The sequence below is a fragment of the Stenotrophomonas sp. YJH_SMC_57 genome (genome assembly GCF_059369755.1).
On the sequence record NZ_JCAFSZ010000002.1, the window covers coordinates 57122 to 285893 of the forward strand.

General features: G+C 67.5%; 200 protein-coding genes and 2 pseudogenes (2 of these 202 cut by a window edge). 109 read left to right on the forward strand and 93 right to left on the reverse strand.

Translation table 11 applies throughout. The annotated features are described in order from the left end of the window. The 4 genes from AC5P7U_RS02335 to AC5P7U_RS02350 all read left to right on the forward strand — a co-directional run. Positions 1–677, forward strand: the final stretch of a protein-coding gene (locus tag AC5P7U_RS02335) for a ribonucleoside-diphosphate reductase subunit alpha (protein ID WP_197565053.1). Its footprint begins 1687 nt before the window's first position; 677 of the gene's 2364 nt are visible here — the last part of the coding sequence; the start codon falls outside the window, past its left edge; the stop codon is at positions 675–677. Positions 678–738: 61 nt separating this feature from the next. Then, positions 739–1779, forward strand: a complete 1041-nt coding sequence (locus AC5P7U_RS02340; protein WP_049457400.1) for a ribonucleotide-diphosphate reductase subunit beta — start codon at positions 739–741, stop codon at positions 1777–1779. A 13-nt stretch (positions 1780–1792) separates the two neighbouring features. After that, positions 1793–2272, forward strand: a complete 480-nt coding sequence (locus AC5P7U_RS02345; protein ID WP_197564170.1) for a flavodoxin — start codon at positions 1793–1795, stop codon at positions 2270–2272. Continuing rightward, positions 2244–2570, forward strand: coding sequence for a thioredoxin family protein (locus tag AC5P7U_RS02350; protein ID WP_006450185.1), 327 nt, complete (start codon positions 2244–2246; stop codon positions 2568–2570). The genes AC5P7U_RS02345 and AC5P7U_RS02350 overlap by 29 nt, the downstream gene beginning before the upstream one ends. Positions 2571–2681: 111 nt before the next feature. On the opposite strand, the gene AC5P7U_RS02355 is transcribed toward AC5P7U_RS02350, so the two are convergent. Next, positions 2682–4013: an Nramp family divalent metal transporter gene (locus AC5P7U_RS02355; RefSeq protein WP_197564161.1), complete on the reverse strand. Its 1332-nt coding sequence runs from the start codon at positions 4011–4013 to the stop codon at positions 2682–2684. A 117-nt stretch (positions 4014–4130) separates the two neighbouring features. Here AC5P7U_RS02355 and mntR point away from each other — a divergent pair, with 117 nt between their 5' ends. Further along, positions 4131–4601: a manganese-binding transcriptional regulator MntR gene (gene mntR, locus AC5P7U_RS02360; protein ID WP_005409965.1), complete on the forward strand. Its 471-nt coding sequence runs from the start codon at positions 4131–4133 to the stop codon at positions 4599–4601. Positions 4602–4681: 80 nt separating this feature from the next. On the opposite strand, the gene AC5P7U_RS02365 is transcribed toward mntR, so the two are convergent. From AC5P7U_RS02365 to fabR, 3 genes are all read right to left on the reverse strand, one after another. Continuing rightward, positions 4682–5230, reverse strand: a complete 549-nt coding sequence (locus AC5P7U_RS02365) for a thioredoxin-like domain-containing protein (RefSeq protein WP_197564160.1) — start codon at positions 5228–5230, stop codon at positions 4682–4684. Beyond that, entirely contained in the window at positions 5220–7379 is a 2160-nt protein-coding gene (locus AC5P7U_RS02370) for a TonB-dependent receptor plug domain-containing protein (protein WP_197564159.1), read from the reverse strand. Before AC5P7U_RS02370 ends, AC5P7U_RS02365 begins: the two co-directional genes overlap by 11 nt. A 217-nt stretch (positions 7380–7596) precedes the next feature. After that, positions 7597–8253, reverse strand: coding sequence for an HTH-type transcriptional repressor FabR (gene fabR, locus AC5P7U_RS02375; RefSeq protein ID WP_008267228.1), 657 nt, complete (start codon positions 8251–8253; stop codon positions 7597–7599). 92 nt (positions 8254–8345) lie between these two features. Here fabR and AC5P7U_RS02380 point away from each other — a divergent pair, with 92 nt between their 5' ends. Together AC5P7U_RS02380 and AC5P7U_RS02385 are read left to right on the forward strand one after the other, a co-directional pair. Beyond that, entirely contained in the window at positions 8346–9416 is a 1071-nt protein-coding gene (locus AC5P7U_RS02380) for a ferredoxin reductase (protein WP_495220750.1), read from the forward strand. A gap of 11 nt (positions 9417–9427) precedes the next feature. After that, entirely contained in the window at positions 9428–10576 is a 1149-nt protein-coding gene (locus AC5P7U_RS02385) for a fatty acid desaturase family protein (protein WP_006450039.1), read from the forward strand. Between the two features lie 5 nt (positions 10577–10581). Here the strand turns inward: AC5P7U_RS02385 and AC5P7U_RS02390 are convergent, their stop codons facing one another. The 5 genes from AC5P7U_RS02390 to AC5P7U_RS02410 form a co-directional block, all read right to left on the reverse strand. Beyond that, positions 10582–10917, reverse strand: coding sequence for a tetratricopeptide repeat protein (locus tag AC5P7U_RS02390; protein WP_008267331.1), 336 nt, complete (start codon positions 10915–10917; stop codon positions 10582–10584). Next, positions 10917–11492: a flavin reductase gene (locus AC5P7U_RS02395; RefSeq protein ID WP_197564157.1), complete on the reverse strand. Its 576-nt coding sequence runs from the start codon at positions 11490–11492 to the stop codon at positions 10917–10919. Before AC5P7U_RS02395 ends, AC5P7U_RS02390 begins: the two co-directional genes overlap by 1 nt. Then, entirely contained in the window at positions 11489–12118 is a 630-nt protein-coding gene (locus AC5P7U_RS02400; protein WP_006449975.1) for a superoxide dismutase, read from the reverse strand. The genes AC5P7U_RS02395 and AC5P7U_RS02400 overlap by 4 nt, the downstream gene beginning before the upstream one ends. 492 nt (positions 12119–12610) lie before the next feature. Next, on the reverse strand, positions 12611–14131 hold the full coding sequence (locus tag AC5P7U_RS02405) for a thioredoxin family protein (protein WP_495220751.1): 1521 nt from the start codon (positions 14129–14131) through the stop codon (positions 12611–12613). Between the two features lie 129 nt (positions 14132–14260). Then, on the reverse strand, positions 14261–14710 hold the full coding sequence (locus AC5P7U_RS02410; RefSeq protein WP_495220752.1) for a GNAT family N-acetyltransferase: 450 nt from the start codon (positions 14708–14710) through the stop codon (positions 14261–14263). Between the two features lie 66 nt (positions 14711–14776). On the opposite strand from AC5P7U_RS02410, the gene AC5P7U_RS02415 reads away from it, so the two are divergent. The 10 genes from AC5P7U_RS02415 (at position 14777) to AC5P7U_RS02460 (ending at position 26550) form a co-directional block, all read left to right on the forward strand. Further along, entirely contained in the window at positions 14777–15712 is a 936-nt protein-coding gene (locus AC5P7U_RS02415; RefSeq protein ID WP_495220753.1) for a TIGR03571 family LLM class oxidoreductase, read from the forward strand. A gap of 146 nt (positions 15713–15858) precedes the next feature. Continuing rightward, the gene (locus tag AC5P7U_RS02420) at positions 15859–16170 is read left to right on the forward strand and encodes a DUF3817 domain-containing protein (RefSeq protein ID WP_049457412.1); all 312 of its coding nucleotides are present in this window, start codon (positions 15859–15861) and stop codon (positions 16168–16170) included. A 153-nt stretch (positions 16171–16323) separates the two neighbouring features. Beyond that, on the forward strand, positions 16324–17520 hold the full coding sequence (locus AC5P7U_RS02425) for an MFS transporter (RefSeq protein ID WP_495220754.1): 1197 nt from the start codon (positions 16324–16326) through the stop codon (positions 17518–17520). Continuing rightward, positions 17517–18710, forward strand: coding sequence for an isochorismate synthase (locus AC5P7U_RS02430; RefSeq protein WP_495220755.1), 1194 nt, complete (start codon positions 17517–17519; stop codon positions 18708–18710). The genes AC5P7U_RS02425 and AC5P7U_RS02430 overlap by 4 nt, the downstream gene beginning before the upstream one ends. Next, on the forward strand, positions 18707–20359 hold the full coding sequence (locus AC5P7U_RS02435; protein ID WP_495220756.1) for a (2,3-dihydroxybenzoyl)adenylate synthase: 1653 nt from the start codon (positions 18707–18709) through the stop codon (positions 20357–20359). The genes AC5P7U_RS02430 and AC5P7U_RS02435 overlap by 4 nt, the downstream gene beginning before the upstream one ends. Continuing rightward, on the forward strand, positions 20359–20991 hold the full coding sequence (locus tag AC5P7U_RS02440) for an isochorismatase family protein (protein WP_006449828.1): 633 nt from the start codon (positions 20359–20361) through the stop codon (positions 20989–20991). Before AC5P7U_RS02435 ends, AC5P7U_RS02440 begins: the two co-directional genes overlap by 1 nt. Beyond that, positions 20991–21248, forward strand: a complete 258-nt coding sequence (locus tag AC5P7U_RS02445) for a phosphopantetheine-binding protein (protein ID WP_006449827.1) — start codon at positions 20991–20993, stop codon at positions 21246–21248. Before AC5P7U_RS02440 ends, AC5P7U_RS02445 begins: the two co-directional genes overlap by 1 nt. Further along, complete coding sequence (locus AC5P7U_RS02450) at positions 21245–25135, forward strand: enterobactin synthase subunit F (protein ID WP_495220757.1); 3891 nt, start codon at positions 21245–21247, stop codon at positions 25133–25135. The genes AC5P7U_RS02445 and AC5P7U_RS02450 overlap by 4 nt, the downstream gene beginning before the upstream one ends. After that, positions 25126–25884, forward strand: coding sequence for a 2,3-dihydro-2,3-dihydroxybenzoate dehydrogenase (locus tag AC5P7U_RS02455; protein WP_006449825.1), 759 nt, complete (start codon positions 25126–25128; stop codon positions 25882–25884). The genes AC5P7U_RS02450 and AC5P7U_RS02455 overlap by 10 nt, the downstream gene beginning before the upstream one ends. Before the next feature lie 219 nt (positions 25885–26103). After that, positions 26104–26550 carry an REP-associated tyrosine transposase gene (locus AC5P7U_RS02460; RefSeq protein WP_197564841.1) on the forward strand — a complete coding sequence of 149 codons (447 nt, stop codon included), beginning with the start codon at positions 26104–26106 and terminating at the stop codon, positions 26548–26550. A gap of 49 nt (positions 26551–26599) precedes the next feature. Here AC5P7U_RS02460 and AC5P7U_RS02465 read toward each other — a convergent pair whose 3' ends face one another. The 6 genes from AC5P7U_RS02465 to AC5P7U_RS02490 all read right to left on the reverse strand — a co-directional run bounded on the left by AC5P7U_RS02465 (position 26600) and on the right by AC5P7U_RS02490 (position 34601). Continuing rightward, positions 26600–28060, reverse strand: coding sequence for an esterase-like activity of phytase family protein (locus AC5P7U_RS02465; protein ID WP_495220758.1), 1461 nt, complete (start codon positions 28058–28060; stop codon positions 26600–26602). 21 nt (positions 28061–28081) lie between these two features. After that, positions 28082–30400, reverse strand: a complete 2319-nt coding sequence (locus AC5P7U_RS02470; protein WP_495220759.1) for a TonB-dependent receptor — start codon at positions 30398–30400, stop codon at positions 28082–28084. Positions 30401–30670: 270 nt separating this feature from the next. Further along, a complete protein-coding gene (locus tag AC5P7U_RS02475; protein ID WP_197564328.1) occupies positions 30671–31048 on the reverse strand; it encodes a DUF2894 domain-containing protein in 378 nt (125 codons plus the stop codon). After that, on the reverse strand, positions 31038–31676 hold the full coding sequence (locus AC5P7U_RS02480) for an OmpA family protein (RefSeq protein WP_006449800.1): 639 nt from the start codon (positions 31674–31676) through the stop codon (positions 31038–31040). The genes AC5P7U_RS02475 and AC5P7U_RS02480 overlap by 11 nt, the downstream gene beginning before the upstream one ends. Continuing rightward, positions 31673–33937 (reverse strand): DUF802 domain-containing protein, encoded by a 2265-nt coding sequence (locus tag AC5P7U_RS02485; protein WP_197564329.1) that lies wholly within the window; start codon positions 33935–33937, stop codon positions 31673–31675. The genes AC5P7U_RS02480 and AC5P7U_RS02485 overlap by 4 nt, the downstream gene beginning before the upstream one ends. Before the next feature lie 10 nt (positions 33938–33947). Beyond that, positions 33948–34601 carry a DUF3348 family protein gene (locus tag AC5P7U_RS02490; RefSeq protein ID WP_197564330.1) on the reverse strand — a complete coding sequence of 218 codons (654 nt, stop codon included), beginning with the start codon at positions 34599–34601 and terminating at the stop codon, positions 33948–33950. 144 nt (positions 34602–34745) lie between these two features. On the opposite strand from AC5P7U_RS02490, the gene AC5P7U_RS02495 reads away from it, so the two are divergent. Continuing rightward, positions 34746–35669, forward strand: coding sequence for a M14 family metallopeptidase (locus AC5P7U_RS02495; RefSeq protein WP_308308691.1), 924 nt, complete (start codon positions 34746–34748; stop codon positions 35667–35669). Between the two features lie 50 nt (positions 35670–35719). Here AC5P7U_RS02495 and AC5P7U_RS02500 read toward each other — a convergent pair whose 3' ends face one another. Both AC5P7U_RS02500 and AC5P7U_RS02505 read right to left on the reverse strand, forming a co-directional pair. Next, on the reverse strand, positions 35720–36112 hold the full coding sequence (locus tag AC5P7U_RS02500) for a diacylglycerol kinase (RefSeq protein WP_495220760.1): 393 nt from the start codon (positions 36110–36112) through the stop codon (positions 35720–35722). A gap of 155 nt (positions 36113–36267) precedes the next feature. After that, on the reverse strand, positions 36268–36789 hold the full coding sequence (locus tag AC5P7U_RS02505; RefSeq protein ID WP_006449639.1) for a Cif family virulence factor: 522 nt from the start codon (positions 36787–36789) through the stop codon (positions 36268–36270). 216 nt (positions 36790–37005) lie between these two features. Here AC5P7U_RS02505 and AC5P7U_RS02510 point away from each other — a divergent pair, with 216 nt between their 5' ends. Continuing rightward, positions 37006–37335: a hypothetical protein gene (locus AC5P7U_RS02510; protein WP_006449638.1), complete on the forward strand. Its 330-nt coding sequence runs from the start codon at positions 37006–37008 to the stop codon at positions 37333–37335. Here the strand turns inward: AC5P7U_RS02510 and AC5P7U_RS02515 are convergent. After that, positions 37329–37733, reverse strand: coding sequence for a hypothetical protein (locus tag AC5P7U_RS02515; RefSeq protein WP_053509903.1), 405 nt, complete (start codon positions 37731–37733; stop codon positions 37329–37331). The genes AC5P7U_RS02510 and AC5P7U_RS02515 overlap by 7 nt on opposite strands. A gap of 194 nt (positions 37734–37927) precedes the next feature. On the opposite strand from AC5P7U_RS02515, the gene moaA reads away from it, so the two are divergent. The 19 genes from moaA (at position 37928) to AC5P7U_RS02610 (ending at position 57668) form a co-directional block, all read left to right on the forward strand. Next, positions 37928–38908 (forward strand): GTP 3',8-cyclase MoaA, encoded by a 981-nt coding sequence (gene moaA / locus AC5P7U_RS02520; RefSeq protein WP_006449632.1) that lies wholly within the window; start codon positions 37928–37930, stop codon positions 38906–38908. An 8-nt stretch (positions 38909–38916) separates the two neighbouring features. Then, positions 38917–39930 (forward strand): bifunctional molybdenum cofactor biosynthesis protein MoaC/MoaB, encoded by a 1014-nt coding sequence (moaCB, locus tag AC5P7U_RS02525; protein ID WP_006449631.1) that lies wholly within the window; start codon positions 38917–38919, stop codon positions 39928–39930. Next, positions 39927–41177: a molybdopterin molybdotransferase MoeA gene (locus AC5P7U_RS02530; protein WP_414555015.1), complete on the forward strand. Its 1251-nt coding sequence runs from the start codon at positions 39927–39929 to the stop codon at positions 41175–41177. The genes moaCB and AC5P7U_RS02530 overlap by 4 nt, the downstream gene beginning before the upstream one ends. Positions 41178–41179: 2 nt before the next feature. Beyond that, positions 41180–41440, forward strand: a complete 261-nt coding sequence (locus AC5P7U_RS02535) for a MoaD/ThiS family protein (protein WP_017354494.1) — start codon at positions 41180–41182, stop codon at positions 41438–41440. 3 nt (positions 41441–41443) lie between these two features. After that, positions 41444–41947, forward strand: coding sequence for a molybdenum cofactor biosynthesis protein MoaE (locus tag AC5P7U_RS02540; RefSeq protein ID WP_006449611.1), 504 nt, complete (start codon positions 41444–41446; stop codon positions 41945–41947). After that, positions 41916–42479 (forward strand): molybdenum cofactor guanylyltransferase, encoded by a 564-nt coding sequence (gene mobA, locus AC5P7U_RS02545; RefSeq protein ID WP_414555016.1) that lies wholly within the window; start codon positions 41916–41918, stop codon positions 42477–42479. Before AC5P7U_RS02540 ends, mobA begins: the two co-directional genes overlap by 32 nt. Next, positions 42476–42841: a DUF7009 family protein gene (locus tag AC5P7U_RS02550; protein ID WP_006449608.1), complete on the forward strand. Its 366-nt coding sequence runs from the start codon at positions 42476–42478 to the stop codon at positions 42839–42841. Before mobA ends, AC5P7U_RS02550 begins: the two co-directional genes overlap by 4 nt. A gap of 145 nt (positions 42842–42986) precedes the next feature. Then, positions 42987–44405 (forward strand): NarK family nitrate/nitrite MFS transporter, encoded by a 1419-nt coding sequence (locus AC5P7U_RS02555; RefSeq protein ID WP_312563540.1) that lies wholly within the window; start codon positions 42987–42989, stop codon positions 44403–44405. A 71-nt stretch (positions 44406–44476) separates the two neighbouring features. Further along, positions 44477–48232, forward strand: a complete 3756-nt coding sequence (locus tag AC5P7U_RS02560; RefSeq protein ID WP_414555017.1) for a nitrate reductase subunit alpha — start codon at positions 44477–44479, stop codon at positions 48230–48232. Then, positions 48232–49776: a nitrate reductase subunit beta gene (narH, locus tag AC5P7U_RS02565; RefSeq protein ID WP_197564338.1), complete on the forward strand. Its 1545-nt coding sequence runs from the start codon at positions 48232–48234 to the stop codon at positions 49774–49776. Before AC5P7U_RS02560 ends, narH begins: the two co-directional genes overlap by 1 nt. Next, the gene (narJ, locus tag AC5P7U_RS02570) at positions 49776–50456 is read left to right on the forward strand and encodes a nitrate reductase molybdenum cofactor assembly chaperone (protein ID WP_049457435.1); all 681 of its coding nucleotides are present in this window, start codon (positions 49776–49778) and stop codon (positions 50454–50456) included. The genes narH and narJ overlap by 1 nt, the downstream gene beginning before the upstream one ends. Next, positions 50453–51160 carry a respiratory nitrate reductase subunit gamma gene (gene narI, locus AC5P7U_RS02575; protein WP_006449390.1) on the forward strand — a complete coding sequence of 236 codons (708 nt, stop codon included), beginning with the start codon at positions 50453–50455 and terminating at the stop codon, positions 51158–51160. Before narJ ends, narI begins: the two co-directional genes overlap by 4 nt. 3 nt (positions 51161–51163) lie before the next feature. Beyond that, the gene (locus AC5P7U_RS02580) at positions 51164–52063 is read left to right on the forward strand and encodes a peptidylprolyl isomerase (protein ID WP_006449389.1); all 900 of its coding nucleotides are present in this window, start codon (positions 51164–51166) and stop codon (positions 52061–52063) included. Positions 52064–52086: 23 nt separating this feature from the next. Beyond that, complete coding sequence (locus AC5P7U_RS02585) at positions 52087–53418, forward strand: MFS transporter (protein ID WP_414555019.1); 1332 nt, start codon at positions 52087–52089, stop codon at positions 53416–53418. A gap of 139 nt (positions 53419–53557) precedes the next feature. Beyond that, positions 53558–54772: an oxygen-independent coproporphyrinogen III oxidase gene (locus AC5P7U_RS02590; RefSeq protein ID WP_197564341.1), complete on the forward strand. Its 1215-nt coding sequence runs from the start codon at positions 53558–53560 to the stop codon at positions 54770–54772. Between the two features lie 11 nt (positions 54773–54783). Beyond that, on the forward strand, positions 54784–55560 hold the full coding sequence (locus tag AC5P7U_RS02595; RefSeq protein ID WP_049457447.1) for a helix-turn-helix domain-containing protein: 777 nt from the start codon (positions 54784–54786) through the stop codon (positions 55558–55560). Positions 55561–55579: 19 nt separating this feature from the next. Continuing rightward, positions 55580–56323 (forward strand): molybdate ABC transporter substrate-binding protein, encoded by a 744-nt coding sequence (gene modA / locus AC5P7U_RS02600; protein ID WP_006449311.1) that lies wholly within the window; start codon positions 55580–55582, stop codon positions 56321–56323. A gap of 3 nt (positions 56324–56326) precedes the next feature. After that, a complete protein-coding gene (gene modB / locus AC5P7U_RS02605; protein ID WP_006449309.1) occupies positions 56327–57010 on the forward strand; it encodes a molybdate ABC transporter permease subunit in 684 nt (227 codons plus the stop codon). Further along, a complete protein-coding gene (locus AC5P7U_RS02610) occupies positions 57000–57668 on the forward strand; it encodes a sulfate/molybdate ABC transporter ATP-binding protein (protein ID WP_006449308.1) in 669 nt (222 codons plus the stop codon). Before modB ends, AC5P7U_RS02610 begins: the two co-directional genes overlap by 11 nt. 116 nt (positions 57669–57784) lie before the next feature. Here the strand turns inward: AC5P7U_RS02610 and AC5P7U_RS02615 are convergent, their stop codons facing one another. From AC5P7U_RS02615 to AC5P7U_RS02630, 4 genes are all read right to left on the reverse strand, one after another. Beyond that, the gene (locus AC5P7U_RS02615) at positions 57785–59314 is read right to left on the reverse strand and encodes a diflavin oxidoreductase (RefSeq protein ID WP_197565106.1); all 1530 of its coding nucleotides are present in this window, start codon (positions 59312–59314) and stop codon (positions 57785–57787) included. Further along, a complete protein-coding gene (locus tag AC5P7U_RS02620) occupies positions 59311–59739 on the reverse strand; it encodes a PAS domain-containing protein (protein WP_053512135.1) in 429 nt (142 codons plus the stop codon). The genes AC5P7U_RS02615 and AC5P7U_RS02620 overlap by 4 nt, the downstream gene beginning before the upstream one ends. Positions 59740–59925: 186 nt before the next feature. Next, positions 59926–60240, reverse strand: coding sequence for an AzlD family protein (locus tag AC5P7U_RS02625; RefSeq protein WP_312563558.1), 315 nt, complete (start codon positions 60238–60240; stop codon positions 59926–59928). Next, positions 60237–60971, reverse strand: coding sequence for an AzlC family ABC transporter permease (locus AC5P7U_RS02630; protein ID WP_495220763.1), 735 nt, complete (start codon positions 60969–60971; stop codon positions 60237–60239). The genes AC5P7U_RS02625 and AC5P7U_RS02630 overlap by 4 nt, the downstream gene beginning before the upstream one ends. A 126-nt stretch (positions 60972–61097) precedes the next feature. On the opposite strand from AC5P7U_RS02630, the gene AC5P7U_RS02635 reads away from it, so the two are divergent. From AC5P7U_RS02635 to AC5P7U_RS02705, 15 genes are all read left to right on the forward strand, one after another. Beyond that, positions 61098–61562 (forward strand): Lrp/AsnC family transcriptional regulator, encoded by a 465-nt coding sequence (locus AC5P7U_RS02635; RefSeq protein WP_197565108.1) that lies wholly within the window; start codon positions 61098–61100, stop codon positions 61560–61562. Between the two features lie 498 nt (positions 61563–62060). Further along, positions 62061–62741, forward strand: coding sequence for a TonB C-terminal domain-containing protein (locus AC5P7U_RS02640; protein WP_495220765.1), 681 nt, complete (start codon positions 62061–62063; stop codon positions 62739–62741). Between the two features lie 16 nt (positions 62742–62757). Next, complete coding sequence (locus AC5P7U_RS02645; RefSeq protein ID WP_006449274.1) at positions 62758–63288, forward strand: RNA polymerase sigma factor; 531 nt, start codon at positions 62758–62760, stop codon at positions 63286–63288. 69 nt (positions 63289–63357) lie between these two features. After that, entirely contained in the window at positions 63358–64338 is a 981-nt protein-coding gene (locus AC5P7U_RS02650) for a FecR family protein (protein ID WP_495220766.1), read from the forward strand. Between the two features lie 58 nt (positions 64339–64396). Next, entirely contained in the window at positions 64397–64948 is a 552-nt protein-coding gene (locus tag AC5P7U_RS02655) for a hypothetical protein (RefSeq protein WP_006449270.1), read from the forward strand. A 119-nt stretch (positions 64949–65067) separates the two neighbouring features. Next, entirely contained in the window at positions 65068–65652 is a 585-nt protein-coding gene (locus AC5P7U_RS02660; protein WP_308309247.1) for a hypothetical protein, read from the forward strand. Positions 65653–65709: 57 nt separating this feature from the next. After that, positions 65710–66147, forward strand: coding sequence for a type II secretion system major pseudopilin GspG (gspG, locus tag AC5P7U_RS02665; protein ID WP_006449266.1), 438 nt, complete (start codon positions 65710–65712; stop codon positions 66145–66147). Positions 66148–66156: 9 nt separating this feature from the next. Further along, positions 66157–67062, forward strand: coding sequence for a type II secretion system minor pseudopilin GspK (gene gspK, locus AC5P7U_RS02670; protein WP_197564030.1), 906 nt, complete (start codon positions 66157–66159; stop codon positions 67060–67062). Further along, positions 67059–68222 (forward strand): type II secretion system protein GspL, encoded by a 1164-nt coding sequence (gene gspL / locus AC5P7U_RS02675; protein ID WP_197564031.1) that lies wholly within the window; start codon positions 67059–67061, stop codon positions 68220–68222. The genes gspK and gspL overlap by 4 nt, the downstream gene beginning before the upstream one ends. After that, the gene (locus AC5P7U_RS02680; RefSeq protein ID WP_197564032.1) at positions 68219–68746 is read left to right on the forward strand and encodes a type II secretion system protein GspM; all 528 of its coding nucleotides are present in this window, start codon (positions 68219–68221) and stop codon (positions 68744–68746) included. Before gspL ends, AC5P7U_RS02680 begins: the two co-directional genes overlap by 4 nt. Continuing rightward, positions 68743–71130 (forward strand): type II secretion system secretin GspD, encoded by a 2388-nt coding sequence (gene gspD / locus AC5P7U_RS02685; RefSeq protein ID WP_197564033.1) that lies wholly within the window; start codon positions 68743–68745, stop codon positions 71128–71130. The genes AC5P7U_RS02680 and gspD overlap by 4 nt, the downstream gene beginning before the upstream one ends. Next, positions 71127–72560 carry a type II secretion system ATPase GspE gene (gene gspE / locus AC5P7U_RS02690; RefSeq protein WP_197564034.1) on the forward strand — a complete coding sequence of 478 codons (1434 nt, stop codon included), beginning with the start codon at positions 71127–71129 and terminating at the stop codon, positions 72558–72560. Before gspD ends, gspE begins: the two co-directional genes overlap by 4 nt. Before the next feature lie 7 nt (positions 72561–72567). Then, a complete protein-coding gene (gspF, locus tag AC5P7U_RS02695) occupies positions 72568–73767 on the forward strand; it encodes a type II secretion system inner membrane protein GspF (protein WP_197564035.1) in 1200 nt (399 codons plus the stop codon). 217 nt (positions 73768–73984) lie between these two features. Continuing rightward, the gene (locus AC5P7U_RS02700) at positions 73985–75121 is read left to right on the forward strand and encodes a substrate-binding domain-containing protein (protein ID WP_197564036.1); all 1137 of its coding nucleotides are present in this window, start codon (positions 73985–73987) and stop codon (positions 75119–75121) included. Between the two features lie 233 nt (positions 75122–75354). Continuing rightward, positions 75355–87750 (forward strand): filamentous hemagglutinin family protein, encoded by a 12396-nt coding sequence (locus AC5P7U_RS02705; RefSeq protein ID WP_495220769.1) that lies wholly within the window; start codon positions 75355–75357, stop codon positions 87748–87750. Between the two features lie 220 nt (positions 87751–87970). Here the strand turns inward: AC5P7U_RS02705 and AC5P7U_RS02710 are convergent, their stop codons facing one another. The 3 genes from AC5P7U_RS02710 to gspH are packed head-to-tail and all read right to left on the reverse strand — an operon-like array spanning position 87971 to position 89387. Continuing rightward, complete coding sequence (locus AC5P7U_RS02710; protein WP_312563605.1) at positions 87971–88585, reverse strand: prepilin-type N-terminal cleavage/methylation domain-containing protein; 615 nt, start codon at positions 88583–88585, stop codon at positions 87971–87973. Then, positions 88582–88944, reverse strand: a complete 363-nt coding sequence (gene gspI / locus AC5P7U_RS02715; RefSeq protein ID WP_197564039.1) for a type II secretion system minor pseudopilin GspI — start codon at positions 88942–88944, stop codon at positions 88582–88584. Before gspI ends, AC5P7U_RS02710 begins: the two co-directional genes overlap by 4 nt. Beyond that, the gene (gspH, locus tag AC5P7U_RS02720) at positions 88941–89387 is read right to left on the reverse strand and encodes a type II secretion system minor pseudopilin GspH (RefSeq protein ID WP_006448924.1); all 447 of its coding nucleotides are present in this window, start codon (positions 89385–89387) and stop codon (positions 88941–88943) included. Before gspH ends, gspI begins: the two co-directional genes overlap by 4 nt. A 103-nt stretch (positions 89388–89490) precedes the next feature. Between gspH and AC5P7U_RS02725 the strand changes: the two genes are divergently transcribed. Continuing rightward, positions 89491–89964 (forward strand): hypothetical protein, encoded by a 474-nt coding sequence (locus AC5P7U_RS02725; RefSeq protein WP_495220771.1) that lies wholly within the window; start codon positions 89491–89493, stop codon positions 89962–89964. 33 nt (positions 89965–89997) lie between these two features. Here the strand turns inward: AC5P7U_RS02725 and AC5P7U_RS02730 are convergent, their stop codons facing one another. Further along, positions 89998–90333, reverse strand: a complete 336-nt coding sequence (locus AC5P7U_RS02730; protein ID WP_312563609.1) for a hypothetical protein — start codon at positions 90331–90333, stop codon at positions 89998–90000. Positions 90334–90534: 201 nt separating this feature from the next. Between AC5P7U_RS02730 and AC5P7U_RS02735 the strand changes: the two genes are divergently transcribed. From AC5P7U_RS02735 to AC5P7U_RS02760, 6 genes are all read left to right on the forward strand, one after another. After that, complete coding sequence (locus AC5P7U_RS02735) at positions 90535–92148, forward strand: ShlB/FhaC/HecB family hemolysin secretion/activation protein (protein ID WP_308308987.1); 1614 nt, start codon at positions 90535–90537, stop codon at positions 92146–92148. 38 nt (positions 92149–92186) lie between these two features. Next, entirely contained in the window at positions 92187–93971 is a 1785-nt protein-coding gene (locus tag AC5P7U_RS02740) for a DUF2341 domain-containing protein (protein ID WP_308308988.1), read from the forward strand. Positions 93972–93981: 10 nt separating this feature from the next. After that, the gene (locus tag AC5P7U_RS02745; protein ID WP_005409874.1) at positions 93982–94395 is read left to right on the forward strand and encodes an ExbD/TolR family protein; all 414 of its coding nucleotides are present in this window, start codon (positions 93982–93984) and stop codon (positions 94393–94395) included. 39 nt (positions 94396–94434) lie between these two features. Then, complete coding sequence (gene tolA, locus AC5P7U_RS02750; protein ID WP_414555037.1) at positions 94435–95097, forward strand: cell envelope integrity protein TolA; 663 nt, start codon at positions 94435–94437, stop codon at positions 95095–95097. A 42-nt stretch (positions 95098–95139) separates the two neighbouring features. After that, positions 95140–96885 carry a putative porin gene (locus AC5P7U_RS02755; protein ID WP_308308001.1) on the forward strand — a complete coding sequence of 582 codons (1746 nt, stop codon included), beginning with the start codon at positions 95140–95142 and terminating at the stop codon, positions 96883–96885. A 98-nt stretch (positions 96886–96983) separates the two neighbouring features. Further along, the gene (locus AC5P7U_RS02760) at positions 96984–97313 is read left to right on the forward strand and encodes a hypothetical protein (protein WP_008264586.1); all 330 of its coding nucleotides are present in this window, start codon (positions 96984–96986) and stop codon (positions 97311–97313) included. A 28-nt stretch (positions 97314–97341) separates the two neighbouring features. Here AC5P7U_RS02760 and AC5P7U_RS02765 read toward each other — a convergent pair whose 3' ends face one another. From AC5P7U_RS02765 to AC5P7U_RS02775, 3 genes are all read right to left on the reverse strand, one after another. Beyond that, positions 97342–97740 carry an OsmC family protein gene (locus AC5P7U_RS02765; RefSeq protein ID WP_006448722.1) on the reverse strand — a complete coding sequence of 133 codons (399 nt, stop codon included), beginning with the start codon at positions 97738–97740 and terminating at the stop codon, positions 97342–97344. Between the two features lie 61 nt (positions 97741–97801). Next, positions 97802–98482 (reverse strand): isochorismatase family protein, encoded by a 681-nt coding sequence (locus AC5P7U_RS02770; protein ID WP_197564046.1) that lies wholly within the window; start codon positions 98480–98482, stop codon positions 97802–97804. A 70-nt stretch (positions 98483–98552) separates the two neighbouring features. Next, a complete protein-coding gene (locus tag AC5P7U_RS02775) occupies positions 98553–99419 on the reverse strand; it encodes a pirin family protein (protein WP_197564086.1) in 867 nt (288 codons plus the stop codon). Between the two features lie 150 nt (positions 99420–99569). Between AC5P7U_RS02775 and AC5P7U_RS02780 the strand changes: the two genes are divergently transcribed. From AC5P7U_RS02780 to AC5P7U_RS02825, 10 genes are all read left to right on the forward strand, one after another. Further along, positions 99570–100496 carry a LysR family transcriptional regulator gene (locus tag AC5P7U_RS02780; protein WP_006448628.1) on the forward strand — a complete coding sequence of 309 codons (927 nt, stop codon included), beginning with the start codon at positions 99570–99572 and terminating at the stop codon, positions 100494–100496. 182 nt (positions 100497–100678) lie between these two features. Next, a complete protein-coding gene (locus AC5P7U_RS02785) occupies positions 100679–101182 on the forward strand; it encodes an RNA polymerase sigma factor (protein WP_006448626.1) in 504 nt (167 codons plus the stop codon). An 82-nt stretch (positions 101183–101264) separates the two neighbouring features. Continuing rightward, the gene (locus AC5P7U_RS02790; protein ID WP_197564085.1) at positions 101265–102221 is read left to right on the forward strand and encodes a FecR family protein; all 957 of its coding nucleotides are present in this window, start codon (positions 101265–101267) and stop codon (positions 102219–102221) included. A gap of 182 nt (positions 102222–102403) precedes the next feature. Next, the gene (locus tag AC5P7U_RS02795) at positions 102404–105526 is read left to right on the forward strand and encodes a TonB-dependent receptor (protein ID WP_495220772.1); all 3123 of its coding nucleotides are present in this window, start codon (positions 102404–102406) and stop codon (positions 105524–105526) included. Positions 105527–105579: 53 nt separating this feature from the next. Further along, positions 105580–106344 carry a Slam-dependent surface lipoprotein gene (locus tag AC5P7U_RS02800; RefSeq protein ID WP_006448604.1) on the forward strand — a complete coding sequence of 255 codons (765 nt, stop codon included), beginning with the start codon at positions 105580–105582 and terminating at the stop codon, positions 106342–106344. A gap of 90 nt (positions 106345–106434) precedes the next feature. After that, the gene (locus AC5P7U_RS02805; RefSeq protein ID WP_197564084.1) at positions 106435–107889 is read left to right on the forward strand and encodes a surface lipoprotein assembly modifier; all 1455 of its coding nucleotides are present in this window, start codon (positions 106435–106437) and stop codon (positions 107887–107889) included. Positions 107890–108006: 117 nt separating this feature from the next. After that, complete coding sequence (locus tag AC5P7U_RS02810) at positions 108007–108411, forward strand: response regulator (RefSeq protein WP_006448602.1); 405 nt, start codon at positions 108007–108009, stop codon at positions 108409–108411. A gap of 9 nt (positions 108412–108420) precedes the next feature. Further along, the gene (locus tag AC5P7U_RS02815) at positions 108421–110007 is read left to right on the forward strand and encodes a sensor histidine kinase (RefSeq protein ID WP_006448600.1); all 1587 of its coding nucleotides are present in this window, start codon (positions 108421–108423) and stop codon (positions 110005–110007) included. A 71-nt stretch (positions 110008–110078) separates the two neighbouring features. Further along, on the forward strand, positions 110079–110420 hold the full coding sequence (locus AC5P7U_RS02820; protein ID WP_006448599.1) for a type II toxin-antitoxin system prevent-host-death family antitoxin: 342 nt from the start codon (positions 110079–110081) through the stop codon (positions 110418–110420). Between the two features lie 3 nt (positions 110421–110423). Continuing rightward, positions 110424–111050, forward strand: a complete 627-nt coding sequence (locus AC5P7U_RS02825; RefSeq protein WP_006448597.1) for an ATPase — start codon at positions 110424–110426, stop codon at positions 111048–111050. A gap of 37 nt (positions 111051–111087) precedes the next feature. On the opposite strand, the gene proP is transcribed toward AC5P7U_RS02825, so the two are convergent. Both proP and AC5P7U_RS02835 read right to left on the reverse strand, forming a co-directional pair. Continuing rightward, positions 111088–112575, reverse strand: coding sequence for a glycine betaine/L-proline transporter ProP (gene proP / locus AC5P7U_RS02830; protein ID WP_006448595.1), 1488 nt, complete (start codon positions 112573–112575; stop codon positions 111088–111090). A gap of 189 nt (positions 112576–112764) precedes the next feature. Next, complete coding sequence (locus AC5P7U_RS02835; protein ID WP_258010884.1) at positions 112765–112893, reverse strand: hypothetical protein; 129 nt, start codon at positions 112891–112893, stop codon at positions 112765–112767. A 182-nt stretch (positions 112894–113075) separates the two neighbouring features. Here AC5P7U_RS02835 and AC5P7U_RS02840 point away from each other — a divergent pair, with 182 nt between their 5' ends. Further along, positions 113076–113492 (forward strand): host attachment family protein, encoded by a 417-nt coding sequence (locus tag AC5P7U_RS02840; RefSeq protein WP_053449896.1) that lies wholly within the window; start codon positions 113076–113078, stop codon positions 113490–113492. A 5-nt stretch (positions 113493–113497) separates the two neighbouring features. Further along, complete coding sequence (locus AC5P7U_RS02845) at positions 113498–113821, forward strand: thioredoxin family protein (RefSeq protein ID WP_308307993.1); 324 nt, start codon at positions 113498–113500, stop codon at positions 113819–113821. 191 nt (positions 113822–114012) lie between these two features. On the opposite strand, the gene AC5P7U_RS02850 is transcribed toward AC5P7U_RS02845, so the two are convergent. Then, a complete protein-coding gene (locus AC5P7U_RS02850) occupies positions 114013–114258 on the reverse strand; it encodes a hypothetical protein (protein WP_006448588.1) in 246 nt (81 codons plus the stop codon). A 404-nt stretch (positions 114259–114662) separates the two neighbouring features. Here AC5P7U_RS02850 and AC5P7U_RS02855 point away from each other — a divergent pair, with 404 nt between their 5' ends. The 3 genes from AC5P7U_RS02855 (at position 114663) to AC5P7U_RS02865 (ending at position 123439) form a co-directional block, all read left to right on the forward strand. Then, positions 114663–117014 (forward strand): GH92 family glycosyl hydrolase, encoded by a 2352-nt coding sequence (locus tag AC5P7U_RS02855; RefSeq protein ID WP_414555038.1) that lies wholly within the window; start codon positions 114663–114665, stop codon positions 117012–117014. A gap of 500 nt (positions 117015–117514) precedes the next feature. Beyond that, the gene (locus tag AC5P7U_RS02860) at positions 117515–120322 is read left to right on the forward strand and encodes a type VI secretion system Vgr family protein (RefSeq protein WP_414555884.1); all 2808 of its coding nucleotides are present in this window, start codon (positions 117515–117517) and stop codon (positions 120320–120322) included. A gap of 27 nt (positions 120323–120349) precedes the next feature. Then, entirely contained in the window at positions 120350–123439 is a 3090-nt protein-coding gene (locus AC5P7U_RS02865; protein WP_197564080.1) for a DNA repair protein, read from the forward strand. Between the two features lie 58 nt (positions 123440–123497). On the opposite strand, the gene AC5P7U_RS02870 is transcribed toward AC5P7U_RS02865, so the two are convergent. The 4 genes from AC5P7U_RS02870 to AC5P7U_RS02885 form a co-directional block, all read right to left on the reverse strand. Next, positions 123498–124469, reverse strand: a complete 972-nt coding sequence (locus AC5P7U_RS02870) for a formylglycine-generating enzyme family protein (protein ID WP_495220773.1) — start codon at positions 124467–124469, stop codon at positions 123498–123500. Positions 124470–124533: 64 nt separating this feature from the next. Next, positions 124534–125496, reverse strand: coding sequence for a formylglycine-generating enzyme family protein (locus AC5P7U_RS02875; RefSeq protein WP_414555886.1), 963 nt, complete (start codon positions 125494–125496; stop codon positions 124534–124536). A 250-nt stretch (positions 125497–125746) separates the two neighbouring features. Further along, positions 125747–127129: a sensor histidine kinase gene (locus AC5P7U_RS02880; protein WP_197564078.1), complete on the reverse strand. Its 1383-nt coding sequence runs from the start codon at positions 127127–127129 to the stop codon at positions 125747–125749. Next, entirely contained in the window at positions 127122–127796 is a 675-nt protein-coding gene (locus AC5P7U_RS02885) for a response regulator (RefSeq protein WP_197564077.1), read from the reverse strand. Before AC5P7U_RS02885 ends, AC5P7U_RS02880 begins: the two co-directional genes overlap by 8 nt. Positions 127797–127858: 62 nt before the next feature. Between AC5P7U_RS02885 and AC5P7U_RS02890 the strand changes: the two genes are divergently transcribed. The 4 genes from AC5P7U_RS02890 (at position 127859) to AC5P7U_RS02905 (ending at position 134608) form a co-directional block, all read left to right on the forward strand. Then, positions 127859–129106, forward strand: coding sequence for a TolC family protein (locus AC5P7U_RS02890; protein ID WP_197564076.1), 1248 nt, complete (start codon positions 127859–127861; stop codon positions 129104–129106). Further along, positions 129103–130275: an efflux RND transporter periplasmic adaptor subunit gene (locus AC5P7U_RS02895; RefSeq protein WP_197564075.1), complete on the forward strand. Its 1173-nt coding sequence runs from the start codon at positions 129103–129105 to the stop codon at positions 130273–130275. The genes AC5P7U_RS02890 and AC5P7U_RS02895 overlap by 4 nt, the downstream gene beginning before the upstream one ends. Continuing rightward, positions 130272–133343, forward strand: a complete 3072-nt coding sequence (locus tag AC5P7U_RS02900; RefSeq protein ID WP_197564074.1) for an efflux RND transporter permease subunit — start codon at positions 130272–130274, stop codon at positions 133341–133343. The genes AC5P7U_RS02895 and AC5P7U_RS02900 overlap by 4 nt, the downstream gene beginning before the upstream one ends. Positions 133344–133714: 371 nt before the next feature. Then, positions 133715–134608, forward strand: a complete 894-nt coding sequence (locus tag AC5P7U_RS02905; protein ID WP_414555188.1) for a LysR family transcriptional regulator — start codon at positions 133715–133717, stop codon at positions 134606–134608. A 65-nt stretch (positions 134609–134673) separates the two neighbouring features. Here AC5P7U_RS02905 and AC5P7U_RS02910 read toward each other — a convergent pair whose 3' ends face one another. After that, complete coding sequence (locus tag AC5P7U_RS02910) at positions 134674–135522, reverse strand: helix-turn-helix transcriptional regulator (RefSeq protein ID WP_414555189.1); 849 nt, start codon at positions 135520–135522, stop codon at positions 134674–134676. A gap of 188 nt (positions 135523–135710) precedes the next feature. Here AC5P7U_RS02910 and AC5P7U_RS02915 point away from each other — a divergent pair, with 188 nt between their 5' ends. After that, entirely contained in the window at positions 135711–137843 is a 2133-nt protein-coding gene (locus tag AC5P7U_RS02915) for a TonB-dependent receptor (protein ID WP_495220774.1), read from the forward strand. Positions 137844–137907: 64 nt separating this feature from the next. Here the strand turns inward: AC5P7U_RS02915 and AC5P7U_RS02920 are convergent. Continuing rightward, positions 137908–138381, reverse strand: a pseudogene (locus AC5P7U_RS02920) (MerC domain-containing protein); the annotation flags it as partial. Between the two features lie 32 nt (positions 138382–138413). Between AC5P7U_RS02920 and AC5P7U_RS02925 the strand changes: the two are divergent. The 8 genes from AC5P7U_RS02925 (at position 138414) to AC5P7U_RS02960 (ending at position 145057) form a co-directional block, all read left to right on the forward strand. Next, positions 138414–138947, forward strand: coding sequence for a ZrgA family zinc uptake protein (locus AC5P7U_RS02925; protein ID WP_197563218.1), 534 nt, complete (start codon positions 138414–138416; stop codon positions 138945–138947). Next, on the forward strand, positions 138944–139639 hold the full coding sequence (locus AC5P7U_RS02930) for an ATP-binding cassette domain-containing protein (protein WP_197563216.1): 696 nt from the start codon (positions 138944–138946) through the stop codon (positions 139637–139639). The genes AC5P7U_RS02925 and AC5P7U_RS02930 overlap by 4 nt, the downstream gene beginning before the upstream one ends. Further along, positions 139632–140885 (forward strand): ABC transporter permease, encoded by a 1254-nt coding sequence (locus AC5P7U_RS02935; RefSeq protein WP_414555190.1) that lies wholly within the window; start codon positions 139632–139634, stop codon positions 140883–140885. Before AC5P7U_RS02930 ends, AC5P7U_RS02935 begins: the two co-directional genes overlap by 8 nt. 2 nt (positions 140886–140887) lie before the next feature. Then, a complete protein-coding gene (locus AC5P7U_RS02940) occupies positions 140888–141448 on the forward strand; it encodes a DUF3299 domain-containing protein (RefSeq protein WP_495220776.1) in 561 nt (186 codons plus the stop codon). Next, positions 141438–142064: a DUF3299 domain-containing protein gene (locus AC5P7U_RS02945; RefSeq protein WP_164086381.1), complete on the forward strand. Its 627-nt coding sequence runs from the start codon at positions 141438–141440 to the stop codon at positions 142062–142064. Before AC5P7U_RS02940 ends, AC5P7U_RS02945 begins: the two co-directional genes overlap by 11 nt. Then, entirely contained in the window at positions 142064–142810 is a 747-nt protein-coding gene (locus tag AC5P7U_RS02950) for a hypothetical protein (protein ID WP_006448363.1), read from the forward strand. The genes AC5P7U_RS02945 and AC5P7U_RS02950 overlap by 1 nt, the downstream gene beginning before the upstream one ends. A gap of 152 nt (positions 142811–142962) precedes the next feature. Further along, on the forward strand, positions 142963–144495 hold the full coding sequence (locus AC5P7U_RS02955) for an MFS transporter (RefSeq protein WP_197563210.1): 1533 nt from the start codon (positions 142963–142965) through the stop codon (positions 144493–144495). A gap of 4 nt (positions 144496–144499) precedes the next feature. Further along, a complete protein-coding gene (locus AC5P7U_RS02960) occupies positions 144500–145057 on the forward strand; it encodes a TetR/AcrR family transcriptional regulator (protein WP_006448274.1) in 558 nt (185 codons plus the stop codon). Positions 145058–145249: 192 nt separating this feature from the next. On the opposite strand, the gene AC5P7U_RS02965 is transcribed toward AC5P7U_RS02960, so the two are convergent. Beyond that, entirely contained in the window at positions 145250–146140 is an 891-nt protein-coding gene (locus tag AC5P7U_RS02965; protein WP_197563208.1) for an AraC family transcriptional regulator, read from the reverse strand. A 106-nt stretch (positions 146141–146246) separates the two neighbouring features. On the opposite strand from AC5P7U_RS02965, the gene AC5P7U_RS02970 reads away from it, so the two are divergent. Further along, entirely contained in the window at positions 146247–146783 is a 537-nt protein-coding gene (locus AC5P7U_RS02970) for a carboxymuconolactone decarboxylase family protein (RefSeq protein ID WP_197563206.1), read from the forward strand. 39 nt (positions 146784–146822) lie between these two features. On the opposite strand, the gene fdhD is transcribed toward AC5P7U_RS02970, so the two are convergent. Continuing rightward, positions 146823–147671 (reverse strand): formate dehydrogenase accessory sulfurtransferase FdhD, encoded by an 849-nt coding sequence (gene fdhD / locus AC5P7U_RS02975; protein ID WP_197563204.1) that lies wholly within the window; start codon positions 147669–147671, stop codon positions 146823–146825. 245 nt (positions 147672–147916) lie between these two features. Between fdhD and AC5P7U_RS02980 the strand changes: the two genes are divergently transcribed. The 3 genes from AC5P7U_RS02980 (at position 147917) to AC5P7U_RS02990 (ending at position 151218) form a co-directional block, all read left to right on the forward strand. Then, positions 147917–150202 (forward strand): FdhF/YdeP family oxidoreductase, encoded by a 2286-nt coding sequence (locus AC5P7U_RS02980; RefSeq protein ID WP_006448224.1) that lies wholly within the window; start codon positions 147917–147919, stop codon positions 150200–150202. A 25-nt stretch (positions 150203–150227) separates the two neighbouring features. Further along, a complete protein-coding gene (locus AC5P7U_RS02985) occupies positions 150228–150563 on the forward strand; it encodes a hypothetical protein (RefSeq protein WP_308307973.1) in 336 nt (111 codons plus the stop codon). Between the two features lie 115 nt (positions 150564–150678). Further along, positions 150679–151218 (forward strand): DUF411 domain-containing protein, encoded by a 540-nt coding sequence (locus AC5P7U_RS02990; protein ID WP_197563202.1) that lies wholly within the window; start codon positions 150679–150681, stop codon positions 151216–151218. A 43-nt stretch (positions 151219–151261) separates the two neighbouring features. Here AC5P7U_RS02990 and blaL1 read toward each other — a convergent pair whose 3' ends face one another. The 5 genes from blaL1 to AC5P7U_RS03015 all read right to left on the reverse strand — a co-directional run bounded on the left by blaL1 (position 151262) and on the right by AC5P7U_RS03015 (position 157702). After that, positions 151262–152134, reverse strand: coding sequence for a L1 family subclass B3 metallo-beta-lactamase (blaL1, locus tag AC5P7U_RS02995; RefSeq protein ID WP_414555191.1), 873 nt, complete (start codon positions 152132–152134; stop codon positions 151262–151264). A 134-nt stretch (positions 152135–152268) separates the two neighbouring features. Next, positions 152269–153735: a KAP family P-loop NTPase fold protein gene (locus AC5P7U_RS03000; RefSeq protein ID WP_197563198.1), complete on the reverse strand. Its 1467-nt coding sequence runs from the start codon at positions 153733–153735 to the stop codon at positions 152269–152271. A 90-nt stretch (positions 153736–153825) separates the two neighbouring features. Next, positions 153826–156249, reverse strand: a complete 2424-nt coding sequence (locus tag AC5P7U_RS03005; RefSeq protein WP_414555192.1) for a TonB-dependent receptor — start codon at positions 156247–156249, stop codon at positions 153826–153828. 80 nt (positions 156250–156329) lie between these two features. Next, positions 156330–157181: a FecR family protein gene (locus AC5P7U_RS03010; protein WP_006447992.1), complete on the reverse strand. Its 852-nt coding sequence runs from the start codon at positions 157179–157181 to the stop codon at positions 156330–156332. Then, positions 157178–157702, reverse strand: a complete 525-nt coding sequence (locus tag AC5P7U_RS03015) for an RNA polymerase sigma factor (RefSeq protein ID WP_414555194.1) — start codon at positions 157700–157702, stop codon at positions 157178–157180. Before AC5P7U_RS03015 ends, AC5P7U_RS03010 begins: the two co-directional genes overlap by 4 nt. 203 nt (positions 157703–157905) lie before the next feature. Here AC5P7U_RS03015 and AC5P7U_RS03020 point away from each other — a divergent pair, with 203 nt between their 5' ends. Both AC5P7U_RS03020 and AC5P7U_RS03025 read left to right on the forward strand, forming a co-directional pair. Beyond that, complete coding sequence (locus AC5P7U_RS03020) at positions 157906–158172, forward strand: hypothetical protein (protein WP_006447934.1); 267 nt, start codon at positions 157906–157908, stop codon at positions 158170–158172. A 9-nt stretch (positions 158173–158181) separates the two neighbouring features. Then, the gene (locus tag AC5P7U_RS03025; protein ID WP_006447931.1) at positions 158182–159360 is read left to right on the forward strand and encodes a low temperature requirement protein A; all 1179 of its coding nucleotides are present in this window, start codon (positions 158182–158184) and stop codon (positions 159358–159360) included. Here AC5P7U_RS03025 and AC5P7U_RS03030 read toward each other — a convergent pair. The 4 genes from AC5P7U_RS03030 to AC5P7U_RS03045 are packed head-to-tail and all read right to left on the reverse strand — an operon-like array spanning position 159357 to position 163674. After that, positions 159357–160787: a coiled-coil domain-containing protein gene (locus AC5P7U_RS03030; protein WP_495220778.1), complete on the reverse strand. Its 1431-nt coding sequence runs from the start codon at positions 160785–160787 to the stop codon at positions 159357–159359. The genes AC5P7U_RS03025 and AC5P7U_RS03030 overlap by 4 nt on opposite strands. Before the next feature lie 16 nt (positions 160788–160803). Further along, positions 160804–162303: a DUF6384 family protein gene (locus AC5P7U_RS03035; protein WP_414555196.1), complete on the reverse strand. Its 1500-nt coding sequence runs from the start codon at positions 162301–162303 to the stop codon at positions 160804–160806. Between the two features lies 1 nt (position 162304). Continuing rightward, positions 162305–163501 (reverse strand): hypothetical protein, encoded by a 1197-nt coding sequence (locus tag AC5P7U_RS03040; RefSeq protein WP_006447887.1) that lies wholly within the window; start codon positions 163499–163501, stop codon positions 162305–162307. 14 nt (positions 163502–163515) lie between these two features. Beyond that, positions 163516–163674, reverse strand: coding sequence for a hypothetical protein (locus tag AC5P7U_RS03045; protein ID WP_414555197.1), 159 nt, complete (start codon positions 163672–163674; stop codon positions 163516–163518). A gap of 91 nt (positions 163675–163765) precedes the next feature. Here AC5P7U_RS03045 and AC5P7U_RS03050 point away from each other — a divergent pair. After that, positions 163766–164010: pseudogene (locus tag AC5P7U_RS03050) on the forward strand (EamA family transporter); the annotation flags it as partial. Positions 164011–164082: 72 nt separating this feature from the next. Here AC5P7U_RS03050 and AC5P7U_RS03055 read toward each other — a convergent pair. The 6 genes from AC5P7U_RS03055 to AC5P7U_RS03080 all read right to left on the reverse strand — a co-directional run bounded on the left by AC5P7U_RS03055 (position 164083) and on the right by AC5P7U_RS03080 (position 170477). Further along, the gene (locus AC5P7U_RS03055; RefSeq protein WP_414555198.1) at positions 164083–164724 is read right to left on the reverse strand and encodes a response regulator transcription factor; all 642 of its coding nucleotides are present in this window, start codon (positions 164722–164724) and stop codon (positions 164083–164085) included. Beyond that, complete coding sequence (locus tag AC5P7U_RS03060; protein WP_006447794.1) at positions 164717–165772, reverse strand: sensor histidine kinase; 1056 nt, start codon at positions 165770–165772, stop codon at positions 164717–164719. The genes AC5P7U_RS03055 and AC5P7U_RS03060 overlap by 8 nt, the downstream gene beginning before the upstream one ends. 184 nt (positions 165773–165956) lie before the next feature. After that, on the reverse strand, positions 165957–166697 hold the full coding sequence (locus AC5P7U_RS03065; RefSeq protein ID WP_197563180.1) for an MgtC/SapB family protein: 741 nt from the start codon (positions 166695–166697) through the stop codon (positions 165957–165959). 30 nt (positions 166698–166727) lie between these two features. Next, the gene (gene mgtA, locus AC5P7U_RS03070) at positions 166728–169487 is read right to left on the reverse strand and encodes a magnesium-translocating P-type ATPase (protein ID WP_197563178.1); all 2760 of its coding nucleotides are present in this window, start codon (positions 169485–169487) and stop codon (positions 166728–166730) included. A 63-nt stretch (positions 169488–169550) separates the two neighbouring features. After that, positions 169551–169850, reverse strand: a complete 300-nt coding sequence (locus AC5P7U_RS03075; RefSeq protein ID WP_006447714.1) for a hypothetical protein — start codon at positions 169848–169850, stop codon at positions 169551–169553. 321 nt (positions 169851–170171) lie between these two features. Then, positions 170172–170477, reverse strand: a complete 306-nt coding sequence (locus tag AC5P7U_RS03080; protein ID WP_495220779.1) for an EF-hand domain-containing protein — start codon at positions 170475–170477, stop codon at positions 170172–170174. Positions 170478–170725: 248 nt separating this feature from the next. On the opposite strand from AC5P7U_RS03080, the gene AC5P7U_RS03085 reads away from it, so the two are divergent. Genes AC5P7U_RS03085 through AC5P7U_RS03100 form a run of 4 tightly spaced genes read left to right on the forward strand, consistent with a single transcriptional unit; the run spans position 170726 to position 177058 of the window. Further along, complete coding sequence (locus AC5P7U_RS03085; RefSeq protein WP_414555200.1) at positions 170726–171904, forward strand: efflux RND transporter periplasmic adaptor subunit; 1179 nt, start codon at positions 170726–170728, stop codon at positions 171902–171904. Further along, positions 171901–175014: a multidrug efflux RND transporter permease subunit gene (locus AC5P7U_RS03090; RefSeq protein ID WP_414555201.1), complete on the forward strand. Its 3114-nt coding sequence runs from the start codon at positions 171901–171903 to the stop codon at positions 175012–175014. Before AC5P7U_RS03085 ends, AC5P7U_RS03090 begins: the two co-directional genes overlap by 4 nt. Then, positions 175011–175700, forward strand: a complete 690-nt coding sequence (locus tag AC5P7U_RS03095; RefSeq protein WP_006447644.1) for a heavy metal response regulator transcription factor — start codon at positions 175011–175013, stop codon at positions 175698–175700. Before AC5P7U_RS03090 ends, AC5P7U_RS03095 begins: the two co-directional genes overlap by 4 nt. Next, on the forward strand, positions 175697–177058 hold the full coding sequence (locus tag AC5P7U_RS03100) for a heavy metal sensor histidine kinase (protein WP_495220780.1): 1362 nt from the start codon (positions 175697–175699) through the stop codon (positions 177056–177058). The genes AC5P7U_RS03095 and AC5P7U_RS03100 overlap by 4 nt, the downstream gene beginning before the upstream one ends. 9 nt (positions 177059–177067) lie before the next feature. Here the strand turns inward: AC5P7U_RS03100 and pip are convergent, their stop codons facing one another. Next, on the reverse strand, positions 177068–178027 hold the full coding sequence (gene pip / locus AC5P7U_RS03105; RefSeq protein ID WP_495220781.1) for a prolyl aminopeptidase: 960 nt from the start codon (positions 178025–178027) through the stop codon (positions 177068–177070). Between the two features lie 133 nt (positions 178028–178160). Here pip and AC5P7U_RS03110 point away from each other — a divergent pair, with 133 nt between their 5' ends. Next, positions 178161–181571: an ATP-binding protein gene (locus tag AC5P7U_RS03110; RefSeq protein ID WP_495220782.1), complete on the forward strand. Its 3411-nt coding sequence runs from the start codon at positions 178161–178163 to the stop codon at positions 181569–181571. 105 nt (positions 181572–181676) lie between these two features. On the opposite strand, the gene AC5P7U_RS03115 is transcribed toward AC5P7U_RS03110, so the two are convergent. Beyond that, positions 181677–183812 (reverse strand): TonB-dependent receptor, encoded by a 2136-nt coding sequence (locus AC5P7U_RS03115; protein WP_495220806.1) that lies wholly within the window; start codon positions 183810–183812, stop codon positions 181677–181679. Between the two features lie 303 nt (positions 183813–184115). Between AC5P7U_RS03115 and AC5P7U_RS03120 the strand changes: the two genes are divergently transcribed. After that, entirely contained in the window at positions 184116–184700 is a 585-nt protein-coding gene (locus tag AC5P7U_RS03120; RefSeq protein ID WP_197563166.1) for a TetR/AcrR family transcriptional regulator, read from the forward strand. Positions 184701–184777: 77 nt separating this feature from the next. After that, positions 184778–185866 (forward strand): DNA glycosylase AlkZ-like family protein, encoded by a 1089-nt coding sequence (locus AC5P7U_RS03125; protein WP_197563164.1) that lies wholly within the window; start codon positions 184778–184780, stop codon positions 185864–185866. A gap of 68 nt (positions 185867–185934) precedes the next feature. On the opposite strand, the gene AC5P7U_RS03130 is transcribed toward AC5P7U_RS03125, so the two are convergent. The 5 genes from AC5P7U_RS03130 to AC5P7U_RS03150 form a co-directional block, all read right to left on the reverse strand. Next, complete coding sequence (locus AC5P7U_RS03130; protein WP_197563162.1) at positions 185935–186213, reverse strand: DUF3325 family protein; 279 nt, start codon at positions 186211–186213, stop codon at positions 185935–185937. Continuing rightward, positions 186210–187820, reverse strand: a complete 1611-nt coding sequence (locus AC5P7U_RS03135; RefSeq protein WP_008264883.1) for a PepSY-associated TM helix domain-containing protein — start codon at positions 187818–187820, stop codon at positions 186210–186212. The genes AC5P7U_RS03130 and AC5P7U_RS03135 overlap by 4 nt, the downstream gene beginning before the upstream one ends. Continuing rightward, entirely contained in the window at positions 187817–188116 is a 300-nt protein-coding gene (locus AC5P7U_RS03140) for a DUF3649 domain-containing protein (RefSeq protein ID WP_006447396.1), read from the reverse strand. Before AC5P7U_RS03140 ends, AC5P7U_RS03135 begins: the two co-directional genes overlap by 4 nt. A 52-nt stretch (positions 188117–188168) precedes the next feature. Then, positions 188169–190346 (reverse strand): TonB-dependent siderophore receptor, encoded by a 2178-nt coding sequence (locus AC5P7U_RS03145; RefSeq protein WP_197563160.1) that lies wholly within the window; start codon positions 190344–190346, stop codon positions 188169–188171. Positions 190347–190541: 195 nt separating this feature from the next. Then, positions 190542–191378: a siderophore-interacting protein gene (locus AC5P7U_RS03150; RefSeq protein WP_308308164.1), complete on the reverse strand. Its 837-nt coding sequence runs from the start codon at positions 191376–191378 to the stop codon at positions 190542–190544. A 169-nt stretch (positions 191379–191547) separates the two neighbouring features. Between AC5P7U_RS03150 and AC5P7U_RS03155 the strand changes: the two genes are divergently transcribed. Continuing rightward, the gene (locus AC5P7U_RS03155) at positions 191548–192162 is read left to right on the forward strand and encodes a TetR/AcrR family transcriptional regulator (RefSeq protein WP_006447341.1); all 615 of its coding nucleotides are present in this window, start codon (positions 191548–191550) and stop codon (positions 192160–192162) included. Between the two features lie 20 nt (positions 192163–192182). Here AC5P7U_RS03155 and AC5P7U_RS03160 read toward each other — a convergent pair whose 3' ends face one another. From AC5P7U_RS03160 to AC5P7U_RS03170, 3 genes are all read right to left on the reverse strand, one after another. Then, positions 192183–193103: an ABC transporter six-transmembrane domain-containing protein gene (locus tag AC5P7U_RS03160; protein ID WP_197563156.1), complete on the reverse strand. Its 921-nt coding sequence runs from the start codon at positions 193101–193103 to the stop codon at positions 192183–192185. A 184-nt stretch (positions 193104–193287) separates the two neighbouring features. After that, positions 193288–194364 carry an ATP-binding protein gene (locus AC5P7U_RS03165; protein ID WP_197563153.1) on the reverse strand — a complete coding sequence of 359 codons (1077 nt, stop codon included), beginning with the start codon at positions 194362–194364 and terminating at the stop codon, positions 193288–193290. A 3-nt stretch (positions 194365–194367) separates the two neighbouring features. Further along, complete coding sequence (locus AC5P7U_RS03170; protein ID WP_308308162.1) at positions 194368–195084, reverse strand: response regulator; 717 nt, start codon at positions 195082–195084, stop codon at positions 194368–194370. A 254-nt stretch (positions 195085–195338) separates the two neighbouring features. On the opposite strand from AC5P7U_RS03170, the gene AC5P7U_RS03175 reads away from it, so the two are divergent. Next, the gene (locus AC5P7U_RS03175) at positions 195339–196520 is read left to right on the forward strand and encodes an efflux RND transporter periplasmic adaptor subunit (protein ID WP_495220784.1); all 1182 of its coding nucleotides are present in this window, start codon (positions 195339–195341) and stop codon (positions 196518–196520) included. Positions 196521–196522: 2 nt separating this feature from the next. Then, positions 196523–198466, forward strand: coding sequence for a MacB family efflux pump subunit (locus AC5P7U_RS03180; RefSeq protein ID WP_495220785.1), 1944 nt, complete (start codon positions 196523–196525; stop codon positions 198464–198466). Between the two features lie 48 nt (positions 198467–198514). Here AC5P7U_RS03180 and AC5P7U_RS03185 read toward each other — a convergent pair whose 3' ends face one another. The 6 genes from AC5P7U_RS03185 to AC5P7U_RS03210 all read right to left on the reverse strand — a co-directional run bounded on the left by AC5P7U_RS03185 (position 198515) and on the right by AC5P7U_RS03210 (position 205438). Further along, positions 198515–198916, reverse strand: coding sequence for a hypothetical protein (locus AC5P7U_RS03185; protein ID WP_274510548.1), 402 nt, complete (start codon positions 198914–198916; stop codon positions 198515–198517). A gap of 405 nt (positions 198917–199321) precedes the next feature. Continuing rightward, the gene (locus AC5P7U_RS03190) at positions 199322–201031 is read right to left on the reverse strand and encodes a sensor domain-containing diguanylate cyclase (protein WP_345784121.1); all 1710 of its coding nucleotides are present in this window, start codon (positions 201029–201031) and stop codon (positions 199322–199324) included. A 115-nt stretch (positions 201032–201146) separates the two neighbouring features. After that, the gene (locus AC5P7U_RS03195) at positions 201147–201773 is read right to left on the reverse strand and encodes a DNA-3-methyladenine glycosylase (protein WP_049457113.1); all 627 of its coding nucleotides are present in this window, start codon (positions 201771–201773) and stop codon (positions 201147–201149) included. A 71-nt stretch (positions 201774–201844) separates the two neighbouring features. Next, a complete protein-coding gene (locus AC5P7U_RS03200; RefSeq protein WP_006447143.1) occupies positions 201845–202804 on the reverse strand; it encodes a cation diffusion facilitator family transporter in 960 nt (319 codons plus the stop codon). Between the two features lie 73 nt (positions 202805–202877). After that, positions 202878–203489, reverse strand: a complete 612-nt coding sequence (locus tag AC5P7U_RS03205) for an AprI/Inh family metalloprotease inhibitor (RefSeq protein ID WP_006447141.1) — start codon at positions 203487–203489, stop codon at positions 202878–202880. Positions 203490–203638: 149 nt separating this feature from the next. Next, on the reverse strand, positions 203639–205438 hold the full coding sequence (locus AC5P7U_RS03210; protein WP_197563142.1) for a DUF262 domain-containing protein: 1800 nt from the start codon (positions 205436–205438) through the stop codon (positions 203639–203641). 157 nt (positions 205439–205595) lie between these two features. On the opposite strand from AC5P7U_RS03210, the gene AC5P7U_RS03215 reads away from it, so the two are divergent. Further along, positions 205596–206741 (forward strand): hypothetical protein, encoded by a 1146-nt coding sequence (locus AC5P7U_RS03215; protein WP_197563140.1) that lies wholly within the window; start codon positions 205596–205598, stop codon positions 206739–206741. A 13-nt stretch (positions 206742–206754) separates the two neighbouring features. On the opposite strand, the gene AC5P7U_RS03220 is transcribed toward AC5P7U_RS03215, so the two are convergent. Next, complete coding sequence (locus tag AC5P7U_RS03220) at positions 206755–207399, reverse strand: TetR/AcrR family transcriptional regulator (protein WP_495220788.1); 645 nt, start codon at positions 207397–207399, stop codon at positions 206755–206757. A gap of 123 nt (positions 207400–207522) precedes the next feature. On the opposite strand from AC5P7U_RS03220, the gene AC5P7U_RS03225 reads away from it, so the two are divergent. Together AC5P7U_RS03225 and AC5P7U_RS03230 are read left to right on the forward strand one after the other, a co-directional pair. Then, the gene (locus AC5P7U_RS03225) at positions 207523–209817 is read left to right on the forward strand and encodes a TonB-dependent receptor domain-containing protein (protein ID WP_197563138.1); all 2295 of its coding nucleotides are present in this window, start codon (positions 207523–207525) and stop codon (positions 209815–209817) included. A gap of 17 nt (positions 209818–209834) precedes the next feature. Then, positions 209835–210731: a tyrosine-protein phosphatase gene (locus AC5P7U_RS03230; protein WP_197563136.1), complete on the forward strand. Its 897-nt coding sequence runs from the start codon at positions 209835–209837 to the stop codon at positions 210729–210731. 56 nt (positions 210732–210787) lie between these two features. Here the strand turns inward: AC5P7U_RS03230 and AC5P7U_RS03235 are convergent, their stop codons facing one another. The 5 genes from AC5P7U_RS03235 to AC5P7U_RS03255 all read right to left on the reverse strand — a co-directional run bounded on the left by AC5P7U_RS03235 (position 210788) and on the right by AC5P7U_RS03255 (position 214858). Continuing rightward, positions 210788–211045, reverse strand: a complete 258-nt coding sequence (locus AC5P7U_RS03235; protein WP_006447036.1) for a hypothetical protein — start codon at positions 211043–211045, stop codon at positions 210788–210790. Continuing rightward, on the reverse strand, positions 211042–212394 hold the full coding sequence (locus AC5P7U_RS03240) for a TFIIB-type zinc ribbon-containing protein (RefSeq protein WP_197565062.1): 1353 nt from the start codon (positions 212392–212394) through the stop codon (positions 211042–211044). Before AC5P7U_RS03240 ends, AC5P7U_RS03235 begins: the two co-directional genes overlap by 4 nt. Positions 212395–212414: 20 nt before the next feature. After that, complete coding sequence (locus tag AC5P7U_RS03245) at positions 212415–213554, reverse strand: SPFH domain-containing protein (protein ID WP_006446992.1); 1140 nt, start codon at positions 213552–213554, stop codon at positions 212415–212417. A 101-nt stretch (positions 213555–213655) separates the two neighbouring features. Next, entirely contained in the window at positions 213656–214540 is an 885-nt protein-coding gene (locus AC5P7U_RS03250) for an NAD(P)-dependent oxidoreductase (protein ID WP_006446984.1), read from the reverse strand. 57 nt (positions 214541–214597) lie between these two features. After that, on the reverse strand, positions 214598–214858 hold the full coding sequence (locus tag AC5P7U_RS03255) for a CD225/dispanin family protein (protein WP_006446983.1): 261 nt from the start codon (positions 214856–214858) through the stop codon (positions 214598–214600). A gap of 471 nt (positions 214859–215329) precedes the next feature. On the opposite strand from AC5P7U_RS03255, the gene AC5P7U_RS03260 reads away from it, so the two are divergent. Beyond that, positions 215330–216805 (forward strand): helix-turn-helix domain-containing protein, encoded by a 1476-nt coding sequence (locus tag AC5P7U_RS03260; RefSeq protein WP_197565063.1) that lies wholly within the window; start codon positions 215330–215332, stop codon positions 216803–216805. A 55-nt stretch (positions 216806–216860) separates the two neighbouring features. Here AC5P7U_RS03260 and AC5P7U_RS03265 read toward each other — a convergent pair whose 3' ends face one another. From AC5P7U_RS03265 to AC5P7U_RS03340, 16 genes are all read right to left on the reverse strand, one after another. Then, positions 216861–217274, reverse strand: coding sequence for a hypothetical protein (locus AC5P7U_RS03265; RefSeq protein WP_414554653.1), 414 nt, complete (start codon positions 217272–217274; stop codon positions 216861–216863). A 35-nt stretch (positions 217275–217309) separates the two neighbouring features. Further along, on the reverse strand, positions 217310–218389 hold the full coding sequence (locus AC5P7U_RS03270; RefSeq protein ID WP_197565051.1) for a hypothetical protein: 1080 nt from the start codon (positions 218387–218389) through the stop codon (positions 217310–217312). A 20-nt stretch (positions 218390–218409) separates the two neighbouring features. Next, positions 218410–218757 carry a hypothetical protein gene (locus AC5P7U_RS03275; RefSeq protein WP_006479484.1) on the reverse strand — a complete coding sequence of 116 codons (348 nt, stop codon included), beginning with the start codon at positions 218755–218757 and terminating at the stop codon, positions 218410–218412. 48 nt (positions 218758–218805) lie between these two features. Then, on the reverse strand, positions 218806–219390 hold the full coding sequence (locus AC5P7U_RS03280; protein WP_197565050.1) for a RebB family R body protein: 585 nt from the start codon (positions 219388–219390) through the stop codon (positions 218806–218808). Beyond that, complete coding sequence (locus AC5P7U_RS03285) at positions 219387–219623, reverse strand: RebB family R body protein (RefSeq protein WP_008265905.1); 237 nt, start codon at positions 219621–219623, stop codon at positions 219387–219389. Before AC5P7U_RS03285 ends, AC5P7U_RS03280 begins: the two co-directional genes overlap by 4 nt. Before the next feature lie 70 nt (positions 219624–219693). Further along, positions 219694–219966, reverse strand: coding sequence for a RebB family R body protein (locus AC5P7U_RS03290; protein WP_005416651.1), 273 nt, complete (start codon positions 219964–219966; stop codon positions 219694–219696). Positions 219967–220026: 60 nt separating this feature from the next. Next, positions 220027–220293 carry a RebB family R body protein gene (locus tag AC5P7U_RS03295; protein ID WP_006446865.1) on the reverse strand — a complete coding sequence of 89 codons (267 nt, stop codon included), beginning with the start codon at positions 220291–220293 and terminating at the stop codon, positions 220027–220029. Positions 220294–220319: 26 nt separating this feature from the next. Further along, a complete protein-coding gene (locus tag AC5P7U_RS03300; protein WP_005416649.1) occupies positions 220320–220589 on the reverse strand; it encodes a RebB family R body protein in 270 nt (89 codons plus the stop codon). Between the two features lie 43 nt (positions 220590–220632). Beyond that, on the reverse strand, positions 220633–220923 hold the full coding sequence (locus AC5P7U_RS03305) for a RebB family R body protein (RefSeq protein WP_005416648.1): 291 nt from the start codon (positions 220921–220923) through the stop codon (positions 220633–220635). A gap of 219 nt (positions 220924–221142) precedes the next feature. After that, positions 221143–222195 carry an NUDIX hydrolase gene (locus AC5P7U_RS03310; RefSeq protein ID WP_197565049.1) on the reverse strand — a complete coding sequence of 351 codons (1053 nt, stop codon included), beginning with the start codon at positions 222193–222195 and terminating at the stop codon, positions 221143–221145. Between the two features lie 76 nt (positions 222196–222271). Then, positions 222272–223954 (reverse strand): hypothetical protein, encoded by a 1683-nt coding sequence (locus AC5P7U_RS03315; protein ID WP_414554655.1) that lies wholly within the window; start codon positions 223952–223954, stop codon positions 222272–222274. 21 nt (positions 223955–223975) lie between these two features. Then, a complete protein-coding gene (locus tag AC5P7U_RS03320) occupies positions 223976–225298 on the reverse strand; it encodes a transporter (RefSeq protein ID WP_197562920.1) in 1323 nt (440 codons plus the stop codon). Positions 225299–225344: 46 nt separating this feature from the next. Next, a complete protein-coding gene (locus AC5P7U_RS03325) occupies positions 225345–226094 on the reverse strand; it encodes a hypothetical protein (RefSeq protein WP_197562918.1) in 750 nt (249 codons plus the stop codon). A 13-nt stretch (positions 226095–226107) separates the two neighbouring features. Then, entirely contained in the window at positions 226108–226812 is a 705-nt protein-coding gene (locus AC5P7U_RS03330) for a C39 family peptidase (protein WP_006446620.1), read from the reverse strand. 98 nt (positions 226813–226910) lie between these two features. Next, complete coding sequence (locus AC5P7U_RS03335) at positions 226911–228227, reverse strand: FapB/FapC family functional amyloid domain-containing protein (protein WP_164087474.1); 1317 nt, start codon at positions 228225–228227, stop codon at positions 226911–226913. Positions 228228–228269: 42 nt separating this feature from the next. Next, positions 228270–228772 carry the 3' portion of a FapB/FapC family functional amyloid domain-containing protein gene (locus AC5P7U_RS03340; protein WP_197562916.1) on the reverse strand. It continues 115 nt past the right edge of the window, so only the last 503 of its 618 coding nucleotides appear in the window; the start codon falls outside the window, past its right edge; its stop codon occupies positions 228270–228272.

Genomic DNA, 228772 nt, shown 5'->3' on the forward strand with positions numbered 1-228772 from the left:
GCAAGTACCGCGCCATCGGCCTGGGCACCTTCGGCTGGCACCACCTGCTGGCGCAGCAGGCGATCCAGTGGGAATCGCCGGATGCCGAACAGCTTGCCGACCGCCTGTACGAGCGCATCAACTTCCTGACCATCCAGGCCAGCGCGCAGCTGGCCAAGGAGAAGGGCAGCTACCCGATGTTCGCCGGCAGCGACTGGCACAACGGCCGCTACTTCAGTGACCGTGGCTACAGTGGCGCGGACTGGGACAGCCTGGCCCGCGAGGTGGCCACGCATGGCCTGCGCAACGGCTGGCTGCTGGCGGTGGCGCCGAACATGAGCACCGCGCAGATTGCCGGTTCCACCGCATCGATCGATCCGATCTACAGCGCGTTCTACTACGAGGAAAAGAAGGACTTCCGGCGGCCGGTGGCCGCGCCGGGCCTGTCGCTGGAGACCTGGCCGTACTACGAAAAGGGCGCCTACAAGGTCGACCAGTTCGCCAGCGTGCGCCAGAACGCGCGCCGCCAGCGCCACCTGGACCAGTCGATCAGCTTCAACCTGTACGTGCCCAGCACGATCCGCGCCAGCACGCTGCTGGAGCTGCACCTGAGCGCGTGGCGCGAAGGCTTGAAGACCACCTACTACGTGCGCTCCAACGACATCGACATCAGCGAATGCGAGTGGTGCGCGAGCTGAGCAACGGTAGTGCCGGCCGCTGGCCGGCAACACGGTAGAAAGAAAACGAAGGCAGAAAACCATGGCAACCCCCCTCGACCGCATCAAGATCCTGGAACCGCGTCATCCCAACCGCAGCACGGGCATCATCAACGGACGCACCAGCGGCATCCTGAATTGGAACGACATTCCGTATCCGTCGTTCTATCGGGCCTACAAGGAACTGTCGACCAACTTCTGGATCCCCGACGAAGTCGACATGAAAGCCGACGCGCGCCAGTACGGCGAGCTGTCCGGGCGCGAGAAGAATGCCTACGACTCGATCATCGGACTGCTCGCCACGCTGGATTCGCCGCAGACCCGCTTCATCTACAACGTGGCCGAGTACATCACCGATCCGGCCGCGCATGCCAACGCGGCGATCATCGGCCAGCAGGAGGTGATCCACAACGAGAGCTACAGCTATGTGCTGGCCTCGATCACCGACCTGCCGAACCAGAACCGCGTGTTCGAGCTGGCGCGCACCCATCCGACCATCATCAAGCGCAACGCGCCGATCATGGGCGCGTATGACGACTTCATGCGCGAGAAGACCGCCGAGACGCTGCTGAAGTCGCTGATCCAGTCCTCGATCCTGGAAGGCATCAACTTCTATTCCGGTTTCGCGTACTTCTACAACATGGTGCGGCAGAACCGCATGACCGGCACCGGCAAGATCATCAGCTTCATCAACCGCGACGAGCTGGCCCACACCAAGTTCATCAGCGAGCTGATCCGCGCCATCATCGGCGAGAACCCGGAGCTGCAGACCAACGAGCTGACCGCCTATGTGCACCAGGCGTTCGAGCATGCCATCGAGCTGGAGACCGAGTGGTCCTCGGAAGTGCTGGATGGCATCGACGGCATCGATGTGGAGGAGATGACGCGCTACGTGAAGTACCGGGCCAACAAGATGGCCGGCATGCTCGGCATCGAGCGCCTGTACAGCGACACCACCGACAACGTGATGCCGTGGATCAAGGCCTACGCCGACAACTTCACCGAGACCAAGACCGACTTCTTCGAGATGCGCAATGCAAGTTACAAGAAGACCAACGTCGACAACGGCTTCGACGACCTCTGAGCCCAGCGCGGCGCTGCGCATCCTGCTGGTGGTGGCCTCGTTGAGTGGCAACACCCGCGAGCTTGGCCGGCAGATCGCCGGGCGCTGCCGCGCTGCGGGTCATGTCGTTCACTGGCAGGAGGCGGATGACCTGCGCCAGGCGCCGTCCTTGGCGGCCGACGAGGCCGACCTGGTGCTGCTGGGCTGCTGGACCGACAACGCCGGCCGCACGCCTGCGGAAATGAAGGCGTGGGTGGCCGGCATCGCCGAGCGCGGCGAGCGGCCGCGGCAGCTGGCGGTGTTCGGAACCGGCGAGACACAGTGGGGGCAGGAGTACTACTGCGGCGCCGTGCACCGCTTGATCCGTTACTTCCGCAGCGACTACCCGCCGCTGGAGATCGAACAGATGCCGCATGGCGAGCGCCATGCCGCGGCCATCGAGGCCTGGACCGATGCGGTCCTGGCCCATTACTGGAGCAACACCGATGCAGATCATCGACGCCACCACGCCTGAGCAGTTCCAGCAGCTGCTGGCCGAGCACCCGCGGGTGCTGGTGGACTTCCACAAGGACCAGTGCCCGGGATGCCGGATGCTGGAAATGTCGCTGCATCGGGTGGCGAACAGTGTGGCGGGGCAGGGCACGACCCTGTTGCGGGTGCAGCTGGAGGTGCTGGGCGAGGCGTTCTTCAGGGAACTGGGGCTGCGACAGACGCCGACGTTGTCGCTGTTCCGTGACGGCGACGAGCGGCAGCGCCTGCCTGGATTCCAATCGCCGCAGCAGATCGAGGCGGCCATCGCGTTGTATCTGTAGGCCGCGATCCCGGCTTTTGTAGAGCCGAGCCATGCTCGACTGCCTTTCGCGCGATGCGCGATGAGTCGAGCATGGCTCGACTCTACAAAGACATCCACGCATGGCGTGGATCTACTGGCCGGCGAAGGTATCCACCAGCAGCTTCACGTTCAACACCACGATCACCAGGGCGATGACCCACGCGATGCTGCCCAGCCAGCGCGGTGCCACCAGTGCGCCCATGGTCATCTTGTCGGTGACGATCCGCACCAGCGGAATGATCGCGAACGGCAGCTGCATCGACAGCACTACCTGGCTCAGCACCAGCAGCTTCACCGCGCCCTGGTCGCCGAACAGCACGATCACCACCACCACCGGAATGATCGCAAGCGCCCGGGTGATCAAGCGCCGCAGCCACGGCGGAAGGCGCAGGTGCAGGAAGCCTTCCATCACGATCTGCCCGGCCAGCGTGGCGGTCACCGTGGAGTTCAGCCCCGAGGCCAGCAGGGCGATCGCGAACAGGGTGGCCGCCGCGCCCACGCCCAGCATCGGTGCCAGCAGCTGGTGCGCCTGCTCGATGTCTTCCACATCAAAGCGGCCGTTGGCATGGAACACCGCCGCCGCCAGGATCAGGATGCTGGCATTGATGAACAGCGCGAGGGTCAGCGCGAGGGTGCTGTCGGTGACCGCCCAACGCAACGCGCTGCGACGCCCTTCATCGGTGCGCGGGTAGGCGCGGGTCTGCACGATGGACGAATGCAGGTACAGGTTGTGTGGCATCACCGTGGCGCCGATGATGCCGATGGCGATGTACAGCGCATGCGGATCGGTCACCACCTGCGCACGCGGGATGAAGCCGGCGAGTACCGCCATCACCGGTGGCGCGGCCATTGCGATCTGCACCACGAAGCAGGCGAAGATCACCATCAGCAGCGCGATCACGAACGCTTCCAGTGCACGGAAGCCGCGGTTCATCAGCAACAGCACCAGCAGCGTATCAAGTGCGGTGATCACCGCACCCCACAGCAGCGGCAGATCGAACAGCAGCTTCAGCGCGATCGCCGTGCCGATCACCTCGGCCAGGTCACAGGCGATGATCGCCGCCTCGCACAGCGCCCACAGCGCCAGGTTCACCGGCTTCGGGTAGCGCGCGCGGCAGGCCTGGGCCAGGTCCATGCCGGTGGCGATGCCCAGCCGCGCCGACAGCGCCTGCAGGATCACTGCCATCAGGTTGGAAATGAGGATGACCGACAGCAGCAGGTAGCCGAAGCGCGAGCCGCCGGCCAGATCGGTGGCCCAGTTGCCCGGGTCCATGTAGCCGACCGAGATCATGTAGCCCGGGCCGAGGAAGGCCAGCAGGCGGAACCACCAATGGCCCTTGTCAGGCACCGCCACCGATGCGTTGAGCGCGCCCAGGCTGGCCGGAGTGGAGGCCGAAGGGTCGCGGGGCGCCAGGGTGTTCATGGGTCCAAAGATAGCTCCTGCTATAGTCATTAGCAATGTGAAACAATCGTCTTTATCGCGTTACTGGTCCAGAATTCAGGTTCAACACCGCAGTACACCGGAAGGACAGGCGCAGGCGTGGGCAAGACCGACGATTCGACATCGCTGAAGAGCACCCCCTTGATCGAGGCCGAGCGCCAGGTCGAGAGCTTCCGCCAAGTGCGCGAGGCGCACCGGATGGAGCTGGTGGAGGACTATGTCGAGCTGATCTCGGACCTGCTGGCCGACGGCGGCGAGGCCCGCCAGGTCGACATCGCCACCCGCCTGGGCGTGGCCCAGCCGACGGTGGCGAAGATGCTGCGGCGCCTGGCCCGCGACGGCTGGGTGGTGCAGCGGCCGTACCGTGGCGTGTTCCTGACCCCGGAAGGCGAGGCGCTGGCGCATGCCAGCCGCCAGCGCCATCAGACCGTGGAGCGTTTCCTGCTGGCGCTGGGCGTGGACGCGGATACCGCGCGCCGCGATGCCGAGGGCATCGAGCACCACGTCAGCGAACAGACGCTGGCATTGTTCGAGGCGTTCGTGCGCAAGGCTGAGGGCGGGGCGCTGTAGTGGACGCGCCGGGCCATGCCCGGCGGGTGTCCGTGTGGTGGCGGAATCAGGTGTTCTGTAGAGCCGATGTTCGCGCGACCCTACAATCCAGGCGGACATCGCGCCTGCTGCTGCGCGCACGCTTGCGTCGTCCATGCCTTCAACACCGGCTGCAGTCCTTCGTAGCGCCGGCCTTGCCAGCCATTGGCAAGCACATTGCCATCGGCGTCGATCAGCACAAGATTGGGCGGGCCCAGCCCCGCCAGGGCCTGCAGCGCGGGCATCCGCCTGGCGCGGTGCGGGTCCAGCACCGGCCACGGCATGGCCTGCGCGTGCATGTAGCGCCGCAGCGCGGCCTCGCTTTCGTCCAGGCTGACGTACACCACTTCGGTATCGGCGCCGGCCTCGCGCAGGGCATCGCGTACGCTGCGCAGGGTCGGCACGAAGGCATGGCAGGGCCCGCACCAGTCGGCACCGAAATACAGTGCCACCAGTTTTGGCGGCGCCGGCCACTGCATCGGCCGCAGTGAGCGCTGCTCGGGCCGCATCAACGAGGCCGAAACCTGCGCGTGCAGGTCCGTCGCCATCGCCGGCACGGCGAGCAGCAACGCGCCAGCCAGCAACAGTGTTCGCAGTGCGTCAGAACGCATAGCGCAGGTTGACGTACCACGAGCGCGCAAAGCGCGGCCCGTAGACGTAGTCGCTGTCACGCAGTGCACCGGTTTCCAGGTCCTTCTGGCGCTGGTCGAACACATTCTTGACGCCTGCCGCCACCGACACTTCCTGCAGCGCCTGTGCGCCCAGATGCCGGTGCCAGCGCGCACCGAGATCGGTGACCAGGAATGCGCGGGTGCGATGCAGTTCGCCCAGCCGGTTGTTCAGCACCGACATCGGGCCGGTATGGCGCAGTGCCACGAAGGTTTCCCATGGCTCGGCAGGCATCCAGCTGAGCTGGGCCAGCCCGGTCCAACGCGGTGTCTTCAGGTAATCGCGGCTCTCGATGATGGTGCCGCCGCCCTCGCCGGTGTCGTCGAAGATGCGCTGCGGTTCGCGGAAGCGCGAGCGATACCACGAGGCACCGGCGGTCAGCCGCCACTGCGGCGTGGGTTGCCAGCCGAGGTTGGTTTCCGCGCCCAGCACGTTCGAGCCGGAGGCGTTGTAGCGCAGCTGGCCCAGCTGGCCGTCATCACCGCGCTGGATCTCGCCCAGCGCGAAGGTGTCGCGGATGCGCGCATACGAGGCGGTGGCATCCCAGCTCCAGACCGGGTTGGCCGGGTCCGACCGCCAATCGAAGCCGAACAGCGTGGTCAACGCGCGTTCTTCCTTCAGCCCGTCGGTGTTGTGCACGCGCACCTGCTCGCCGCCGAGGGTATCCACATGCACGTCCTCGACGAAGATTTCCGGTGCACGGAAACCGGTGGCGATGCCGGCGCGCCACTTCAGGTTCGGGGTGGCCTGCCAGGCCAAGGCGATGCGCGGCGAGAACACCGCATTGTCCAGTTCGGAGCTCTTGTCCACGCGCGCGCCGAGTACAAGGTCGACGTTGTCATGCAGGCTCCACTCGTCCTGGACGAAGGCGCCCAGGTTGTGGAAGCTCGCATCCTCCAGTACCGCAAGGCGCTGCCCGGCGCCGTTGCGGTTGTCGTCGCGCAGCGCCTCATGCTTGTACTGCACACCGAAGGCCAACGTGTGCGCGCCCAGTCGCCAGTTCAACTGGCTGTCGATGTAGTGCAGCGGGTTGTGGGTGCGGCCGTACTGGCGCCACGAACGCGAGGCGGCACTGCCGGCCACGTTCGGGTCCAGCTGCGACGGGTCATAGCCCGGCGCCGATGGATCGGTGACCACGTCGCCGAGGCCGCCATAGAAGCTGTCGCGATCAATATCGGCGAAGGCATAGGCCAGACGGAAATCGACGTCGGCGTTGATTTCCTGATCCCAGGAAATGCTGCCACGGCGGTACTTCGTATCCAGCGATTCGGCGATGTTGGCCAGGTACTCGGGCTGGTCCAGGCGGTTGCCGCCGCGGCGGGTTTCATCAGTTACCTGCAGGTCCAGGCGCAGCCGCGTGCCCGGCGTGGGTGAGTACCAGGCCTGCAGCCCGCCGACCTTGAGGTTCTTGCGGGTGATCTCGGTATAGCCGTCGCCGTTGTAGTCGATGCCGCTGTTCCAGTTGCGCTGTGCGATCACCGACAGCCCGGCGTCGGAATCTTTGGCGACCAGGTCCAGGCGCACATCGGCGTTCTTCTGCGGCGTGCCCTTCAATACATCCACGCCGGCCTGCACATGCCCCCCACTGCGCGCCGGCAGCGGTGGGATCAGGTTGATCACGCCGGCCACCGCGCCCGGGCCATACAGCGCCGAGCCACCGCCCTTGACCACTTCGATGCGGTCGACGAAGCCGGCCGGAATCTGTTCCAGCCCGTACACGCTGCCCAGTGTGGACAGCAGCGGAATGCCATCGAACAAGAGCTGGTTGTAGGCACCGGGCAGGCCCAGCAGCTGCACTTCACTGGTGTTGCAGTTCTGGCAGTTGCTCTCCACGCGCAGGCCGTTGATCAGTTCGGCGGCACGCGAGAAGTCGGTGGCCGCACGCAGTGCGATGTCTTCCTTGCGCAGGACCTCGGTGCGGATCGGCACGTCCGACAGCAGGCGTTCGCTGCGGGTGGCGGTACTGACCTTGACCTGCACGCGGTCCAGTTCGGTCGGCTTCGGTGAGGCGGCCAGCGCCGGCAGCGGCAGGATCAGGGCGATGGCGGCGGCCAGGGGCAGCCGATGGAAGAGCGGGGTGGCAACGTGCATGAGGGTGTCGTCCTTGGGGGAGGAAAGGCGGCGAGGGCGACCTGGCTGGGGCATATGAAAGCAGTGGCTTATAGATATAGCAAGAGCTATATAACGAAGCAGCAGCAATTCTGGCGCACCAGGCATCCGGGGTGGATCATGCTGGTGTTATAACATTACATATCGAAGCCGCGACCCTGCCGGTGGTCATGTAGCGCGATGCACGCTTCGCGTCTTGTCAGCCGCGGCGGAAGGCGGCGGGGGTGCGGGCGCCGACGATGATCATGCGGATCATCGTAGAGATCTGCTCGACCAGTTCCGGGTCGTTCTCCGGAGGTTGGTCCATGGCCGACGCGCCCATCGCGAACACCAGGCGGGTGATCGCCATCGAGACCAGTTCCGGCTTGTGCAGGACCGCGCCGTCGAGGGCGGCCAGGCGCACCAGGTCGTGCTGCAGCTCTTCCTCGAAATAGTGCAGCTCACGCTCGACGGCGTGCTTGAAATCGTCCGAGCCGACCGCGCCTTCGCGCAGCAGCACGTGCAGCAGCTTGTCGTCGGCACGCAGCTGCTCCATGAAGGTCTCCACCGACACGCGCACCACGCTGGTGGCGCTGGAGGTGGCGCGCTGGCGGGCTTCGCCGATGATGGTGCGCAGCGAGCGGCCGGCCACGTCGATCAGGGCCACGGCCAGTTCGTCCATGTCGCGGAACTGCCGATAGAAGCTGTTCGGGGCGATGCCCGCCTCGCGGGCCACTTCACGCAGGCTCAGCGTGGACAGGCTGCGGTGCGGCCCGATCAGCTTCAGCGCGGCAGCCAGCAGATCCTCGCGGCTCACCGTTCGGCGGGTCGGGCTGTTGGCATCTTCGTTCGGCGTCAGGGCGGTGGCGGCGGCCATGGGTGTTCCGGTGGGACAAGGCTGAATCATACCCAATCCGGTTCAATATACACATGTATACACAGGTGTATGTGCGCCCGTATAGTGCCCCCATGAGCGCTGTCGTCCGTCCTTCCCTGTTTTCCCCGCACCGCTGGGTGTCGCCGACGCTGTTCGATTTCTGGGCAGGTCAGCTGAATCCTCTGTGGACCCTGCGTGAGCCGATGGCCCGCCTGGTGCGGCGTGAGCCGGCCGGCGAGGGCGCGGCAACCCTGGTGCTGCGCACCAACCGGCACTGGGCCGGCATGCGCGCCGGCCAGCACGTGACCCTGAGCGTGGAAATTGAAGGTCGCGTGTGGCAGCGCAGCTACAGCCCCACCGTGTTGGGACGGCGCGAACTGGCGATTACCGTCAAGGCGGTCGAGGGCGGCAGGATCAGCCAGCATCTGGTCCATCACGCACGCCCGGGCGAGCTGTTCCGTGTCGATGCCGCGTTCGGCGAGTTCCACATGCCCGCCGCCGCCCCGGTGCTGCTGCTGGCTGCCGGCAGTGGCATCACGCCGATGCGCAGCCTGCTGCGCGAGGCCTGCCAGCGTCCATTGGCGGCGCCGGTCGACCTGTTCTACTGGGAGCGCACCACTGCCCACCTGCAGTTCCGTGATGAACTGCAGGCGCTGGCCGCAGCGCAGCCGAATCTGCGCGTGCATCTGCTGACCACCCGCGAAGGCGACATCCCGGCCGCGCGCATCGGCAGCCATGACCTGCAGGGGCCCGGCGATGACACGCCGCTGGCACAGCGCCATGTGCTGGCCTGCGGCCCGGATGGGTTCGTCGCCGCCGCACGCGAACGCCTGGCGCATCAGGTGGCGGGCTTCCAGGCCGAGGCCTTCACCCCGCCGGCGCCGTTGCTTGACGCCAGCAGCGAAGGCGAAGTGTCGTTGACGCTGGCACGCAGTGGCCGCCAGCTGAGCGTGCCGCGTGGACGTTCGCTGCTGGAAAGCCTCGAAGCCCACGGCATCAAGCCCAGGCACGGCTGCCGCATGGGCATCTGCAACACCTGCACCTGTGATCGCGTCAGTGGCGCTACCCGCCACCTGCGCACCGGCGACCTGCAGTCCGACTCGGCGCAGCCGGTGCGGATCTGCGTGAGTGCGCCGACCACCGACCTGACCCTGGATCTCTGAGGACGCCTGCCATGACCCGCGCTACCGACCGTGCCCTGAGTACTGCCGAGATGCATGCCTTCGGCGAGGAGCTCGACGCGATCCGCGACCGTGTGATCGGCAGCCTGGGCGCCTCCGATACCCGTTACATCCGCCGCGTGGCCGCCGCCGTGCGCTGGTTCGGCGTGGGTGGCCGTGGCCTGCTGTTCCTGGCCGCGTTCTCGCCGCTGTTCTGGATGCCGCTGCTGTGGCCGGCCGCGATTACCGGCACGCTGCTGCTGGCGCTGTCGAAGATCCTGGAAAACATGGAGCTCGGCCACAACGTCATGCACGGCCAGTTCGACTGGACCGGCGATCCCAAGCTCAATGGCAACACCTACGAGTGGGATATCGTTGCCACCGCCGACAACTGGCGCAAGACCCACAACTTCCGCCATCACACCTACACCAACGTGCGTGGCATGGACGATGACATCGGCTATGGCCTGCTGCGCATCTTCCCGGAACAGCGCTGGAAGCCGTTCTACCTGCTGCAGCCGATCATCGCGCCGATCTTCGCGCTGCTGTTCCAGTGGGGCGTGGCCGCGCAGGACCTGCGCCTGGGCCGCTGGCTGAAAGGCCGCATGAGTGCCCGTGCGATGTGGCTGCAGACCCGCCCGGTGGCGCGCAAGATGGCCCGCCAGGTGCTGAAGGACTACGTGTTCTTCCCGCTGCTGGCCGGCCCGTTCTTCCTCACCGTGATGCTGGGCAACATGGTGGCCAACGGCCTGCGCAACATCTGGACCTACGTGATCATCTTCTGCGGCCACTTCACCGCCGAATCGGAAACCTTCCCGAAGGAATGCCTGCGCAATGAATCGCGTGGCCACTGGTACCTGCGCCAGCTGCGTGGTTCGTCCAACATCAGCGGTGGTTTCCTGATCAACGTGCTGTCGGGCAACCTCAGCCACCAGATCGAACACCACTTCTACCCGGACCTGCCGGCCAACCGTTATGCGGCCATCGCCAAGGAAGTGAAGGACATCTGCCGTCGCTACGGCCAGCACTACAACAACGGCTCGCTGCCGCGCCAGTTCGGCCAGGTGGTCTGGCGCATCCTGCGCCACGCGTTCCCGAGCAAGCCGCGCCGCCTGCCGATGGCGGACATCCTGTCCGCACCGGCATCGGCCAACGCGGGCTGATCCACTCAGCCCGCCTTCGCCAGGGCCGCCTGTTCGCGGTCCAGGCGACGCAGGAACACCTGCATTTCCTTGCGCGCCTGCTGGTCGCCCTTGCTGCCGGCCACGCTCAGCCCGCGCTGCCACGCCTCGCGCGCCGCCTGCGGCTGGCCACTGGCCAGCCACGCCTTGCCCAGCAGCTTCCACGCTGCCGAATACTGCGGATCGAGCACCACGCAGCGGCCCAGATGGGTCGCCGCGCGCACCGGGTTGCCCGCATCCAGCCAGCCCTTGCCCAGGCCGAAGCGCAGCAGCGCGCCGTCCTTGCCGCTGGCCAGCATGCATTCCAGGGCCTCGATGTTCATCAGCGCACCTCCTGCAACAATTCCTGCGGTCCCGGCTGGAAACGGCCGCGATGGAACAGCAGGGGCGCGCCCCCGCTCTCGTGGACATCGATGATGCGGCCGGCCAGCAGCAGGTGATCACCCACCGGCCATTGCGCGTGGCGGGTACAGGTGAGGTGGGCCACCGCACCGGCAATGCGCGGCGGGGCGTCTTCGTCATCCTCCAGCAGTGGCAGGCCGTCGAAACGGTCGCGCACCTGTGGATCGGCGAAGCGCCGTGCCAACGCTTCCTGGTCGGCTGCCAGCACGCTGATCGCAAAGCGGGTGGCGCGCTGGAAGGTGGACAGGCTCTGCGCATGCAGCGCCAGGTTCCATAGCACCAGCGGTGGCTGCAGCGATACCGGCACGAACGAGCTGATGGTCAGGCCGACCGGTTTGCCCTGCGCGTCGCGCGCGCAGACGATCGCTACGCCCGTGGGGAAATGGCCGAGCAGCCGCCGCAGTGCACGCGGCGGCATCCCGACCGACGGCACCGGGGCTGGGGCGGGGAACACCCCCGCCCACGGCCCGGCGTACGGCAGTGTCTCGCCGCTCATGAGGCCCGGGCCTGGCGGTAGCGCCGGCCGACCTCGGCCCAGTTGATGATGTTGAAGAACGCACCGATGTAGTCCGGGCGACGGTTCTGGTAATGCAGGTAGTAGGCGTGCTCCCACACATCCAGCGCCAGGATCGGGGTGTTGCCGGACAGGCCGACCGCTGCGCCCATCAGCGGGCTGTCCTGGTTGGCGCTGCTTTCAACCTGCAGGCGACCGTCGCGATCAGTGGTCAACCACGCCCAGCCGCTGCCGAAGCGCGTCTGCGCGGCCTTGCTGAAGGCCTGCTTGAAGGCATCGTAGCCGCCGAGATCGCGATCGATCGCCGCAGCGAGTTCGTCATCAGGGGTGCCGCCGCTGGCGCTGAGCACGGTCCAGAACAAGCTGTGGTTGGCGTGGCCACCGCCATTGTTGCGGACCGCGCCGCGCTGCGCCTCGGGCACGGCATCGAGGTTGGCGATCAGCACCTCGACCGGTTGCGCGGCGATGCCGGCCTGCTCAAGGGCGGCATTGAGGTTGTTGACATAGGTCTGGTGGTGCTTGCCGTGGTGGATCTCCATCGTGCGCGCATCGAAGTGCGGCTCGAGGGCGTCATAGGCGTAGGGGAGCGGGGGAAGCGAGTACGACATCGAAGCAATCTCCGTGGGGAAGGCCAGGGGGCTGGCCGTGGGGAGATCGTTATCGCACCTCAACATTGGTTGAGGTCAAGAGACGGGATTGACTCGTTGGCGCCATCCATGGCGCCAACGTCCTGCGCTGACCCATCTGCCCCTGCAGGAAAGCTCCCTGCGCTGGCGCGGAGACGGGATCAAAGGCAGGAGCAGGAGCGACGTGGTAGCGCCGGCCGCTGGCCGGCAATCAACGAAGGTCGGGTTGCCGGCCAGCAGCCGGCACTACCAGTACCCGATTTCCGAACCCTCACCGGCGCGCTGATGCGCTGCCCGCGCTCGCAGGAAACCGTCCGGTGGCGGGGGGCGGGGCTGGCCGGGACCGTTGGCGCCATGGATGGCGCCATCGACCCCCCAAGCATGGGTTTACGGCGTGTCCCGGCCGGCCCCTCCCGCCGCCACAACCGATATCAACAAAAGCGCCGGAAGGCGAGCCAGCCGCCAGCGGTTTCATCAACTCAACCAGTCCTTGCAGGCGCCATCCACCTGCTCGCCACACGCCTGCTGCATCTGCTGCTGCAACCGCACCAGGGTCTCTGCGCCGTGGTGCTTGCCGCTCCACGCCTTCAGCTGCCCGGCCAGGCGCTCGAAACGCTGGCGCGTGCGCTGGTGGTAGCCGGACGGCTGTGCGTCCAGTTCGGCGATCAGCGCGGTGGTGGCCTGCTCGATGCGCGGTGCATCGTCCGGCGCCAGCTTCAGCAACCCTTCCACGTACAGCACGCCCCATTGCACGCGGGTGGCCGGGCCCTGCGCACCGTCGTAGGCACGCTTCAGCCACTCCAGCGCACCGGCGGTGTCACCGCGCTGCTCGGCCAGTTCGGCCAACTCGGGCATGTAGTAGTACGGCTGCTCGCTGCGCTTCAGTTCGGCCAGCAGCAGCGCTTCCGCAGCTGCGTCGTCACCCACCTCGCGCAGGGCGTACACCGCGCTGCTGATCGTGGCCTGGCGCGCATGGGCATCGGTGGCGGCAGCATCGGCCGCGGCAACGCGTTGCTTGACCAGCGCCACCAGCGCCGCTGGCAGCGCGCCTTGCGGTTGCTGCTGGCGGGCAAGCGACACCTCTGTCAGGGCCCGCGACAGCGCGTCGTCGGCGCGGTCGCCGCGTTCTGCGTCGGCGCGCTCCAGCGCGACCAGCAGCTGCTGGCCCAGCGTAGTGCGGGTGGCCGGGCCGGCACTGGCCTGCTTGACCAGCGTGGCGCCGGCATAGCCCAGCAGCTCGCGGTTGCGGCGTACCTCGGCCGGCTGGGCCAGTACCGCCTGCAGCAGCTCACGGACTTCGGTGGGCGAGGCACTTGGTTTCTCTGCGGTGGCCAGCGCCAGCAGCGCGAAGCGACGCTGCAGGGCCGCTTCCGGCGCCGTCTTGGACAGCTGCCGAAGCACGTCTTCGCTCCTGCGTTCGCCGGCCAGGCGGTTGGCATCCACTTCCCAGCCATAGTCGCCCAGCACCTGCCAGTCCTCGGCGGCCAGCCTGTCCGGCGTCGCCAACGCGGTGGCCAGTGTGGCAGCGACCGCGTTGCGGCGTCCGGCGGCCACGGTCAGTGCGCGGGTCAGTTCGGCCGCGTCGTTGCCACCGGCCACGCGCGTAATTTCGTTCCGCTGCGGATCGAGCACGATCAGGGTCGGGTAGCCGCGCACGCCGAAGCGCTCGCCCCACGCCTGCGCCCCTTCCTCGTCGCCATCCAGGTAGACCGGCACGAACTTGCCGGTCAGCGCGATGAAGGCCGGGTCCTTGAACAGGCCGGCCTTGAGCTGGTTGCAGGGCGGGCACCAGACCGCGCCCCAGTACAGCAGCACCGGCTTGCCGCTGTCGGCGGCCTCGGCGAACGCATCGTCGACGTCGCCCTGGCGCCAGGCGATGGCTGTGGCCGGTGCTGGGGCTTCGGCGGAGTTGGCGGTGGACACCGGAGCTGGCGTGCAGGCGCTCAGCGCCGAAGCCAGCAGCAACACGGAAAGCGCGACGCGCATCGGCAGCATCTCGAAGGGCAGGGTGACAGGCCATTGTAGGAAGGGCCGGGGAACGTGCTGATTCAGTTTGCTTATGACGGGCGTGCTGCAGGGCATGACGCCCGTCGGGCATTGCCGGTCAATGCCGGGCGGATGCCGTCAGGCCGCTGCCCGCACCATCTGCTGATACACCAACCCATTGAACTCGCCGACGTTACCGTCCAGCACGAAGCCATAGCGCAGGTAGGTCGGCACTGCATTGAGCGAGGCGCGCACGGTCAGCAACGGCCCGCGCACCTGCGGCAGCACCGCTTCGAACAGGGCATGCCCGATGCCCCGGCCCTGGCAGGCGGGGTCGACGAACAGCATCGCCAGGTGCCGGCCTTCCTTCAGCTCGACCACGCCGACCACGCGTGCGTCCTGCTCGGCCACCAGGATGAGGTTGTCGCCCTGCAGGCGTGCGCCGAACGCATCGGCGGCCGCAACGCTACCGAAGGTGGCAATGCCGGTTGCGCTGAGCGACGGCGCCACTGCCTCGTTGAACGCGGCCAGGCACACCCCACTGATCGCAGGCAGGTCATGGGCATGGGCGGGGCGGATCTTCGGCATGCAGCGTTCTTCCAGTGGGGTGTGGCGCGTCATCGTCGCCGGGTAGCTGCACGCTAAGCTGGCGGCATGAGTGAATTCAATCCCGCCTACGCTTCGTTGTTTCCGCAGCAAGGGCTGAGCCTGGGCCTGATGACGCCCGTTGCGGCACATGGGCTGGCCGATCCACGCGAGGCGCGGCGCATCGCTCGGCTGGCCGACGATCTGGGCTTCGCCGCACTGTGGACGCGCGACGTGCCGCTGATGGTGCCGCAAGGGCCGGATGCGACGGCCAGCGCATTGGACGATCCGTTCCTGTGGCTGGGCATGCTGGCTGCCGCGACCGAGCGTATCGCGGTCGGCAGTGCGGCCATCGTGCTGCCGCTGCGGCAACCGCTGCAGGTGGCGAAGTCGGCACTGAGCCTGGACCGGATCAGCGATGGACGTTTCGTGCTGGGGCTGGGATCGGGCGATCGACCGGAAGAGTTCGCCGCCTTCGGCGAGGACCTGGAGGGCAGGGCGGCGACCTTCCGCGAACGCTGGTCGCTGCTGCGCGCAGCGCTGTCGCCTGATGCCGATGAGCGGACCGCGGTGCTGCGGGCGACCGGCGGCTTCGATGTGCTGCCGGCGCCGGCCACGCGCATCCCGATGCTGGTGGTGGGTACGGCGCGGCAGAGCCTGCAGTGGATCGCGCGCGAGGCCGAAGGCTGGGCCACCTACCACCGCGAGGAGGCTGCGCAGGAAGGACGCATCGGCTTGTGGCAGCAGGCGCTGGTGCAACGCGGCGGGGCAGGCAAACCGTTCGTGCAGTCGATGCTGCTGGACCTGCAGGCAGACCCGCAGGCACCGCCCGAGCCGCTGCCGCTGGGCCTGAAGGTCGGCCGCGACGGTCTGCGCGACTATCTGCTGCGCGCGCATGCACAGGGCGTGGCGCATGTGATGTTCAACCTGGTCGACAACGGGCGGCCGATGGACAGCGTGCTGCGCGAGATCGGAGAGCAGATCCTTCCGCACATGCCTCGGTAGGTGTCCACCTGGGTGGACACGCTTTTGCCGCCACGCCCGTCAGGCATGGCCCTGCGCTATCCAGTGGTGCCAGGCCTGCGTGCATCTGCGTATCATTCGCATTTGATTTCCCGATGCCGGAGCCCCGCGTGACCCAACATTCCCCCATGCACCCGACCGGACGCCTGTTCGCAGTGGTCGCCTTCATCGAGGCCGTGACCTGGGCCGGCCTGCTCATCGGCATGTGGATGAAGTACGGCCCGATGGCCAACGTGGCGCTGGTGAAACTGTTTGGCCCCCTGCATGGCGTGGCGTTCCTGGTCTACGTGGCGGTCACCCTGTTCGCGGCCGTGCGCCTGCGCTGGCCGTGGTGGGCCAGTGCCCTGGCGCTGCTGGCGGCGATTCCGCCGCTGGTCACGCTGCCACTGGAATGGTGGTTCAAGCGGCGTGGTTTGCTGGGCCTGCGCGCAACGCGCTGAATCCACTGTTGCATGCCCGTTCAAGAGAATGGGTATCAAATGCAAATACGAGCCGTTATCATTTGAGGGTGGTGTCCGCCCCTGAACGGGATGGACGCCGGGCGGGGCGCACCGGCGTACCCGGCGATCCTTCCCTGTTACGGCTGGTGTTCCATGCACGCACGTCCCGTCGTCCCCGGCTTGCCGGCGCTGGTCCTGGCAGCCCTGATCGGCACCATGGCGATGATGTCCTTCGTCGCCGTGATCGGTCCGGTGGTCCGCATGCTCGGCCTGTCCGAGTGGCATGCTGGACTGTCGGTCACGGCGGCGGGCGTGTTGTGGATGCTGGCCGCGCGCCCATGGGGGCAGCTCAGCGACCGCATTGGCCGCAAGCGCGTGCTGATGCTGGCGATGAGTGCCTACACCGTGGTCTACATCGCGCTGGCGGTGTTCATCGACGTGGCTCTGCAGGCGGTGCCGCCGGTACTGGTGTCGGTGCTGGTGCTGGTGGGTGCACGCGGCCTGATCGGGCTGTTCTATGCGGCGGTCCCGCCCACGGCCGCCGCGCTGATTGCTGACAAGGCCCCGGCCGGACAGCGCGCCAGCTTCCTGGCCCGCCTCGGCAGTGCCAACGCATTGGGCATGGTGCTGGGTCCGGCGGCCGCGGGCTGGCTGGCCTACACGAATCTGTCGCTGGCGCTGTATGTGGCCGCCGTGCTGCCGCTGCTGGCGCTGGCATTGCTGGCTTGGCGGCTGCCGGCCACGCCAGCGGTGGCGGGAAGTGGCGCGCAGCGCCGCGCGCCGATGCGCAGGCTCGACCCGCGCCTGCGCCTGCCGCAGTTGGCGGCGTTCATTGCGATGGTGTCGGTCACCATCGCGCAGGTCACGGTCGGCTTCTTCGCGATTGATCGATTGGGTCTGGATGCTGCAGCCGGCGCGCGCATGGCCGGCATCGCGCTCACTGCGGTCGGTGTCGGTCTGATCCTGGCGCAGGCGTTGGTGATGAAACTGGACGTGCACCCGCGGCGCTGGATCATTCTCGGTGCACTGATCTCCGGTATTGGTTTCGCCTCCGTGGCGGGCGTACAGCAGGCCTGGCAGTTGCCGGCGGCCTACGCACTGGCGGCGTTCGGCATGGGCTTCGTGTTTCCCTCATTCCAGGCGCTGGCCGCCGATGCAGTGGAAGCGCACGAGCAGGGCGCCGCCGCCGGCACCGTAGCCGCCGCGCAGGGCCTGGGCATGGTGGCCGGGCCGATGCTCGGCACGCTGTTGTATCGCGGCGGGCCGAGCCTGCCTTACCTGCTGGTCGGCGCGCTGCTGCTGTTGCTGTGCGCGCTGGCCGCAGCGCACCGGATGAAGGAGACCCCATGAACGACTCCCTGAGGCAGGGCGCGTGGCCGGAGGCTGCGCAGGCGCTGCTGGAGAACACCGACGACGCGTCGCTGTTCCTGCTGCAGCATGCTGGCCAGCACGTGCACGCACGTGGCTGCCGGGCGACGCTGCCGAATGGCGCGCTGGCCAGCTTGGCCGGCCGTGTTGCCGAGTTCTTCGCGCAGCAGCGCGGTGGCCCGGGCCTGCTGGTTGGCGCGGTGCCGTTCGAGCCACGTGCCGATGACGCGCTGTACCAGCCGGAGCGCCTGCTGCCGGCGTTGCCGCCGCAGCCACAGGCGGCACCCGCGCTGCAGGGCCCATTGCAGGCCGAGCCCGCAGCGCAGGACTATGCAGCCGCCGTTGCCGCGGCAGTGCAGGCGCTGCGTGCACCCGAACAGGATCTGCACAAGGTGGTGCTGGCGCGCAGCCTGTTGGCGCGTACCCGCAACGCGCTGTCACCGGAGGTGCTGCTGGCGCGCCTGGGCGCCGATGCTTCGGTGGCCACCTACGCGGTTCCGCTTCCGGTCGAACTGGGCCAGGCGCCCGCCTGGCTGGTTGGCGCAACGCCAGAGTTGCTGCTGCGCAAACGTGGTGCGCAGCTGTTGTCGCATCCATTGGCTGGATCGGCACGCCGCAGTGCCGATGCCGGCGAGGACGAGCGTGCCGCGCAGGCATTGCTGGCCTCGGCCAAGGACCATGACGAGCACCGTCATGTGGTGGAGGCGATCGTCGACGGCCTGGCGCCGTATTGCAGCCACATCGATGCGCAGCCGCGCCCGGCGCTGCATGCCACTGCCAGCATGTGGCACCTTGGCACGCGTATCCATGCCACCCTGAAGGACCCGCAGACCCCTGCAGCCGAGCTGCTCGCGCAGCTGCATCCGACACCGGCGGTCTGTGGCACGCCGCGCCTGGCGGCGCTGCAGCGCATCCGCGAGCTGGAGCCGGTGCCGCGCGGTTTCTATGCGGGCGCGGTCGGCTGGCTGGACGCCCAGGGCGACGGCGACTGGTACGTGGCGATCCGCTGCGCGCGACTGCAGGGCACGCAGCTGCGCCTGTACGCAGGTGCCGGCATCGTCGCCGAGTCGCAGCCCGAGGCCGAAGTGGCCGAGACCGCAGCGAAGTTTGCTGCCCTGTTGAATGCGCTGGGCGTCCACGACGCCGCGCCCGCGATCGAGCCTGCTGCATGAACATTTCCGACACTTCTTCCCGCATGCCACTCCAGCAGGTATGGCCGGACGATCTGGTGGCGCGCTATCGCGAGGCCGGTCACTGGCGTGGCGAAACCTTCCCGGCCTTCCTGCGCGAGCGCGCCGAATGCTATGCCGATGACATTGCCGTGGTCGCTGGCGACGTGCGCCTGAGCTATGCGCAGCTGTGGCACGAAGCCGGCCGTATCGGTGCCGGGCTGCTGGCACGGGGCCTGCAGCCGGGCGAGCGGGTGCTGGTGCAGCTGGGCAATACCGCCGGTTTCATCACCACGGTCTGTGGCCTGTTCCGCGCTGGCCTGGTGCCGGTGTATGCGTTGCCCGCGCATCGCATCACCGAGCTGGTGCACTTCGCCAACAAGGCCGAAGCCAGTGCCTACATCACCACCGATCTGCACGACGGCTTCGATCATCGCGGGCTGGCGCGGGCATTGCAGGCCGACGTGCCGGCGATACGCACGGTGGTGATCGACGGCGATGCGCAGGAATTCATCGCGTTGGACGGGCTGCAGGGCGACCGCGCCCAGCTGCCGGCCGACCCGGACCCGCAGTCGGTGGCGTTCCTGCAGATCTCCGGTGGCAGCACCGGCCTGTCCAAGCTGATTCCGCGTACGCACGACGACTACATCTATTCGTTCCGTGCCAGCAACGCGATCTGCGGCATCGACCGCGACAGCGTGTACCTGGTCGCGCTGCCGGCCGCACACAACTTCCCGATGAGCTCGCCGGGGTTCTTCGGCGCGCTGTACGCCGGTGCCCGCGTGGTGCTCAGCCCCGGCCCCGGCCCGGACGCGGCGTTCCCGCTGATCGCCCGCGAACACGTGACCTGCTGTGGCCTGGTGCCGCCACTGGCGTTGCTGTGGGCGCAGGCGGCGGCGACCACCGCGCATGACCTGTCCAGCCTGCAGGTGCTGCAGGTAGGAGGCGCCAAGCTGGTGCCCGAGGCCGCGCGGCGGGTGATCGACGGCCTGGGCTGCACATTGCAGCAGGTGTTCGGCATGGCCGAAGGCCTGGTCAATTACACCCGGTTGGATGATCCGGAAGACCTGATCGTCGCCTGCCAGGGGCGGCCGATCAGTGCGGACGACGAAGTGCGCGTGGTCGACGACCACGACCAGCCGGTGGCCGAAGGGGAAGTCGGGCACCTGCTGACCCGCGGCCCGTACACCATTCGCGGCTACCACAACGATGCAGTGGCCAATGCACGCTCGTTCACCGACGATGGCTTCTACCGCACCGGCGACCGCGTGCAGCAGCTTCCGGGCGGCTACCTGGTCGTGCAGGGGCGCGCGGGTGACCACATCAACCGGGCCGGTGAGAAAATCTCCGCCGAAGAGATCGAAGATCATCTGCTGGCTCACCCGGGCGTGTTCGACGCCGCCGTGGTCTCCATTCCCGACGACTATCTCGGTGAGCGCAGCTGCGCGTTCGTGATCCAGCAGGGTGAGCCGATCAAGGCGCCGGCACTGAAAGCCTGGATGCGTACGCGCGGCCTGGCCGCGTTCAAGGTGCCGGACCAGGTTGTGTTCGTCGACAGTTTCGATACCACCGCGGTCGGCAAGATCAGCCGCCGCGAACTGCGTGCGCAGCTGCGTGCGCGTCATTTGCAACAGACAGGAGGAACGCGCTGATGGCGCTGCCCCGCATTACCCACTATCCCTTGCCGACCGCTGCCGAACTGCCGCAGGCGCGCGGCCCGTGGCGCCCGCAGCGCGATCGCATCGCACTGCTGGTGCACGACATGCAGCGCTACTTCCTCGCCGCGTTCGATGCCGGCAACGCGCCGCTGCGACCGGCCGTGGACAACATCGCGCGGCTGCTGGCGCATTGCCGTGCCCACGGCATTCCGGTGTTCTACACCGCCCAGCACGGTGACCAGGACCGTCGTGATCGCGGCCTGCAGGCCGACCTGTGGGGGCCGGGCATGCGCCGCAGTGCCGACCATGAGCCGATCATCGAAGCCGTCGCACCGCAGCCGGGCGAGCATGTGCTGGTGAAGCATCGCTACAGCGCTTTCCAGCGCAGCAACCTGGAAACGCTGATGCGGGTGCGCGGACGCGACCAGCTGCTGGTGACCGGTGTGTATGCGCATATCGGTTGCACGGCGACGGTGGTGGAAGCGTTCCAGCGCGACATCGAAGCCTTCATCGCCGCCGATGCCGTGGCGGATTTCTCGCGCGCCGACCACGATCAAGCGCTGCACTGGATCGCGCGCACCAGCGGTGTGCCGATGACGACCGACCAGCTGCTGGAGGCACTGTAATGATCGCTACGGGTGAGGTGCTGGACCTGGAGCGCATGCGTGCCGATGTGGCGCGGGTGCTGGACTGTGCACCGGCCGAGATCGGTGACGACGACAACCTGATCGACCTGGACCTGGATTCGATGCGCATGCTCGGACTGGTGCTGGCCTGGGGCAACACCGGGTTGCCGCTGGAGTTCTCGCAGCTGGCCGAACACACCACGCTGCGCCAGTGGTGGGGTGTGGTGCAGACGCTGCAGGCTGCGCAGCGCGCATGAGCGCGGCTGCGATGGCAACGCCGCTGGCATTGACCGAGGCGCAGGCCGGGCTGTGGTTCGCACAGCGGCTGGCACCGGACAATCCGTCGTTCAATACCGCCCATGCGGTGTGGATCGACGGCCTGCTGGATGTGCCTGCGTTCGTGGCGGCGGCCAACCAGGCGGCGGTTGAATCCGAGGCCTTCGCGCTGCGCTTTGCCGAAGGCACCGATGGGCAGCCATTGCAATGGCACGACCCGGCGCACGTGCCGCTGCTGTCGGTGCGTGATCTGTCGGGCGAGGCCGACCCGGTGTCGGAGGCGCGTGCGCTGATGCAGGCCGACCGGCTCAGCGCGGTCGATCCGACCCGCGACCGGATCAGTCAGCAGGTGTTGTTCGATCTGGGCGGGCAGCGCTGGGCCTGGTACCTGCGTGTGCATCACCTGGCCGCCGATGGCTATGGGATGGCGCTGTTCAGCGACCGTGTCTGCGCGCTGTACTCCGGCCGCGCGGGTGAGCCCTTGCCGGGATTGGCTGGGGTGCTGGCGGACGACGCGGCCTATCGCGCGGACGCACGTCGCGGGCTGGCCGGCCAGTGGTGGCGCGAGCAGCTGCAGGGGGCGCCTGCGGGCGTGGGCCTGGCGGGTACCGAGCCGGCCGGCGATGATGCGCTGCGCTGGGTGCAGCCGCTCGATGCCGCGTTCCGCGAGCAGCTGCTGCAGGCTTCGGCGCGCTGGCTGCAACCCTGGCCGGATGTGCTGGCCGCGCTGTCGGCCGAGTACCTGCGGCGGATGAGCGCGGCCGACGAAGTGGTGGTGGGCGTGCCGTTCATGGGGCGGCTCGGCAACGCATCGGCGCGCGTGCCGGCGATGGTGATGAACGTGCTGCCGCTGCGTGTCGCGGCGGGCGAGGGCAGTGTCGAGGCGTTTAGCCGGGCACTGGGCCGGCAACTCAGCCAGGGCCGAAAGCACGGCCGCTATCGTGGCGAGCAGTTGCGCCGTGACCTGGGCCTGGTGGGCGCGCAGCAACGGCTGCATGGGCCGTTGGTGAATGTGCAGCCGTTCTACGCGCCACTGGCACTGCCCGGTGTGCAGGCGACGCTGGAGGTCCTGTGCACCGGGCCGGTGGACGACCTGACGCTGGGTTTCCGTGGCGATGGCCAGCGTGTTCTGGATCTGGAGATCGAGGCCAATCCCGCGCTGTACCGCAGCGAGGACGTGCAGGCGCATGCCACGCGCCTGCTGCATTTCGTGTCGGCGGCGCTGGACGCTGACGACATCGCGTTGGTGCCACTGGCCACGGCCGACGAAGCCCAGCAGGTGGTGCACGGCTTCAATGCCACTGCACATGCGCTGCCGCAGACCACGCTGGTCGAACTGCTGCAGCAGGGCATGGATCGCGATCCGCAGGCGACCGCCCTGGTGTTCGGCGATATCGCGCTGGACCACGCCACGCTGGAAGCGCGCAGCTTTGCGCTGGCCGCCCAGCTGCGCGCGATGGGCGTCGGCCCAGGCAGCGTGGTGGCGGTGGCGTTGCCGCGATCGCTGGAACTGGTGATTGCGCTGGTGGCCGTGCTGCGTGCGGGAGCCGCGTACCTGCCGCTGGACCTGGCCCATCCGGACGAACGCCTGGTACGCATTCTGGCCTCGGCGCAGCCGGCCTGCATGCTGGCCGCGGCGGATGTGTCGGCGCGGATGTCCAAGGTGCCGGTGCTCGCACCGGAACAGTGGACCGCGCTGAGCTTCGCCGCGCCGTGGGCCGATCCGGCGCCCGACGATGCGGCCTATGTGATCTACACCTCCGGTTCCACTGGCGAGCCCAAGGGCGTGGTCATCGAGCACCGCGCCATCGTGAACCGCCTGCTGTGGATGCGCGAGCATTACGGCATCCGTGCCGACGACCGCGTGCTGCAGAAGACCCCGGCGACCTTCGATGTCTCGGTCTGGGAGTTCTTCCTGCCGCTGCTGTGCGGAGCCAGGCTGGTGCTGGCCGGGCCGGACGCGCATCGTGATCCGACCGAGCTGGCGCGGCTGATCCTGGCGCATGGCATCACCACCGCGCACTTCGTGCCGTCGATGCTCGATGCCTTCCTTGCCGCACCGGCCTCCCAAGGCCTGCAGCTGCGTCGCGTGTTCACCAGCGGCGAGGCGCTGGACGCCTCACTGCGCGACCGCTTCCATGCGCGCGTGCGCGCCGAACTGCACAACCTGTATGGCCCGACCGAAGCGGCAGTAGACGTGAGCTACTGGCCGGTCTCGGCGCAGGACCGTTCACGACCGGTGCCGATCGGTTTCCCGGTCTGGAACACCCGCCTGTACGTGCTGGACGCACGGATGCAGCCGCTGCCGGTTGGGGTGCACGGTGATCTCTACCTCGGCGGCGTGCAGCTGGCCCGCGGCTACCTCGGCCGCGATGACCTGACCACCGAGCGCTTTCTTGCCGATCCGTTCCTGCCGGGCGAACGCATCTATCGCACCGGCGATGTGGCGCGCTGGCGCGACGATGGTGCGGTCGAGTACCTCGGCCGCAGCGACCATCAGGTGAAGCTGCGCGGCCTGCGCATCGAGCTGGGCGAGATCGAGGCGGCGCTGCGCGAGCTGCCGGGCATGGCGCGCGCGGAAGTGCTGTTGCGCCAGGACGCGCCCGGTGATGCCCGGTTGGTAGCCTACGTGCCGTCCACGCTGGCCGACGCCAGCGCACTGCGCAGCCATCTGGCCACCCGCGTGCCGGATTACATGGTGCCGTCGGCGTTCGTTGGCGTCGATCACTGGCCGGTGACCGCCAACGGCAAGCTGGACCGCAATGCGTTGCCGAAGCCGCCGCAGCAGGACGTGGGCGGTTTGGCGCCGCGCACGCCGCTGGAGCAGGAGCTGGCCGAGCTGTTCGCGCAGGCGCTGGGCCGCGAGGAACCGGTAGCGGTGGATGCCGACTTCTTCAGCCTCGGCGGTGACTCGCTGTCGGCGGTGCACCTGCTGCTGGCCATTGAACAGCGCTGGCGCTGCGATCTTGGCCTGGGTGCCTTGTTCGCCCAGCCAACCGTGGCCGCTTTGGCGACGCGCATCGCTGAACCGCCGGCACTGGCCGACCATGCGTTGGGGCCGGTCATTGCCTTGGCCGCCACCGATGCCACCGGGCCTGCACCGTTGTTCGTGTTGCATCCGGCCGGTGGCATTGCGTGGAACTACCGGGCCCTGGCCAGGGCGCTGCAGCCGGCACGCGCGGTGTACGGCCTGCAGTCTCCCGCGCTGGATCCACGCGAACCGATGCCGTCCAGCATCGAAGCGATGGCCAACGGTTACGTGCGGCGCATTGTGGCGTTGCAGCCGCAGGGTCCGGTGCACCTGCTGGGCTGGTCGGTGGGCGGCATCCTCGCCCAGGCGATGGCGGTGCGCCTGCATGAGATCGGCCGTGAGGTGGGTGAGCTGGTACTGCTGGATGCCTACCCCAGCGAGTGCTGGCGCGCCGAACCGGAGCCCGACCCGATTGCCGCGCTGCGCGCACTGCTGGCCATTGCCGGCCATGACCCGGAGGCGCATCCGGAGTTGGACAACCGCGAGCGCATCCTTGCATTCCTGCGGCGAGGCGGCAGTGCGCTGGGCAGTCTGCCGGATGTAGTGCTGGATGGCGTGGTGCGCGCGGTGACCGGCACCAATCGATTGATACGTGAACACATCCACCGGCCGTTCGACGGCACCCTGGTGCATGTGCGCGCCGGTCGTGACCACCAGGCCCGCCCGCAGCTGCAGTCGGCGCTGTGGCGGGCACATGCACGCAAGGTACAGGCGCTGGAACTGCCGTTCCTGCACGCCGAACTGACTGGACGTGACGCGGTGGCACAGTTGGCGCCGTGGCTGTCGGCGCGGCTGCGCCACTGGGATGAGCAACAGGAGATTGCAGCATGCAGTTGACCGGCTTTGAAGGCCGCGTGGCCCTGGTGACCGGCGCGGCCGGTGGCATCGGTGAGGCGCTGGTGCGTCTGCTGGCCGAGGCCGGCTGCACGGTGGTGGCCACCGATCGCGAGGCGCCACGCGTGGAGGATGCGCGCGTGCACGCGTTTTCGCTCGATGTGACCGACAGTGTGGCGGTGGACGCACTGCTTGATCGGGTGGAAGCCAGTCTCGGGCCGATTTGCCTGGCCGCAAGCGTGGCCGGGGTGCTGCACGTGGGCGACGTCGCCGGGACCTCCGATGCCGACTGGCGCCGGGTATTCTCGGTGAACGCCGATGGCGTGTTCCATGTTGGGCGTGCACTGGCGCGGGTGATGTCGCCGCGCCGGCAGGGCGCGATTGTCACTGTCAGTTCAAATGCGGCGGGCGTGCCGCGGCATGGCATGGCCGCGTATGCGGCGTCCAAGGCTGCCGCGACGATGTTCACCCGTTGCCTTGGGCTGGAACTGGCGCCGCTCGGCATCCGCTGCAACATCGTCGCCCCGGGTTCAACACTGACCCCGATGCAGACCGGCATGTGGCAGGACGAGTTTGGTGCGCAGCGGGTGATCGCCGGCAGCCTGGAGACCTACAAGGCCGGTATTCCACTGCGCAAGCTGGCCACGCCTGAAGACATCGCCCATGCGGTGATGTTCCTGCTGTCCGAACAGGCCGGCCATGTGGCGATGAGCGATCTGTACGTGGACGGCGGCGCCACCCTGCGCGGGTGAGCTCCGACGCCGGCCGGGCCGGCAACCCATGACCCCCGGTAGTGTCGGCCGCTGGCCGGCAACCCATGATCCCCGGTAGTGCCGGCCGCTGGCCGGCAACCCATGATCCCCGGTAGTGCCGGCCGCTGGCCGGCAACCTCATTCAACTTCAGACATCCCCCAACACCCGTCGAGGCGAGATCTGACGTTCAACACCCACTGATCGTTCCACCATGGCGTATGAGCAGCCATCGCCTCCGTCTGGGCCGTCGCTCGATCATCGGCCAGGTCTACGTTCTGACAACTACCACGCATCAGCGCTGCCGGCTCTTTGAAAGCGAAGCTGCAGCAGTATGTGTAATCGACCAGTTCCATTACATCGAACAGCGTGGACTTGTGCAGTCACTCGCATGGGTCGTCATGCCGGATCACGTCCACTGGATGTTCGAGCTGCGCGCAGCTCACCTCCCAGACATTGCACGCCGAATGAAGTCGTCGAGTGCGCTTGCGCTGAGTCGCCTGGCGGGTCGTCGAAGTACGGTATGGCAGTCTGGATACTTCGATCACGCAGTGAGGGCTGAGGAGTCGCTGGCGCGGCAAGCCCTGTACATCCTGGGGAATCCGGTGCGCGCTGGTCTTGCTGGGCAGGTCGGCGAGTACCCACATGCGTGGTCGGTCTGGTCGTGATGCCGGCCAGCGGCCGGCACTACCAGGATTTTGCACACGGCACCTGCTGTCAGGGCAGGGTGAGGCGGTAGACCAGCACGCGGTTGTCGTTGTCGTAGGGGCTGTCACAGGCATCGCCCTGCATGCGGCAGTGGCGGGCGATGAAGTCGTTGTCGTTGCCGATCAACAGCAGCACGTCGTTCGGGTGTTGCGGGTCCAGGGCCGGCAATACGTCCATGGCTTCCCACTTCTCCGACAGCAGGCCAGCATGCGGGCCGCGCTTGGTGTCCAGGTCCAGCCTCGCACGTGCAAGCTGCGGGCGGTCGAGCAGGTTCAGCAGCTCGTCGCTACGCGCGGGCACGATGCCGGCCTTCAACGTGGTGTCCGCCGCGTCGGCCAGTAGCGAGGTGGTGCCGGTTTCGTAGGTGCTGCCGGCCAGGTTGCTGGCACCCGACACATCCACCAGCAGCACCGACTTGTAGACGATGGGGTCGTCACCGTCCTTGCCGAGGCCGTTGCCATCACGGGCCAGCAGCAGGAAGCGGTGGGCATCCAGTGCGCGCAGTTCGCTCTGCGCGGCGGTACGGTCGAGCTTGCCCTTGCCGTCGTGTGCGTAGGCCGGCAAAGCCATCACGTAATGGCCAATCGGATGCTGTGGCGTCGGTGAGGTCGTCACGTCATAGACCAGTACGCGGGTATTGATGCGTCCGGCCGCATTGCCCTGCGCGCTGTCCTGCAGCGTCGCGCTCTGCAGCGCCACGAACAGGCGTCTGCCATCGGGCGACAGGCCCATGCCTTCCACCCCCTGGTTGTTGCGCCGACCGGTCTGCGGCGGCACCAGAGAACCAAAGGCCGGCTGGCCATCGCGCTGCGGCCGGATCGCGGGCGGCGCCACGATCACGCCCCGCAGCTGGCCCTGCGCATCGAAGTAGTAGACGTTGGCGGTGTACTCATCACCGATGTAGAAATGACCGTCGGTGGTGAACTGCAGCGATTCCGCATCCAGCGAGACTTTGCCCGCACCGGCGCCGCTGGCGGGCGAGGGCAGCACCACGTCGCGCTGGATGATGGTGTGGTCGCCCGGGTCGGCACCGGTGAAGGGTTGCCCGTTGAAGTCCTTCAGCACCACGCCCTTGCCCGGCACCATGCTCAGTGTGCCCAGCGCACCGGGCTTGCCCGGCGTGGTGTCGATGCGCAGCTGCATGCGCTCCACGCGGCCGGCGTAGTCGTAGAACAGGCCGGCCTCGGGATCGTTGCGGCCACGGTCGGGCAGGGTCCACAGCACGCCCTGGTAGCCGTTGGCAGTGCGCTTCCAGGTGCCGGGCTGCACCGCCAGCGACGAGAACGAGCCCAGCGTATCGCCCAGGAAGTCCACCGTGCCTGCCGGCAGTCGCCCGGCGGCGACCAGGCCCTTGTCCACGTAGGTGCGGCCGCCCAGTTCAAGGGTGCGTGGCGGTGCGCCACTGGCCTCGTGGGCGGCGGAGTATCCGCTGGCGGAGAGGGTGGCCAGCAGCAGGGCGGTCGCGAGCATCGGTGGACTCCAGGCGGTCGATCAGAAGCGAAGGTCGATCGTACCGAACACCTGGCGCGGTGCCGAGGCATGGAACACGTACAGCTTGCCGGCGGGGTCGCTGGGTGCGAACACGCTCGAATCCAGGTTGCTGGCGTAGCGCTTGTTGGTCAGGTTGGTCACGTTGAACGACAGACGCATGCCCTTGGCGAAACCGACCTGGCCGAAGTCATAGCCACCGGCCAGGTCGAACACGGTGAAGCCGCCGAAGCCCTGGTCGTTGGTGTAGGTGTAGAAGCGCTCGCCGGTGTACTTGCCGCGCAGGCTGGCGAACCAGCCGTTGTCACGCCAGGTGATTTCGGTGGCCAGCAGCTGCTTGGGCGTGTCGGTCTGGATCTTGCCCTTGATCTGCTGCTCGACGCCGGCCTGTACGTAATTGGAGGCATAGGTCGAACGGTTCAGCGAGGCCGAGGTGTACCAGCTGAAATGCGCGTTCGGGGTCCACAGCACGGTCAGCTCGGCGCCGCGACTGTCGACGCCGCCGACGTTGTAGAAGCGATTGCCGCAGGTCGGGCCGACCGGCTGCCGCGAGTCACAGGGGTTGTACTGCAGCAGGCGGTTGTCGAAGCGCACGCTGTAGGCCGCGACCGAGGCCTGCAGGGTGTCGGTGACGAAGCGGTAGCCGGCTTCCAGAGAGCGAGATTCCTCCGGCTTCAGGTTGCCCTGCGCATTCCAGGTGGCCTGGCTCACGGCCTGCGGGCCCAGCTTGAAGCCGCCCTGGAACATGGCGATGTTCTCGGCATAGCTGGCGAAGACTTCGTGGTGCTCGGCCAGGCGGAAGTTGGCGCCGATGCTGGGCAGGAAGTTCTTGCTGGCCTTGAGCGAACCGGTGGCGAACTGGTTGTTCGAGCTCGGCGAGATCGGCGTCTTCGCGTCGCCCGGCAGTGCCTGTGCATCGGAGGTGGCGTGCGGGCTCTTGGCGCCGAACTCCAGGGTCAGGCGGTCATCAAGCAGGCGCCAGGTGTCCTTCAGGAAGATCTGATGGGTCTTCCAGCGGGTGCGCTGGGCGAACACACCGACATCGGAGGGGAGGGTGTTCATGCCGCTCAGGTCACGCGGGCCATCCACGGCGGTCTGGTAGCGCTCGGCGCTGCTGGTGTTGCGCTCGTACCAGACGCCACCTTCGATGCGGTGCGCGCCCAGCTCCCAGTCGAAGGACAGCGTGCCGCCATCGCGGTCGATGGTGTAGATGGTATTGCGGAAGATGATCGGGATCTCCTGCGCGGTGCCCTTGTTCGACCAGGCGCCGCTGTTCCAGTTGTGGCCTTCGCCGCGGTCATCATGGTGGTAGGCCAGCGCGCGCAGGCTGAAGCCATCGGCCAGGAAGAAATCGCCGGCCAGGTAGTACAGGTTGTCGTCTCGCAGGATCTGCCCGGCGGTGAAGGCACCGTCGGCATCCTTGTCCGGGCCGCTGCTGTCGCACTTCTTCGCGTTGAAACTGGCGGTGTTGCAGTAGGCCTTGGCCACCGCCTTGTTCCAGTCCGGTGCATAGCCGCCCCAGTCCCAGCCGAGACCGCGCGACATCTCATCCTTGGAAAGGTAGAAGTAGTCGGCCTGGGTGGTGCGTGAGGTATCGACGAAACCGGTGATCTGGCCGCGTTCGAAGTTCCACACACCCTTGGCATTGAACTGCTTGGTGGTGGACTGGTTGTAGGCGGTCTGGTCGTTCCACAGATCGGAGACGGCGTTCATGCCGGACACGTAGCCGGAGAAGCCGTTGTACTCGCCGCTGTCCACGCGCACGAAGGTGCGGCGGTTGGCATCGCTGCCGAAGGTCTGCACCACGCGGCCGCCGAGTTCCTGCGCCGGGCGATCGGAGGTGTAGGAGAGGGTGCCGCCGAGGTTGCTGGTGGACGGCGTACCGAGGCTGCCGATGCCCACCGCCAGCTCGGCGCCGGCCATGTTCTCGCTGATCAGTGCACGGTTGATGGTCAGGCCGTTGTAGTTGTTGTAGGCACCATCGCCCAGCGGCACGCCATCGAGCGTGTAGCCGAGGCGGGTGGAGTTGAAGCCGCGCAGGCTGAGCGTCATCGACTGTTCGTTGGTGCCCAGTGCATCGGCCGACTGCGCGTTGACGCCCGGCAGCAGGTTCAGGGTCTTCTGCAGGCTGGTACCCGGCGGCAGGATGTCGAGGTTCTCGCGGGTGATGCGCTGCACCTGGCGCGCTTCACCACTGCCGATCACCGAAACCGCATCGAGGTCGGTGGCGGACGTGCCATGGGAGGTCGGGGCAGCATCCTGCGCCCAGGCCGCGGGAGCGAGCGCGATCGACAGCGCAGCGGCCAACAAAGTCTTCGTCATGTTACGGACACTCAGGCAGGCACGAGCCGCCGCGTCGGTGCGGAGCTCATGGGGTTCGATAGGGGATAAAACCGATGCGACCGGCGGGCGCTGCAGGCGCCGTGGGTCAACGTGAAAATGGTGCGCTAGGCAGATGACTGTCTGGTGACATGTTCAGCTGTTGCGAGGCGCTCTGCGGGGTGGGTAGTGCCGGCCGCTGGCCGGCAGCCACATGGACCCGTCGGGCAGTGTGCAGTTGCCGGCCAGCGCCCGGCACTACCATCGAACGTCCTAGGCGCCAGTGCGCGGCTTGCGCGTGCGCTTCGGCTTTGCGGTATCGCCGCCGCTGGCGGTGCCATCCTGCAGCGCCTGCAGCCACGACAACGTATCCACATAATCGATGAAATGGCGCAGGTAGCCGGGGCTGGTCGACTGCATCGTGTCCAGCATGCGTTGCACCAGCACCGCCGAGTTCAGCGGGCCGCCGTCGGCCGGGGCCTCGGTGCGCAGCGAGCGGCGCACCTGCAGTTCGCTGCGCAGTTCCGACCACTCGCGCTGCACCTGCTGCAGCATCGGCACCTGCGGGTAGTGCGGCAGCGAGCGTGACCCCGCATCGAGGTCGCGCACCAGCGCACGCAGGCTGTCTTGTGCGGGTGGCTTACTTTGCATCCGGCGCCTTTGGCTTGGGAATCGGCGCGATTTCCACGCGACGATTGCGCGCGCGGCCGTCCTCGCTGGCATTGGAACTGACCGGCTGCTCGCTGCCGAACGCGGCGGCGAACACCGCATCGGCGGGCACGCCATCGGCAATCAAGGTGCGGGTCACGGTCAGTGAACGCTGCGCGGACAGTTCCCAGTTGTCGGCGAAACGGCGGTTGCCTTCGCGCACGGGGGCGTCGTCGGTGAAGCCGCTGACCATCAGGATTTCTTCGCGGCTGCCCAGATAGGCGGCCAGCGGCGCAGCGAGGCTGCGCAGCAGCTCCTGGCCTTCCGGCTGCAGCTGGTCGGAGTTCAGTGCGAACAGCACGCTGCCACTGATGCCGATGCGGCCATCGACCAGGGTTACACGGCCGGCCGCCAACGGGCCGGCCAGCGCCTGTTCCAGCGTCTGCAGGCGCTTGGCCTCAGCCTGGCGCTGCTTCACTTCCTGGTCCAGCCGTTGCGAAAGCTCAAGCTGCACCGCCACCACGCCGACCAGGATCAGCACGAAGGCCCCCAGCAGCACCGACATCAGGTCGCCGAAGGCGGCCCAGATCGGGGCGTGCGAGCCGCCATCGACCTCCAGTTCGTCACTCATGCGCTGCCGGCCTTGCCGCGGCGCGTGGCCAGCTGCTGCAGCTCTTCCATCACCTGCTTCTGCGACAGCAGGCTGAGATCGACCACTTCGCGTGCCTGCGCCACGTAGTAGGCCAGCTGCTCGTCGCTGCGGGCCAGCGAGGCATCCAGCGCGCCGCCAATCTGTTCCAGGCGGCTGGACAGTTCGGTGGAAGCGCTGCCGAACTGCGCGACGGCCTCGCCGAAGCTGCCGGCCAACTGGCCAACGTCGTCCGCGCTGCCACTGAGTGCTGCGGCAATGCCATCCAGCTTGCCGGTCTCGGCGGCGATATGGTCGGTGAAGCGGTTGCCGACGCGTTCCAGCAGCTCGGCCGAGCCGCCCACCAGTGCATCTACCGCGGTGCGCTGTTCGTGCGAGGCGTGGTTGATCGCATCCAGCAGGGTCTGCACGGTGGCCAGCAGGCGGCCGCGCTCTTCCAGCATCGCGTTGTCGCGCACCAGGCTCTCGGAGAGCGTGCTGCGCAGCTCGTTGATGACGTCGGCGGCGGCCTTGGGCGCGGCGGCGGCGGTCTGCAGCAGGGTGGAGACTTCCGCCAGCGTGGCGCTGGCCTGGGCGCGGCCGTTCTCGCCGATCTGCTGCGCCGTCTCGGCCAACGTGTCGCAGACCTGCTGCTGCTGCGCGGCCAGGCGTTCGCCGTTGGCCTGCAGGCGCTCGGCCAGGTCCGTGGAGACGTGCTGCAGGGCATCGCTCCAGCGCTGCAGGCGCTGTTCGTCACCGGCCTGCAATTGCGCCTGCAGGGTGGCGTGCGCCTGCTGCAGTTCGGCACTGGCCGCGTCCCAACGCGCCTGGCGCTGCTGCTCGCGGCTGTCCAGGCTGGCCTGCAGTTCGGCGTGCGCGCTGGCGGCGGTCGCCTGCGCGGCCTGCCAATCCTGAGAACGCTGGTTTTCATGCTCCTGCAGCAAGGACTGGCTGGCAGCATGGCGCTGGTCCAGTGCCTGCAGCAGTGCCTCGGCGCGCGCGTCCAGATGCTCGCTGGCTGCCAGCAGTGCCTGCTGCTGGCGTTCGACCAGCGTGGTATTCAGTGCCTGCTGCTGTTCGGCGGCGGCGCGCCAAGCATCGGCATTGCTGCTGGCATCGGCCTGCAGGCGCTCGCCGATGCGTGCCACCAGCGCTTCGGCGTGCGTGCCCTGGCCATCGCTGAAGGCCTGCAGGTGCTGGCGCAGATCGCTCACCAGCGCCTGCTGTGCCTGGGTCTGCTCGCTCACCACCTTGGCCCAGCTGGCTTCGGTAGCGACGCGGCTGCGCTCGAAACCGTCGCTCAGGCCAGACAGCTGCTGCTGCACCGCCTGCTCGACACGGGCATGCAGTGCCTGGCCATGGTGGGCCAGGCCTGCCAGCGTGGTCTCGGCCATCGGCTGCAGCGCGCCACCGATGGCGGCGGCGCTGGCTTCGGCACCTTCGCGCAGCGACTGTTGCAGCGATACGGCCAGGCGTTCCTGCAGCGCCTGGCTCTGGGTCAGGAACTCGGCCTGGCCGGCCAGCAGGCGCTCATTGGCAGCCACACTGTGCTGTTCAAAGCTGCTGGTCATCGCCTGCAGGCGGTCGACCAGCGCCGGCAGTGCGGCGGACTGTGCCTGTAACAGGCGCAGCGACTCGGCGCGCTGCCAGGCCTGCGAGTACGGGTGCAGGTCGCCGGCAATGGCGCGGTCCAGCTGCTGCACGGCCTGCAGGCGGTCACGTCGCAGCAGGGCAGCCAGCAGGCCCAGCATCGCCGAGCTGGCAACACCGGCGATCGAGGTGCCGAATGCCACCGCCAGGCCCTGCACCGGCGAGGCCAGCGACCCACGGATGGCGGCCATATCGGTTGCGCTCTGCAGCGCAAGGCCGGTGCCGCGCAGGGTGTCCATCATGCCCAGCAGGGTGCCGAGCATGCCCAGCAGCACCAGCAGGCCGACCAGGTACGGAGTCAGTACCGGCGCGGGCAGGGCAGTGCGCTCGCCTTCCACGCGCAGGCGCACGGCGTTGCGCAGGCCCACCGGCACGCGTTCCAGCCAGGGGGCCAGGCTTTCCTTCGCGCTGGACAGGTCGCTCAGCGCAGTGCGCAGGCCGTTGCTGGCCTGGCGGTAGCGGTACAGCTCCACGCCACCGGCGATGTAGCAGGCGGCGATGATCGCGGCCACCGCTGCCCCCAACGGATGCACCGAAACGTAGCCAATGCCGATCCAGCACACGGCCAGCAGGCCGACAAGGAAAACAACGACATGGAAAGCAGTTCTGGACATGGTGTTCCGGTCAGTGGGAGCGCAGGGCGTCTTGCAGCCCTTCGATCGGGTGGAAGCGCAGCTGCAGCTCGGCGAGCAGCAGGGTGCGCATGTCATGGCGGAAGGCCGCGCGCCAGCCCGGCTGGCCGTGCACGCGTTCAAAACGGGCGCCGAGCACCGCCGGCGCGGTGGCCAGCAGGCTGTGCTCGCGCGGGGTGAGCGTCTGTTCCATCACCGCATCGACCTCGGCCAGCCGTGCCAGTGCCGGCGAAACCTGTACCAGCTGGTCGCGCAGGCGGCCGCGCAGGCGCCCGGTGGCGGTCTGGATGGCCTGCTGCAGCACCCGGTAACGCTGGCGCAGCGAGGCGAAGTTCGGCGTCGCGGCGGCTTCGGCCAGGTCGAGCAGGCGCTCGGCCTCGGCATCCTCGCTGATCGAGGCCAGCAGGCTGGCGTGGGCCTGGGCGCATTCGGCCAGCACATCCCCGACTGCTTCGGCGGCCTCGCCCGGCTCGGGCAGGCGCCCGCCGAGGGCCCCGGACAGGGCTACGGCACGGCTCCAGTCCACCCACTGGCCGAGGCGATCGGTCAGGGCGGGACTGCTGGCCGGCATCGCGCCGTCGCTGAGACGGGCGAGCAGGCGGAGGAGTTCCGGTCCACCCAGGACCGGCTGCGCTGCGTTCGCCATCAAGGGGTGAGGGGCCAAAAACCGTTGATTTTACAACCAGATGACCCCGGCTGGATGAAGGCGGGGCCGGGGGAGGGGGCCCGCAGGCGCGACAAGGCTTAGAATGTCCGGCTGCACCCACCCGTTCGACCCTGGAGTTCCCCAATGACTGTTGCGCAGTTCTACCCGATCGGCACCCCCGGACAGCCCTGGGGCGACGCCGAACGCGCACAGTGGCGGGCCCGCCAGCAGCGCCAGCGCAGCTACCACGACGACGTGGTGGCCGCCCTCGAGCGCCTGGATGACAGCATCTTCGATGTGATCCAGTACGGCCAGCTGGACTACGCCCCGGACCACTATCCGCTGTTCGCCGTGGTCAACCACGACTGGAACCCGGCACTGCCGACCGCGCTGATCACCGGCGGCGTGCATGGCTACGAGACCAGCGGCGTGCATGGCGCCCTGCAGTTCCTGGAGCAGCAGGCCGAGCGTTACCTGGGCCGGCTGAACCTGATCGTGGCGCCGTGTGTCAGCCCGTGGGGCTACGAGCGCATCCAGCGCTGGAACCCGGATGCCATCGACCCGAACCGCAGCTTCCGTGATGGCGGCCAGATCGAGGAAGCCGCCGCGCTGATGCGCTGGGTGGCCGAGCGCAAGACGAACCTGCTGGTGCACCTGGACCTGCACGAGACCACCGACAGCGACCTGCACGAGTTCGATCCGGCCCGTTGCGCCCGCGACGGCAAGCCGTTCGAGCGCGACACCATTCCGGACGGCTTCTACGTGATCGGCAACAGCGAAGATCCGCAGGCCGAATTCCAGAAGGCGCTGATCGCCGCGGTTGCGCCGGTCACCCACATTGCCCCGGCCGATGCCGAGGGCAACCTGGTCGGCCTGCCGTTGCAGTCGCCGGGCGTGGTCTGGGGTGAATCGCGTTCGATCGGCGCTTGCGCCGGCTTCACCGACGCGCGATTTGCCACCACCACCGAGGTCTACCCGGACAGTCCGCGCACCAACCCGCAGGAATGCAACGACGCGCAGGTGGCGGCGGTGTGTGCGGGCCTGGATTTCGCCCTGGCCACGCAGTAGGACATCCGCCCAGGGGGGCGCCGGGTCATGCCCGGCGGCTCGGGCGTGACCTAGCCCAGCAGGATCACGCCCCACACCGTGCCGACCATCAGCAGCGCGGTGGTCTGGGCAGCGCTGCCCATGTCCTTGGCGTTCTTGGACAGTGGGTGGTGCTCAAGCGAGATGCGGTCGACCACGGCTTCGATGGCCGAGTTGAGCAGCTCCACCAGCAGGCTGATGAAGCAGACGGCCAGCACCACGGCCCGTTCGATCGTGCTGATGTCCAGCACGAACGCTGCGACCATCAGCAGCGCATGCAACAGCAGCAACTGCCGGAAGGCCGCTTCGCCCCGGAAGGTGGCGATGAAGCCGTCGCGCGAATGGATCAGCGTGTGGAAGATGCGGCGAAGGCCGGTCTTGCCATGTGGATACTTGCCGCTGTCCCTGGGGTGAGATGGCTGCATGCCGGTCCTGCCATGAATTGACCTCACGACAGGATGTGCAGACGGGCGTCGGGAAAGCGTCGGACCCTCGTTAGCATTGCGCTCAGCCGACGTAGTACTGCGAAGGGCCGAGCCACCCAGCTACGCAGGAACTGCCGGGCGCGGCCGCTGGCGATTCAGTCCGCCGGGCTGCGTGAATCGCGGATCGAATAGATCACCGAGAAGATCTTCCAGCCCTGTTCGGTGCGGATCAGCTGCCACATCTCCTTGCCCCAGTTGGTCTTCACCCCATCGTCGTGGAAGCTGTAGTCAAACGACACCGAAGCCACATCGCCGTCGGCCTCGATCTTCGTGTTGGAGAATTTTTCCTCCCTCGGTTTCGGCGACGCTACGGCACCATCGATCAGCGCGATGAAATTATTGGCGGGAATCTTCCGCGCCTTGATCGCATCGGGCTTGGCCTTGCGGATGTCCTGCAGGCGCGCGTCCTCGGAAACGTACTGCCAACCGATGTCTTCCGCCTTGTCCGAAAAGAACAGGCCCATGTAGGTCGGCTTGTCCTTGTTGATCAGCGAGGTACGGAAGGACTCGACCACCTGTTCGATGGCCTTGATGTCGGCGGCTGCATTCTGCGCGGCGTAGGCCGGCAGGCAAGCGGACAAGCAGAGGGCGAAGACGGCCGTTCTGGCGGTTGACACGCGAAGTTCCTTCCTGGGTGATAGAGATGAGCGCGGGTGTTGATCGGCGTATCCGGTTTCGAAAGTACGCTGCCTTTGCGACGCCAGCATGAGGGACGGCGTTGTGCAGGGTAGTGCTCTCCCGTGCCGCCGGGCCATGCCTGCCGGCCCCATCTTGACGTTCCCATCCGCCAAGCGCAGGCTGCCCGAGCACGTTTCCTAACCAGAAGGAGACTTATGACCGCTACCGCTTCGCTGCACCCGTCCCCTGGCACCCAAGGCCGTTCACGCCTCTGGAGTGTGTTCTGGCTGCAGGGCGTGATTCCCAGCAACATTCTGTGGGCCGTGGCCGTCTGGGCCCTGGCCAACGGGCGCACGCCGCTGCTGCTGGGGGTGTTTGCCGCCCTGCTGCTCTATACCGGCTGGATCATCCCGGCGGTCTGGCGGGCGGCGCCCAGCGCGCACAATCCCAACCTGGGCGTGGCCGCGCGCGGGCTGACCGTGGCCTGGGGCCTGAACACCGTGCTGGTGATCTTCTTCCTGACCCTGCAGCTGGTGGGTCAATAGAACTGAACAGGCTCGCCGCCCCGGTCGAAGGCGGCGAAGCGGCCGATCTGACCGTCATGGATGGCATTGACCATCAGTTTCAGCGGGCGCGCGGCCTCATCGCTGTTGGGGGCGAACCCGGCGCGGCCGTCCAGCGCGGCCACGAACACCAGGTCCCAGTCGATGCCGGTGGTGGTCGATTCAGCCGCCAGCGCCTGGAAGCTGGGCACTTCGGCGGGCAGCTTGTCCACGCACAGCACCGGCGACAGGGTGCCGCCCTCGCGGCGGTCATGCCGGCCGCGCTGGTCGTCAGTGGGCGACTCGGGCAGCTCGGCGCGCACGAATACGAACAGCAAGCGTTGCGGTTCAGCCTGCTGGCCTGCGGCGTGCAGCAGCTGCTGGAAATCATTCATCATCATGAGGGTTGTCACACGCCCGCTGCACGGAAAGCCGCATGCTGCCACAACGCCTGCCGTGCGGGGCCGAAGACGATTGATTTAAGTCATGCCCATGGAACTGATGGCCGCGTACTCTGGCAATCGTTCCAGCAGACGAGGGTTTCCGGGCCGTTCCGGGCACAGGCAAGACGGTGGAGCAACAAGGTGGACCAGCCATGAGCCAACTCACCGACGGTTTCGGACGCAGCTTTCCGTACCTGCGCCTGTCGTTGACCGAAGCCTGCAACTTCCGTTGCAGCTACTGCCTGCCCGATGGCTACCAGGCCGATGGCCGCCCGCGCTTCCTGCAGGTGGATGAAATCGCGCGTCTGGTACGCGCGTTTGCCGCGCTGGGCATGAGCAAGATCCGGCTGACCGGCGGCGAGCCCAGCCTGCGCAAGGAGCTGGACGAGATCATCGCCACCGTGGCGGCGGTGCCGGGCATCCGCAAGGTGGCCATCACCACCAACGGCACGCTGCTGCCGCGGCGCCTGCCGGGCTGGCACCGGGCGGGGCTGACCGCGCTGAACGTAAGCATGGACAGCCTGCAGCGCGAGCGCTTCAAGGTCATTACCGGGCACGACCGCCTGCCGGAGATCGAGCAGGGCCTGGCCCTGGCGCAGGCACTGGGCCTGCCGGCGATCAAGCTCAATGCGGTGCTGCTGCGCGGCCTGAACGACGACGAGCTGCCGCAGTGGATGGACTACCTGCGCGACCGTCCCTTCAGCGTGCGCTTCATCGAACTGATGCGCACCGGCGACAACGAAGCCTATTTCCAGCGCCACCACCTGCGTGCCGACGTGGTGGTCGAGCAGCTGCTGGCCGCTGGCTGGCACGAGCGCCCGCGCGCCGCCGATGCCGGTCCGGCGCGCGAGTTCGGCCACCCCGACCATCGCGGCAGCATCGGCATCATTGCCCCGTATTCGCGCGACTTCTGCAAGGGCTGCAACCGCCTGCGGGTGACCGCCAAGGGCGACCTGCGGCTGTGCCTGTTCGGCGAGTTCGGCGTGCCGCTGCGGCCGCTGCTGCAGAGCGACGATGACCATGACGCGCTGCTGGCGCGCATCACCACCCAGCTTGGCCTGAAAGCGGCCGGGCATGGCCTGCACCAGGGCCAGACCGGGCTGACCCCGCACCTGGCCTCGATCGGAGGATGAGCAACACGATGAGTGGGGAATTGAATGCGGCCTTCCATATGGCCGATGTCCGCGACAAGCGCATCACCCGCCGCCGTGCGGTGGCGATGGGCGAGCTGCATGCCGGCCCGGTGGCCTATCCGCTGATAGTCGAGCGCCGCCTGCCCAAGGGCGATGCGCTGGTGATGGCCGAGATTGCCGGCCTGCAGGGCGCAAAGATGGCCTCGATGCTGATGCCGCTGTGCCACCCGTTGCCGCTGGAGCTGGTGCAGGTGTTCTGCGCGCCGGTACCGGAACGGCAGGCGATCCGCGTGTGGTGCGAGTGCGCCAGCGAGGCGCGCACCGGCGTGGAGATGGAGGCACTGGCCGGCGTCAACGCGGCGCTGCTGACCCTGTACGACCTGAGCAAGCCGGTGGAACCGGCGCTGCGCATCGAAGGCATCCGCCTGCTGTTCAAAGAGGGTGGCAAGCGCGGTGTGTGGCTGCACCCCGACGGCATGGACGAGGCCGAGCGCGCGCGCTTCAAGCCGCGTGCACCGAAGGGTCTGGAGGGCGCGGCCTGCGCGGTGATCACGCTGAGTGATCGCGCCAGCGACGGCACCTATGAAGACATTTCTGGTCCGACCCTGGTGACCGGCGTGAAAAAGCTGGGCGGCGAGGTTGTGGCGGCCGAGGTGCTGCCCGATGGCATCGAGCCGTTGGCCGGGCGCCTGCAGGCATTGGCCGCCGACGGTGTGCGCCTGTGCCTGTGTACCGGCGGTACCGGTTTGGGCCCGCGTGACCTGACCCCGGAGGCGCTGCGTTCCTTGAACGCGCGGCCGGTGCATGGCCTGGCACAGATGGTGCGGGCGCTGAGCGCGCAGCACACGCCGATGGCGTGGCTGAGCCGGGCCGAGGTGGTGCAGCTGGGCGGCATGCTGGTGTTCGCGCTGCCGGGCAGCCCGAAGGCGGCGGCGCAGTGCCTGGACATCCTGGCGCCGGTGCTGGGCCACGCGCTGGCGATGGTCGACGGCGGTGGCCACACCCATGGGAGCGCCGCATGATCGCCTACAGCGAAGCGTTGCAGCACCTGCTGGACGCGTCCACGCCGCTGCCGGCCGAGCGCCTGCCACTGCATGAGGCGGGTGGACGCACCCTGGCCAGCGATATCCACAGCGGGCAGTCGTTGCCGCCGTTCGACAACTCGGCGATGGACGGCTTCGCGCTGCGCGCCAACGGTGCTGCGTTCGACGCGGGTACCGAGTTCGCGGTGCAGGGCTGGCAGGCCGCCGGCGATGCCGGCGCCGAGGGCGGCGAGGGTGCCTGGGAAATCATGACCGGCGCACGCATGCCCTCTGGACTGGATACCGTGGTGCCGGTCGAGAATGTGGAGATCCTCGCCAGCGAGGACGGCCGCCCGACCCGCATCGCCCTCAAGTCGCCAGTGAAGCCGTGCCAGCACGTGCGCCTGCGCGGGCAGGACGTGAGCGACGGCGAGCGCGTGCTGCAGGCCGGGCAGGTGCTGGATATCAACGCCCGCACCCTGCTGCACGCCATCGGCGTGGGCGAGGTGGCGGTGGTGGCGCGGCCGAAGGCCGCTGTGATCGCCACCGGCAAGGAGCTGGTGACCGAGGCCGCGCAGGCGCTGGAATCGGGCCAGATCCGTGACAGCAACCGTCCGTATCTGGTGGGTCGCCTGCAGGCGGCCGGTGCCGAGGTGGTCTGGCAGGGCACCGTGGGCGATGACGTGGCCGCGTTCAACGCGGTGCTGGATCAAGCGCTGGCCGCAGGTGCGCAGCTGCTGGTCAGTACCGGCGCGGTGTCGGCCGGCCGCTACGATTTCGTTCCCGATGCCCTGCGTGGCCGCGGTGCGCGCATCGTGTTCCACAAGGTGGCGATCCGCCCGGGCAAACCGCTGCTGTTCGCGGTGCTGCCCAATGGCGCGCTGTACTTCGGCCTGCCCGGCAACCCGGTCTCGGCCGCCGTCGGCCAGCGCTTCTTCGTGGAGCCGGTGCTGCGCCGCCTGCTGCGGCTGGCACCGGAAACCGTGTTGCAGCTGCCGTTGCAGGCCGACGTACGCAAGCCGCCGGGCCTGCGCTTCCACGCGCGTGCGCGGGTGGAGGTGGACGGGCAGGGGCGACTGAGTGCGCGCGTGCTGTCCGGGCAGGAATCGTTCCGTTTGATGTCGATGCTGCAGGCCAACGCCTGGGTGGTGCTGGAGGCCGAGGGAGACCTGGCCAACGCGGGCACCTACGTGCGCGTGCAGGGCTGGGGTCACCACGAACCGGTGCAGCTGGTGAGCCAGGAGTGATGATGAAACAGGTGAATCTGCAGTTGTTCGGTGCCTTTTCCGATCTGGATGCCAGCCGCGAAATCGCGGTCGACGTGGCCGGTGGCACCGTGGCCGACCTGCGCCAGGCGCTGCGTGAACTGTTGCCGGTGCGTTGGCCGGGCTTCCGTGCCGGCCTGCTGGATTACTCGGCATTCGCCGACCAGCAACGCGTGCTGCGCGACCACGAGGCACTGCCCGACGATGGGCGGGTGGCGATCCTGCCGCCGGTAAGCGGGGGCTGAGCCATGAGCGAAAAGATCATCGTCAAGGTGATGGACCGCGCGCAGGCGGCGATCGATCCGGCCGAGGGTATCGCCGCAGTATCCGATCCGGGCTTCGGCGGCATCGATGTGTTCATCGGCAAGGTGCGCGACGTCAATATCGGCCGGCCGGTGACCGGGATCACCTACGACCTGTTCGAGCCGCTGGTGCTGAACGAATTCAAGCGCCTGGCCGCGGAAGTGGAGGCTGCGTTCGGGCCGAAGCTGAAGCTCTATGTGGCCCATGCCAAGGGTCGCCTGGGTATCGGCGACGTGGCGGTGGTGGTGGCTGCCGGCAGCCCGCACCGTGACGAGGCCTTCCGTGCCTGCCGGCAGCTGATCGAAGCGGTCAAGCACCAGTGCCCGATCTGGAAGCAGGAGCATTACGAGGACGGCGACAGCGAATGGAGCGAGGGGTGCAGCCTCTGCCATGCGGACAGCGAGCCCGCACATGCCCATGACCACGCGCACGACCACCACCACCATTGACGGAATCGTGCTGGCCGGCGGCCTGTCCAGCCGCATGGGCCGCGACAAGGCGTTGCTGCCGTGGCAGGGGCGCACGCTGCTGGAGCACATGCGCGGCCTGTTGTTGCAGGCTGGTGCCAAGCGGGTCTGGGTAAGCGGCGACTATCCGGCTTTCGGCGGCATCCCCGACCAGGTGGCGCGCTGTGGCCCGTTGGGCGGGCTCCATGGTGTGGCCATGCGCATGCCCGATGGCCCGGCCTGGGTGGTACCGGTGGATACGCCGCTGCTGCCCCCGCGCCTGTTACATCAATTGCGTGACGGCCATCGCAGTCCGTGTACGATCTTTGCGGGCCACCCCCTGCCCATGCTGCTGAATATGGACGATGCTTGCCGGGCCGCGCTGGCATCGATGCTGGATGACCCCGGCGGCCCGCGCTCGCTGCAGGCGCTGCAGCGCCGCCTGGGCGTGAACACCGTCGCCCTGGCCGCGGTTGACGAGGCCGGACTCGTCAACTGCAATACCCCCGAACAATGGGAGGGTGTTGCGTCATGAAAGTGCAGTTGCAGGACCAGTCGGTACGGCTTCGCCTGGACGAGGCCGAGCTGGCGCGCCTGCTGGCCGGTGAATCGGTCGAGAACATGACCCGCTTTGGCGGCATCGATGGCTGGGGCATGGCGGTCTCGCTGCATGCTGGCGAGCAGCCCGTGCTGCTGGACGGCGGCACCTTCTGCCGCCTGGTGCTGCCGCGCAATGCGGTGGAGGCATTGGCGGCACGCCTGCCGTGCCGTGATGGCCTGCCGTTCGACATCGCCCTGGACGAGGGCGGCCAGCTTCAGCTGCAGTTCGATGTGGATGTACGCGACAGCGTGCGCCAGCGCGGGGTAGCCCGCCGCAGCACGGCTTCATCGGTTTGACATTTGTCAGGGGCAGGGTGGAAACCCGTTCCTGATTGATCCAGATCAACCCCGTCGTCCGTGCTGCACGGCCTAATGGCTTCATGACGACGGGTCACAACTTGAAACGCAGTACCCACGTCATTCCACAGCCTTGGAGCCATGTATGACCGTCGGTAGCGATTCTGTTGTCCGCAGCACCTCCCGTCCGGGTCGCGTCATCAGCGACTGGACGCCGGAAGACCCCGGCTACTGGGAGCGCACCGGCAAGCGGGTCGCCACCCGCAACCTGGTCATCTCGATTCCCTCGCTGCTGCTGGCCTTTTCGGTCTGGGTGCTGTTCTCGGCGGTGTCGATCAGCCTGCCGAAGATCGGCTTCAACTTCAGTACCGACCAGCTGTTCTGGCTGGTGGCGCTGCCCAGCCTGTCCGGCGCGACCCTGCGCATCTTCTATTCGTTCGTGATTCCGATCTTCGGTGGCCGCCGCTGGACGGCGCTGTCCACCGCCTCGCTGCTGGCGCCGACGATCTGGCTGGGCTTTGCGGTGCAGGACCCGGCCACGCCGTACTGGGTGTTCGTGGTCATCGCCATCCTGTGCGGATTTGGCGGTGCGAACTTCTCTTCGTCGATGTCCAACATCTCTTTCTTCTACCCCAAGCAGAAGCAGGGCCTGGCGCTGGGCCTGAACGCCGGCCTGGGCAATGTGGGCGTGTCGGTGGCGCAGGCGGTGATTCCGCTGGTGATCACCGTGGGCGTGTTCGGTGCGCTGGGTGGTGCGCCGCAGCCCACGGTGGAGGGCGGGGCGTCGCTGTTCGTGCAGAACGCAGGTTTCATCTGGGTGCCGGCGATCGCGATCTGTGCGGTTGCGGCCTGGTTCGGCATGAACGACCTGACCAGCGCGCGCTCGTCGTTCTCCGAGCAGGCGGTGATCTTCCGCCGCAAGCACAACTGGCTGATGTGCTGGCTGTACATCGGTACCTTCGGTTCCTACATCGGCTTCTCGGCCGGCTTCCCGATGCTGGTGAAGAGCCAGTTCCCGGACGTGAATCCGCTGGCCTACGCCTTCATCGGCCCGCTGCTGGGCGCGCTGATGCGCTCGGTGGGCGGCAGCCTGGCCGACCGCTGGGGCGGCGCGCGCCTGACCTTCTGGGTGTTCGCGCTGATGATCGCCGCCGTGTTCGGGGTGCTGCACTTCCTGCCCAGCCACGGCCAAGGCGGCAACTTCCATGGCTTCCTGCTCAGCTTCATGGCGCTGTTCGTGCTCAGTGGCATCGGCAACGGCACCACCTTCCGCATGATCCCGGTGATCTTCCGCACCCTGCACGAGCGCTGGTCGGCCAACGACAGCGCCGAAGGCAAGGCGGCGGCCGCGCACCAGGCCAGCATCGAGTCGGCCGCGGTGGTCGGCTTCTCCGGTGCGATCGGCGCCTATGGCGGCTTCTTCATCCCCAAGAGCTACGGCTCGTCCATCACCTTGACCGGCAGCCCCGACATGGCGCTGTACGGATTCGTTGTTTTCTACATCACCTGCCTGGCCGTGACCTGGTGGTGGTACTACCGGCGCGGTGCCGAGACACCCTGCTGACAACTTGAAAACGCACCGCAGCCAATGAACACCACAGCCACGTTGCAGATGTCCGCAAAGGGAGACCCCCGATGAGTTATTTCCTTGATCGCTTGCAGTTCTTCAAGCGCGACCCCCAGTCTTTTGCCGATGGTCATGGATTTGCCAAGAGCGAGGGCCGTGACTGGGAAAACAGTTACCGCGCCCGCTGGCAGTACGACAAGGTCGTGCGCTCCACCCACGGCGTGAACTGCACCGGCTCGTGCAGCTGGAAGATCTACGTCAAGAACGGCCTGGTCACCTGGGAAACCCAGCAGACCGATTACCCGCGTACGCGCCCGGACCTGCCCAACCATGAACCGCGTGGCTGCCCGCGTGGCGCCAGCTATTCCTGGTACCTGTACAGCGCCAACCGGCTGAAGTATCCGCTGATCCGCGGCACGCTGCTGCGCCTGTGGCGCGAAGCGCGCAAGAGCAAGGCCCCGGTGGATGCCTGGGCCAGCATTGTCGAGGACAAGGAAAAGGCGCGTTCGTACAAGACCCGCCGCGGCATGGGCGGCTTCGTGCGGCTGCAGTGGGAAGAGGCCAACGAGATCATTGCGGCCTCCAACCTGTACACGGTGAAGCAGTACGGCCCGGATCGCGTGGTCGGCTTCTCGCCGATCCCGGCGATGTCGATGGTGTCCTACGCCGCGGGCGCACGCTACCTGTCGTTGCTGGGCGGCGCCTGCCTGTCCTTCTATGACTGGTACTGCGATCTGCCGCCGGCCTCGCCGCAGATCTGGGGCGAGCAGACCGACGTGCCCGAATCTGCCGACTGGTACAACAGCCGCTACATCATCGCCTGGGGCTCGAACGTGCCGCAGACGCGCACGCCGGACGCGCATTTCTTCACCGAGGCGCGCTACAACGGCACCAAGACGGTGGCGATCTGCCCGGACTATTCCGAGCTGGCCAAGCTGACCGACCACTGGCTGCACCCCAAGCAGGGCACCGACGCGGCGCTGGCCTTCGCCTTCGGCCACGTGATCCTGCGCGAGTTCCATGTCGATTCGCCTTCGCAGTACTTCCAGGACTACTGCCGCCAGTACTCGGACATGCCGATGCTGGTGCGCCTGGAACGTCGCGACGATGGCCGGCTGGTGCCGGGCCGCTTCCTGCGTGCCAGCGAGCTGGGCGGGCTGGGCGAAGCCAACAACCCCGACTGGAAGACCCTGGCCTATGACGAAACCAGCGGCCAGATCGTGGTGCCGAATGGCTCGATCGGCTTCCGCTGGGGCGAGAAGGGCAAGTGGAACATCGAGGAGAAGGCCAGCAACGGCGCCGATACGCGCCTGCAGCTGAGCCTGTCTGAAGCCCACGACGGCATCGAGGCGGTGAGCTTCCCGTACTTCGGTGGCATCGAGACCGAGGGCTGGACCGCAGCACCGGCCGATGAGGTGCTCGACCGCAACATCCCGGTGCGTCGCCTGGCCCTCGCCGACGGCGGCGGCACCCTGGTGGCCACGGTCTACGACCTGCTGTTGGCCCAGTACGGCGTGGACCGTGGCTTCGGCGGCGGCAACGTGGCGCGCAGTTTCGACGACATGGTGCCGGGCACCCCGGCCTGGCAGGAGCGCATCACCGGCGTGTCGCGTGCGGAAGTGATCGAGATCGCCCGCGAGTTCGCGCGTACCGCCGACAAGACCCACGGCCGTTCGATGATCATCGTCGGCGCGGGCATGAACCACTGGTTCCACAACGACATGAACTACCGCGGCCTGATCAACATGCTGATCATGTGCGGTTGCGTGGGCCAGACCGGTGGCGGCTGGGCGCATTACGTGGGCCAGGAAAAGCTGCGCCCGCAGACCGGCTGGCAACCGCTGGCGTTCGGCCTGGACTGGAGCCGCCCACCGCGGCACATGAACGGCACCTCATACTTCTACTTCAACACCGGGCAGTGGCGTTACGAGAAGCTGCAGGTGGACGAGCTGCTCTCGCCGTTGGCCGATGCCAGCAAGTACAGCGGCAGCCTGGCCGATCTGAACCTGCGCGCCGTGCGCATGGGCTGGTTGCCGTGCGCGCCGCAGCTGGACCGCAATCCGCTGCAGCTGGTGCGCGAGGCGGAAGCGGCCGGCGTGGCCCCGGCCGACTATGCGCTGGGCAAGTTCAAGGATGGCTCGCTGGACTTCGCCTTCGCCGACCCGGATGCGCAGCAGAACCATCCGCGCATGATGTTCATCTGGCGCTCGAACCTGCTCGGTTCTTCGGGCAAGGGCCACGAGTACATGCTGCGGCATCTGCTCGGCACGCGCCATGGCCTGCAGGGCAAGGACCTGGGCGAGATGGGCGCGATCAAGCCGGAGGAAGTGAAGTGGCGTGACGAGGCGCCGGAGGGCAAGCTGGACCTGCTGGTCACGCTCGACTTCCGCATGTGCACCACCGCGCTGTACTCGGACATCGTGCTGCCGACCGCAACCTGGTACGAGAAGGACGACCTCAATACCTCGGACATGCACCCGTTCATCCATCCGCTGTCCAAGGCGGTGGACCCGGCGTGGGAGTCGCGCAGTGACTGGGAGATCTTCAAGGAGGTCGCCCGCACCGTGAGCGAGATGGCGCCGGGTGTGCTGGGCGTGGAAAAGGACCTGGTGCTGGTGCCGACCCTGCATGACACGCCCAACGAACTGGGCATGCCGTTCGGCGTGGCCGACTGGAAGAAGGGCGAGTGCGAGGCCATCCCGGGCCAGACCATGCCGTCGATGACGGTGGTGGAGCGCGACTACCCGAACCTGTACCGCAAGTTCACCTCGCTGGGCCCGCTGCTGGACAAGCTGGGCAACGGCGGCAAGGGCATGAGCTGGGACACAAAGCACGAGGTCGAATTCCTCGGCAAGCTCAACCACACCGTGCACGACGAGGGCGTCAGCCACGGCCGCCCGGCCATTTCGACCGCGATCGACGCGGCCGAGGTGATCCTGCACCTGGCGCCGGAAACCAATGGCCACGTGGCAGTGAAGGCCTGGGAGTCGCTGGGTACCTTCACCGGCCGTGAGCACACCCATCTGGCGGTGGGCAAGGAGCACGAGGCGATCCGCTTCCGTGACATCCAGGCGCAGCCGCGCAAGATCATCTCCTCGCCGATCTGGTCGGGGCTGGAAGACGACAACGTCAGCTACAACGCCGGCTATACCAACGTGCACGAGCTGATTCCGTGGCGCACGGTGACCGGTCGCCAGCAGTTCTACCAGGACCATGAGTGGATGATCGACTTCGGCGAGGCCTTCATGGGCTACCGGCCGCCGGTCAACACGCGCACGGTGGAGCCGCTGTTGAACCAGCGCCCGAACGGCAACAAGGAGATCGTGCTGAACTGGATCACCCCGCACCAGAAGTGGGGCATCCACAGCACCTACAGCGACAACCTGATCATGCAGACGCTGTCGCGCGGTGGCCCGATCGTGTGGTTGAGCGAGGATGACGCGCGCAGCGCCGGAATCGTCGACAACGACTGGATCGAGCTGTTCAACGTCAACGGTGCGATTGCCGCGCGTGCGGTGGTCAGCCAGCGCGTGATGCCGGGCATGGCGATGATGTACCACGCCCAGGAACGCATCATCAATGTTCCGGGTTCGGAGATTTCCGGTACCCGCGGCGGCATCCACAACTCGGTGACCCGCATCGTGCTCAAGCCGACCCACATGATTGGTGGCTACGCGCAGCTGGCCTATGGCTTCAACTACTACGGTACCTGCGGTACCAACCGCGACGAGTTCGTGATCGTACGCAAGATGGACAAGGTCGATTGGTTGGACGATGAGCAGCCCGCTGGTGCTTCGGCATCGGCCAGCAAGGAGGTGGTGTGATGAAGGTCCGTGCACAGATCGCGATGGTGCTGAACCTGGACAAGTGCATCGGCTGCCATACCTGCTCGATCACCTGCAAGAACGTCTGGACCTCGCGCGAGGGCGTCGAGTACGCCTGGTTCAACAACGTGGAAACCAAGCCGGGCATCGGCTACCCGAAGGAGTGGGAGAACCAGGACAAGTGGAACGGCGGCTGGGTGCGCACCCGCGCCGGCAAGCTGGTGCCGCGTGCTGGTGGCCGCTGGCGGATGCTGGCCAAGATTTTCGCCAACCCGGACCTGCCGCAGATCGACGATTACTACGAGCCCTTCGACTTCGACTACCAGAACCTGCACACCGCCAAGGACAGCCAGCACCAGCCCACCGCGCGGCCGCGCTCGTTGATCAGCGGCGAACGCATGCAGAAGATCGAGTGGGGCCCGAACTGGGAGGAAATCCTCGGTTCGGAGTTCAGCAAGCGCTCGCGTGACTACAACTTCGACCAGGTGCAGAAGGAAATCTACGGCGCCTTCGAGAAGACCTTCATGATGTACCTGCCACGCCTGTGCGAGCACTGCCTGAACCCGGCGTGCGTATCGGCGTGCCCGTCGGGCGCGATCTACAAGCGCGAGGAAGACGGCATCGTGCTGATCGACCAGGACAAGTGCCGTGGCTGGCGCATGTGCGTGTCGGCCTGCCCTTACAAGAAGATCTATTACAACTGGAAGAGCGGCAAGTCGGAGAAGTGCATCTTCTGCTATCCGCGCATCGAGATGGGCGAGCCGACCGTGTGCTCGGAGACCTGCGTGGGTCGCATCCGCTACCTGGGTGTGATGCTGTACGACGCCGACCGCATTGCCGAGGCCGCCTCGGTGGCCGCCGAGAAGGACCTGTACCAGGCGCACCTGGACATCTTCCTGGACCCGAACGACCCGGCGGTGATCGCTGCCGCGCGCAAGGAGGGCATTCCGGACAGCTGGCTGGACGCGGCCAAGCAGTCGCCGGTCTACAAGCTGGCCATCGACTGGAAGCTGGCGCTGCCGCTGCACCCGGAATACCGCACGCTGCCGATGGTCTGGTACGTGCCGCCGCTGTCGCCGATCCAGTCGGCGGCCGAGCGTGGCCGGGTGGGCATGAGCGGCGAGTTGCCGGACGTGGCTTCGCTGCGCATCCCGATGCGCTACCTGGCCAACCTGCTGACCGCCGGTGACGAGGCGCCAGTAGTGCGCGCGCTGGAGCGGCTGATGGCGATGCGTGCCTGGCGCCGGGCCAAGAACGTGGACGGCTTGGAAGACACCGCTGTGCTGGAGCAGACCGGGTTGAGCATTGCCCAGGTGGAAGAGATGTACCGCTACCTGGCCATCGCCAACTACGAGGACCGTTTCGTGATTCCGACCGGCCACCGCGAATATGCCAACGATGCCTTCGGCGAGCGCGGCGGCTGCGGCTTCACCTTCGGCAACGGCTGCAACGGTGACAGCCCGGCCGACCTGTTCGGCCAGCGCAGCACCAGCACGTTCGTTGTGGACAAGGGGCCCAACCACCGCCGCAAGGAGGTGGTGTGATGAGCGTGCTCAAGCTGGTCGGGGTGCTGCTGGACTACCCCCGTGAGGAACTGTGGCAGCACGGCGAGGAACTGCTCGCCGCCTGCGACGACCCGGCGCTGAGCGCCGCCCGCCGCCAGCAGCTGCGCAGCTTCGTGCAGCAGCTGCTGGGTACCGATGCGCTGGATGCGCAGGCCGCCTGGCTGGCCAGTTTCGACCGTGGCCGTTCGATGAGCCTGCTGCTGTTCGAACACATCCATGGCGAATCGCGTGATCGCGGCCAGGCCATGGTCGATCTGGTCGAAACCTACCGCCGTAACGGCTTCGAGCTGGACGCCCGCGAGCTGCCGGACTACCTGCCGCTGCTGCTGGAGTTCCTGGCCCATCGGCCCGGCAGCGAGGCCCGTGAGTGGCTGCACCACATCGGCCACATCGCCGGCATGCTGGCTGCGCGCGCCGCCGAGCGCGAGCTGCCGCATCGGGTGCTGTTCGAGATCCTGGTCGAAGCCGGCGACGGCAAGGCCGATCTGCAGGCGCTGCGCCAGCGTGCCAGTGAAGAAGTCCGCGACGATACCGCCGAGGCCATGGACCGCTTGTGGGAGGAAGAGGCGGTGCGCTTCGGCGCCGAAGCCCCTGCCGAAGACTGCAAGCCGCCCGTGCGTTCGCCGGCCCGTCCTTCGCATCGAGAGGTCCAGCCATGAGTTACTCCCTGCATCAATTCGCCTTCCAGTACTACCCGTACATCGCCGTGGCGGTGCTGCTGATCGGCAGCTGGGCCCGTTATGACAAGGCCATGTACACCTGGCGCACCGGCTCCAGCCAGATGCTGTCGGACAAGGGCATGCGGATCGGCAGCAACTGCTTCCACATCGGCATCCTGGCCATCCTCGGTGGCCATCTGGTCGGACTGTTGACCCCGCACGCGGTGTACGAGCACTTCATCACCTCCTCGCAGAAGCAGATGCTGGCGATGGTGGTCGGCGGTGTGTTCGGCGCGCTGTGCTTCATCGGCATCAGCATCCTGCTGGTACGCCGCCTGTTCAATGCGCGTGTGCGTGCCACCGGTAGTTTTGGCGACACGCTGGTGCTGGTGCTGCTGTTCGCCCAGCTGTGCCTGGGCCTGTACAGCATCCGCATCTCGGCCGGCCACCTGGACGGCGGGGTGATGGTGCAGCTGGCCGAATGGGCCCAGCACATCGTGACCTTCCGTGCCGGTGCCGCCGACTACATTGAAGGCGTCAGCTGGGTCTACAAGATGCACATCTTCCTGGGCCTGACCCTGTTCCTGATCGCGCCGTTCACTCGCCTGGTGCATGTGTGGAGCATTCCGATCAGTTACCTGTGGCGGCCGTACCAGGTGGTGCGCCGGCGCCAGGCCACGCTGCGCTACGGGCCGCGGGAGTGAGCCATGGGCAGCCTGCCGAAATTCCTGCCGATCACCGTGATCGACTCCGCCGCACCTGTGCCCGCCGAGGCGCATTCGCACCACCACGATGCGGCGGAGCAGGGGCCGCGTTCGCTCGGGCAGCCGGCACCGTGCCGGCTGTTCGTGGACGATACCGCCATCAGCGAGGCCGAGATCGCCCGCGAGATGCAGCACCATCGGGCGATGCGCCCGGAACAGTCACGCGCCGAGGCAGCGCGTGCACTGGTGGTGCGCGAGCTGTTGCGCCTGGAGGCGCAGCGGCTGGGGCTGCAGGCGCCCGAGGGTGGCCGGGTCAGCGATGAAGAAGTGCTGATCCAGCAACTGCTGGAAGATGCGATCGAGGACCGTGTACCGACCGACGAGGACTGCCGCCGTTACTTCGAGCAGAACCCGGAGCGCTTCCGCTCGCCCGATCGTGTGCGACTGCGCCATATCCTGCTGGCGGCACCGGCCGACGACGTGGCCGGGCGGTTTGCCGCACGCACCGAGGGTGAGCGGCTGGTGGGGCTGCTGAAGGAATCGCCGCACCTGTTCGCCGATTTCGCCCTGCGCCATTCGCGTTGCCCCTCCAGCAGCGAGGGCGGTGACCTTGGCTGGTTGCAGCGGGGCCAGACCACGCCGGAGTTCGATCGCCAGGTGTTCCGCCTGCGCGAAGGCCTGGCCGGCTTCCCGGTGGAATCGCGCTGGGGCTACCACGTGGTCTGCGTTGATGCCCGCGAGGAAGGCCAGCCGCAGCCATTCGAAGCGGTGCTGCCGCAGCTGCGTGATTACCTGGAGCTGCAGGTGCGCCAGCGCGAGGTGCAGGCCTACCTGTTGCAGCTGCAGGAACGCTATCCGGTGCGCGGGCTGGAAGAGATCGAAGCTGAAGCGGATATCGGCTGACCCACCTTGAACGAGGAGACCCCATGAACCAGGCTCTTGCCCCCGCCAGTGCCGGGCAGCAGCAGCGTGCGCTGTGGCTGAGCACTTTCGCTTTTGCCGTGTGTTTCGCCGTGTGGATGATCTTCTCGATCATCGGCATCCAGATCAGCCAGCAGCTCGGACTGAACGACACCGAGTTCGGCCTGCTGATCGCCACCCCGGTGCTGACCGGTTCGGTCAGCCGCGTGTTCCTCGGCATCTGGTCCGACCAGTTCGGTGGCCGCAAGGTGATGGTGCTGGTGATGCTGTGCGGTGCCGTGGCCACCTGGATGCTGACCTATGCGCAGACCTACACCCAGTTCCTGTTCGCTGCGCTGTGCGTGGGCATCGCCGGCGGCAACTTCTCGGTCGGCGTGGCCTACGTGTCGAAGTTCTTCCCGGCCAGCAAGCAGGGCACCGCGCTGGGCATCTTCGGTGCCGGCAACATCGGCTCGGCGGTGACCAAGCTGCTGGCGCCGCTGGTGATGGTGGCCGCCGGCTGGACCATGGTGGCCAAGGTCTGGGCCGTGGCGTTGGCCGTCACCGCCGTGTTGTTCTTCCTCTTCAGCAAGGAAGACCCGTCGCTGGAGCAGCGCCGCCGCGAAGGCGTGAAGCCGGTGCCGTTCGCCGAGCAGATGGCGCCGCTGAAGAACCTGCAGGTGTGGCGGTTCTCGCTGTACTACTTCTTCGTGTTCGGCGGCTTCGTGGCGCTGGCGTTGTGGCTGCCGCACTACCTGGTGGGCGCCTATGGCATGGACGTGGGCACCGCCGGCATGCTGGCGGCGTGCTATTCGATCCCGGCCAGCCTGTTCCGCGTGGTCGGTGGCTGGATGTCGGACAGGATGGGCGCGCGCCGGGTGATGTACTGGACCTTCGGCGTCTCGGCCATCTGCACCTTCCTGCTGGCCTACCCGGACACCGAGTACGTGGTGAAGGGCATCCACGGCCCGATCCACTTCCACCTGGCCATCGGCGTGGTGCTGTTCACCGTGCTGGTGTTCGTGCTGGGCTTCTTCATGTCGCTGGGCAAGGCCGCAGTCTACAAGCACATCCCGGTGTACTACCCGGATCGCGTCGGCGCGGTCGGTGGCGTGGTCGGCATGATCGGCGGCCTCGGCGGCTTCATCCTGCCGATCGTGTTCGGTGCGCTGAACGATGCGCTGGGCATCTGGAGCAGCTGCTTCATGCTGCTGTTCGTGCTGGTGGCCGCTGCACTGGCCTGGATGCATTTCGCCATCCGCCGCATGGAGCGCCGCCATTTCCCGCAGATCGACCGCGAGACGGATCTGCCTGAAGCCATCGATGCCGCCGCGGCAGATCGTGCGCGCGGCAGGTGAAGGGTTTTGCCGGCCAGCGGCCGGCACTACCGTGTGTGTGAAGGGGTAGTGCCGGCCGTTGGCCGGCATGAATCCCCGGATGCGTCGCGCTTGATTTCAATCAGGGCAACGCGAGGAGGGACGCCCGAAGATGTCTGCCATGAGCTTCCACGTTGACCAGAGTGAGGACACCGCGCTGCAGGCGGCATTGCTGCGGCAACCCCGGCATGTGCTGTTCCCGCCGGCTGACCAGTTCAGCACCGGCTTCGGCGAAAGTGGATGGCGCGCCGCGGTGCGCGCCAGCAACGAGCACCTGATCCCGCGCGGCCTGACCCTGGGCTTCCAGGCCGGGCGCGGCGGGCGCGAGGTATCGCCGCAGGCCTATCTGGAGACACTGCTGCAGGCGCTGCGGTTGCAGGCCGATGCACTGGCCGAGGACCGCGAGGTGGTGGCCATGGTCCTGCAGCTGGGGCTGGCCGAAACGCTGCCACCGCCGCAGCTGGGCCAGCTGCTGGACGCGGTGCCGCAGCATCTGCGCACCGTGGCGCGCCCGCAGGTGGAGGTGCGGCTGGATGCAGGCAGCGCACTGTCTCCGGAACAACTGCGTGCGCTGGGGTGCACCCGCCTGAACGTGATCGACCGGGCTGACGCGCCGGGGCCGACCCTGCTGGCGCAGGCGCGGCAGGTGGGCTTCACCGCGCGCTACTACCAGTTGCGGGTGCCAGCCTGCGAGGATGCCGGCTTCATCGAACGCCTGCATGAGGTGCTGGCCGAAGCGCCCGAGCGCGTGCTGCTGCCGGCACCGTGCGCGTTGCCGCAGCATCCGTCCGCCGCGAACTGGCTGCAGGCCTGGCGCCTGCTGCGCGCAGCGGGTTATGAGGAAATCGGGGGCGATCACTATCAACGGGGTGACCTGCCGAACCCGCACGGGCCTGGCGATGGCCAGCGCCACTGCGACCTGGCCGGCGTACCGCGCCGTGACCGCAGCGATTTCATTGGCCTCGGCCTGTCTGCCTGCAGCCAGATCGGCGAGGTGTTCTATCGGCTGGAGGACGAATGGGATCAATGGCGCGCTCGGCTGCAGGCCGGGCACATCGGCGTGTCCGCCGGCCTGATCCTGTCTGAAGACGAGCGGCTGGCGGCCGAGGTGGCGCAGAGCATTGCCTGCGACCATGCCCTGGACGCCGCGGCCTTCGAATGGCGCAACGATGAACCGTTCGAGGAGTGCTTTGCCGCACAGCTGCCGGCGCTGTCTCCACTGCTCGCTCGCGGCTGGGCGCAGTGGGACGCACGCGTGCTGCGCCTGGCCGAAGAAGGTCGCCTGCTGTGGCGTATGATGGCTGCATGCTTCCGGCCGGCGGCCGCCATCGCTTGAGTCTTGCCTCGATGTCTCCGAATCCGTCCTCGCACGGCCGCCTTCGCCAGGCGACACCGAACCCCGCTGCTGCCGACGACGGCGACGCACTGCATTTCTGCAGCACCTGCGCGTTCTCCGATGCCTGCATGTCGCAGGGGTATGACAAGACCGCGCTGGGTGACCTGCATGTGCTGGTCGACCATGTCGGTCCGTTCCATGCCGGTGACTACATTTTCCGTGCCGGCGAATCGTTCGATTCGATCGCGGCGGTGCGCGCGGGCATGGTCAAGACCTTCGTCGATGACAGCCAGGGCAATGAGCAGGTGCTGGGCTTCAGCCTGCCAGGTGAGGTGATCGGCCTGAACGCGATCCATGGTTCGCGCTTCCCCTGCAATGCGGTGGCGCTGGATACCGTGCACCTGTGCCGCATCTCGTTCCCCAAGTTGAGCCTGCTGGCCACGCGCATGCCGGGGCTGCAGGCCAAGCTGTTCAGCCTGCTCAGTGCGGAGATCGGCAAGGTCGCCACGCTGGCGGCCAACCACCGCACCGAGGAGCGCATGGCCGCGTTCCTGTTGGACATGTCCGAACGTTATGCTCGGCGCGGCTTCTCTGCCACGCGCTTCAACCTGACCATGGCGCGGACCGAGATCGCCAACTACCTGCGGATGGCGCCGGAAACCGCCAGCCGCGTGCTGCGCCGCCTGAGCGATGATGGGATCATCGCGGTGAAGCAGCGCGAGATCCTGCTGCTGCAGCCCGAGCGCCTGGCGGCGCTGGCGGTGGCTGACGAATCCGATCCGAACTGAACCTGGCCGGGAGCCGACCATGAAACGAGCGGGACTGTTGTTGCTGGGACTGCTGGCCACGGTGCCGGCCTGGGCGGCCGGCCTGACGGTGTCGGCGGCATCGAGCCTGACCGAGAGCTTCCGTGAACTGGGCGCCGCCTACGAGAAGGCACACCCGGGAACCAAGGTCGATTTCAATTTCGCCGCCTCGGGCGTGCTGCTGCAGCAGATCAGCCGCGGCGCGCCGGTGGACGTGTTTGCGTCGGCCGATGAAACCACCATGGACCAGGCCCAGCAGCAGGACCTGCTGGCGGCCGGCACGCGCGAGGTGTTCGCGGTGAACGCGCTGTGGGTGGTGGTGCCGCCGCAGGCCACGGCCGCGCCGCGCAGCTTGAAGGACCTGGCCGGTGCCAGCGTGCAGCGCATTGCGCTGGGCAACCCGGACAGCGTGCCGGTTGGCCGCTATGCCAAGGGCGCGCTGGAGAAGGCTGGGCTGTGGCCGTCGGTGCAGGGCAAGACCATCACCACGCAGAACGTGCGCCAGTCGCTGGATTACGTGGCGCGCGGTGAAGTGGACGCCGGCTTCGTCTATGCCACCGATGCGCAGGCGATGCCCGACCGGGTGCGCCGGGCCTTCGCAGTGCCGGTGTCGGGGCGCATCGCCTATCCGCTGGCGGTGACCAAGGCCAGTGCGCAGCCGGTCGAGGCCAAGCGCTTCACGGCGTTCGTGCGTTCGGCGCAGGGCCAGGCGATCCTGGCCAAGCACGGATTTGGCAAGCCCTGAGGCATGGATCTCGACTGGAGCGCACTGGGGTTGTCGCTGAAGGTGGCCGGTTGGGCCACCGCGATCAATCTGGTGCTGGGCGTGGCGCTGGGCGCGTTGCTGGCGCGACGGCGCTTTCCGGGCCGTGAGCTGCTGGATTCACTGCTGACCCTGCCGATGGTGCTGCCACCGACGGTACTGGGCTACTACCTGCTGGTGCTGATCGGACGCAATGGCCCGATCGGCGCGTGGCTGCAGTCTTGGTTCGGCATCAACCTGGTGTTCACCTGGCAGGCCGCGGTGATCGCGGCAGCGGTGGCCTCGCTGCCGCTGGTGTTCAAACCTGCACGTGCGGCGTTCGAGGGCGTGGACGGGCAGCTGGAGCAGGCCGCGCGCACGCTCGGCGTGTCCGAAGCGGCGGTGTTCTTCCGGGTCACGCTGCCGTTGGCCTGGCGCGGCATTCTTGCCGGCCTGCTGCTGGCCTTCGCGCGCGCGATGGGCGAGTTCGGCGCAACGCTGATGGTGGCCGGCAGCATTCCGGGCCGCACGCAGACGCTGTCGATCGCCATCTACGAAGCGGTACAGGCCGGGCAGGATGGCAAGGCCAATGCGCTGGTGATCCTGACCTCGGTGGTGTGCATCGTGATCCTGCTGCTGGCCGCGCGGCTGGTCGGCGGGCGCCGCCGGGAGCTGCGTGATGTGGCTTGACCTGCAGGTGCAACGGCGGCTGCAGGCGGCCGGACAGGATTTCGTGTTGGACGTGTCGCTGCAGTGCACGCAGCGGCAGGTGGTGCTGTTCGGGCCCTCGGGCGCGGGCAAGAGTTTGACGTTGAAGGCGGTGGCCGGGCTGCTGCGGCCCGGCCAGGGCCATGTGCGCCTGCAGGGGCAGACCCTGTTCGATGCGGCCACCGGCGTGGATCTGCCTCCGCAGCGTCGCCGGCTGGGCTATGTGTTCCAGGACTATGCGCTGTTCCCGCACCTGAGCGTGCGCCAGAACGTTGCCTTCGGGCTGCAGACGGGCTGGTTGAATCCTCGCAGCAGCCAGCGCTTCGATGCGGTGGAGCAGTGGTTGCACGCCTTCCGCATCGACACGGTGGGCGATCTGCTGCCGTCGCAGATATCCGGCGGCCAGCGCCAGCGCACCGCCCTGGCGCGCGCCCTGGTGACCCAGCCGCAGGCGCTGCTGCTGGACGAACCGTTTTCCGCGCTGGACCACGACCTGCGCCAGCACCTGCGCCAGGAACTGGAGACGGTGCTGGACAAGACCGGCATCCCGTTGCTGCTGATCAGCCATGACCCGCAGGACGTGGCCATGTTCGGCCAGCAGGTGGCCCGCGTGGTGGACGGCCGCATCGTCGGCGAGTGACGCGTGATGGGCGCACTGGCGATGGTTGGTTGCATCTGATGGAAGTGCCGGCCGCTGGCCGGCAACCATGGAATCCGGAGCGGCCGGCCAGCGGCCGGCTCTACCCGACGGACGGGTCAATACAGCTCGCAGTGGGTGCGGCCTTCGCCGCGCAGTGCGTCCCAGTGCCCTTCGCCAGCGATGGCATCGATGGCGTCGCGCACCGCGCCTTCCAGGTGGCGCTTGTTGCCGCACAGGTACAGATGCCCGCCACGGGCGAGCACGTCTCGCACTTCGCTGGCACGCTGCTGCAGTACATGCTGCACATAGACCTTGTCGGCCCCATCGCGCGAGAACGCCGTATGCAGGCCAGCCAGCGCGCCGCGCGCGTGCCAGTCCTGCAGCTGCTCACGATAGAGGTAATCGTGTTCGCGGTGCTTCTCGCCGAACACCAGGTGCACTTCACGTTCGCAGGCGGTCGCCTGCAGTTCCTGCATCAGGCCCATCAACGGTGCGATGCCGGTGCCGGTGCCGACCAGCAACAGCGGTGCTTCGCCGCTATCGGGCAGATGGAAGCCCGGATTGGAGCGGCAGTACACACGGGCGTGGTCGCCGCCCTGCAGCAGGCTGCCGGTGGCGGTGCCAAAGCGCTCGCGGCCACGCAGGGTGTAGCGTACCTCGCGCACGCACAGGCTGAGCTGGTCATCGCACGGGTGCGAGGCAATCGAATAGGCACGCGGCAGGCGTGGTGACAGCAGCTCGCGCAGGCGCGCCAGCGGAACGCTGTCCGGGGTGGAGTGATCCTGCAGTACGTCCAGCAGGTCCAGGCCGTGCAGGTACGCCTCCAGCTCGCGCTTCTGGCTGACCTTCAGCAGGCCCTTCAAGGTTTCGCTGCCACCGAGCCGGGCCAGTTCGCGCAGCACGTTCTTGCCCAGCAGGCGCAGCTCGCGGTCGTGCAGGGTGGCCACGGCGCCGGTGTCGCCGTACCAGTTGGCCAGCGCCTGCAACAGTGCAGGATCGTTCTCTGGTACCACGTGCAGGGTGTCACCGGCCCGGTAGGCCATGCCGCTGCCGGCAATGTCCAGCTGCAGGTGCCAGGCCGCGGGGTCGCTGCTGTTCAAGCGGCGGCGTTCAACGATGCGCGCGGCAAAGGCGTTGTCTTCGCCATAGGCGGTCACCTGCAGGCGCAGGTCCTGGCCGGCGGCGGGGTTTCCGTCCAGCACCTGGCCGAGCACCGGCTGCCATTGCTGGAAGAACTGCTCGTAGCCGAGATCGGCATCGACGCGGTGCAGCAGCGGTTGTGCCTGACGCTCGCTCAGTGCGGCATCGAGCGCCTTGGTGAAGCCACAGAAGCGGGGGTAGCCGGTATCGCCAAGCCCGAATACCGCATAGCGCAGGCCGCTCAGTGTCGGGGTCTGGCGCAGGGTGTCGAAGAACTGCTCGCCGTTGGCCGGCGGTTCGCCGTCACCGAACGAGCTGGAAATCGCCAGCAGCACATCGCCGTGGCCGAGGCTGGCCACGTCGATGTCGTTGAAGGCAAGCACCTGCGGCGCGTGCGGCTGAAGGTCCGCGCCCAGGCGCTGGGCCAGGGCGCGGGCATTGCCCGACTCGGACGCGAAGCCCACCAGCAGGCGGCTGATGGCGGTGCTGGTCGGGAGCGCGTTCACGCGGCCTCGTAGAAGTCGTCGAACTTTTCCTTGCTGAACTCGACCAGGTCGTAGTTCTGCATCAGGTCGTTCACCACGCGGCGGATGCTGATGTACGAGGTGATGTTGCCTTCGGCGTCGAACAGCGGCTGCACGGTGGTGTCGACCACGTAGAGCACGCCGCCCTTGCCCAGGTTCGGCACGATGCCGGTCCAGGTCTTGCCGGCCTTGATGGTGTCCCACATGTCCTTGTAGACCGCCTTGGGCACGTCCGGGTGGCGCACGATGCTGTGCGGCTGGCCGATCAGTTCTTCGCGGGCAAAGCCGGTGAGCGTGCAGAACAGGTCGTTGGCGTAGGTGATGTTGCCCTGCAGGTCGGTGGTGGAGATCACCATGACGTTCTGCAGGGCGTTCAGCAGCTGGGCGTTGTCGGGGGTGTAGCTCATCGCAGGGTCCTTGTGGATGCCGGAAACGCCGGCGTGTTCGGGTCCTGCATAGGAATACGCCCGCGCGGCGGCGGGCGATTTGATATTGGTCAAGTGACGGACGGGATCGGCTGCGACCGGGTGTCGCAGGGAGTTTTCTGTAGAGCCGGGCATGGGGCTGGGCTCCACAGAGGAAGGGCGAGCGCGTCAGCCCATCAGGTAGCGCAGTACACCCGCCGAGACCACGCCGATCAGCACCGTCGGCAGCATCGACAACCGCGTGGCGGCCAGCAGGGTGATCGCCAGTGCCACCAGGTCGGCCGGCTTGTCGGCGACGAAGTCCGGTGCGATCACCGAGATCAGCACGCAGCCGGGTGCGGCTTCCATCACCGTTACCGCGCGCTTGCTCAGCGTACGGTTGCGCAGCGCCAGGAATCCGACGATGCGGGTGAGGTAGGTGGCGGCCGCCATCAGCACGATGGTCAGCACCGAGGTCCAGTGGATCAAGCCATTGAAGATCATGCCGCGTCCTCCGCCAGCAGCCAGGCCGCCGCCAGGCCGGCCAGCGCGCCACTGGCGACATACCAGGCTCCGGGCACCAGCAGGCAGGTGGTGGCGGCCACCACCAGGCTCACCAGCCAGGGCCGCGCGGCCTTCATGCCCTGCCACATGCCGCGCAGCAGCACCAGGAACACGGCGGGGAAGGCCATGTCGAAGCCATAGGCGTGGATGTCGCCCAGCATCGGGCCGACGATCGCGCCCAGCGCGGTACAGGCCACCCAGACCGTGTACAGGCCGGCCGAGACGCCCAGGTAGTAGGCCAGGCTGAAGCCGAGGGCGCGGCGGCGTGCGTCGGCCACGCCCATTGCCCAGCTCTCGTCGCACATGAAGAACAGCGCGGGCAGCACCCGGCGGCGCGGAAGGTGCTGCAGCAGCGGCGCCAGGCTGGCGCCCATCAGCAGGTGGCGGCTGTTGACCAGCGCGGTGATCGCCACGATCAGGGCGATGTGTGGCGGCGAGGTCCACAGTTCGACTGCGGCGAATTCCGAGCCGCCGGCGAAGTTGAGGCCGGTCATCAGTGGTACTTCAAGGGCGGTCAGGCCCTTCTGTGCGGCCTGGGCGCCGAGCACCAGGGCGAAGGGAATGAAGCCGATCATCACCGGCACGGCGGCGCGCAGGCCGCGCAGGAATTCGGCACGCGGTGCGGTGTCGCAGGTGGCGTCAGGCAGGGGGAGGGTGGTACGGGCGTCCATGGAACGACACAACTGAGTGGGGTGGCCCATCCTAGCGGCCTGATCGCGAAATCGGGTTGCGTTGATGCCACTGGATTGGCGAGGATTGGAATTTCATGCGGCCAGCGTTGCCAAGGGTGGAATTTCATGCAGTATCAGCTCGACAATCTCGATCGGCGCATCCTCGACGCCCTGCAAGGGGACGGACGCCTGCAGAACCTGGAGCTGGCGCGCCAGGTGGGCCTCTCGCCGTCGGCCTGCCTGCGCCGGGTGCGGCTGCTGGAGGAAGGCGGCTACATCGACCGCTACGTGGCGCTGCTGAACGAGGCCAAGATCGGGCGGGGCTTCACCGTGTTCGTGCGGGTGTGGCTGCGCGGGCAGGACGAGGACACCACCAATCACTTCATCAACAGCATCAAGTCTTTCCCGGAAGTGCTTGAATGTCATCTGATGGCGGGTGACTGCGACTTCCTGCTGCGGGTGGCGGTGGCCGACCTTGATGCCTACCGGCAGTTCCAGATGCAGCACCTGAACCGGATTGCCGGGGTGCAGAACACCAAGACCGAGATTCCGATGCAGCGGATCAAGCAGACCACCCGCCTGCCGCTTTGAGGGGTGGGGGCGGGCCGGGTTGCACCCGGTACCCGCGGTCGTGCCGGCCGCTGGCCGGCAACCCCAGGAGCAACAGCAACAGCAACAGCGGCTTCCTGGGGTGGCGGGGCGGTGTGGCCAGGCAGGACACGCCGTAAACCCATCCATGGGGGCTCGTTGGCGCCATCCATGGCGCCAACGGTCCTGCCTGGCCACGCCGCCCCGCCACCTGACAGATCCCGCGATGTGCCGGAACGGCATGAGCTGCTCCTGGTGGGTGTCGACCATGGCTGCTCCTGGTGGGTGTCGACCTTGGTCGACTCGCTTTGGTCGGCACGGGGCCGGACCCGGTTGCTTCGCAGCGTGCTCCGCGCAGCCTCGCTCGCCCTCGGCCGTGGACGCTGGTCATCGCAATGACATGTGCTGCCGGTACGGTTTGAACCCGCTTGCTGGTCGCGCGGGCCGGGGTTCCGCTCGTGCCGCGCGTGCACTGCAGCTGCTGTCGCTGCCGAGGGTCATGTGTTCTACGTCAGGGGGCTGAATGGACACCATGCGGTCAGAACTTGGAGGGTGGCCATCGCCGCATGGCTGCTGTTGTCCTTCGCGGCCGCCGCACAGGACGGTGTTCATGCCTACGACATCCCGGCGCAGCCGCTGGAGCTGGCCGTCGAGCGCTTCAGTGTCATCAGCGGGTGGTCGGTGATGTACCCGGGTGACCTTGCCGCCGGGCGCAGCAGCCATGCACTGCGTGCCAGCCTGCCGCCGCTGCCGGCGCTGCAGGCGCTGCTGCAGGACACCGGCATCGAGGCCGAGGTGATCGGCGAGCAGCGCGTGGTGCTGCGCCGGGGTGCGCCATCCGTGAATGAAATGACGCCAGGCAGCGAAGCTGCCGACGCCGAGCGGCGCCGTCGCTATGGCGGCGTGCAGCAGCGCCTGCGCGAGGCGTTCTGTGACGACCCGGGCATCGCGCCGGGTCGTTATGCGGCAACGCTGCGCTTCCGCATTGACAGCGACGGCCAGTTGCTGGCGCCTGAGCTGGTGTCTGGCACTGGCAGTGCAGGCCGCGACGCGCGCCTGCTGCAGGCGCTGGCGCAGCTGGTGCTGGCGCCCGATGCCGCCGCGCTGCCGCAGCCGGTGACGTTGCAGATCCGACCTTCCGGCATCGACCACGACTGTGGCCGGCGCTCGCCCCTTCCATGACTTCAAGGATTCGAACATGAGCAACGGTACGGCTGGGGCAGTTGACCTGATGGACCACCTTCTGGGGGCCTATGACGAGTTGAAGCGGCGGCTGGTGCGCAAGCTGGGCTCGGAGGAGCTGGCAGGCGACGCGCTGCAGGATACCTGGATGCGCCTGAGCGCCCGCCGCGATCGGCTGGACGCGGTGCAGAACCCGGCGGCCTACCTGCTGCGCATGGCGATGAACACCGTGATCGACCGCCAACGTGCCGACCATCGACTGCTGAGCCTGGATGAGGTGGATGCGCTGATGGACCTGGCCGATCCGGCGCCGGGCCCGGCGCAGGCCGCGGAACTGGACTTCGCGTTGCAGGACATGGTCGCCCTGCTGCAGCGCATGCCCGAGCGCCGCCGCCGCATCCTGCTGGCGATCCGCGTCGATGGCCTGCAGCAGCGCGACGTGGCCGAGCACCTGGGGGTGTCGCTGCGATTGGTGCAGCGTGAACTGAAGGCGGCTCAGGACTATCTGGCCGAGCGCAGCGGGCAGGGGCGCCAGGTGCGGTTCTGAGCGCCGGCATCCGTCTACACTTTGACGCCGAGCAGAACCCCGCAGCGTGCGGGTCCGGCATGAGCCCCCATGGACGCTGACGATCGCCCGCAACGCCCGCTGGATGCCGTCGAGCGTCAGGCCCATGCGTGGGTGGTGCGGCTGACCTCGGGCGAGGCCACCGCCGCCGATGGGCGCAGGTTCCGCGCGTGGTGCGACGCCGATCCCCGCCATCGGGAGGCGTTCGGCCGTGCACGGCGGCAGTGGGACCAGGTGCGGCTGGCGGGCGAACAGCTGCCCGCCGCGGCGCGCCAGCCGGTCGCGCCGGGCCGTGCACAGCGCTGGAGCCGACGCGCCTTCCTTGGCGCCGCGATTGCCGCGCCGGCCAGCCTGGTGGTGGTCGCCGCGATCCGCCCGCCGCTGGGCCTGTGGCCGCCGGTCGCGGCAATGGCCGCCGATTTCCACACCGGTACCGGCGAGCGCCTGCAGATCACGCCGGTGCCGCAGCTGAAGATCGATCTGGATACGCAGAGCAGCCTGCGCCGTCGCGCCGCCGCCGATGGCGAGGGCTTTGAACTGGTGCAGGGCCAGGCCGCGATCGAAACCCGGGCCGGCCTGCGCCTGGCGTTGTTTGCCGGGCCGGGCTGCGTGATCGCCGACGAAGGTGCGGTGCGCCTGGACGTGCGCAACACCCATGGCCAGGTGCGGGTCACCTGCCTGCACGGCAGTGCCCGCATCGAGCACCCGCAGGGCCGCCTGCAGCTGCAGGCCGGGCAGCAGACCCGCTACGACGAGCGCCTCAGTGGCGTGGTGGCCGAGGCGGTGGCCGCGGAGGTGAGCGCCTGGACCGAGGGCATGCTGGTGTTCCGCCGTGCGCCGCTGCGTGAGGTGGTGGACGAGATCAACCGCTACCGCCGCGGCAGGATCGTGCTGGGTGAATCGGCATTGGCGCGTGCGCCGGTCAGCGGCCGCTTCCGCATCGATGATCCCGACGCGGCCCTTGAACAGCTGCGACAGTCGATGTCGCTGGATCTGCGTCGCTTTCCGGGTGGCATTGCCGTCCTCGGTTAGATGATGACGCTGGCCCCGCACTTCACGCAGGGCCGTTGCAAGCAAGGAGAGGCCTGGGGTGCGCAACGAGACCATCGGTGTGCTGGATCTGCGTCGCAATCTGTCGGCGTTGCTGGAGACCACGCAACGACGACCGTTGATGGTGCATCGCTATGGATCACCGTGGGTGTGCGTGGTCTCCGAAGCGCAATGGCAGCAGCAGGCGGTGCTGCTGGAGTTCGATCCGCAATCGCATCCGTTGGCGATGCTGCTGCGCCTGCAGCAGCAGGTACTTCCGCTGCCAGAGACGGGCGCGCTGGCGCCCGCGGCGATGGCAAGGGCGCTGCTGCTGATGGGCATGTACGCAATCGATGAGCTGGCGCAGCTGCACGACCAGGTGCAGCATCATCGGCTGTGGCACTGGTTCGTCGCTGGCGGCCACGGGATGATGGAGGGCTGGCAGCTTTCGCCGTTGCGTGTTGCGATGGCGTCATGGCTGGATGACGTGGCGATGACCGATGCGCTGGCGGCCTTCGCGCAACGCAGCGAGGTGGCCGTGCTGGCGCGCCGCTGTGGCGGCGACGTGCCGCGCCTGGAGCGCGAAGCCTGCAGGCGGATGACGCTGCGATGACGCCGATGAGGAAGCGCTACGCAGCGCACAGAGAGGCATTCGCGCTGTCGCTTCATTCGCCCTGCCGACGTCTTTCCTGAGTACGGCGCATCACGCGTCGCAGAGCGCAGGCGATGCCGATGGCAGACAGTCGCAGTGTCACCATGCTGGAACTGGACCGGCACCTGAGCCAGTCGCTGGAGCAGGCACGGCATGCGCCGGTGAACGTGCAACGCTATGGACGCTCGTGGGTATGGGTGCTGTCCAGCGACGCGTGGGCGGATGCTGCGCGTTGGGCGGCGCTGGACAGCAGCGCGCATCCGTTGTTGGCCCTGCGCAGGGCGCTTGATGTGCAGTTGCGGCCCTGGCCCGAGACTGTCATGAACCTGCTGCCGTTTGATGCGGGCGATACGCGTGCGCTGCAACGCGCCGCGTTGCTGGTGGTGCTGCGCGATCTGAACAGCGCGCAGCGGGTGTTCGATGATCTGCGCTACCACCAGGCCTATCGGCTGTTCGTCGGCCTCGGTCACGGCACGGCATGGTCGCCGATGCAATGCGTGCGGCTGCTGAAGGCGTGCACGCAACCGCCGCTGCGTGCCTGCATTGAAGACACGCTGGGCGAAATTCCTGCACCGCTGCTGGAGGCCGCGTGCGTGCCTGCAATGCGCGCAATGCCGCTGCAGGTGCAGGCGCAGCGAATAGCAGGCGGATGTTTATCGTACTGACACATGCACCGCTGACCATGGCGCAGCGGTCTCTTCCAGGATGACGGGGGCGGAACAATGGCAAGGCAGGTTCGTGGTCGCTGGGCACGGCAGCAGGGTTTCAGCCTGATCGAGATCATGGTGGTGGTGGTGATCATCGGCATCCTCGCCGCCTTGATCGTGCCGCGCTTGATGGATCGCCCCGACCAGGCGCGCGTGGTGGCGGCGCGGCAGGATATCGCTGCGTTGATGCAGGCGTTGAAGCTGTTCAAGCTGGACAACGGACGCTACCCCACTGCCGAGCAGGGGTTGAAGGCGTTGGTGACGCCACCGCAGGGCGGCGGCGCAATGCCGGTGACGCCCTATCTGGACCGCCTGCCGAATGACCCGTGGGGCCATCCCTACCAGTACCAGATTCCCGGCACCCACGGCGACATCGATGTGTTCTCACTGGGCGCGGACAGCAAGCCGGGCGGCGATGCCGGCAACGCGGACATCGGCTCCTGGCAGCTGTGAGGCCCACCGATGGCAGCCCGGGTGCGTTCGGTGTCGTGCGCCGGCCAGCGTGGCATGGCGGTGATCGTGGCGATGCTGGTGGTGGCGTTGGTGGCGGTGATCGCCACCGCGCTGCTGACCCGGCAGTCGGCGCAGCTGCGCATGCTGCGCGGCGACCAGCTTCGTGCGCAGGTGCGCATGACCGTGGACGCCTCGCTGGAGCGCGCGGCACAGCAGTTGCGTGAAGACGTACGCGAGCAGGTGACGACGGTGCGCGACGGGCGCTGGGCGCGGCCGCTGCAATCGCAGGTGCCGCTTCCGGTACAGCTGCAACTGGTCGATGCGCAGTCGATGTTCAACCTGCGCAATCTGCTGGCACAGGGCAAGCCGGACCCGGACGCACGGCACGCGTTCATCGCCCTGTGCGCCGGGCAGGGGCTGGGGCAGGGCGCCTGCGCCTCTGCGGCCGAGCACATACAGGCGCGCCTGCGCGATGGCGACATCCAGGCGCAGGCGCCCCTGCCGCGCGAATCATTGATCGAGCAGGCCTTTGCGGGGTCGGATCCGCTGGCCGTGCAGGCGCTGGCACGGCGCACCGTGGTGCTGCCGGCGCAGACCCTGGTCAATGCCAACACCTGCGATCTCAGCGTGCTGCAGGCGGTCACGCCCGAGGTCGAACGGGGGCGCCTGCAGGCGCTGCTCGGGGAGCGGGACGGCGGCCACTGGCTGCTCAATCGCGGTGACATCGCCAATCGACTCCAACTGAGCAGCGCGCAGATGGCCCTGGTTCCCCTTGGCATTCATAGTGAGTGGTTTCTCGCCGTCGGCCAGGTACAGGCCGACGGCCAGGCGGTCGACTTCCGGGCACTGATCTGGCGCGAGTACCGCGATGACGGTGTGCGCGTGCAACGCGTGTGGACGAGGATCGGCGCATGAGCCTGCAGTTGAGGATCTGCCTGCCACCGCTGGAGCGCCTGCGCACCGACAGTGAGGTCGATTGGGCGCTGCTGCACAAGGGCGCCGTGCAGGCGCATGGCCGCGGGACGCTGATCGCGCTGGGCCAGCGCCATCCGCAGGCCGAGGTGCTGGCCTGCCTCGATCCGCACGATCTGATCCTGCTGGAGCTGCAGCTGCCGCCACTGACCGGGCGCAGGCTGCAGGCTGCATTGCAGGGCGAAGTGGAAGCGATGCTGCTGGATGACCTGCAGGAGGTGGCCCTGGCGCACGGCGCGCAGGCCGATGACGGCAGCGTGCCGGTCGCCTGGCTGGGCCAGCAGGCGATGGTGCAGGCACAACAGCTGCTGGAAGCGTGCGGCCTGCGGCTGCGGGCACTGTACCCGACGCCGCTGCTGCTGCCGTGGAACAGCGAGAAAGCGACGCTGCGGGACTGTGGCGAGCATCTGCTGGTGCGCAGCGGGCGTGACCGGGGCAGCGTGCTGTGGTGCGGCGGGCGTGACGCGGGCGCGGTGATGCAGGCGCTGGCGGCGCGGCTGCAGCAGTCCGGCGTACAGGCCGTGCAGTGGATCGGCAGCGTGCCGTCCACATGGCCGGAAAGCCTGCCTGCAACGGCGGTCGCGCACGAACTGCAGGCCTGTGGACCGCTGCCCGCGTGGTCTCTGCCCCTGCCCAGTGCAGCCCGGAAGCGGCCGCAGCTGGCGATCGGGCTGGCATTGGCCGCGGTGCTGCTGGCGGCCCTGGGCCTGCAGCTGCAGGTTTCGCGTTGGCGCAGCGAAGGCGAGGCGCTGCAGCAGGACATGGCGCGGCAGTTCAGCGCACGCTTCCCCGAGATCACCGATGTCGTGGACCCGGTGCTGCAGGCGCGGCGGGCGCTGGCTGCACCGGCGCCGCTGCCGTCGTTGCCGGCGGTGCAGCGGCAGGTGGCCAGTACGCTGCAGGCGATTCCGGAACTGGGTGGCCAGGTCCGCGCCCTGCACTACCAGCCGGGCCAGCTGGACCTTGAACTGGACCCGGATGCGCAGGCGCTGGCCGACGACGCACAACGGCTGCAGCAGTGGCAGCAGGCGGCCCAGGCACAGGGCCTGGGGCTGGCACGCGCGAGCGATGGGCGCCTGCGCGTGAGCGGGGGCGAGCGGTGACCACACCGACCCTGCGCCGGGGTGCGGGCCTGGCAGGCCTGCAGCAGCGCTGGCAGCGCCTGCCGCCTCGTGATCGGTTGATGCTGGGCGTGATGATGGGTGCGCTGCTGATGGCGGGCCTGTGGTCGTTCTGGCTGGAGCCGCTGCTGAAGCAGCGCACGCACTGGCAGGCGGAATTGCCGCGGCTGCAGGCACAGGCCACCGCACTGGCGCCGCTGCTGCGCGCCCGCGAGCGCCAGCAGCAGGCCCGGGACCAACGCCCGACGCTGGCCGGGCTGCGCGAACGGATCAGGTCCGCCGGCCTCGCCGAAGGACTGCATATCGAAGCACGCGACGGGCGCTGGCACCTGCAGGTGCAGGCCGTGCCCGCCGACGCGCTGTGGAACTGGCTGCTGCCGGTGCTGGCCGATCCGGCCATCGAACTGCAGCAGCTGCAACTGACACGTACAGGGGATGCGAACATGCCGGCGGCACGGATTTCCGGAAACATCGTGATGGAACCCGCTGCGGGTGGACATTCATGAGAGCAATGCGCAGTCTTGCCTGCAGCAGCGCGCTGGCCCTGATCGTTGGCATGGCGCATGTTCCGGCTGTGGTGCTGGCGCAGGACGCCCGCGATGAACCGGTGCAGTTGAACCTGGTGGATACCGATATCGGTGGCGTGCTGCGCATGGCAGCGCGCTTCACCGGCCGCCAGTTCCTGGTCGATCCGCGGGTGACCGGCAAGATGACCGTGGTCTCCGAGGGCCCAGTCAGCCGTACCCAGGCCTACCAGCTACTGCTGGGTGCGCTGCGCATGCGTGGCTTCGCCGTGGTCGAGAGCGGCGGTGTGAGCCGGGTGGTACCACAGGCCGACGCCAAGCTGCTCGGCGGACGCGTCGGTGCGGGTGGCGCCGGCGGCGAGGTGACCACGCGAACCTTCGCGCTGCGCTACGAGAACGCTGCCGCACTGGTGGCGGTGCTGCGGCCGATGATCAGCCCGGACAACCCGATCACGGCCAACCCGGGCAACAACACCCTGGTGATCACCGACTACGCCGACAACCTGGAGCGCATTGCGCGGGTGATCGCCAGCGTGGACACGCCGGCTGGCATGGACACCGATGTGGTCAAGTTGCAGCAAGGCATCGCGGTCGACGTAGCGGCGATGGTAGCGCCGCTGCTGGATGCACAAGGCGCCGAGCCGAGCCAGAAGGTGGTGGTGATGGCCGATCCGCGCAGCAACAGCGTGCTGCTGCGCTCCAGCAGCCCCGGTCGCACGCGCCTGGCGCGGCAGCTGGTGGAGAAGCTGGACAAGGCCCAGGACGAGTCCGGCAACCTGCACGTGGTGTATCTGCGCAACGCCCAGGCCAACCAGCTGGCCGGGGTGCTGCGCGGCGTGGTGGCCGGGCAGAGCGATGCACCGGCAATGGGCAGCAACGAAGGCATCACGCCGCTGCCCGGCGATGCCAGCCGCAGCACGCCGTCACAACCGTCGCAGGCGCAGGCGCAACAGGCAAAGGCCGGCGGCAATGCGCTGGAATCACAACGGCTTGATCCCAACCGCCGCGACCCGATCGAGGCCGGCAGCACCGGCTTCAGCCAGAACGGCATCTCGGTGCAGGCCGACGTGGCAACCAACACGCTGCTGATCTCGGCCCCCGAGCCGGTGTACCGCAACCTGCGGCGGGTGATCGACCAGCTTGACCAGCGCCGCGCCCAGGTGCTGGTGGAAAGCCTGATCGTGGAGGTCAACCAGACCGACGCGGCCGAACTGGGCGTGCAATGGATGCTGGGCAATGGCCGCACCTTCGGCGGCACCCACTTCGGGGGAACCACGGGTGGCAGCGGGCTGAACACCGCCGCGCGCACCACCCTGGACGTGCTGCCCAAGGATGGCCTGAAGATCGGTGTCATCGACGGCACCATCAACCTGCCGGGGGTCGGCCAGATCCTCAACATGAAGGCACTGGCCAATGCGCTGCAGAGCCGGGGCGGTGCCAACATCCTGTCCACGCCCAACCTGATGACCCTGGACAACGAGGCGGCCAGCATCATGGTCGGCCAGACCGTGCCGTTCGTCAGCGGTCGTTACGTGACCGACGGCGGGGGCGGCAGCAACAACCCGTTCCAGACCATCATTCGCGAGGACGTCGGCCTGAAGCTGCGCGTGCGGCCACAGATTTCCGAGGGCGGCACGGTGAAGCTGGACATCTACCAGGAAGTCAGCAGCATCGACGCGCAGAGCGCGAGCAGCACGGCCGGCATCATCACCAACAAGCGTGCACTGGACACCAGCGTACTGCTGGACGATGGCCAGATCATGGTGCTCGGTGGGCTGCTGGAGGACAGCGTCAGCCATGGTCGCGATGCGGTGCCGGGGCTGGGAAAGATCCCGGTGCTGGGGGCGCTGTTCCGCAGCGATACGCGCAAGCGCGCCAAGACCAACCTGATGGTGTTCCTGCGCCCGCATGTGGTGCGCGACCCGGCCGCCGGGCAGCGTCTGACCCGTGACCGCTACGACTACATGCGCAACGCGCAGGCCGGTGCACAGCCGGCGCAGAGCTGGGCACTGCCCGCGCTTTCCGCGCCGCAGCTGCCGCCGCAGGATCTGTCCGTGCTGGGGCAGGGCAATGCGCGCGATGGCCAGGGCCAGCCGTTGCAGAACACCAGCCTGGCGGCGTTGTATCCGGCCGGCGAGGGTGATGCACAGCTGGTGCAGTTCGCGCAGGGGCTGGACGTGGCACGCGCCAGCCAGGGCGTGGCGCAGGCACGGGCGCTGGGATTGCAGGCCTATGCCGAGGCCATGCCGGGCGGTAATGGGCAGCGCCTGCGGGTGCGGCTGCCACGCGATCCGTCGAAGCTGGACCCGGCGCTGCAGCAGTTGCGCGGGCTAGGCTACACGCCGGAACTGGTGATCGGTCCGTGAGCACGACCGCGCCGTTGCCGTATGCCTGGGTGCGCAGCCATGGCGTGATGCTGGCCGAGGCTGGCGGCGAGCCGGTGCTGCTGGGCACTGCCGAAACCGCCGCCTGGGCAGTGGCTGAACTGCGCCGCCGGCATGGCCCGCTGCCGTTCCAGGCGTTGGATTCCGCAGCGTGGCAGCAACGGCTGGGGGAGCAGTATCGCGACGGCGGCGATGCCGCTGCGGTGGTCGGTGCCGCTGAAAGCGAAGTGGATCTGGACCGGCTGATGCAGGACATGCCGGAAGTCACCGATCTGCTGGACGCGCAGGACGACGCGCCGGTGATCCGGATGATCAACGCGCTGCTGGCGCAGGCCGCACGCGATGGTGCCAGCGACCTGCACATCGAGCCGTTCGAGACCCATTCGGTGGTGCGCTACCGGGTCGATGGCACCCTGCGTGACATGGTGCAGCCACGCCGCGCGCTGCATGCGGCGCTGGTGTCGCGCATCAAGATCATGGCGCACCTGGATATCGCCGAGAAGCGCCTGCCGCAGGACGGCCGCATCGCGATCCGTGTCGGTGGCCGGCCACTGGACATCCGCGTGTCAACGGTGCCGACCGGGCATGGCGAGCGCGCCGTGCTGCGCCTGCTGGAAAAGGATGCCGGCCGCCTGCAGCTGCAGCGGCTCGGCATGGCCGACGACACCCTGGCGACCTTCACCGGGTTGATCCGGCAACCGCATGGCATCGTGCTGGTGACCGGCCCGACCGGCAGTGGCAAGACCACCTCGCTGTATGCGGCGCTGGGCCAGCTCGACAGCAGCACCAGCAACATCCTGACCGTGGAAGATCCGGTGGAGTACGACTTCGCCGGTATCGGCCAGATCCAGGTCAATGCACGCATCGGCATGAGCTTCGGCACCGCGCTGCGCGCGATCCTGCGCCAGGACCCGGATACGATCATGATCGGCGAGATCCGCGACCTGGAAACCGCGCAGATCGCGGTGCAGTCCTCGCTGACCGGCCATGGCGTGCTGGCCTCGCTGCACACCAACGACGCGATCTCGGCGGTGACGCGCCTGGCCGACATGGGTGTGGAGCCGTTCCTGCTGGCTTCGTCGCTGCGCGGCGTCCTGGCGCAGCGGCTGGTGCGGCGCCTGTGCACCCAGTGCCGGCGTGCAGAGGTGGATGGCAAGGGCCGTACCGTGTGGCGCGCGGTGGGCTGCGCGGCGTGCGCGAACAGCGGCTATCGGGGACGCACCGGTATCCATGAACTGTTCGTGGTCGATGAGCGCGTGCGCGCCCTGATCCACGAAGGGCAGGGCGAGCCGGCGCTGCGGGAGGCGGCACGGCGTGCCGGCATGCGCAACCTGCGCGAGGATGGCCAGCGCTGGGTCGACAGTGGCGTGACCACATTGGAAGAGATCCTGCGCGTCACCGGCGACGCTTGAGGCGACGATGGCACTGTTCGACTACCAGGCCGCCAATGCGCAGGGCCGCATCGAGAAAGGACAGCTGGATGCCGACAGCCCGCGCAGCGCGCGCCAGCTGCTGCGCGGACGCGGGCTGACACCGGTACAGGTGAGTGTGGCGCGCGCTGCAGGCAGTGGCTGGGGCGCACGCCGCCTGTCCGCCAGCGAGCTGGCCTGGGCCACGCGCCAGTTGGCCAGCCTGCTGGCCGCAAGCCTGCCGCTGGAAAGCGCGTTGAGCGCGGTGATCGAGCAGGCCGAGCGCCCGCACGTCGCGCAGGCGCTTACCGCGGTGCGTGCCGACGTGCGCGCCGGCCAGCGCCTGACCGTGGCACTGGCCGCGCGGCCGCGTGATTTCCCGCCGATCTACCGTGCGCTGGTCGGTGCGGGCGAAGACTCCGGTGATCTGGCGCGCGTGATGGAGCGTCTGGCCGACTACATCGAGGAGCGCAATGCACTGCAGGCCAAGGTGCTGACGGCCTTCATCTACCCGGCGGCGATCAGCCTGGTATCGGTGGCGATCGTGATCTTCCTGCTCAGCTACGTCGTGCCGCAGGTGGTGACCGCGTTCGTGCAGGCGCGGCAGACGCTGCCGATGCTGACCCAGGTGATGCTGGCTGCCAGCGCGTTCGTGCGCAGCTGGGGCGTGTGGGTGGCGCTGTGCAGTGGCGCGATGGTGGTGGCGTGGCGGCTTGCACTGCGCCGGCCGGAGCTGCGCCTGCGCTGGGATGCGATGCTGCTGCGCGTGCCGATGGTCGGGCGCTTTGTTCGGGGCGTGAACAGTGCGCGCTTTGCCTCGACGCTGGCGATCCTGCTCGATGCCGGCGTGCCGCTGCTGCGTGCCCTGGAGGCGGCGCGGCAGACGTTGGGCAATGCATTGCTGGCGCGCTGCGCCGACGACGTATCCGCGCGGGTTCGCGAAGGTGCGGCGCTGGGTGCTGCGCTGAAGGTGCAGAAAGTCTATCCGCCGATCCTGGTGCACCTGGTGGCCAGTGGCGAGAAGACCGGTTCGCTGGCACCCCTGCTGGATCGCGCTGCACAGACCATCTCACGCGAGATCGAGCGCCGGGCGATGGCGCTGACCGCACTGCTGGAACCGACCATGATCCTGGTGATGGGCGGGGTGGTACTGACCATCGTACTGGCGGTGCTGATGCCGATCATGGAGATGAACCAGCTGGTGCAGTAGATCCACGCCCTGCGCGGATGGATCGCCCGATTCTCCACACAATCCTCCACACCTTTTCCCGATCTTCCACAGGTTTCTTAAGCGGCCTGTCATCGGCGCGGACCAGCATGGACACGTCGCCGCAGAGTGGGCTGGGAGGCCCTCGGCGGCAGCAGGCGTGAAGTGACCGTTCCTCCCTTGGTGTTTCCCTTCGCAGTAAACCCTTCAGGAGAAGATCATGAACAAGTACAAGACCCTGGCCGCGCTGGTTGCCACCGCGCTGCTGGCTACCGCAGGTGCCGCCTCGGCGCAGTCGCTCGTGCAGGGCGGTGGCGCTTCGCTGCCGGCCAAGCTGTACAAGGGTTCGGCCGACAGCATCCTGCCGGCCAACTTCAGCTATGAAGTGACCGGCTCGGGCACCGGCAAGCAGGCCTTCCTGGAAAACCGTGCCGACCTGTTCAAGACCACCGGCACCGTGCATTTCGCCGGCAGCGACTCGGTGCTGACCGACGCTGAGATCGCCGCCTACGCCGCCAACTTCGCCCCGACCTACGGCCCGCTGATCCAGATTCCGTCGGTCGGCACCTCGGTCACCGTTCCGTTCAACAGCGCCGGTGGCAATCTCGACCTGAGCGTCACCCAGCTGTGCGGCGTGTTCTCCGGCAAGATCACCAACTGGAGCACCTTGGACGCGAATCGTTCGGGCCCGATCACCGTCGTGTACCGCAACGAGAAGAGCGGAACCACCGAACTGCTGACCCGCTTCCTGGCCAGCGCCTGCTCGGCCAGCGACACCGCCGGCAGCACCCTGATCGGCGGCAAGTTCAGCACCACCCAGGAGTTCTGGAAGCAGTTCTCGTCGCTGCCGGCGAACTTCACCACCGCTTCGGCGCTGGGCAGCCAGCCGCTGTATGACAAGGTCTATGCCACCACCGGTGCGATCGGTTACATCGGCCCGGACGTGGTGCCGAACCTGAGCGACGCCACCAAGATCGCCAAGGTGCGTGGCTTCTCGCCGAACGACCCGAGCGTGCAGGCCACCCTGGACACGGTGCTGCCGCCGACCGGCGCTGCTGCCAATGACGTGCGCAACTGGGCCCCGGTGTTCACCAACCCGCCGGCCGTCGGCTATCCGATCGTGGGTTACACCACCTTCGAGCTGGGCCAGTGCTACAAGGCCGGCAACGTTGCGCTCGCCCTGCGCGGCTTCCTGCTGGGCCACTACAACGGCAACAACGATGCTGCGTCGCGTGCCCACGGCTTCGTTCCGCTCACCCCGGCCTGGCGTGATGCCATCCGCACCCGCTTCGTGCTCGCCAGCAGCGTCAACGGCGTGAACAACGCCAGCGCCTGCGCCGGCCTCGGCCGCCCGTAATCGCGTCGAACGCAGTGCTTGAACCGAGCGCCGGCCGTGAGGCCGGCGCTCTCTTGCGTGTGCGCGCCGGCCACGGTTCCGGCCGGAATCCGGCCCATTCCCGCATCGGCGGCGCTGTCTTTTGATGTCGGCTTCACGCAGCCGTCCCCGTCTTACAGATGCAGGGCGCGTGCCGCCCGATCCTTCAGAGCGCGCCGCGATCGCGGCCGCCCAACCAGGTTGACGAGGTTCAGATGTCGCATCCGCTCACGACCGCTTCGCGCCCGTCCACGCTGCGCCGCAGCCACCCGATGGCCTGGGCCGTCGCCGTTGCGCTTGGCACGGTGGTGGCGCCGGCCAGCCAGGCCCAGCAGGCATTCAGCCCGGCCTGGTTTGCCGACCGCGGTGCCGCCCAGGGCGCGGCCGCACAGAGTGGACGCATGCCCAGCGGGGTGCCGATCCAGTTCCAGCTGCCCGCGCAGCAGCAGGATGCGGCCCGCCAGCAACTGCAGCGGTCGATCGACAACCTGGGGACCGCCGCACAGGCCATCGCGCTGCAGCAACGGTTGCAGCAGGAAGCCAGGCAGGCCCGGCGTGATGCCGGATTCGTGGTCGCCGACGGGCTCGGCAAGGACGGCCTGAAGGTGGATGAGAACCCGCTGACGCGGGGCTGGACCAACGCGCGCGAGGCCATCCAGGCGCAGGGCGCCGATGGCCGCGTGCAGGTCACCATCGAACAGACCGCGGACAAGGCGATCCTGAACTGGGAGACCTTCAACGTTGGTGCCAACACCACGTTGAACATCGTGCAGAACGCGGACTGGGCGGTGTTGAACCGGGTCAACGATCCCAACGCGCGGCCCAGCCAGATCCTCGGCCAGCTGAAGGCCGACGGCAGCGTGTTCGTGGTCAACCGCAACGGCGTGATCTTCGGCAGCAACGGCCAGGTGAACGTACGCAACCTGGTGGCGGCGGCCGCGCGCATCAGCGACACGCAGTTCCGTGATGAAGGCCTGTACAGCGTCAACGCCAGTTCGGATGCGCTGACCGAGGCGTTCGGCAAGGTGATGGTGGAGCGTGGTGCCCGCATCGCCACCCATGAGCCCACCACGGCCACGCGCGGGGGCGGCTATGTCCTGCTGGCAGGGCGCAGCGTGGAGAATGCCGGCCAGATCGACACCCGCAAGGGACAGACCCAGCTCGCCGCCGGCGACAGTTTCGTGATACGGCGTGGCGTGGGCACGGCACAGAACACGTCGTCCACCACCGGTGGCAACGAAATCGCGCCGCGCTTCGTGGCAGGCAGCACGGCAGGCGATGTGCGCAACAGCGGCCTGATCCAGGCGCGCGAAGGCGACATCACGCTGGCCGGACGTCATGTCGAGCAGGCCGGCGTTGCGGTTGCCACCAGCACCCTGAACCAGCGCGGCACCGTGCACCTGCTCAGCTCCGCCAGCGATGGCAAGGCCAGCGTGACCCTCGGCCGTGATGCCACCACGGCCATCCTGCTTGAGGACGATGGCAAGACCACCGCGCTCGACAGCCAGCGGCAGGCGCTGCTGAACGAGTCGTCGGCCCAGGACAAGGTGCGCAGTACCGCTGCACAGGGCGCGTTCGACAACCTGTCGCGGCTGCAGGATCGGCGTGACCAGTCGCGCGTGGAGATCGTCTCCGGTGGCACGGTCGAGGCCCAGGCCGGGTCGCTGACCCTGGCGACCGGTGGCCAGATCGTGGTCGACGCACGCCAGCGCACGCTGCTGGGCGATGGCGCACGCGTGGATGTATCCGGTGCCACCGGGGTGAAGGTGGCGATGGAGAGCAACCAGCTGGAAATCAACGTGCAGGGCAACGAACTGCGCGATGCCCCGGACGTACGCGATGCCGGCACGCTCAACAGCAGCCGGGTCTGGGTCGACCGGCGCGGCCTGATCTACGTGCCGGCCGGGACAGGCGGCCATGAAGGCGAACGATGGTATGCCGGTGGAGGGTTGCTGGAAGTGAGCGGCTACCTGGGCAACCAGCGCCACTCCATCGGCGAATGGGCCGCGCAGGGCGGCACCGTGCAGCTTGCCGGCAGTGAAGTGGTCAGCGCCGCGGGTTCGCGGATCAACCTGTCCGGCGGCAGCCTCGATGTGGCCAGCGGCATGCTCAAGGAGAGCTGGCTGCGCGGCAACGATGGACAGCTGTATCGCCTGGACGACGCGCCGGTGGATCGTGGATTCGCCGGCCTGTATCGCGGTTTTGAAGTGGAACAGGCGCGCTGGGGCATCACCGAGGCCTGGCGCAATCCGTTGATCGGCAATGAATCGCGTTACGAGAACGGCTACACGGTGGGGCGCGATGCCGGGCGGCTGCTGGTTTCGGCGCCCACCGCGGTGCTCGAGGGGCAGATCGATACGGCCGTGTTCAATGGCGTGCGGCAGACGCGGGCACCGGGCAGCAGCACCGATGGCTACGTGCAGTCGCAGACGGCGGTGGCACGCGGCGCGCAGCTGTGGCTGGGGCGCTACGACGGTACCGGCCGCAATGCGGTGTTCGACTCGCAGGTGCGTATCGGCACGCCTCCGGCGGCGACCGCACGCTGGAGCCTGCAGGGCGCGCTGGATGAAAGCCGGCGCAACACCGTCTGGCTCGATGGCGCACAGTTGAGCGTCCAGCAGTGGGGCCGGCTGGACCTGGCGACGGCAGGTGGCATCCGCATCGACGGCGAACTGGCCCTTGCCGATGGTGGGCAGCTGGACCTGGTCGGAGGGCGCGTCAACATCAACGGCCGGGTCCGGATTGCCGGGGGCAGCCTGACCGCCAGCAATCTTCTGGCCGACGCCACCGGCCGCATGCAGGTGGTGCAGGCCAACGGTCGGGGTGTGGTCACATTGGGCGAAGCGGCGGTGATCGACCTCGACGGCCGCTGGGCAAACCAGCGCCTGGACGGCGGCGCCGGCAGCGCGCAGGCGTGGATCAACGGCGGTCGCGTGAACCTGGAAAGCAGCCACGATGTGTCATTGGTCGCAGGCAGCCGCATCAGTGTCGATGCGGGTGGACGCGTCGACCTGCAGGGCAAGGCCAGCGCAGGCAAGGGCGGTGACATCGCCCTGCTGGCCGACAGCAGCCAGGTGACCACCGACGGCAGTGGGCGCTTGCAGCTGGACGGGCAGATCAGCGGCCTGGGCAGCAGCGGTGCCGGCACCCTGCAGCTGGCGACCGGGGGCAAGGTGAGGTTGGCTGACCGGGCCCGCGACGATGGCAGCCTGTGGCTGTCACCTACGCTGCTGCGCAGCGGATTCGGCCAGTACGACATCAACGGCCATGCCGGGCTTGAGGTGGCCGATGGTACCCGGCTGGACGTGCGCGCACCGACGTTGCGCGTGCGCCAGGCCGCTGCCGATGCAGCGACCGCAGGCGAAGGCCTGGAGGCCTGGACGGCACCGCTGTATGCCTTCGACCCGGGCAGCGGGTCGGTTACCCAGCGGCAGGGCGCAAGCGTGCTGCTGCGCTCGCAGCGCAATACGCTGGGCGGAGATGTAAGGATCGGCAGCAACGCGGTCGTGCAGGTCGATGCCGGGCAGTCGATCGAGCTGCGCGGCGGTGGCAACACCGACGTGGCCGGTGCACTGATCGCCAAGGCAGGCAGCATCCGCCTCGACGATGTGCGCGACAACCAGCAGCGCTACCAGATCGGCGGCACCCCGTTGCGCTATCGCATCGGTAGCAACGCGCTGCTGGATGTGTCCGGCGACAGCTTCGCCGCGGAGGACGCCGCGGGTCGTCACCAGGGCGTGCTGCATTCGGGCGGCAGCATCGGGATCGGCGGTACGCTGGACTGGGAGTCGCGCGATGCGCTGGAGAACCGCCCGCCGGATGCCTTCGTAGTGGTCGAGCGCGGCGCGGTTCTGGATGCGTCCGGTACCCGCGAGACGCTGACCGTGGATGGCAGTGGCACCCGTTCCGTGGCCAGCGACGGCGGCACGATCGTGTTGCGCTCGGCCAATGGCCTGTACCTGGATGGCACGCTGCGGGCGGCGGCCGGTGGCGTGGGCGCGCAGGGCGGCACGCTGGGCGTGGCCTTCGGCGGTGGGGTGTACGAGCGCCGGGCGGGCGCTGCGGAGCTTGGCCCGCGTGCAATCACCCTGGTGCAGCAGTCCAGCGATGCAGCCCCTGGCGCGTCCACGCCATTGCAGCACGGGCACGCCGAGCTGTCGGCGGCACAGGTGCAGGCCGGTGGCTTCGACCATCTTTCGGTGTTCGGCGATCTTCGCGCGCAGGGGGATGTCGACCTGCGCGTGGGGCAGAGCCTGCGCCTGTACGGGCTGAGCGATGCCGCGATGGGCATGGCCACCGGCAGCGCGGCGGGATCGGCATTGCACATGCAGGCGCCCTATGTGCGACTTGCGCAGGCACGCTGGTTCCGCGACACCTCGGACAATCCCTTTGTGGCGCCGGTGGCGGCCCGTGCCGACGCCGGCAACCACAGTTTCAGCGCCTCGGCACAGGTGCTGGACGTACGCGATACGGTCGATCTGGCCGGCTTCGGCAGCGCCCACCTTGCCAGCAGCGGCGACCTGCGGCTGCTGGCGAAAGTCAGTGGCAACAGCAACTTCTTCGATACCCAGCTGCTGGCGCCGTCGAGCCTGGACATCACGGCCGCGCAGATCTATCCGGTTGCCGGAACCAAGGGCCGCATCGCGGTATCGATCTACGATGTGCTGGGTGGACAGAACAACTGGACCGATGCCAAGGGCGTGCTTCGCATCCATGGCACCGGCGCCACGCCTCCTGCGGCCGATTCGGTGTTCGGTTCGCTGGCGCTGGTTGCCGCCACGGTCGAGCAGGGAGGCGTGGTGCGCGCGCCGCTGGGACAGTTGGTGATCGGCGGACTGGGCCCAGGCAATGTCGCGTCGCGTATCACGCTGTTGCCCGGCAGTGTGACCTCAAGCAGCGCGGCCGGCCTCAGCGTTCCCTTCGGTGGCACCGTGGATGGCCAGCGCTGGCGCCTGAACGGCAAGGATGTCAGTCCCAGCCTGGTGGGCATGATCAACACCGTGGACACGGTGGGTGTCGACCTGCAAGCCAACAGTGTCGACATCCAGGCAGGTGCGCTGCTGGACCTGTCCGGTGGCGGCACGCTGACCGGCGCAGGGTTCGTCAGTGGCCGCAGCGGCTCGGTGGACGTGCGCAGCCACGCACTGCGTGACGCCAATCCGGCCTACACCTTCAGCGCCAGCAGCAACGCGGTGTATGCCATTGTCCCGTCCTACCGCAACGGCATCGCGCCGCTGGGCCTGGCCGACGGCAGCGCCGACCCGGGCATCGGCCAGCGCATCACCGTGCCTGAAGGCGTGCCGGGCCTGGCGGCGGGCACCTATACGTTGCTGCCGGCGTCCTACGCGCTGCAGCCGGGCGCATTCCGGGTGGAAGTGGGCGCGCAGGGCACGCAGCAGGCGCTGGCCACCGCCACCGGAACCGGCTCGTGGAAAGTCAGCGGCCAGCAGGCGCAGGGGCTTGCGCCTTCCGCATCGCCGTTGTGGACGGACCTGGTGCTGACCCCGGCCGAGGTGGTGCGCCGCCACTCCGGCTACAACGAAACCGGCTACAACGCGTTCGTGCAGGACGATGCGGCGCGCCGCGGCATCGCGCGTGGCATGCAGTCGGTGGACGCTGGCACGCTGCGGCTCACGCTGGGCGCCGGTGCAGGCCTGGGCACCACAGACGCACTGCGCATGCAGGGCATGACACGTTTCGCGGCCGAGGCCGACAGCAAGGGCTTCGGCGGTACGGTGTCGGTGGTCGGCAATGGTGGCCCGAGCACGCTGGAAGTGCTGGGTGCAGGCCAGCGCGCCAGCGCGGGCAGCATGGCGGCCATTTTCGCCGACGCGCTCACGGCGTTGCAGCCCTCGCGCCTGACGGTCGGTGTGACCCTGCGTCCGGACGCCACTCTGCCCGGCACGCTGAACGTGAGATCGGAAGGCGGCGGCGTGCTGGTTCGTTCCGGTGCAACGCTGAGCGCCCCCGAGGTGATCCTGGGCGCCGCGGCCGGTGGCGCGGGCGTGGTGGTCGAGCAGGGCGCCGTGATCAGTACGGTCGGGCGTGGAAAGCCCGGCTACGACGCCACCGATGGCTACCTGATGAAGCTCGATGCGATCACGGGCGTGCTGGCCGTGTCCAACGGCCAGACCAACCTGCTGTCGGGAGGCGCGGCCGCCCGCGTTGCAATCGATGTGGGCGCCTGCCGCAGCGACAGCTGCACCGGGCAGACCCGGTTGCTGTCCGAGGGCAGCATCAATGTCAGTACCGAGGGCGGGTTCCAGCTGCGCGACAACGTCAGCTATGGCACACGCCGCCTGGGCCTGTCGATGACCGCCATCAACCTCGGTGATGCCGCATCGCTGCAGGCGATGGCTGCACAGGGTGCCCTGCCGCAGGGGCTGGCGCTGAACCAGCAGACCCTGCAGCAGCTGCTGCGGGGCAATACCGCGCTTGGCACGCCCGCGCTGGAGACACTGAGCCTGTCCGCACGCGACGCGATCAACGTATTCGGCAGCGTGGACCTGGACACCCGCAATCCGGCCACCGGCAACAGCAGCCTGCGCGAGCTGGTGCTGGGGGCGCCGGCGATCCATGGCTACGGCAAGGCCGGTGACCAGGCCCGCATCTATGCCGACACGCTGGTATGGGATGGCACGCAGGCGGTGTCGACGGTGCTGACCGACGGTACCCCGCAGGCGCCGGGCGCGGCGATGGTCGATCGGCTCGGCCATGGACAGCTCGAGCTCAACACCCGCTCGCTGATCCTCGGACGCGCGCCCTATACACGCCCCAGTTCGGAAGTGCCGGCCCATCGCCAGGTGCTCGGGTTCGACGGCGTCTCGCTGCGGGCCACGCAGCAGGCGCAGTTCGCCGGCAAGGGCACGCTGGACGTCTACCAGGCGCAGGGCGCCTACCAGGCCGGCACGGGCTGGCAGTACAGCGGCGGTGCACTGGACATCCAGGCACCGCTGCTGACCGGCGCGGCGGGAAGTGCCCTGCTGGTACGCAGCGGGGGTGATCTGCGCATCAGCGGCGCAGGCCAGACCCAGGGGCACGATGCGCTGGGCGCCGAACTGGGGCTGCAGGCACGCAACATCCTGATCGACTCCGCCGTGGCGCTGGCCTCGGGCCGCCTGCAGGCCAGGGCGGACGGCGACGTGGTGCTGGGCAGCAACGCCCGCATCGACCTGGCCGGGCGCCGCATCCGCATGGACGATCTGGACAAGTACAGCTGGGGCGGCGACGTTGAACTCACCGCCCGCCAGGGCAACGTGCTGGCCGCCGCGGGCTCGAGCATCGACGTCTCGGCATCGAACAACCGCGCAGGCCGGATCACCGTCAATGCGCTGGGGGAAAAAGCCGGCCGCATAGAGCTGGCCGGGACCCTGCGTGGCAGCGCGAGTGGTCGCCAGGCCACCGGTGGCAGCACGGTGCCCTATGACAGCGGCGAACTGGTGCTGCGCGCGCAGCAGCTTTCCGACTTCGCCGGCCTGAACCGCCAGCTGGATGCGGGCGGCTTCTTCGGCACACGCAGCTTCCAGCTGAAGCAGGGCGACCTGACCGTGACCGACACGCTGAAGGCGCGCAACGTTGCGCTCAGCATCGACGGCGGCAGCCTGCATGTGCTCGGCACCATCGATGCCAGCGGAGAGCAGGTCGGAGGCATCCGCCTGGCCGCGCGTGACCGCCTGCAGGTGGATGGGCTGCTGGATGCACACGGCAGCGGGCTGCGGGTGGACAGCTACGGCAAGATCATCGACAGCAGCAACCGTGCGCTGGTGGAGCTGGGCAGCCGCGATGGCGAGGTGGTGCTGGGCAGTGCCGCGCGGGTTGACCTGCGCAGTGGCACCGCGGTTGCACAGGGCACCGCGGCCGGCCAGAACGATGGCGTGGCACGGGGCACCTTCACCCTCAATGTGCCGCGACGGGGCACTGACGATGCAGCAGTGCGCGCCGAGTCCGGTGCGTCGGTCACCGGCGCGCGGGATGTGCTGGTCAATGCCTTCCGGCGCTATACCGACGCGCCGCTGGCAGCGACGCCTGACGTCAATGGCCATCGGCCGCAGCTGGTCACCCAGCAATGGCTGGACACGGTGGTCGATCCGCACAACCAGGCATGGATGAACGCCGCTCTCGGCAATGCCGATCTGGCCGCGCGCACCGCGGCACTGGGCAAGGTGCGCCTGCGGCCCGGCGTGGAGATCGTGGGCCAGGTGTCGGCCGACAATCCCACCGGCAACCTGACCGTGCGCGGCGACCTGGACCTGTCCGGCTACCGCTATGGTCCGCAGGCCAATCGCAATGACCCCCTGCGGCGTGGATTCGGCGAGTCGGCTGCGCTGGTGCTGCGCGCAGCGGGCGATCTCAGCATCTATGGCAGCATCAATGATGGTTTCGCGCCGCCCCCGGCCAATCCCGATGAGTCGGGCTGGATGCTCGGAGAGACGGCCGATGCCAATACGCTGCGCATTACGCCGCTTGGCGGCGACATCGTGGTGCCCATCGATGGCGTGACGCTGCAGGCCGCGACACGGTTCCCGAAGGGCGCGGTGCTGAACTACGCGATCCCGGTCACGCAGACCGATGTGCCCGCCGGCACCGTGCTGCCGGCGGAGATGCGGCTGGGCGCACGCCTGCTGCTGGCGGCGGGTACCGTGCTGCCGGCGGCCGTCACCCTCGCCGACGGCACCGTGCTGGCCGCGGGCAGCCTGCTGCAGCAGCCGTTGCAGCTGGCAGCCGGTGACCGGCTGGGCGCCGGCTTCCGGCTCGCTTCGAAAGCAACGCTGGCGGCGCAGCTCTGGCCGGCAGGCGCGGCGTTGCCGGAGGCCATGGAACTGTCCGGCGCGGTTGCACTGGCACCGGGCTCGCTGATTCCGTCGATGACCGCGGTGAAGCTGCCCGGCGGCAAGCCGGTCAACCTGCGGCCGGCCGATGCCAACGGCAGGCAGGGCCGCAACTGGGCGTTGGCGGCAATGTTGCCGGAAGGCACCACGTCGTGGGATGTCACTGCCGTGGCCGGTGCCGATACCTCGGCCGCCGATCCGCGCCTGCGCCGGCTGGACGCCAAGGGCGACCTGATCCTGGCCGACAGCCACTATGGAACGATCGGCACCGTGCAGAAGACCAGCGAGTGGATCGGCGAGCGGGTGCTCACCCTGGATGGCGCGCTTGCGCTGATCGGTGATCCCTCCTATGCCAATCGCCCGTTGAAGGATGTGGCCGAAGAACTGGGCGTCGACGAGCAGACCCTGTGCGACGCCGGCGAAGGCTTCTGCGGCCTGGCCCCGCGCCTGGTGGCCAAGCAGGCCTCGCTGGACCTGGTGGGCGACGAGTCGGCGGTGGGCATGTCGGCGAAGGAATTCGCCGAGATCTTCGGCATGACCGAAGAAAGCTTCTGCGCGATCACCGACTACTGCTATGGCGGTGGCGAACTGATCGAGAAGACGATCTATGGCTCGAAGCTGGGCACCCCGCTGTGGAGTGTGCTGCGCACCGGCAAGGGCGACCTGCAGCTGCTGGCCGGCCGCGACGTGCGGATGATGTCCGGCTTCGGTGTGTACACCGCCGGCGCCCCGACATCGCTGGGCAACGGGCGCGATGCAGCGTTCAATCCGGGCCGGGCACCGGCACCGGGGCTGGCCACCGTGCTTGGGCCGACCGATGCGGACGGGCGCTATGCGGCCGCCTTGGGGGCATGGCAGGCCTGGTATCCGGACCAGGGCGGAAACCTGACCGTTTCCGCGGGCCGCGACATCCGTGGCGACCTGTGGGACAGCGCCGCCCAGGTCGGATTCGATGTCACTCCGCGCAGCCAGACTGAAGGCGCGGGCTTTGCCCCCAGCGCAGTGGGCAACTGGCTGTGGCGCCAGGGCAGCCCGGGCGTGGCCGGGGCGCCGTCCACGGCGACCAGCTGGTGGGTGAACTTCGGCAGCTACACCAGCCTGCCGACGCTGACCGGTGCGCGCATGGTGGGCTTCATGGGCTTCGGCACACTGGGTGGCGGCAACCTCACCCTCGAGGCCGGCCGTGACGCGGGCGTGGCCAGCGGAACCGTGGTCAATTCACTGGCACGCCATTCGTCCGGCGTGGTGGCAGCGGTGGGCTCGACCGGGCGCGTCGAGGCCGACGGTACGCTGCACCTGACCGGTGGCGGCGACCTGGCGGTGCGCCTGGGTGGCGCGCTGAATCCGAACCTTGCACTGGCAACCAGCGATCCATCATTGAACCAGCCCAACCTGCCGCTCAGTGGTGCGCTGGTGAACCTGCGCGGTCGCATGCAGCTGGACGCGGCACGCATCGGTGGCATGGTCACCAATGTGGCGCACTACGTGGCGCCGTACAGCGGCCTGAGGCAGGAAGATCCGTTCCGCGCGCAGCTGGGCGATGCCATGGGCGGGCCGGTGCTGGTGCTGGGCGACGCGGTGGCGACCCTGCAGTCGCGCGGCGACCTGGTGCTGGCCGGTGTGGCCGATGCCGGCCGGGTGCCGGTGCCCAGCTACAACGCACTGGCGCTGGGCGATGGCCGCACCGCCGCTTCCAGCAGCTGGTTCTCGCTGTGGACCGCCAATACCGCGGTGGACCTGATCTCGGCCGGTGGCGATCTCGCGCCCGGCCAGCAGAGGGGAACCGTGATGGCCACTGCCGAATCCGGCGAACTGTTCGCCGAGGCAGTGAAGCAACGTGGCGGTGCCGATCTTCGCTACTGGCTGTATCCCTCGCAGCTGCGGATGCTGGCCGCCAACGGCAGCATCCGCCTTGCGGAAACATCGACCACGGGCAGTGATGCGCGTGATGTGCTGCTGACCGCGCCCTCGGCGCGCGGTTCGCTGGAAGTGCTGGCGATGGACTCGATCCTGGTGCCGATGCGCGGTGCCGACATCAGCAGCTCCGGCGCCGATGTGCGCCTGCCGTCCCCGTTCGCGCCGGCCTTCACTGCCGAGGTGGGCGCGACGGTGATCGGAAACGCCTCGTTGGATGGCGTGGCGGGCAATCCGCGCGCCTCGCTGCCGCTGTTCGCGTTCGGCCCGAATGCGCCGTTGGCGCGGGAACTGCGCGACGGCACCAGCGCGCCGAATCGATTCTATGCAGTGCAGGGTGACATCGTCGGCCTGAGGACCGGTGGCCAGTGGACGCTGGACAATGCCATGGGCACGCGCAGCCTGCTCAACTGGAGCGATCTTTCCGCCCCGGTGCAGGTGCGCGCCGGCGGCGACATCCTGGTGTCCAGTATCGGTGCGATGAACACCACTGCCACCGACATCACGGTGGTGCAGGCCGGGCGCGATGTGGTGCGCAGCACGGTGCACGTGGCCGGACCGGGCAACGTTGATGTCAGCGCGGGCCGCCAGCTCCGCTTCGAGGACGCGGGCGGCGTGACCACCACCGGCGGCCTGATCCAGGGCGACACCCGGCCGGGTGCCAGCGTTTCCTTGACTGCCGGCGACCAGCACATCGCCTTCGATGCAGTGCGCGCCCGCTACCTGGGGGCTGCCAATCTTGCCGACCCTGCGCAGCCGCTGGCATCGCAGCCGGGGAAGGTGGCCAGGATCTACGACGCGGAACTGAAGCAGTGGCTGTCGCAGCGACTCGGCATGCGCGTTGACGACGGCTCCGCGCTGGCCGCCTTCGATGCGCTGCCGAAGGAGCAGCAGCACATCTTCCTGCGCCAGGTCTTCTATGCCGAACTGCGCGAGGGTGGCCGCGAGTTCAACGATGCCGAGGGGCCGCGCTTCGGCTCCTACCTGCGCGGGCGCGAAGCCATCGCCACCCTGATGCCGGACAAGGATGCGAACGGTGCGACCCTCGACCGGACCGGCGACATCGTGATGTTCGGTGGCTCCGGCGTGCGTACCGAAGCCGGTGGCAACATCGAGCTGCTGGCGCCGGGCGGCCAGATCGTACTGGGCGTGGCGGGCGAGGTTCCGCCAGCCAGTTCCGGCCTGATCACCCAGGGTCGCGGGGATATCCGGCTGTTCAGCCAGGACAGCGTGCTGCTGGGACTGTCGCGGGTGATGACCACCTTCGGCGGTGACATCCTGGGCTGGTCGGAGCAGGGCAACATCAACGCCGGGCGCGGCTCGCGCACCACGCTGCTGTATACCCCGCCGCGCCGCGTCTACGACCGCTGGGGCAACGTGGTGCTGTCACCGCTGGCGCCTGCGACCGGCGCGGGCTTCGCCACGCTGAACCCGATTCCGGAAGTGCCGGCCGGCGACGTCGACCTGATCGCGCCCCTCGGCACCATCGACGCGGGCGAGGCGGGCATCCGCGTGTCGGGCAACATCAACCTGGCTGCGCTTCAGGTGCTCAACGCCGCCAACATCCAGGTGCAGGGAGAGAGCAAGGGCCTGCCGGTACTGGCCACGGTGAACGTCAACGCGCTGGCGGCGGCCAGCGCGGCGGCAAACAGTGCCAGCCAGGCCGCACAGGATGTGATGCGCAAGAGCCAGGACGACGCGCGGCGCAACCAGCCGTCGGTGATCAGCGTGCAGATCCTCGGCTTCGGCAGTGGCACCAGCAGCATCCAGCCGCCGGCGCATGGCAACACCGCCAGCAGTGGCTACGACGACAACAGCGCCTTCCAGTTCCCGCAGGCCAGGCGCGACGAAGGCAAACAGCGCCGCTGAGCATCGAACGGCGCTGCAGACGGCAGCATCGGGCCAGCCGCCATGGAAGGGTCGCGGCCCCAGCCAGGACGGCACGGAGGGCAGGGAGCGGCCATCAGCGGTGAGGACCACCGACACGGCGCCGCCGGGTGCAGGAGTGCGCCCGGCGGCAGAGGGGCAGTGCATCGTTGCCCACCAGTAGATCCACGCCATGCGTGGATGACGTCCCTCCCAAGGCGTCCTAGAACCCCACCACCCGCCGATAGCTCAACGCACCACGCCCGTCGCGCAGCTCCAACCGCAGCTCCAGGCCCGTGGCCGGCAGCACATCGCCTTCGCCCGGCAACGACGCCCAGCCCGCCCCGGGCTGCCACGCGCGCAGTTCGAAGCGCTGCACGGCGCGTGCCACCGCAATGCCCTTCGACGGCTCGGGTGCGGGCAGCGGGTAGCGGTCGGTGGCAGCGCCGCTGGCCCGCCACAACGTGTCCCCCTGCCGCCACCAGCGCACGCGCTGCCAGCGCAGCCCGTCGCTGCCCACGCTGCGGGTGATCTCCAGTGCGAAGCTGCCGTCCGGGTGGCGCTCACTGACCAGCGAGGGCGGCAGCAACCGCTGCGGCTGATCGGCCGGACGCACCGCGCCGTTCATCAGCGCATCATCGGCGCGCATCTCGACATCGCGCTGGAACTGCTGCAGCGCGCGCAATGCACGCGTGGTTTCCGCATCGGCCTGGCGCAGGCGCTGGTCGCTGCTGGCCACGCTGTCGATGGCCCGCCAGCAGATCAGTGCCAGTACGCCCATGATGGTGATCGCGATCATCACCTCGATCAGGGTGAAGCCATGCACCGGGCGCTTCACGGCGTGGCTGTCCAGGGCAGCTGCATCCGTGCCAGCGACTGCCGCGGCGACTGTTCGGCCACCACGCTCAGTTCCAGCTGCGGCTGCCCATCCGCCCCGGTGCCCAGATGCTGCAGCACCAGGAACCGGCTGCGCCCCTGCAGGCAGCGCTGGCGTGCCTCCTGCGGTACCTGTCCGGCCAGGCGCAGTTCCTGCCAGCGATCCTGCGCACACATCAGGGCCAGCCGACGGTCGCGCAGGCGCGACTGATCATCGGTGGCGACCGCGACCGATCGCATCACCGCGGCCAGGGCAATCGACACGATCGCCAGTGCGATCAGCACTTCGATCAGGGTGAATCCGCGCGTGTTCCGGTTCACTGCACGACCTGCAACTGTCCGCTGCCATCATCACGAAGACGCAGCAGGCGACCGTCCAGCGACAGCCGCACTTCCCAGGCAACGCCGATCCACTCCGGGCTCAATTCGATGGCGGTGGCTGGCTGCACCGAAATGCCGGCGGCCTGCCACGTCTGCGGCCGCAGCAGGTCGTCGCGCTCCATGTCCACCCAGCGGCTGCCTTCGCGGCGGCTGAAATGGTAACCGTCGGCGTCGGCCTGCCAGCGCATGGTGTTGCCATCGATGCGGGCCTCGTCGCGCGCAACCTGCAGGCGTTGTGCCAGCCGCTCGGCCTCCTGCCGCAGCTGCCGCGCGGGATCGAGCAGGCTGCCCAGGCCCAGGCCGATGCCAGCCGTGCAGATGCCGATGATCACCAGCACCACCATCAGTTCCAGCAGAGTGAAACCACGCGGAATGTGCAGCATCGACATTGCCTCCGGTCCTTGCCGATGCCTGCCAGCGTATGCGCGGATGATGAAACAAAAGCGTCAGCGGTAGCTGCTAGCGTGGGCAGACACGAACGTGGCGATGGTGCAGGACATGGACAGGCGCTGGGATCGCAATCGGCTGTTGACCGTACTGGCAGCGACGCTGCTGCTGGCGGTGGTGGCCTACTGGACGGTGACCCTGTCTGCAGTGGCGCCGGCGGCGGTGGCCAGTGAAGCGCCTGTCGAGGCCTCTGTGCGGCCGGTGTTCGCGGCGGCGGCCAGCCTGCCGCTGGTGCGGCTGCTTTCGCCCGGCGCTGTCCAGACCGAAGTGGTGGTGCTGGGGGTGATGGCCGGCGACCATTCGCCGCTGGCCCTGCTCTCGGTCGATGGCCGTCCTGCCGAAGCGTACGCCCCCGGCCAGCGGCTGGGGCCCTGCACTGTGCTGGCCGGCATCAGCGCCAGCACGGTGGAACTGAACCAGGCCGGGCAGTCGCGCAGCCTGCCGGTGCCGGAGCTGCCGCCGGTGCCGACGGATGGCTTCGTGCCGGCCGCTCCACAGCGCGGCGCGCCGTAGCGCCGAGCCCGCGCTTGGCTGCGATGCACGGGTTCAGCGCGCCGGACGCTGCGGCACCACCGAACGACCAAAGGCATCGCCCATGCGCTGTCGCGTGCCTTCCAGGTTGTACTGCATCAGCTGGTTGCCGGGCCGCCGCATCAGGCGCTCGGCTTCGGGAAGCGCCGGTGACTTCGCCGGTTTCGGCGCCGGTGCCAGCTTGCGCTGCAGGCAGTCCCAGGCAGGAATGCGCTCGCCGTTGACCTGCACTTCGATGCATGGCGCGGCATCGTCCTGCTGCTTCGCTTCCCGGGCCTGGAGCGGTGGCAACACCAGCAGCAATGCCAGTGCGAGAGCAGGGTGGAGGCCCGTCTTCAATGAACTGCTCATCTCGAATCTCCTGCGGCAACCCGCGTTCTTCACCGAAGACGTATGGCGAAGGCAGTGTCCGCCCGCGAGGGTTCCGGCGCTGTCAAAAGATGACAGGGCTGTCACAAAACTGTTGGCGGCTTTGACGCGACGTGCACGTCCTGTTGGTAGATCCACGCGCCGCTCCATGGCCATTCCCTTCGATACGACGCGATGCCTTCGATGACTCCTGTTCCGCCCCGAGCCGTCCGCCTTCCGCTGCGCCTGCATCCGTTGGTGCTGGCCCTGGTCATGATACCGCTGCCGCTGTTCGCACAGCAGGCGCCCGCGCCCAGCGTGAACATCAACGAATACATCGTGCGCGGCAACACCGTGCTCGATCCGCGCCAGATCGAACGTGCAGTGGAGCCGTTCCTCGGCCCGGGCAAGACACTGGCCGATGTCGAGAAGGCGCGTGATGCGGTCAATGCGCTGTACCAGCAGGCCGGCTACCAGTCGGTCTACGTTGAACTGCCGGAACAGCAGGTCAGTGGCGGCGTGGTACTGCTGAAGGTGCAGCAGACGCCGATCGGCCAGCTGCGCGTGGTCGGCACGAAGCACGAGTCGCCCGAACGCATCCGCGAGCGCGTGCCGGCGCTGGCCGAAGGCAAGGTGCCCGATTTCGAGCAGGCGCAGAAGGAACTGACCGCGCTCAACGAAGGCGGGCGCCGGCAGGTGATGCCACTGGTGCGCGAAGGCCAGGTGCCCGGCACCATGGACGTGGACCTGCAGGTTGAAGAGAAGTCGCCGTGGCGCGTCAGCGCGGTACTGAACAACGATCGCAGCGCCGATACCGAGAAGCTGCGCCTGAGCACCTCGCTGGCCTACGACAACCTGTGGCAGCGCGGGCACAGCGTCAACGTCGGCGTGTACCTGGCGCCGCAGGACACCCAGCAGGCCAAGGTGTTCTCGGCGTCGTACATGATGCCGTTCGAAGGCACGCCCTGGAGCCTGGAAGCCTCCGGCTACAAGTCCGACAGCCGGGTGCTGAATGCCGGCGCGCAGGTCGGCACCGGGTCAGGCACCAACGTGATCGGCAATGGCCATTCGATCGGCCTCAAGCTCAACTATCGCCTGGCCGGCAGCCGCCAGTGGTGGCGCCAGCTCAGCCTCGGTGTGGACTTCAAGGACACCGAGGAAGACACGCAGATGGAAAAGGGCAGCCTGAAGACGCCGTTGAAGTATGCGCCGATCACCCTCGCGTTCGTGGGCGTGCGCCAGGGCGAGCAGGACCAGTTGAGCATCAATACCCAGCTGGTGGCCGGCACCCGCCGCCTGCTGGGCTACGGCAGCGATGCCACCGCATTCGGGCAGAAGCGATTCTGGGCCGATCCGAGTTTCGTGGCCTTCAAGGCCGACGTGGCCAACACCCATACCTTCGGCAGCGACTGGCAGTGGTATGCACGCGGCTCGCTGCAGGTGACCGACGCGCCGCTGGTGTCGGCCGAGCAGTTTGCCGCCGGCGGCATGTACACCGTGCGTGGCTATCTGTCGGCCGAAGCGATTGGCGACTACGGCGGCCTGGCCAGCCTGGAATGGCGCACGCCGGCGTGGTCGCTGTGGAGCGGCACCGATCTGCGCGTCTACAGCTTTGCCGACGCGGCCTACCTGCGCCTGCGCCAGCCGCTGCCCGATCAGCGTGACAAGTACAACCTGGCCTCGGTCGGCCTGGGCGCGCAGCTGCGCCTGGGCGAACACCTGCAACTGCGCCTGGACTACGCCTGGCCCTACGCCGACGGCCCGGTCACGCGCAAGGACGACCCGCGCCTGCATTTCAACATCAGCACCAGTTACTGACCCTTCCCTTGAACATGCGTTCTCCGGAGACCCTTCGCATGGACCGTTTGCTTTCCCGAGTGTTGTTGCTGCTGGCCGCGCTGGTTGCGCTGCCTGCCGCTGCGGCCGATGCCAATTGGTGGCAGGCCGAATGGAAGTACCGCAAGCCGATCACCGTCGACGCCGGCCCGCAGGGCGCGGGCCTGGCCGGTGACCCGGGCCGCACACCGCTGCTGCTGCGCCTGCATACCGGCAACTTCGGCTTCGATGGCACCCAGGATGCGGGCAGCGACCTGCGTTTCGTCTCGGGCGATGGCCGCACCGTGCTGGCCCACCAGATCGAACAGTTCGATCCCAAGCTCGGCCTGGCACTGGTCTGGGTCGACGTGCCGGCGGTGAGTGCCGCGGCGCCGCAGACGATCTGGATGTACTACGGCAACGACAAGGCCCCGGCCAGCGGCAATGGCCAGCAGGTGTTCGACCCGGACTACACGCTGGTCTACCACTTCGCCGAAGCCAATGCCCCGGCCCGCGACACCACCGCCTATGGCAACAACGCCGGGGCCGTGGTGGCGCCGTCGGAAGGCTCGGTGATCGGCCGTGGCGTGCAGCTCGGCGGCGGTCCACTGCCGCTGCCGGCCAGCGCCTCGCTGGCGCAGCAGGCCGGCGCGCCATTGACCGTTTCCGCGTGGATCAAGCCGGGCAGCAACAGTGCCGCACAGGCGATCTATGCCCGTCGCGACGGCGCGGGCGAGCTGGTGCTCGGCATCGAGAATCGTGTGCCGTTCATGCAGCTCAACGGCCAGCGCAGCACGCCTGCGCAGCCGATTCCGGAAGGGCAGTGGGCGCATGTCGCCCTGACCGCAGGGAAGGGGGCGCTGCAGCTGTACCTCAATGGGCGCGTGGTCGCCCAGCTCAGTGGCGATCTGCCGGCCCTGAACACCGCCGCCGTGGTGGGCGCCGATGCTGCGGGTGCGGCGCAGCCGCTGGCCAACTTCGAAGGTGCGCTGGATGAGCTGCGCATCTCGCGGGTGGCGCGCCCGGCGGCGCTGCTGCTGGCCGATGCCACCGCGCAGGGCGCGGATTCGCGCCTGATCAGCTACGGGGCCGACGAGCAGTCGGCCGGGCAGAGCCACTTCGGTTTCATCCTCAAGGCGATGCCGTTCGACGCCTGGGTGGTGGTGGCCATCCTTGGCCTGATGATGCTGCTGTCGTGGGCGATCATGATCGCCAAGAGCCGCCACTTTGGTCGCACCAGCAAGGCCAATGCCGTGTTCACCGAGAGCTTCGGCAAGCTGTCCGGCGTGCCGCTGCGCACCCTGTCCGACATGGACCGCCAGGGCAAGGCGCCGACCGCGATGCACGAGGGTTCGCTGTGGCGCATCTACCAGGTCGCCATCGATGAAATGCAGCAGCGCCACCAGCGTGATGGCAACAGCGGCTACCTCAGCGCGGCCACCATCGCCGCCATCCGTGCCTCGATGGATGCGGTGATGGTGCGCGAACAGGAAGGCATGGCGCGGCGCATGAACTGGCTGTCCACCACCATTGAAGGCGCACCGTATGTGGGCCTGTTCGGCACCGTCATCGGCATCATGCTGGTGTTCGTGGTGGCGGCGATGGCCGGCGCGGTGGACATCAACTCGGTGGCGCCGGGCATGGCTGCGGCGTTGCTGTGTACCGCAGCCGGCCTCGGCGTCGCGATCCCTGCGCTGTTCGGCTACAACTACCTGGGTGCACGCGCCGAGGCGATCGGCGCGGACATGGCGGTGTTCATCGACGAGTTCGCCGCGCGCCTGGCCGAAGAGCAGGACGGGCGCGGCCCGGCCGCGGTCCAGGACTGAGGGGCGCGCCATGGGCCAGAAGGCGAAGTTCGGCATCAAGAAGCGCGAGAAGGGCATCAACGTGACGCCCTTCGTCGACGTGCTGCTGGTGGTGCTGGTGATCTTCATCCTGACCAGCAACGCCTCCATCCCCGGCATCGAGGTCAACCTGCCGAAGGCCAGCAACAGCGTGGCGCTGGAGAAGCCGAAAACCAAGGCGATCACCATCGACCCCAGTGGCCAGGTGTTCCTCGATGCCTACCCGGTGACGATGGCTGAACTGGAAGACCGCCTGCGCACCGAGCGCGCGACCACGCCGGACTTCCCGGTGATCGTGCGCGGCGATGCGCAGGTGCAGTACGCGCGCGTGGTCGAGGTGCTGGACCTGCTGCGGCGGCTGGAGCTGGCCCAGGTCGGGCTGGTCACCGGCAAGGCACAGGGCTGAGGCATGACGGCCCATCAACCCCCTCGGCCGGAGCCCGGCATGCGCGGTCGCCAGCTGCTGGTGACCGTGGCGCTGGTGCTGGCCGCGCTGTTGGTGCTCGGCATCGCGGTGTGGTGGCTGCTGTTCAAGGACACCGCCAGTACCCGCAGGCCGGTGGTGCAGCCGCCGATGCTGGCGCTGCCGCCCCCTCCGCCACCGCCCCCGCCACCGCCGGAAAAGCCGCCTGAGCCGGAAACGCCGGAAGAGACGGTACCCGAGCCGGAGCCGCTGGATCAGCCGACCCCGGCGGAAGAACCGACGCCGACCCCGGACAACGCCGACCCGGTAACGATGAATGCCGATGCACAGGCCGGCGGTGACAACTTCGGTATCCAGTCCGGTACTGGCGGCGGCACGTCCGGCGTCGGCCGCGGTGGTGCCGGCAATGCCACCTATGGCCGCTACCTCGGCTACCTGATGCAGCAGGCGATCGCACGCGACGACAAGGTCAAGCGCCTGGCGTTCCAGCTGCAGGTGAATGTGTGGCTGGCCGCCGATGGCCGCCTGGAAAAGGTCGAGCTGGTGCGCGGCAGTGGCAACGAGGAGGCCGATGCGGCCGTGCTCGATGCGCTGCGTCGCATCGGCAGGGTCGACCAGGCACCGCCGCCGTCGCTCGATTTCCCCGCCCGCGTCCTGATCCAGGGCCGCCGGCCCGGGGCCTGATTTCCGACTTCCGTGATTTCCACTCTTTCGATGAGAACCGTGATGAACGACCACGACCGCGCACGAACCGACTCCCGCCGCCCGCGGCCGGCCCGACGGGCGCTGCTGTGCTGCGCCGTGCTGCTCAGCCTGGCGGCCCCGGCCGGTGCGATGGCCGCAGAAACCACCATGGTCAAGCTGATCAAGGGGCTGATCGCCAGCGGCGCGCTGAAACCCGAAGACGGCCAGGCGCTGCTGGTGCAGGCCGAAGCCGAGGCGGCCGCCGCCCAACGCACCGCCGCCAGCGGTAGCGCGCCTGCCAGCGGCGGCGTGGCCCTGGAAGCCGGCGATGTGCGCGTGCCTTACGTGCCGCAGAGCGTGCGCGACGGCATCCGTGACGAGGTGCGCCAGGATGTGATGGCGCAAGCGAAGTCGGAAGGCTGGGCGGCGCCGAACGAAGTGGCCGAATGGACCAAGCGCATCAAGGTCACCGGTGACATGCGCGTGCGCAGCGAATCGCGCTTCTATTCCGAGCGCAACAGCGACATCGTGAGCAACTGGCCGGCGATCAATTCCGGCAATGGCTTCGATACCAACACCAACACCAACCTGCAGCTGCCGCCGCTGTTGAACAGCCGCCAGGACCGCCGCAACCTGTGGCGCATCCGTGCCCGCCTGGGCATCGAAGCGACCATCGGCCAGCACACCACCGCCGGCGTGCGCCTGGCCAGCGGCAGCAGCAATGGCCCGGTGTCGACCACCGAACAGCTGGGCGGTGGCCTGAGCAAGAAGGAAGTGTGGCTGGACCAGGCCTGGCTGGCCTACAGCCCGGCGGACTGGGTGACGGTGCGTGGTGGCCGCTTCGGCAATCCGTTCTGGACCAGCGATACGCTGTTCTCCAACGACCTGAACTTCGACGGCCTGGCCGCCAACCTTAAGTACGACTTCGACGGCGGTGACATCGACCTGTTCGGCAACCTGGCGGTGGTGCCGCTGGAGTACACCTCCGACAGTTCACCCAGCCAGAGCCGGGTCAAGACCCCGAACGAGAACAAGTGGTTGTCCGGTGCGCAGGTGGGCGTGAACTGGCGCTTCAGCGATGACAACGCGCTGCGCGCGGCGCTGGGCTACTACGACTTCAAGAACATCAGCGGCCGCCTGTCTTCGCCATGCGCGCTGTATGCAGGTGCGGTGGGCTGCGATACCGACTGGTCGCGCCCGGCCTTCATGCAGAAGGGCAACACCCTGATGCTGATCCGCGACATCGCGCGCAATCCGCTGGACCCGGCCAACACGCCCACCCCGCAGTACGTCGGCCTGGCCTCGGCGTTCCGCCTGGCCACGCTGAACCTGCGCTGGGATACGCAGCTGGCGCAGGGCATCGGCCTGCGCCTGGACGGTGACTACATCCGCAACCTGGCCTACGACAAGCAGGCGATGTTCAGCCGTGCCAACAATGGCATCGTCAACAACTACGACGCGGGCGGCACCGCCAGCATCAACACCTTCCGCAGTGGGGATACCGCATGGATGGTGCAGGCCACCTTCGGTGCCACCGAGCTGAGGGAGAAGGGCCAGTGGCAGGCACTGCTGGGCTACAAGCACATCGAGGCCGATGCGCTGCCGGATGCCTACAACGACCCCAACTTCCACCTGGGTGGCACCAATGCCCGCGGCTACTACGTGGGCGGTGCCTACGCGCTGGATGCGCGCAGCTGGATCAGCGGCAAGTGGATGGCGGCCAAGGAAGTGTCCGGTGCGCCGCTGTCGATTGACGTGTTCCAGCTGGAGTTCAATACCGGCTTCTAGCCGGATCGCGTGATGCAGATCACGCCGGGCGTGGCGGGGGCGCAGCGATGCGCCCGTCTAAGGAAAGGAGACCACGCGTTGCACCAAAGGAGGAGTGGATGAGCCGTCGCAAGCTGTTTGAAAGTCCTGAACCGTCCAGCCAGGTGCTGGGTATCGGGCCGGCCTATGTATCGGTGGAAGGGCTGCGCCAGCATCTGGCGGAGTTCCTGCTGTATGCCGGCCGGCCGGTGGTGATCATGCGCGGGCGCAGCGAAGTGGGCTACTTCCTGCCGGCGCGCTGCTGGCGCCAGCGCGATGACGATCCGCTGGCGGCGGCGGCTGCCGACCAGCTGCTGGATGCGGCCGGTTTCCAGGCCGAGGACATCCAGCAGGTGGAGCAGGAGTTCAACGCCATGCGCCAGCGCACCGTGCTGCATTCACGGCGCTGAAGTGGATCCACGCCACGCGTGGATGGGGTTACGCCGCACCCCCGCGCTCACTGGTGATGCGTGCACCCTCGCGCATCACCAGGGTCACCGGGGTCTTCTCCACTACCTCCAGCAACCGCTGCCACTGTGCATCGCTCAGCTCCGCGCTGGCATGCAGTACGCGGTGCACGTGGAAGCGTCCATCCTCGTCACGCTCGGAGCGTAGTTCGGCATGGAACTCACCCAGCTCCCAGCCCTTGCGCTGCGCGTACATGCGCAGGGTGATGGCGGTGCAGGCCGCCAGCGAGGCCAGGTACAGGTCGAACGGAGCGAAGCCCTTGCCCTGGCCGCCCAGCGTTGCGGGCTCGTCCGCATCGACATCGAAGCTGCCATTGCTGATGTGGTGCAGGTAGTTGCCGCCGGTTGAAACAATGCGTGCGTAGGCCATGGGGATCTCCTCTGTAGCGCCGGGCCATGCCCGACGCGTTGCACTCTACCGCCTTGCGCGCTCAGCTGCGCTGCGAATCCAGCGGCTCGTGGTGCTTCTGCACGTCCTGCGCCTTCAGGTAGCTCTCGATCAGCAGCTGGTAGTTCGGGAAGATCTTCGTGTAGACCTCGGCCCACTGCTGCGCATCATCGCGGTTCCAGCTGCGCTGGATCTCCGAGGCCACCGCGGCGGTGTCCATCGGCACCACGCCGGCCTGCACCACGCGTGCCAGGGTGATCTCCTCGGCCATCTTCGAATAGGTGCCGGAGGCATCGATCACCGCGAACACCTGGTAGCCGTCGGCGACGGCGGCGATCGACGGGAAGGCCATGCACACGCTGGTGATGGTGCCGGCGATGATCAGCTGCCTGCGGCCGGTGGCCTTCACTGCGGCAACGAATTCGGGATTGTCCCAGGCGTTGATCTCACCCTTGCGCGCCACGTACTGCGCATGCGGCGCTGCGTCGTGGATCTCCGGGATCAGCGGGCCATTCGGGCCCTGCGGCACCGAGGCGGTGGTGATCACCGGCATCCGGGCCAGCGTGGCCATCTTCGCCAACGTAGTGGCGTGGGCGCGCACGGTGCTGAACGGCATGTCTGCGATGATCTGGAACAGGCCGCTCTGGTGGTCGATCAGCAGCATCGCGGCGTTGTCCGGATCGATCACCGGGCGCGCGCCGTTGAAGTTGGCGGGGGTACTCATGGTCATTCTCCTGGGGAAGGGGGCGATGGCCCGTTGGCGCGGCGGGTGATTGCCCGCCGCGCGGAAGCGCTCAGTGCGCGATCTGGCCGAAGCGGCCGCTGTTGAAGTCGTTGACCGCCTGCGCGATCTCGGCCTGGCTGTTCATCACGAACGGGCCATAGCCCACCACCGGCTCGTCGATCGGCTCGCCGCTGAGCAGCAGCAGCGTGGCGTCGCTGTCGGCATCGACGAACACGTCCGTGCCAGTGCGGTCGAAGGTGACCAGCTGTGCCTCGCCGACCGGCGGGCCGCCGTTGATCCGCACCGAGCCCTTCAGCACCACCAGCGCCAGCGTGCGGCCATCGGCCACCGGCAGTTCGGCGTGGTGGCCCTGGCGCAGGCGGATGTCCCAGACATCCATCGGCGTGTGGGTGCGCGCTGGGCCGGCGTGGCCGTCGAAGGTGCCCGCGATGACCCGCACGCGGCCAGCGCCCTCAGGCAGGTCCACCGAGGGAATCCCTGCGTCGCGCAGGGTCTGGTAGCCTGGCGCGCCCATCTTGTCCCGGGCCGGCAGGTTCACCCACAGCTGCACCATGTCCAGCGTGCCACCGCGCCGGCTGAATTCCGGCGTATGGAATTCCTCGTGGAGGATGCCCGAGGCAGCGGTCATCCACTGCACGTCGCCCGGGCCGATGGTGCCGCCGGCCCCGGTTGAATCGCGATGGGCGACTTCGCCCTCATAGACGATGGTGACCGTCTCGAAACCGCGATGCGGATGCTGGCCGACGCCACGCGGGGTGTCGCTGGGCGCAAAGCTGTACGGGCCAGCGTAGTCCAGCAGCAGGAACGGGCTCAGGTGCTGGCCGTGCGTGTTGTAGGAAAACATCGAGCGGGCGGGGAATCCGTCGCCCACCCAGTGCTGGCGGGGCGCGCTGTAGGTACCGGTGACATGCTTCATGGCGACCTCCTGGCCGGGGCTGCCGGCCGCTGTTCTTCGTTGCGTGAGACGATATCGCCGAGACAATGAGGCCGGTAGACGCCACTATTTGCCGTCATAGTCCTATCTGGTGAACAATGGACCCAAGCCTTGCGCGCAGGAATTCGCCCCGTGTTCATTGCCGATATCCGCCGCTGCGATCTCAACGACCTGTTCTACTTCGCCATGGTGGTCGAGCACGGCGGCTTCTCGCAGGCCGGCCGGGCGCTGGCGATGCCCAAGTCGAAACTGAGCCGGCGCATCGCGCTGCTGGAGGAACGTCTGGGCGTGCGGCTGATCCAGCGTTCGACGCGGCGCTTCTCGGTCACCGAGGTCGGGCAGGACTACTATCGCCATTGCAAGGCGATGCTGGTCGAGGCCGAGGCCGCTGAAGAGGCGATCGCACTGTCCCGTGCCGAGCCGCGCGGCACGGTACGCCTGGCGTGTCCGATCGCGATCCTGCACGCGCGCATCGGCCCGATGCTGGCCGACTTCCTGGCCCTGCACCCGCAGGTGACGGTGCAGCTGGAGGCCACCAACCGCCGCGTGGACGTGGTGGGCGAGGGCGTGGACGTGGCGATACGGGTGCGGCCGCCGCCGCTGGAGGACAGCGACCTGGTGGTGCGCGTGCTGGCGCGCCGCGCCTGGTGCACCAGTGCCAGCCCGGCGCTGCTGGATCAGCTCGGCACGCCGCAGGTGCCGGCCGACCTGGCGACGATGCCGAGCGTCGATCTGGCATCGCCCAGCCAGCAGCACGTCTGGGAGTACACCGGGCCCGGCGGTGTGCAGGCCAGCGTGCACCATCGCCCGCGCCTGGTCAGCGATGACATGATCGCGCTGCGCGCCGCCGCGGTTGCAGGGGTGGGGGTGTTGATGCTGCCGCGGATGATGATCAGCGAGGAGCTGGCCCGTGGTGCGCTGGTGCCGGTGTTGCCCGAGTGGGTGCCGAAGCACGGCATCGTGCACGCCGTGTTCCCGTCGCGGCGCGGACTGCTGCCGGCCGTGCGGGCGCTGCTCGATTACCTCGCCGAGCGTTTCGAGGCGTTGGATGAACCGTAGGCTCCGCATCCACGCATGGCGTGGATCCACTGGATCCGCCGCCTGGTAGATCCACGCCATGCGTGGATGATCCTGGTGCCGCGCGACGGGCCTTCGCTTGCCGCCTGCGGCCACGCAGCCCACAATTCACCTCCGGACCGTCGCCATCACGCCCATCATTCCCCGGTCCGGCCTTGGCACCTATGTCTCCCAATGCCCTGGCGCTGGTCGAGCTGTTGATCCGCGAGCGCCGTGCGTTGTCTCGCTTCATCGCGCGCTACCTCGACCCGGCCAGTACCGAGGACACCCTGCAGAACCTGTACCTGAAGGCCAGCAGCGTGCCCGGCGATCCGCCCATCCTGGAGCCGCGTGGCTATCTGTACCGGATGGCCTATCACCACGCGCTCAACCGCAGCCAGGCCGATGCCCGCGAACGGCGCGCGATGGCCGAGTACGCCGCCGACATGGCCGGGGCCGGCCACGATGGCGAGGCGCAGGCGCTGGACCAGGCACAGCTGCGTGAGATCACCCAGACCATTCTGGCGCTGCCCGGGCAGGTGCGCGAGTGCTTCGTGCTCAACCGCTACCTGGGCCTGAGCGAGCGTGAGATCGCCACGCGCCTGGGAATCTCCAAGAGCCTGGTCGGCAAGCACGTACTGCGCGCAGCGCTGTTGATCCAGCAGCACCAGCAGGGAGCACGGCGATGAACGGCGATTGCCGTGGGCAGATCGCGCCCGCCGTTGTCACAACAGGAAAGCGCACCCGTTCGCGGTGCGGCAGGCCACAACCATGACCACGTCCGAACCCTCGCCGCGTCAGGCCAGGCAGGCGTTGCGCTGGGTGATCCGGTGCAGTGCAGGCCCGCTGCCGGAACGCCAGCAACGAACCCTGCAGCGCTGGCTGCAGGCCGATCCGCGCCATGCGCTGGCCTGGCGCAAGCAGCAGGCCTTCTGGCAGGGGCTGGATGCCGCCGGGCCCGAGGTGCTGGCCGCGCTGCCCGAGTTGACGGCTGATCGCCAAGGACTGCGGCGGCTGGCGCCGCGCCGCCGCCTGCCATGGCTGCTGGCCTCGGCCGCTGCCGTGGTGTTGATGGTCGCCGCCGCACCGCAGGCAATGCTGCTGGCACGCAGCGACCTGCGCAGCAGCGATGCGCCGCGCGTGGTGCAGCTGGAAGATGGCAGCACTGCCGTGCTGGATGCCGGTACCGCGCTGGCCATCGATTTCAATGGTCAGCAACGGCACCTGCGCCTGCTGCGCGGCCAGGCCTGGTTCCAGGTGGCACACGAGGCCCGCCCGTTCCAGGTCGAGGCGGCGGGTGGCAAGGTGCATGACATCGGCACCGCGTTCAGCGTGTCGATGCAGGACAGCACGGTCACCACCCAGGTCAGCGAGGGCGCGGTCGATGTGCGCCCGGGCGATGGCAGCGTGCAGCGCCTGCATGCGGGGCAGGCACGTGTGTTCCGTGACGGGCGCTGGCTGCAACCGCTGCAGCAGGTAGGTCCCGATGGCGTAGCGCCGTGGCGGCGCGGTGAAGTGGTGATCGACGATCTGCCGGCGGCACAGGCCATTGCCGATCTGGGGCGCTACCGCCGTGCACCGGTCTGGGTGCTGGGCGGGCAGGGTGCCCGCGTGCGGGTCAGCGGCCTGTTCCACCTGCAGCACCCGGAAACGGGCATCGATGCAGTGGCTGCACAGGCCGGGTTGCGCGTGCAGCGCCTGCCCGGCGGGGCGATGGTGGTCTGGTAAAGCCCGGTTGGTGCGGCGCCGGATCGGATGCATGAAAAAAACATGAAAAATCCGTGGGCAGTCGCCGCATGCGGCTGTCTATAGAGGTATAGCCAGAGCGAAACACCGTTTTTCCTCAAGCCAGTCATGCCACCGGCACCGGATGTGCCGGCGGTTCCGCCCCGCTTGAGGAGTTCCTGTCCATGCCGTCCACGGCATCCGCCTGTCACCGTCGCGCCACCGTCCTGGCCCTGGCCATCTCCACCGTACTGCTGCCGTTGGCCGGGGTGCCGGCCGCGCAGGCGCAACCGGCGGTCGTTGCGCCGCTGCGCCAGTACGCCATTCCCGAGCAGCCGCTGGCCGACGCCGTGCGTGCGTTCGGTCGCCAGGCCGATGCCCAGGTGGTGTTCCGCAGTGACCTGGTGGAAGGCCGTCGTTCCAGTGCAGTGCAGGGCGAATACAGCCAGATGCAGGCCCTGCAGCAGCTGCTGCGCGGTAGCGGGGTGCGCGCGCAACGCGGCATGGACGGCACCTGGAGTCTGCGTGCCGCAGCGGAGGCGGGTGAAGGGGAAGGGGTGCGGGTGACCGAGACACTGGACGTGGCCGGTCGCCTGCAGTCGGAAGGGGGCGAGGCCCGTGATCGGCGCGGCTACGATGATGTGTTCGCGCTGGACCTGACCACGGCGTATTCGGGGCGCGACCGGGTGGAACGCTATCGCGGCTCCAACCCGGCCGACGTGGTCAAGGATCTGGTCGGCGTGTTCAGTGGCGATGCGCGCAACAGTGGGGCACTGGACATCAACATCCGCGGCATCCAGGGGCCGGGGCGGGTGCCGGTCAGCATCGACGGGGGCGAACAGGCGTTGACCGTCTGGCGCGGCTACAACGGCGTCAGCAACCGCAACTACATCGATCCCAACCTGATTGGTGGCATCCAGGTCATCAAGGGGCCAGGGCTGGTGCGCGATGTGCACAGCGGGATCGGTGGCGCGCTGGTGATCAAGACCATCGACGTTGACGACATTGTTGCGGCCGGCGAGCGCTTTGGCGGGGAGCTGAAGATCGAAGGCAGCAGCAATGCGGTGGCACCGCGCCTGCCGCGGCTGCATACCGGCGAGGACTACCGCACGGTACCCGGCTTCCCGCAGGGCTCGCCGAACTCGCCCTATGACGACCGCACCCTGGTGGTGCCGGTGAAGTCGCGCAGTGGCAACAACCCCTTCGATGGCGAGGACCAGGCCTGGCGCCTGGCGCTGGGCGTGCGTGGCGACAACGTCGACCTGATGGCCGCCTACGCCTGGCGCAAGCGCGGCAACTACTTCTCCGGCAGCAAGGGCAGCGGCTACTACGACCAGGACCCGCGCGAGAAGTACGAATACCAGGGCATCGACTACATCACCACGCTGGCGCGCTACTTCAAGCCGGGCGATGAAGTGCCCAACACCTCCAGCGAGCAGGAATCGTGGCTGGTCAAGGGCAGCTGGCAGATCAACGACGACCAGCAGTTGAAGGCCACCTGGCGGCGCACGCTGTCGCACTACGGCGAGATCATGCCGTCGCGGATCCTGTCCGCGCCGGACTATGGGCGCATCCAGTGGCCGCTCAGCCGCGTCGATTCGGATGCCTGGAACCTGGAGTACCGCTTCCAGCCAGCCGGCAGTCGTTGGCTGGACCTGTACGCCAACCTGTGGCGCACGGAAACGGAAAGCGACACCTACACCGCCGGTGGCTTTCCCAACTTCGCGGTGGGCAACCCGGCATGGAACCCGGACGCCAGCCCGATCCTGCGCAACACCGCGCTGGCCAACGCGCGCAACGACCGCACCGGCCTGATCCTGAGCAACCGTTTCGCACTGCATTCGACCCTGGACCTGACCGTGGGCGGCAACTGGCAGTACGAGAAGCTCGGCTCGACCGATCCGTATTTCGGTACCACCGATGGCTGGCGCATGTTCCCGCGTGCCGGGCGCCGCCAGGAGGGCGAAGGCTACCTCACCCTGGAGTGGCGTCCGGTGGACTTCCTCACCCTCAACGCAGGCGTGCGTTACAGCCGCTACTGGGCCTTCGATGATTTCCTCGAGGCGCACCCCGAGCTGCTGACCAAGGGCGTAGGTGGCAAGGAAGCGCAGTACACCGTGAACGAGTTGCTGCCCCGTCCGGCAGACCTGCAGTCACGCATCGATGCACTGGAAGCGCGCCGCGCCGTCTGGGAAAAGCGGGGCATGGGCTGGTTCATCGACCAGAGCATCCGCAACCTGCTGGCGCCGTACGAGACCCCGCGCCCGGTGCAACATACCCGGCCGTGGCTGCCCGATGCCGATGGCAACTACACGCGCGCAGGCAACCCTTGCCTCAATGGTGAAGTGGCGGCCATTCCCGGCGTGCAGCCGGTGTTTGCCGGCAGCGACCAGGTCTGCAACATCGGCAACAGCGTGCAGTCGCGGCCGGTGGATGGGCGCAACAGCCACCGGCGCGACCATGCCTGGCTACCGACCTTCTCGGCCACGGCTCACCTGTCCCCGGCCGCCCGTGCCTACGTGCGTTACAGCGAAGCAGTGCGGTTCCCGAGCATGTTCGAAAGCACCATCGCCTTTTCCGGCAGCCTCAATCCGCTGTACGCGCTCAAGCCCGAGCACGCCTACAACTACGAGATCGGCTACGTGCACAACCTGTCGGCCCTGTTCGGCAACACCGCCGATGCCGACGTCAAGCTGGCCTACTACGTGCACAAGACCCGGGACGTGATCGAGCGCGACGGCAACTTCCTGTTCGACAACATCGACAAGCAGACCATCCGCGGCATCGAGCTGCAGGCGCGCTTCGACAACCGGCGCTTCTTCACCGATCTGGGCATCACCCGCACGCTGGAAAACGAAGTGTGTGACGAGAGCACGGCGGTGCTGCTGGACGCGAACCGCGGCCTGGTGCCGAACTGCGTGCAGGACGGCTTCGTCGGTGGCTACCTGCTGACCCAGGCCATTCCCAAGCTGTCGATCAACTGGTCGCTGGGCACGCGCCTGTTCGATGAGCGCCTGGAACTGGGCAGCCGCATCGTGCACTACCAGCGCCACGAGAACCCTGACCTGCAGGCCTACCGTGACCGCCTGCTGAGCGGCGGCAGCGGCCTGCTCTGGCAGAACGTGCCGTTCACCTGGGGAAACATCACCACCGTCGATGCCTATGCGCGCTGGCGCTTCAACGAGCATGCCAGCGTCGAACTGGTCGGCAGCAACCTCGGCAACCGCTACTACGTCGATCCGGCCACACGGTCCACGCTGCCGGCGCCGGGCCGCACCCTGAAGCTCGGCGTCACCGCGCGCTTCTGATCTCCCACTTTCAAGCGTTGTACCCGTAGTTCCCTCAATCAAGGAGCAATACCATGAAAATGATCTCCCGTTCGGTTCTCGCCGTTGCCGCCTCGCTGGCTCTGGCCGGTGCCGCGCATGCTGCCGATATCGTCGGTGCCGCCAGCGCCAAGACCGATGCCGAGCTGTACGTGGCGGTGGGCGAATCGCAGGTCAATGGCGGCCCGCACCGCGCTGGCAAGGCCGGTATCGGTGTCGGCACCGTGTCCCAGGCCAAGCCGGTGGACTTCCAGGGCCTGAGCGCTTACTCGGCACCCACCACCGTCAATGGCGTGACGGTACGTACCCTGGCCATGCCGATCACCGGCGCACCGGGCAGCCACGCCGGCATGGGCCACTTCAACTTCGTCAAGGTCGGCAGTGGCGATGTCTGGTTTGGTGAATGGTCCAAGGATGGCGCCGCCGGTGGCTTCAACAACCGCCAGGTCTACTTCGTCGGTGACCGCGCCGGCACCACGCTGCCCGCCGGTGTGGCGTCCTACACCGTGGCTGGTCTGAACAAGTTCAACGGCAGCAACCTGCTGAGCGGCACGTTCGATGCCGACTTCGGTGCCGGCACCCTGGACGGTGCACTGTCCGGCAATGGCCTGAACCTGGCCATCGTTGCCAACATCAACAGTGCCGACGCATCGTTCGCCGGTTCGGCCAACGTCAATGGCAGCGTCAACGGCACCACCCAGGGCCAGTTCTTCGGCGCCAACGCCGCCACCCTGGCCGGCATCGCCACCTTCGCCGGCAACAGCCAGTACGACACCGCCTTCGGCGGCAGCAAGAACTGATTGCCACGCCCCTGACGGGGCAGGGCAGGGACAAGCCGCGATCCGCCAGTCCCTGCTTCGGCCCGCTGCATGCACCACCACGGATCGACCATGCGCCATCCCATCTTCCTTGTGATCCTGTTGCTGGCCGCTGCCGATGTGCGCGCCCAGCAGGATGACCTTCGTCGCGTGCTTGAGCAGGGCAGCGAACTGCGCCACCAGCAGCAGGACCAGCAGCGCCTGCGGCAGGCCGAGTCGGAGCGGCCGACCATCACCATCGACGGCCAGACCCTGCGCGTGGAGCGCACCGTCGACGATCTGGGCCAGGCGCTGTACCTGTCGCTGCAGCATCAGCAATGGGGCGCCGCGCAACGCTTCCTGGATGAATACATCGAACTGCCCGGCCACGACCCGTTGCTGCGCCACTACGCGCAGGGCGGCCTGGCGCGGGTAGCCGGCAACCACCGCCGCGCGGCCAACGAATACGAGGCGCTGCTGCAGGCACAACCGGATTTCCTGCCGGCCCGCCTCGAACTGGCGCGGGTCTATGCCGAAGACCAGCGCGACCGCGATGCCGTGGCGTTGTTCACGGCCATCACTGGTGGCATCAATGCCGACGACCCCGCCACCGCAGGTGTGCGCGGACGGGTGGACGCCTACCTGGCTGCGCTGCAGGCGCGCCAGCGCTGGAAAGGAGCGCTGGCCGCCGGCCCGGCATGGAGCGACAACATCAACCGAAGCTCGGCCAGCCGCACCTGCCTGTTCGGCATGGGCGAGACCTGCATCATCCAGCGCAATCTTCCCGATGCCCAACGCGCGATGGGCCTGGACTACGACGGCAACCTGGAACGTCGCTGGGCGCTGGCCGGTCATCATGGCGTCTATGTGCGCGGGCTTGCGTTCGGCCAGGCCTGGCGCGGGCACAGCGCCTACAACGAGCTCAATGCGAGTGTGCAGGCCGGCTACAGCTGGCGCAGCGCCCGGCATACCCTGCAGATCGCGCCGAGCTATGACTACCAGGGCCTGGGCAATCGAGCTCTGCAGGGCGGCAGCGGGCTGCACGGCGAATGGCAATATGCGCTGGACGCGCGCAGCCTGCTCAAGCTGGAGGCTGACTGGAAGCGCCAGCGCTATCGCCAGCGTGGCCTGGCCAGCAATTACGACGGTGAGTTGGCTGCGGTGTATGCCACCTGGTTCCGTGCGCTCAACCCGCGCTGGACCCTCTTTGCCGGACTGGACCTGAGTGACAGCCGTGCCGCCAATCCGGCCAACGGGTACCGCCAGCGAGGCCTGCGCCTGGGGGCCGCGCGCCAGTGGCCGGGTACCACCGCCACCGTGTTCGTTTCATTGCGCGAGCGTGACTACGATGCCTGGAGCCCGTTGCTGGAGGCGCGGCGCGAGGACAGCGAACAGAACCTCATCGCCATCGTGCGCAGCGAACGGCTGGCGGTCGCCGGGCTGGTGCCCAGCCTGAGCCTGCGTTACGCGCGCATCGACAGCAATGTCGGCTGGCTGTACAGCCACGACCGCAGCCTGCTCAGCCTGAAGTGGGAGCGCGCGTTCTGAGATAGAGGCCGGCAGTCTCCGCTCTTCATCGATCGTCACGTGCTCTTGTAGGCCGGATCGCGCATCCTGCCCTCGTTGCGACCGCAGGCGGGTCGCGTGCATCGAGGAGTGCAGGGCGTGCTGGAAGCCGGTAACAAACCAGAGGGCCTGAAAGGGCTGCGCGTGCTGGTGGCGGAAGATGAATTCGCCATCGCGATGTTCCTGGTCGACTACCTGGAACTGAAGGGCGCACAGGTGATCGGCCCTGCCGGTGACCTGCAGGCATTGGGGCAGCTGGTCGACACCCATCCGATCGACGTCGCACTGCTCGACATCAATCTCGGCGGCGAACAGGTCTATCCATTGGCCGATCGCCTGGCGGAGGCAGGGACGCCGTTCCTGCTCACCTCCGGTTACGACGACAACCTGCCGAGCCGTTTCGCCACGGCCCCGCGCTGCACCAAGCCCTATCACATCGAAGCCCTGGTCCAGCAGCTGGCCGGGCTTGTCGCTGCACCGCAGGCGTCTGCGGGCATCGCCTGACCGGGCTGTATGGGGCGCCGTATCGAAGGTTTCCACACCGCCGACCGGCAGGCCGGCATGCCGCCGGCGCTGCGACTGCACGCCCGACTCGATGGGATGGCTGCGCGCATTGCCCGCCATGACTGGGCGTCCACGCCCCTTGGCGGGATGGACCGCTGGCCGCCGCACCTGCGCGCCACGGTGGACCTGATGCTGGCCCACGGCTTCCCGATGATCGTGCTGTGGGGCGAGCAGCTGGTGCAGCTCTACAACGACGGCTATGCCGAGATCCTCGCCGACAGGCATCCGGCCGGGCTCGGCCAGCCGACCCGCGAGTGCTGGCCCGAGGTCTGGCACATCAATGGGCCGCTCTATACCCGGGTCTGGCAGGGCGAAACCCTCACCTTCGAGGACAAGCTGTATCCGTTGGCCAGGCACGGCCGCCTGGAGGATGTCTGGTTCACCATCACCTACAGCCCGATCCGCGGCGAGGAAGGGCGCATCAACGGCGTGCTGGTGACCATGTTCGAGACCACCGCCGCGCATCTGGCACAGGCCGCACGCGAGCGCGAAGAACTGCGTCGGCGCGAGAGCGAGCGTCGCCTCGAGCTGGCCTTCAGGATGTTGCCGGTGGGGTTGTGCATTGTCGATCTGGACGGTCGCATGCTGTTGTCCAACGACCAGATGCGCGCCTATCTGCCTACCGGCAAGGTGCCCTCGGCCGATGCAGACAACCAGCACCGCTGGCGGGGCTGGCACGCCGACGGCAGCGCGATCGGGCCCAATGATTTCGCCATTGCCAGGGCGATGCGCGGTGAAACCGTGGTGCCGGGGCTGGAGTTCCAGTACCTGCATGACGATGGGCGCGCGCGCTGGACGCGGGTTGCCGCTGCGCCGTTGCGCGATGCCGATGGCGAGGTCAGCGGCGTGTTCGCCATTGCCGTGGACATCGACGACCTCAAGCGCGCCACCGAGCGCCAGTCGGTGCTGCTGGCCGAACTGCAACACCGGGTGCGCAACATCATGTCGACCATCCACGCCCTTGCCTGGCGCACCCGCGCGTCGGTCGGCAGCGTGGATGAATATGCCGAGCGCCTGTGCGGGCGCCTGATGTCGCTGGCGCGTACCCAGAGCCTGCTGACCCGCGGCGCCAACGCCGGGGTCTGCCTGCGCGGCATGCTCAACGAGGAAATCGCGGCGGAGACGCCGTCGATGGCCGCCTACTGCCTGCAGGGCGAGGATGTGCTGCTGCCGCCCAAGGCGGCCGAAGTGCTGTCGCTGGCCATCCATGAGCTGGCCACCAATGCACTCCGGCATGGTGCGCTGAGCCATGACAGCGGCCGCGTCGAGGTGTCCTGGCATCTTCAGGTACAGGATGAACACCCCTGGCTGGGCCTGCACTGGTGCGAGCGCCATGCCGAAGTAGAGGGCTGGGCGCTGCCCCGGCAGCGCGGCCTGGGCCGTACCCTGATCGAGCAGCGCGTGCCGTATGAACTGGCCGGGACTGGCGAGCTGCGCTTCAGCCCACAGGGGCTGGATGCCTGGATCCGGTTCCCGCTGCGCGAGCGCGACAGCCTGCTGCAGACCGATGCGCCGCAGCCCGGGCCGGCCCGGTGAAACCCGGTTTATCCCCAATTTGGCCAAATTGGGTATAGTGGCCATAGTCCACCTCTACCCGGAGCTGTGCCATGACCCTGCCGCTGGATCTGCCCGGCCTTGAAAAGGCACCGGCCTCGTCGGTGAAGACCCGCGGTTGGCCGAGCCTGATGCGCACCGTGCGCGAGAAGCAGGCGCTGGTCATCACCAACCACAACCACCCCGAAGCGGTGATCGTGGACATCCGTACCTACCAGGAACTGCTGGCCAAGGCGGCCGGCGGTGATGCCGGTGAACGCAGCGAACAGCTGATGCGCCTGCGCAGCGAGTTCGACCAGACCCTGGCCGGCCTGCAGCGCGGCGAGGGGCTGGGCAAGGTGCTGGGCCAGCCGATCCGTCGCGGCCGCAAGGTCACCCTCGGCCGTCCGCTCTGACCGATGGGGCGGATCCTGGTGCTGGCCGGCGTCAATGGCGCCGGCAAGAGTTCGCTGCTGGGCACCTGGCTGGAGGCCGAAGGGCTGAGCTGGTTCAACCCGGATTCGTTCACCCGGCGCCTGGTGGAAGCTGGCTGGCCGTTGCCCGAGGCCAACGCCGAAGCCTGGCAGGAAGGCACCCGTCGCCTGCGCCAGGCGATGGCCGACGGCACCGACTTCGCTTTCGAGACCACGCTGGGCGGCAACACCATTCCGCGCCTGCTGCGCGAGGCCTGCGAACGGCACCACGTCGCGATCTGGTTCTGTGGCCTGGCCAACGTCGAGCTGCACATCGCCCGCGTGGCCGCGCGGGTGGCTGCTGGTGGTCACGACATTCCGGTCGAGAAGATCCGCGCGCGTTTTGATTCCGCGCGCGAGAACCTGCTGGACCTGCTGCCGCACCTGGCCGAACTGCATGTCTACGACAACAGCGCCCCGGCCGATGCCGAGGGCTGTGTCGAACCGCTGCCGGTGCTGGCAATGGCGCAGGGCCAGCTGCAATACCCGGTGTCGGTGGCCGAACTGCTGCACACCCCGGACTGGGCCAAGCCCATCGTGATGCGCGCGATGGAATTGAACGCCACACCGTAGATCCACGTTATTCGTGGATCGCGTTTCGCGCTGGGCCTCAGGCCGGCTTCCCCTGCTCGGGCTCCGCAACGTCGGGCAACGGCGGCAAGCTCGGGTCCACGGTCACCGGCGCGTCGCTCTTCAACAGCGCGGCCGCTTCCTTGTCGCTGCCCACGGCCGGCGGTGAACCGCGCAGCGGCAGGCCGGCGGTTTCCTTCACGAACAGCATGGTCACCAGGCCGATCACCGCCGCGCCCATCAGGTAGTAGGCCGGCACCAGCGGATCGCCGGTACGCTCCACCAGCCACGCGGTCACCAGCGGCGTGGTGCCACCGAACAGCGACACCGACACGTTGAAGGCGATCGACAGCGCGCTGTAGCGCACGGGGGTATAGAACAGCGCCGGCAGCGTGGACGGCATCGAACTGGTGAAGCACACCAGCGCCAGGCCCAGCAGCATCAGGCCCAGGAAGATCATCCAGTCGTTGCCGCTGCCAACCAGCAGCAGGCACGGCACCGCCAGCACCAGCAGCGCGATGCACGCACCGATGATCATCGGGCGGCGGCCCAGCTTGTCACTGAACAATCCGCCGACGATGTTCAGCGGCATCATCACCAGCATCACGATGATGATCAGCAGCAGGCCCTTGCTCTCGGCATAGCCCATGGTGACGCTGAGGTAGCTGGGCATGTAGGTCAGCAGCATGTAGTCGGTGACGTTGAACACCAGCACCAGGCCCATGCACACCAGCAGCTGGCGGCCGTGCACCTGGAACAACGCGCCCAGCCCGGGCCGGTCATGTTCGCGCTTCTCCGCTTCCTCGGCGAAGGCGCGGAACGCAGGGGTTTCCTCCAGCTTCATGCGCATATACAGGCCGAGCAGGCCCAGCGGGCCGGCCACCAGGAACGGAATGCGCCAGCCCCAGTCCAGCATCTGCTCGCTGCTCAACAGCATGTGCAGTGCGGTGACGGTGCCGGCGCCGGCGATGTAGCCGCCCAGCGTGCCGAACTCCAGCCAGCTGCCCATCAGGCCACGGTTGCGGTCGGTGGAGTACTCGGCGATGAAGGTGGCTGCACCGCCATATTCACCGCCGGTGGAAAAGCCCTGCACCACGCGCGCCAGCAGCAACAGCACCGGCGCCCAGATGCCGATGCGCTCGTAGGAGGGAATCAGGCCGATGGCAAAGGTACCCAGCGCCATCAGGATCATGGTGAACGCCAGCACTTTCTGGCGGCCGTAACGATCGCCCAACGGGCCGAACACCAGGCCGCCCAGCGGCCGCACCAGGAATGCCACGGTGAAGGTGGCGAAGGCCGCGATCACCTGTGCGGTGGGATTGCTGGAGGGGAAGAACACCTGGCCGATGGTGACGGCCAGATAGCCGTACACACCGAAATCGAACCACTCCATGGCATTGCCCAGTGCAGCGGCGCCGACGGCGCGCTTGAGCATGGGCTTGTCGACAACGGTGATCTCATCGACCTTCAGGTGGCGGCGGCGTTTGAACCAGCCGAAATGAGCATGTGAATCGGGGGTGTCCTGCATGGAGGCTCCCTGTCAGGTGGGGGAATGAGCGATGGGTGTGTTCCGGAAACAGGTGCAGGCGCGATGCCACGCGCACGGCACGGCACCGCCGCAGGGGCGGAAACACGGAAACGGGATCACCGCGGCAGCGCAGTCAGCGGCCGGGTGTCACATCAGCGTGGGGAATGCAGGCAGAAGGGCCTGCGGGCGTCAGCCGCCAGGATCCAGCGCGAGGCGATGGAAATGCTGGGCGGGAACATGCGTGGCAAGCGAAGCGCCGGTCGGCAGTGCTTCCCACGTAACAGGTGCGCCCGTCACGTAGTGGGTCGTGTCGATCATCCGTTCATCATAACGGCATCGGTGTGAGCGTGCAGCGAAGCGGCCTGATCTGCACGCTGTGTTCCATCGCGCCTGTTCATCTGCAGCGCACCTGTGATGACATGCGTTGAACGAACTGTGGCCGCGCCGCTCACGCACGGCTGGCTACGGTGCAGGTGAACGCACTCCACAAGGAACATCGCATGACCCGTCGCATTCCCGAAGGCACCCTCATCATCGTCGCCGATGGTGGTTCTGCCCGCGTGTTCACCAACGTTGGCAACGAGCATCAACTCAGCTTGAAGCAGGAAGGTGAGCTGCGCCTGCAGGACATCAGCGAGCAGGGCATCTCGGGGCAGGGGCCGGCCGGCGCGGTGCCGAAGGACATGTCGATCTCGCAGCTCAATGAAGCCACCTTCGCCAAGCAGGTCGCCGAGCAGCTCAACGACGATGCGCTGAACAACCGCTACGCGCACCTGGTGCTGGTGGCCGACCCGACCACGCTGGGCCGCATCCGGCCGCTGCTGCACAAGGAAGTTCAGTCGCGCCTGCTGGGTGATATCGCCAAGGATCTGACCAACGCACCGTTGGCCGATATCCAGAAGGCGCTGGCGGCGTAACGCACATGCCGTTCATGCGTGATCACCTCTCGGTAGAGCCGGCCCATGCGGATGTGGAAGCACAGCCGGGCTGGCAACTGCTGGAGTTCGGCGCACCGTGGTGCGGCCACTGCCAAGCCGCACAGGCGGCGCTGCAGGCCTTCGTGGATGCCAACGATCTGGTGCATTGGAAAATCGAGGATGGCAAGGGCAAGCCGCTGGGCCGTGCGTTCAAGGTGAAGCTGTGGCCGACCGCCGTGCTGCTGCATGACGGCCACGAGGTGGCACGGGTGGTGCGGCCGTTGGACAGTGCCGACCTGGCAACCCTGCAGGCGGCACTGCCAGATTGACTGCAGCTGCTCGATCAGCTCGGTGTCGGTGGCCGCATCGCCCTTGAACGACAACTCCTAGGCGTCACCCCACAGCATTTCGGGTGGGCGAGCACCTGCAGGGTTTCCATGCGCGATGCCTGCATCGTGATAGGTGGAGGTGGCGGACCATCGGCAGCGCGGCTGGTAAGTGTCTGAGTCTTCCTTCCGGATCAGTGAAGCGTCACCTTCTCCGCCTCCTCACGCAGCGCCTGCAGCAGGCATCGCCCGTGCTGGCTCAGCATGATCATCGCCATGGCAATCTGCTTCGGGTTGTAGCCCATCGGCGCGGGTGGCTTCGGCTCCGGGCCGTACTGCTCGCCGATGAGGATGGCCATGCCCTCGGCGCTGTTGAAGGCCTGTTCGATGCGATGGAGCAGCGACTCCATGGCCGGGCTGAGCGGACGTTCGTGGATCATGCGGGAACTCCCTGGGTGTGATGGCCACCGCGAGGGTGGCGGGCAGTGCCCGTCGCATTTATGACGAGCGATGTCTGTCCCTCTTTCTTTTCGGGGGTTCCAATCCCGGCAGCGGTATGTCCGCTGCGGCGCCATCCTGCACAGCTCATGGCGCGACGCGCCAATTGATGTGTCGTCTTGTTTCGCCCTCTGCAAAAGGCGTGGTCTTTCAGAGGGGAGGTTATGGACAACAATTGACGCATAGCAGTCAGCTGATGAAGAGGTAGGCGACAAGCCTATGAGCCGATTCGTCACGCGGCCATGCAATTAAGTGCAAACCGACGCGCCAATCCCGACGGCCGCACTGCAGCATGCGACATGGCTATGCCGGTGCTAGCATCCGGCCATCGCCTGAATCGATCCAAATGCCGATGCCCACGCTGGACCGTCGTTTCCTGATCGCCGTTGCCGCCACTGCCATGCTGGCTTCCGGCGCCGCGTTGGCCGCCACGCCGATATCCGCTGCAGAGCGCGCCTACGCGGCGGTCGACCCGTTCATCGGTACCGGCGGCGAAGGCCACACCTATCCCGGTGCCACGGTGCCGTTCGGCATGGTCCAGCTCAGCCCGGATACGCGCATCCAGCCGCGCGAAAAGGCCTATGGCTGGGCGGCCGGCTACCGTTACGACGACAGCAGCATCGTCGGTTTCTCGCACACGCATTTTTCCGGCACCGGCCATTCCGATCTGGGCGACATCCTGCTGATGCCGTTCACCGGTACGCCGGGGCTGGAGCGCGGCGATCCGGAAAAGCCGCGCAGCGGTTATGCCTCGCGCTTCCGCCACGACGATGAGAAGGCCGAGCCGGGCTACTACGCGGTCACCCTGGATGATTACAAGGTGCGCGCCGAGCTGACCACCAGTGCGCGGGTGGGCGTGCATCGCTATGCGTTCCCGAAGGGCACCGAGGCCAAGGTGCTGCTGGACATGCGTACCAGCATGTACGACTACCCGGGCAAGGTGCTGTGGTCGCGGGTGCGGGTGCGCGCCGATGGCACGGTGACCGGCTTCCGCGAAACCCGCGGCTGGGCGCCGGGCCGCCAGCTGTACTTCGCGATGCGTTTCTCGCGTCCGCTGGCCGGGCATGAACTGCACAACACCGAGCAGGACATCGTCTACAAGGGCTTTCCGCCGCCGGGCGAGAAGAACCCGGCGCAGCGTGCGCAGATCGAGGGTCGTCAGCTGGTCGGCACGTTCGCCTTCGGCAAGCTGGACGCGCCACTGGTGGTGAAGGTGGCCATTTCGCCGGTCAGCGAGGCCGGCGCCATCGCCAACCTCGACGCCGAAGTGGCGGACTTCGATTTCGACCGCGTGCGTGCGCAGGCCAAGCAGGAATGGACGCAGGCGTTGTCGGTGCTCGATATCGAGGCGCCGGAACATGCACGCCGCAGCGCCTACACCGCGCTGTACCACACGATGCTGGGGCCGACGCTGTTCATGGATGCCGACGGCCAGTACCGCGGCTCGGACAACGCCGTGCACAAGGCAGAGGGCTACACGAATTACTCCACGTTTTCGCTGTGGGACACCTACCGTGCGCTGCATCCGTTGCTGACCCTGGTACAGCCGGAGAAGCGCAACAGCGACTTCGTCAATTCCATGCTCGCCCACCACGACCACAGCCCGTACGGCATGTTGCCGGTGTGGTCGTTCCACGGCCTGGAAGACTGGTGCATGATCGGCTACCACGCGGTGCCGGTGATCGCCGATGCGTACGTGAAGGGTATCCGCGGCTTCGACGCCGACAAGGCGCTGAAGGCGATGGTCGAGACCGCGAACTACGGTCCCTATGACGGCATCGCGCAGTATCGCGAGCTGGGCTATGTGCCGATCGACGAGGAAGGCGAAGCAGCCAGCAAGACACTGGAGTACGCCTTCGACGACTGGACCATCGCGCGCATGGCGCAGGCCATGGGCAAGGCCGATGTTGCGGCCACCTTCGACAAGCGCGCCGGCAACTGGCGCAACGCCTTCGACAAGGACACCGGCTTCATGCGCGCACGCAAGCGCGATGGCAGCTTCCGCACGCCGTTCGACCCCAGTGCCAGCGGCTACGGCACCGATTACACCGAAGGCAATGCCTGGCAGTATTCCTGGTATGTGCCGCAGGACGTGGCCGGCCTGGCCGCTGCACACGGGGGCAGCGACAAACTGCTTGCGCGGCTGGATGAGGTTTTCAATGCCAAGGTCGATCCGTCCATCTTCGAGCACATGGAAGACATCACCGGCTTGATCGGCTGGTACGCGCACGGCAACGAACCCAGCCATCACGTGGCCTACCTGTATGCGTATGCCGGCCAGCCGTGGCGCACGCAGGCGCGCCTGAAGCAGATCATGGACACCCAGTACGCCGATCGCCCCGACGGGTTGGCCGGTAACGATGACGTCGGCCAGATGTCGGCGTGGTACGTGTTCACCGCGCTGGGCTTCTATCCGGTGGCGCCGGGTTCGGGCGAGTACATCCTGGGCCGTCCGTTCCTGCCCAGGACCGCGATGCGTCTGCCGAACGGCAAGACCTTCACCATCGTGGCCGACGGGCTGGACGACAAGCACACCTACGTGGGCAGCGTGAGCCTCAACGGCACGCCATTGCAGCGCACGTTCCTGCGCCACGACGAGATCCTGGCCGGTGGCGAACTGCGCTTCAGCATGCAGGCCGAGCCGAACAAGGACTGGCCGGGGCAGGGCGCGCAGGCGCCGTATTCGATGACCCGGTGATGCGCACTGGGGCGGCGTGGGGCGATCCCCGCTTCTGGTAGGTGCAAACTTGGTTGGCGCGCGGGAGGTCAACATCGCCAACCAAGGTTGGCCTCTACCGGAATCCGATCGCTGCGGGCCGTGGGTATCCGCGATGCATCGCCCAGATGCCTGTGATGCGTACTGGCTCGACATGGGGTGATTCCCGCTTCTGGTAGGTGCCAACCTTGGTTGGCACGCGGGAGGTCAACATCGCCAACCAAGGTTGGCCTCTACCGGAACCTGATCGCTGCGGGCCGTGGATGTCCGCGATGCATCGCCCGGATACGTGTCGCGATCTGCATGATTTGTCGAGTGCGGATCAGGATTCTACGGAAGGACTCACCCCGGAATCGGTGACGCAGCGTCGCCGCCGGACCGCTCCAGGCCACATTCATAGCATTCCGATTTCAACCCGCTCATCCCGTTGCTAGGGTCCTGCGCACAGAAGTGCGCCAGGGTGGTGCACGGGGTGTAGGTCTATGCACACGTTGCATGCGCATGAGGATGCAGCGCTGCTGCACCGGTTTGAACTGCCCGCGGCAGGTGCTCTGGTGGTGGAGCGCTGGCACGGACGCGAGGCGCTGTCGGAAGGTCTGGATTACCACATCGATGTACTTGGGGCGCACGCGGATGCGGCCTGCGAACACTGGCTGGGCCGGCCTGCAACGCTGTACACGCGCGACGCGCAGGGGTGTGACATTCCTCGGTCGGGGCTGGTGCGCGAGGTACGTCGGCTGGACGGCGATCGCACGTTCACCCGCTACCGTATCCGCCTTGCCGCATGGACCTGGTGGCTGGGCCAGCAGCGCAACAGCCGCGTCTTCCGTGACGCAACCGTCAGGCAGATCGTGGATGCCGTGTTCGCCGAGCATCAGGCACGTGCCTGCTGGCACTGGAGCGATGATGCACGGGTCCGCCTGGACGCCCTGCCGCCGCGTCACTACTGCGTGCAGTACCGCCAGTCGGATATGGATTTCGTGGCCTGCCTATTGGCCGAAGAAGGCATCGGCTGGCGTGTCGAGGCGGACGCGGAGGCGCCCGCGCTGCATCGCATCGTGCTGTTCTTCGACAGCGTGGCCTTGCCGCAGGATCCGCTGTCGGCACGCGACGGCGCGCTGCGCTTCCACCGTGGCCACGCGGCCGAGCAGGAAGACAGCGTAGTGCAGCTGGCCCGGCATGCGCGGCTGGGCCCGCGCCGGTTGAGCATGGCCAGCGATGACTATCTGCAGGACCGCACGCTGACGGTCCAGTTGCCGATGGAAGGCGGCGGCCATTCAACTGTCGAGCAGTATCTGGCGTGCGGCGCCCAGGCCTTCGAGTCGCATGCGGAAGGCGAGCGTCGCGCCGTGCTTGCGGTTCAACGCCACGAAGCGGACCGGCAGGGATGGCAGGGCATTGCCACGGTGCGCTGCCTGGCCGCCGGCACGTGGTCCAGCATCAGCCAGTGGTCACCGCAGCAGACGCCCGAGCTGCTGCTCGCCTCGGTGGAGCATGCCGGGGTCAACGCCTTGCCTGCGCGGCTGCGCCAGCATCGTCCGGTGCAAGCCCGGCAGCGTGATGGGGTCCTGCCCGACGCACTGCAGCGGAATGCCCAGCAGCTGGGTTATGCGGCCGCATTCCATGCCGTTGACCGCCAGCGCCCCTGGCGGCCGCGCGCACCGGAACAGGAGGGCGAAGCCCAGGTGGTGGGCCGGCAGACGGCCATCGTGATCGGTCCTGACGATCGCACCGGGGTAGCCGAAGGCGATCAGGTGCACGCTGACGCGCTCGGGCGGATCCGCGTGCGCTTTCCGCTGATGGATGCAACCGGCAGGCCGGCGCACAGCGCATGGTTGCGCGTGGCGCAGCGGTTTGCGGGCCCGGGGGTGGGCAGCCAGTTCCTGCCGCGCGTGGGCCAGGAAGTGCTGGTGGGCTTTCTGGAAGGGGATGTGCAACGCCCGATCGTACTGGGTGCCCTGTACAACGGACGCGGTGAGAACGATCCATCGCTGCACGCGCAGGCCTGCGATACGCGCGTCGGCGGCACCGGCAACCTTGCCGGTGGCAACGCGCCGGCCTGGCACGCAGCGGGTGCTGGCGAGCAGGCGCATCGCCATCCTGGTGCGCTGTGGGGTATCAGCTCCCGCGAGTGGGGTGGTGAAGGCGGCACTACGCTCCAGTTCGACGACACCGACCACCAGCTCCGCCTGCAATTGGCCACAACACAGGCCAGCACCCAGTTGAACCTGGGCCACGTCATCCATCAACGCGGCAATTATCGTGGCAGCCTGCGTGGGCAGGGTTTCGAGCTGCGCAGCGACGCGGCGGGCGTGGTGCGCAGCGAGCGCGGCCTGTGGCTTGGTGCGTATCCGGCAGGGGCTGCCCAGCCCGCAGGTACGGCGGTGCAGGCCGGCGCGTTGCTGGCCCAGTGTGGGACGCTGGCCGCTGCGTTCGGCCAAAGCGCTCGCCTGCACGGTACTGCCGGGCTACATGCGTCGACTGCGTTGACGCCCCTGCGCGATGCGGCAATGGGCGTGGTTGCGGCCGATGACTTCGGCCGGGCGCATGTTGCTGCCGGTGACGCAGCTGCAGCCGGTGGTGTCCCGCATTGCACGGCACCCCTGCTGGGCATGGTGGCGCCACGCAAGGCGCTGGTGGCGGGGCAGGGTGTGTTCTGGCAGGCCGGGCAAAGCCTGCTTCTGGGGGCAGGCGCTGCCGGGCAGGCCGTGGTGAAAGGCCACGCGCGGCTTCATGCGTCGCAGTCTGTCGGCGTGTTGGCTTCGGCCTCTGCTTCTGGCAGTGCGTCCGGCATGACCATCGCTGCCGGGCAACAGCCGGTCGACATCCAAGCGCAGGGCGACGCGGTGAAGCTGCAGTCGCGGCAATCACAGCGCCTGGCCAGTGCGCATGCGGCGGTCGAACTGGCTGCGGGACGTGCGTTGGTCATACAGATAGAAGGCGGTGCCAGCCTGACGATCGAAGGCGGCAACATCCAGTTCAACTGCCCGGGAACCCTGACGGTGCACGCGGGCCAACACAGCTTCATCGGTCCGGCGTCCCTGGCCTATCCGCTGCACACGCTGGGCGCCGCACCCTGCCGTGCCCGCTTCCTTGTACGCGACCACGCCGGTGCACCGCTGGTGGGGGCGGCCTACTCGATGCAGCTGCCTGATGGCCGCTGGCTGAGTGGAAACACCGACGGCGACGGACTCACCGAGGAGGTCGTCACCGATGGCCCGGAGAAGGTGGGCCTATTCGTGGATGACGAACGGCACGAAGGCTACCTGCGCGACGCAGGCAACAGCTGAGCGGGTCAGAAGAAAGGAATCTGGTACATGAGTTCTGGAAAGTTCACCCTGTTCCGCCATGATGGTCATGGCAACGTGGTGCCCTGCGCGGACGTCACCTATCGTATCCGCGATGTACTGCATGGCTTCGCCGTCGTGGCCTCCGGCACGACCGACACGCTCGGCGACACCGATCTGGTGACGCTGCCGGAGCGTGTGCAGACCCCGGCACCACCGGTCCTTCCCGACTGGCGCAGAGGCTGGCCGAACCTCGGCGCCGGGCCGGCCGGCCTGAAGCTGCCCTGGCCGCGGCGCAACGTGCCGGACGCAGCTGCCGGGGCCGGGCAGGGCGCCCGCCTGCCGCACAGTGAACATCGATACCAGCTGCAGGTCCGCGATGACGCCAGCGGCGAGTGGACCGATCCGCTGCTGCACCCGGACTGCCATGAGCCCGCGCAGCTGGGCCCCTGGAGCGAAGATCCACGGGCCGAAGCTTCGCTGCGGCCTGCATTGCAGGTGCGGCGGCTGCGGTTGCGACCGTTCCACCAGCTGCAGTTGCAGCGGCAGAGCCCGCCAACACCGGTGGCGGAGGCCGGCTTTGTGGGCTACCGCCGCGACCGCGATGGAACTGAGGTGGTCGCCCTCGACGTGCACGGGCGGCCGGTCCGTGGCGTAACGGATAGGCAGGGAATGACCCCGCGCCTGTTCTGCGAACAGGATCTGCGGCTGGTGTTCACCCTGCCGGGCAGCCGCAGCGAACTGCGCAGTGCGCTGTCCGAGCCACGGGTCGTCGGGCAACCGCGCCTGGTGCCGGTGGTGCCGGTGAAGATGCATGCGGTGGTGAGCGGCCCCGGCGAAGGCGCCACGCTGGAGCTGGCCGGGAAGATCAGTGCACCGGCGCTGCTGAACGTGGCCGACGAAGAACTCCTGCTGCTGACCCCCGAGGTCTGGGAGGAGTTCCGCGAGGTTGCGCGATCCATTGAAGGCAGCCTCTCAGCCGTGCCGCGCGCCCGCTGGCAACTGGAGGAGGCGCTGGCCGGCCGCAGCCTGGAAGCGGTGGCCCAGGCCGAGAAGAACCTCGGCATGGCCGAGGACCGTGCAGCGGCCATGCTCAACGGGAACTTCGCCCGAAAGACAGACCTGGTTGAAGTGATCACCTTTGAAAGCTACAGCCGCAAAAGCGACGGCCAGCCACAGCAGGAGGTGGGCCTTCGCCGCAATTACCTGCCGCGGTTCAAGTACGACGAGTTCAAGGGGCGCCGGGTGATGGGCGTGCCTACCCACGTGGATGTGGGCATGTCGACACGGGCGGGCGACAGCGCGATGTCCGTGGGTAGCGCGGCCCGGCAGAAGGGGCCGGCCTTTCAGAACTTTGATTCACGAAAATTCATGCAGTCGCTGATGACGATCAAGGCCCAGATTGGCCGGAGCGTCAAGGCGCCGAACATCCAGTTCGACCTTATCGAGCTGGGTGGGAACCAGTTCTCCGAGCTGGTGCGCGCGTCGGAGACCTACTCGGTGGAGACCTCCGCGCAGTGGCTGCGGTTTGTGGCGGGTGCCGGGGCCAGTGCCCAGGCCGAGTGGGACCCACTGCACCGCAAGGCCAGCGCCAAGGTCGATGCGGGTGCACATTACAAGCTGGCGCTGTTCGAAGCGAAGGCCGTGCATACGTGGTCGATTCCCTCGCGTACCGGGTGGATGCAGCGCTACGGCGATATCGACCTGGGCGCGATCGTGTTCCAGATGTCGCTGGAGCTCCATGGCTTTGCCGGAATGAAGCGGGCGCTGATGGGCGCTGCCGGCGTGAGCATTGATCGTGGTGCTGCCAAGGTTGACGCGCAGCCGCGTGATCGTGATGACAGCTTCGTGCCCAGCTTCGATATCGTGCGCGGCATGCCGCGGGCTGACATGGGCGATCCGCCGGGCGAGGACGGCCGGCCGTCGAGACGCGTGGTGATGGCCGCGGTGGGCGAGAAGCCGCCGGAGAGCCTGAATGGCATGCGGGTGAATGCCGAGGCGTTTGTGGGTGTTGAGGCGGGCTTGACGCCTGCGGGTGAATTGCAATGGCTGCCGCCCCAGCAGGGAACACCGGTAACGCTTGCGAAGCTGAGCTTGGATACGGCCGCTTCTGCTGGGGCGGGGGCCAAGGCGCAGCTGTATGTGTATTACGCGGACGGGCGTTTCCGGATCAAGGTCAGTGCGCGGCTGTGTTTGGGCATCGGCTGCAGAGGGGCGCTGGATTTCGTGGTAGGCGTGGAAGGAATGCTGGAGTTTGCCAAGTGGGTGTATTACCAGTTGGCGCATGCGGGGTTCAGGGAGCTGATGTTCTTTGCGCGAGATGCGCTGAAGTACTTCTCCCAGATCGCCTTCCTCGAGGTGTCCGCCGGAGGATCTGTAGAAAGGTTCCTCGCCCAGAACATCGACCGCGCGCTCAAGGCTGTAGAAGATCAGATTGGCAAAGCGCAGATTGCGCGGAATCGAATTGAACTGGTTCGAAGAATCAACTCCGCTACGGGAAATTCAGATCTCAATAGTGCATGGCTCTTGTACGCAACACCTGTGACTCGTGGAATGATCCTCTACACCATCACTCGCCACAACTGGATAACGCATATGAATAGTCCAGCTGAATTCGAGGGGATTTTTGATCCTCAGCTGCACTACCTTCCTGATCACAAGAAGGCTGTAATCCGCGTGATAAGGGGCGTCAGCCTTGTCAGTGAATGGCTGGCGATGTTTCAGTACATGACTGCCGACGGCGAGATTAGCGGTGAGTCACTGGGCAAGCTTGAAGGCGATGTAATTAAATTTCTTGACTATGGGAACTCGCTGTCAGGTGACCTTAGAGGAAAAGTAATTGATCCAATCAATGTGGAAGGTGATGTGCCATCAGATCGGCTGGGGAGCAGCTACGTCGAGCAGTTCATTGCCCATCGCAGAAGACTGCTGGGTAGCTTTCCAAAGGGGTATGAGGTAGTGCAGTTGCAGCGGATGGACCTCGATGCGCTCCTGGCGCTTGACGGCAGGGACGCGCCTACATTTGCAAGCATTGATGGCGACTACCTGCGCTCGCGTGGGCAGGAACAACGGGCTGTTGCGATACTTGGTCACAGTGGTTCGCCTGCAAACGCATCCTAGTTTGCAGGCGTCACGACCCCAGAAATGAATAGCGGTGCAGGCCCGTTGCTGGGCCGCGTCAGCTGTCCTTTGAACTGGCAGGGCCGGCGGCTGCGCAACGGAACCTGTTTGAGCTGTTCGGATTGAACAGTCGCCTTCCTTCTTCCGAGAGAAGCGGGTCTGGAGAAGGGTCTGGAATGTCCTTGAACCGGGTAAACGTCATCGACACGATGAAGAGCGAGTCCCCTCCTCGATTGCTGTGGCTTCGTTGGACCTTCTCCTTGCCATGTGCAGGTCCGCGTGGATCTTGCGTGTCTGAAATGTCGTAAGTATTGCTATACCAATCAAGCATCCACTCAAATCCATGATCAATCATGTCGTACAGGCCCAACGGGGTGGGCGGATATTGTCCAAGCGGAGTAGGGCCAGACATATAGCCACGCTGGGAAGCATAGTGCGTGATGGTTCTGTAATCCCCGACATTCCTTCCATCGTCGACGCTCCCATCATCGGTGGGCCAGATCACGAGCTGCCCTCGGTTGCGCGCCGCGTATTCCCATTGCGCCTCCGTCGGCAGCTCCATCTTGCGCCCGATAAGCCCGCCAACCCATCCACAGTACTGATGCGCCGACTCCCAGCTCACGCCGACCGGGAGGTCGTCTGGCAGGTTCCTGTACTTCAGATCCTTCGGGTACTGCGCTGTCCGGGGCTGGCCCGTTGCATCGGTATATACGTCGAAGTCGGCGTAGGTGATCTTTTTGGCGCCGAGTGCGTAGCTGCTCAGCGTTACCTCACGCAGTACGTCGTCGTCGCGCTCACCGCTGTAAGGCATCTTCGCGCGCGGATCGATGGGGCCGAAATCACCCATGATGAAGGTGCCGCCTTCCACCTCCACCAGGTCTTTTTTGGTCTTTTGCGACAGCGCTTCGATGCGCGCTGTGAGCTCAGGAGAGTGCTTCTGGGGCGCTTTGACGGTCGAGCCTTGGCACGCCGTCAGCAGAAGTGCTGTTGGCACAAGGGATTTCAGAAGGACGGGTGGAATAGGCGGCATGGAAAGCACCGATCAGTTCTGGATGGACTGAATTAGCGTAGCAATGCCAGATATGGGGAGGCACTTATGACGGGGTCAAGGAGTGTGAGGCGGCACTTTCCATAGGACGCAGAGATGCAGTGGCGGCGCATCGGAACCTGTTCAGGCTGTTAGGGTCGAAGAGATACTTCGCATCGTCGTCCAGAAGTGGATCTGGACCCGGATTTGGATGGCGTTTGAATCGAGTGAATGTCATCGATACGATGAAAAGAGAGTCTCCACCCTGATTGCCGCTGCTTCGCTGGACTTTTTCATCGCCATGCACTGGTCCGCGGGGGTCTTGTGTGTCGGAGATGTCATAAGGATCCCGATACCAGTCAAAGACCCACTCATACCCATGGTCGATCATGTCATACAGACCCAGTGGGGTGGGCGGGTACTGACCAAGAGGAGTTGGACCGACCGTGTAGCCATGCTTGGAGGCATACGCTCGGAGCGTCTTGTAGTCGCCAACATTCCTTCCGTCGTCGACGCTGCCATCATCGGTGGGCCAGATCACGAACCGGCCCCGGTTACGCGCCGCGTATTCCCACTGCGCCTCTGTCGGCAGCTCCATCTTCCGCCCGATCAGTTTTCCTACCCATCCGCAGTACTGCTGCGCGGCCTCCCAGCTCACACCTACCGGTAGGTCGTCCGGTATGTCTCTGTACTCTAGGTCGAACGGGTACTGCGCCGTTCGGGGCTGGCCAGTCGCGTCGGTGTAGACATCGAAGTCGGCGTAGGTGATCTTCTTCGCACCGATCGCGTAGCTGCTCAGCGTTACCTCACGCAGTACGTCGTCGTCGCGCTCACCGCTGTAAGGCATCTTCGCGCGCGGATCGATGGGGCCGAAATCACCCATGATGAAGGTGCCGCCTTCCACCTCCACAAGGTCTTTCTTGGTCTTTTGCGACAGTGCTTCGATGCGCGCTGTGAGCTCAGGTAAGTGCTTTTGGGGCGTTTTGACGGTCGAACCTTGGCACGCCGTCAGCAGAAGTGCTGTTGGCACAAGGGATTTCAGAAGGACGGGTCGAAGAGGCGGCATGAGAAGCACCGATCAGTTCTGGATGGACTGAATCAGCGTAGCAATGCTGCCGCAAGGCGCGTGGCGGCTCCACGGCTCAGGCATCGCGCCAGGTGCAGCCGGGCACGGCTGGTCGCTTCGTAATCAAGGGCTGCCGATGGGCAGCGCCAACCAAGATTGGCGTCCACCGATATGTCCCGCTACGGTCGCAGCGGATGCCCACCAAGGTGGGCATCTACCGGGAGCGAAACCGCAATCCGACCCGCGCGCCGCCGATCGGGGCGGTATCGATCACCAATGCCGCACCATGCCGCTGTGCGATCTCTGCCACGATCGCCAGCCCCAGACCGCAGCCGTCGCCCTCGCTGCTGGCCCGGTAGAAGCGTTCCGTGACACGCCCGCGCTCGGCCTCGGCGATGCCGGCGCCGTCGTCGTCCACCCACACCTGCACACCTTCGGCGTCCTGCTGCAGGCCGAGCGTGATCACCCCGCGCGTGCTGCCATAGCGCAGGGCATTGTCCAGCAGATTGCCAAGCGCTTCGCGCAGCAGTTGCGGATCACCCTGGATCGACACGCCCTCGTCGGGCCCGTCGTAACCCAGGTCTACGCCTGCGGCCAATGCCCTGTCCGCGTAACGCTCCACCACACCGCGCGCCAGCACCGCCAGGTCCACCGGCTGCAGCGGCAACGCGCTGCCCTGTGGATCTTCGGAACGGCTGAGCATCAGCAGCTGGTTGACCAGGTGCTGCAGCCGCGCCAGTCCGCCCAGCGTGCCGGACAACGCCAGCTGCTGCGCCTGCGGATCATGCTGGCGCAATGAACTCTCCAGCTCCACCTGCATCGCCGCCAATGGCGTGCGCAGCTGATGCGCGGCATTGCTGACGAAGCGCCGTTGTGCGGCCTGCATCGCGTCCAGGCGCTGCAGCAGCGCGTTATAGGCCTCTACCGCCGGCCACAGTTCGCGCGGCGCCTCCTGCGCAGGGTCCAGCGGCGCCAGCGGGTCCGGGCGAGGGCTGGCCAAGCAGCGTGCCACCTGGTTGGCGTGGCGCGCGGCGGCGCCGGTACCCGACCACGCCAGCCACGCCGCCAGCGCCAGGATCGCGGCCTGGAACGGGATGCTGGTCATCAGCAGCTTGCGTTCAAGCCGATGGCGCTTGCGCAGCGTTTCGGCAACCCGCAAGCGGATGTCGTGACCGGGCCCGGCGCTGACCGCCACTTCGACCATGCGCACCGGTTGTCCGCGCAGTCGTGCGTCGTAGTAGACGGCGTCGTCATCGCGTGCGGCGGCAACGGCAGGGCGGGGCAAGGCTTCGGGCAGGTCACCGTACAGGCGTCCGCCCCCGGCATCGACCACTTCGCCATGCACTTCATCGGTGGTGTCCCAGGTGAACATGCGCGACACCGCTGGGGTGATCTCGATCGAGGCCCGCCCATCCTGCACCTCCACCAGTTCGGACAGCGACATCGCCGAGTCCAGCAGCCAGCGGTCGTAGACCTGGCCGGCGTAGAAGCGCGCCAGTGCGAACGAACCCACCGCGCTGCACAGCATCAGCACCAGCAGCGGCAACCACAGGCGCCGCAGCAGCAGGCCACGCAGGCTGTGCACGCGCTCAGTCACCGCCGGCCTCCAGCCGGTAGCCGAGGCCGCGCAGCATGCGGATGCCAACGCCAGCATGCGCCTGTTCCAGCTTGCGGCGCAGGCGGCTGACATGCACTTCAATCACCGACAGGTTGGCCTCGTGGTCCCAGCTGTACAGCGCATCGAACAGGCGCTGCTTGGTGACAGTACGGCCTGGGTGCTGCATCAGCGCCTCGACCAGCGCCAGCTCGCGCGCGGTCAGTTCGATGCGCTGGCCATCGACCTGCGCCTCGTTGCGGATGCTGTCGAAGCACAACCGGCCCAGCCGCTTCTGTGCCGGTGCATCGCTGCGGCGGCGTGACAGCGCACGCAGCCGCGCTTCCAGTTCGCCCAGTGCGAAAGGCTTGGCAAGGTAATCATCACCGCCGCGGTCCAGCCCCAGAATGCGGTCGTCGACGCCATCGCGCGCGGTCAGGATCAGTACCGGCAGGGTGACGCCGTCGTTGCGCAACCGCGACAGCAGGTCGAGGCCATCGACATCGGGCAGCGACAGGTCGAGCACCATCACGTCATACGGCGCGCTGGCCAGCGCGGCCGGCGCATGCAACCCGCGCGAAAGGTGGTCGCACAGGTGCCCGGCGCCCTGCAGGGCGCGGATCAGTCCATCGGCCAGGGCGGCATCGTCTTCGATCAGCAGGATTCGCATTGCAAGTTTCGTGCAAGGTTGGGGCAAGTTTGGCGCAAGTGCGTCACCTTACCGTGACGCGCATGAATTTCTCCCTTCGACTTGCGGCTGTGCTGGCCGCCCTCGTGTGCGCGCCCGCAGCTTCGGCGCTGTCCCTGGCGGACGCGCAGCGCGCCATGGAGGCGCACAACCCGGACCTGCGTGCGGCGGCACTGGAGCTGCGCGGCGTGCAGGGTGATGCGCAGACCGCCGCCCTGCGGCCCGCGGCCGAGCTGTCGATCGGCAGCAGCAAGATCAGCCCCAAGCATGGCATCGGCCCCGGCCGCTGGCAGGACAAGCGGGTAGACAGCACGCTGGGCCTGGGCTGGACCTGGGAGCGTGGTGGCAAGCGAGCGCTGCGCATCCGCCAGGCGGACGCGTTGCTGCAGGTGGCCGGGCTGGAAATGCTCGATACCCGACGCCGCCAGCAGGTGGCGCTGCACGAGGCCTATTTCGGCCTGAAGAGCGCGCAGGAGCAGGCGCAGATTGCCGAGGCCAACCGCCAGAGTTCGAACGAACAGATGGCGGCGGCGGACAAGCAGGTCGCAACCGGGGCGATGGCGCCGGTCGATCGTGCGCGGTTGGCGGTGGACGATCTTGCCGTGGCCGATGCCGCGCGGGAGGCGGCGCTGGATCTGCGCGACGCCCGGCACGCGCTGGGGCTGCTGCTCGGCAGCGATGACAGCAGCAACCTCAGTGCCGACGACCCGTGGCCCGACACCCGCAATGTGGCCGCCACGCGCGCGTTCGACCCGCAGCAGCGTGCCGATCTGCGTGCCGCACAGTCGCGCCTGGCCGCCGCCGATGCCGGTGTGGCGCTGGCCCGCAGCGAGCGCCACCGCGACATCCAGCTGGGCGTGGAGGCCGAACGTGAGCCGACCGACATCAGCGGTGTCACCTGGGGGGTGTCGTTGACGATTCCGCTGGGTGGACCGTCGCGCGCACGCGGTGCCATTCAGCGCGCCGAAGCAGATCGGGACAGTGCCGCACTGGAACTGCAGGTGCTGCAGCGCGAAGCGCGCGCCGAGCTGGACCAGCTGCAGGCCAGCGCACAGTCCGCCGCGCAGCGTCGCGCCGATTACGAAGGGCTGCAGTCCGATGCCGCGCGCAAGGCGGTGCAGGGCATCGAGCTGGCCTACCGCCGTGGTGCCGCCAGCCTGACCGACCTGCTGGATGCGCGCCGCAGCTGGCGCGACTTCGAGGCCGCGCTGATCGAGGCGCGTGCCGACCATGCCATTGCCTTGGCGCGCTGGGAAGCCGCCACATCCGTTACCGAAGGAGAGTCCCGATGAAGTCCACCGTCGCCCATCGCCCGCGCGCGCGCCCTGCGCTGCTGCCGGCGTTGCTGGCACTGGCCCTGCTCAGTGGCTGTGGCCGCGAGCCGGCGTCGTATGCCGAAGATGCGCCGCAGGTCAGTGCTGGCCAGATCCAGTTTCCGGCCGATAGCCGCCAGCTGGACGTGCTGCGCAGCGAGGCGGTGACCGCCGGTGCCAGTGCCAGCCTGCAGCTGCCGGGCCGTGTGGTCTGGGATGAGACCCGCTCCAGCGCATTGCGCACGCCGCTGCCGGGGCAGGTCGCGCGCATCGAGGCGCAGCCTGGCCAGCAGGTAAAGGCGGGCCAGATCATCGCCTGGATCACTTCGCCGGAGTTCGGCCAGGCCCAGGCCGAGGGCGCGCGTGGCCGCGCCGAACTGCAGCAGGCACGCAAAGAGCTGGAGCGCACCCGCGAGCTGCACGCCGCTGGCGTGGCGTCCGGGCGCGAACTGGACGAGGCCGAGGCCAACTTTGCCGGCAGCCAGGCCGATCATGCGCGCGCAACCGCCTTCGCCAAGGCCTATGGCAACGGCCAGCACGTCGACCAGCGCCTGCCGCTGCGCGCGCCCATCGAGGGCGTACTGGTGGAACGGCGGATGAGCCCGGGCATGTCGGTCAGCCCCGACAGCGAACAGCCGCTGGCGGTGATCGGCGATCCGGATCGCCTGTGGCTGCTGCTGGACATTCCCGAAAGCCTGGCCGGGCGATTGAAGGCCGGCATGCCGGTGAGCGTGCCCGGCGCCGATGGCAAACCCCTGCAGGCCACGCTGCAGCATGTGGACGACTTCGTCGACAGCGAGCGTCGCGTGGTACAGGCCCGCGCCGAGCTGGACAACCGCACCCGCGCATTCAAGGCCGGGCAGTATGTGCGCGCACAGGTGGCATTGCCGGCCGAAGGCGGCGTCTCGCTGCCGGATGCGGCGGTGCTGTTGATCAACGGCACGCAGGTGGTGTTCGTGGAGGAGGGCAAGGGCCGCTTCGTACGCCACGCCGTGCATGCCGAAGAACTGGGCGATGGCCGCCTGTGGGTGCGTGAGGGCCTGGCGGCAGGCAGCAGGGTGGTGGTCGAAGGTGGCCTGCTGCTGCAGCAGCTGGTCGACAGTGCGCCGACGGCGGCCAGCAGCGGCACGGGGCACGCCGCCCCATGATCGATCGCCTGATTGCCTATTGCCTGCGCCAGCCACTGATGGTGATGCTGGCGCTGCTGCTGTTCATCGGCGCGGGCATCGCCGCGTTCCGCGTGCTGCCGGTGGAAGCCTTCCCGGACGTGTCCGACACCCAGGTGACGGTGGTCTCGCTGCACCCGGGCCGCGCCGCCGAAGAGGTGGAGCGCGAGGTGACGATGCCACTGGAGGTGGCGCTGTCCGGCATTCCGCATTCGGTGCGGGTGTTCTCGCATACCCAGTTCGGCCTGTCGATGATCATCCTGACCTTCGATGACAAGGCCGATGACTATTTCGCGCGCCAGCAGGTGCTGGAACGCCTGCAGGGCGTGGAGCTGCCGGAAGGGGTGACGCCGGAACTGGAGGCGATGAGTTCGGCGGTAGGCGAGATCTACCGCTACGTATTGAAGGGCCCGCACCTGACCTCGACCCAGCTGCGCACGGTGCAGGAATGGACGATGGAGCGCAGCCTGCGCACCGTTCCGGGCGTGGCCGATGTGATCAGCTTCGGTGGCTTCGCGCGCACATTCCAGGTCAAGCCGGACCTGGACAAGCTGCGCGACCGCGGTATCAGCCTCGGTGAGTTCGCCGAAGCGCTGGAGAAGGGCAGTTCGAATGCCGGCGGCGGTTACGTGGAGCGTGGCCAGCAGCAGTTCCTGATCCGCGGCGTGGGCCTGATGCGTTCGCCAGCCGACATCGGCAACGTGGTGGTCGGGCAGCGCGGCGGTACGCCGATCCTGGTACGTGACCTGGCCAGCATCGCCGACACCGGGCTGCCGCGGCAGGGCCTGGTCGGGCAGGATGACAACGACGATGCGGTGTTCGGCATGGTGCTGATGCGCAAGGGCGAGAATCCGTCCGACGTGCTCGACGCCTTGCATGCGCGCATCGCCGAGATCGAGGCGAACCAGTTGCCGGCCGGGGTCAGCATCGAGCCGTTCTACGACCGCTCCTGGCTGGTTTCGACCACGCTGAAGACGGTGTTCCGCAACCTGCTGGAAGGCGCCGTGCTGGTGTTCCTGGTGCTGTGGCTGTTCCTGTACAACGCCCGCGCGGCGCTGATCGTGGCGGCGATGATGCCGCTGGCCCTGCTGTCGACCTTCCTCGGCCTGCACCTGTGGGGCGTGCCGGCCAACCTGCTGTCGTTGGGGGCGATGGACTTCGGCATCATCATCGACGGTGCGGTGATCGTCACCGAGCACATCGTCTCGCGGCTGTCGAAGCTGCCCCCCACGGCAGACAGGAAGACGCGCTTCTCGACCATCCTTTCAGCGGCATCGGAAGTGGGCCGGCCGACGTTCTTCTCGATGATGATCATCATCGCCGCGCATATCCCGATCTTCACCCTGCAGCGCCAGGAAGGCCGCATGTTCGCGCCGATGGCCTATTCGGTGACCTCGGCGTTGATCGGTGCGTTGATCCTGGCGCTGACCGTGGTGCCGCTGTTCTGCTACTGGTGGCTGCGGCGCGACCGCATGCGCGACGGCAATCCGCTGATGGACCGCCTGACCGGCTGGTACAAGCCGGTGCTGGAGCGTGCGCTGGCCCGCCCGCGGGTGGTGGTGCTGACCGCGGTGGCGTTGCTGGTCGGCACGCTGGCGTTGGGTACCCGGCTGGGCTCGGAGTTCCTGCCCGAATTGGACGAGGGTTCGATCTGGTTGACCGCCACGCTCGACCCCAGCACCAGCCTGGCCGAGGCGCAGCAGCAGTCGCGGCGCATCCGCGAACTGGTCGGCACGTTCCCGCAGGTATCGACGGTGGTGGCCAAGCTGGGCCGCCCGGAAGATGGTTCCGATGCCAAGGGCGCCAACCAGATCGAGGCGCTGGTGGCATTGAAGCCGGAGAAGGAATGGCCGAAGGGCGTGGACAAGCGGCAGCTGGTGAGCGACCTGCAGCGAACGCTGGAGCAGCGCATACCGGGGCCGGAATTCTCGATCTCGCAGCCGGTGCGCGACAACATCCTGGAGAGCATTTCGCAGATCAAGGGGCAGGTGGTGATCAAGGTCAGCGGCTCGGACCTCGACGTGCTGAACCGGCAGGCCCAGGCGATCCTCGGCCAGGTGCGCGGCGTGGACGGCGTGGAAAGTGCCTTCATCGACCGCGACGGCGCGTTGCCGCAACTGCAGATCGAGATCGATCGTGACCGGGCCGCGCGTTATGGCCTGAACGTGCGCGACATCGACGAAGTGATCGAGACCGCACTGGGCGGGCGCCAGGTCGGCGAACTGTGGGAGGGTGACCGCAGGTTCCCGATCACGCTGCGGCTGGACGACGCAGACCGCGACCTGCAGCGGCTGCGCACGGTGCCGGTGGGGATCGGTGACGGCCACGCGGTGACGCTGTCCGAAGTGGCCGAGTTCCGCATGGCCAGCGGCGCGATCAACATCTCGCGCGAGAACGCGCAACGGGTGAAAGCGGTCAGCATCTTCATCGCCGGGCGTGACATGGGCAGCGTGGTGGCCGACATGCGCAAGCGCGTGGACGCCAGCGTGCAGCTGCCGGAGGGCTACCGGCTGGAGTGGTCCGGCGAGTTCGAGAACCAGCAGCGCGCGATGAAGCGGCTGGGCTGGGTGATTCCGCTGTCGGTGCTGCTGATCTTCGTGCTGCTGTTCGATGCCTTCAAGGACATCAGCAGTGCGGCGCTGATCCTGGCCAACGTGCCACTGGCGATGATCGGCGGCATCCTGGCGCTGTGGCTGACCGGCATTCCGTTGTCGGTGTCGGCGGCGATCGGCTTCATTGCATTGTTCGGGCAAGCCGTGTTGAACGGGGTGGTGATGCTCAGTCGCTTCGCCCAGCTGCGCGAACAGGGCATGGACCTGCTGCAGTCGGTGGTGCAGGGTTCGCTGCAGCGCCTGCGCACGGTGCTGATGACTGCGCTGCTGGCGATGTTCGGCCTGCTGCCGATGGCGACCTCGCACGCGATCGGTGCCGAGACCCAGAAGCCGCTGGCGGTGGTTGTGATCGGCGGCCTGCTGTCGGCGATGCTGCTGACCCTGCTGGTGCTGCCCACGCTGTACTACTGGGTGCACCGCCGCCGCGAGGCGCGGTAGATGCCCACCTTGGTCGGCACGCGCGGAACGCCCACCAAGGTGGGCGACTACCGGTGTGCCGTGCCCCGGTAGATGCCAACCTTGGTTGGCATGCGCCAAGGCGGCCACCCAGCGGGCGACGAACAGCGTGCCGTGATCTGGTAGATGCCAACCTTGGTTGGCATGCGCCAAGGCGGCCACCCAGCGGGCGACGAACAGCGTGCCGTGCTCTGGTAGATGCCAACCTTGGCTGGCATGCGCCAAGGCGGCCACCCAGCGGGCGACGAACAGCGTGCCGTGATCTGGTAGATGCCAACCTTGGTTGGCATACAGCACCTGCCCACGGCGGACAATCGTGCATAATCAACCAACACCATCCGGACAGCCGAACAATGGACCGCTTTACGGCCATGCGCGCCTTCGTCCGTATCGTCGAGCGCCGCAGTTTCACCCGCGCCTCCGAGGACCTTGGCCTGCCACGGGCCACGGTGACCGACGCGATCAAGGCGCTGGAACAGCGCTTGGGGGTGCGCCTGTTGAACCGGACCACGCGGCTGGTGGTACCGACCCTGGAGGGTGAGGCCTTCTACGGTCGCTGCCTGCGCCTGATCGCCGACATGGACGACGCCGAGGCCGCGTTCCGTGACGTGCCACCGCGTGGCCCGCTGCGCATCGAGGTGCATGGCACGCTGGGCCGGCATCTGCTGTTTCCGCACCTGCCGGACTTCCTGCAGCGCTACCCGGACATCGAGCTGGACGTCAGTGAGGGAGACCGTTATGTCGACCTGCTGCGCGAAGGCGTGGATGCGGCGATCCGGGTCGGCACGCTGGCCGACAGCGACCTGGCGGCGCGACGGCTGACGCTGCTGCGTGAGGTTACCGTGGCTTCGCCGGACTACGTGCAGGCCCGGGGCTTGCCCGAGGGAATCGACTCCCTGAAGGACGGCCACGAAATGATCGGCTATCGTTCCAGCGCCACCGGCCAGCTGATTCCTTTGGAGTTCCAGCAGGACGGACAGGTGCGCTACGTGTCGTTGCCGGCGCGGGTGCTGGTGTCCGGTGCGGATGCGTTCCTCGGCGCTGCGCTGGCTGGGCTGGGCATCATCCAGGCACCGCGTTACCGCATGGATCCGTACATTGCGCGGGGCGAGCTGGTCGAACTGCTGCCGCAGATGCCGCCAACGCCGAGCCCGCTGAACCTGGTCTACCCGCGCAACCGCACGCCCTCGCCGCGGTTGCGGGTGTTCATCGACTGGGTGGCGGCGCTGTTCGAGCGGGCAGGGTAGTGCCGGCCGCTGGCCGGCAACCCGGGACTGGTCAATGCAATGCAGAAGCCGGCCAGCGGCCGGCACTACCGCGCCTGCGCGATCCAGGCCGAGGGCGAACAGCCAAGCACACGGCGGAAGGCCGCGCTGAACTTGCTGGGGTTGGCGTATCCGCTGGCCAGGGCGACGTCGGTGACGGTGCGGCCCTGTGCCAATGCCGCGCGGGCCCATTGCATACGATGCCGGGTCAGGAACGCATACGGTGGCAGACCGGTAGCGGCGCGCAGGGCGCGGCTGAAGCTGGACGGCTGCATCTGCACGGCGGCAGCCAACTGGCTGACGCCCAGCGGCTGGCCCTGCTGTGCATCGATGTAGTGCTTCAACTGCAGCAGCCGTTGTGCCGACAGCGGCGTGGCGGTGCCGCCCACCTCGCGCCGTTGGCCGGCAAGCTGGCCCAGGCGATGCAGCAGCACCTGGGCGCCGTGTTCGAGAAAACCGGGCAGGCACGCACCGGCCTGCGCGCTGCACCACAGCGCCTGCAGCACCGAGGCCACCACCGGATCCTGGTGAAGCCGCGCCGCCAGCGGCTGCAGCTGCTGCAGCGCCAGCGCGTGGTGCGGGTACGCGCGGGTGTCGATGGCAATGCCGAGCACGTCCACAGCGGGGCTGGCGTAGGTGCCGCTGTCGCCAGGCAGGACCAGGTTGAACTGGCCCGGTCGCCACGGTGCCTGCAGCACGCCATTGAGTGTGCGCTGCTGCAGCCACCCCCCGCCGGCCATGGCCATGCCCAGGCGCAGTTGCTGCGGATGCCCCATTTCGCCTTCGGCAGCATCGAAGCGGTGGCGCAGCAGGACCACCGCCCCGTCCGGGCTGACGTGGGCGGCCGCAGGCTGGGGGCCGGTTTCGCGCAGTAGCTGGTCGGCGAGGGCGGGCATCACGGATCCGGAAATGGAGCGGCGCTGCCGCGAATGGAGTGGCGGGATGGCGCGAATGTTACAGGATAACACTCTTGACCCGCGCTGCCGCCGCCCGCGCGTCCGCCTTTCCATCCGTTGAGGTCCGTCCGTTGAAGTCGTCCACGCCTGCTGCCGCCCTTGTTGCGGCATCCCTGCTCATTCCCGCCATGCCCGTGCTTGCCCAGCAGGCCGACCCGGCCACGCTTGACGGTGTCCGTGTCACCGGCTCCAAGCGCGATACCCCGTACCTGAAGAGTGACCTGTCGGTCACCGTGCTTGATCGGCAGGCGCTGAAGGAGGCAGGTGTCACCGAGTTCCGTGACCTCGACAAGCTCGCCCCGAACGTGAAGTTCAATGCGATGGGCCAGCTGAGCAACATGTTCATCTCGATCCGCGGCATCGAGTCCAATCCGTTCCTGGTCAACCGTGCGTCGGTCTATATCGATGGCATTCCGTTTCGTGAACTGAGCAATGCCGTGCTCAACCAGGTCGAGTCGGTGGAGGTGCTGCGCGGGCCGCAGGGGACGCTGTATGGCGCCAACAGCGAGTCCGGCCTGGTGCTGGTGCGCACGCGCGGTCCAGCCGATGCGCGCGAAGGCGAACTCAATGTGCGCAGTACCTGGTTCGGCAATGGCAACGGCACGGCGCTGGATGGCTTCCTGGCCGGCCCGTTGAGCCGCGATGGCAGTCTGTCCGGCTCGGTGGCGTTCATGGGCTCGGACGAGGATGCCTACCTGAAGAACCTAACGCCCTCCGGTGCGCGCGGCAAGGTGGGCGAGGGCTACCTGCAGGGCAAGCTGCGCTGGCGGCCGAGCGACTACGTTTCGGTGAATGCACTGGCCTACCATCTGCGCACCCGCGCGCCGGGCATGTTCGAGTACGAGTACCTGCCGCTGGATACCGGCCTGTACAACCGCACCTATGGCACCTCGCTCAACGGTGGCCGCCGTGCTGGTGATTTCACCTACATCAATGACGCGCCCAAGCGCACCGCGAAAGATGAGTCGGTGGCGGGCCTGAGTGCGCAATGGCAGCTGCAGGCCGGCACGCTGGACGTGGCCGCCTCCTGGCGGAACGAGGAAGTGACCTCGGCCGGCTACGACTTCGACATGACCCAGAGCGCGGCACTGGCAGGCCGCATCTACGACCGGAAGAACGAATGGACGGCCGAGGCGCGCTTCAGTTCGCCCAGTGACCAGGCGCTGACCTGGATGGCCGGTGTGTCCACCTACCGCAACAGCAAGGATTCGATCCTGGGTACGTTCGTCGGTCCTGCGCTGCGTGGGCTGGACAGCTACAACCTGGCGCCGCGGCAGACCTCGAAGGGGGAGGACTACAGTGTGTTCGCCACCGCCAGCTACACCTTCCCGTCGCTTCCGCAGCTGACCGCAAGTGCGGGCCTGCGCCATGAGCAGGCGCGGCGTTCCACCGAGCAGCGTGCCGGTGCGCTGGACCTGGGCGCCGGTGGCCGCGTGCTGTACCGCGATGCCGCGCTGGCGCATACCTTCTCGGCCACGCTGCCGCGGGTGTCGCTGCGCTACGACGCCACCGACGACCTGTCGTTCTATGCGGCCTCGGCCAAGGGCTATATTCCGGGCGGCTTCAATCTGGCCGCAGCGCAGAGCGATGTAGTCAACGACAAGGTGCTGCGCTATGAGTCCGAGCGCATGTGGAGCCATGAGCTGGGCTTCAAGATGAACCTGGCCGGCGGCCGTGGCCACATCGGCGGTGCGCTGTTCTACATCACCTCGGACAACTGGCAGGAGATCCAGGTGGCCACCGATGCCAACGGCCGCCCGATCTCGTCGGACTACGTGGGCTCGGATGCGTCGATCCGTTCGCGCGGCGCCGAACTTGAAGGCGTGTTCGAGGTGACGCCCGGCTTCACCCTGATGGCCAACGTGGGCTATGTCGATGCGAAGTACACCAGGCTGTGGGTCAGCGCCGACCACAACCTGGCCGGCAAACGGGTCAAGCTGACCCCGCATTACACCGGCTATCTGGCGGCGCGCTACCAGTTCCAGTCCGGCCTGTATGCCCGGCTGGAATCGCAGTTCACCGGGTCCAGTGCGCTGGACGAGCGCAACCGCGCGTTCCAGCCGGCCGTCGCGGTGCTGGGCGCGCAGCTGGGCTATGAGCGCGGGCCGTGGAGCACACGCGTGTTCGTACAGAACCTTGCCAACAAGCGCCGCATCAACGGCCTGATATTCGACAACCTGGCGTTCGGCCGCGACGGCAACTACTACGGCCCGGTCGACAGCCCGCGCATCGTCGGCGCGGAAGTGGGTTATCGCTTCTGAGGTGGCGGCCGGCGCTATCCACGACGGGTAGTGCCGGCCGCTGGCCGGCATCTTCGGAACGGTACCGGTGCTGGTGCAGTGCTCGCCGGTTGCCAATATGCGCATATGCCAGCAGCACGCCACCGCAGGCCGTTGCCACGCCGTGCCACAGCAATGATTCCTTCAGCGGCAGGTACAGCGACGCCGACAGCAGCAGGCCGGCGCCCACGCAGGCCAACCGCAGCGGCCACCGGCGGCCATGTCGGCGCAGCCCCGCCGTGGTGCTGGCCAGCGCCAACGCCGAGGCCACCAGCGCGAACAGCCACTCCCAGCGCGACATCATCAGCAGCAGCGTCATCGCGCCATGGCCGGGGTGCTGGAACGAGCGCAGCGCCATCATCGCGGCCGGCACGAACGCCAGCAGCAATGGCAGGGCGACGCAATGGGCGGCGCAGGCCAGCGACAGCCAGGCACCGGCCAGATCGAGGCGGGGATGCCAGCGTGCCGAAGCTGGCGGCTGGGCCACGGCCCTTGCGGGCATCGAGGGGTTATGGTCCATAATGTTACAGAGTAACAATTGGAGTCTCCCCCATGAAGCTTCCCGCTGCTTTTTTCCTGCTGCTGGCTGCCAGCGCCGCGCAGGCCCACGACGTCCGCCAGCTCGGTGCGCACGTGCACGGCCAGGCCACTGTTGATCTCGCGCTCGATCAGGGCGTGCTGGAACTGGCCCTGCAGGCGCCGGGTATCGGCATCCTCGATTTCGAACGACCGCCGGCCAACACCGCTGAACGGGCATCGCTGGCACGCGCCACCGCGGTGCTGAAGAGCGGCAGCTGGGTAACGCTGCCGACGGCGGCGCATTGCCGGCTGGCCCGCAGCGATGCCAGCGCCGAGGGCTTCGATGCAACCGCCGCGGCACCGGCGGCCGGACAACACCGTCACGCCGGCTTCAGTGCCAATCTGCAGTACCGCTGTGCCAATCCAGCGGCGTTGCGCGCCCTGGTAATGCGCCTGCCAGCCGTGTTCCCGGGCCTGCACGAAGTCATCGTCAACTCCGCAACCGAACATGGCCAGGACCGCAGCGTGCTGACCGCCACCCAGCTGCGCGTGGTACTGGCGCCGTGAGCAGCGCTGCGCTGATCAGGCTGGATGAGGTGCAGTTCGGCTATGGCCTGCGCCTGGTGCTGGACATTCCGCAGCTGTGGATCGAGCAGGGCAGCAGCGTGCTGCTGCGCGGGATCAGTGGCGGCGGCAAGAGCACGCTGCTGGGACTGCTGGCCGGGGTGCTGCTGCCCGGCAAGGGCTGCGTCGAGGTGGCCGGGCAGGCGTTGCAGGCCATGCGCGGCGCCCGGCGCGACCGTTTCCGCGCCGACCACCTGGGCGTGATCTTCCAGCAGTTCAACCTGCTGCCGTTCCTCAGTGTGCGCGACAACGTTGCATTGGGCCTGCGCTTCTCGCGCCTGCGCAGCGAGCGCATCAGCGGGCCGCTGGACGCCGAGATCGCGCGCCTGCTGGGCGCCCTGCAAATGGACCCGGCGCTGATGCAACGGCGCGCGGGCACCCTGAGTGTCGGCCAGCAGCAGCGCGTGGCGGCCGCACGAGCGCTGATCGGCCGGCCGGCGGTGCTGCTGGCCGATGAACCGACCTCGGCGCTGGACCGGGATGCCGCCACGGCCTTCCTGCAGTTGATGTCCGCACAATGCCAGGCGGCCGGCACCACCGTGGTGGTGGTCAGCCATGATGATGGCCTGCAGCCGCTGTTCGACCGCACGATTGCCCTGGCGGAGATCAACCACGCAGGTGGCGCCCATGCTTGAGCTTGCCTGGGCCAGCCTGCGCAGCCGCGCGTTGAGCGTTGGCCTGACCGTACTGGTGATCACCCTCAGCGTGGTGCTGTTGCTGGGCGTTGAACGCGTGCGCGCACAGGCGCACGAGGGCTTCGCCAGCACGGTGTCGGGTACCGACCTGATCGTCGGTGCGCGTTCGGGGCCGGTGAACCTGCTGCTGTATTCGGTGTTCCATATCGGTGACCCGACCAACAACGTGTCCTGGCAGTCCTACCAGGAGCTGTCGGCGCTGCCGCAGGTGAAGTGGGCGGTGCCGCTGTCACTGGGTGACTCCTGGCGCGGCTACCGGGTGGTCGGCACCAGTGGCGGTTACTTCGAACACTACCGTTACGGCGCCGGCCACCTGCTGGCGTTCGCGCAGGGGCGGCCGTTCGACGATCTGTACGATGCGGTGATCGGGGCCGAAGTGGCCGCTGCGCAGCGGGTCGGCCTCGGCGATGAGATCGTGCTGGCCCACGGCACCGGCGCGGTTACGCTGGCCACCCATGCCGACAAGCCGTTCCGCGTGGCCGGCATCCTGCAGCGCACCGGCACGCCGGTGGATTCATCGGTCCTGGTCTCGCTGCCGGCCATCGAGGCGATCCATGTGGACTGGCGCTCGGGTGTGCAGCTGCGCAGCCAGAGGGTCAGCGCCGAGCAGGCGCGCCATCTGGATCTGACCCCGACCAGCATCACGGCGTTCATGCTCGGCCTGAACTCGCGCATTGCCACGTTCGCGCTGCAGCGCAGGATCAACGAGTACCCCGACGAGGCCATGCTGGCGATCCTGCCGGGCGTGACCCTGCAGCAGTTGTGGCAGTCGCTGGGCACGGCCGAACGTGCCCTGCAGCTGATCAGCGCGATGGTGGTGCTGCTGGGCATGGTGTCGCTGGTGGCGCTGCTGGTTTCGACCCTGCAGGAACGCCGGCGTGAGATGGCCGTGCTGCGTGCGATCGGTGCGCGGCCGGGCTACATCGCCGCCCTGCTGGTGGTTGAAGCGGTGGCGACCAGCGCGTTGGCCTGTGTGCTCGCGCTGGCGGTGCTGGCCGTGGCCAGCCTGGCGGGCCGCGCGTGGGCGCTGGCCAGCTTCGGGCTGTCGATCACCCATGTCTGGCCAGACGCTCGCGAGCTGGCATGGGCCGCAGGCGTGCTGGTGATCAGTGCGGTGGCCGGACTGGTGCCGGCGCTGCTGGCCTATCGGCGCACGCTGGCCGATGGCCTGTCGCCGGGAGGCTGAGCATGCGTGGATTGTGGATGCTGCCGATCCTGCTGCTCCTGGCCGCCTGCGAGCGGCCGGTGGATACCGGCGTACAGGCGCTGCCGCCGTCGCCGGTGGTAGATGGCAGTGGCGCCGTGACTGCGGGCACGGCTGAAGAACAGGAGCTGGACTGGCTGCAGATGATGCCTGGTGATGAGCTGGCCGCGCTGGAGCGGGGCGAGGGCCCCGAGGTCGAACACAACCGCAACCGGCGCATGCCGCAGTTCGGCACCTTCCGCACCGTGGACGCGGTACTAGAACGACCGGTGCGCCTGCCGGGCTACGTGGTGCCGCTGGCCAACGCGCAGGACGGGCGCCTGACCGAGTTCCTGTTCGTGCCGTACTACGGCGCCTGCATCCACGTGCCGCCGCCACCGCCCAACCAGATCGTGCACGTGGTGCTGCCACGCCCGATCGACATGCCGGACATGTATTCGCCGTTCTTCCTGGCCGGCACCCTGCGCGCGGAGCGGCTGGACGACGACCTGGCCGGCTCTGCCTACACCATGCGCGATGCGCACCTGAGGCCCTATGAACCGTGAGCACGTCGCCATGCTGGTGGGCTGCCTGTGCCTGGCTGGCTGTACGCAGCCGGTGCCGAACGCCGCACCTGTCAGCACCGCGCAGACCACGCATTCCGCGCAGCCAACGGTGGCCGATGCCCCCATCAACCGTTGGGACGCGCTGCGGCCCGATGAGGTGACCTATCAGCGGCCGCCGCCGCAGATCGGCCTGTCACGCAATGGCATGGACGGCGTGGGCGGTTTGATCGACGACACCGGTTCCGGCACACCGCCGGGGCAGGAGATCGACCATTCCAGCCCCGACCGCGCCAGGCAGTTCGGCTCGTCGCAGGTGGTCGATGCCGCCGATGGCCGCGCCGTGGATCTGGACGGCTACGTGGTGCCGTTGGGCACCAACGATGCCGGGCTGGTCGATGAACTGCTGTTCGTGCCGTTCTACGGTGCGTGCATTCATGTGCCACCACCGCCGCCGAACCAGATCATCCATGTGACCCTGGCCACGCCGATCGCGCTGGGCGACCTGTGGGACCCGTACCGGCTTGCTGGCCGCCTGCAGGTGAAGCGCTTCGATGCGGATATTGCCAGCGCATCCTACGACGCCGCAGCGGCAACGCTGACCGCGATCCATAACTGATGCGTGCGCGCTGGCTCATCGTTGCGGGCGTGCTGGTGAGCGGCGTGGTGTCGGCCGTGTGGTGGCAGCGGCGTGCCGCGGTCTCCGAGCCACCGGCGATCGCGTTCCCGGCGCCCGCGGCGGACGCGCGCCAGCGCATCGAACAGCGCATGATCGAAGAACCGGCCTTTCGCAACGACGTGCTGTTCCTGTTGGCGGCCACGCTGCGTGATCGCTGCCAGCCGGCACAGGCGGGGCTGCTGGCGCGCATGGCCAATCGCGCATCGTTGCCGGTGCTGGCGGCGGTCAGCGCGGTGACCCAGCAGGATCCCACGCTCGACCGGCCGATCTACCAGTACATCCAGCATCGCGCCGATGCCCTGCGCTGTGGCCAGCCGTTGCAGATGCCGCTGGCGGCGGGCCGCAGCATGGAGGTGGACATCGAACAGTACGCACGCACCTTCCCCGACAGCTATTTCGATCCGCAGCGCAGCAGTGAACCGCGTGACTTCGCTGGCCTGTCGTTGCAGCAGCGTGCGGGCAATGCCTGCAACAGCGTGGTGTATTCGGTGCTGCCGCTGGGCGGCACCGACTGGCGCTGCAGCAGCCTGCGCGCCAACGCACGTGCACGGGTGCGCGGCCTGTGCGAGGACGAACTGCGCCGCCAGCACGGCGGCATCGGCGGCGAGCTGGACATGGCCGTCGGGCAGGGCATGCAGGCGGCCGTGGTGTCTGCGATGGCCGCATTGCCGGAAGACTGCCGGTGAGGGTTTAGCCGTAGAGCAGGCCATGCCTGGCTGGGGTGTCCGATCGAGCAGGTTAGCCTCTACAGAAGCTGAATCGATCGATTCCGACCGTCATAACTATACAGGATATCCGGTATAGTTATGACGGTACTTCACCCCATCAGGTTTTCCCCATGGCTCTGTCCCAGCCCTTGGCCGGTGCTCCGGCCCTGTCGCGCGCCCGTCGCTGGGCGCTGTTGTTCACCGTGGCCGCCGGCCTGCTGCTGGTCACGCTGGACAACTCCGTGCTCTACACCGCGCTGCCCACGCTTACCGAGGAACTGTCGGCCAGCGCCGGCCAGGCGCTGTGGATCATCAATGCCTATCCGCTGGTGATGGCCGGCCTGCTGCTCGGCGCCGGCACGCTCGGCGACCGCATCGGCCACCGCCGCATGTTCCTGATCGGCCTGGTGGTGTTCGGTGTTGCCTCACTGGCCGCGGCATTCGCCGATAGTGCCGCGCAGCTGATCGCCGCGCGCGCGTTCCTGGCGGTCGGTGCGGCAGCGATGATGCCGGCCACGCTGGCGCTGATCGGGCTGAGCTTCCACGAAGAACGCGAGCGCAACATCGCCATCGCGATCTGGGGCTCGGTGGCCATCGTCGGCGCCGCGCTCGGCCCGATCATCGGTGGCTGGCTGCTGCAGCATTTCTGGTGGGGCTCGGTGTTCCTGATCAACGTGCCGGTGGTGGTGGTCGCCTTCGTGGCCACGCTGCTGCTGGCGCCGGAAGGCCAGCGCGATACCTCGCGCCCATGGGATCTGGTGTCGTCGGTGCTGGCGCTGGCTGCGCTGTCCGGTCTGGTGCTGGCGATCAAGTCGCTGATCGCGACGCCGCCGTCGTACGCGCTGGGCGCCGGCGCGCTGCTGCTGGCGGTCATCAGCGGTGCGGCGTTCGCGCGGCGCCAGCAGCAGCTGCCGTACCCGCTGCTGGACTTCGCGATCTTCCGCAATCCCGCGTTCCTGGCCGGCACGCTGTCGGCGGTGTTTACCCTGTTCGCGATGGCCGGCCTGCAGCTGGTCACCACCCAGCGCTTCCAGCTGGTGGCGGGCTTCACCCCGTTGCAGGCGGGCCTGCTGGTCTCGGTGGCGGCGCTGGGCAGCCTGCCCAGCGCGTTGCTGGGCGGCAGCATCCTGCACCGGGTCGGCCTGCGTCCGCTGATCTGCGGTGGCCTGGCCGCAGGCGCGGTGGGTGTCGGCGTGGTTGCGTTCGGCTTCCCGCACGGCCTGGGCTGGGTGGTGGCCGGCATGGCCATCACCGGCTTCGGCATGGGTTCGGCCATCTCGGTGGCGTCCACCGCCATCCTCAACAACGTGCCGGCACACCGCGCGGGCATGGCCTCGTCGGTGGAAGAGGTGTCGTACGAATTCGGTGGCCTGCTGGCGGTGGCGATGCTGGGCAGCCTGAGCGCGGCGATGTACAGCGCCTTCCTGCCGGCCTCGGCCGACATGCCGGCGCTGGTACGCGAGGGCTTCACCCAGGCCCTGCATGTGGCACGCGAGAGCGGGCAGGGCGAGTGGTTCACGCTGGCCACGGCCGCGTACGACCGCGGCTACCAGATCGTGCTGCTGGTGATCACGGTGATGCTGGCGGTCGGTGCGACGATCATCGCGCGCCTGCTGCGTGGCCGCGTCGGCAGCCGCGAGGGCGCGGCCGATCGCGTAAAATGATGCGATGAGAACCAGCAAGCGCGAGCGCATCCTCGACGCCGCCGTCAACGTGATCAATCGTGACGGCGTGCGTGCGGTGACTTTCGAGTCGGTGGCGGCCGAGGCCCAGCTGACCCGCGGCGGCCTGCTGTACCACTTCCCTTCGCGCGAGGCGCTGCTGCGCGGCATCGACGAGCACCTGGTGCAGGCCTGGGAAGCGTCGATGGAAGCGCTGCTGGGCAAGCGCGCCGGCGAAGCGACGGCGTTGGAGCGCTACCAGACCTTCGTGAGGGTGTCGGCGCAGAGCGCCACCCGTGCCGAGCTGATGTTCATGCTCGAATCGGCTGACCCGGATGCCGATGAGCGCCCGTGGGGCCCGGCCGTACGACGCTGGGCGCCGTTGCCGCCTTCACCCGGGCAGGACGACCCGGCCGCGCTGGACAATTTCGTGGCGCGGCTGGCGGCCGATGGCCTGTGGATCTACGAAGCGATGTACGAAGGGCAGCTGGACGAAAGCGTGCGTGCCCAGGTGGTCGAACGCATCGCCGGGTTGCTGGCGAAGCCGGGTGGGGCGGCCAGCTAGGCCATCGGCCATCGCGCGGGCATTGCTCTTGGTAGAGCCGACCGCTGGTCGGCTGCCCTTCGGTCAGGCCACGAACGCGCCGACATCACCCGTGGTAGAGCCGACCGCTGGTCGGCTGCTCTTCGGCCAGGCCACGAAACCCCCGCGCTTCGCGCGATAGTCGACCAGCGGTCGACTCTACCCCTTACCCATTTACCCAGCCTGCGCTGCGCTCGCGGCCAACCACGCCCGTGGCGACGCCCCCAGCCGCTTGCGGAAGGCCTTCGACAACGACGCGGTATCGGCAAACCCCACCTCGATGGCGACCTGCTTGACCGCCACGCCCGCACGCAGCTGCGCGCAGGCCAGGCTCAGCCGCCAGTCCAGCAGGTAGCTCGCGGGTGTCGCCTGCATCACCTCCTTGAACACTGCCGCGAAGGCGCTGCGCGACATGCCGGCGGTGGCCGCCATTCGCGGCAGCGTCCATTCGTGCTGTGGCGCCTGGTGCATTGCGACCAGCGTGCGCGCCAGCCTTGCATCGGACAGGCCGCGCATCAGCCCATCGCTGACACCCGCCGCATCCGGGTGATCGACCACCCAGCGCAGGATCTGGATCAACGCCACTTCGAACAGGCGGTTGGTCAGCAGCCGTGAACCACAGCGTTGGCGATCAGCCTCGGCAAACAGCAGGTGCAGGGTGTCGTCCAGTTCGCTGATCGCAGCCAGCGGCACCACCATCACCGGCGGCAGTGACTGCACGATCGGATTGCGCGCACCACCATCGAAATCCAGCGTGGCGCAGGTGAAGTCCGGGCCCTCCAGCGGCGCGTTGTGGAACACGTGGTGCAGCGGCTGCGGGTACAGCAGCAGGCTGGGGCTGTCGATCTTCAGTCGTGGCAGTGCGGTATCGCCATCGGGATGGCGGACCTCCATCTCGCCCTGGCGAAGGATGTGCAGGAATGCGCGCCCGGGCTGCGGCTCGAAGACATGGCGTCCACACAGCGGCCCGCTGTGGAACAGCGCGGCCTGCACGCGGAAACGCTCCAGCAGCGAGGACAGCCGGTCAGGCGCGGAGGCATCTGTCTGGATTGCAGAAGCGTTCATGGACGAATGGACAATACAAGCGGCCGATATGGCCTGATGTGTCCATGGAGTCTACCTAGGATGGCCGGGTCGTCCAATCCCGGGCGCTTTCCCAAGGAGATCCTCCATGTCCCGTGTCCCCCTGATCGATGCCTCCGCCACCACCGCCAACCGCCAGGCCCTGCTGGGCCAGGTGCATGCCGCCTTCGGTGCCACCCCAGCGATGTTCCGTGCCGTGGCCAATTCCCCGGCCGCGCTGCAGAGCATGTGGGGGGCGTTCGGCGCGCTGGGCGCTGGCCGCCTGTCACCGTTGCTGGGCGAGCAGATCGCCGTGGCCATCGCCAACCGCAATGCCTGCGAGTACTGCCTGGCCGCACACACCGCGCTGGGTCGCAAGGCCGGCGCCAGTGGCGAACAGATGGCCGCCGCGCAGATCGGCCAGTCCAGCGATCCGGCCACGGCCGCCGCACTGGACTTCGCACTGAAAGTGGTCGAGCAGCGCGCACAGATCACCGATGGCGATGTGCAGGCGCTGCGCGCAGCGGGCTTCGACGATGAGCTGATCGTCGAAATCCTCGCCCACGTGGCACTCAACCTGTTCACCAACTACGTCAACGTAGCGTTCGACGTGCCGGTGGATTTCCCGAAGGTGGCGCTGCGCTGAGGCATGCCTCGGCCGGGGGCAAGGTGCTCCCGGCCGGTATCAGACCGCCGTGTCGTCGTCCGCCTGCAACCGTTCGGGATGGGTGTACACGTTGAATCCGTTCTCGCGCGCGAACCCGACCAGGCACAGCCCGGCGCTTCGGGCCAGGTCGATCGCCAGCGCGGTCGGCGCCGAGACCGCGGCCAGTACGCTGGCGCCGGCACGCACCGCCTTGCTGACCATCTCGTAGCTGGCGCGGCTGGAGATCACCAGCAGGCCGCCGTCGATGACGTGTTCGTTGTGGTGCAGCGCGCCGATCAGCTTGTCCAGCGCATTGTGCCGGCCGACATCCTCGCGCACCCAGCCGATCCGCCCGCTGGCGTCGGCCCAGGCCGCAGCATGGGTGGAACCACTGACTTCGTTCATCGGCTGGTGCTGCGACAGGGTGGCCAATGCCCGTTGCAGCGCGGCATGCGGATAGGTGCGGCGTCCGCGGATCTGCGGCAGCGGACGCAGTACGTCCTCCAGTTGGCGGGTGCCACACAGGCCACAGCCGCCACGGCCGGGCAGCAGGCGCCCGTTGGCCGGGTCCAGATCGGCGCCGGGTGCGTCGTCGGTCACCGTCATCTGCAGCTCGATGCCCTCCAGCTGGGGCCGCACATCGATGGTCAACAGCTGCGACGGCGCAGTGATCAATCCTTCGCTGAGCGAGAAGCCCAGCGCGAAGTCCTCCAGGTCACACGGGGTGGCCATCATTACCGCGAAGGCGGCGCCGTTGTAGCGCAGCGCGACCGGCACTTCCTCGGCCACCACGTCGACCTGCTGCTGTTGCCCCTCGCTGCGCCAGCGCTGCATCGGGCGCTGGGCCGTGCCGGCAGGCGGGGTGTGCGGCGGGGTGGAGTCAGGCATTCAGCGTGTCCGGGCAAGAGGGAAACGCAGGTGGTGGACCACCCACGGCATCGAGAATAGCGCAGTGGCCGCGCGCTGACGCGGTGGTAACCGTTGTCATGACACGCTGTGCTGCAATCGGTTCCAGCCTCTGGCGCCGTCGCGTGGACCATGCTTGACTGTAGGGCTTGGCGAGCGGCCGAATGGCAGCACGCCCACATTCAGCGCCGTTCTGTTGTTGCGTTCCTCCCGCCAGGTTCCCGAACATGTCCGAGCAGAAGCCACCGCGCTACAAGCCCTACAACCAGCCGGCCGGTGGCTGGGGTGCCGCCGGCGCCACCGCCAAGGTGCTGCTGCAGCAGAGCGTGATCGGCAAGGGCTCCAAGGCGCTGCTGGCGATGAACCAGCCGGGCGGCTTCAAGTGCCCGAGCTGCGCGTTTCCCGATGCCGACGAGCGCAGGAAGCTGGAATTCTGCGAGAACGGTGCCAAGGCGCTGGCCTGGGAAGCCACCCAGTTCCGTGCCGGTCGTGAGCTGTTCGCCCAGCACACCGTCACCGAACTGATGGCGCAGACCGACTACTGGCTGGAGATGCAGGGCCGGTTGACCGAGCCGATGCGCTACGACGCGGCCACCGATCACTACGTGCCGTGCAGCTGGGACGAGGCCTTCGCGCTGATCGGCCGCCACCTGCAGGCGCTGGACAGCCCGCACCAGGCCGAGTTCTACACCTCCGGCCGCACGCCCAACGAAGCGGCGTTCCTGTACTCGATCTTCGTGCGCGAATTCGGCACCAACAATTTCCCGGACTGCTCGAACATGTGCCACGAGCCGACCAGCCGTGGTCTGCCACCAGCCATCGGCGTAGGCAAGGGCACCATCGTGCTGCAGGACTTCGAGCATGCCGAGGCGATCTTCGTGATCGGCCAGAACACCGGCACCAATTCGCCACGGATGATGAGCAACCTGGTCGAAGCGCGCAAACGTGGCATTCCGATCGTGGCGGTGAACCCGATGCCCGAGCGCGCGCTGATCCGCTTCGCCGAGCCGCAGGACGTGGTGCAGATGGCCACGCTGGGTTCGACCGAGATCAGCAGTGAGTTCGTGCACATCCGCATCGGCGGCGACCTGGCGCTGATCAAGGGCATGATGAAGGTGATGTTCGAGCGCGAGGCGCAGGGCGAGCGTGTGCTCGACCACGACTTCCTGGCCGAACACACCGTGGGCCTGGACGCGCTGCGCGACGATGTGATGGCGCAGGACTGGGACGATCTCGTTCGCGTTTCCGGCATCTCCGAAGCACAGATCCGCCGTTGTGCGGAGATCTACATCCGCTCCAACGCCACCGTGATCTGCTACGGCATGGGCCTGACCCAGCACCAGTACGGCTCGCGCCTGCTGCAGCAGGTGGCCAACCTGCTGATGCTGCGTGGCAACTTCGGCAAGCCCGGCGCTGGCATCGGGCCGATCCGCGGCCACTCCAACGTGCAGGGTGACCGCACCGTCGGCATCGACGAGAAGCCCAAGCCGGCCTACCTGGACCGCGTGCAGCAGGTGTTCGGCTTCGATCCGCCACGTGAGCACGGCCACCATGTGGTCGAGTCGATCGAAGCGATGCTGGACGGCAGCGCCAAGGTGTTCATCGGGCTGGGCGGTAACTTCATCCATGCCGTGCCCGATACGCCGCGCGCCTATGAGGCGATGCGCGGCCTGGAGCTGACCGTGGGCATCGCCACCAAACTCAATCGTGGGCATCTGGTGCATGGCCGCGATGCGCTGATCCTGCCGGTGGTGGCGCGCTCGGAACGCATCGTGACACCGGCCGGCGAGCAGTTCGTCACCATCGAGGATGCGATGTCGAACGTGACTGCTTCGCGCGGTGTGCTGGAGCCTGTCAGTGCCGAGGTGCTGCCGGAGGTCGAGATCGTCTGCCGCATGGCGATGGCAACGCTGCCTGGCAGCAAAGTCGACTGGGCCGCGTGCATGCACGACTACACCCCGATCCGCGACCTGATCGCAGCGGTGTACCCGGAGATCTACACCGGCTTCAACCAGCGCATCCAGCAGCCGCATGGCTTCCACCTGGATATTCCGCCGCGCCGCCGGGTGTGGCCCACGCCCAATGGCAAGGCCAACATCCTGGTGATGCCCGGCCTGGACGTGGACGAGCCGGTGGATGACCCCGAGATGCTGCGGCTGGCCACGGTGCGCTCGCATGACCAGTACAACACCACCATCTACAGCTACAACGACCGCTACCGCGGCGTGTACAACGATCGCATGGTGCTGTTCATGAACATCGAGGATCGGCTGGCGCGCGGGCTGCAGAAGGAAGCGCAGGTCAGCCTGGAGACGATCAGCCGCGATGGCGTGAGCCGGCGCATCGATGGCCTGACCGTGCTGGACTACCCGATGCCGCGCGGCGCGCTGGCCGGCTACTACCCCGAACTGAATCCACTGCTGCCGCTGGACTACTACGACCGGATCAGCGGCACCCCGGCGGCCAAGTCGATTCCGGTAAGGATGCGTGCGATGGCGGCGGCGACGGCCTGATGCGCGCATCGGCTATCATCGACGCGTGAACCTGCCTGGCCTGCTGCTGCGATGGATGCTGCTTGTTGCCCTGGCGCTGAATGCACCGGCGCTGGCGCTTGCGTCGTTGCCGGATGCATCGGTGCCTACAGCAGGGCATTGCGTCGCCCCGCATTCCACTGCCATGGACGGATGCTGCGACGAAGCGGCATCAACGCTCTGCGCAAGCGGTGAGTGCGAATGCCCACCGGCCTGCCTGGGCATGCTGGCCACGTTGAATGGAACGCCCGCGTCGCCCTGGCGCGAGGCGCCTATGCCGTTCAACGCGGCGCAACGCGCGCCGCCGCCTTTGCCGGACCCGTTGCGGCCACCCATCGATTGATTCCTGCAGGCGCGCAAGCGCCTGCCATGGCTGCTCATTCTACTTACGACCCTGCCTGCGCCATTGATGCGCCGGTGGCGGGCGGTACTGCCCGCATCTGCAAAGGAATCAACCCATGAACCGTTCTCTCTCCCTCGGCCTGCTGCTGGGCACCGTGCTTGCCACCGCCGCCTGCGCACGCGCTGCTGAAGACGCCAGCGCTGCATCGCCTGCAGGACAGGCCCCCGCGGCACCCGTCACGGCCAGCCCGGCCTCGATCGATCCGGCATTGCCGATCGCTGTCGTGCACAAGACCGCCAGCTGCGGCTGCTGCGGCATCTGGGTCGACCACCTGAAGGCAGAAGGCTTCCAGGTGGAGGTGCGCGATACCGATGACATGAACCCGATCAAGGTCCGGCTGGGTGTGCCGGCCGGCAAGGGCTCCTGCCACACCGCCGAGATCGGCGGCTACGTGGTCGAGGGCCACGTGCCCGCCGAGGACATCAAGCGCCTGCTGGCCGAGCGCCCGGCGGCGCGCGGCCTGGTGCTGCCGGGCATGCCGGCCGGTTCGCCGGGCATGGAGATGCCGGATGGCTACGTGCAGCCGTACACCGTCGAGCTGGTGCGCAACGATGGCAGCATCGAGGCGTTCGCCGAGCATGGGCAGGACGGCTGACGCCGATTGAGACACGGGTGGCCGGCAGTGTTGCCGCCCATCCTCAAGGGCGCGCTTGCGCCTGCTTGGCCAGCTGCGCGTTGAACTTCGCCTCGGCGTCATCCGCGTAGGCCTTGCAGGTCAGTGCGTTGGCACCTGCCTTGCTGCCGGCGGCATAGTCCCAGTGGCTGGCGCCCGGGTGTGGCGTCAGCAGCAGGTCGCAGGGCAGCCCGCGCACGGTGGCGAAGCTGCGCGTGTAGTCCTCGATCAAACGCGGATAGCGGACGTTGCCACGCAGCTGGTAGCCCGGCGCGCTCAGGCTGTCGGCATAGGCGATGCGCACCGGCTTGCCCTCGCGCGTGTCGGTCCAGGTCCAGGCCGTGCTGCCGGGGGTGTGCCCGGGCATGAAGTGTGCGGTGAAGGCGATGCCGCCCACGGTGACCACCTCGCCATCCATGACGATGCGGTCGGTGCTGGCCGGCGGATAGGTGATGTCATCACCGAAGTGCAGGTCATCACTGCCGCCGCGCGCCAGCAGGACGGCTGATTCTGCGTTGGCCACCACGCGCGCTCCGGTACGGCGCTTCAGTTCCGCCACCGGGCCGGCGTGGTCGGCATGTGCATGGCTGAGCAGGATCAGCCGCAGGTCCTGCGCTGCCACGCCGCGTGCCTTCAGGTTGTCCAGCAGGTGGCCGGCCATCTGTGGCATGCCGCCGTCCAGCAGCACCGCACCTTCGCTGGTCTGTACCAGCAGCGCGGTCAGGCTCTCGGTGCCGATCTGCCAGGTGTGGTCGGCAATCTGCAGCGGCGCCATCGGCTGCAGCCAGGACGCATCCACGGTGTATGCCCGCAGCTGTGGCAGCGGTGCTTCGGCGGCCGCCGCGTGAGCGGCGGGCAGTGCAGCAGCCAGGGTGAGGGCGAGCAGGGAAGAGCGCATGGTCCAGGTCCGCTTGAAGGAGGCCCAGAAACTAGCATGCGGTTTGTCATCGCAGAAACGCATAGGTTTCATGGAAGGCATTAGTATTCTGCAACGCTGCGTGTAGCGGCCTCCAAGGGTGAGGCTGCCCGGAATCAGGTGATGCCGAGTCTCAGAAACGCCCTTGCATAGCTGAAGAAGTAGAAGTCGCGTGCGTACAGTCTCGCGGCGAGGATCAACAATGGTGTTCGCGTCAGGCGTGATCGGGACGTGCTCAAGTAGAGCCTCAGCAGCTTGTCCGAAAGAACAGTAGGTCCCTCTTCAGTGGTGCGAGGTGGTCCCGGGAGCCTTGTCTGGTTGATTGCCACTTCGATAGCCTCCCAGTGGGGAAGGGCGCGAAGACGTTTTGTGAACTGTACATCCACATCGCTGGTGGATTCGATCAATGGGATGCGGGTGCCACCTTCCACAAGCGCTCTGAAAGAGGGCGGGTGGGCGTACCTCAGGCAGGCGAGAAAGCAGTCGATGACCGGGATCGGTTCCTGATCTTCTGCCCGCGAGTGAACAAACGCCGAAATCATGGTCATCGCCTGCTCCTGATCCCGCAAGGTCAGCTGCAGGGATTCGGAGAATTCCTGAAATGCATCCAGATACTCCCCTTTCAGGAGAGGTCTTGTCTTGGCTGGATCGCGGATCAACCCCAGCATTGAGTCCATCTCCGCACTGCGGGTGGGGCGAAGTTCCTGCATGAGGATCGGCTCGATCTCCGGTAGAAGATAGTTCTGGACCAGATTCTTGGCGAACACTTTGGGCTGGGGGGCACGCAGGTGAAATTCGTAGTCAAAGAATTTTCGAAGATACAGCTCGCCATCGACGTGCGCTCCGTATACGGATTGAACGGCGGCGGGCAGGTTTCCACGATCAGTCGCGATGAGAAAGGAGATTCCAGGGGCATCGAAGTAGTGCTTGATGCGCTCCAATGTCCGGATCGCGTGGTCAGGGCGGCAGCGATCCAGCTCATCAATGATGAGCAGTATGGGCCGCGGGCGACGGCCGGGATCTCGTCCGGTCAGCAGGTCGCGGACGTCCAGCAAGGTTTTTCTGAAAGACTTTTCAGCGTCGGCTCGGTGCTTCTGCGCGTCAAGCAGCTTCTCGGCAAACTGTCCAGCTGCGCGGAGAACGCTGCCACTGCCCGGAACCGTGAGATCCGCAAGGATTGAGCTGCCGGGAAGGATGATCCTGGAGCCATGGCTGGCGAGTCCGGAGATGCAGCGATCCACGACTCTGCTGAGCTTGGGCTCCTGTACGCGAAAGGCCTCCAATTGCCGGGTAAGCTGGGCGACGATGGCCACCAGCGGATCTGCGCAGTCATCGGTCTTCCAGGCGTCGATGGTGACCGTGGGGATGCGCATGGTGCCGGCCATGTGAAGCGCCAGTCGTTGCAGAAAGACTGTCTTTCCGCTGCCCCATGGAGATTGAAGGGATATTACCAGCGGCGACTCTGCACTGGACGCAATCAGGTTGGCAAGTACGTGGCCCTCGGTCTCGCGCTCGAAAAGATCATCGATCCAAGGTGATGACGGATCGATCCGGGGAGGCGCGGCCTTTCTCAGTATCGCCATGTTGCCTGCGTCTTCTTCAAGGAGCGTGCATGATACTTGCTGCCTGGCCTCGGCTTCAGCGCTTCGGGAAGAAGCGCTGAAGCACTTGCCTCAGTAGCGGTACTGCCAGCCCAGCGTCAGCACGCGCCCACGGCCGGAGAAGTAGCTCGGATTCGAAGGCGTGGTCTGCGAGTAGTAGCTGATGTACTGCCTGTTGGCCAGGTTCTGCACGCCCAGGGTGAAGCTGTGCTTGTGCAGCGCATAGCGCGCGACCAGGTCCACGGTGGTGTAGCCCTTGAACTCGGCTACCCGCGCGCCCTGCAGGTCGAAGTCGCGGTCGAATGCGCGGCTGGCCTGCAGTCGCGTGCTCAGCTGCGGCGTCCAGTTCTGCTCCCAGAACGCGGTCAGCCGGTTCGGCGCGATGTTGACGCCGGCCAGATCGCTGTCGAGGCGGCCATCGAGGTTGGCATCGTAGCGGCCGTTGGCGCGTGCGTAGCCCAGGCCGAGGCGGCTGTCGCCCAGGCGCAGGCGCAGGTTGGTCTCGAAGCCTTCCACGCGGGTGGCCTGGCGCTGCACCGCGTAGGCGTCGATGCCCGGGTCGTAGACCAGTACCGAGCCGAGCTTCGATTCGGAGGTGTAGTAGGCGATGTCACCGCTGAAGCGGCCATCGTCGTACTCCAGCCCGATTTCGCGGTTGTCCGACACGACCGGGGACAGGTCGATCAGGCTGTCCACGCGCTGGCCGTCACGGTTGATCGCGCGCAGCACGCGGCCGACGTCGGCCACCGTGTAACCCTCTGAGTAGGAGGCGTACGCATTGAGGCGATCATTGAGGTACCAGACCGCGCCGAAGTTGGGCAGGGTCTCGCTCATGGACGGCTTGCCGCCGGCCACCTTGCGCGCGCCATAGCGGGGCAGGGTGGTGTAGTCGCCGACGTCCAGCTCGCCCTTTTCATAGCGCACGCCGCCGGACAGCATCAGGTGGTCGGTCGGCCACCAATGCAGCTGCAGCAGCGGTGACAGGCTCTGGTAAGTGGTCTGCGGCACCCAGTTCATGCCACTGGCCAGCAGCACCTGGTGGGTGCGGTCGCGCAGGCCGTCCAGGCCCAGGGTCACGTCCAGCGTGGTATCGGCGATGCGGGTCCAGCTCTGGGTCAGCTTGAAGCCGCGCTTGTCCGATTCGTTCTGGGTCTGGTCCCACGCAGCGTTGGCGCCGGTGTTGCCCCACGGGTCCCATTGGCTGGCGCCATAGCGGCCTTCGAAATCGACCGCGAACGCCTGCGCCTGGAAGCGGCCACCGAGCAGGTCGGCAGCGCTGTAGTCCAGGGTCAGCGAGCGCGAGCGGTTCATCGGCGGCTCCAGCGGCGTGTCACCGCGCACCGAAATCGTCGGCCGGCCGGTGCGGTAATCACCGTTGACCGCCAGGTAGTTGTCCAGCCCGCGCAGTTCGTAGCGGTTGGCCATCACCTGCAGCCGATGGCCCTCGGCAATGGTCCAGCCGAGTTTGGCGAACACGTTCGACGAGGTCGAATCCATCAGCTCGCCCTGTGCATTGGTGCCGATCGAACGGCCCTCGCCATCATGGAACAGGCCTTGTTTCTCATAGGCCAGGCCGGCGACCAGGTCGAACTGCTCACCGCGCACACCGACCAGCGCAGAACCGCGCTGGCCACTGTCATCGCGGCGGCTGGGCAGGGCGCTGCTGTAGCTGATGTGGGTGTCAAGCAGGAATGCACCGGGCTCGCTGGGCGCGCTGCGGGTGATGATGTTGACGATGCCGCCGGTGCCGCCGATGCCCTGCAGCGCGTTGGCACCATGGATGACCTCGATGCGTTCGATCATCGCCGGGTCGATGGTGTGCGAGTCACGCGAGCCATCGCGCAGCGGCGTCGACTGCGGTACGCCATCGACCATGTACAGGATGCCGCGGCCGCGCATTGTTTCGCCGTAGTTCGACATCTTCTCGCGCGCCGGCGCGAAGGCCGGAATCTGCGAGGACAACACGCGCGAGACGTCCGAACCCAGCGCCAGCTGCTGCGCGATGTCTTCGCGGGTGAGCACGGTGATGGTGTTGGGCATGGCAGTCTCACCTTGCGGCATGCGTGCGGTCGAGGCCGATACCGTGACGCGGGCCAGCGAGGTCGGTGCCGCAGCTGCAGGCGCGCGCGCCGGGGCATTGGCTTTTGCCGGTGCTGGCGCTGCCGCGGCGCTGACTACGAAGACGCCCGGCGAACGTTCCTGCAGGGCCAGGCCCTGTCCCGCCAGCAGCCGCTGCAGGGCGTCGCGTGGGGTGTAGCGGCCGTCCAGCGCCGGGGCCGTGCGGCCGCTCACGCTGTCGGCGGCGAACAGCAGCTGGATGCCACTCTGCCGCGCCAGTGTGTTGAGCGAGGACTGCAGCGGGCCGGCGGGCAGATGCAGCTCCATCGGTGCAGGCGCAGCGGCCTGCGCGGCGGCGGGCAGGGCAGCGCAGAGGCAGGCGGCGAGCAGGGAGGGCGCCAGCCGACGCAGTGCGGCGGGCGAAACAGGGCGGGTCATGCGGGGTCCTTCGGAGGGGTTCACGCACCTGCCGGATGGGACGGCGCGCAACCCACCCTTGCGGAGGCGATCAAGGGCGATCAATCGCGCCTGCGCAGGTGCAGGCTGCCATCGGCGGCGGTGTGCACCTGTACCGGCAGGATCTCCGGCAGCAGCGCCACGGCGGTGTCGGCGCGGTCGGCGTCGAACACGCCGGACACCTGCAGCAGGCCCAGGGTGTGGTCATCCAGCACGATCGGGCGGTCGTGATAGCGCTGCAGGATCCGCAGCACCTCCGCCAGCGGCAGCCGATCGAACTGCAGCCGCCCGGTGGTCCAGTCGGCCGGGTCGGTATCGATCGCCTCCGGCGGAGAGATCGCCCCCGGCTGCGCCAGCAGGCGCTGGCCGGGCTTCAGGCGCTGCTCGGCATCGCTGCCCTCGGCGCGTACCCCCACCTCGCCGCGCCACAGGGTCACTTCGCTCAGATCGCCCTGGCGATCCACATCGAACACCGTGCCGTAGTTGCGCACGTGCACCGGCCCGGCATCGACCTCGAAGCGTCGCCATGCGGAATGCTGCACCTGGAAGCGGACGCGCCCCTGGATCAACACCACCTGCCGTGAACGCAGGTGGCGACGCACCTGCAGGTGGGTGCCGGCATCGAGCAGCAGGTGGCTGCCGTCGGCCAGATCGAGAGCGCGGCGTTCGCCTGCCGCCGTGCGATGGTCCTGCACCTGCCAGGCCGGATCGACCAGCAACAGCGCGCCGGCCATCAGCGCCAGTGCGGGCAGCACGACCTTGGCGGCACGGCCGCCGCGACGACGCTGCAGCGTTTTCGGATCCGGCAGCGGAAACCGTTCCTTCAGCGCATCGCGATGCTGGTCGAGCAGTTCATCAGTGGTGGCAGCCTGCGACGGCTGCGGCCGCGTGGGAGGCCCGGGTGTACGCCTCATTGCTGCATGGCCTGCCGGCGGCAGTCGGCCATGGCCAGGCGCAGGTGGCGTTCCACCGCCTTCAGGCCGATACCCATCCGCAGCGCGACCTCGGCCTGGGGCAGTGCGTGGATCTTGTGCAGGATGAACACCTGCTGGCGCCGGCACGGCATGCGCTCGATGGTCGCGCTCAATTGCTGCAGCGCCTGCTGGCCCTGGGCCTGCTGTTCGGGCCCGGGTCGGGTGCAGGCATCGTCCGGCAGCTCGGCACGTGCTTCCACCCAGTGCCGGCGCAGATCCTCGGCGCGGCAGCGATCAACCGCCGCGTCATGCGCGATCCGGCGCAGCAGCGCGATCGGCTGCCGTGCATCGTGCAGCGGCGGCCGCTCCAGCAGGCGCACGCAGACGTCGTGCACCACCTCGCGGGCCAGCCCGGGCGAGCGGAAGCGGCGGCGCAGGTAGTCCACCAGTTCCTCGTAGTGGCGCACCAGCGAAGACACCAGCGGCAGCGCGGGTGGGTGAGGCGAGGGCAGCTGGGACATCCGGACCGGCAACAGGGGGTGAAGGGCGGCCGCAGGGAGGGCATCCCTGCACGATGACGCAATACTAATGGGAACTGTTCGCGTTTGCTATGTGCCGGCAGCCATTGATTGTTCGCAGCGGCTGGAGAGTGAAACCACGATCATCGGCTGGAGCGCAGAATCGGCGCGGGCTAGCCTGCCTGCAGGCCCAAGGAGATCGTTATATGCATGTGCTTCTGGTGATCACCGCCGGCGTCCTGCTGCTGGGCGTGTTCCTGCTGTTCGGCCGGCTCTGGAGCGTGGGCAGCCCGCAGCTGCCTGCCGCGCTGATCGCGTTCATCGCCACCTGGCTGCTGGTATCGGTGGTCAACATGTGGATAGGGGTCAGCAAGGCCGGCTACAGCGTGCGCGAGGAACTGCCGATCCTGTTGCTGGTGTTCGCCGTGCCGGCACTGCTGGCGGGCCTGCTGTACTGGCGCCTGGCGCGCTGAAGGCCGGCCATGAGCACCCGACTGCGCCTGCCCGCGCTGCGCCATCGCGATGGCCACCATGCCCGCGTGACCTACGAAGAACTGTTCTTCGACCTGGTCTACGTTTTTGCGGTCACCCAGCTCAGCCACCACCTGCTGCACCGCCTTGATCTGGCCGGCGTGCTGCAGACCCTGGTGCTGTGGTTCGCGGTTTGGCTGGGCTGGCAGTACGCCTGCTGGGTCAGCAACTGGTTCGACCCGCAGGCGCCGCGCATCCGCGGCCTGCTGTTTGCCACCATGCTGCTGGCGCTGCTGATGTCTTCGTCCATTCCCGAGGCGTTTGCCGATCGGGCCTGGATGTTCGCGGGGGCCTACGCCACGATGCAGGTGGGGCGCACGGCATTCGTCCTGTTCGAGGTCGGCCGCAACCATCCGCTGGCGCCCAACTTCCGCCGCATGCTGGCCTGGGTCAGCGTTTCGGCGTGCTTCTGGCTGGCCGGTGCCGCGGCCGATGGCGCTCTGCGCCTGGCGTTGTGGGCGGTGGCGGTGGCCTGCGAGTACATCTCGCCGATGTTCGGTTTCGCGTTCCCGGGCATGGGCCGTTCGCACACTCGTGACTGGACCATCGAGGGCGGGCATCTGGCCGAGCGCTGCCAGCTGTTCGTCATCGTGGCGTTGGGCGAAACCCTGCTGGCCACCGGCGGCGTGCTCAGTGAAGTCGAGCACTGGAGCGGGGAAGTGGTCTCGGCCGTGCTGGCCACGTTCGCCGGCACGATTGCCATGTGGTGGCTGTACTTCGGCATCTCCAGCCGCGATGCCACCGAGGCCATCACCCATGCCGAAGACCCCGGGCGGATGGGCGCCAACTTCCATTACGTGCATGCCTTGCTGATCGCCGGCATCATCGCCACGGCGGTGGGCAACGACCTGGTGATGGACCATCCGGGTGCAGCCGTCAGCACGGTGTACGCCACCGTGATGGTGGCCGGGCCGTTGATCTATCTGCTGGGCAGCGCCCTGTACAAGCGCGTGGTCTATGGACACACGCCGCGCTCGCACCTGCTGGGCGCCGCGGCGCTGCTGGTGCTGGGCCTGCTGTTGCCGTGGCTGCACCTGCTGGCCGCCGGATGGCTGACCAGCCTGGTGCTGCTGGGCGTCGGCCTACTGGATACGCGGATGAAGCGGCGCACCCGGCAGGTGGAGGGCTAGAACCCGCCGCCGGTCTTGAAGCCACCGCCACCACTGATGCCACCACCGCTCTGGAAGCTGCTGCCGCTGGAACTGGAGCTTGAACTCGAACTCGAACTCGAGCTGGAGCTTGAACGGGAGCTTGAACTACTGGATCCGCCCGCAAGCAGGTCGAACAGGCTGCCAGAGGAGCGGGTGGTGCTTCGGCTGCTGGTGGTTGTGCTGAAGAAGGACGCGGCGACCGTGGACGAGGCGGCCGCCCGGTAGGTCGACGCCTTGTAGGCCTGGCGCTCGATGTCAGCAGCGGCCTGGTAGCTGTTGCGGGCGGCCTGCAGGTCGTCCAGGCGCTTCTTCAGTATGGCCATTTCACGGGTGTGCTCACCGACCAGGCCTTCGATCTCGTCCAGGCGAAGACGAGTGCGATGGATGCGTTCAAGCACGGCATCGTCTTCGCCGGACGCGGTAACGCTCACGCGCCGGTACAGGTCGTCCATGCTGGTGGCCGACAGCCTGCGTGCCAGCGCGACGAGCAGAGCGCTGCCTTCGGCATCGGTCCAGCTGCGGAAGCCATCGATCTGTGCCTGCTTTGCATCCACGGCCTGCCGATGCAGCTGCTCGGCCAGCAGCGCCTGTGCCACCTCACCCTGAGCGACCTGCAACTGCTGCCGCAACGGGTCGCCACCTGCGTGGGCAAGCGCGGCGTCGCGCGCCTGCTGCACCGGCTCACGCACGGCATCGACCTCGTCGCGGGCACGTCCGGCATGCAGCTGCAGGTAAGGTGGAAGCTCGACCAGCGTTGCGTACTCCCGACGCGCCCGGTCGAAGCCGCACAGCTCGGCCAGCCAGCCATCGACAGTGCGTACCACTGGCCAGCCGCGATAGGCCGTGCTGCCGAAGCCGCGGCCATGCAGGTACATGAAGATCGGGTCAGCCTGGTAGGCGCCGGCCTTGGCGTCATGCTCCGCCTGCGCCGAAGCGGCCATGCGCTCGACCGTATCGGCGCGCGCTTCGGCCAATTGCAGGTCGCTCTGCAGCGCCCGATAACCCAGCTCTGCGTCCAGCGTGGTGTCCACCTGCTCCTGCAGGGCCTGCAACCGCTCACCGGCTGCATTGCGTGTGGCAATGGCCTCCTGCGAACGCTGTTGCAGTGACTGCTCGATGTCCAGCAGTACGCGCAGCTCGTCGGCCAGCACCGCTGCTTTGCGATCGCGGCGCTTCAGGTCGGCGTTGGACTGCTGCAGCAGGTCGCGGGCCACCACCGGTGGCAAATCCACGGCCGCCTCGGCCTGCAGGCGCGCCAGTGCGTTGAATTCCTCGCGCACCTGCCCGTGCAGGGATTCCTGTTCCTCGATCAGGCTTCGGCACTGATCGCCACGCTCCGCCATCCGTGCCTGCACCTGCCGGATATCGGCCACAACGTCGGCGATGGCGTCGTTCAAATCTCTCATGTCAGTTCCTTACCCATCACCATTGGGTGATGTAGCCGCCGGTGGTGGGCATGCGGAAACGCGGCGACAGGCTGCCGCGCGGCTTGCTGCCGATCTGGTCGTCCTCGATGATGCCGTTGTCCTGCTTGTCGGCTGCGACCCGGTTGTAGGTGGCCTCCGGCACGCGTACGGCGAACAGCGAGGCCCACTCGTCCTTGCCGGTTTCCTCATTGCGGATCAGCAGTTCGGTGGCGTTGCCGGCCTCGTCCAGCGCTTCGGTCACCAGGTAGTAGTTGCGGCTGCCATTGGCCTTTTCGCTGTAGCGCCAGACGCCGGTACGCTCACCGTCACGGTTGACGATGCGGTAGACCAGGGTCTTGGACAGCAACGCCACCAGCTGGCCGACCTCGTCGATCGCCGGCCCGGCTTCGGCCAGTGTCTCGACGCGGACCCGTTGGGCGGCCTGGTCCAGCGCACGTTCCAGCCGTTTGCGGTCTTCGCCTGCAACGCCCGTGGCCAGGCCGTCGGCCTTGAGCTGGGCCAGCCGCTCGTTGAGCGCGACCAGCCTGTCGGCGCTGCCGATCAGCTCCTTCAGCGTGGTGACCGCCTGGTTGGCCGCGGCCATGTCCCCGGCGCGAAGTGCGACGTCGCCGGCTGTGTAGGCGCGTGCGCGCACCTTCTCGGCGTCCGGCGTGAGGCGTGCCGCCTTTGCGGCCGTGTCGGTACTGTCCAGCAGTTCGCTGGCATCGATGGCCTGGCCGAGCGTGGTCACCCGCTCGGTCAGTGCGGGCAGGGTTTCCCTGGCGCGCGCCAGCAGCGCTGCGGCCGCCTGCCGCTGCTGCTCCACCTGCGCGGCGGCCTGTTCGCCGGTGGCGCTGCCACCACTGCTGATACGCGTGAGTTTGTCCTGGCGGATCAGGGTGGGCAGGTCCGCCATGGCGGCGGGCACGCCGGCGAAGCGCCGCTGCGCTTCCGCCAGCGCTGACTGGGCGCGCTCGGTCAGGGGCTGCAGGCGCTCCGCACTGGCGCTGGCGCGCGGCAGCAGCCCCTGCAGGGACTGTTCCTGCCGAGCCAGCAGGGCACGCGCTGCCGCGGCTTCCTGCCGCTGCGCTGCCACCTTGTCGTTCAACACCTGCACGTTCTTCTGCACGTTGCTTTCGTGCACGAATGCGCCGAAGCTGCGCGCCATCATCAGCAGCGCCCCGAGCACCAGCAGCACCAACGCCGCTATCAGCGTCCACTTCAGCAGCCGACGGCGATCAATCCAGCGCCGGGCCAACCAAGCCTTCCAGCCACGCGGTGCAGTGTAGAGGTATCGCTGCTCACGCTGGGCCTGGATGCCGGCCTCGAGGATCTCGTCGGAGACCTCGATGCCCTGCGAGCGGTACAGTTCAGCCAGGCGCTGCTTGAGCCTCGCCTGGTCATGGCCGCTGTCGGCCAGTGCCTTCATTTCGGCATTGCGGTAGCGCAGCTGGTCGACCACATCCATGGTCAGCAACGCATCCTGCAGCTCGGCAGGGGCCATCGTCGCACTCACGTCAGCGCGGCTCCGGGCTCGGCGGTGCCTGCAGCAGGGCGGCGAAACGCTGCTTGCCCTGTTCGACATATTCGGCAATCTCCGCCGAGTCGCGGGTGGCCTGGCTGCGCAGCTGATCGATTTCCTGCAGCGACGTCTCCTGGAAGCGCACCACCGCATCGACCAGTCTGCGCACCGAATCGACGCCGATGGTGGCACCGTAGCCGGCCTTCAGGCCCTCCTGCAGCACTTCATCGCCGATGTTGGCCACCGCTTCCAGCCCCTTGGATGTTCCCTCGGTCATCGCGTTGAGCGCCTGCGTGGACTCGTGCAGCCCCATCTGCGTGGTGAAGGCCAGGTTCAAGGCGGTGAAGCTGGTTTCATTGGTGGAGAAGAACACCACCGAGCGCTCGTTGACGCGGCGCTTGACCTCGTGCGACTGGTGCACGCGCAGCATGATCGCCTCGGAGGTGGCGTAGTTCACCTGCAGGTTCTCGGCCAGGTCCTTGGCCAGCTGGTAGCGCGACTCTTCGGCCTGGCTGTTGCGCAGCGCTTCATCGCGGGCCATCACCAGGCGGCCGGTATCGGCGGCATCGGCGGCCGGGTCGGCCGATTCCACGCGCTGTTGCGCCTGCTTCAGCGTTTCGCGCGCTTCGGCCAGCCGCTGCTGCTGCAGCTTCAACAACTCATGCGCCTGGACCTCGGCATCCTTGATCGACAGGCGGAAGTCGCCGTACATCTCCAGCACGCGCGATTCACGCTGCAGCTGCTCGGCCGAATCGCGGCTGACCTCCAGGAACGTACGGCGGATCTTCTCGAACCGGCTCGGGATATCGCCGCGGGTGACCTTCATCCACAGGTTCTGCAGGCGCTCGCCCATGTCGATCCTGCCGTCGCGGACCTGTTCGACCATGGTGCTGGCATCGTCACGGATGCTGTCGAAGGCGCGGACGATCTCGGTATAGCGGTCGGACACCTTGGCCGAGCTGATTTCATCACGCATCACGGCATTGAAATGGCCGGACTGCTGCAGCACCCGGGCGATGGCCACCACGCGGCCCTGGTCAAGCGTGGACAGCTGCGAAACCAGCGCGATGGCCGGCGCGTTGTTGTCCTGCGGGGCGGCCAGGCCCAGGCTGCGCAGCGTGGCCATGGCGCGGTCGAGGTAGGTGATCGGCGCGGTAGCGGCCGGCGTGGCAGGCAGAGTGTTCTCGGACATATCGACGGCTCCGGTCAGGGCAAGCGATGAGGAACCTGCCGCGCCGAACGGGCAGGCTTCTGCGAAACGAAGGGGAAGGGGAAGGGGAGCGGCAGCCAAGTGCTGCGCGGCAGGGCGGCCCGGTCGAGGGCGGCCGCCCCGGCAAGGGGGAGGATGATGTCCAGTTCAAGCATGGTGCATTCCCTGCAGATCGCCCCCTGGCGATTCCTGGCCCATTGTAACGATGGTGATGGCCAGGTGAAGCCCCACCGATGGCAGGGTGGAGTAGCGCTGCGCACCCTGATCGTGGCGGCGGTGATCCTGCCGCTGGTGGTGGTCACCGGCAAGTGGTCCAACCCGCTGCTGCTGCCGGGGCGCACCCAGCTGTTCCTGGTGCTCTCCTCCCTGGCGACCGGCGCCGCATGGCTGGTCTACTTCCGCGCGCTGCAGAGTGGTGAACTGGCCAAGGTCGCGGTGGTCGACAAGTTCAGCGTCGTGCGGCGATGCTGCTGGCGTGTCTGCTGCTGGGTGTGCTGGCCACCCGGAAATAGCGCAGGTGGAATGCGGGGCGATGCTGCCGACCGCCCTGCCTTGCTGCAGGGTCAGGGCGTGCCCGACTGCAAGCGGTCGTACATCCGCACCAGATCGACCAGATTGCGCGCGCCCATCTTGCGCATCACCTGTGCGCGGCGCACCTTCACCGTGATCTCGCTGACCGCCAGGTCGCCGGCGATCTGCTTGTTGAGCCGGCCGCGCACCACGCCATCGACCACCTCGCGCTCACCGGCATTGAGCGTGTTCCAGCGCTGCTGCAGGGCACCGAGTGCCTCGCCGTCGCGGCGGCGCTGGCGGTCGATCTCGATGCCCTTGTGGATCGCATCCAGCAGCTCCTGGTCACGGAACGGCTTGGTCAGGAATTCGATGGCGCCGTCCTTGATCGCGTTCACGCCCATCGCGATATCGCCGTGGCCGGTGATGAACACTACCGGCAGCTGCAGGCCATGGGTGCCCATGCTGCGATGGAACTCCAGGCCACTCTGGCCGGGCATGCGCACATCCAGCACCAGGCAGGCCGGTGCATCGTCCAGTTCGTGGGCCAGGAGCGCCTGGGTGGAGGCGAAGGCCCTTACCTGCAGCCCCATTGACGCCAACAGATCTTCAAGCGCCGCGCGCACCGAGGGGTCGTCATCGATGACGTAGACGATCGGTGCCGGATCGGCAACCGGGGCAGTGGGCTTACGCATGAGCGACATCCGTGGCGATGGGCAGGTCGAAGACGAAGCAGGCCCCGCCGCCGCTCGGGCGCTCGGCGCGGATCTGGCCGTCGTTGGCTTCGATCATCGAACGGCTGAGGCTGAGGCCGAGGCCAAGACCGTGCGACTTGGTGGTCCAGAACGCATCGAACACCCGCTCGGGATGGTCGGCGGGGAGGCCGACACCGCGATCGCGCACACTGAGGCTGATCCGCTGGCCGTCGCGCTGGGTCAGCAGCGACAGGCGCCTGTCAGCGGCAGGCACTGCTTCCATCGCGTCGACGGCATTGAGGATCAGGTTGCCGATCACCTGCTGCACCTGCACCCGGTCGGCCTGCACCGGTGGCAGGTCGGCATCCAGCAGCAGCGCCACCGCCACGCCATGTCGATCCAGCTCGCTGCGTGACAGTGCCAGCATTTCTTCCACCGCCTGGTTCAGATCGAAGGCACGTCGCTCCGGCGCGGCACCCTGGGTCAGGCCGCGGATGCGCGCGATCACGTCGCCGGCGCGGTGCGCATCGGCCAGGATGCGGGCCACGGTCTGCCGCGCCTTGTCTACGTTCGGCGGGTCCTGCGCCAGCCAGCGCTGGCAGGCCTCGGCACTGCTGGCGATGGCCGCCAGCGGTTGGTTCACCTCGTGCGCGATGGAGGTGGTCAGCTCGCCCACGGTGGACGCGCGCGCGACCCGCAGCAATCGCCCTTGTGCTTCCTGCACCGCCGCCTTGGCCGCTTCCATGTTCAAGGCCAGGTAGGTGGTGATGCCGATCACCAGCATGCCGATCACCGAATTGACCAGGCCGATGCGGTAGGTGCCGAAGCGGGTCAGGAAGAAGCTGAGAGCGGTCAGCGCGATGCAGGCAAGAGCCAGCGCGATCAGCCTACGTGCGCTCAGCACGCGCGAGGCGGCGAGGATGACCGCTGCGTAGAAACACGCCGCCGCAACGGCGTAGTCGGTGACGGTGTCGATCAGGAAGATCGCCGCCATCACGACGATCAAGGCCAGCAGCACCAGCGGGCGACGAGGTGACAGCGATGGCATCGGGACAGCTCCCTGGCGTGGGCGGAAAGGATAGCAAAGCCGGCATGGGTAGATGCCGACCTTGGTCGGCATGCTCTGGTAGGGGGCATGGCCTCTGACAGGTCTGTGCCGACCAAGGTCGGCACCCACCAGGGCGGTGCACGGTGTTGCCAGCGTCCATGAGGTTGACGGCCAGCGGCCGGCACTACTCCTCCAGGCTGGCGTTCCAGAACCCTTGCAGTACGCCAGGCGTGGTCGCCAGCGTTGCCAGCACGGCATCCAGTTCACCGGCATCGACCGTAGTGGCATACAGCACTGCTTCGATCTCCACATCGCGCTCGCCAAACGGCCGCTGGTCCACCGCGCGTACCGGGTACTGCGCCTGCTCCAGCAGCAGCAACAGCTGGTCGAGCACGTCGGCCTGCTGCTCGCGCTGGCAGACCACGTTGATTGCATAGGTCGCCTCGCTGAAGGCTTCCGGCAGCGGCTGCCGCTGGATGCGGTTCACCACTGGCCGCAACAGCGTATTGGCGGCCAGCACGAAGAACGCGGCCATCACTGCTTCCGGCAGCAGCTTGATGCCGGCGCACGCGCCCACCGCCGCCGAGCCCCACAGGGTGGCGGCGGTGTTCAGGCCGGATACCTGCGCGCCGTCCTTCATGATCGCGCCGGCACCGAGGAAGCCGACGCCGGAAATCACATAGGCCACCACATGCAGCGGCGACGGCGGCCCGCCGTACAGGTCATGGAAGCGCACGGCCAGGTCGACGAACACCGCCGCGCCTACCGCCACCAGCGTGTTGGTACGCAGCCCGGCGTTGCGCTGGCGCAGTTGCCGTTCCAGGCCGATGGCCGTTCCCAGCACGAAGGCCACCGTCAGGCTGATCAGCGAGCTCAGGGTGGCGCCGGCGTTGAACGCCGGCAGGTTCGGGTTGATGTCGAGCATCCGTTTCTCCCTGGACAAGACGACCGGTGCTTACTGCCAGCCGTAGCGACGGATGTAGAACTTCTTCAGCGCGGTGGTCAGCACCGCATAGCCGAACAGGATCGCCACCAGGAACGGCCAGTAGCCGGCCGGCAGGGCCTGCAGCTTGAAGTAGCCGGCCAGCGGACTCATCGGCAGGGCCACGCCGATGGCCATGATCAGGCCGGTCATCAGCAGCAGCGGCGGTGCAGCGATGCTCTGCAGGAACGGCACCTTCGGCGTACGGATCATGTGCACGATCAGGGTCTGGGTCAGCAGGCCGACCACGAACCAGCCAGACTGGAACAGGCTCTGGTCGGCCACGGTGCGCGCGTCGAACACGTACCACATCAGGGCGAAGCAGGTCAGGTCGAAGATCGAGCTGATCGGCCCGAAGAACACCATGAAGCGGCCGATGTCCGCCGGGTTCCACTTCAGCGGCTTGCGTACCAGTTCCTCGTCCACGTTGTCGAACGGAATGGCGATCTGCGAGATGTCGTACAGCAGGTTCTGCACCAGCAGCTGCAGCGGCAGCATCGGCAGGAACGGCAGGAAGGCCGACGCCACCAGCACCGAAAACACGTTGCCGAAGTTGGAACTGGCGGTCATGCGGATGTACTTGAGCATGTTGTTGAAGGTGCGCCGGCCCTCGATGACGCCTTCCTCCAGCACCATCAGGTTCTTTTCCAGCAGGATGATGTCGGCAGCCTCCTTGGCGATGTCCACCGCGCTGTCCACGCTGATGCCGATGTCGGCGGCACGCAGCGCGGGCGCATCGTTGATGCCGTCGCCGAGGAAGCCGACCACCTTGCCCTGTGCGCGCAGCTCGCGTACCAGGCGCTCCTTGTGCAGCGGCGTCAGCCGGGCGAACACGCGATGGTGGTGCAGGGCCCGCGACAGCGCGCTGTCATCCATGCGCTCGATCTGCGGGCCGGTCAGGATCGTGTCCGCGTCCAGCCCGACCTGGGCGCAGACGCGGGCGGTGACCAGTTCGTTGTCGCCGGTGAATACCTTCACCTCCACGCCATGCGCGGCCAGCGCCTGCAGTGCCTGCGCGGCGGACTCCTTCGGCGGGTCGAGGAAGGCCACGTAGCCGACCAGGGTCAGGTCGCACTCATCGGCCTGCGAGTACGCGGTCTGGCTGGCTGCGGTTTCCTTCATTGCCACCGCCACCACGCGCAGGCCCTGTTCGTTCAGTTCCTCGGTGGTCTGCCGCACGCGTGCCAGGCGGCGCTCGTCCAACGGCATGTCGTGGCCGTTCTCGCGCACGGTGCTGCATACCGCCAGCATCTCTTCCACTGCGCCCTTGCAGATCAGCTCGTGATGATCCTCGCGCTCGGACACCACCACCGACATGCGGCGCCGCTCGAAGTCGAACGGGATTTCGTCCACCTTGTGGTAATCCTGCGACAGCCGCAGCGAGCTCTGCAGCTCCACGTGCTCGAGCACCGCGCGGTCGAGCAGGTTGATCAGCCCGGTCTGGAAGTGGCTGTTGAGGTAGGCGAAGGCCAGCACGTCCTCCGAATCGTGACCGAACACGTCGGTGTGGCGTTCCAGCGCGATCTTGTCCTGGGTGAGGGTGCCGGTCTTGTCGGTGCACAGCACTTCCATCGCGCCGAAGTTCTGGATCGCGTCCAGGCGCTTGACGATCACCTTGCGCCGCGACAGCAGCACCGCACCCTTGGCCAGGGTGGAGGTGACGATCATCGGCAGCATTTCCGGGGTCAGCCCCACTGCCACCGACAGTGCGAACAGGAACGCCTCGGTCCAGTCGCCCTTGGTCCAGCCGTTGATCAGCAGCACGAACGGCACCATCACCAGCGCGAAGCGGATCAGCAGCCAGCTGACGCTGTTGACGCCGGCCTGGAATGCGGTGGGCGCACGGTCGGTGGCGGTGCTGCGCTGGGCCAGGGTGCCGAAGTAGGTGCGGTTGCCGGTGGCCAGTACGATGGCGGTGGCGGTGCCGGACACCACGTTGGTGCCCATGAACAGCAGGTTGTGCTGCTCCAGAAGGCCGGCCAGGCCATCGCCCGGGTACGCGAACTTCTCCACCGGCAGCGATTCACCGGTCATCGCCGCCTGCGCCACGAACAGATCCTTGGCGGTCAGCACGCGGCAGTCCGCCGGAATCATGTCGCCGGCCGACAGCACGATGTGGTCGCCGGGCACCAGCTCACGGATCGGCAGGTCCAGCAGGCGCGCCGGGCGGCGGCTGTGCAGGTGTGCACCGAAATACTGGTCGGCCACGTCGGCGGCCTCGGTCCCCGGATTGCGGCGCAGCACCCGCGCGGTGTTGCCGACCAGGGCCTTCAGGCGTTCGGCCGCACGGTTGGAACGGCCCTCCTGCACGAAGCGGATCAGCGTGGACAGCAGCACCATCGCGCCGATCACGATCGTCGCCTTGAGGTCCTCGGTCAGCCACGACACCGCCGCCAGCACGGTCAGCAGCAGGTTGAACGGATTGCGGTAGCACTGCCACAGGTGGCGCCACCACGGCAGTGGCTTTTCGTGATCGACCTCGTTGGGGCCGAGCGTGGCCAGTCGCTCGCCGGCTTCGTGCGGGCTGAGGCCATCGGCATGCGAATCCAGCGTGGCCAGCAGCTCGGCTTCCGGCTGCTGGGCCAGGGTGACCAGGCCGGTGGTGAGCGCGAACGGCGCCGCTTCGGCGCTGCCCGGGCCGAAGCCGGCCTCGGGCATCGCACGGCGGCGGAACAGGTTGCCTGCGCGACGGCTGCGCAGGAAGGCGTTGAACCAGGCGTTGAGCAGGCTCATGGGACTCTCCTCGAATGTCAGAGCCGGCCGGGGCCGGAACACGAACGGAACGGATGGAACTGGTCAGGCGTGGCGCATCGCCAGCACTGCCGGCGACCACGGCTGCATGTGCAGGCGCTGGCTGCCGCCGATGCACAGCGGCTTCATCGCATCGCGCAGGGGGTAGGGCAGGTGGCGCAGCACGTTGATGCGCTCGCTGATCGGCAGCAGCGACAGCGCGTCGGCCACCACGCGTGGCGAGCCGAGCGACAACGAACGGGCGAACATGACCGGGCCGTGCTGCAGCAGCTGGCTGCGCAGGGCGGCAACATCGCGCTCACCGATCAGGCGGCGCAGAGTGATGTAGAGGATCTTGTAGGACATGGGGGCGATCTCCAGGCAGGCGGCACCTGGCGATCCCCCGTCACTCAGGCAGGCAGGGACCGGCGGGCAGGCGCCAGGAACAGGCAACAGGCAGGCATCCGGGGCGCGTCGCGCCCGGCAGGGTCGGGGTCCATCTGCGTCTCCATGAGGGGAGGGTGCCGGCCAGGCTTGCCCTGGCCAGTGGCGCTATTGTCCGCCCCTGAATGGGGCAGTCCTAGAGGCTCGTGGGTTAGCCCGGCTATACCTTGGTATAGCCACGGGCGGGAGAGCGTGCACGGCCAACACGGCCAGGCGCGCGCACAGGCGCGCCGGCGCCGGGAATCAATGCGCGGCCGCAGGCGCGGTCTGCTTGCAGACGTCGTATTCGCCGCGGCTCAGTTTCTGGTCGCGGTCGGTATCGCAGGTGTGCAGGCGCTCGGCCCAGTCCGGTGCGACCGCATCCACTTCGGCCAGGGTGACGATGCCGTCCTTGTCCTTGTCGAGGGATTCATAGGCGGGCAGCAGCTTCACTTCGGTGACGTCCTCGGCCGCAGTGGCCTTGCTGGCTTCCTGTGGCTTGGAGCAGGCACCCAGCAGCAGGGCGGTGGCAATCACGAGGGCAGCGGGGAGGAAGCGGAAACCGGTCATGGCGTACTCCTGAGGGTGTGGGATCGCCAGCGTGGCGCCCATGGCCGGATCATCGGCACCGCTCCGTAAGGGAGGCGCGAAGAAGGCCGTTGATCGCGCAGGTGGGTGGGCCATCGTTCACGCGACGCTCGAGCGACGCGCAGCTGACGGAATTGTCAGGCGGGCGACAGGCAGGCGCCGGAGGCCACCGGTAAGGATGGCATCAGGCCCGCGCAGCCCCCGCGCCGGCACCGGTATGGACTCCCCGCATGCAAATTCCCTTCCTGTCCGCGCGAATGCGTCGCCGCCACCTTGCACTGGGTGCGCTGTTGCTGGTGGTGCTGTCGTTGGTGATGCTGTTCCATGGCGTGTCGCGGGGTGACGCGCAGCCGGCCAGCACCCCGCCACCGGTGCCGGTGGTCACCGGCCGCGTCGAGCAGCGCGACGTGGCGCACTGGCGCAGCGGCGTAGGCACGGTGCAGTCGCTGCAGAGCGCGGTGCTGCGGCCCCAGGTCGATGGCGTGCTTACCGAGGTGCTGTTCGAGGAAGGCCAGAAGGTGCGCAAGGGACAGCTGCTGGCGCGCATCGATGATCGCGCGATCCGCGCCGATCTTGGCGGCGCGCAGGCCGCAGTGGTGCGTGACCGCGCCACGCTGGATGCCGCACGCTCGGACCTGGCCCGCCTGCAGCACCTGTCCAGCGACCAGCTGGTCTCCCGGCAGATGCTTGAACAACAGGCCGCGACGGTACAACAGCTGCAGGCGACCGGGCACGGCAACCAGGCGGCGGTGGACGCCGCACAGGTGCAGCTGTCGTACACCCGCATCCTGGCGCCGATGGACGGCCGCATCGGCCTGCGCCAGGTCGATCCAGGCAATCTGGTGCGGGCCACCGACATGCAGGGACTGGTCACCGTGCAGCAGACCGACCCGATCTCGGTGGTGTTCGCGCTGCCACAGGATGCGTTGCCGCAGCTGCGGCAGGCATTGGCCTCTGGTGAAGTGGCGGTACAGGCGCTCGACCGCGACGGCGGCCAGCTGCTGGCCGAAGGCCGCCTGCAGGTGATCGACAACCAGGTGGAGGAAACCTCCGGCACCGTGCGCCTGCGTGCCCGTTTCGGCAATGCCGGTGACCGGTTGTGGCCCGGCCAGCTGGTCAGCGTGCGTGTGCGCACCGGCCAGAGCACCGGCGCCCTGGTGGTGCCTGCGGCAGCCATCCAGCGCGGCGTGGACGGCAGCTTCGTCTATCGCGTGCTCGGCGACGGCAGCGTGGAAGTCCTGCCGGTCAGCGTCGGCGAGGCCGAGAACGGGCAGGTGGCGGTGCAGGGCGAACTGCGCGTGGGCGATGTGATCGTGCGCGATGGCCAGTCGCGCCTGCGCCCGGGTGTGATTGTCGCTGAAGCCGCCGCACCGGGCGTACCGGCTGCCAAGGGCGGGGCCGCCCCATGAGTGCGCGTGTCTCGCTGTCCAGCTGGTTTGTCAGGCACCCGGTGGCGACCACGCTGCTCACCCTGGCGGTGGTGCTGCTCGGCGTGGCTGCACTGCCACGGCTGCCGGTGGCGCCGCTGCCGGAGGCCGAATTCCCGACCATCCGGGTCAATGCCAGTCTGCCCGGGGCCAGTGCCGACACCATGGCGTCGGCGGTTGCCACGCCGCTGGAAACGCAGCTGACCGGCGTGCCAGGCATCATCGAGATGACCTCCACCAGTGCGCTGGGCAGCACCTCGATCACGCTGCAGTTCGATCTGGAGAAGGACATCGATACCGCCGCACAGGAAGTGCAGGCGGCGATCAATGCCGCCGCCGGGCGCCTGCCCAGCGACCTGCCGAACCTGCCGACCTGGCGCAAGGTCAATCCGGCCGACAGCCCGATACTGGTGCTCAGCGTGGTGTCGGCGCAGATGTCGATGACCGAGCTGAGCGATCTGGCCGAAAGCCGGCTGGCGCGCTCGATCAGCCAGATCAGTGGCGTGTCCGAGGTCAACATCGTCGGCCAGCAGCGCCCGGCCATCCGCATCCAGGCCCAGCCGGAGCGGCTGGCGGCGATGGGCATGACCCTGTCCGACCTGCGCGGGGTGGCCCAGAACGCCAGCCTCAACCAGGCCAAGGGTGCGCTGATGGGCGAGCAGCGTACATCCACCTTTGAAGCCAACGACCAGTTGTTCGATGCGCAGGACTACCGGCAGCTGGTGGTGGCCTACCGCGCGGGCTCGCCGGTGACCCTGGGCGACGTCGCGCAGGTGGTCGACGGTGCCGAGAACGCCTACGTGCAGGCATGGCCGAACGGGCAGCCGGGCGTGGGCCTGATCATCAGCCGGCAGCCGGGCGCCAACATCGTGCGCACCACTGACGCAGTGCTGGCCGCACTGCCGGAGCTGCGTGCGAACCTGCCGGCCAGCGTCGATGTGGACGTGCTCAACGACCGCACGCGCACCATCCGCGCCTCGCTGCACGAAGTGGAAGTGACCCTGGTGCTGACCATCGTGCTGGTGGTGCTGGTGATGGGCCTGTTCCTGCGCCAGCTGTCGGCCACGCTCATCGTCGGCGCGGTGCTGGTGGTGGCGCTGGTGGCCACCTTCGCCGCCATGTATGTGGCCGGCTTCAGCCTCAACAACCTCACCCTGGTGGCACTGGTGGTGGCGGTCGGCTTCGTGGTGGACGATGCCATCGTGGTGGTGGAGAACATCCATCGTCATCGGGAGGCCGGATTGGGACCGATCGAGGCCGCCCTGAAAGGAGCCGAGGAGATTGGTTTCACCGTGGTCTCGATCAGCCTGTCATTGATCGCAGCGTTCATCCCGCTGCTGTTCATGGGCGGGGTGGTCGGGCGCCTGTTCGCCGAGTTCGCGCTGACCATCACCGTGGCTATCCTGATCTCCATCGTGGCCTCGCTGACACTGGCACCGATGATGGCCGCGCACCTGATGAAGCGCATGCCGGCGCACCGGGACAGCCAGGACACACTGGCCGGGCGCCTGCTGGCCGGCTACGACCGCAGCCTGCAATGGGCGCTGGGCCATCCGCGGCTGATACTGCTCGGCTTCGGCACCACCGTGGCGGTGGCCGTGGCGTCGTACGTGATGATTCCCAAGGGCTTCTTCCCGCTGCAGGACACCGCGTTCGTCATTGCCACCACCGAAGCGGCGCAGGACATCGGCTTCGAGGACATGGCGGCCAAGCACCAGCAGCTGGCCAAGATCGCCGCCGAAGACCCGGCGCTGCTGGCCTACAACCATGCGGTGGGCGCGACCGGTGGCAGCCAGACCCTGTCCAACGGACGCTTCTGGTTCATCCTCAAGGACCGTGGCGACCGCGACGTGGACGTGCACGCCTTCATCGACCGCCTGCGCGCGAAGATGGCCAGCGTGCCCGGCATCACCGTGTACATGCGTGCCGCGCAGGACATCAACCTCGGTGCCGGGCCGTCGCGCACCCAGTACCAGTACGCCCTGCGCGGGCAGGACAGCCGCGAACTGTCGCGCTGGGCCGAACAGCTGACCACGCGCCTGCGCGGCCTGCCGCAGCTGCGCGACGTGTCCAACGACCAGCAGGTGGGCGCCAGTGTCACCCGGCTGCAGATCGACCGCACCGCCGCAGCGCGCTTCGGCTTGACCGCCAACGATATCGACCAGGTGCTCTACGACGCCTTCGGCCAGCGCCAGATCAACGAGTTCCAGACCGACACCAACCAGTACCGGGTGATCCTGGAGATCGCACCGGGCCTGCTCGGCCAGGTCGATGCGCTGTCCTACTTCCACCTGCGCTCTCCGCTGACCGGGCAGATGGTGCCGTTGTCAGCGATGGCGCAGGTGCAGCCGCCGGGCACCGGTCCGCTGTCGATCAGCCACAATGGCATGCTGCCGGCGGTGAACCTGTCGTTCAACCTGGCGCCGGGGGTCTCGCTGGGCGAGGCGGTCACCCTGGTCGGGCAGGCACAGGCGCAGATCGGCATGCCTGGCAGCATCAGCGGCCGATTCCAGGGCACCGCACAAGCGTTCCAGGAGTCGCTGGCCAGCCAGCCGATGCTGATCCTGGCCGCATTGCTGGCGGTCTACATCATCCTCGGCGTGCTCTACGAGAGCTTCGTGCATCCGCTCACCATCCTGTCCACCCTGCCTTCGGCCGGTATCGGTGCGGTGCTGATGCTGTGGCTGTGGGGCCTGGACTTCTCGATCATGGCGCTGATCGGCATCGTGTTGCTGATCGGCATCGTCAAGAAGAACGGCATCCTGATGGTCGACTTCGCCCTCGATGCGCAGCGCAATCGTGGCTTGACCCCGCTGCAAGCGATCCACGAGGCCTGCCTGACCCGTTTCCGCCCGATCATGATGACCACGCTGGCGGCACTGCTCGGCGCCATCCCGCTGATGATCGGCTTCGGTACCGGCTCGGAGCTGCGCCAGCCACTGGGCGTGGCGGTGGTGGGTGGCCTGCTGATCAGCCAGGTGCTGACCCTGTACAGTACCCCAGTGATCTACCTGGCCCTGGACCGGCTGTTCCTGCAGCGCCGACGTGAGCGCAGGGCAGCGGCCGGTGCCGCGCTGACGGAGCCCGGATGAAACTGCTGATCGTCGAGGATGAGAGCAAGACCGCCCACTACCTGCGCACCGGCCTGGGCGAGCAGGGCTGGGCGGTGGACCTGGCCGCCGACGGCGTGACCGGCCTGCACCTGGCCCGCGAATTCGACTACGACGTGATCGTGCTGGACGTGATGCTGCCGGGCATGGATGGCTTCAACGTGCTGCGCGAACTGCGTCGCAGCAAGCAGACCCCGGTGATCATGCTGACCGCGCGTGACCGCGTGGATGATCGCGTGCATGGGCTGGGGCAGGGCGCCGACGACTATCTGGTCAAGCCGTTCTCGTTCATCGAACTGCTGGCGCGCCTGCAGGCGCTGGTGCGGCGCGGGCGCCAGCAGGAGCCGACCGAACTGCAGGTGGGCGACCTGCAGGTGAACCTGCTGGCACGGCGTGCCTATCGTGACGGCGGGCGATTGGACCTGACCGGCAAGGAATTCGCGCTTCTGGCGTTGCTGGCGCAGCGACGCGGCCAAATCCTGTCCAAGACGGTGATCGCGGCCCAGGTCTGGGACATCAATTTCGACAGCAATACCAACGTGGTGGAAGTGGCGATCAAGCGGCTGCGCAGCAAGCTCGATGGCCCGTACCCGAGCAAGCTGCTGCACACCGTGCGCGGCATGGGCTACGTGCTGGAAGTGCGCGACGACGAGGACGACGGTCGATGAGGATGTCGATTGCGCAGCGCCTGTCGGCGATGTTCGCGCTGGCTGCGCTGCTGGTGTTCACCCTGCTGGGCATCGGCGTGTACGGCGTGCTGGAGCGGCAGGTGGTGCGCTACCAGCATGCCGAGCTGCAGACCAAGCTGCACGCGGTCAGCGGCAGCGTGGCGATGTGCGATACCCGCGAACGCTGGAGCAAGGTGCGCGACAAGGTCGGCAACCTGATCTCCGGCGACCGCGACACGCTGGTCTGGGCCTGGAGTGACGATCCGACCTTCCGCATCGGGGCGGAGCGTCCTTCGGTGCGGCCACCGGCCAAGGGCGATGCGGGGATGGGGACGCTGCAGCGGGCAGGCGGGCATCCATTGCGCACCCTGTACGAGCACGTGCCCGGCAAGGGGGTGCGGCCGGCCGTGGATCTGTGGATCGGCATCGATTCGGAGCCCTACACCCACGCATTGCAGCGCTTTGCCTGGGCGCTGTGGATCGCCGGCGCGCTGGGCGTGCTGCTGGTGGCCGGGCTTGGCTACTGGATCGCGCGCCTGGGGCTGGCACCGCTGCGCGCGCTTTCGAACGAGGCGCGCTCGCTCAGTCCACAACGGCTGTCGCAACGCCTCGCGGCCGATGGCCTGCCTGCGGAACTGGGCCACCTGACCGGCGCGTTCAATGGCGCACTGGACCGGCTGGAAGCAGCCTACACCCGCCTGGACGGCTTCAACGCCGACGTCGCCCACGAACTGCGTACGCCGCTGGCCAACCTGATGGGCCAGACCCAGGTGGCGCTGTCGCGGCCGCGCGACAACGCTGAGCTGCAGGAGGTGATGCAGTCCAACCTGGAAGAACTGGAGCGGCTGCGTGCCATCGTCAACGACATGCTGTTCCTGTCGCGGGCCGGGCAGGGTGACATCGCCATGGAGACCCGTCAGGTTGCGCTGGCCGAGGAAGTGGCGGCCGCAGGCGATTTCCTCGAGCTGTTGTTCGAGGATGCCGGGTTGACCCTGCACATCGAGGGCGACGCCACCGCCCGCATCGATCCCTCGCTGTTCCGGCGGGCATTGACCAACCTGCTGCACAACGCCGTGCAGCATGCGCGGCCGGGAAGCGAGGTGCGCGTGCTGCTGCAGGCGGAAGGCGAGGGCGCGCGCATCGCGGTGATGAACGAGGGCACCGGCATCGCCGCCGAGCACCTGCCGTTGCTGTTCGAGCGCTTCTACCGCGTAGACCAGGCCCGTGAGTACCGGGGCGAACGCCATCACGGCCTTGGGCTGTCCATCGTCAAGGCCATCGCCATGCTGCACGGTGGCGACGTGTTCGTGGCCAGCCGCAATGGGCTGACCACGGTGGGGTTCACGGTGATGTGCTGAGGCTGTGGCTCAGCTGCGCTGGCCGTACTGGTCGGCAAACGCATCGGTGGCCCGCACCAGCGCGTCGACCGTGGCTGGCTCGTTCGCACTGTGGCCCGAGGTCACCATTTCCAGCCGCGCTTCCGGCCATGCCTTGGCCAGATCCCAGGCACTGCGCGGAGGGCAGATGATGTCGTAGCGGCCCTGTACGATCACGCCGGGCAGGTGGCGGATGCGGTCGATATCGCGCAGCAGCTGGTTGGCTTCAAGGAAGATGCCGTTACGGAAGTAGTGCGCCTCGATGCGCGCCTTCGCCAGCGTGTCCAGCGGATCATCGGTGGATACGGCATCCACATCGTGCTGCAGGGTGGCGGCGTTGTCTTCCCAGCCCAGCCACGCCTGTGCCGCTTCGATGCGTGTTGCTTCATCGGCGCTGTCCAGGCGCGCCCAGTAGGCGGAGATCATGTCGGCGCGCTCGCCCTCCGGAATATAGGCCTCGTAGCGGTCCCAGCGTTCGGGGAAGATCCAGCGCGCACCGCCCTGGGCCTCCGCGAACCAGCGGTTTTCGATCTCGCGGCCAAGGAACACGCCGCGCACGATCAGGCCGGTCGCACGCGCGGGATGCGCCTGCGCATAGGCCAGCGACAGCGTCGAGCCCCAGGAGCCGCCGTAGACCAGCCAGCGTTCGATGCCCAGATGCTCACGCACCTTCTCGATGTCGGCCACCAGCGCCTGCGTGGTGTTGTCGCGCAGCTCGCCGAACGGCGTGGAGCGCCCGCTGCCACGCTGGTCGATCAGCACGATGCGGTAGCGCGCCGGATCGAAGAAGCGGCGATGGGTCGGCGAAATGCCGGCGCCCGGCCCGCCATGCAGGTACACCACCGGTATTCCGTCCGGCGTGCCGCACTCCTCGATGTGCAGGGTGTGCAGATCGCTCACCGCAAGGGTGAACTCGCGGTAGGGCTCGATGGCCGGGTACAGGGTACGCATGACGGGTGTCTCACAAGCAGGGCCTGCAAGCATACCTCCCGCCGTGGCAGCTGGCGTTGGCCCCAGCCTGCCTTGCAGGCGCCGGGTGGGCCGATAGGATAAATTGTAGGCCACTCACCTGGGGATCACGGTCATGGCGGGCTCAGACGTAGTGCATGGCCCCGCCAGGCAGGCGGCGGCTGCGCGCCTGGACGACCTGCGCCAGCTGCGCCGCCGATTGCTGTACGGAGGCGGCGCGCTGATCTCCGCACTGGTAGTGCTGACCGCCCTGGTCAGTGCCATCGCCGATGTCGAGGAGTTCCACGCGCGGGAGAGGCATTCCTTCAACGAGGCGCGTGCCGCCGCCGAATACTACCTGCTGCAGCGTGATCGCGCCTATGCCACCTCCATCAACGGTAATGATGTGCTGTGGCGTGACCAGCGGGCCGGACTGGCCGCTTCCGGTGCCGCACTGGCCGCCCGCTTCCACGCGCAGGGCGAGGAAGTGCTGGTTCGCGCCGAAGGACGTACTGCGGTGCCCTGGCTGGTGCTGGGGCTGAAGGACAAGCCGCTGCCGGAACAGGAACTGGCCGCGTACCTGGGCATGGTGGACATCTATTCGGCCTACACCGCCGATTCGATCACTTCACAGAATGCTCCCGGGCCATTGCTGGTCTATGCCTACGAGCCGCAGGGACGGCTGCTGGCGGTGTCCAACATCGGCGATGAATCCCAGTTGCTGCGCGCACTGGGGGTGACGACCCGCCAGCAGGCCTTTGCGCGGCTGCTGGGTGAGGAAGCGCGGTTCCGCCAGGCAACCGTACGTCCCGGGCCCATCCGTGAAGCCACGCGCGAGGGGCGCCTGATGTCGCGCTATGGCATCAATCCGTTCACCGGTCAGCCGTCGCTGATCGGCATGGTCACCCTGGCTGAAGGCACCACTCCGTACTTTCGGCGCGTGGTGTTTGAATCTGCCGGCAACATCAAGGCTCAGCTGGAAGCGCGCGAGCAGGGTCGCTACCTGGTCAGCACGGCAGAGCGGCAGGTGGTGCTTAGTACCGGCGGCCTGTCCAACCGGGAGCAGGATCTGTTGATGAGGCTCGCGCCAAGCGACACGGCGCGCGCAGGGGGGCAGCCGCCGCGCCGGTACAGCCAGGGGTCGTTCGTACTGGCCAGCGGGCTGCCAGGCGTCGAGTGGACCCTGAGCCATGTGTACGGCTGGTCCGATATCTGGCGCAGCCAGGGCGCCTACCTGCTGGCCCGTGCGCTCAGTGCGCTGCTGATCATCAGTCTGCTGTGGTGGCTGCTGCGGCGCATCGACCGGCGTGTGTTCACCCCGGCGCTGGCCGATGCATCGCGGGTGTACGAGAGTGAGGCGCTGAGCCGGGTCATCATCGGGACGGCACCGGTCGGACTGGTCCTGCTGGCCAGGGACAGCGGTGAGCCGCTGTTGCAGAACGACGCTGCACGTCAATTGGTTGAGACCGTACGCACGGCCGGCGAAGTCGCGTCGCCGCCACTGTACCTGCGCCTTGCCGAAGTGGGCCGCAATGCGCGCATCGATGAAGTACTGGAACTGCAGTGGTCTCCCGCCGAATCGGGCACCGCCACCCAGCTTCAGATCAGCATGGCGCAGGCGACATATGACGAACAGCCGGTGTGGGTCTGCGCACTGCGGGATGTCACCGCCCAGGTCGAACTGGAGGACAACCTGCGCCGCGCACGCGAGGATTCCGAAGCCGCACGCCAGTCAGCCGAGTCGGCCAACCGGGCCAAGTCCGCTTTCGTGGCCACCATGAGCCATGAGATCCGCACGCCGCTCAATGGCGTGCTGGGCCATCTGGAACTGCTGGCCCGTTCGCCGCTGCAGCCGGGCCAACGCGAGCGGTTGGACCGCATCCGCTTCTCGGCTGATGCTCTGATGCACATCATCACTGACGTGCTGGACTTCTCCAAGATCGAGGCGGGCCAGTTGGATGTGGAGCGTGTGCCGTTCGCGCTGCGCCCGCTGATCGAAGGCGTGGCGCTGCTGTTCGCGCCCGACGCGCTGCGCAAGGGCGTTCGCCTGTACTTCACCGTGGACGCGGCGGCCGACCAGCTGTGCGTGGGCGATGCCCATCGCATCCGCCAGATTCTCACCAACCTGGTGGGGAATGCGGTCAAGTTCACCGAGTCCGGGCGCATCCTGCTGCGGGCAGAGCTGCACCACTCGGCGGGGCAGGGTGCTCAACTGCGCGTGCTGGTCATCGACTCCGGCATCGGCATGAGCCCGGAACAGACCGCGCAGCTGTTCCAGCCGTTCCAGCAGGCTGACGCCAGCGTTTCGCGCCGTTACGGTGGCAGCGGGCTTGGCCTGGCGCTGTGCCAGCAGATCGCCCAGGCGATGGGCGGGCAGGTGTCGGTGGAAAGCACCGAAGGGGTTGGCAGCAGCTTCACCCTGCTGCTGCCAATGCAGGTGCAGGCGCTGCAGCCACCGCCCACGCAGCCGCTGCTTGGCCGGCGGGTGACCGTGTTGTCAAGCACGCCCGAATGGCGCGCCGAGATGGAGCGCCTGCTGGTGGCATGGGGGGCGACCGCCACCGTGCTCGACCGCCCGCAGAACGACGACGAGGGCGGCGATGCGCTGCTGATCGTGGGCGACCACCGCGCATGGAGCATCGACGAAGAGCAGCAGCTGATGCAGGGCTACGCGCGCACCGTGCATGCCCATGCACAGGGCCCGCTCAGCGCGGAAGCCCGCGGCGACCGCATCGAAGTCAGCAGCTACGTCAGCGAGGCCGTGCTTGAGGCACTGGCACCCGGCGAAAGAGCGGGGGGCCACGTGGCGGTGGTGAAGACTGTACGAGCAACGGCCGCCCGCGGGCGCGTACTGCTGGTGGAGGACAACGCGGTGAACCGCGAGCTGATCCAGCAGCAGCTGGAGGAGATCGGTTTCGCCGTGGACGCTGCCGGCAATGGTGCGGAGGCGTTGGAACTGTGGAAGGACGGTCACTACCGTGCGGTGCTGACCGACATCAACATGCCGGTGATGGATGGCTATGCCCTGGCCCGTGACCTGCGTCAGCGCGGCCAGTCGCTGCCGATCCTGGCGATCACCGCCACGGCGCTGGCCAGTGAACGCGAGCGCTGCCTTGCTGCCGGCATCGATGATCTGTTGCTGAAGCCTTTCAACCTGGACCGGCTTGAGGTTGCCCTGGCCCGCACCAACGCTCCAGCGGACCACGTACACGGCCAGCAGAGGGGGGCGGGGCCCGCTGCGGTGCCGGTGCCTCGCGACATTCCCGCAGGCATCCGCCGGATTTTTGTTGATACTGGCGACCAGGATCTTCAGGCCATCCTCGATGCACGCGCCAACGGGGACACTGCAGCGATTCTGGAGCGTGTGCACGGATTCAAGGGGGCATTGCAGATGATGGGCGAGCAGGCGCTGGCCGAGCAGTGCGGCGAGATCGAGAGTGTGTTGCGCCAAGGTGCGAGCGCCAGCGATGGGGCGTTGGATGCACTACAGCTGGCTCTCAGCGCCCGCCTGGAGGACTATCGCCGCGATCTGGACGCATCCTTGTAAGATGCAGCGGTGAGGGCATGGCGTATTGATGCCGGTGGCCAGTCACGAATCGGAGCCGAGCATGGCTCGGCTCCACGGTAGATCCACGCCATGCGTGGATGCCTTTCAGAAATCCATCGTCGCCGATAGCAACACGGTCCGCGGCGCGCCCAGCGCCAGGCTCGACAACAACGGCATGCCCCAATACGCCTTGTTGGTCACGTTGTTCACGCTGGCCCGCAACGCCAGCGGGCGGCCGGCCAGCGTGGTGCTGTAGCGCGCACCCACGTCGAACAAGGTACGTCCGGGAACCGACAGGCGGTTGTCGGCACTGATGTACTGCTTCGACATCGCCGTGGCGTTGCCGGTCAGGGTCAAGCCCTCCAACGCCGGCACATCCCATTCCACGCCCAGCTTGGCCTGGCGCTGTGCTACCGCCGTAGCGATGCGGCCTTCATTGACGCCGCCTGCGGTGCGGGTCAACTTGGGCTGCACGTAGGCCACGCCACCCATCAGGCGCAGGCCATCCAGCGGTGCGCCGAAGAAGCCCCATTCCACGCCCCGGTTCCGCTGCTCGCCACCGAACGAGAAGATGTTCGTGACCGGGTCGGTGTAGCTGCTCGGTCGCCTGATCTCGTACACGGCGAAGGTGTGCGCGAAGCGGCCCAGGTCCAGCTTCAGGCCCAGCTCTTTCTGCTTGGTGCGGAACGGGGCGAACACATCGCCGGCATTGGCGGCGGTCATCGGCGCGGTGGCACCCTGGCTGAGGCCCTCGATGTAGTTGGTGTAGACCGAGACCTTGTCGGTGGCCTTCACCAGCAGGGCGAAGGCCGGGGTGGTGGCACTCTCGTCGTAGCGCGAGGTGCGCGCGCCGGTGGCCACGCTGAAGGTTTCGCTCAGCACCTGCTGGCGGCGCACGCCCACGGTCAGCTGCACGCGGTCACCGGCGAAGGACAGCGTATCGGCGAAGCCGATGCTGTCCAGCTTCAGCTCGGTGTGCGAGATGTGCGGTGCCACGAACGGCGCCGCCGGGCCCCACACCGGGTGGTACAGGTTGGTGGTCCAGTCCCAGCCGGGCACGCTGCGGCGGCCGTAGTCGTTCTGTGTGTGCTGGTAGTGGGTCACGTTGGCAGCCCACTGGTGGCCGACGCTGCCGGTGTGGAAGCGGCCACGCAGGCCGGCATCACCGGACTGCTTCTTGATGTCGAACGCGAGCTGGCCGATCACCGTGGTGAAGTCGCCGGCCGGGTTCAGCACCTGCGCGCTGATCGAACCGTTGTAGCGGTAGTCGGTCTTGCTGGTGCCGTAGGCCAGGTAGGCCATCAGGTTGTCGTTGATGTCCAGTTCGCCGCGCAGCATCGCGCCCTTGTCGCGGCTGTCGACGTAGGCCCAGTCCGGGTTGATCAGGGTATCGCCGCGCGGCGGCCGCGGAATGGCCACGCCGGGTGCCAGGCCAACACCACGGGCCGGGCCGTCGACGCGGTCGTCGGCGCTGTACAGATCGGCGGAGATGCGCGCGCGCTCGCCGCGCCAGTCCAGTGCCAGCGCGCCCAGCTGCACCTTCTTGCTCTGCTTGCCCACGGCGCCATCGCCATCACGGTAAGCACCGTTGAAGCGGATGCCGAACTGTTTGTCGGCGCCCAGCCGGCGGCCGAGGTCCACGTGCGTGCCGAACTGCGCATCGGAAGCGAAGTTGGCGCTGACCCGCAACAGTGGTTGCTCGCCCGCGCGCTTGGGCACCAGGTTGACGCTGCCGCCAACCGAGCCGCCCGGCGGCATGCCGTTGAGCAGTGCGGACGGGCCCTTCAGCACCTCGATGCGCTCGAACATCTCCGGCGAGGTGCGGTAGTACGGCGCCATGCCGCTGAGCCCGTTGAAGGTGGTGTCGCTGGTGCTGGAGGCAAAGCCGCGTATCGAATAGTTCTCGCTCCACGAACCGGTCACGCCGTTGCTGAACACCGTGGGGTCGGTCGCAGCGATGACGTCGGTCAGGTCCCTGGCCTGGCGGTCGCGGATGAAGGCCTCGGTATAGCTGACGGTGCTGAACGGCGTGTCCATGAAGTCCTTGTCGCCGAGCAGGCCGACGCGGTTGCCGGAGGCCACCTGGCCGCCGGCATAGTCGCCGGTCACCCGGCGCTGTTCCTGCACCTGCACCGAGGGCAGGGTGGACGGCGCCGAGTCGGCCAGCGCGGCGAACGAGGCCAGCAGGCCCAGCGCCAGGGCCGACGCCCGGTAGCGCCGGGCACCGCCCGGCGGATGCATCGGCGCGCGGTAACCACCCGCGGCCGGACGAAGGATCGAAGAGCGAACGAACTGCACGGTCATGCCAGATTCCTGTGAATCGCAGGTGCGAACGCGCCTGGCGCGCTGCCATCGGCAAGCACGGGGAGAGGGCGCAGCGCAGGGTTGTCGGCTGGGTGGGAACCTGGCGGGAAGTGAGCGACGGGCTCGATTCCGGCGTGCGTCGTGGTTGCGAACCAGACGCATTCCGAATTAGTTGAGTAAATTAAACTAAATTGCAGGGTGCGGACAAGAGGGTCCATTTGCTGGCACGCTCACTACGGTATGAACATGCAACCCGAGATCCCGGCGCCGGCCCGTGGCCGCCCGCCCACCATCACCCCCGATCGTCTGGCCGATATCGGCATCAAGCTGGGCCTGCCGAACCTGACCATGGCCAACGTGGCTGCCGAACTGGCGGTGACCCAGGCTGCGCTCTACAAGCGTGTGGCCAACCTGGAGGCGCTGAAGCGGCTGGTGGCCGATACCGTGTTCCAGCGCTGGCAGATCCCGCGCGCCTCGGCCGACGCGCCGGGTGGGCTGGAGGCCTATCTGATGGGCTTCGTGGCATCGCTGTGCGCGGTGGTGAAGGCCCACCCCGGGCTGCCGCCGTACCTGCTGCGCCGCGCGGTGGCGACCGCGCCGATGCTGGACAAGATCGCCTCGCACCAGGCGCATGTGGCCGAAGTGTTCGGCCTGCCGCTGGACAAGGCGCGCTGGCTGCTGGCCACGATTGCGTTCTACTGCATTGCCGGTGCAGACACGATCTACGCGATTGCCGATGACGAAGAGGGGCAGGTGATCACCGAGTTCAGGCAGGGCATGCGTGCGCTGGTAATCGGTTCGCTGGAGGTGCTGCAGCTTCGCTAGATCCACGCCATGCATGGATGCCGTTGCACGGTTCGCCACAGCCCCATCCACGCATGGCGGGGATCTACAATGCGACCATGCCTGCCACACCCACCCTCGATGATCTGCGCCGCTACGCGGTGGCGCGCACGCTGTTCAGACCCACCACGCTGCTGAGCGCGATCCGCCGCCTGGGCTTCGTGCAGGCCGACCCCATCCGTGCGCCGGCACGCGCGCAGGATCTGACCCTTCGCCATCGGGTGAAGGACTATCGCGCAGGGGATCTGGAGCGGCGCTATGCGCGCCTGCCGGTGGAGGAGGATTGCCTGGTGAACTACGGCTTCCTGCCGCGCGAGCATCTGGCGCTGATGCATCCGCGGGTGTCCAAACGCGCGTGGGACGCCGAAACCCAGCGCCGCGCGGCGGACGTGCTGGCCTTCGTGCGCGAGCGTGGCAGCGTGCACCCGCGTGAGGTCGATCAGGCCTTCGCGCACGGCCGGGTGACCAACTACTGGGGCGGCACCAGCAATGCCAGCACCCATCTGCTGGATGGCATGCACTACCGCGGCCTGCTGCGCGTGCAGCGGCGTGACAGCGGCACGCGCATCTATGCGGTGGCAGACCACAGCGAAGCCGATGCCAGCGAACAGGCGAAGATCGAACGCGCCGCCGCCCTGATCGACCTGGTGGTGCGCAAGTACGCGCCGTTGCCCTCGGCCAGCCTGACCTACCTTGTGCGCCTGTTGGGATACGGCGCACCGCATCTGGCCGAGCAGACCCGCAAGGCATTGGCGCTGGCCAGGCAACACCTGGCCAGTTGCACGCTGGAAGGCACCACCTGGTACTGGCCGGCGGATGAGAACCCGCGCTCGCGCCGCCATGCGCCGGACGAACAGGTGCGCCTGCTGGCGCCGTTCGACCCGGTGGTCTGGGACCGCCGCCGCTTCGAGCTGCTGTGGCAGTGGGTCTACAAGTTCGAGGCGTATACGCCTGCGCCGAAGCGACAGTACGGCTATTACGCACTGCCGGTGCTGTGGCACGACCAGGTGGTGGGCTGGGCCAATCTCAGCGTGCGCGACGGCGAGTTGGCATCCAGCGTGGGCTATGCCGGCAGGTCGCTGGCCCGCGACAAGGTGTTTCGAGGTGCGCTGGACGACGAGCTGCAGCGCATGGCTGCATTCCTGTAGCGTCCGGGCATTCGTGCCCACCAAGGTGGGCACCTACCGAAGCAATTCCAAACTAGTCTGGTGGGCATCTACCGATACCGTCGTGCATGCGCCACCATCGCCAACACCACTACGCCGACGGCCACGCTGGTGTGGCCGGATAGTGCGGCCAGACCAGATCCCACCCCCAGCCCGCGCATCGCGAATACGGTGCTGAACACCAGCAGCGCCCACCCCATGGCCCGCAGCTGCTGGGTCGCTTGCGCGCTCAGCACGCGGCGCACCACGTCCCGCTGATGGCGTTCCATTGACAGTGCAAGGCAGGCGAACGCCGCCACTGACAACACGAATAGAATGAGGTGGATCATGCGCCGGCCTCCGGTACCGCATTGCGTGACGCTGCAGACGGCCGTGCGCGCTTCGCCTTTGGCGCATGCCGCCAGGTGCGCCAAGCCAGCAATGAGTGCAGGGCGGCCAATGCCAGCAGGGTCAGGTCGGTCCCGGCAAACGCCCAATCGCCCATCGCCAGCGCGTGCCACAGTGGGTGCGAGGTGGTCATCGCAGTCAGTACTGGCAACAGCGCCAGCAGCAGTGCCGCCAGCAGGAACTGTTCGATCCACGCGCGCTTCGGTGTACGCAGCGTGGCGTGCACGAACATGGCCGCCCAGGCCAGGAAGAACAGATGCACCTCCCAGGCCGCGCGACTGTCCATGGTGACGGGCAGCAGGCGGTTGGCCCACAGGTAGGCGGCCATCGCCACCGACAGGCCGGCGACGGTGGCGATGTTGAGCCGCTCGACCAGGCGGAAACCGAAGTAGGGCCGTTGCGGATCGGGCAGCTGCGCGCGTCGCTTGACCGTCCACAGGACCAGCCCGGTGCCGACCATGGCGGTGCCGGCCAGGCTGACGATGAAGTACAGCCAGCGCAGGGCGGCATCGGCGAAGCGGCCCAGGTGCAGGCCATACAGCACGCCCTGGGTATCGGCGGCGACGCCTGAGTGTTCCTTGATCTGCAGCAGCTGCCCATCGCTGCCGTCGAACAGCAGGTAGTTCGGGGTGGTGGAAACACGGCTGGACTGCGCGCGCACCACGGCCACGCGTGCGTTCTCGTCGCCGGGATTCTGCACCTGCACGCTGCCTGCAGCGCCAGTGCCCCAGCGCTGCTCGGCCTGTTGCACCAGCGCACCGACGTGGGTGAGCGGAGCAGGGTGGCCTGCTGCCTTCTGCGGCGGCAGGAACAGGCGCATCTCGCTGATCACTTCGGCCTGCTGGCGTTTGTCCGGCAGTTTGGCCAGGCCCCACGGCATGTACAGCACCGCCAGCATCACCAGCCCGCTCCAGGTGATCATGAAATGGAAGGGCAGCCCGAGCACCGAGACCGCGGCGTGACCGTCCAGCCACGAGCGCTGGCCCTTGCCCCAGCGAAAGGTGAAGAAGTCGGCGAAGATCTTCTTGTGGGTGATCACGCCGCTGACGATGGCCACCAGCATGAACATCGCACACAGGCCAACGATCCAGCGGCCCCACATGGCCGGCATGTAGTGCAGGTTGAAGTGGAAGGCGTAGAAGAAGTCGCCGCCACCCGTATCGCGGGCCTGCAGCGGTGCACCGGTGCTGGCATCGAACAGGCCCGAGTCGAAACCGTGGCGGCCGCGTCCGCCCGGGCTGGCCCACATCGCCGACACCCATGGCATGCGCTGGCTGGGCAGGCTGAGGTTGATCTGGCTGGCTGCAGGCGTGTCGGCCATGATCGCGGTGACGGTACGCTGCGCGACCGCAGCCGCGTCCGGCAACGTAGACGGTGTGGCGATCTCCGGGCGGGTGTAGCGCGAGAGCTCGTCGCGGAAGTAGCTGGCGGTGCCGGTGAGGAACATCGCGTACAGGATCCAGCCGGCCAGCAGCCCCACCCAGATATGCAGGTCGGACATGGTCTGGCGGATACCGCGTGGCTTCGGGGAGCGATCGACCTGGCTCATGCCCCGCCTCCGTCGCCAACCGTTTGTGCGATCAACCACAGCGGCAACGCGGCGATGACCAGGCCCAGCCACGCACGCCATGCCGAGCGCACTGCGAATACCCAGGCCACGGCGCCGGCATACAGCAGGAAGCTGGCAAGCATGCCGGTGAACACGGCCTGGCGGCCATCGATGGGCAGCGCCAGCGCGGCGATGCTGCACAGGGCAGCCAAGGCATAGCCACCGAACAGCGCGGCGAGGATGCGTGAGACCAGCGGCAGCCAGGCCAGCACGGAAGCGGTACGGGAAACGCTCACATCAGTTCTCCGGGGCGCCCTGCGCGATGGCGGGGCGCCCGTGTATCAGGCATCAGAAATCGACGGTGGCCGACAGCAGCGCGGTGCGCGGCGTGCCCAGCCCGGAGCCGAGGCTGCCGGCCCAGTACGCCTTGTTGGTGAGGTTCTGCACGCTGGCACGCAGCACCAGCGGGTGACCGGCGGCCTGCAGTGCATAGCGGGCGCCGAGGTCGAACACGGTGCGGCCCGCCACCCACTGGCTGTTGTCTGCGTTGATGTAGCCCTTGGACAGGCTGACTGCATTGCCGGTGAGGGTGAGGCCGGCCACGGCGGGCACATCCCATTCCACGCCCAGTTTGCCCTGCCACTGCGGGGTGGCGGTGGCCAGGCGGCCCTGGTTGATGCCGCCCTGGGTGCGGGTCAGCTTCGGCTGCAGCCAGCCGATGCCGCCGAGCACGCGCAGCTGTTCGGTGGCCTGGCCGAACACGGTCCATTCCACGCCACGGTTGCGTTGCTGGCCGCCGAACGAGAACACGTTGGTGGACGGGTCGGTGTAGGCGCCGGGCTTCTCGATCTCGTATACGCTCAGCACACTGGCCAGGCGACCGAAGTCAACCTTGGCGCCGACCTCGCGCTGGCGCGTCTTGTACGGCGGAAACACGTCGCCAGCGTTGGCGGCGGTGGAAGGGGCGGTGCTGCCTTGGCTCAGGCCTTCGATGTAGTTGGCATACAGCGACAGGCGATCGCTGGCCTTGAACAGCAGCGCACCGGCTGGAGTGTTGGCACTGGCGTCATAGCGTGCGGTGCGCTTGCCGGTGCTGCCATCGAAGGTATCGCTGAGTACGGTCTGGTGACGGACGCCCAGGGTCAGCCGTACGCGATCATCGATGAAGGACAGCGTATCGGCGATACCCACGCTGGTGGTGCGCACTTCCGCGGTCTTCGGCAGCGACGCGTCACTGAAGCTTCGATCAATGGCCGGGCCCCACTGCGGGTTGTAGATGTTGGTCACCCAATCCCTGGCCAGCAGGTTGCGTTTGAAGCCGAATTTCTGGTCGTGCTGGTACCACGCCGCACTGATCGCCACCGCGTGATCGACAGCACCGGTGTGGAACTGTGCCGAGAGGCCGGCTTCGGCGGTGTCCTTGCTGTAGATGAAGCGCTGGTGCGCGAAGTTGTTGCGGAAGTCGCCGGCTGTGTTGGTGATCAGCGTGGTGGCGCTGGCGATGGAGTCGAAATCGGTGTGGCCGTGGCCGTAACTGGCGTGCGCCTGCAGGTGGTCGTTGATGTCGAACGACCAGCGCAGCGCGGCGGCCTGGTCCTTGACGGTACTGAAGGTCCAGTCCGGTGCGAACAGGGTGCTGGCCTTCGGCGGGCGGGGCACGGCCAGGCCGGGCGACAGCGACACGCCACGGTTGAGGCCATCCACATGGTCGCGGCTGCTGAACAGGTCCAGCGACACCTGCGAGCGCTCACCACGCCAGTCCAGGCCGAGCGAGGCCAGCTGCGTCTTGTGCTGCTGGTGGTCGGTGGCGGTGTCGCCGTCGCGGTGCACGGCATTGAGGCGCACGCCGAACTGCTTGCCCGCGCCGAAGCGGCGGCCGACATCCAGATGACCGCCCCACTTCGCGTCGCTGCCGTAGCTGGCAGTGAAGCGGGCCAACGGCGTGTCGCCAGCGCGCTTGGGCACCAGGTTCACCGCACCGCCCACCGAGCCGCCCGGCGGCATGCCGTTGAGCAGCGCGGAGGGGCCCTTCAGCACCTCGATGCTCTCGGCCAGTTCCGGGGTGACGCGGTAGTAGGGAATCAGCCCGTAGAGGCCACCGAATCCGATATCCGACGAGGCGACACCGAAACCGCGGATGTTGAAGTAGTCGGAGATGCCACCACTGGAGCCACTGCTGTAGACGCTGGGGTCGGTCAGCGCGATGACCCGTACCAGGTCCGGCGCCTGGATGTTGTCGATGAATCCGGCGGTGTAGCGGGTGGTGTTGAACGGCGTGTCCATGAAGTCGAGCTCGCCGAGCAGGCCGACGCGGCTGCCGCGCGTGAGCTGTCCACCCGCATAGGCATCGGTGGGTGCGGTCTTGTCGGCGCGCACGTTCACGGTGGGCAACTGGCGGGCGCCATCGGGTGCATCGTTGGCGTGGGCGGCGATGGCGATCAACAGGGGGGGCAGCAACGCTGCACGTGCGGCCACGGACAGCGCGGAGCGGCGTGGGAGAGGCAGGGTTCGCAGGGGGAGGGACATGGCGGTTCTCGTGTGGTGGGTCGTGCGATCGGCCAGCACGGCGCCGTCGGTGACCTGCAGGGGCAGGACGACGCGGGCTGTGGAATGGCTGGCAGAGGGCACGGCGCTGCCGCTGGGGCAGTGCTGCACGCGAGGTGCGTGGGCGATCTGTGGCTGGGTGGAACGAAGCGCGTGGCGCGGATGCTGTCGTGTGGATCAGATATCGTCGGCGAGGTCGTCGAGGTCCTGCAGGCCACCGCCGCGCGCCAGCACGCGCTCGTAGTTGCGGCGGCGACGCCGGTCGGTTTCGGTGGTGGTCTCGCCACGCTTCCAGTAGCCGGCAACGGCAACATCGGTGCGTGGCAGGCCGACCGTTTCGATGAAGTGGCGGCGCAGGGCGCGCATTTCCTCGCGCTCGCCGGCTGCCCAGACCGTGCTGCCAGGCTGCGGCTGCTGTTGGCGCGCGTGCTGCAGCAAGGGTGCGTCACCGGTGGCAAGGCGATGCACGCAGACACCGTCGGGGTGCGGCAGCTCGTCTACCGGGAAAGCATCCTCCGAGCTGACCCAGGCCTGCGCACGCTGACCGACAGGCCACTGCTGCAGCAGGGCAAACAGGGCTGGGATGGCGCTCTGGTCTGCGAACAGCAGCGCGCAGGCGCCTTCGCGCTGCGGCATCTGGAGATGGGGGCGCGGCCCGGTCAGATCGAAGGCATCACCGGGGCGCAGCGCACGTACCCACGCCAGCATCGGCCCCGGCGCCTCGTGCAGCACTACGTCCAGGGTGAACTGGCGAGTGGCGGCATCGACGCTGCGCACGGTATAGATCCGTGATACATCGCCGAACCCGGCGCCCAGCTGGATGCGCACCGCGGTGTTGGCACGCTGCCAAGGTGCAAGTTCTGCGTGTTCCGGTAGCTGGACCAGGAGGCGCAGCAGGCTGGCGCACGGCTGCACAACCGCGACCACCTGGACCTGCAGCGCCTGCAGGCCGCGATCATGGTCGGCGCTGCGCAGCGGCCCGGCCGGGGTGATTGAAGTGGGGGACGCGGACATCGACAACGATCCTGGGCACTGCAGATGCGAATTAGTTACATCATAGTAAACTAAATTGATCGCACCGCAACCCGGGCCTGTCCGAACGACACGCGACGCGTTGACCACTGCGTGGCGGCGGACCACCATGACAGCCCTTGCCCGCGCATCACGCAGGAACCGTTACCGCATGGCTGCACCAAAAAAGACCGCTGCCCGTGGGCGACCGCCCAGCATCACCCGCGAGCGCATCGCCGACGCCGGCATTGCCATGACGCTGCCGGGACTGAGCTTCGTCGGCGTGGCGGCGGCACTCGGTGTCAGCCATATCGCGCTGTACAAGCATGTGGCGAATCTGGCGGCACTGCGCGAGCTGGTGGCCGAGGCGATCTTCGAGCGTTGGCAGGCACCGGCGCTGGATGCCGCTGGGCAGCGCAGCATCGTGGAGGATCTGCGTGCGTTTCAGCGCTCATTGCGGGCGCTGGTGGATGATAATCCGGGCCTGGCCGCGTTCCTGGTCAGCCACGGCGCGAAGACGCCGGAGATGCTGGCGCGTATCCAGCGCCACCATGCCGAATTCAGTCGCGTGCATGGCCTGCCGCTGGAACAGGCGGCATGGCTGCTGTCGACCGTGGCCTATCACGCCGTGGCGCTGGCCGACACCGTGTATTCCCGGCATGCGCTGGTGGATGCCACGCGTCGGACCTTGGATCGGAAGGCACAGCAGGCCGAGTTCGACCGCAGCATGGAAGCATTGATCATCGGAGCATTGGCAATGTGCGGGCGCACGGTGGCCTCTGGCTAACGCTCATTCCTGATGGGCAGCTACCGGTCAGGCTCCGCATCCTCCATGCCCGGGCTGACCCGGCGGCCGATGTCCTTCAGCCGCGCAAGCTGGTCTACCATCGACGGCGCATCATCCAGGCTGCCGACAAACGTCCACAGGTAGGTCATCACCGCATACACATGGCCCGGGGTCACCCCGTCGGTGGTGGCGAGGCGGCCGATGGTCAGCGCGAACAGCACCGCGGCCGCTGCACCGACCACCACGAAGGCGCCGGCTTCGCGGTCTGACAACAGGATGCGCAGCCGCGACAGCGTGGTGTAGTGACGGCGCAGCACCGAGGGGCTGACCCGGTCGACCAGGCGGATCTCATGTTCCAGCCGGTTGTTCAGGCGCCCATGCAGCTGCTCGTTGCGGCGCGCGAACGACGGCAGCAGCAACAGTGCGCCCAGCAGGGCGACCAGACTGGCGGCGCCGACCAGGGGTTCGATCGCCAGCAGCATCGCGGCCGCGCCGAACATCGACACCAGCGCAGTTGCGATGATCGGCACGTGCTTCTCGAAGAAGTCGACGAATTCGCGCGCCAGCACCACGCGTGCGGCGGAGGTGGAGGTCGCCTGGCCGAGACGCCGCTGCGCCTGCACCACATTCACTGCCAGGTCGGCATAGATGCGGGTGAAGGTGCGCGTATCCACCGCACGGCGGGCGGCACCGACCAGCCAGAACAACAGCACCACGCCGGCATAGGAGAGGGCGTGGCCGATGTCGCCGCGGATGATCGCGTCCACCGCGAAGCCGGCAAACAGGGGGTAGGCCAGCAGCAGCGCGTTCTCCAGCGCGACCAGCGAGAACGTACCGGTGAGCTGCCAGGGATAGGTGCGCAGGATCGCTTTCAGGGTGGCGGCCGCATTCTGCTGGCCGATGCTGCCGGCGGCAGCCGCCGGATCGTGGGGGTGTTTCATCGGGATGCCTGGAGGGGACGGAGACAGGACAGGGCAGGGGATGGATGCCTGCCATCTCCCCGGTCATGCCCAGTATCGGCAGCCGTTTGGAGCGGGCATGGAGAGACGATGGAGGTTGCGTGGAGAAAATCGCGGTGTTCAGCGGAGGGCGTGGTGCCCGCCAAGGTGGGCCGCTACCCGAGCTTCAGCGCCGCGCGTGCACCGGCCAGCGCAGTTCGAATGAACTACCGCCACGCTCGGTGGCGCGGCAGCGCGCCGTTCCGTGATGGGCCACGGCAATCGCGCGCACCACCGCCAGGCCCAGCCCGGAGCCACCGCTCTGCCGTGAACGTGAGACGTCGGTGCGCTGGAACGCTTCGAAGATGCTGTCGCGCAGTTCATCCGGAACACCAGGACCGCTGTCTTCCACGGCTACAGTGCAATGGCCTTCGGCCAGCGTGACGCGCACCCGCAGCGGGCAGGGAATGGCATGGCGGCGTGCGTTTTCCAGCAGCGCCAGCACCGCCTGGCGGATGCGCGCCGGATCGCAGTCGGCCAGCGCCGGGCGCGCCTCCAGTGTCACCGAGAAGCTACTTTCGGTGAGTGCCTCGGACATGGCTTCGACCACCGCCGCCACCTGCACGCTGACATCGCTGCGTTGCAGCCGCAGGTCCAAGTGGCCGCTCTCGGCCAGGCTGACCACGCGCAGGTCCTCGATGATGCGGGTCAGGCCCTCCAGCTGGGTGAGCATGCTGTTGAACTGTTCCGGCCCCGGTTCGAACACGCCCTCGGCGATGCCCTGCAGGCGGCCGCGCAGGATGGTCATCGGCGTACGCAGTTCGTGCGCGATTGCTGCATTCCAGAACACCCGGTTCTCGGACATGCGGCTGAGGCGCTCGGCCATCGAGTTGAAATCGCTGACCAGCGCTGCCGCTTCAGCCATCGTGGTATCACCGCCGCGTGCACGCGCGTCCAGATCGCCGCTGGCCACCCTTCGCAGGCTCTCGGCCACCGAGTTCAACGGGGTGATGATGCGCCGGGTCAGGCGCGAGGCGACCAGCGTGGCGAAGATGACGACCACGCTGGCGGTCAGGCCGATCCACAGCCATTCCAGGCCGGACGGCATGATGGTTTCCGGCTGGTCATACCAGCGCGGATAGAACACTTCCATCAGGTAGTAGAACAGGTAGAAGCCGCTGATCGACAGCACCGTCGAGCACAGCGAGGCGACGGTGATGGACAGCGTGATCTGGCGTCCGATGCTCTTGCCTTTGGGGTTCATCATTCAGTCCAGGAAGCGGTAGCCGACGCCGCGGATGGTGGCGGGAATGCCGATCACGCCCACCTCCTCCAGCTTGCGCCGCAGTTTGCTGACATGGCTGTCGACGGTGCGTTCCTGGGTATCGCCCTCGGGCAGGCAGGCGTGCAGCAGGTCCACCCGCGCATGCACCTGCCGCGGTGCGCGGGCCATGTGCACCAGCAGGCGGAACTCGGTGAGGGTGAAGGCCATTGCATGCGCCTGGTCGCCGCTGCGCACGGTCACGTCGTGGCTGCGCAGGTCGATCTCGAACGGCCCCTGCCGGATCAGCCCATTGGGTTCTTCGGTCACCGTCCTGGCACTGCGGCGCAGCACGGCCTGGATGCGTGCCACGATCTCGGCCGGATTGAACGGCTTGGCCACGTAGTCGTCGGCGCCCACGCGCAGGCCGGTCAGTTTGTCCACATCCTGGTCCAGCGCGGTGAGCATGATCACCGGGGTGTTGCCACGCCGGCGCAGTTCGCTCAGTACCTGCCAGCCATCCAGCCGCGGCATCTGCACGTCCAGCAGCACCAGGTCCGGGCGCAGCTGGCGGTGGGCGGCGAGGGCGGCTTCGCCGTCGGCGGCACGGGCGCTGCGCAGGCCGGAACGGTCCAGGTAGGCGCCCAGGATGTCGGCGATCTCGCCTTCATCCTCGGCAATCAGCACCAGCGGCGGCTGGCGGGTACGGGGGGCGTGTTTCATTGCGTGATGCGCATCGTGCGGTGGCGGCCAGTCGGCGAGGCCGACGAGGCTAGCGGCCGTTGATGGAGACTCGGTCGAGATTGTGTCGAGATTTCATGGACACGCCCCGCCACGTTCAGTTGCGGGCCGCCTGCCTGAACGGTGGCGCCCTCTCCACGCAATCTCCATGCTGGCTGCAGAAGACGTCCACACGTGGCCAGCAGACTGGGGGCTCAGCGGTCGCACCGGGCGACTGCGTGCAGCCGGGCGTTTCGATGAGCAACCGCAGGACCTGGATCAGTGTTGCCGCCGTGGCCGCGTTGGCTGCCGGCGCCGCCGCGTGGGTACTCGCCGAGGGCGACGAGACCGCGCTGATCACCGCGCCGGCCCGGGTGGCTGATCTGGAAAAGACCGTGCAGGCGGTGGGCCGGGTCAATCCCAAGGAGCTGGTGGCGGTGGGCGCGCAGGTGTCCGGTCAGGTCAAGCGCCTGCATGTGGTGCTGGGCCAGCGCGTGCAGGCCGGCGACCTGATTGCCGAGGTGGATTCACAACCACAGCGCATCGCGCTGCGCAGCGCCGAGGCCGCCACCAGTACGCTGCGCGCCCAGCACACCGCCAGCCAGGCCCGCTACGTGCAGGCCAGCCGTGTGTTCGAGCGGCAGTCGCAGCTGGTGGCGTCGCGGCTGGTCTCGCAGGAGGGCTTTGAAACCGCACGGGTGGCCCGTGATGCCGCCCGCGCCGACGTGGCTGCGCTGCAGGCGCAGATCGACCAGGCGCTGACCCAGGTGGAAACCGCGCGGATCAACCTGGGCTACACCCGCATCGTCTCGCCCACTGACGGTTACATCGTGGCGATTGTCACCAAGGCCGGGCAGACGCTGAATTCGATGCAGACCACCCCGACCATCGTGATGCTGGCGCAGATGGACACGATGACGGTGCGTGCCGAGATCGCCGAGGCCGATGTGGAACTGGTGGCGCCAGGGCAGCCGTTGTGGTTCTCGACACTGGGGCCGAGTGGACGCCGCTATGAATCCCACCTGCAGCAGCTTGAGCCGGCGCCGTCTTCGATTGCCGAGGCGGCCACTAGCAGTGCGGGCGGCTCTGCACAGACGCCGAAGGCGGTGTACTACGCCGGCCTGTTCGATGTGGCCAACCCGGGCCTGGCGTTGAAGCCCTCGATGACGGTGAAGGTGACCCTGCAGCTGGCGCGGGTAGCCAACGCGTTGCAGGTACCGCTGACGGCGCTGACCGAGTCGGACGACACACAGGGCCACCGCGCCACCGTGCAGGTGGTCGATGCCAAGGGGCGCGTGCACGAACGTGCGGTAACCACCGGCCTTCGTACCGCCACTGCCGTGCAGATCCTGTCCGGCCTGCGCGAGGGCGAGAACGTGGTGGTCGGCCAGGCGCCCAGTGGCGCCGACACCGAACCGACCAGCCTGCTGGGGATGTGAGCATGGCCGACGCACTGCTGGAACTGCGCGCGGTGTCGCGCGCCTATCGCTCCGCCGCCGGTGAAGTGGTGGTGCTGAAGGACGTCTCGCTGCGCATCGATGCCGGCGAGTTCATTGCCATCATCGGCCCGTCGGGATCGGGAAAATCCACGCTGATGAACATCCTCGGCTGCCTCGACCGGCCGACCGAGGGCAGCTACCGGGTGAACGGCGAGGCCACCGAGCAGATGGCGCCGGATGCGCTGGCGCGGCTGCGCCGCGAGCATTTCGGTTTCATCTTCCAGCGCTACAACCTGATGGAGAACCTCAGCGCCACCGAGAACGTGGCGCTGCCGGCGGTGTATGCCGGCGTGGATGCCGACGCCCGTAATGCCCGCGCACGCACGCTGCTGGAAACGCTGGGGCTGGGCGAGCGTACCGCGAACCGGCCGAGCCAGCTGTCCGGCGGCCAGCAGCAGCGCGTGTCGATCGCGCGTTCGCTGATGAACGGCGGCGCCATCGTGCTGGCCGATGAGCCGACCGGCGCGCTGGACCATGCCAGTGGCCAGCAGGTGATGGCCGAGCTGAAGCGCCTGCATGCACAGGGCCATACGGTGATATTGGTGACGCACGACGCGGCGATTGCCGCCAATGCCGCGCGGGTGATCGAGATCGCCGATGGCCGGGTGGTGGCCGACCGGGGCGAACGCAGGACGCAGGCCGCGGATTCCGCAGGTGCATCCGAACACGAAACTGCGCCGCGTGCCGAACGCCGCGCCCGGTTGGACGCAGTGCGCGAAGCAGCGCGGATGGCCGTGCGTTCGATGTTGGCCCATCGCCTGCGCACGTTGCTGACCATGCTCGGCATCATCATCGGCGTTGCTGCGGTGGTGACCGTGGTGGCGCTGGGCAAGGGCGCGCAGGCGCAGGTGGAGTCGCAGATCAACGAGCTGGGCGCCAGCACGCTGGAGATCTACCCCGGCGCCGATTTCGGCGACCCGCGCTCGGCGGAGATCGAGACGTTGATGGTGGGCGACGCCGACCATCTGGCCGCATTGAGTTACGTGGACAGTGTCAGCCCCAACCTGAGCGGATCGGTGGCGGCGTTGCAGGGCAGCCGCCGCGCGAATACCCAGGTGCTGGGCGTAGGCGCGGATCTGCCGCGCGTGCGCGGGCTGCGGCTGAAGGCCGGGCGCTTCTTCAGCGCTGACGAAGTGGACGCGCATCGCGCCGTGGGCGTGGTCGACCAGAAGGCAGCGAAGGCACTATTCGCCGGCAACCCGATCGGCAGCACGGTGCTGCTGGGCGGCATGCCGGTGGAGGTGATCGGGGTGGTGGGTGCCAGTGCCTTTGCCGGCGGCGCAACGCCCACGGTCTACGTGCCGTACACCTCGGCCGCCTCGCGGCTGCTGGGCAGCCAGCGCCTGGAGAGCATCACCGTGCGCGTCCGCGACAATGTGCCGACCAACGCCGCCGAGGCCTCGCTGGCGGCCGAGCTGCAACGCCTGCATGGGCGCCGCGACTTCTTCATCTACAACGCCGACCAGATCCGCAAGGCGGTGATGAAGTCCAGCCAGACCATGGCCGCGCTGGTATCCGCCATTGCGGCGGTGGCGCTGGTGGTGGGTGGGGTGGGGGTGATGAACATCATGCTGGTGTCGGTGAAGGAGCGTGTGCGCGAGATCGGCGTGCGGCTGGCGGTGGGCGCGCGCCAGGGCGACATCCTGCGCCAGTTCCTGATCGAGGCGGTGCTGATCTGCCTGTTCGGCGGTGTGCTGGGCGTGTTGTTCGCGTTCGCGGTGGGGGCGTTGTCCAGCCTGCTGTCGCTGGGCGTGCCGTTCCTGTTCACTGCGGGGCCGGTGCTGGCCGCCCTGGCGTGCTCGTCGGCGATCGGGCTCGGCTTCGGCTACTTCCCGGCACGCAGTGCGGCGCAGCTGGACCCGATCCAAGCGCTGGCGGCGGAATGACGCCATGTGCGACTGTGGGTAGCGCCGGGCCGTGCCCGGCGCCATCGCTCAGGCCGCGTAGACCTGCGTGTCCACATATTCCGACAGGCCCCTGCACGCCAGCAGCAGGCCCTCGCGTACGTCGTTGCCCACCTGTTGCGCCTCTTCGCCATCCACGCGCACGCGCTCGCTGGCATGCAGCAGCTCCAGCAGCACGGTGAGCCCGGCGTTGGCGCGGTTGATGCGCGCCAGCGCCACGCATTGCCCCGGTGCGCGCCCCTTGCGCTGCAATGGCTGGCCGTCGGCCGCTTCCACGTCGCGGATGCGTTGCAGGCAGCCCAGCAGGGTGATGCCGTTGGCGGCGGGGTTGGCAGCGAGGGTGGTTTCCAGCGGCTCGGCGAGGGTGTCGGGCAGTTGGCTGGCGACATCACCGAGGGTGGCGAACAGGTACGGGTAGCGGTCGGCGCTCATGGCGGTTTCCTTATGCGTTACGCGAAGGAGCCACCCTGCTTGACAGCAAGGGTGGCGGACGGTGCGTGGTTGCAATACCGGCGACTAACGTTGCCAAAGCTCCGGCGGGCACGAGGCCCCCACGTACCGCCCGCCATAGATGCGCGGACAGAGTGCCTGCCGGCGCCATCCAGAGGGAATGGACGACGCCGACAGGCAAGCGTAAACAACATTAGTCAAACGGGATTGCAAGCCCGTGCCACCCGTTGTCGGTGGCTCGATATGATTTGCATGCAGCGCCTTGGCTGCCAATGAGAATAGTTGGAAAGTTCGAAATTATTGGAATGTGGATGCACCCGCGCAGCGGATGATCGAGGCGTGCCAATCACGACATTGCGTGCGATGCCGCGTAAGGGATGTAGCCCGTCAGGACGCCGGCCGCGGATGCCTGCGCACGCGTGCGCGTTCGCGATACAACCGGCTGTCGGCACGCTGCAGGGTATCGCCCACCGATTCGCCGGGCGTGTGGTGCGTCGCACCGAGTGAGAACGGCGTCGGCGACTGCGCGGCATGTTGCAGATACCACTGTTCCAGCACCGCCAGCCGCCCCGTGTCCGGGGTGATCAACACCACCATGAACTCGTCGCCGCCCATCCGCACCACGTTCTCCGCCGTACCCAGCGGCGAGCGCAGGAAGGCGGCGAACTCCACCAGCACGGTATCGCCGCGCGCATGGCCCTGGGTGTCGTTGATCTGCTTGAAGTGATCGAGGTCGAACATCAGGCAGGCCCAGGGCTGGTCCGCCAGCTCGTCCAGGCGTGGCAGGAAGCGGCGGTTGTAGCTCTGGGTGAGCGGGTCCTTGAAGGACATCTCGCGCAGCTGCTGTTCCTGCATGCGCAGCGCGGTAACGTCCTGCGCATGGCCCAGCACGTAGGGTGGGCTGGCCTCGCTGTCGAGCACGTTGTGGTACGCCCAGAAGTGGCGGGTGCCATCGGCGGCGATCAGTTCGATCACGCCGGCATCGGTGTGGTTGACCGCGATGCGTGCAAGATACGCCTTGAACGCAGCGTGCTTCTCCGGCGGCATCAGGTCGCACAGGCTGCGCCCGATCATGTAGCTCTCATCGAAGCCCAGTGATTGCACCGCCGCCGGATTCACCGAGGTCAGCACGCCTTCCAGCGTGTGCGTGCAGATCAGCCCCAGGCTGTAGTGGAACAAACGCCGGTAGCGGGTTTCGCTGGCTTCCAGCGCATCCAGTGCGGCGCGCTCTTCGGTGATGTCCTGGATGGCCCCGACCAGCCGCGGGCGCCCATCCACCTGCTGCCGGCCGCCGACCACGCGCGTCCAGATGTCGCGGCCGTCGGCGGTGGTCATGGGTAGCTGCACTTCCCAGGAGGTGCCTTCGTCGATGCAGCGCTGCACGGCGGTGCGGATGATGTTGCGGCTGTCTTCGCGATAGAACGACAGCGCACTTTCCAGGGTGGGTTCAAAGGTGCTGCGCACGCCGTGGATCAGCTTGGTCTCGCGGGTCCAGCGCACCTCGTTGCTGGCCAGGTCCAGTTCCCAGCCGCCCACCCGCGCGGCGCGGTTGGTGCGTTCCAGGAAATCCTCGCTGCGCTTCAGTTCGCGGTGCAGGGCCTTGGCCTGGCCGACCTGCGCCATCAGCGTGCTGCGCTGTTCCAGCACCTGGGTGGTGACCCGGGCCAGGTGCACCATCAGTTCGCGTTGCGACGGCGACAGCACGCCGGGCATCGGGTCGAGCAGGCACAGCGTGCCGATACGCGCACCGTGCGCCGAGCCCAGCGAGATGCCGGCGTAGTGGCGGATGCGGGGGCCGCCGGTGACCAGCGGATTGCTGGCGAAGCGCGGGTCCTGGCGGGCGTCTGGAATCTCGAACAGCGCATCCTGCTGGATGGCGTGCGTGCAGAACGAGATTTCGCGGGCGGTCTCGCTGACCCCGTCCAGCCCGATGTTGGCCTTGAACCACTGGCGCTCGTCGGCCACCACCGAGATCAGCGCCATGGTCATGCCGGTGGCGGCACGAGCGGCGGCCACGATGGCGTCAAACACGGGTTCCGGCGGGGTGTCCAGCAGGTGCAGCCGGTCAAGTTCAAGCAGTCGTTCGGCTTCGTCCATGGCGCTTTTCAGGGCTGGGTGGCGAGGGCGGCTTCGGCGGCTGTCAGGCGCTACGCTAGTGCGTACCGCGTTATGTATCGCCATCACCGGGTGATGCCAACGTGAGGCAGCGCGGTCAGCGCTTGCGCGGCGAGCGGGGTGGACGCACTGAAACGTGACGGTGGTCGCGAACGTGCCAGCGCCACGGAAACTCCACGGCGCGCGTGATGCCGATACGCGGGCCGACCACCGGATCGAGCGGGGGTGCGGTGCCATCGCTGGCGATGACGATGCCCTGGTTGCCGGTGACCAGATCGGCACCGTCGAAGCGGCGGTCCAACCCGAATGCCTGGGAGAGTTTGCCCGGGCCGCTGGCCAGATCGTGGTCGCGCCTGGCAGCCGGGCGCAGTTCGCGCATGTACTCCAGCCCGGCCAGCGGCTCGGCGGCACGCAGCAGTACGGCCACCCCTTCGCCGATCTCGCCACACACCACATTGCTGCCCCAGTGCATGCCATAGGTGAAGTAGACGTACAGGTGCCCGGCTTCGCCGAACATGCTGGCGGTGCGCGGGGTCGGCCCGCGGTAGGAATGCGCGGCCGGGTCCACGCTGCCGGCGTAGGCTTCGACCTCGACGATGCGGGCCGCGCGTCCATCGTCGCGCACCAGCAGCTTGTTGAGGAGCTCCGGCGCAACCTCGGTGGACGGGCGCTGGTAGAAGCGGCGGGGGAGAATCTTCCAGTGCGGCGGCAATCCATCCAGCATGGCAGGGGCAGGTTCTGCGGGAACACTGGTCAGTGTGACCGCTGCCGGGTGAAGCCGCTACCGATGTCGGCTCACGGCTGATCGGAACGCGACGCCAACGCGGCGCGCCGGGCGGCGTAGACCTCCGGCGCCTGCGGCTTCACGAACAGGGCCACCAGCTCGGGGTACTCACGCTTCACTGCCGCCTCGATGCGGGTGATGCAGGCCTCGATCTGCGGGGTACGGCGGTCATCCTCGAACTCGGCGCTGAGCATCGCCACGACCTGCTGCGGGCCCATCTGCAGGGTGGTCACGCCGTTGGCGCTGCGCAGGTCAGGATCGGTTTCGGCCACGGCCAGGATGCGCTCGGCCACCGCCGGGTGCGCGGGCTCGCCCACCAGCAGTCCCTTGGTTTCCCGCGCCAGCAGGAAGGCCGTTACAGCCAGCACGGCGGCAATGCACAGCGAGGCCACGCCGTCGAGGATCGGCATGTCCAGCCACTGCGCGGCGAGCAGGCCGATCAGGGCGAAGCCGAGGCCGAGCAGGGCGGCGCTGTCTTCCAGCAGCACGGTGAAGGTGGACGGGTCCTTGCTGCGGCGGAAGGCTTCGAAATAGCCGAGCGTGCCCTTGGTGCGCCGGAACTCGCGCAGCGCCACCCACCACGAGGCGCCCTCGAACAGGAAGGAGATGCCCAGCACGCTGTAGCTCAGTGCGTGGTTGCTGGCGGGCTGTGGGTTGCGGATGTGCTGGATGCCTTCGTAGGCCGAAACGCCCGCGCCTGCTGCAAACACCAGCAGGGCGACGATGAAGCTCCAGAAGTAGAGTTCGCGCCCATAGCCGAAGGGATGCACCGGATCGGGGGCTTTGCCGGCACGCCGCAGGCCGTAGAGCAGCAGCAGTTCGTTGAGGGTGTCGACCAGCGAATGCACGCCCTCGCTGAGCATGGCCGAACTGCCGGAGATGCCTGCGGCGATGAACTTGGCCACGGCGATGGCCAGGTTGCCGGCGAGGGCCGCATAGATGACAAGACGGGAACCGGTGGGGGCGGACATCGCGCAGGCGGTAATGGGCGGAGCGGGTCATCTTCCGCGCCCGCCCGTGCCCAAGGCGTGCAGGTACGAGGCGTCAGCGCCCGGCGGGGTTCAGATACAAGCGCGCGCCGTCGGATTCGCGCGCCCCTGACCATCGACCACCACCGGAGAAGCTGAAGCGCCCGAACACGGTGTTGCTGGTGTCGGTCAGAAGCAGCTGGTCACCGGACAGCACCCAGCGATTGGCAGAGAAGAAGCCGTCCGGGCAGCCGGCGGGCACATAGGCGCCATAGCCACCGAACCATTCGCTGTTACGCAGTTCGATGGTGCAGGTACTGCCATTCTCCTCGCCCAGCGTCCAGCGTCCGAACAGGTCACTGTCGCGGATATCTCGACTGCGACGGCGGTCATGCCCCCGATCATCGTCACGGTCGTGGCGGCCAACGCCGACGTCTACATCAACCGCCTTGCTTTCACTGCGAATTTCGGACTGGGAGGTGTCGCGGGTGGTGGACTGTGTGGCCAAGGCCCCGATGTCGCCAGAGGTGGACACTTCGCTGTTCCGGGTCTGGGTGCTGCTGGATTGTGTGGTCTGTTCGGTGCGGGTGGCCTGTTCGCCGAAGCGGAACGACGCGTCCTGGGCCACGGCGGGCAGGGCCAGGCAGCACAGCGTGGACAGGCAGGTACGGGCAAGCAGAGCAGCCATTGCAGGAACCTCGGCAAGGTCGACCGGGCGAGTATCGTGCCGGCGAGGCGGGGGCCGCGTGATGGTCACGCGGCCCCCGCCGAGTCAGCATTGGCGGCGTGGGCCCGGGCAGGCGGACGGCCGGGGCGCCATCTACCCTCGGCCAGGCGTCAGACCTTCCACAGCACAACGGCGCGGCTTGCGAAGTGCTGGCAGCGCTCCTCCACCTGCTTGAACCTGAAATGCGGCAGTCCGGCGACATCCCGGGTCAACTGGATGTTGGAACTGGCGTATTCCTTCTTCTTGGACTGGAAGGGATTGTTCGATGCCACCACATTCAGCTCGTCCGCGATGAGCGTCATGTTGCCGATTCGATGCAACATCCGGGAGTGCTTGGTTTTCCATCCATCGCCCAGATAACTCGGCCAATCGCCAAGCTCCTTCTTGGTGCTCGCCTTGTCTGCAGCCTTGGGAATGATGTGTTCGAGTTCGAGCTCATCCGGGTCGGCAAGGTAGTACTCGTTCTTGTGGCCGATCGCATCGTACTCGAGGACCTGCAGCGCATACCTGGCACGATTGATCACTGCGGGCACGAACGGGAATGCGGCGAAGGCGGCGCTGAATTCGTCGTCGTCGGGCGTGTGCTCGCGCAGGATGCCTATGGCGGTCTTCTCGTAGTCGACGTCATCCAGGCCTGTCAGCATTGCGAAGATCGTCTCAAGTTCGTTGGAGCGCTTTTCGCAGATATGCCTGCGCATCATGAACGACTCCAGCGTTCTGAGCAGCCGGATCCTGGCCTTCTCGTCGAGGCTGTCCCTGCCGAACATGTCCAGCAGCCAGGTGAATGCCTGGAACGCCTTGATATCCCAGAGATTGCCGATATGCCGGTCCAGCTTTTCAAAGCCGGTCTCGCACCAGAGCAGCTTCGAATAGAGTTCGGCGGACTGCCGAAGGGCTTTCGCGAATGCGATCAGCTTGACCTTCCGGGCCTTGCCAGACTTGGGGCCCGCATCCGCTGTATCGTCCTCGTCCGACGCGACAAGGATTCCATCCTCCGTCTCGTCGTCGTCCTCTTCGTCCTTGATGACCGAAGAGAGAAACTCGGTCATGGATTCGGCCTCGACCACGCTGCGCAGGTAGTACCACTTGAAGTCGCCCACCAGCTTGGTCTTTGAGACCTTGCGATGGAGCTTTCCAGCCAGCCACTGGCGGAAGAAGTCGTCGCTGTCCAGCCCGTCGAGGGCCACAATCAGCTTCCGCCAGTCATCCTTCACCTTGTCCAGCGTGGCCTGCGAAAGCGATGAGGCGTGGCCGAGCAGGAAATTCTTGATGATGTCGGTTGGCTTCAGGCGCAGGCCGCGGTTGTTGATGGTCTCGAAGAGCTTGTAGGCATCCTTCGCCGCGCCCACATCCAGCCGGATGATGGAGGCGTTGTTGAGCAGCTTGTGGAAGAACTCGTTGAGCTCATCGGTCTTCAGCTGTTCGACCCAGGCAGTGAAGTTGAGATGGGCGCCCTTCAGCCGTTCGTTATCGACTTCGGACACATCCGTCGAATCCATGATGGCCGCGTAATCGGAGTGATCCAGGTCGCCAAGATGAAGCTTGGGCTGGGTCTTGCGATCGATGCCTCGACAATGCAGCAGCTTCTCAAGCTCCTGGGCGGCCTCCTTGTCACCGTCCTTTTCGTATCTGCGTGCAAGCACGCGCATCAGGATGGTGAGGGTGGTGACGCGCTGTTGGCCGTCCACCAGCTCAAGATGATTCACGCCGGGCTTGTGCGTATCCGACAACAGCAGCACAGTGCCCAGCAGGTGTGCATCAGCGGCGGGCAGCAGGCGGATATCGTCGAACAGTTCCCGTTGCTGGCGCTGCCCCCAGGCGTACCGACGCTGATAGGCCGGTATCAGGAACTGTTCGTTTCCCACCGAGAAGAACTGCTGAAGCGTGAGTGTTGTCGGGGTGATCTTCATGATCTAGATTCTCCAAGCCTTGATGCGGCCGTTTCATCGTAAGTGGGTTTGAAGCGGGCCTGCCTGGGCAGGGTGCGGGTTCTTATTATGCGTTCGCATGAGGCAGGCTCGTGTCAGGTTTTTCCCGACACAGGGCTGTCCTTGCAGGAGTCGACTGTTGCAGAAACGAGATAATCCCAATGCACTCTGGCCCGGTCTTTTCAAGGGCCGCCGATCTGCGTTGAACCCCTACGAGTTCGGTCCGCTGCAGCAACGTGATCGTGTGGCCGCCATCGCGACGCTTAAAGTGAGTGGTTGCGCACCACTGAGCGCGACGAGCGTGCTTCCCCCGGTTTTCCTGGTGGAGGGCAAAGCGCAGGATGGGATGGAGATCGTCAAGGCCGCATTCGCTGCCGTGCGCCAGGGTTTCGGGGGCGCGATCCATGCCTTCCGGCCCGGAAGACTATGCGGATTCGTGACGGATTCCCCGTACGCCAATGGCATGGCCTGGCCCATACATCCGGGTGAGCCCGTCTATGGCCTGTCAGTCACGGCAGGCAGCCTTCTGGAGACCGTTGTCGCAGCCTATCGGGTGCTGAGTGTTCCGGGGCTGGAGCCCGCGCTCCCCATGGAAGGCACGCTGGAGGCGACGATGGAGTGGCCGCGTTCCGAAACCTTTCGCATTCCCGCCAGCCAGCAGAGAAGGGATCGAGGCATCCGCTACGCGCATTGTGGATTCCTGGCGATCTTCATGCATGAGTTCGCGCATGTGGTGAGAGGCCATCTCGGGTACGAAACCGCCACTTGCGGCAGTCTCTACATGGATGAGCGTCCTCTGATGCCGGCGGCAGGCGATTCGAAGATGCGCCTGTACATGGAGTCGGACGCGGATGAAATGGCGGGACGGCTGCTGGCGACCTGGCTGCTGAGATCCCGGCCGGACGGCAGCCCGATGGACGAGGCGAAGAAGCTCTCGATCACCTTTGATTTCCTGGTGGGTACTACGCTTGGCTTCTCGGCGTTTCCCAGGGTGCAGAACGCCTATCACACCGGGACGCTGCGTGCCTGGGCGCTGATCGGCGCGATGCTTCAGCATGCCGGGGTGGGCGGGGCGATGGCCGATCAGTGGATCGAGTCCAATATGCGCGAGGTCCTGCTGTGCATGCAGGCGGCGGGATATCCTGCGGAAAGCTACCTCTATTCCGCGGCGGAGGCGAGGGAGCTCATGACGTCCACGTGGAGCGGCATGCGTAAGCACCAGCGGGACTGGTTGCAGCGCGCTCCGTTCCAACAGGTGAAGCCGAGCGCCACGCGGTCCAAGTGACGTCGAGCGGCGCTCAGTCCGCCATCACCCGCCCGATGGCATCGGCCAGCAGGGCGCGCACGCGTGCCGGTGGCAGGTCCGGGTCGCGCACGGCGCGCATGGCCAGGCCTTCCACCAGCAGCCGCAGCAGCAGGGTGCGCCCGGCGATGGCTTCCTCGTCAATCGGCCGGCCCAGGCGCGCATCGTGCTGGCGCAGCCAGGCATGGATGGCAGCGCTGGTCTGCTTGTCGTGGGTGCGCAGTACCTCGGCCAGCATCGGGTCGCGGTGCGCTTCGGCGTTGATTTCCGCGTACAGCGCCACGCTGGCGATGGCGTTGCCGTGGATCGGCAGCACGGCGCCGCGCGCCCACTGCCGGTAGCACTCCAGCAGCCCATCGACCAGATCGGACGCCGCCGGCATTTCGCTGATCGAGGCCTGGTCGTGGCGCAGCTGGCGCTCGATCAGGGCCAGGATCAGGGTCCGCTTGTTGGCGAAATAGCGGTACATCAGCCCTTGGCTGATCTCGGCCTCGGCGGCGATATCGCCGATGGAACCGGCGTGGAAGCCGCGGGTGATGAAGCATTTCTGGGCGGCATCGAGGATGCGCCGGCGCTGGGCCTCGGCGTGTGCGGCGGCGGCGTCATCAACGGGTGGGGCTACGGCGGGCTTTGGCGTCATTGCGGAAGGTCAGGGCGTCCAGAGACGGGATAGTACGTCACAAAAGGTGTGAATGAACGGTCATTCATTTGTAATTCCCGACTCCCAGACTGCGCCGGCCTTCTCCTTCCGCGAACGAGTCCGATGCGCTACGCCACGCTGCACCGCCCGCTGCTCACCCTCGCCATTGCCGCCGCGCTGCCGGCGATTGCCCATGCCGAAGACAGCCCCCATGCCGAAGCCGATGCCACTGCCTCCGCCGACGCGGCGCGAACCGTGGTGGCGCTTGACCAGGTGGTGGTGACCGCGCAGAAGCGCGCCACCAACCTGCAGGAGACGCCGATTTCAGTGTCGGTGGTCGATGCCGAGGCGTTGAAGGATCGCAGCGCGATCTCGCTGGGCAGCCTGTCCGATGGCTCGATTCCTTCGCTGCGGGTGACCCCGTTCGCGACCCGCAGTTCGGCACTGAACATCGGCATCCGTGGCATCGGTGCGTCCGGCGATGCCAACCAGCCGGCGCGCGATGCCGGCGTCGGCATCTACGTCGACGGTGTGTTCATGGGCCGCGCGCAGGGCCTGGGCAGCATGCTCTACGACGTGGAGCGCATTGAAGTGCTGAAGGGCCCGCAGGGTACGCTGTTTGGCCGCAACACCGAGGGCGGTGCGGTCAGCATCCTGACCAAGGTGCCGACCGGCGAGTTCGGCGGCCGCGTCAGTGCCGGTGTGTCCAACTACAGCGGCTACAACAGCGCGCTGCACCTGGACCTGCCCAAGGTGGGTGATGTCAGCTTCAAGATCGACGCGGTGCAGGCCAAGCGTGGCGGCACCACCGACAACCCGATGCGCGGCGAGCGCGACTTCAACAGCTACGACAAGCGTGGCGCACGCCTCAGTGCGCTGTGGCAGCCGCGCGATGATGTCTCGCTGCTGTATGCGTTCGACCGTTCCTACGATGCCACCACGCCGTACCACACCCAGGTGCTGGTGCCCGGTGCCTACCTCAGCCCGCTGCAGAAGGCCGGGGCCAGCCTCGACCGCCGCGACAGCGCCATCCTGGGTGGCCCGCAGGAAGACAACATCGGCCGCACCAGTGGCCATCTGCTGAACCTGTCGTGGACCTTGAACGAGAACCTGGAACTGAAGTCGATCAGTTCCTATCGCGAACTGACCCAAGGCCAGTTCGACATGGGCCTGGTCGATGCGATCTCGGCCTACGGTGGCGCGGGTACGCCGTTCGGCCGCTACAGCCTGGCCCAGGTCTACCAGCACCAATACAGCCAGGAGTTCCAGCTGATCGGCAACACCGCGCAGGTGCAGTTCCTCGGCGGCGCGTTCTACTACCACGAGACCGCGGGCGACAATGCACAGACGCCCAACATGCTGGTGTGGGGGCCGGGCGGCAACAGCTACACGCTGAACCCGGCCACCAACCCGCTGGATCTTTCACGGGTGCGCATCGACCGCGCCAGCAAGGCCTGGACTGACAGCCTGGGCGTGTTCGGCCAGGCCACGTGGACCCCAGAGGCGATGCCGGGCCTGCACCTGACCGCCGGTGGCCGCTACACCCGCGATGACAAGAAGGGCAGCCTGTACATCGTCAACGGTGCGGCGACGAGTCTCGGCTTCAAGGACCGCTGGAGCCGCTTCGACCCGATGGTCAACATCGCCTACGACCTGGGCGAGCACGCGATGGTCTACGCCAGGTACAGCACTGGCTTCAAGGCCGGTGGCGCCAACTCGCGGTCGACCAACTACACCGCGTTCGGCCCGGAAGAGGTGACCGCCTATGAGCTGGGCTTCAAATCGCAGTTCTGGGACAACCGTGCGCGGTTGAACCTGGCGGTGTTCGATTCGACCATCGCGCACAAGCAGATGGACTTCTCGCTGCCGTTCGACCCGAACAGCGGCGAAACCCGCACCACCATGGTCACCACCAACGCACTGAGTGATGGGAAGTCGCGCGGCGCGGAGCTGGAGTTCAACGTGATGCCGGTGGACAACCTCACCCTCGGCCTCAACTACGCCTACACCAAGATTGACGCACAGACCGCCACGGACCCGTTCGGTGCGGGTGTGCAGGTGACCGTGCAACCGCTGCTGGCGCCGAAGAATGCGGGCAGCCTGTCGGCCGACTACCTGGTGCCGTTCGCCAACTTCTCGGCGCTGAAGTTCCATGTGGACGGCAACTGGTCCCATGGCTATTACACCAGCGAGTACGACCAGATGCTCACTGACAGTTCGTTCGTGGTGAATGCACGCGTGGCGCTGGTGGATGTGCCGGTGAACAGCACCGGCACCACGATGTCGTTCTCGCTGTGGGCGCGCAACCTGCTGGACGAACAGCACCTGTTCTACAAGCTCAACAGCCCGGCGCTGGGCCAGACCGGCATCTTCAACGACCCCCGCACCTTCGGCCTGGATGTGGCCGTCAACTTCTGATTCGAACGGAGACTCCCATGAAGCACCGCTCTACCGAACTTGCCCTGGCCGTGATGCTCAGCCTGCCGCTGGCGGCCACCGCCGTGGCCGCAGATGCACCGCAGGCCGTTGCCGCGAAGCCGGCTGCTGCCGCCAATGTGAAGCCGGTGGCTGCCGATGCGCAGCGCGTGCTTCCGCTGCAGGGGGCGTGGAACGTGCGCACCTTCGCTGGCCTGCAGGGCCGTCATGGCCCGATTCCGGCCGCTGCGTTCGTGCGTACCGCCGATCTCGGCCGGCTGACCGACGCCGATCGCGATGCACTGGCCGCTGCTGGCGTGAAGCTGGACATCGACCTGCGTACCGCCGACGAGCAGGCGCAGTCGCCGGACCTGCTGGCCAAGGATGATCGCTTCGACTATCAGCGCATCTCGCTGATGGGCACCGAGAAGATGGACCTGCAGAAGATGATGACCCGCTTCCCGGATTCACTGGGCGAAGCCTATGTGCAGTGGCTGGGCCACAGCCAGCCGCAGTTCAAGCAGGTGTTCCAGCGCATCGCAGCGCAGCAGGACGGCGCCGTGCTGTTCCATTGCACGGCGGGCAAGGACCGCACCGGCATCATCGCCGGCCTGCTGCTGGACCTGGCCGGGGTGCCGAAGGCCGAGATCGTGCACAACTACGCGATCTCCGCGCACTACCTGGAAGGGCAGCCGAAGGACAGCGCGATGAACGCGCAGATCATGGCGCTGATCAAGCAGAACCCGGAGATCGGCCGCAAGATGGCCGGCATGTCCGGTACCGCACCGGGCAACATGGAGCAGTTCCTGGCCGCGCTGCACAGCCAGTACGGCGGTGCCGAAGGCTACCTGAAGTCGATCGGGGTGAGCGAGCAGGAGATCCAGCAGCTCAAGGTGCGGCTGGGGCAGGCGGGCTGAGAATCGTGCCGGCCGCCCAGCGGCCGGCACTCCCCGCAGCCAGGCATGGCCTGGCTCTATGGATCGGGTTTCACCCGTGCAACCCGTATCCGGTACTGGTACACGTTGTCGCCTTCGATGCGCGTGGCCTCGGTGCCACGCACCTGGCCCACCTTCTGGTTGGAGCCGGTGACCGGTTGTGCCTTGACCTCGGTCTCGTGCTCGAAGGAGTGCGATTTGTCGCTGTTGCGGTAGTAGCGGTACAGCGCCCAGTACAGCGCGGTTGCGCCGGCCGGACCTGCCGCCAACAGCCAGAGGCCGCTATCGTCGCTCATGAGGTTGCCATCAGGATGAGGATTGCCAGTGCTTCGATGACCGTGCCGGCGGTCAACGCCGCCAGCAGCATCTTCCATTGCTGCACGGGCACGCTGCCCATGGTTTCGCCAGTACGGCCGTTCACCGCGATGTAGTGCAGCATGCCGCCGTTCCTGCCGGGCTGGTGGTACGAATACAGCCAGACCGGCAGGTACATCGATACCCAGCGGGTGCCATGCACTTCCAGCTGCTCCTGCTCCCAGCGCACGCCACGGTTGTAGCCGCGTACCGAAGATTCCACCTGCGAGCGCGCAATGGACAGCAGCTGGTCTTCCAGTCGTGGCCGCAGCTTCTCCACGTCCAGGTTGCGCTTCTCGGAGGTGAAGCCCGCCAGGTACGAGGCATTCCACTTCACCGCGTTCTTGGTGTCGAACGGCAGGATGGTGTTGATGATGTTGTTGGTGTTGGTGCGGATATCCAGGTTGCCGCGCTCGGCGGAGGATTCCAGCGGCAGATCGTCAACGGTGAAGTCGACCTGGCGCTCGATCTGATAGATGTCGGCGTCATAGACGGTGCGCTTGTTCTTCTCGCTGCCCACGGTGTACTGCCGGGTCTGGATCTCGCCCTTGCCGGCCACGGCCGCGCTGACATTGCTGTCCACGATCATGTAGGGCAGGAACACGCCCACCACGTTTTCCGGGGTGAACTCCTGCTTGAACGCCTTCAGCGCGAACATCCGGCGCTTGTCGACGAACTGGCGGATGCGCGCGACCGCATCGTCCTTCTTGATATGGAAGGGAAGGACGGCATCGGGCACCGCGCCGTTGCTGATCTGTTCGTTGACGCCGAACACATGGCGGCACCAGTGGCAGCGCGCCGTCATCGTGCTTTCGGTGTTGACCGTGACTTCGGCGCCGCAGCCGGTGCACTTGAAGGTCATCAGTGCCGAGGTATCGGCGTCGATGTCACGCGCGCCGGAGGCGATGACGGTGCCACGCAGCTGGTCGATGGCTTCGCCCAGCCCGAATTCCTCTTCGACCCGCGCGCCATGCCATTCGTGACGGCAGTACAGGCAGACCAGGATGTCGGTGCCGGCCTTGGGCCGGATGTCGGTGGCGCCGCACTTCGGGCAGCGGTTGAGGCCGTCCTTCAGCTCGCTGGCCGAGGTGTCGATGGCGACCGGGTCCGGGGCTTCCACTTCATCGCGGATGGCCTGCGGCAGCGTCGAGGTGTCCAGCGGGAAGCTGCCGGGCAGGGGAGGGACGTCCTGCGGCGAACCCGGTCCATTCAACGACGCCGCCGGCAAGGGCGGCGGCGTCGCGGGAGCGGATCCGGGCAGCGGCGGGGGGCCGTTTCGGGGATCGGACATGTTCGTTGTGCGTCCTGCCGTTACAGGCCCAGTGCCTTGGCCTTCAGGGCGTCGTAGTCGCTCTGGGTGATCAGGCCCAGGTCCAGCATCTCCTTGGCCTTCTTCAGCTTGGCCACCGGATCGTCCGCGGCCGGCGTCACCGGCTGCTGCATGCCGCCGACACCGAACATGCCCGAGGCCATGCCGACACCGACCAGGCCCGCCGCACCGCCGTTCTCGCCGGCCGACTGGATGCCCTGGGCGACGCTGGCCTGCAGGTTGGAGTTGCCGCGCGAGCCGGACAGCGCATCGGCGCGCTGCACGGTCTTCAGCAATTCACGGGTGTTGGCGTCGTACTCGATGGAAACGATGGCGGTCTTGACGATGGCCAGGCCACGATCGCTCTGCCACTGATACGCCTGCTCGACCGCAGCGGACAGGCTCTGCGCGAAGCCGATCGAATCCTGCTGCAGCTTGGTGATGCGGTTGCCCTTGCCCGGATCGTTCGTATACAGGCTGAAGGCCGGGGCCAGCGAACCAACCACTTCATTGAACAGCTGGCTGGCGGCGGCGTTGTCCAGGTCGGTGAAATCGAACACCTGGCCCGGCTGCAGGTAGCTGGCGGGCACGAAGTTCTTCACGAACAGGATCGGGTCGACGATCTTCAGCGTGTATGAGCCACGGGTGACCGCGCCGACCTGGGTGTTGAGGAAGCCGTCGTCCCAGTAGATCTCCGACTGGGTACCGAACCGGTTGTCCGGCAGTTCCTTCAGCGATACGAAGTAGGCGGCCTGCTGCGAGCCCGGCTGGCCGCCGAACTTGAAGCGTTCCCAGCTCTGCTTGATGAAGGTGCTGACCAGGCCGTCACCGGCAAAGATCGACTGCGAGTTCAGATCGTCCGAGCGCCACTCGTAGCCGCCCGCTTCGGCAACGAACGCGGTGATCGCGCCGTCCTGGAACAGCAGCAGGCCGTAGCCTTCCGGCACAACGATCTTCGAACCATTGCTGATGATGTTGGACGAGCCGCTGGTGTTGGAGCCGCGGCCGGCGTTGGTGCCGCGCGGTACCGCTGCAAACAGGGCCGCCGTGGACGGCAGGCCCGTGGGCACGGTGTAGAAGTCCTTCCACTGGTCGGCCAGCACACCGCCTACCGCACCCTTCACCGCCTGTACCAGACCCATGTCCAACTCCCTGTGATTCGAGGGCAGGCACCGTGCCTGCCGAGCGTGGCTGAATATAGCAGCGGCCGGGGACGGCAGGAGTGCCGGAAGATGAATTCCGATCAGGCCCGGTCGGTACCACCCGGACCGGCGCGTACCGCCTGCAGCACGGCGGCCATGTCCAGTGCGCCCAGCCCGGCGTGCTGCGCCTGTGCGAACAGCGCATCGCTGGCGTTGATCAGCGGTGCATGCATGCCGACCTCGCGCGCGGCGGCGGCCACCAGCCCGCTGTTCTTGTACACGTCGGTGATCGAGGCCTGCACGGCAAAATCGCCACGGGCCATCTTGTCCAGCTTGATCCGTGACACGTCACTGGCCATCGGCCCGGCATTGAGCACCTGCGCGAAGCGTTCCAGCTCGATGCCGTGGGCTTCGGCGAAGTGCACCGCTTCGGCCAGGCCGGTGACCAGCGTGATGAGGTACAGGTTCACCGCCAGCTTCATGCGCAGCGCCGACGGCACACTGCCGCAGCACACCGTCTGCCGGCCCATCGGTGCCAGCAGCGGTGCCGCCACGGCGAGATCGGCATCGGTGCCGGCCAGCAGGATGACCAGCTGCGCCGCTTCGGCCTGTACACGGGAGCCGGAGACCGGCGCTTCCACGTAACGGCCACCCACAGCACGGATCTGTTCGCCCAGCGCCTGCGAATACGCCGCCGAACTGGTGCCCATGTTGATCAGCAGGCGGCCGCGCACGCGTTCGCCGAACGCGCTGCCCTGTCGATCGAGCACGCTGTCGATGGCGTCGTCGTTGGCCAGCATCAGGATGAGGGTTTCGCAGGCTGCGAATACGTCGTGCAGCTGCTCACGGACCTCGATGCCTGCGGCACGCGCGGCAGCGTGGTTGCGGCCGGAGCGGGACCAGCCCAGCACGGCATGGCCCGCCCGCGCCAGGTGGCTGGCCATGGGGGTTCCCATGACGCCCAGGCCGATGAATCCCAAAGGCATGGCTGGCTCCAGAGCAGGACAGGACACCCATCATGCCGCAGACCGTCGCTGCGTGGCTCAGCCAGCTGCGCGCAGGATCAGTGCATACCCCACCAGCAGCAGGACACACAGCGGCAGCGTGACGAATGAAGCGATCATCCAGCGCAGCGCCTTGCGCGATGCCACCGTGGCCGGGCCGATCTGGCCGGCGGCGAGCAGCGATGACGTGCGGTTGGCGTAGACGGTGGCGACGATGCCGAAGGGCCAGAAGCCACCGAAGATACTCAGGATCGCCCACATCAGATGGTTTTTGGGCGCCGCCGGGGTGGTGTGTTCCATACGTTGAATCTCCTTGGTTGGGCGCGGATTATGCCGCCCGCTGGCGGCACCGGCATACGGGCCCGGTGCTGCACGCTGCCCAGATATCGCTGGCGCCGCGCCACGGCCCGCGAAAAGGACGATTTCCTGGTGCTGCAGGGGTCCGCCAATGCGTGAATGTCACGCGGCGATCGGGATATTCACGTGATTATCATCACGTTTCTCTCGAAACTCCGATTCGATAATCGGAAATGCCGGCGCCGTGAAGGCGTTGGGGGAATCCGGATCCGTCCGACGTCCGCATCGTCGACCCACCGACGGCAACCCCCTGGGGGCATGGGGGCGGACAGCGTGCGCGTTGATCTGCGTGTGCAGCGGCTGGCGCGAGGCGCGGCGTAGGCATCGCAGCATCACGCAATGAAGCCAGACGCTAGGCATTGCGCGATCGCCTGGTGCAGCAGCACCGGGGCGCCATTCGCAAGGGGAGTTTCAATGCACAGGCAAGTCAGTCAGATGTTGCAGCGCGCCTATCGACCGTACCGGTCCTTGCCCGACCTGCTGGGCGCGTTCATCAAGGAGTTTTCGCAACACCATGCGCTGCGTGGCGGCCGTGTCCATCTGCGTGGACCGGGCACGGCCCTTGGCCAGGACGCGTCGCTGGAGGCCGGCCAGCGCCTACCGATCCGCTACGGCGGCGAGGTGCTCGGCGAGCTGCAGCTGGAAGGCGAGGCGGATGGACTGGACAGCAGTGCGCTGGCGCTGGGTGAGGCATTCGCGCATCGATGCGCACATCTGATCAAGCGCTATGAAGCGCAAGCCTGGGCCGAACAGGCCCTGAGCCGCCCGTTGCTGCTGGTCGGCGCCTGCGACGCGTTGAAGCAGATGGAGGAGTTCGTCGAGCGCGCTGCCGCCAGCCAGTTGCCGGTGCTGCTGCGCGGCGAATTCGGCACCGAGAAGATGGAACTGGCCGCGGCCCTGCACAGCTGCGGTCCGCGGCGGCGGGGGCCGTTCGTCGAGGTCAACTGCGCCCACCCACAGGAAACGCCTGCGGACTGGTTCGCGCGCGCCCGCGGCGGCAGCCTGTATTTCCACGAGGTGGATGAGCTTCCGGTTCCCTTGCAGGCGCAGCTCTCGCATTGCATACGCGAGCTGGAGATGGCCACGGTCCAGTCCGGCCAGGCCCGCGCGATCCGGGTGATCGCCTCCACCAGTGCCGACCTTGAGCAGCGTGTGCGCGAGCGGCAGTTCTCGCGGGCGCTGTTGGCCGGGCTGGAGTTCCTCACCGTGGACATTCCCCCGCTGCGTGAGCGCAGCGACGATATCGATGCGCTGGTGGCGCGCTCGCTGCAGATGCATGGGTTCAACCCGCAGGTCATCAGCGAGGACCTGCTGGACGCGCTGCGTGGCCATGACTGGCCCGGCAACCTGCTGGAGATGGAGCGGGTGGTGGTGCGCCTGGCGGTGATGACCGGCGGGCGCAGCATCCGTCGTGAGGACCTGCTGCGGCATGCGCCTGGCCTGATGCTGGGTGAAGCGGCGGTGGACGCGGATCGTCCGTTGCCCGAGGCGGAGGCGCTGGAGGTGGCCGGGGCAGCACCACAGGCAGTCGCATCGACGGCACCTGCCGCGTCACACGACGGCCTGCACGATGGCCTCAAGCGTGCGCTTGCCTACCTGAAGGATCATGCCGCCGAGCCGGTCACGCTGGGCGATCTGGCGCGCCAGGCGCATGTGAGCCAGTCGCACCTGGGCTTCCTGTTCCGCAGCGAACTGGGCACCACCTTCAAGCTGCTGTTGCAGCAGCAGCGCATCGAACACGCCAAGCAGCTGCTGCGGGGTGGGCAGCGCCTGCGCATCACCGATGTCGCGCTGCAGGTCGGCTTCGGTGACCTCAGCCATTTCGAGAAGAGCTTCCGGCGCCTGGTCGGGGTCAGTCCGCGCAGCTATCGGCGCATACCGGAGCAATGAAAAACCCCGGCGCAGGCGCAGGCCTGCCCGGGGTGTGGCATCACCGCAGCGGACGCTACCTGGCGTTCGCTTCGGCGGCCCTGCGTACGGCTTCCTCGGCGGCCTCATCGGCGCGCCGGGCGGCTTCGGCGGCGGCTTCGACGGCCTGCTGCGAGACCATCATCGCCTGGCGGATGCCTTCCTCGCTTGCCGCCATCGCGGCGTCGGCCAGTTCCTGCGCAATCTGCATGGGGGTTTTGCCGCCGGGACGGTCCGGCGTGGGGAACGGAGAGGGTGGGATCGGGAAGGTCATCGCAGGAACTCCTTCTGGGGCTGGGGAGGAGGAGCCGTCGTTGCGCTCCCCCAGGATGTGGCGCAATGCCGCCTGGGCATCGGCCAGGATCTTCTGCGCCTGCTGCCGCGCGGCCTGACGGCCGGCAGCCACGGCCACGCGGGCGGCCGACGCCGGCGCGGCGGTGGCTGCCGGCACGCCGCCATCAGGCCCGGGGGCGGGTGAGGGCGGGCTCACACTTCGTCTGCCTGGTAGCCGATCTCGGCCTCATCCTCGGCAAAACGACGCGTTCGGCGGTAGTCCTGCAGGGTGATGACGTTGTCCTCCACCTGGATGCGCGCCTGTTCCTTGGAGCCATCGATGGCGAACAGCACGCTGGCACCGTCCTGGCCGAGCTGGCCGCGCGAGACCGGATGGTTGTCGAGGAACGCCTGTGCGCTGCGCAGTTGCCGACGCGCGGCCTCGCGCCATCGTTCGCCATCCAGCTGCAGCCCATCGCCATCGCCCAGGAACATCGCGACCTGCTGCGCGGCCAGCGAAATGCGGGCGTAGCCGATGTGGCGGTTTGCCGCCAGTGTTTCGGCAATGGCGGCGCGCACCTGCTCGGGGGATGGAAGATGCGAAAGCTGGGGCCCGTCCAGGTAGCCGAACAGCATCGGCAGCAGGGTCTGCAATGCGTGCGTGGCGCGTTCCAGGCGCAGGTCGCTGTTGCCTCCCGGCCGATAAGCACGGAGGTAGAAGCGGAAATAGTCGGCGAATTCGATCGGCCTGCGTGCGTGCTGCAAGGCGAAACGGGCCGCTTCGGCCTGGGCCTCGCTGGGCGGGTTAAGGCCGCCCTGCTCCTGGGCCAGCTGGTACAGCGCCAGCGATTCACGGAAGTCGAGCTGCAGCAGCAGCGGCGCGTCGCCGGCGCCAACGGCCGCGAGGAAGGGCCGGTATGCGCCCAGTTCCTTGTTGCTCAGCAGGCCGTGCCGGACCAGCACGCTCTGCACTTCATTCGACAGCAGGTTGCTGGGCGGGCTCGATTCCAGCTGGCGCAAGGCTTCAAGTTCGTCGGTGTGAAGGCTGAGCAGCTTTACCGGGCTCACCTGCAGGCCGGCATTGGGAAGCCAGGCCATGCGTGAACCATGCAGGCCCTGCTGCACGCCTTCGAGCATCGCGCCTTCGTCTGCAAAGGCGTATCGATGCTCGTGTGAATCGATGGCCCACTGCAGCCAATAGTGGCCGCCATCGACGAACGGCAGCACGCGCTTGGTTCGCGAACTGAGCTGGCCGGGATGGGGAACGGGGCGACCGTCGATGAAAACGCTCATGCGTGGCTCTCCTGGCGGCCTCACTGGGCCGGAAAATCCTTGAGGACGGTCGCAGCGGCGCTGCCGACGCGGGTGAAGTCGTCGGTGGCCCCCTGCATCATGGTCTGCGCCTGCGTGAGCACCCTCGCATATTTTTCGTCTCCCGTCGCCAGGTACTGGGCCATGGCCACGCCGGCGGCGGTGGTTGCGATGGTGGAAACGTTGCGCAGCGCGTCGGCGGCGTCCTGCACGGCAATCGCCGCGGACTGGGCCACCGACTGGTAGGCCTTGCCGGCGCCACTGGTCTTCACCACGGTCGTGGCCATGGTGGCCGTCTGCACCTGGTTGATCACATCGATGACCTGGGCGTTGACGTTGCTCGGGTCCATACGGGCTCCTTGATGGGCGGGGGCGGCCGGAATACAGCCGCGGCACGGTCACGGCGTGGCGTCGGTGCCGTCGGCGGCCGCGGTGGAGGGGGAGTCTGGCGCGGGGTCGTGGGCGGGACCCGCTGCCGGTTCCGGACCGGGCGTGGAGTCGGGCGCAGGGCCGGGCGTGGGCGCCGCGCCGTCGCCTGCAAGCTGTTCGAGCGTGTGCAGGCTGGCGGTGGCGGCCGCAGCGTCGGCAGTGGCACCGTGGGTCTGTGCCTGCAGGACGCTGATGGCGGTCTTTCCTTCTGCGGTAGCCGCGGCGATCACCGCCGCGGGCGAAGGCGGCGCCGGCACCGGTCCCGGCAGGGGAATGACCTGCGGCGGTGGCGGCGGCGGGGGAAGCGGCGGCGGCGGTGGCACCGGCCAGGGGGCATTGATCATCTTCGCGCAGGCGGCGGTGACCGCGGCGTTGCTGACCATGCCCGCGCCCTGCTGGCGCGCAACCGCGTTGTGCATGGCCGTGCCCAGCGTCTCCAGCATCACCATGTCGAGCATGCTGAAGGACTGCGCCGGCCCCTGGGCCACCAACAGGGTCGAGGCGGCACTGACGCTGTCGACGATCTGGCTGTTGACGGTGTTCTCACTGCTCATGATGGAACGGCTCCCTTCTGGATGATCAGGGCCAGGACCTGGGCCAGGCTGGCGCCGGCGGTGACCTGGCCACGTTGCTGGTTGGCCACGGCGTTCTGCATGGCCAGGCCCAGGCTGTCGGCCATCGCCAGGTAAGTGGCGGACATCGCGAACGACGGGGCGAGGGCGATCGCCAGGCCCGAGCCGGCGCTGGCAGCGTCCAGCAGGTAGCCGGTGGCAGGCGATGCGGCCATCAGACAGGGGCCCGGCGTGACGCCACCCGGGCGGGGGCGCTGAGGGGGGGCGTCACGCCGGGCCGACACGTCAGCGCAGACCCAGGATTTCGCGGGTGGCTACGCCGTTGGAGGCGGTGTCGATGGCATACAGCGTGGACACGCCCTGGGTGGTCGAGGCCTGCATGGTCACGTAGGACTGCTGCTGGTTGTTGGTGGCGTTGTGCGCGGCGTTGGACAGTGCCTGGCTGGTGGCCACGAACAGATTGCCCATTGCGATGGCCGGCGCATCACCAAGGACCTTGGTGTTGACCTGCGAAACCGAATCGGTGATCTGGCTGTTGACGGCGGTGGGAAATGCCATGGTGGAAACTCCTTGGGTGGACAGCACTACAGGAACGGAGACTGCCGGCACTTAGTGGAATCAGCCGAGAATCTTCCGGGTGGCGGCGCCGGTGGCGCCGGTATCGACGGCGTAGAGCAGCGCAACGCCCATCGTGGTCGCGGCCTGCGCCGTGACATACATCTGCTGCTGGGCGAGCGTTGCGTTGTGGGCCGCATTCGCCAGGGCCTGTGCCGTGGCCTGGTACAGCGTGCCCATCGCCGTGGCGGGGGCCACGCCCAGCACCTGCAGGTTGGCCTGGCTGACCGAATCGGTGATCTGGTCGTTGACGGCCGTGGGAAATGCCATGGCTCAGCTCCTTGCCTGCCGGCGCATCACGCGCCGAGGATCTGCTTGGTGGCCACGCCGGTGGTGGCGGTATCGATCGAGTACAGCGTGGCCACGCCCATGGTGGTGGCCGCCTGCGCGGTCACGTAGGACTGCTGCTGGGCATTGGTGGCGTTGTGGGCGGCGTTGGCCAGCGCCTGCGCGGTGGCCTGGTACAGGTTGCCCATGGCGACGGCGGGGGCGTCGCCCAGCACCTTGGTGTTGGCCTGGGTGACCGAATCGGTGATCTGGTCGTTTACTGCGGTCGGGAATGCCATGTCGAGCTCCTTGAGGTTGGCGGGTCAGCTGCGGAACGACGGATCAGGAACCGAGGCCGCGGACGCGGGTGCTGAGGATTTCCTTGCTGGCCACGGCCGTGGTGGCGGTATCGATCGAGTACAGCGTGGCCACGCCCATGGTGGTGGCCGACTGTGCGGTCACATACGACTGCTGCTGGGCGTTGGTCGCGTTGTGGGCCGCATTGGCCAGCGCCTGTGCGGTGGCCTGGTACAGATTGCCCACCGCCACGGCGGGCGCATCGCCCAGTACCTTGGTGTTGGCCTGGGTGACCGAATCGGTGATCTGGTCGTTTACCGCGGTTGGAAATGCCATGTCCTGCTCCTGCGAAAAGGTGGAAGTGCGTGGTATCCAGTTTCACGGTGCGTGGTGCGTAACTGCGTGTGCTTCACCGTGGATGCAGAGTAGAAACAAGCGCTGCGGCTGGATTGGTGGAATCGACGGAGAATGCGGGGGAAATGGCGTGAAGAGCGGGGCCGTGATGCGGGGGGGGCGTCGCCGCATCATCGATTTCTCCGCATCCGCGTCGCCCGCCTACTGCTGTTCAATGTAGCGGGCCATGCGCAGGTACCAGTCGATGGACTGGGACTCGGCAAAGCGTCGCTGCCTGCGCTCCCACGCCGCAAGGGCTAGCCCTCCGGCGGGCATCGGCACGGGGACCGGCCGCAGCGTGTCGGGAATCGAGACGGGCTGGTATGTCCCCAGAGAGCTGCTCAGCTCGTCCTGCGCCACGGTGCAGACCGCATCCAGTTCCCAGTCGACCACCGACCCGGCGGTCGGCCGATTGAGCCAACCGGTCTGGGCCATCAGGTTCGCGTTGATCCGTGTCACCAGGTCGGCGATGTCCTGGCCGCCGGGCAGGTCAAAGCAGACCAGGTAGAAATCGGCACCTCCCGGCGCGGTCTGGAACAGCGTGTGGTAGGCCATCACATAACCTGCGTCCAGCTCGACCCCGGTTTCTTCCTGGAATTCCCGCCTGGCCGCATGCTCGGCGGTTTCCGCATCCGACATGCGTCCCCCGGGCAGTGCCCACTGCCCGGCCTGGTTCACCAGGCGCGGCGATTGCGAGCCGGCCCAGCCCGAAATGCGACGCTGTGCGGCGTTGACGATCGCCTGCAGGTTCGGGTCCGGCCATGCGGGGATGCCTACATTTTGAAGCTGGACCCAGGCCGGCACGGCCCCTCCACCCGCGACCCAATCGGCCGCCCCCATGGCGGCGGCCCGGTCCACGGCGGCCAGCACCGTCGGCAATGCTGCCTGCAGCTGCGCCAGGACCTGGCCGGCGTTGTTGACCGCAACGGCCGCTTGATTGATGGCATCCCGCGTGGCGACGCCATTGGCGGCAGCCCCCGCGGGCCACGCAGACGTCGCTGCAAGCACGGCATTGGCCAGCGATGCGTTGATGGCGGCGACCGCGCCGGCATTGACGGCGCTGCCTGCGGCAACGTTCACCACCGTGGTCAGGGCGGACGCCGCCTCGGCCACCAGCACCGGCGCGGCATAGCCGCTCCACCAGGCGTTGGTGATCTGCTTGCGTGCGATCAGGTACTGATCGTCCGAGCGAAGTGTTGCGTAGACCTGTGTCATTTCGTTTCTCCGGTTGGAACAGCGTCGTGCCTGCCGCAGTGGATGGAAGGGCGGCAGCGCGGATCAGGGCGATGTGTCAGTGGTTGCGATGCTCGATCAGGTAGGTGAATTCGTTCCGCGTGTTCTCACGCGGTGCAATGGGCGGGAGGAGGGTGTCGTAGCGGGCCTCCCACGCCGGGGTATTGCGCCGATCGAGGAACGGCCGATCCTTCTCGTCAGGGAGATCCGGTGGCCCGGGTTTGTCCGGGGACAGGTGTTTCAGATGCTCGGCCAGGCTTCCGGCCACCTCGACCACCTTTTCGTAGAGCACCTGCCGTCGCTCAGGCTCGGCGAACTCTTCCAGGTCGGTCCATTCGATGGTTGAACCCATCGCCTTGATCCGCTCCATCCCTTTCCAGTTCAGAAGCGCGTTCTCCCACACGTCGGTCCTGGCCAGCACCCGCGGCAGCTCGGTGACGGCCCAGGTATAGGTCTGCAGGTTCTGGGTTCGCATGACATCCATCAGCGAAGCCTTCAGCCAGATGCCGGTGAGGTCTTTCAGCGCACTGTGGTACGGGGCCCAGTCACCCAGGGTCACCTCCGGCTCGTCGGCATCGATCGCGCGGGTGGACCCGGCATCCCAGGCCTTCTGCTGCAGCTCCAGCTGCGGCGCTTCCCCGAGTTCGGCCAGGGCGCCGGTCAGCAGTTTTCCAACCACCAGGTAGAGCAGGGCGGAGCGGCCAATCGCCTCGGGCGCGAACAGCTTCCTCGCCTCCGGTTCCACGCCGAGTGCACGCTGGTATCTGCACCACGCCTGCAGCAGCACATGCCGCCAGTACCAGGCCGTCAGCTTCTGCCCGGCCTTTTCGCCACTCAGCTCCTGCTGTGCACGAACCGCTTGCGAGTAGTGCTTGTCGTGGGTCTTGTACATCATGTACAGGAAGTAGCCGCTGAGCGTCATCGGCAGGTTCATCTGCGAGGCGTAGCCTTCGGACCAGAATTTGCTGCAACGGGCCAGGATGATGCCCGGGGTATAGCTTTCCCAGTCGAGCCTGCGCAGCTTGTGGCGCAGCAGCCCGGCGGGAATGTTGATGCCATCGTCTACATTGCCGACGTTCAACCCTTCGCCCACCTCCTTCCAGCTGGCATAGTCGATGGCCTTCAGTGCCACCAGCTCCAGTTTCAGCTGGCCCGTGTTGATGTGGGTGTTGAGCAGTTCGACCAGCTTGGGTGCGAACTGTCCCGCCCAGTCGCCGAGCGTGATGGCGTTGACGCCCTGCGTCTCTGCTTTCTGGATGGACGCCTGCAGCATCGCCACAAGCTGTTCCTTGAAGGCGTAGGCTTGATCAATGGCGCCGAAGCGCAGCGGCGGCGTGACGAGTTCGAAGACGTTGCCGGAATCGGATTCGAGCTTCCATGGCTCGGTGCCGGCGATGTCGAAGCAAGCTGCGACCACGTGGGTGAACGCGAAGATCACGCTGTCGTGCGTGCAGAACTCGATTTCGATGCCATACGTGTTGTCGGTCAACGCCTCGCCGCCCTTGCCGATGTCGATGCCCTGGACGGTCGGGCGCTTGCTGACGATCCAGCCGAGCTGGCCGTCCTCTGCGATGTTTGCCATGCGAATGCCCCTGCATGAGTGCGCGACCGGGAATGGCCGGCTCAGGGGCATGCTAGAAACGGGGAGACTGCGGGAATCGGCCGAATCGACGCGCAATGCGGTGCCATTGCGCGGATCTTCGCCGATGCGGCGGAATCGACGACGGCGGGCCACAGCCACGCCGTCGCCGGCCCACGGGGGCTAGAGCATGTACGGGATCTTGAAGGCCAGGGTGAAGTCCGGCGCATCCGGGGTCAGGCCGATGCCGAGCAGGGTCACCAGGGTGGTGTGCTGGTTCAGCGCATAGGTCACGCCGAGATTCAGTGACGCCGCATTGGCATCGCTGCCGATCACCTTCATCCACTGCCCGCCCTGGAAGCGGGTCGAGGCGCGGGCGCTGATGCGGTCACTGAAGGACAGGCTGAGGCTGGTGCGTTCGTTGAACGCGAACGCCACGCCGGCGCCGAAATACACCGAACCGCCGAGCTTCACATCGCCGGGATTGACGGTGTCGGGGTTGCTGTCGATGTCGTTGAAGCCGCGCGGAAACGAATGCACATAGCCCAGATTGGCGAACAGGATGGCCGGGTCGGCGGTCTTGACCATCGACAGGCCCACATTGGCCTGCCAGACGCCGTTGCCGGTGGGCTGTTCTTTCGGTACGGCGAAGCGGATGTAGTCATCGTCGTCGCGCTCGATCACCTTCCAGTCCAGCCCGTAGGGCGCGCGCCCGGTGGGTGCGGTCACCCCGGCGGTAAGCACGGTTTCAGGCCGCCAGCCGCGCTCACCGAACAGGCGGTAATTCGCGCTCAGGCCGATATCGCCCAGGCCATTGCCATTGGTCTCTTCCTGGGCGATGGCGGCGGCCGCACCCCCGGCACCGCCTTTCTGGTACACCGTGCGCCGTGCGAGGTACGGCACATCCAGGTTGAGCGTGAGATTGGGACTGACGCCCCAGCGTGCGGCCAGGTTGTAGGTGAGCGAATCGGATTCGACGTTCTCGATGGCGATGTTGCCGAGGAAGATCGCATCCAGTGCCAGGAAACCATTGAGAGTGAGCTGCTTGCGGTCATAGCGGGCGTAGGTGAGGCTGTTTTCGATGGTGAAGCGGCGCGAGAACAGGGCCGACTGCTGCTGCTTCACATCATCCACGCTGCGCCGTGATTCCTGCCTGGCCTGCTGCGCTTCGGCCGCGGTGCTGGCGTAGCCTTCGCCGCCGGGCGCTGTCTGTAGAGTCGAGCCATGCTCGACTTCCGTGCCTGTGCCTGTGCCCGTGCCGGTTGCCGCCGCCGTTCCCGGCCCGGTGGGCCCCGTGCGCCCGCTCAGGCGCGCCTGCATCGCCTGCACCTGCATGTCGAGCTCGCGCAGGCGTCGGACTTCCTGCGCGTAGTTGCTCTTCAGCTGCTCCAGCTGGTTGGCCAGGGCCTGCACGTCGGCGTTGTCGTCGGCCGTGGGCGGCGCGGCGAGGGCGGTGCCCGCCAGCGCCGCCAGCGCCAACGGGGTGATCCTCAGAAGGGTATGCATGTTCGTGTCCTGCGTTGTGGAACGCGTCCCCCAATGCCGCGCCGTACTACTGGCCCGGCCCCATGCCGCGGTTCAACGCAATCGCCTGGGCCACGTTCTGGCTCAACGGCAGGTTGCCGCCCGCGGTGTTGCGTACCAGCTCCAGCCGCAGCTGGTTGCTGGCTGCCTGGCCGTCACCGGCCAGGGCAATGCCCTGGCCGACGCTGCCATTGCGTATCCATTGCTGTACCAGGCCCTGGCCATCCATCTGCAGCTGCAGGCGCGCCTGATTGCCATCGAGCACGGCGCTGGCGCTCACCCCAGCCTGCTGCGCGCTGGCCGAGTGCGCGCCATCGGACTGCATCGCGGGAACGTCGCCGTCACGCACCAGCAGTGTGGTGGTGTTGCGCGCGGCGTTGCCATCGCCGGCGACCTGCACGCTCTGCACCAGCCCACTGACATTGGCCAGGCCGCTGCTGTCGATGCTGCGGCCCGCTGTGGCAGGCAGCGGCGCGTCGGCGGCGGTGACATGCACGCTGGGCTGGAAGCTGAGCTTGGGTGCACCACCGCCGCGGAAATCCATGCCCAGGGTCAACGTGCCCTGCAGGGCCGTGCCATTGCTGGCCTGCCACTGCGAAACCATCGTCACCCCGAACCAGGCCACGCTGTTGCCGCCCACCGTGTAGCGGCCACGCATCAGGTTCAGTTCGGGGTCGGGAATTTCCTTCAGGCCGCGACCCGGTGCTGCGTCCGCCGCCCGCACCGGCAGCGCGGGAAGCATCAGCAGCAGGGTCATCAACAGGGGAAGACGGATCATGGCGAAGCCTCCTTCAGAACAGGTCGGCATGGCTGAAGCCGAAGTCGACCAGCTCGGCATCGGTGATCGGCCCCTGCCGCGCGTAGAGCGCGCGGGCACTGGGCCGTTCGCTGGGTTGCAGCAGCACCGTGTTACGGTCGAAATCACTGCCGATCACCACGAACACGGCGCGTGACGGCCACGCGGCGAGGAAGTCCGGCAGTGCCAGGCTGCGGTTTCCGAGGATCGGATCGGCCACTTCGACGATGCCTTCGCGCACCTGCTTGAGCACCACGAAATGGCGGAAGCCGCGCACGTCCATCAGCACCAGCCCGGGCACGCGCAGGGTGCGCAGGCGGGCTTCGTCGATGCGGTAGCCGCGTCCACGCATGCCCAGTGATTCCACGTAACGCTTGATGTCCAGCAGCGAGAAGCCGCGCTCGGCCACCAGTGCCGGGTCTGAAACCCCCATCATTCCCTGGATCACCGTCGCCTCATCGGTGTCCAGGTGGTAGGCATGGCGCAGGATGGTGGCCAGTGCGGCCGCGCCGCAGCTGTAATCGGTGTGCTGGCGCACCACGTTGCGGTAGCGCCGCTCCTGCATGCTCTCCACTTTCTGCTGCAGCAGGGCGCCATTGGGCAGTACCCCGCTGAAGCGCACTTCGCCCGCCCACGCGGGGTTGATGCCCAGCAGCAACAGGCACGCCAGCAGCCAGGTTGAAGGTCGGCAGCGGAACATCGCGTTCTCCGGCAGCAGGGGGGAGCCCCTGTTCCAAGGGGGAGGAGGAACAGGGGCTCCCGGAACCCGGTCATTGGCGGATGGCCGGGGTGTTGCGCTTACTCGCCGCTGCCACCACCGCCGCCGGTGCTGGGCTGGGCGACTGCCAGGGCCAGGCTGTTGGCCTGCAGGTTGCCGGTGCCCGATGCCACGTTCACGCCGATGTTGCCGGAGGCGCCGGAGAAGGCACTGCCCGACAACGCCGAGGTGTTGGTGGCATCGACGTTCACCCAGCGCGTGGTGCTGACCGTGCCGCTGAGGCTGGCGTACAGATCGGCCACGCCCAGCTCGACGAACTGGCTGGTGCCGCTCTCACGCGTGTCGAAGCCCAGGCCGCCCACTCCCGGCCGGTTGGGGTTCATCGTGGCGTTCTGGATCTCGTTGTCCAGGTCGATGTGGCCGGTGCTGTTGCCACCCGGATGCGGCAGTGCGCCGTTCCACGTATCCAGGTAGTAGTTGGCCATCTGGTAGGCATTGCCGGTGCCGCGATAGGTGCCGGCGCCGTAGCCCAGGGTCAGGCCACTGACGCTGCCGCGCATGCCCACCTGTACGGTGTCGGTGTAGGACTGCACGAAGCCGGCGTTGCTGACGGTGTTGCCGGTGGAGACCTGGTTGGAGCTGATGCTGGATTGGGCAACGGCGGTGGTCGCCACCGAGGCGGCCAGCGCGTTCTTCTGCTCGTTGTTGTTGCCCGACGCGATGTTCACGCCAATGTTGCCCGAGGCACCGCCGAAGGCATTGCCGCCAAGCGTGGCCGCATTGGTGACACCGGCGTTCTGGGTGACGTTGCCGAACCCGGCCTGGTTGACGAACACTTCGGCGTCGGCCATGCCGAAGCTGAAGGAGGCATCCGCCGCCGACAGCGATGCGGCGTTGTCCTGCGCGTTGTTGTCGCCGGACACCACGTTGAAGCCGAGATTGCCAGACGCGCCTGCGCCTACGCTGTCGCCGATCGAGGCACGGTTGGTGACCAGGCTGTTGCTGGTGGCGTTGTTGCTGATCGACTGGCGGTTGTCGATCACCGCGATGGCCGCCGAATCGAGGTCGATGTCGCCGGTGATGGTCGGATCACCGGAGAAATTGACGTCGGTGCTCAGGCGCAGGTCCTTTTCCAGGTTCACGTCGACGCCGTGATTGTTCTTTTCCTTGCGTTCGTCGGCCTGGATGTTGCTGTGCTTCTGCACATTGACGTTGACGGTGCGGTTGCGTACGTCGTTGTCGGTGTGATTGTGGGTGTCGTTGCGGGTTTCGCTGACGGTGTGGTTGTGGTTGATGTTCGCGTTGGCGTTCTGGTTGTCCCAGCCATTGGCCGCAGCGGCGGTCGAGGCAGTGGCAATCGCCATGGCGAGCATGGTCCGTTTGACGGTCGCTTTCATGGTGCCCTCTCTCTCATCGGATGGTGCATCGGTGGGTGGTTGTCACGGGCGGTCCTGCACGACCAGGCCCAGTACGTTGGCCGTGTCGTTGCCGCTGCCCGCGATCTGATTGAGTTGCAGGACCCCGTCGAATCCCCGCAGTGCGGTGCTGGCTACACCGGCGCTGCGGGTTCCGGCCGCAGCGCCGTGATCGACGCTGTCCCGCCCCCCTGCCAACGCGGAACCTTCGGCGGCCAGGGCCGTGTCGTCGGTTTCGCGTATGCCCTGTCGGGCCAGGGTCGCGCTGACGACGTTGAGCGTCGTGTTGGCGCTGCCGCTGGCCTGGTTGATCGAAGCTATGCCGCTGGCGCCCGCCAGTGCCTCACCGCCGATGTGCGCGGCGGCATGCAGGGGTGCGGACAGCACCCGGTTGCCGTTCTGCAGCTGTTGCGCGCTGATGGCCACATCGGCGCGTTCAGCGCGGGCGATGCCGCGCAGATTGGCCTGCAGGTTGAAATCGCCTGCCGCCTGGTTTACCGCGATGGCGCCGCTGGCACCTGCCAGTG

Bases quoted from the DNA above. Each gene is read 5' to 3' on its own strand.
- AC5P7U_RS02340 (WP_049457400.1), top strand. From the start codon at position 739: ATGGCAACCCCCCTCGACCGCATCAAGATCCTGGAACCGCGTCATCCC.
- AC5P7U_RS02350 (WP_006450185.1), top strand. From the start codon at position 2,244: ATGCAGATCATCGACGCCACCACGCCTGAGCAGTTCCAGCAGCTGCTG.
- AC5P7U_RS02355 (WP_197564161.1), bottom strand. From the start codon at position 4,013: ATGAACACCCTGGCGCCCCGCGACCCTTCGGCCTCCACTCCGGCCAGC.
- AC5P7U_RS02365 (WP_197564160.1), bottom strand. From the start codon at position 5,230: ATGCGTTCTGACGCACTGCGAACACTGTTGCTGGCTGGCGCGTTGCTG.
- AC5P7U_RS02370 (WP_197564159.1), bottom strand. From the start codon at position 7,379: ATGCACGTTGCCACCCCGCTCTTCCATCGGCTGCCCCTGGCCGCCGCC.
- fabR (WP_008267228.1), bottom strand. From the start codon at position 8,253: ATGGCCGCCGCCACCGCCCTGACGCCGAACGAAGATGCCAACAGCCCG.
- AC5P7U_RS02380 (WP_495220750.1), top strand. From the start codon at position 8,346: ATGAGCGCTGTCGTCCGTCCTTCCCTGTTTTCCCCGCACCGCTGGGTG.
- AC5P7U_RS02385 (WP_006450039.1), top strand. From the start codon at position 9,428: ATGACCCGCGCTACCGACCGTGCCCTGAGTACTGCCGAGATGCATGCC.
- AC5P7U_RS02390 (WP_008267331.1), bottom strand. From the start codon at position 10,917: ATGAACATCGAGGCCCTGGAATGCATGCTGGCCAGCGGCAAGGACGGC.
- AC5P7U_RS02395 (WP_197564157.1), bottom strand. From the start codon at position 11,492: ATGAGCGGCGAGACACTGCCGTACGCCGGGCCGTGGGCGGGGGTGTTC.
- AC5P7U_RS02400 (WP_006449975.1), bottom strand. From the start codon at position 12,118: ATGTCGTACTCGCTTCCCCCGCTCCCCTACGCCTATGACGCCCTCGAG.
- AC5P7U_RS02405 (WP_495220751.1), bottom strand. From the start codon at position 14,131: ATGCTGCCGATGCGCGTCGCGCTTTCCGTGTTGCTGCTGGCTTCGGCG.
- AC5P7U_RS02410 (WP_495220752.1), bottom strand. From the start codon at position 14,710: ATGCCGAAGATCCGCCCCGCCCATGCCCATGACCTGCCTGCGATCAGT.
- AC5P7U_RS02415 (WP_495220753.1), top strand. From the start codon at position 14,777: ATGAGTGAATTCAATCCCGCCTACGCTTCGTTGTTTCCGCAGCAAGGG.
- AC5P7U_RS02420 (WP_049457412.1), top strand. From the start codon at position 15,859: ATGCACCCGACCGGACGCCTGTTCGCAGTGGTCGCCTTCATCGAGGCC.
- AC5P7U_RS02425 (WP_495220754.1), top strand. From the start codon at position 16,324: ATGCACGCACGTCCCGTCGTCCCCGGCTTGCCGGCGCTGGTCCTGGCA.
- AC5P7U_RS02430 (WP_495220755.1), top strand. From the start codon at position 17,517: ATGAACGACTCCCTGAGGCAGGGCGCGTGGCCGGAGGCTGCGCAGGCG.
- AC5P7U_RS02435 (WP_495220756.1), top strand. From the start codon at position 18,707: ATGAACATTTCCGACACTTCTTCCCGCATGCCACTCCAGCAGGTATGG.
- AC5P7U_RS02440 (WP_006449828.1), top strand. From the start codon at position 20,359: ATGGCGCTGCCCCGCATTACCCACTATCCCTTGCCGACCGCTGCCGAA.
- AC5P7U_RS02445 (WP_006449827.1), top strand. From the start codon at position 20,991: ATGATCGCTACGGGTGAGGTGCTGGACCTGGAGCGCATGCGTGCCGAT.
- AC5P7U_RS02450 (WP_495220757.1), top strand. From the start codon at position 21,245: ATGAGCGCGGCTGCGATGGCAACGCCGCTGGCATTGACCGAGGCGCAG.
- AC5P7U_RS02455 (WP_006449825.1), top strand. From the start codon at position 25,126: ATGCAGTTGACCGGCTTTGAAGGCCGCGTGGCCCTGGTGACCGGCGCG.
- AC5P7U_RS02460 (WP_197564841.1), top strand. From the start codon at position 26,104: ATGAGCAGCCATCGCCTCCGTCTGGGCCGTCGCTCGATCATCGGCCAG.
- AC5P7U_RS02465 (WP_495220758.1), bottom strand. From the start codon at position 28,060: ATGCTCGCGACCGCCCTGCTGCTGGCCACCCTCTCCGCCAGCGGATAC.
- AC5P7U_RS02470 (WP_495220759.1), bottom strand. From the start codon at position 30,400: ATGACGAAGACTTTGTTGGCCGCTGCGCTGTCGATCGCGCTCGCTCCC.
- AC5P7U_RS02475 (WP_197564328.1), bottom strand. From the start codon at position 31,048: ATGCAAAGTAAGCCACCCGCACAAGACAGCCTGCGTGCGCTGGTGCGC.
- AC5P7U_RS02480 (WP_006449800.1), bottom strand. From the start codon at position 31,676: ATGAGTGACGAACTGGAGGTCGATGGCGGCTCGCACGCCCCGATCTGG.
- AC5P7U_RS02485 (WP_197564329.1), bottom strand. From the start codon at position 33,937: ATGTCCAGAACTGCTTTCCATGTCGTTGTTTTCCTTGTCGGCCTGCTG.
- AC5P7U_RS02490 (WP_197564330.1), bottom strand. From the start codon at position 34,601: ATGGCGAACGCAGCGCAGCCGGTCCTGGGTGGACCGGAACTCCTCCGC.
- AC5P7U_RS02495 (WP_308308691.1), top strand. From the start codon at position 34,746: ATGACTGTTGCGCAGTTCTACCCGATCGGCACCCCCGGACAGCCCTGG.
- AC5P7U_RS02500 (WP_495220760.1), bottom strand. From the start codon at position 36,112: ATGCAGCCATCTCACCCCAGGGACAGCGGCAAGTATCCACATGGCAAG.
- AC5P7U_RS02510 (WP_006449638.1), top strand. From the start codon at position 37,006: ATGACCGCTACCGCTTCGCTGCACCCGTCCCCTGGCACCCAAGGCCGT.
- AC5P7U_RS02515 (WP_053509903.1), bottom strand. From the start codon at position 37,733: ATGATGATGAATGATTTCCAGCAGCTGCTGCACGCCGCAGGCCAGCAG.
- moaA (WP_006449632.1), top strand. From the start codon at position 37,928: ATGAGCCAACTCACCGACGGTTTCGGACGCAGCTTTCCGTACCTGCGC.
- moaCB (WP_006449631.1), top strand. From the start codon at position 38,917: ATGAGTGGGGAATTGAATGCGGCCTTCCATATGGCCGATGTCCGCGAC.
- AC5P7U_RS02530 (WP_414555015.1), top strand. From the start codon at position 39,927: ATGATCGCCTACAGCGAAGCGTTGCAGCACCTGCTGGACGCGTCCACG.
- AC5P7U_RS02535 (WP_017354494.1), top strand. From the start codon at position 41,180: ATGAAACAGGTGAATCTGCAGTTGTTCGGTGCCTTTTCCGATCTGGAT.
- AC5P7U_RS02540 (WP_006449611.1), top strand. From the start codon at position 41,444: ATGAGCGAAAAGATCATCGTCAAGGTGATGGACCGCGCGCAGGCGGCG.
- mobA (WP_414555016.1), top strand. From the start codon at position 41,916: ATGACCACGCGCACGACCACCACCACCATTGACGGAATCGTGCTGGCC.
- AC5P7U_RS02550 (WP_006449608.1), top strand. From the start codon at position 42,476: ATGAAAGTGCAGTTGCAGGACCAGTCGGTACGGCTTCGCCTGGACGAG.
- AC5P7U_RS02555 (WP_312563540.1), top strand. From the start codon at position 42,987: ATGACCGTCGGTAGCGATTCTGTTGTCCGCAGCACCTCCCGTCCGGGT.
- AC5P7U_RS02560 (WP_414555017.1), top strand. From the start codon at position 44,477: ATGAGTTATTTCCTTGATCGCTTGCAGTTCTTCAAGCGCGACCCCCAG.
- narH (WP_197564338.1), top strand. From the start codon at position 48,232: ATGAAGGTCCGTGCACAGATCGCGATGGTGCTGAACCTGGACAAGTGC.
- narJ (WP_049457435.1), top strand. From the start codon at position 49,776: ATGAGCGTGCTCAAGCTGGTCGGGGTGCTGCTGGACTACCCCCGTGAG.
- narI (WP_006449390.1), top strand. From the start codon at position 50,453: ATGAGTTACTCCCTGCATCAATTCGCCTTCCAGTACTACCCGTACATC.
- AC5P7U_RS02580 (WP_006449389.1), top strand. From the start codon at position 51,164: ATGGGCAGCCTGCCGAAATTCCTGCCGATCACCGTGATCGACTCCGCC.
- AC5P7U_RS02585 (WP_414555019.1), top strand. From the start codon at position 52,087: ATGAACCAGGCTCTTGCCCCCGCCAGTGCCGGGCAGCAGCAGCGTGCG.
- AC5P7U_RS02590 (WP_197564341.1), top strand. From the start codon at position 53,558: ATGAGCTTCCACGTTGACCAGAGTGAGGACACCGCGCTGCAGGCGGCA.
- AC5P7U_RS02595 (WP_049457447.1), top strand. From the start codon at position 54,784: ATGTCTCCGAATCCGTCCTCGCACGGCCGCCTTCGCCAGGCGACACCG.
- modA (WP_006449311.1), top strand. From the start codon at position 55,580: ATGAAACGAGCGGGACTGTTGTTGCTGGGACTGCTGGCCACGGTGCCG.
- modB (WP_006449309.1), top strand. From the start codon at position 56,327: ATGGATCTCGACTGGAGCGCACTGGGGTTGTCGCTGAAGGTGGCCGGT.
- AC5P7U_RS02610 (WP_006449308.1), top strand. From the start codon at position 57,000: ATGTGGCTTGACCTGCAGGTGCAACGGCGGCTGCAGGCGGCCGGACAG.
- AC5P7U_RS02620 (WP_053512135.1), bottom strand. From the start codon at position 59,739: ATGAGCTACACCCCCGACAACGCCCAGCTGCTGAACGCCCTGCAGAAC.
- AC5P7U_RS02625 (WP_312563558.1), bottom strand. From the start codon at position 60,240: ATGATCTTCAATGGCTTGATCCACTGGACCTCGGTGCTGACCATCGTG.
- AC5P7U_RS02630 (WP_495220763.1), bottom strand. From the start codon at position 60,971: ATGGACGCCCGTACCACCCTCCCCCTGCCTGACGCCACCTGCGACACC.
- AC5P7U_RS02635 (WP_197565108.1), top strand. From the start codon at position 61,098: ATGCAGTATCAGCTCGACAATCTCGATCGGCGCATCCTCGACGCCCTG.
- AC5P7U_RS02645 (WP_006449274.1), top strand. From the start codon at position 62,758: ATGAGCAACGGTACGGCTGGGGCAGTTGACCTGATGGACCACCTTCTG.
- AC5P7U_RS02650 (WP_495220766.1), top strand. From the start codon at position 63,358: ATGGACGCTGACGATCGCCCGCAACGCCCGCTGGATGCCGTCGAGCGT.
- AC5P7U_RS02660 (WP_308309247.1), top strand. From the start codon at position 65,068: ATGGCAGACAGTCGCAGTGTCACCATGCTGGAACTGGACCGGCACCTG.
- gspG (WP_006449266.1), top strand. From the start codon at position 65,710: ATGGCAAGGCAGGTTCGTGGTCGCTGGGCACGGCAGCAGGGTTTCAGC.
- gspK (WP_197564030.1), top strand. From the start codon at position 66,157: ATGGCAGCCCGGGTGCGTTCGGTGTCGTGCGCCGGCCAGCGTGGCATG.
- gspL (WP_197564031.1), top strand. From the start codon at position 67,059: ATGAGCCTGCAGTTGAGGATCTGCCTGCCACCGCTGGAGCGCCTGCGC.
- gspD (WP_197564033.1), top strand. From the start codon at position 68,743: ATGAGAGCAATGCGCAGTCTTGCCTGCAGCAGCGCGCTGGCCCTGATC.
- gspF (WP_197564035.1), top strand. From the start codon at position 72,568: ATGGCACTGTTCGACTACCAGGCCGCCAATGCGCAGGGCCGCATCGAG.
- AC5P7U_RS02700 (WP_197564036.1), top strand. From the start codon at position 73,985: ATGAACAAGTACAAGACCCTGGCCGCGCTGGTTGCCACCGCGCTGCTG.
- AC5P7U_RS02705 (WP_495220769.1), top strand. From the start codon at position 75,355: ATGTCGCATCCGCTCACGACCGCTTCGCGCCCGTCCACGCTGCGCCGC.
- gspH (WP_006448924.1), bottom strand. From the start codon at position 89,387: ATGCTGCACATTCCGCGTGGTTTCACTCTGCTGGAACTGATGGTGGTG.
- AC5P7U_RS02725 (WP_495220771.1), top strand. From the start codon at position 89,491: ATGGTGCAGGACATGGACAGGCGCTGGGATCGCAATCGGCTGTTGACC.
- AC5P7U_RS02730 (WP_312563609.1), bottom strand. From the start codon at position 90,333: ATGAGCAGTTCATTGAAGACGGGCCTCCACCCTGCTCTCGCACTGGCA.
- AC5P7U_RS02735 (WP_308308987.1), top strand. From the start codon at position 90,535: ATGACTCCTGTTCCGCCCCGAGCCGTCCGCCTTCCGCTGCGCCTGCAT.
- AC5P7U_RS02740 (WP_308308988.1), top strand. From the start codon at position 92,187: ATGGACCGTTTGCTTTCCCGAGTGTTGTTGCTGCTGGCCGCGCTGGTT.
- AC5P7U_RS02745 (WP_005409874.1), top strand. From the start codon at position 93,982: ATGGGCCAGAAGGCGAAGTTCGGCATCAAGAAGCGCGAGAAGGGCATC.
- tolA (WP_414555037.1), top strand. From the start codon at position 94,435: ATGCGCGGTCGCCAGCTGCTGGTGACCGTGGCGCTGGTGCTGGCCGCG.
- AC5P7U_RS02755 (WP_308308001.1), top strand. From the start codon at position 95,140: ATGAACGACCACGACCGCGCACGAACCGACTCCCGCCGCCCGCGGCCG.
- AC5P7U_RS02760 (WP_008264586.1), top strand. From the start codon at position 96,984: ATGAGCCGTCGCAAGCTGTTTGAAAGTCCTGAACCGTCCAGCCAGGTG.
- AC5P7U_RS02765 (WP_006448722.1), bottom strand. From the start codon at position 97,740: ATGGCCTACGCACGCATTGTTTCAACCGGCGGCAACTACCTGCACCAC.
- AC5P7U_RS02770 (WP_197564046.1), bottom strand. From the start codon at position 98,482: ATGAGTACCCCCGCCAACTTCAACGGCGCGCGCCCGGTGATCGATCCG.
- AC5P7U_RS02775 (WP_197564086.1), bottom strand. From the start codon at position 99,419: ATGAAGCATGTCACCGGTACCTACAGCGCGCCCCGCCAGCACTGGGTG.
- AC5P7U_RS02785 (WP_006448626.1), top strand. From the start codon at position 100,679: ATGTCTCCCAATGCCCTGGCGCTGGTCGAGCTGTTGATCCGCGAGCGC.
- AC5P7U_RS02790 (WP_197564085.1), top strand. From the start codon at position 101,265: ATGACCACGTCCGAACCCTCGCCGCGTCAGGCCAGGCAGGCGTTGCGC.
- AC5P7U_RS02795 (WP_495220772.1), top strand. From the start codon at position 102,404: ATGCCGTCCACGGCATCCGCCTGTCACCGTCGCGCCACCGTCCTGGCC.
- AC5P7U_RS02800 (WP_006448604.1), top strand. From the start codon at position 105,580: ATGAAAATGATCTCCCGTTCGGTTCTCGCCGTTGCCGCCTCGCTGGCT.
- AC5P7U_RS02805 (WP_197564084.1), top strand. From the start codon at position 106,435: ATGCGCCATCCCATCTTCCTTGTGATCCTGTTGCTGGCCGCTGCCGAT.
- AC5P7U_RS02815 (WP_006448600.1), top strand. From the start codon at position 108,421: ATGGGGCGCCGTATCGAAGGTTTCCACACCGCCGACCGGCAGGCCGGC.
- AC5P7U_RS02820 (WP_006448599.1), top strand. From the start codon at position 110,079: ATGACCCTGCCGCTGGATCTGCCCGGCCTTGAAAAGGCACCGGCCTCG.
- AC5P7U_RS02825 (WP_006448597.1), top strand. From the start codon at position 110,424: ATGGGGCGGATCCTGGTGCTGGCCGGCGTCAATGGCGCCGGCAAGAGT.
- proP (WP_006448595.1), bottom strand. From the start codon at position 112,575: ATGCAGGACACCCCCGATTCACATGCTCATTTCGGCTGGTTCAAACGC.
- AC5P7U_RS02835 (WP_258010884.1), bottom strand. From the start codon at position 112,893: ATGATCGACACGACCCACTACGTGACGGGCGCACCTGTTACGTGGGAA.
- AC5P7U_RS02840 (WP_053449896.1), top strand. From the start codon at position 113,076: ATGACCCGTCGCATTCCCGAAGGCACCCTCATCATCGTCGCCGATGGT.
- AC5P7U_RS02845 (WP_308307993.1), top strand. From the start codon at position 113,498: ATGCCGTTCATGCGTGATCACCTCTCGGTAGAGCCGGCCCATGCGGAT.
- AC5P7U_RS02850 (WP_006448588.1), bottom strand. From the start codon at position 114,258: ATGATCCACGAACGTCCGCTCAGCCCGGCCATGGAGTCGCTGCTCCAT.
- AC5P7U_RS02855 (WP_414555038.1), top strand. From the start codon at position 114,663: ATGCCGATGCCCACGCTGGACCGTCGTTTCCTGATCGCCGTTGCCGCC.
- AC5P7U_RS02860 (WP_414555884.1), top strand. From the start codon at position 117,515: ATGCACACGTTGCATGCGCATGAGGATGCAGCGCTGCTGCACCGGTTT.
- AC5P7U_RS02865 (WP_197564080.1), top strand. From the start codon at position 120,350: ATGAGTTCTGGAAAGTTCACCCTGTTCCGCCATGATGGTCATGGCAAC.
- AC5P7U_RS02870 (WP_495220773.1), bottom strand. From the start codon at position 124,469: ATGCCGCCTATTCCACCCGTCCTTCTGAAATCCCTTGTGCCAACAGCA.
- AC5P7U_RS02885 (WP_197564077.1), bottom strand. From the start codon at position 127,796: ATGCGAATCCTGCTGATCGAAGACGATGCCGCCCTGGCCGATGGACTG.
- AC5P7U_RS02890 (WP_197564076.1), top strand. From the start codon at position 127,859: ATGAATTTCTCCCTTCGACTTGCGGCTGTGCTGGCCGCCCTCGTGTGC.
- AC5P7U_RS02895 (WP_197564075.1), top strand. From the start codon at position 129,103: ATGAAGTCCACCGTCGCCCATCGCCCGCGCGCGCGCCCTGCGCTGCTG.
- AC5P7U_RS02900 (WP_197564074.1), top strand. From the start codon at position 130,272: ATGATCGATCGCCTGATTGCCTATTGCCTGCGCCAGCCACTGATGGTG.
- AC5P7U_RS02905 (WP_414555188.1), top strand. From the start codon at position 133,715: ATGGACCGCTTTACGGCCATGCGCGCCTTCGTCCGTATCGTCGAGCGC.
- AC5P7U_RS02910 (WP_414555189.1), bottom strand. From the start codon at position 135,522: ATGCCCGCCCTCGCCGACCAGCTACTGCGCGAAACCGGCCCCCAGCCT.
- AC5P7U_RS02915 (WP_495220774.1), top strand. From the start codon at position 135,711: ATGCCCGTGCTTGCCCAGCAGGCCGACCCGGCCACGCTTGACGGTGTC.
- AC5P7U_RS02925 (WP_197563218.1), top strand. From the start codon at position 138,414: ATGAAGCTTCCCGCTGCTTTTTTCCTGCTGCTGGCTGCCAGCGCCGCG.
- AC5P7U_RS02935 (WP_414555190.1), top strand. From the start codon at position 139,632: ATGCTTGAGCTTGCCTGGGCCAGCCTGCGCAGCCGCGCGTTGAGCGTT.
- AC5P7U_RS02940 (WP_495220776.1), top strand. From the start codon at position 140,888: ATGCGTGGATTGTGGATGCTGCCGATCCTGCTGCTCCTGGCCGCCTGC.
- AC5P7U_RS02945 (WP_164086381.1), top strand. From the start codon at position 141,438: ATGAACCGTGAGCACGTCGCCATGCTGGTGGGCTGCCTGTGCCTGGCT.
- AC5P7U_RS02950 (WP_006448363.1), top strand. From the start codon at position 142,064: ATGCGTGCGCGCTGGCTCATCGTTGCGGGCGTGCTGGTGAGCGGCGTG.
- AC5P7U_RS02955 (WP_197563210.1), top strand. From the start codon at position 142,963: ATGGCTCTGTCCCAGCCCTTGGCCGGTGCTCCGGCCCTGTCGCGCGCC.
- AC5P7U_RS02960 (WP_006448274.1), top strand. From the start codon at position 144,500: ATGAGAACCAGCAAGCGCGAGCGCATCCTCGACGCCGCCGTCAACGTG.
- AC5P7U_RS02965 (WP_197563208.1), bottom strand. From the start codon at position 146,140: ATGAACGCTTCTGCAATCCAGACAGATGCCTCCGCGCCTGACCGGCTG.
- AC5P7U_RS02970 (WP_197563206.1), top strand. From the start codon at position 146,247: ATGTCCCGTGTCCCCCTGATCGATGCCTCCGCCACCACCGCCAACCGC.
- fdhD (WP_197563204.1), bottom strand. From the start codon at position 147,671: ATGCCTGACTCCACCCCGCCGCACACCCCGCCTGCCGGCACGGCCCAG.
- AC5P7U_RS02980 (WP_006448224.1), top strand. From the start codon at position 147,917: ATGTCCGAGCAGAAGCCACCGCGCTACAAGCCCTACAACCAGCCGGCC.
- AC5P7U_RS02990 (WP_197563202.1), top strand. From the start codon at position 150,679: ATGAACCGTTCTCTCTCCCTCGGCCTGCTGCTGGGCACCGTGCTTGCC.
- blaL1 (WP_414555191.1), bottom strand. From the start codon at position 152,134: ATGCGCTCTTCCCTGCTCGCCCTCACCCTGGCTGCTGCACTGCCCGCC.
- AC5P7U_RS03000 (WP_197563198.1), bottom strand. From the start codon at position 153,735: ATGGCGATACTGAGAAAGGCCGCGCCTCCCCGGATCGATCCGTCATCA.
- AC5P7U_RS03005 (WP_414555192.1), bottom strand. From the start codon at position 156,249: ATGACCCGCCCTGTTTCGCCCGCCGCACTGCGTCGGCTGGCGCCCTCC.
- AC5P7U_RS03010 (WP_006447992.1), bottom strand. From the start codon at position 157,181: ATGAGGCGTACACCCGGGCCTCCCACGCGGCCGCAGCCGTCGCAGGCT.
- AC5P7U_RS03015 (WP_414555194.1), bottom strand. From the start codon at position 157,702: ATGTCCCAGCTGCCCTCGCCTCACCCACCCGCGCTGCCGCTGGTGTCT.
- AC5P7U_RS03020 (WP_006447934.1), top strand. From the start codon at position 157,906: ATGCATGTGCTTCTGGTGATCACCGCCGGCGTCCTGCTGCTGGGCGTG.
- AC5P7U_RS03025 (WP_006447931.1), top strand. From the start codon at position 158,182: ATGAGCACCCGACTGCGCCTGCCCGCGCTGCGCCATCGCGATGGCCAC.
- AC5P7U_RS03030 (WP_495220778.1), bottom strand. From the start codon at position 160,787: ATGAGAGATTTGAACGACGCCATCGCCGACGTTGTGGCCGATATCCGG.
- AC5P7U_RS03040 (WP_006447887.1), bottom strand. From the start codon at position 163,501: ATGTCCGAGAACACTCTGCCTGCCACGCCGGCCGCTACCGCGCCGATC.
- AC5P7U_RS03045 (WP_414555197.1), bottom strand. From the start codon at position 163,674: ATGCTTGAACTGGACATCATCCTCCCCCTTGCCGGGGCGGCCGCCCTC.
- AC5P7U_RS03055 (WP_414555198.1), bottom strand. From the start codon at position 164,724: ATGCGTAAGCCCACTGCCCCGGTTGCCGATCCGGCACCGATCGTCTAC.
- AC5P7U_RS03060 (WP_006447794.1), bottom strand. From the start codon at position 165,772: ATGCCATCGCTGTCACCTCGTCGCCCGCTGGTGCTGCTGGCCTTGATC.
- AC5P7U_RS03065 (WP_197563180.1), bottom strand. From the start codon at position 166,697: ATGCTCGACATCAACCCGAACCTGCCGGCGTTCAACGCCGGCGCCACC.
- mgtA (WP_197563178.1), bottom strand. From the start codon at position 169,487: ATGAGCCTGCTCAACGCCTGGTTCAACGCCTTCCTGCGCAGCCGTCGC.
- AC5P7U_RS03075 (WP_006447714.1), bottom strand. From the start codon at position 169,850: ATGTCCTACAAGATCCTCTACATCACTCTGCGCCGCCTGATCGGTGAG.
- AC5P7U_RS03080 (WP_495220779.1), bottom strand. From the start codon at position 170,477: ATGACCGGTTTCCGCTTCCTCCCCGCTGCCCTCGTGATTGCCACCGCC.
- AC5P7U_RS03085 (WP_414555200.1), top strand. From the start codon at position 170,726: ATGCAAATTCCCTTCCTGTCCGCGCGAATGCGTCGCCGCCACCTTGCA.
- AC5P7U_RS03090 (WP_414555201.1), top strand. From the start codon at position 171,901: ATGAGTGCGCGTGTCTCGCTGTCCAGCTGGTTTGTCAGGCACCCGGTG.
- AC5P7U_RS03095 (WP_006447644.1), top strand. From the start codon at position 175,011: ATGAAACTGCTGATCGTCGAGGATGAGAGCAAGACCGCCCACTACCTG.
- AC5P7U_RS03100 (WP_495220780.1), top strand. From the start codon at position 175,697: ATGAGGATGTCGATTGCGCAGCGCCTGTCGGCGATGTTCGCGCTGGCT.
- pip (WP_495220781.1), bottom strand. From the start codon at position 178,027: ATGCGTACCCTGTACCCGGCCATCGAGCCCTACCGCGAGTTCACCCTT.
- AC5P7U_RS03110 (WP_495220782.1), top strand. From the start codon at position 178,161: ATGGCGGGCTCAGACGTAGTGCATGGCCCCGCCAGGCAGGCGGCGGCT.
- AC5P7U_RS03115 (WP_495220806.1), bottom strand. From the start codon at position 183,812: ATGCATCCGCCGGGCGGTGCCCGGCGCTACCGGGCGTCGGCCCTGGCG.
- AC5P7U_RS03120 (WP_197563166.1), top strand. From the start codon at position 184,116: ATGAACATGCAACCCGAGATCCCGGCGCCGGCCCGTGGCCGCCCGCCC.
- AC5P7U_RS03125 (WP_197563164.1), top strand. From the start codon at position 184,778: ATGCCTGCCACACCCACCCTCGATGATCTGCGCCGCTACGCGGTGGCG.
- AC5P7U_RS03130 (WP_197563162.1), bottom strand. From the start codon at position 186,213: ATGATCCACCTCATTCTATTCGTGTTGTCAGTGGCGGCGTTCGCCTGC.
- AC5P7U_RS03135 (WP_008264883.1), bottom strand. From the start codon at position 187,820: ATGAGCCAGGTCGATCGCTCCCCGAAGCCACGCGGTATCCGCCAGACC.
- AC5P7U_RS03145 (WP_197563160.1), bottom strand. From the start codon at position 190,346: ATGTCCCTCCCCCTGCGAACCCTGCCTCTCCCACGCCGCTCCGCGCTG.
- AC5P7U_RS03150 (WP_308308164.1), bottom strand. From the start codon at position 191,378: ATGTCCGCGTCCCCCACTTCAATCACCCCGGCCGGGCCGCTGCGCAGC.
- AC5P7U_RS03155 (WP_006447341.1), top strand. From the start codon at position 191,548: ATGGCTGCACCAAAAAAGACCGCTGCCCGTGGGCGACCGCCCAGCATC.
- AC5P7U_RS03160 (WP_197563156.1), bottom strand. From the start codon at position 193,103: ATGAAACACCCCCACGATCCGGCGGCTGCCGCCGGCAGCATCGGCCAG.
- AC5P7U_RS03165 (WP_197563153.1), bottom strand. From the start codon at position 194,364: ATGAACCCCAAAGGCAAGAGCATCGGACGCCAGATCACGCTGTCCATC.
- AC5P7U_RS03170 (WP_308308162.1), bottom strand. From the start codon at position 195,084: ATGAAACACGCCCCCCGTACCCGCCAGCCGCCGCTGGTGCTGATTGCC.
- AC5P7U_RS03175 (WP_495220784.1), top strand. From the start codon at position 195,339: ATGAGCAACCGCAGGACCTGGATCAGTGTTGCCGCCGTGGCCGCGTTG.
- AC5P7U_RS03180 (WP_495220785.1), top strand. From the start codon at position 196,523: ATGGCCGACGCACTGCTGGAACTGCGCGCGGTGTCGCGCGCCTATCGC.
- AC5P7U_RS03185 (WP_274510548.1), bottom strand. From the start codon at position 198,916: ATGAGCGCCGACCGCTACCCGTACCTGTTCGCCACCCTCGGTGATGTC.
- AC5P7U_RS03190 (WP_345784121.1), bottom strand. From the start codon at position 201,031: ATGGACGAAGCCGAACGACTGCTTGAACTTGACCGGCTGCACCTGCTG.
- AC5P7U_RS03195 (WP_049457113.1), bottom strand. From the start codon at position 201,773: ATGCTGGATGGATTGCCGCCGCACTGGAAGATTCTCCCCCGCCGCTTC.
- AC5P7U_RS03200 (WP_006447143.1), bottom strand. From the start codon at position 202,804: ATGTCCGCCCCCACCGGTTCCCGTCTTGTCATCTATGCGGCCCTCGCC.
- AC5P7U_RS03205 (WP_006447141.1), bottom strand. From the start codon at position 203,489: ATGGCTGCTCTGCTTGCCCGTACCTGCCTGTCCACGCTGTGCTGCCTG.
- AC5P7U_RS03210 (WP_197563142.1), bottom strand. From the start codon at position 205,438: ATGAAGATCACCCCGACAACACTCACGCTTCAGCAGTTCTTCTCGGTG.
- AC5P7U_RS03220 (WP_495220788.1), bottom strand. From the start codon at position 207,399: ATGACGCCAAAGCCCGCCGTAGCCCCACCCGTTGATGACGCCGCCGCC.
- AC5P7U_RS03225 (WP_197563138.1), top strand. From the start codon at position 207,523: ATGCGCTACGCCACGCTGCACCGCCCGCTGCTCACCCTCGCCATTGCC.
- AC5P7U_RS03230 (WP_197563136.1), top strand. From the start codon at position 209,835: ATGAAGCACCGCTCTACCGAACTTGCCCTGGCCGTGATGCTCAGCCTG.
- AC5P7U_RS03235 (WP_006447036.1), bottom strand. From the start codon at position 211,045: ATGAGCGACGATAGCGGCCTCTGGCTGTTGGCGGCAGGTCCGGCCGGC.
- AC5P7U_RS03240 (WP_197565062.1), bottom strand. From the start codon at position 212,394: ATGTCCGATCCCCGAAACGGCCCCCCGCCGCTGCCCGGATCCGCTCCC.
- AC5P7U_RS03245 (WP_006446992.1), bottom strand. From the start codon at position 213,554: ATGGGTCTGGTACAGGCGGTGAAGGGTGCGGTAGGCGGTGTGCTGGCC.
- AC5P7U_RS03250 (WP_006446984.1), bottom strand. From the start codon at position 214,540: ATGCCTTTGGGATTCATCGGCCTGGGCGTCATGGGAACCCCCATGGCC.
- AC5P7U_RS03255 (WP_006446983.1), bottom strand. From the start codon at position 214,858: ATGGAACACACCACCCCGGCGGCGCCCAAAAACCATCTGATGTGGGCG.
- AC5P7U_RS03260 (WP_197565063.1), top strand. From the start codon at position 215,330: ATGCACAGGCAAGTCAGTCAGATGTTGCAGCGCGCCTATCGACCGTAC.
- AC5P7U_RS03270 (WP_197565051.1), bottom strand. From the start codon at position 218,389: ATGAGCGTTTTCATCGACGGTCGCCCCGTTCCCCATCCCGGCCAGCTC.
- AC5P7U_RS03275 (WP_006479484.1), bottom strand. From the start codon at position 218,757: ATGGACCCGAGCAACGTCAACGCCCAGGTCATCGATGTGATCAACCAG.
- AC5P7U_RS03280 (WP_197565050.1), bottom strand. From the start codon at position 219,390: ATGAGCAGTGAGAACACCGTCAACAGCCAGATCGTCGACAGCGTCAGT.
- AC5P7U_RS03285 (WP_008265905.1), bottom strand. From the start codon at position 219,623: ATGGCCGCATCGCCTGCCACCGGCTACCTGCTGGACGCTGCCAGCGCC.
- AC5P7U_RS03290 (WP_005416651.1), bottom strand. From the start codon at position 219,966: ATGGCATTTCCCACCGCCGTCAACAGCCAGATCACCGATTCGGTTTCG.
- AC5P7U_RS03295 (WP_006446865.1), bottom strand. From the start codon at position 220,293: ATGGCATTTCCCACGGCCGTCAACGACCAGATCACCGATTCGGTCAGC.
- AC5P7U_RS03300 (WP_005416649.1), bottom strand. From the start codon at position 220,589: ATGGCATTCCCGACCGCAGTAAACGACCAGATCACCGATTCGGTCACC.
- AC5P7U_RS03305 (WP_005416648.1), bottom strand. From the start codon at position 220,923: ATGGCATTTCCAACCGCGGTAAACGACCAGATCACCGATTCGGTCACC.
- AC5P7U_RS03310 (WP_197565049.1), bottom strand. From the start codon at position 222,195: ATGACACAGGTCTACGCAACACTTCGCTCGGACGATCAGTACCTGATC.
- AC5P7U_RS03320 (WP_197562920.1), bottom strand. From the start codon at position 225,298: ATGCATACCCTTCTGAGGATCACCCCGTTGGCGCTGGCGGCGCTGGCG.
- AC5P7U_RS03325 (WP_197562918.1), bottom strand. From the start codon at position 226,094: ATGATCCGTCTTCCCCTGTTGATGACCCTGCTGCTGATGCTTCCCGCG.
- AC5P7U_RS03330 (WP_006446620.1), bottom strand. From the start codon at position 226,812: ATGTTCCGCTGCCGACCTTCAACCTGGCTGCTGGCGTGCCTGTTGCTG.
- AC5P7U_RS03335 (WP_164087474.1), bottom strand. From the start codon at position 228,227: ATGAAAGCGACCGTCAAACGGACCATGCTCGCCATGGCGATTGCCACT.